Here is a 187,844-nt window from a genome sequence, read left to right as displayed (position 1 = left end):
GATCCGGGCTGAGCACAAGGGCTTTTTCAAGAGATTGTCATCACGCTGTCACGGACGTGGCCACTCAAGGCGTCATCCTTCCGCCGGCCGGGATACCGGCTGCGCCCGCCATCCGCCACGAGACTGCGACTGCGTCTCGAGAGCGGCTTCCAGGCGTGCTTCCGGCAGCTGCATGACGCGCGCCAAGAGTGTCAGCAAGGCCACCTCTTCATCGGCCAGTGTCTGATCGGCATGCACTATCTGAGCAAGCGCCGCGAACCAGCGTTGCTTGTCCATGGGACGCAGGTGCGCCAGATGCGTGAGATGACGGCAGCGCAGCGCAGGGTTATCCCCCCCCGTCTGCGACTGCGGATACTCCAACGCCAGACCAAGTTCCGCACTGGCGTCCAGGAAGATGTCCTTGCGCAGTGCTTCATCGTCGATGAGTCCAACCATCAGCACGAGCCAGTGCTGACAGGCCGGCTGGCATTGCTGCAGGGCCAGCGAGTCGCTCTTGCGATCGATCCGCGGATCCAGTGATTCCAGCAGCAGCTGCCATAGACACCAGACGAACATGTCCTGCGGAGGTGTCTGCGCCTTGAGCATGCGATGCGCGCGCTCATCCGCTTCCCGCCAGCGCGGTATCAACCGGTTGAGCAAGGGGATCCACTCGACCCGCGGCAAGGACTCGAGCCTGCGCCGTGCCTCACGCGCCCGCTTGCCGTCCAGCCAGTCATGCTGACGCTCAAGCTCGGTGAGCCAGACACCACGCGTGGTCAGCTCCGAGGGGGCGATCATCGCCACCACCAGCTGCGGACAGAGAAACCTCGACAGCGTCAGGCTCTCGAGTTCTCCTCGTGAGCGCGAGAGCTCCCCCATGACCGCCGCGCCGGCGATACCCGCCATGACCCCGCCAAGCACGTCTGCCCCGATGGGGCCCTGCTGCTCGAAGGTATGCACCGGCTGCTGGCGCGCACTCAGATACTGCCGGTCCCAGCGAGGTTCCAGGCGCTTGATGCGTTCATCCAGCGGAGGATGCGAGTCGAACCAGCCTGTCAGCCATGGCGGGCGCGCTTCGACGAAGAAGAGATGGTTGTAGGTCATGGCGCGTGGATGCTGAATGCGGCCCCGCCATCCCATGCCGCCAATCCGTTTGAGCGCAGACGCGATGCCATCCGGGAAGCGGGTCAGGCGCACCGCACTGGCATCGGCGAGATATTCGCGTGAGCGCGCGACCCCGCGCTGCAATAGCCGCCCTCCCAGCCCGCCGAGACTGCCGAGCAACCACAGCGCCACACCCACCAGCATCAGCTGTGGCATGCCGCCTTTCCTGTCGGAACCGGAGGAGCGCGCCCTGCCCAACACGAAGCCGATGCGCCCTGCCCCCATCAGGAAGCGCCCCGCCTCGGAGAGAAACACCAGGCCGTGGACTGCACTCGCCAGACGCAGGTTGAGACGAATATCGCCATTGGCGATATGGGCGAACTCGTGAGCGACCACGCCCTGCAGCTCGTTGCGATCCAGCTGCTCCAACGCCCCGCGACTCAGCGCGATCACCGCATCCTGTGGCCGATAGCCCGCCGCGAAAGCATTGATCATCGCCTCATGCGGCAGCAGGAACAGCTGCGGCGTGGGCAGGTTGGCGGCGATCGCCATCTCTTCCACCACATTCAGTGCCCGCCGCTCGCTCGAGTCCTGCGTCTCGACATCCACCAGCTTGCCACCCAGGCGTGCCGCCACCATCGCACCGCCCTGCTGCAGACGCCGCAGCTCACGCGCCGCGACCAGTGAATTGCACAGGAAGATGATGCTCGCCACCGGCCAGACATATTCAAACGTCGTGGTGGCCGGACGCCCCAGGAAACTGCTGATCGCGACATGCACCACGGCGCCGGCGGCAAGAGACACCACCAGCGACATGGCCGTGAAGGCCAGCAGCAATAGCCGCGTTCGACGACGCGCACTGTCCTGCTCGTGATAGAAATTCATTCGCGCTCGCCATCTATCCTGTCAGGATCACAGCTCAAGACCGCTGCGAGAGAAGCATCCGTCGGTCGGCTCATGAGAAGCTGACATCGGGGGCCTGACGAATCTTCACGCTGTCATCGAAGGCCAACAGGCCTGCATCACTGCGATGACCGAAGGTCGGTGCGAACATCACCTGCGGGAAGCTCTGGCGATAGACGTTGTAATCGGTGACGGCATCGTTGTAGGCCTGACGCGCGAAGGCGACGCGGTTCTCGGTGGCGGTCAGCTCTTCCATCAGGTCGCTCATGGTCTGGTCGGCCTTGAGCTCTGGATAGGCCTCGACTACCACATCCAGCTTGCCCAGACTCGCCGCCAGCCCCTGCTCGGCGCCGGCCAGACTGGCCAGCTTGTCCATGCTGCCGGGGTGCGCCGCTGCGGCATTCAAGGCGGTCATCGCCTTGTTGCGGGCATTGATCACTTCTTCCAGAGTGCCACGCTCATGGCTCAGATAGCCCTTGGCCGTCTCGACCAGATTGGGAATCAGGTCGTAGCGCCGCTTGAGCTGTACCTCTATCTGCGCGAAGGCATTCTCGAAGCGCGCCTTGAGGCTGACCAGCTTGTTGTAGATCGAGATCACGTAGATGACGATCAGCGCGATGGCGCCCAGCAGCAGAAATGTTTTCATGATGAGTCCCTTGTGATGATGCCTTTGCAATGAAGGCCCGGCAGGCGTTGTCCCGCTCTCCGGCGAGTCTTTGCAAGCGCCCCTGTCGCTCTTCCTGTGCAATCCGCTTCCAGTTTACCCATACCGGATGACGGCACCAGTCAATTGGATGACTGATTGCCAACGGGGCATCATGCGGCCGGCAACCTCACGGCACCCAATGCGCCATGAACTCGTGCACCGGCAGTGCCTCGAGTCGCTCGCGATCGGCCAGCAACGCCATCAAGGTGTCGCAACGCGAGGGCGGGAAGCAGGTGGCCAGATTGGCCCGACACTTGTCCTCGAGCGGGGCGAGCGACTCTTCACGCCGCCGGCGATGTCCCAGCGGGTATTCCACCGTCACCTGCTCGGTGGCAGTACCATCGCAAAAGATTACCCGCAGGGCATTGGCGATCGAGCGCTTGTCGGCTTCCAGATACTCGCGGGTGAAGCGCGCCTCTTCCTTGACGATCATCCTGTCACGCAGCCGGTCGATCTCCGGGTGAGCGGCATGGAAGCCATCTTCATAGTGATCCGCGTTCAACTCCCCGAAGATCAGCGGCACCGCGACCATGTATTGCAGGCAGTGATCGCGGTCCGCCGCATTGGCGAGCGCGCCCTGCTTGGAGATGATGCGGATCGCCGATTCGTGGGTGGTGATCTCGATGCGCTCGATCTCCTCGATCCGGCCGCGCACCTCAGGATGGAGCTGGATGGCGGCCTCTGCGGCGGTCTGGGCATGGAATTCGGCCGGGAAGGAGACCTTGAAGAGCACGTTCTCCATCACATGGCTGTCCAGAGGGCGCGCCAGCGTCAGACGTCGCTCGCCTTCAGGCTTGAGGGCGAGATCGCGGTTGCCGTGACTGAAGGAGACATCATTGAAGCCCCACTGCGGCGCACTGAGGGCACCGGGGACGCCCATCTCGCCACGCAGGGCGATGTCCGCCAGCCGCACGCCGCGTGAGGTGGCGTCTCCCGCCGCCCAGCTCTTGCGCGAGCCCGCGTTGGGCGCATGCCGATAGGTGCGCAGGCTCTGGCCATCGACGAAGGCGTGCGACAGCGCCGACAGCAACTGCTCGCGATTCGCCCCCATCAAGCGCGCCGTCACCGCGGTGGTCGCCACCTTGACCAGCATGACATGGTCGAGACCGACGCGGTTGAAGCTGTTGTCCAGCGCCAGCACACCCTGGATCTCGTGCGCCATCACCATGCTCTCCAGCACATCGCGCATCACCAGGGGCGGCTTGCCCAGCGCAACACGCTGGCGCGAGAGATGGTCCGCCACCGCCAGAATGCCGCCGAGATTGTCCGAGGGATGCCCCCACTCCGCCGCCAGCCAGGTGTCGTTGTAATCCAGCCAGCGGATGGTGCAGCCGATGTCCCATGCCGCCTTGACGGGATCGAGACTGAAGGAGGTGCCGGGCACGCGCGCGCCATGCGGCACCAGCGTCTCGGCCACCAGCGGCCCGAGATGCTTGGTGCATTCCGGGAAGCGCAGCGCCAGGATGCCGCAGCCGAGAGTATCCATCAGACACAGACGAGCGGTGTCCATCGCCTCTGCCGAGGGACCTGAGCGCTCGTGCTTGCCGGCCAGACCGTCCACATTCGAATCCGCATCCGCATTCGCGACAGGGGGGGCGTCGCAATACCCCAGCACATAGTCGGCGATCTGCTGAAGCTCCGGGTCATAGTACGGGCGCTGATTGGCGCTGGCCTGATTGGCGCTGAGGCAGCTTGCGCCCGCCTGATCAGAGGATGGCGTGCTCATACATGACCTCCTGTCGTGGATCGTCTTTGCCCGCATGCGACTCCCGTCACACCTGTACTTCCCCCCACTACCTGCACACATACCACAGAGACGCGAAAGCCGGCCCTCTGCACATGCATGCCAGGCCGGCTTTCATCGAGATGCCGCAGGAGGGATATCAAGAGGGATATATTGACAGTAGACCATCGCCTGCCAATGCCGGCGCTAGCGCATCAAGGTCTCCGCCGGCACCCGCACCCAGCCTTCCATCAGGATACGCGCGCTGCGACTCATCACGGCTTCACTGACGGTCCACTCGCCCTCGCCTTGCTGGCCATCACTGACCTGGCCTGCCTCTGTCTGCCGGTGGGCACTCGCGCCGACCCTGAGCGTGCCGGAAGGATGTCCGAAGCACACCGAGTCACGCGCCGCGCCAGCCTGCCCGGCCCCAGACTCAGCATCGGCTCCGCCACCGGCGGCAAGATTGACCAGCGTGCCGGGTACCGCAGCCGCCGCGGCAATGGCGACAGCCGCGGTGCCCATCATGGCGTGGTGCAGCTTGCCCATCGACACGGCGCGAATCAGTACGTCGATCTCGCCTGCCTTGATCTCGCGACCACTGGAGACGACGTGATCCACCGGCGGCGCCACGAAGGCGACCTTGGGGGTGTGTTGGCGCGTGGCCGCCTCAGCGAGATCCTTGATCAGTCCCATGCGCAGTGCGCCGTGGGCGCGCAATGTCTCGAGGCGCGCAAGCGCCTCGGCGTCCGAGTTGATCGCCTCCTGCAGCTCGGTGCCCTGATAGCCGAGGTCGCGGGCATTGACGAAGATGGTCGGGATGCCGGCGTTGATCAGGGTCGCCTGGATCTGCCCGCCAGCGGCCACCGATTCCGGCACCTCCAGCGCATCGACCACATTGCCGGTGGGGAACATGCTGCCCTCACCCGCGGCGGGATCGCGGAAGGCGACCGCCACTTCGGCGGCCGGGAAGGTCACGCCATCCAGGGCGAAGTCGCCGGTTTCCTGGACGCGCCCTTCGCACATCGGCACGCGCGCGATGATGGTCTTGGCGATGTTGGCCTGCCAGATGCGCACCTCGGCGATGCCGTCACGCGGCAGGCGCTCGGCCGGCACCAGGCCCTTCTCGATGGCGAAGGGCCCGACCGCCGCCGAGAGGTTGCCGCAGTTGCCGCTCCAGTCGACGAAGGGCGAGTCGATGGAGACCTGGCCGAACAGGTAGTCGACGTCATGATCCGGCTGTTCGCTGCGACTGATGATCACCGTCTTGCTGGTGCTGGAGGTCGCGCCCCCCATGCCGTCGATCTGCTTGGCGTAGGGGTCGGGGCTGCCGATCACGCGCAGCAACAGGGCGTCACGCATCGGGCCCGGCACCTGCGCCGCTTCCGGCAGTTCATCGCGCAGGAAGAACACGCCCTTGCTGGTGCCGCCACGCAGATAGGTGGCGGGAATCCTGAGCTGTGCCTGCTGGCTCATGCCGATACCTCCGCCGCCGTCTCGCCCGGTGCCTGTGAGCTGAGGAAGTCTTCAGCGAAGCGCTGCAGCACACCGCCCGCGGAGTAGATGGAGACCTCCTCACGGGTATCGAGGCGACAGGTGACCGGCACGCGTTCGACCTGGCCTGCCTTGTCGCCGGCGGTGCGCTCGATCACCAGCGTGAGCGCTGCCCCCGGGGCCGGTTCGCCCTCGACGGCGTAGATCTCGCTGCCATCCAGCGCCAGCGTCTTGCGTGTGGTACCGGCGGCGAACTGCAACGGCATCACGCCCATGCCGACCAGATTGGTGCGGTGGATACGCTCGAAGCCTTCCGCGACGATGGCCTCGACCCCCGCCAGCCGCACGCCCTTGGCCGCCCAGTCACGCGACGAGCCCTGGCCGTAATCCGCACCCGCGATGATGATCAAGGGCTGCTTGCGCTGCATGTAGGTCTCGATGGCCTCCCACATGCGCACTACCTTGCCTTCCGGCTCCAGACGCGTGAGCGAGCCCTGCTTGACCTCGCGCTTGCCGTCTGCCCCTTCCACCACCGCCATCTCATTGATCAGCTTGGGATTGGCGAAAGTGGCCCGCTGTGCAGTGAGGTGGTCCCCACGGTGGGTGGCGTAGGAATTGAAGTCCTCCTCCGGCAGGCCCATCGCGGCCAGATACTCGCCCGCCGCACTGCTGGCCATGATGGCATTGGAGGGCGACAGGTGATCGGTGGTGATGTTGTCCCCCAGCACCGCCAGTGCCCGCATGCCGGTGAGCGTCGGCGCGCTGGCCAGGCCGCCTTCCCAGTACGGCGGACGACGGATGTAGGTGCTCATCTCGCGCCAGTCATACAGGGGACTGGTGGAGGCATCGCGGTCGTCTCTGGCCTCGAACATCGGGATATAGACCTGACGGAAGTGGTCCGGCTTGACGCTGGAGCCGACGATGGCGTCGATCTCCTCGTCGCTCGGCCACAGGTCCTTGAGCATGATCGGCGAGCCGTCCGGCGCATGCCCCAGCACGTCCTTCTCGATATCGAAGCGGATGGTGCCGGCGATGGCGTAGGCGACCACCAGCGGCGGCGAGGCCAGGAAGGCCTGCTTGGCGTAGGGGTGGATACGGCCATCGAAGTTGCGATTGCCGGACAGCACCGCGGTGGAATAGAGATCGCGCTCGATGATTTCCTGCTGGATCGCCGGGTCCAGGGCACCGCTCATGCCGTTGCAGGTGGTGCAGGCGAAGCCGACGATGCCGAAGCCGAGCTGCTCGAGTTCCGGCAGCAGTTCCGCTTCTTCCAGATACAGCTGCACCGCCTTGGAGCCCGGCGCCAGCGAGGTCTTGACCCACGGCTTGCGCGTCAGTCCCAGCGCATTGGCGCGCCGAGCCAGCAACCCTGCGGCGATGACGTTGCGCGGGTTGGAAGTATTGGTGCAGCTGGTGATGGCGGCGATGATCACCGCGCCATCCGGCATCAGGTCACGCCCGTCCTCGTCCTGCTCATGCTCGACCACGCCGGAGATGCCGCGCGCGGCCAGCTCGCTGGTCGGCACGCGACTGTGCGGATTGGAGGGCCCCGCCAGGGTGCGCACCACCGAGGACAGATCGAAGATCAGCTCGCGCTCATATTCCACCGCGCCCTCGATATGGCCGGTCTCATCTGCCCACAGGCCAGTCTCGCGTGCGTAACGCTCGACCAGCGCGATGTTCTCCGGCTCGCGGCCGGTCAGGGTCAGGTAATCCAGCGTCTGCTGGTCGATGTAGAACATCGCCGCCGTGGCGCCGTACTCCGGCGTCATGTTGGAGATGGTGGCGCGATCACCCAGCGTCAGGCTGGCCGCGCCTTCGCCGAAGAATTCCAGATAGGAGGAGACGACCTTCTCGGCGCGCAGGAATTCGGTCAACGCCAGCACGATATCAGTGGCGGTGATGCCCGGCTGCGGGCGCCCGGTGAGGCGCACGCCGATGATGTCGGGCAGGCGCATGTAGGAGGCACGCCCCAGCATCACGCTCTCGGCCTCCAGCCCACCGACGCCGACGGCGATCACGCCCAACGCATCGACATGTGGCGTGTGGCTGTCGGTGCCCACCAGGGTATCCGGGAAGGCGACTTGATGGCCCTTTTCATCGGCGCGCGACTCGATCACCGGCGACATCCGCTCCAGATTGATCTGGTGCATGATGCCGTTGCCCGGTGGGATCACGTCGATGTTCTCGAAGGCCTGACGGGTCCAGTCGATGAAGTGGAAGCGGTCCTCGTTGCGACGCTCCTCGATGGCGCGGTTCTTGGCGAAGGCGTCCTTGTCGAAGCCGGCGTGCTCCACCGCCAGCGAGTGGTCGACGATCAACTGGGTCGGCACCACCGGATTGACCTTGGCCGGGTCTCCGCCGCGCTCGGCGATGGCATCACGCAGGCCAGCCAGATCCACCAGCGCGGTCTGACCGAGGATGTCATGACACACGACGCGCGCGGGGTACCACGGGAAATCGAGATCACGCCGACGCTCGATCAATTGCACGAGGCTGTCACGCAGCTGATCCGGCGGGCAGCGGCGCACCAGGTTCTCGGCCAGTACGCGTGAGGTATAGGGCAGACCGGCGTAGGCGCCGGGGGCGATGTCTTCCACGGCGGCACGCGCATCGAAGTAGTCGACCGGGGTACCCGGTGACGCCGTGCCAGGCAGGGGTTTGCGATACTCGGTATTCATGGGCATCCGGACTCATCAGGCGATCAGGAAAACGATCGGCCAGCACGCTGACTGGCCGAGGAAAGGGTCAGTCGCGCTGCTCGATGGGCAGCCAGTCGCAGTGCTCCGGGCCAGTGTAATCGGCGCTCGGGCGGATGATGCGATTGTTGGCGCGTTGCTCGAAGACATGTGCCGCCCAGCCGGTCAGGCGTGAACAGACGAAGATCGGCGTGAACAGCTTGGTGGGAATGCCCATGAAGTGATAGGCGCTGGCGTGGAAGAAGTCGGCGTTGCAGAACAGCTTCTTCTCGCGCCACATCACGGCTTCGACGCGCTCGGAGACGGCGTAGAGCTGCGTATCGCCCACATCGTCCGCCAGCTTGCGAGACCACTCCTTGATGATGGCATTGCGCGGGTCACGCTCACGGTAGATGGCGTGGCCGAAGCCCATGATCTTCTCGCGGCGTTCCAGCATGCCGAGAATCTCGCGCTCGGCCTCCTCCGGTGAGCGCCAGTGCTCGATCATCGCCATCGCCGCCTCGTTGGCACCGCCATGCAGCGGTCCGCGCAGCGAGCCGATGGCTGCCGTCACGCAGGAGTGCAGGTCAGACAGCGTCGAGGCGCAGACACGTGCGGTGAAGGTCGAGGCATTGAATTCGTGTTCGGCATAGAGGATCAGCGAGGTATTCATCACCGCAGCATGCAACTCGCTGGGGGCTTCGCCATGCAATAGGTGCAGGAAGTGCGCGCCGATGGAGTCGTCATCGGTCTCGGTGTCGATGCGCACGCCATCATGACTGAAGCGATACCAGTAATTGATGATCGACGGGAACACGGCCAGCATGCGGTCGGCCTGATCGGACTGCTCCTCGAAGCTCTCTTCGGTCTCCAGATTGCCGAGCATCGAACACCCGGTACGCATCACGTCCATCGGGTGAGCGCTGGCCGGAATCTGCTCAAGCACCGCCTTCAAGGCGTCCGGCAGACCCCGCAACCCCTTGAGGCGCGCAATGTAGGCATCCAGCTCCGCCTGATTGGGCAACTTGCCCTTGAGAAGCAGATAGGCAACTTCCTCGAAGGCTGCGTGACTGGCGAGGTCTTCCAGGTCGTAACCGCGATAGCGCAGACCGGAACCGGACTTGCCGACGGTGCACAGCGCCGTCTCACCGGCACTCTGGCCGCGTAGACCACTGGGGGCGCTGGTGCTCGAAGTAGCGGTGGTCGGGTTGGCGATGGTATCTGACATGGCGTGATCTCCTTGGCAGTGACGTCATTGAGTTGTTCTTTTTCTTGTAGGGCATAAAGCGTCAAGCCCCTCGCCGGCCAGGCGTCTGCCAGCGAGGGAGAAACGGTCGGGCCGAGAGTGCCGGCCCGTGAAGCCGATGACCTCCAGAGGCGAGACATGGCGTCCGTCTCGAGCGTCTGGCATCAATCCTTGCGGCTTTCGGCCTCGAACAGGGTGTCCAGCTTCTGCTCGAAGGTGTGGTAATCGAGGAAGTCGTAGAGCTCCATGCGGGTCTGCATGTCGTCGACGACATCCTTCTGATCACCCTTGTCGTGGATGTTCTGGTAGACCTTGAGGGCGGCGGCGTTCATGGCGCGGAAGGCAGACAGCGGATAGAGCACCATCCGGCAGCCGACATCGCCCAGCTCGCGCTGGTTGAACAGCGGCGTGGCGCCGAATTCGGTGATGTTGGCCAGGATCGGCGCGTCAACGCCCTCACAGAAGGCACGGTAGTCCTCGAGGGTATGCACCGCCTCGGCGAAGATGGCGTCGGCACCGGCTTCGACACAGGCGTTGGCACGTGCGACGGCGGCTTCGAGCCCTTCCTTCTGGAAGGCATCGGTGCGCGCGATCAGATAGAAGCTGTCATCACGACGCGCATCGGCAGCGGCCTTGATGCGATCGACCATCTCCTGGCTGGAGACGATGGCCTTGTTGGGACGGTGTCCACAACGCTTCTGGGCGACCTGGTCCTCCAGGTGCACGGCAGCCACGCCGGCACGCTCCATCTCCTGAATGGTGCGCGCGATGTTGAAGGCGCCACCCCAGCCGGTATCGATGTCCACCAGCAGCGGAAGCTCGCTGGCGGCGGTGATGCGACGCGCATCTTCCAGCACGTCATTCATGCTGGTCATGCCCAGATCCGGCAGACCGTAGGAGGCGTTGGCCACGCCGCCACCGGACAGGTAGATCGCCTGATGCCCGACGCGCTCGGCCATGATGGCGGTGTAGGCATTGATGGTGCCGACGATGGGCAGCGGACGATTGGCCTCCAGCGCCGCGCGGAAGCGGGCACCGGGGCTTGGCAGGGCGGTGGAACTCAGATGGCGTGACATGACATCTCCCGGGCTGGGCCCATGACGGGGTTGGAATTGTTCGGTCGGTTCAAGTCGTGAGCGGTGCGTCAGCTCACTCTTCGCCCTGCTCCTGCTTGAGCGTGGCGGCATAGCGGCGGGCGACGTTCTCCCGCGAGGCGCTGACATGGCGGCGCATCAGCAACTCCGCCAGTTCCTCATCGCCGGACTCGATGGCATCGACGATGCGATGATGCTCGACGAAGGCCTTCTGCGGGCGTGATCCACTGGCGCTGAACTGGGTGCGGTACATGCGCACCAGGTAATAGAGGTCATCACAGAGAATCGTCATCAGCATGTGGTTGTGGCTGCCGAGCACGATCTGATAGTGGAAATCGAGGTCGCCTTCCTTCTGGAAGTAGGCGGTACCGGTCTTGAGGTCCGACTGCTGTTCGTGGGTCTTGAGCACGCTGCGCAGCCGCGCGACCTCTTCCTGTGTCATGTGGCGTGCGGCCAGACGGGCGGCCATGCTTTCCAGTGCCTCACGCACATCGAACAGCTCCAGCAGCTCGGTCATCGAGAGCTTGACCACCCGCGCGCCGACGTGGGGCACGCGCTCGATCAGACGATGGACCTCGAGGCGGCGCATGGCCTCGCGCAGCGGTCCGCGCGAGATCCCGTAGGCCTGAGCCAGGCCGGGCTCGGTGATCTTGCTGCCCGGTGCCAGCTCGCCACGCACGATGGCGTCCTGCAATTGATGGAAGACACGCTCGGCCAGGGTGCGCACCTCGGGGGTCGCTGCCGTCGCGGAAGCGGTGTGACCTGCCTGCTCGGCAGTCGCGCCGCGCGCAAGGCTTCGAGCGGTGGTGGCATTGTGAAAGGCATCGGTGGTCATGGCGGTCAGGCAATCCGGCTGGCAAGGGACAGAGGCAAGGCAATGGCGGCGAGGGACTTTCAGCACCATTGTCGACAATCATTCACTGAATGCCAGACTAGCCAGCGCGCCTGTGTGGGTCAAGATGCAATCCGCCAAATCCTCTACACCTTTGGCGTTAGACACGGCTACCCTGCTGGAAAAACTACTGTCAGAACAAGGTTGAACTGCCCTGAACCTCGTCATGCAAGCCAACCCGCCAGCACCGTCTGGCGGCACGGCAAGGCACGATGAACGGCACGAAAAACGCCCCGCCAGCGCAAGCTGACGGGGCGTTCGACTCTCGGGGACTCGCCCTTTCATCGGCAGGCTTGTCGACAATCCTTCAGATTTAGCCGAAGCTGAGCTCCGCGCCGATACGGCGGGGTTTCTGGAAGGGCAGCGAATGATCGGTGCCGGGGATTTCCAGCGATTGCCAGCCCGGATAACGTTCGGCCAGCAGCGCATGATAGTCACGCAGGGTCGTGGGGCTCTTGCCACCGACCATGCTGCGTACCTCGCCGCCTGCCGCCAGCACGTCAGCCAGCAGAGCCTCGCGGTCAATCTCGCGCACGGCATGCGTGACACAGTCCAGGGCATTGGCGAAGCCCAGATGACGATGCGCCAGGCGCGCCACCATCATGCGCTCGGCACGCGGGTTGCGCGTGCGATGCGGGGAAATGAGGTCGAGGAACGCGGTGATCCCCGCCTCGGGGCTTGCCGCCTCGCGCATCGCATGCGCCGCCTCGGCGTAGCCATCGCGCACCTGGATCATGGTGGCGTGGCATTCGCGCTCCAGCAGCGCCGGTTCCAGCAGGCTGATGTCGCCGACCTTCACCTCCGGGCGCTCGGCGCGCAGACGCTGGACAAGACGCATGGCGACCAGCCCGCCAAAGCTGTAGCCGATCAGGTCGAAATGCGTGATGCGCTGCGTCTCGATCAAGGCCATCACATCCTCGACCACCTGCTCGAGGGTGAAGGGAGGTTCACCACCATCGGGTGACACCGTCTGCCCCATGCCGCGCAGGTCAGGAATGATCAGCTCGTCATGGGCCGTGAGATGCCCGACCAGCGGCGCCCAGGTCAGCGTGCCGGCCACACCCGCGCCGTGCAGCATCAGCAATCGACGCCCGCCCTGGGCGCCATGCCGCTTGAGACGCTGCCAGAAGAGGGTCTGATCAGGGCGAGCCAGCAGGTGCTGGCCGTGTTCAAAATCGGGATGCATGGCGGGAGGCTCCGATGACATGCCATGGGCCTCGCGCAGACTTGTACCTGCAGGACACAGATAGCGCGAGGCACACATGAAGGCAGACGATGTAAAAGAGCGGGCTGTAGACAGTGCGTAAAGCGCGCGAAAGCAGGCACCTTAATCAGCGAGTGAGCCGACGACAAGTCATTGACGGCAAGACAGCGATGAGAGCCAGTGATGACAGGGGCTTGTCGGAATCGCACGCATGGGCGGACAAAACGCCCTCGGATGCCTAGAATGCCCTGTCCGCCAACGGAAGCTGTCATGACCATCTCGCTCGAAATCAACGCCCTGCCCTACGCCCTCGCCGCCGAGGACGAGGCCTCCACACTGTCGCGCTTCGCACGCCTGCGTACGCGCCCCGACGCCGTGCTGCTCGACAGCGGCCAGCCTTCACTGGCCGGCGGTCGCTTCGACATCATCAGCAGCGACCCGCTGGCCGTGCTGGAGCAAGGCGCGCATGGCGGCAAGCTCACCGGCCCACTGCCGGAGTCGATGCGTGACCTGAGCCAGTTCAGTGAAGCATTGGAGCGCCTCGCCCGCCTGCCGGTGATCGAGGCCCAGCGCCAGCTGTTGACCCTGCTGCCGCAGACGCTGGCAGGCGAAGAGCTCGCCCAGCATGATCTGAGCGCCGAGGACCTGCCGTTCATCGCCGGCCTGCTGGGTTACTGGAGCTATGACTTCGGCCGCGCGCTGGAGAATCTGCCCGTCCAGGCACAGGACGACATCGCCCTGCCCTGGTCACGCCTCGGTCTCTACGACTGGGCATTGATCAGTGATCATCAGCGTCAGCAGAGCTGGCTGATCGCCTCGCCCCAACGGCGCAGGCAGGTGCTTGAGTGGCTGGAGCAACCGGCACCGAGCCGCGCCGACTTCGCCCTCGACACCCCCTTCTCGCCGCTGCTGGATCGCGCGGGCTACGGCGAACGCTTCCGTCAGGTGATGGAGTATCTGCACGCTGGTGACTGCTACCAGATCAACCTGACCCAGCGCTTCTCCGCCGACTGCAGTGGCGACAGCTGGGATGCCTACCTGCGCCTGCGTCAGGCCACGCCGACGCCCTATGCGGGTTATCTGAGCTGGCAGGACGCCAAGGGCGAGGAGATGGCCATCGTCTCCGTCTCGCCGGAGCGCTTCGTCGAGGTCAATCACCGCGCGGTCGAGACCAAGCCGATCAAGGGCACCCGCGCACGTGGCGCGACACCGGAAGAGGACGCCCGACTGGCCGCCGAGCTGCTGGCCAGTCCCAAGGACCGCGCCGAGAACGTGATGATCGTCGACCTGCTGCGCAATGATCTGGGGCGTGTATCCGCGCCCGGCAGCGTCAAGGTGCCATCGCTGTGCGCGTTGGAGAGCTACGCCAACGTGCACCATTCCGTCAGCACCATCACCAGCACGTTGGAGGAAGGGCGCGATGCGCTGGATCTGCTCGGCGCCGCCTTCCCCGGTGGCTCCATCACCGGCGCGCCCAAGATACGCGCCATGCAGATCATCGAGGAGCTGGAGCCGGTTCGCCGCAGCGCCTATTGCGGCAGCCTCGGCTACCTGGATATCCGCGGGCACATGGATACCTCCATCGCGATCCGCACGGCGGTGATCGCCGAGGGCCAGGTGCACCTGTGGGGCGGCGGCGGCCTGGTCGCCGATTCCGAGGAAGAGGCCGAATACCGCGAAAGCCTGGCCAAGATCCAGCGACTGATGGAAGCGCTCGGCTGACAGGTGGCGTTATAAAGCGTCATGAGCGCCATAACTCGATGGCATATAACGATCGAACGAATTCGTATTGGGGAAGCAGTGCCCGCCTTTGATAGGGTAGGCGCATTCCTGCACGTCTCCTTGAGCGCTACCCGCCTCTGCTGATGGCCTTTCCTGGCCATTGATCAGCCCTGCGCCCCGCTCCATCGGACGTGCCCTCGTTCTGGAGACTTCTCATGTCCGATACCTTCGATCTCGCCCGCATCAATGCCGAATTCGGCAACGACCCCGAAGCCCTGACTCGCTGGGCCCTGTCGCTGGACAAGCACGCCATCTGCACCACCAACTTCCGCCCCTTCGAGGCGGTGATCCTGCACATGGTGACGCGCTTCCGTCCTGACATCCCCATCGTGTGGATGGACAACGGCTACAACACCGATGCCACCTATCGTTTCGCCGATGAGGTGACGCGCAAGCTGAATCTGAATCGCATCATCTATCTGCCGCAGCGTACCCGCGCGCACCGTGAAGCCGTCGATGGCCTCACGCCGCATATCGATGACCCGCGCCACGAGGCCTTCACCCGTGAAGTGAAGCTCGAGCCCTTCGAGCGTGCCCTGCGTGAGCTGAACCCCGAGATGTGGTTCACCGCCGTGCGCGCCAGTGACACCGCCTTCCGTGCCGGCATGCAGCCGGTCTCGCTGAACGGCGATGGCCTGATCAAGGTCGCACCGGTGCTCCACTGGTCCTCCAAGCAGATGCACGAGTATCTGGTCGCCCACGACCTGCCCAACGAGTTCGACTACGTCGACCCGACCAAGGCGGAAGACAACCGTGAGTGTGGCCTGCACCTGGCGCACTGATACTGTCGGCCACACGCAAAACGCCCGCCTCTCAGGAGGCGGGCGTTTTCATTTGCGCAATGGCAGATCAGGCGAGCGGCACTCAGCCCACCGGCACTCAGCGCACCGGCAGCTCGATATCGTGGAAAATCTCGTGCTCATGACGCGGGCCGGCGGCCAGTGCCGCCTCGACACGATCGCGTGTCAGGTGCGGCGCGAAGCGTTCGACGAACTCGAACATGTAGCTGCGCATGAAGGTGCCGCGACGAATGCCGATCTTGGTCGTCGAGCTGTCGAAGAGATGCGTCGCATCCAGTGCCACCAGGTCCTCGTCCGCCACCTCGTCCACCGCCATGTGCGCGACGATGCCGATGCCCATGCCCAGGCGCACATAGGTCTTGATGACATCGGCATCCGAGGCGGTCAGCACGACATTGGGCGCCAGGCCATGTGACTTGAAGGCATCATCCAGCTGGCTGCGCCCGGTGAAGCCATAGGTGTAGGTGACCAGCGCATAGCTGGCCAGTGTCTCGAGGGTCAGCTCCTCGCCATTGGCCAGCGGATGATCCTTCGGCACCAGCACGCAGCGATTCCAGCGGTAGCACGGCAGCAGGATGAGGTCGTTGAACAGCTCCAGCGACTCGGTGCAGATGGCGAAATCGGCCTGCCCCTCACTGACCATGTTGGCGATCTGCTTCGGGGTGCCCTGCTGCATGTGCAACGCGACATCCGGGTACTTGCGCGTGAAATCGGCGATCACCGGCGGCAGGGCATAGCGTGCCTGGGTGTGGGTGGTGGCGATCGCCAGACTGCCACGGCGATCATCGCTGTGTTCCTGCGCGACATGCTTGATGTTCTCCACCGTACGCAGCACCTGGCTTGCCAGCTCGACGATCGACTCACCCGCCGGCGTCACGCGCGTCAGATGCTTGCCACTGCGCGCGAAGATCTCGACGCCCAGCTCATCCTCCAGCAGACGAATCTGCTTGGAGATCCCCGGCTGTGAGGTATAGAGACTCTGAGCGGTCGCTGACACGTTCAGATTGTGTCGGGTCACTTCCCAGATGTAACGCAACTGCTGGAGTTTCATGCGACTTCACTCTCCTGAGAAGCCCCGTCGACGCGGGAGAGCGCGACAGTGGCCCGGACATGGCCGTTCACCCTGCTAAGATGATCGGGCGATAAAATCATGAACAATGATTCCTTTCGGGAATATACAGTCAAGAGTAGATTGACGGCAGTAACCTGACAAGGGGTAGACAAGGGATGGATGTCACACAGCTGCTGCTATACGTACTGGCAGGCGCCGGAGTGGGCTTTGCGGTCGGTGTCACCGGCGTGGGCGGTGGCTCACTGATGACACCGCTGCTATTGATGTTCGGCTTTCCGCCGCATGTCGCGGTCGGTACCGATCTGCTTTACGCCGCCATCACCAAGGCCGGCGGTGCCTTCGCGCACCATCGCCAGGGGCATGTGGACTGGACCATCACCCGTCGTCTGGCCCTGGGCTCCATCCCCGCCGCGCTGGTGACCATCGGCGTGCTGCATGCCTTCTTCACGGACCCCACCGCCTACGCAGGCCTGATCAAGGGCATGCTGGGCGTGATGTTGATCCTCACCGCCGGCGTGCTGCTGTTCAAGAAACGCCTGTTGGGCCTGATCAGTCCGGAAAGCTTCATCGTGCGGCATGCGGCACCGCTGACCGTGCTGTCGGGCATCGTGCTGGGCGTATGCGTCACCCTGTCCTCCGTCGGCGCCGGTGCCTTCGGGGCGGCCGTGCTGATCATGCTGTTCCCGCTTCTGAGCACCGCACGCATCGTCGGCACCGATATCGCCCACGCCGTGCCACTGACACTGGTCGCAGGCCTGGGGCATCTATGGCTGGGCAATGTCGATTTCCTGCTGCTCGGCGCATTGCTGGTCGGCTCCCTGCCTGCCATCAGCCTTGGCGCACGCCTGACGCGTCACATGCCCGGCAGCCTGTTGCAGGGGCTGCTCACCACCCTGCTGCTGGGGCTTGGCATCCGCTACGCCTTCTTCTGATCCCGCCCTTCCTCTGCTGCTGCACGCGTAATCCAGACCAATGTCGCAGCAGGCAATCGTGATTGCCTGCTGCGTGGCTATTCCCTCCAACCAATAAAACAGCTATAAAAATACCAACGATCATAACCCCGTGCTATTGAGTCGATGGACAATGCCCATTTGTCAGTGATGAAAAGTGGCGCTACCATCGGACGCAGCCTGCATGTCCGGCAATGCCGCAGACAGCGAAACGAATCCCCTGGAGAAACAAGATGTCCAATCACGTCGATGTCACCGGCGCCAACTTCGAACAGGAAGTTCTCAACGCTGAAGCCCCGGTACTGCTGAAGTTCTGGGCGCCCTGGTGTGGCCCGTGCAAGATGATGGCGCCGGTCGTCGAGGAAGTCGCCAACGAGAAGGGCGAAGGCCTGAAGATCGTCAACGTCAATGTCGATGACGCACCGGAAATCGCCGCCGAGCAAGGCGTGCGTGGCGTGCCGACCGTGATCCTGTTCAAGTCCGGCGCCAAGGTCGCCTCGCTGGTCGGTGCCCAGTCCAAGGGACAACTGAGCCAGTTCATCGAGCAGAACCTCTAAACCGGTCCGCTCGAAGGTGGCTGCCCCGGCAGTCACCAGGCACGAGATGAACACCTGAAGGCCCCGTCACGCTCAACGTGACGGGGCCTTCTGCATTCCCTTCTGCATTCAGGGGGCGCGGGCTCATCGAGCCCGCGAAGACACGCCTTGCCGACGCGCTATTCCTCCGCCATGCGTCGGCGACGTCGAATGCGTCTGGCGGAGGGTCCCAGCAGGCGTGCCGCCCAGCGCGTGCCCGGGTGCGAGTCGAAGGCGATCTTGAGCGTCATGGTGATCGGCACCGACAACAGCATCCCCACCGGGCCGAACACCCAGCCCCACACCACCAGTGACAGGAAGGCGGCCAGTGTCGACAGCCCCAGCGTCCGCCCCATCACGCGCGGCTCGATCATGTTGCCGAGAATGAAATTGATCGCCAGGTAGCAGCCGCCCAGCATCAACGCCTTGACCGCCCCACCCTCCGGCATCACCAGCGTCAGCAATACTGCCGGCACCGCGGCCAGCGCCGACCCGATATTGGGAATGTAGTTGAGGCAGAAGGCCAGCGTGGCCCACAGGAAGGCGAACTCCACATCCAGTGCCAGACAGCTGATGCCGACCAGCGCACCGGTCACCAGACTGATCAACGTCTTGACCGCCAGATAACGTCGCAGCGTCAACGAGAACAGCGTAAAGCGGCGCAGACTGACATGCGGGCTACGCAGAGTGGTGATCAGCTTGTCGCGCAGCGACAGAGCTTCGTACAACAGGAAGGTGGCCGTCAGCACGATGATGACACTGGAAGACAGCAGACCGCCCAGCCCGGTGAGCAGGTTGGGCACCCATTGTGTCAGCGATGCCGGATCCACCAGCTCACTGAAGCGCGCCGGCGCGATGGAGACACCATGGCCTGCCAGCCATTCCAGCATGCTCTGGTACTGCTCCCGCAGACTTTCCTCCAGCTTGGGCATCTCATCGCTGAACAGGGTGAAGCGTGAGACCAGCAAGGCCGCCAGCGAGGAAAACAGGATGCAGACCGTCAGGATGACGATGGGCACCCCGAAACGCTGGCCGATGCCGTGTCGGGCCAGCCAGCGCACCGGCGCATCGCAGACCGCCGCGACAAACACCGCCATCAGCAGGGGGACCACCAGGTCTGCCGCCATCTTGAGGCCACCGATGATCACCACCAGCGCGGCCATGCCGACCAGCAGCGGATGGATCTCCAGTGCCTTGCGGACCTTGGGGACATGGCGAGAACGCCCGGAAAGCTCCAGCGCTTCCTGCTGACGCTCGTCTCGCGGCACCTGCATGCGTGCCACGGCCTCCTCGGCGGAAGTGCCCTCGCTGACACCGCTAGGCTCACCCACCATCATGTCATGCGCGTCGTCGCCGCCCTCACTGCTCGGCACTTCGGGCCTCGATGAGGCCTGCTCAGAGCGGGAGGACCGCCCTGACTCCTGCGCGGCCTCTTCAGGGGTATCGTTAGCCTGCATCCTGCGCCACCTATCCTGTCAGTTACTGCAAATTGAGTCCCGCATGTCATCTCCCGCGCACTGGGCGGGACAGGCTGTCACTGCGACTATCTTGGGCGTCTGACCGTCACAAGCCAAGCGCGGGACACAAAGAGAAGAGAATGTTCTGCAGACCGGCGCGACCCCGTGCAGGAATGACCCGCCACAAAAAAGGGGAGACCGAAGTCTCCCCGAGAAATCCGAGTCAGAGCGCACTGACTGGAGGCACATGATTGCCTGACAAACAGACCGAATTCAGCGTGTGGACATGAGATCAGATCTCGAACCCGCTGCCGAAGCCCTCCACCGCAGGTGCCATCAGCGTCTCGCCGCCGGCACGAATCATCGCGGCATGCCCCTGGGTACGCGGCAGGATGCGCTGGAAGTAGAAGCGTGCGGTATCCAGCTTGGCCTGGTAGAAGGTCGCGTCCCCCGTGCCAGATGCCAGCGCTGCTCTGGCGGTCTCACCGGCACGCGCCCACAGGTAGCCCAGCGTGACGTAACCGGCATACATCAGATAATCGACACTGGCAGCACCGACCGCCTCGCGGTCCTGCATCGCCCCCATGCCCACCGCCATGGTCAGCTCACCCCATTCGCGGTTGAGCTCCGCAAGTGGCGAGGCAAATTCGCTGCCTTCACTGGCCTGACAGAACTTGTGGATCTCCTTGGTGAAGACCTTGAGCGACTCGCCCTGGCTCATCAGGATCTTGCGTCCCAGCAGGTCCAGCGCCTGGATACCGGTGGTGCCTTCATAGAGCAGCGTGATGCGCGCATCGCGCACGAACTGCTCCATGCCCCACTCCTGGATGAAGCCGTGGCCACCGAACACCTGCACCCCATGGTTGGTCGCCTCGAAGCCGGTCTCGGTCAGGAAGGCCTTGACGATGGGCGTCAGCAGGCCCAACAGCGTGTCGGCACGAGTCTTCTCTTCGCTGTCCGACGCATTCTCGACAAGATCATTGAGCTGGGCGGCGTACATCACCAGCATGCGTCCGCCCTCGGCGATGGCCTTCTGGGTCAGCAGCATGCGCCGTACGTCCGGGTGCACGATGATCGGGTCGGCTGCCTTCTCCGGCGCCTTGGCCCCCGAGAGAGCTCGCATCTGCAGACGGTCCCGCGCATAGCTCAGCGCATTCTGGAAGCTGGCTTCGGCCAGCGCCACGCCCTGGATGCCCACGCCAAGCCGCGCGGCATTCATCATGGTGAACATGCAGGCCAGCCCCTTGTGCGGCGGGCCGACCAGATAACCTGTGGCGGAGTCGAAGTTCATCACGCAGGTCGCGTTGCCGTGAATGCCCATCTTGTGCTCGATGGAGCCACAGCTGACACCGTTGCGCTCTCCGGCCTCGCCACTGGCATCCGGCAGGAACTTCGGCACCACGAACAGCGAGATGCCGCGTGAGCCTTCCGGCGCGTCCGGCAACTTGGCCAGCACCAGATGCACGATGTTCTCCGAGAGATCGTGTTCACCGGCGGAGATGAAGATCTTGGTACCGCTGATGGCGTACCCCTTGCTGCCATCGGCGTCATCCAGTGGCACGGCGCGGGTCTTGATCAGCCCCAGGTCCGTGCCGCAGTGCGGCTCGGTCAGGCACATGGTGCCGGTCCAGCGGCCTTCGACCAGCTTGGTCAGATAGGTCTGCTTGAGCACCTCGCTGCCATGGTGCTCAAGGGCGTTCATCGCGCCATGTGACAACCCCGGATACATGCCCCACGAGAGGTTGGCGGAGGCGACCATTTCCGAGAGCACCATCGCCAGAGACGGCGGCAGGCCCTGGCCACCGTGCTCCGGTGAGGCTGCCAGACTCGGCCAACCGCCCTCGACATACTGCTGATAGGCGGCCTTGAAGCCACGCGGCGCCTTCACCTCTCCCCCCTCGAAGGTACAGCCCTCGAGATCGCCCGACTGGTTGAGCGGCGTCAGCACCTCGTTGGCAAAGCGTGCCCCTTCCTCGAGAATCGCGCTGACGATGTCATCACTGGCATCTTCGCCACCCGGCAGGCGGGCGTAATGCGCGGGGTAGTCGAGCAGCTCATTCATCACGAAGCGAATATCGCGCAAGGGCGCCTGATAGTCCGGCATGCTGTACTCCTTGTGCCGTCGCGACGCGGCGGCGATGACCTGACACAGCCACTTCCGAGCATCTGAAAGCGGGAAATGGTGGCTATGCACATGAATGGGGGCGTGGCAGCGGGATCCTTTCGCGGGATCGACCCGACCACTATCAAACATTCGTTTGAAATTAGCGCCACCCCGATCGTCAGTCAAGCGATCGTTTGATCGTGGCCGTGAGACATTGGTGGCACGCGGACACAAAAAAGCCCGACCACTCATGTGGTCGAGCAATATCTCCCCCAGAGATTCCTTGCTTTCAGGTCGTCGTGCGTGATCGCGAGACGGCAGGCTCAGGCCATGCGGATGCTGCCGTCGAGACGGATCACTTCCCCATTGAGCATGCCGTTGGTGATGATGTGTTCGGCCAGGCGAGCGAATTCATCGGGCCGCCCCAGGCGCTTGGGAAACGGAACGGCCTCGCACAGCGCCTCGCGAGCAGGCTCCGGAATGCCTGCCATCATCGGTGTCTCGAACACGCCAGGGGCAATCGCCATCACGCGAATGCCGTGACGCGCCAGTTCGCGTGCCATCGGCAGGGTCATGCCTGCCACCCCGGCCTTGGAAGCACTGTAGGCACATTGCCCTATCTGACCATCGAAGGCCGCGACCGAAGCGGTATTGAGAATGATGCCGCGCTCTCCGTCTTCCCCCTCGGCCACATTGCGCGCCATGCGGGCCGCCGCGAGACGCGCCACGTTGAAGGTACCGCTCAGATTGATGGCCAGGGTCTTCTCGAACCCTTCCAGCGGCGCCGGTTCCCCCTCGCGATCCACCAGCTTGGCGACGCTCACCACGCCCGCGCAGTGGATTACGCCATGAAGGGCTCCGAAGCTCTGCTCGGCGACATCCAGCGCCGCGCTCACGCTCTCGGAATCGGTGATATCGCAATGGCAGAAGCGTGCCGACGCACCGAGTGCCGCGGCATGCTCGCGTGCGGCCTCGGAGATGTCAGCCAGTACGACGCGTCCACCGGCGGCCACCAGACGGTCCGCTGTGGCAGCCCCCAGGCCGGAGGCGGCACCCGTGATCAGGAAGCAGTGCTCGGCAATCTTCATGCATGACTCTCCAGATGGCACCCGGCGCATCCGCTGCCGGGTCGTTCAATGACGATCATCCTGCGGCAGCCCGCAAGGGGCGTAGCGGCAGCCGCGGGTCTCACTCCTCGCGAGCTTCGGCGCGCAGCAGGAATCGCTGGATCTTGCCCGAGGGTGTCTTGGGCAGGCTGTCCACGAAGCTGATCTCGCGGGGATAGCTGTGGCCTGATAGCCGCTGGCGCACTTCGCTGCGTATTGCCTCGGCGAGGGTTTCATCCCCGACATGTCCGTCGCGCAGCACCACGTAGGCCTTGATGATCTCGCCGCGCAGGTCATCCGGCTTGCCGACCGCCGCGGATTCCGCGACGGCGGGATGGGCAAGGATGGCGTTCTCGACATCCGCCGGGCCGACCCGATAACCCGAGGTGGTGATGATGTCGTCGTCACGGCCGGCGAAGGTGAAGCGACCATCAGGCTCCGCGACGACCACATCCCCGGTCAGGTAATAGCCTTCGACACAGGGCTGTTTCTCCTGCCAGGTATAACCGGAGAAGAAATAGGCGGGGGAATTGGCGATATCCACCGCCAGCACGCCCGGTTCACCGGGCGCAAGCTCCCGATATTCGGCGTCCAGCACGGCCAGGCGATAGCCGGGCAAGGGAAAACCGACGCTGCCGATGACCACCTCATGCGCCAGAGCATGATGATTGCAGCAGACCATGCCGACTTCGGTCTGACCGTAGTGATCCATCACCGTGCAGCCAAGCTCACGGGCGACCCAGCCCACCACCTCGGTATTGAGCGGCTCGCCGGCCGAGCTCGCCACGCGCAGCGTCAGGCGCTCGAAGGCCCCCTCCCCGAGCCCGGAGGCCTTGAGCATCCGATAGGCCGTGGGCGCCGCCGCGAAGTTGTCGATGGCGTGGCGCTGCAGGAAGTCCAGCCCGCCCTGCGCGCTGAAGGGAGCTTGCATGAAGTAGGTGGTGGCACCCAGCAACAGAGGTGCCGTGATCCCGTAGTAAAGCCCGTAGGCCCAACCGGGGTCGGCCATGTTCCAGAAGCGCTCGCCGGGTCGCAGATCCACTGCCAGCCGCTGATAGAGCCAGAAGGCCGGCAGCGCATTCAGTGCCACCGCCACCCCCTTGGGCTTGCCGACCGTGCCGGAGGTGAACATCTGCAGGAAGGGCGCATCACTCGGCAATTGTACGGGCGGTTGCGCCAGGGGCTCGCTTTGCATCAGGGCCTGCCAGTCCAGATCTCCCTCATCCAGTGCCTCCCCCTCCCCGCGCACGCAGATGATCGGTGGATGGCTCGCAAGCGCCCTGAACTTGGCACGCTGACCGGACTCGGTGATCACGACACTGGTCTCGGCGCGTGACAGACGGTAGGCGAGCGCATCCGTTCCGAAGGCCGTGAACAGCGGCTGATAGATGGCGCCCAATCGCCAGGTGGCGGCCAGCGCGATCAGAAGCTCAGGCGTACGCGACAGCATGCAGGCCACGCGCTCGCCGGGTCCGACGCCCTGCGCAGCCAGCGCCGTGGCCATGCGAGCACTCTCGAGATCCAGTTCGGCGTAGCTGAGCGTGCGTACCTTGCCATGCTCATCCTCGTGGACCAGAGCGATGCGCTCGCCCTGCCCGGCGCGCAGGTGCCGACCGATGCAGGCGTCAAAGGCATTGCCCATGTGCCCTTGCCCGGAGGACGTCAGGAGTTCATCGCGCAACGCGTCGATGTCGAAATGTTCCAGATACTCGCTCAGCGTCTGGCTGGCAGCGGGTTGCATGGCGGATGAATTCGCAGGTTCGTCAGTTGTAGCGACATATGCAGCAGAGGCGGCGCGTGACGTGCGGTTTGTTGTTGTATCGCTTGGCGTCATGGCGTGACTGGCTCCTGAGTGGCGCTCCGGGGCGGATCGAGATGGCTGGGCGTCAGTTATCTACAGTTAACGTAAACGTCAAGTTAGCGACAAGCCTGTCGTGCGGCAAGCATTGTGGCGCTCGACTGGCCGAAAGTTGCAGACGCCGGGTAACGGACGCTGTGTCGCAGACGCCGTGTAACGGACGCTGTGTAGCAGACGCCGTGTAACGGACGCTGTGTAGCAGACGCCGTGTAACGGACGCTCGCTCAGGGAAGACGACACAGGCTGTCGACCAGCGCCTCGGCCAGCTCATCCGGGGAACGCTCACCCTCGGGACGGTACCAGCGTACGCTCCAGTTGAGCGCCCCCAGCATGAACTGGCGCAGAAGCAGAGCGTCTCCCTTGAGCAGTCCCGCGGCGACGGCCACCTCGATGGCGTCGCGCCACAGGGCTTCATACTCGTCACGCAGATGCACGAGATGCTCCCGCGAGGCTTGCTCGAGGCGACGCCATTCGTAGAGCGCCACGACATGCGCATTGCGGTCCGTCAGCAGGGTTTCCAGATGCGCCCGCGCCAATGCCAGCAAGCGCTCTCGCGCCTGCTGATGCCGTGATGCGGGGGCTGAGCCGGCTTCCAGCCGCGCGAGATGCTCACGCGCGATGGCCAGTGCGCTGAACATGCCCTCCTCGATCACCGCGCACAGGATTTCCTGCTTGTCAGCGAAGTGATGGAACAGGCTGCCGGACTTGATGCCCATTTCCTGGGCCAACATGCGAACGGTGGTGCGATCGAAGCCCTCCTCCACGAACAGACGGGCGGCGATGCGTACCAGCTCCTTGCGACGGGGTGAGGCGGTGGCTACATTCATCGTATAACTAGCGCTTGCTTGGTTTATGGGATTGAATGGATCAAAGCACAGCCACGCAGTGATCACAACGCCGAACGCCACAGGTGATCTTCCAATAACAAGACACTGGAGACCGTCATGACGACCGCTTCCCGCACCACGCCAAGCCCCACCACCGCCGCTGACGACATCGTGATCCTGTCCGGGGCGCGCACGCCGATGGGCGGATTGCAGGGCTCGCTTTCCAGCCTCAGCGCACCGCAGCTCGCCGCCGTGGCCATCAAGGCCGCCATCGAACGCTCAGGCCTGACACCCGCCGATATCGATGAGGGCATCTTCGGCTGCGTACTGCCGGCAGGCGTCAAGCAAGGCCCGGCACGTCAGGCCATGCGCCAGGCCGGAGTCCCGGACAACATCGGCGCGACCACCATCAACAAGCTGTGCGGTTCCGGCATGAAAGCCACCATGCTCGCGCACGACCTGATCCGTGCCGGCACCAACCGCATCATGCTGGCGGGTGGCATGGAATCGATGTCCAATGCCCCACACCTGCTCACCCAGGCACGCGACGGCTATCGCCTCGGGCATGGAGAGCTGAAGGACCACATGTTCTTCGATGGCCTGGAAGACGCCGAGACCGGCAAGCTGATGGGCGTGTTCGCCCAGGAAGTGGCCGATGCGCGTGGCTATGATCGCCAGCGCATGGATGACTTCGCCATCGAATCACTCAAGCGCGCCATGGCCGCCACCGAGGCCGGCGACATCGCCCCGGAAATCGCGCCGGTGACGGTCAAGAGTCGCAAGGGCGAGAGTCTCGTCGAGCAGGATGAACAACCCTTCCAGGCCAACCTCGACAAGATTCCCACGCTGCGTCCGGTATTTGCCAAGGACGGCAGCATCACTGCCGCCAATGCCAGCTCCATCTCTGACGGTGCCTCGGCCCTGGTGCTGACCCGACGTGATGAAGCCGAGCGTCGTGGCCTGGCTGTCAAGGCCCGCATCGTCGGTCACAGCACCCACTCCCAGCACCCCAGCGAATTCACGCTGGCCCCCATCGGTGCCATCGATTCGCTGATGCAGCGACTGGAGTGGACGACAGAAGACGTCGACCTGTTCGAGATCAACGAGGCCTTCGCCGTGGTGACACTGCTGGCGATGGATGCCCACGACATCCCGCACGACAAGGTCAATGTCTTCGGGGGTGCCTGCGCCCAGGGTCACCCGGTGGGCTCCACCGGATCACGCATCATCGTCACCCTGATCAATGCGCTGGAACGCCGCGGCAAGAAGCGCGGCATCGCGGCACTGTGCATCGGCGGCGGTGAGGCCACCGCGATCGCCGTCGAGCTGGAAGGCTGAGCCGGGAACGGGGGCTGAGCCAACCTCGCGTTCCAGCACGTCTGACATGACAAGCGCCAGACACGACAGAAGGCCCGGATCCATGATCCGGGCCTTCTGTCATCTTCGGGAATCATTCGCGCCGAGACGGCGCCAGTCCTCAGCCATAGCGACCGGTGATGTAGTCCTCGGCCTTCTTGGTGTGCGGATTGGAGAACATCGTCTTGGTGTCGTTGTACTCGATCAGCTCGCCCATGTGGAAGAAGGCGGTGTAATCGGCGACACGCGCCGCCTGCTGCATGTTGTGGGTCACGGTCACGATGGAGAACTGGGTCTTCAGCTTGTCCATCAGGTCTTCGATGGTCGCGGTGGAAATCGGGTCCAGCGCCGAGGTCGGCTCATCCATCAGGATGACGTCCGGCTTGACCGCGATCGCACGCGCGATGCACAGGCGCTGCTGCTGACCACCGGACAGCGAGGTGCCCGGCTGATCCAGAATGTCCTTCACCTCTTCCCACAGGCCGGCATCACGCAGCGCGCTCTCGACCAGATCGTCCTTGTCGGCACGACGGCTGACCAGATCATGCATGGTCGGCGCATAGGCGATGTTGTCATAGATGGACTTGGGGAACGGGTTCGGCTTCTGGAACACCATGCCGACACGGCGACGCAATGCCACTTCATCCATGTTGCGGGCATTGACGTCACGCCCGTCCATCTCGACCAGACCCTCGATGCGCACGCTGCGGATCAGGTCATTCATGCGATTCAGGCAGCGCAGGAAGGTCGACTTGCCGCACCCGGACGGCCCGATCAACGCGGTGACATTCTTCTGGAAGATGTCGATGTTGATGTTCTTCAGCGCCTGCTTCTCGCCGTACCACAGGTTGAGGTCTTCCACACGGATGGCCAGCTCATGATTGGCCTCTTCGTTGGTCACGATCGGTGTGCCGGGGCGTGCCATGGCGACAGGCTTGGCGGGGGTGGCGACGGTGCTGTTCATGTCTCGTATTCCTTGTTCAGTCGTGGGTCTGGTCATGTCGTGCGTCCCGCCTCGGCGGGACGTGATCCACCGACCTACCAGCGACGCTCGAATTTCTTGCGCAGCATGACGGCTGCGGCGTTGAGGAAGATCAGCACTGACAGCAGCACCAGGATGCCCGCCGCAGTCCGCTCGACGTAGGCCTGTTCCGGCTCACCTGCCCAGGTGAAGATCTGGGCCGGCAGCACGGTGGCCGCCTGGGTGATGGAGGTCGGTGCATCCGGAATGAAGGCCACCATGCCGACGATGATCAAGGGAGCGGTTTCCCCCATCGCCTGCGCCAGACCGATGATGGAACCCGTCAGGATACCCGGCAATGACAGCGGCAGAACGTGATCCCGCACGACCTGCCAGCGCGAGCAGCCAACGCCGAAGGCTGCCTGACGAATGGTGTCCGGCACGCTGCGCAGCGCGGAGCGGGTGGTGATGATGATCACCGGCAGCGTCATCAGCCCCAGCGTCAGACCACCGACCAGCGGGGACGAGCGCGGCATGCCGAAGAAGTTGATGAAGATCGCCAGGCCCAACAGACCGAACAGGATCGACGGCACCGCCGCCAGATTGTTGATGTTGATCTCGATCGCCTGGGTGAGGCGATTGTCCGGCGCGAACTCCTCCAGATAGACCGCGGTCAGCACGCCGACCGGGAAGGCGAAGGCCAGAGTGACCAGCAACGTCAGGATCGTGCCCATCGCCGCCGACCAGATACCGGCATATTCCGGCATCTTGGAATCACCGGTGGTGAAGAAGTTGATGTTGAACTTGAGCTCGGCCGTGCCGTTCTCGACCATGCGATCCAGTACGGCGATCTGCTTGGGCTTGAGATGCGCCTTGTGGCCCTTGAGGTACTGATCCACCCGGTCGTCCGCGATCACCCAGGTCTCGAGGGTCTGGCCCAGCAGCTCCGGGTTGGCCTTCATCTCGCGTGGCAGCTGACGCAGCCAGCCGCGGCTGACCAGCTCACGCACATCCTCTTCCACCGCCGCGAGCGGAATCTCGCGTGACTGCTCGCTGTAGGTGACCGGCACCTTGAGCTCCGCCTGCTGGAAGGCCGGATAGCCGCGCATCAGCATGTCGCCGATGAACACCACCAGGAAGGTTGCCGCCAGGGCCAGCGCCGCCATGGACATGTACTTCAGGCGCTGAGTGCGGCGATGACGGCCCTTGAGCTGGGCCGAGATATCGTCGAAGGAATGGCTCATGTCTTGTCTCGGCCTCACAGATTGTTGGCGCTGTACTTCTCACGGAAGCGGCGGATGAGAACCACCGAGACCATGTTCAGCAGCAAGGTGACGACGAACAGCACCAGACCCAGCGCGAAGGCGGACAATGTCTCGGCACTCGCGAATTCCTGGTCTCCCGTCAGCGCGGCAACGATACGCACCGTCACGGTGGTCATGTCTTCCAGCGGATTGGCGGTCAGATTCGGACGCATGCCCGCCGCCATCACCACGATCATCGTCTCGCCCAGCGCACGCGACATGGCCAGCAGTGACGCCGAGATGATGCCCGGCAGCGCGGCCGGCAGGATGACATTGCGGATGGTCTCGCCCTGGGTCATGCCCAGCGCCAGAGATCCCTGACGCATGGTGTCCGGCACGGAGGTGATGACGTCATCCGACAGTGAGGAGATGAAGGGAATGATCATGATGCCCATGACCAGTCCCGGCGCCAGAGCATTGTTGTAGGACGCCTCGATGCCCAGCGGCGAGAAGATGTCGACGATCAGCGGTGCCACGGTGATGGCGGCGAAGAAGCCATAGACGACGGTCGGGATACCGGCGAGCACTTCCAGCACCGGCTTGGCCACGGTACGCACGCGCTCCGGGGCGAATTCCGACATGTAGACCGCTGCCAGCAGGCCGATGGGAATGGCCACCAGCATGGCGATCAGAGTGATCATGAAGGTACCGGCGAACAGCGGAACCGCCCCGAAGTTGGCGGTGCTCTCGACGCCCTCGCCACGGCCGGCTGCCAGCTGGAAGCTGTTGCCCGGGTCCCAGGTGGTGCCGGTGATGAAGGTCCAGAAGCTTTCCATCTGGAAGAAGCGGATGGCTTCGAAGATGATGGAAGCCAGAATGCCGAACGTCGTGACGATGGAGATCATCGCCGCCCCGATCAGCACATAACGAATCAATGTCTCGATCGCATTGCGCGCGTGAAAATCAGGCTTCACCAGCGCCAGACCGATGAGCATGCCGACACCTGCGACGACGAGGCTGGCAGCCAGCAGCTCGGCGCCCTCGATGGATACCCCGGCCGTGGCGATCGCCAGTACGGCGGCCAGTCCGACCAGCAGTGCCGGGCCGGCACAGGAGATGGCGGTGAACCAACCGTATTGATCCGGCTGGGCGTACATCTCTGCCCCGCTGGCACGCACCTTCTGCGCCTTGCCTCGGCCGACGAAGAAGGCAATCAGGCCAGACAGCGCCACGATGCCAATGAAGAAGAGAAAGATCTGCTGAGTCTGCATCTTTCGAGTCCCGGAGTCGCGTTATCCGCAAAGTGAAGGCAACTTGCCTGTCCGATATCCCTGCGGACCGTCATGCAAACGGGCCGGCTGCCAATGGCAACCGGCCGCGTCGTGGGTCAGCTGCGTCAGTTACTTCTTGAGGTCAGCCAGGGTCAGCTTGGTGCGGTTCTTCACCTGCTCACGCAGGGCTTCACGCTCATCCTTGGGCAAGGGAATCAGGCCGATGCCCTTCAGGTAGCCCAGCTCACCGATCATCTTCTCGCTCATGAACAGGTCGTTGTAGGCCTGCTGCGCCGGCACGTCATCCTTGTGCTGGTTCTTCACGTAGTAGAACAGCGAGCGGGACACCGGGTACTCACCGGAGGAGATGGCATCGGCTTCCGGCAGGACGCCATCGATGGAGGCACCGACGACCTTGTCGGCGTTCTCTTCCAGGAAGGAGTAGCCGAAGATACCGAAGGCATCGGTGTTCTCGACCAGTTTCTGGATGATCAGGTTGTCGTTCTCACCCGCCGCGATGTAGTGGCCGTCCTGACGGATGTTGGTGTAACCCTCACCGCCGTAGCCTTCCATCTCTTCGGTGGACACTTCCATCACCAGCTCTTCGAAGGCATCACGCGTACCGGACGTGGAAGGCGGACCATAGACGGTGATCTTGCGATCCGGCAGGGAGGAATCGATCTCGGACCACTTGGTGTAGGGGTTGTCGACCAGCTTGCCATCGACCGGCACCTGAGCGGCAACCGCCAGGGTGATCTGCTCACGCGTCAGGTTGATGTCGCCATCACCGACCGCCTGAGCGAAGGCGATGCCATCGAAGCCGATCATCGCTTCGGTGATGTCGGTCACGCCATTCTCTTCACAGCGCTCGAACTCGGACGTCTTCATGCGGCGGGAAGCGTTGGTGATGTCCGGCGTGCTGTCCCCGACCCCTTCACAGAACAGCTTCATGCCGCCACCGGAACCGGTGGACTCGATGACCGGCGTCGGGAAGTCGCTGGTGGCACCCAGCTCTTCCGCCACATAGCTGGAGAACGGATAGACCGTGGAAGAGCCGACGATGCGCAGCTGTTCACGGGCTTCTGCTGCACCGACGGATGCGGCGAGAACAGCGACTGCGAGACCTGACTTGAGGAACGCCTTCATGCCTGAAACTCCTTGCGAAAAGAATGAGCCTTGAGGTTGGCTTCTTGTCTACGAGGAGCACTTTGCCAAGCATTCATGACAACCGTGTGACAGTCATCGCGAGTCGCCGTGTGATCAATGACCCTCAGTCCTAGGGGGCGGCATGACGCGCCAGGGCGCGACGCCCCGCCAGCACGCGCAGCAGGATATTGCTGACCAGCGCCGTGCCCAGCATGCCGAGGATCATCGGCCACAGGCTGTCCAGCGCCAGCCCTGCGATCAGCATGCCGATCAAGGCACCACTGGCGAATTGCAGGCTGCCGATCAGGGCGTTGGCGGTGGCGCTGATACGGGGGAAGTACTCGAGCGCGGAAGAAATCGCATTGGGAGCGACCATGCCGTTGGCCCCGACGAAGAGCATCAACAAGGGTGCCATCAGCGCCAGATGATCCAGCCCCAGCGCCAATGCCAGCACCAGCAGACAGGCCGCGAGCAGCTGGATACCGATCCCGATGCGCAGCAGCCGTGGAGGCGACATGCGTGACAGCAGGCGCACGTTGAGGCGATTGGCGGTGAACATGAACAGGATGTTGGCCCCGAACAGCGCCGGGTACCAGGAGGCGGTGACACCGAAGTGCTCCATGTAGACATACGGGGAGGCGGTGATGAAGGCGAACATGCCACCGAAGCCCATCGCCTGGGTAATGGCATAGCCCATCGCCGGGCCATGGCGCATCACGCTGACGTAATCGCGAGCGACCTGCGCGATGCTGGCCGGAGGCTCATCCACTTCGCGATGGCGGCGTGTCTCCGGCAGCCGGAAAGGCAGCACGACCAGCAGAAAGGCGGCATAGGCGGCCAGGAAGGCGAAGATCAGCCACCAGCCCGCCAAGCCCAGCAGCAGACTGCCGATCGCCGGGGCGATCAGCGGTGCCAGCATCATGATCACCGCGACGGTCGAGAGCACCTTGGCCGCCTCGCGCCCGCTGAAGCAGTCACGCACGATCGCCGAGGAATTCACCACCGAGGCCCCGCCGCCCAGCGCCTGCACGAATCGCAACGCATAGAGGCCTTCGAGACTGTCGACCTGGGTGATCGCCAGACTCGCCAGCAGGAAGACGAAGATCCCGGAGAGCAACACCGGCTTGCGGCCGATGCGGTCCGACAGCGGCCCGAAGATCAATTGCCCCAGCGAGAAGCCGAGCAGGAAGATCGACAGCGACAGCTCCGTATGATGGACGCTGGTGTCGAGCGCTTCCGCCATGGCCGGCAATGCCGGCAGATAGGCATCGATGGCCAAGGGGGCCAGTGCGGTGTTGGCAGCGACCAGCAAGGCCAGCTGACGGGTTTGACGCTTGTCCACATCCCCTCCCGAGAGTTTCACGATAACGGCGCGATCATGCGCCTGCTGAAGAATCCTTCACGATGCGGCACGTCATGGACCCAGGTGCCGGCATCGGCCCGCTCACCGGCTCCCTTACCGTTCTTGGGTCCCCGACACCTCGGTGCCAGCCTGTCGCAGGCATGAGCGGACACATCTGCCGGTAGACCGCGACAGTGGGCGCGCCGCCATACAATTGATACAGTTGAGGTAACGAACGTGAAGAAGTTGTCACATCCATGTGATCATGTTCACACCGACAGCGACGACATCCCCGCGGTACGGCCGATGGAGTATCATCGTCGAGGCTCTGGCCATGTCGTTCCCGCTTCGTAGCCCAGACCTTCACGTCTTCCCTTTTCATGAAGGTCGTCATCGGACGACCCGCGCTCAGTACAGGAAACTCTTGCATGGCACAGGACAAGCTCTCCCAACTCAAGGACATGACCACCGTTGTCGCCGACACCGGTGACCTCGAGGCGATTCGTCGCTTCGCGCCCACAGATGCTACCACCAACCCGTCGCTGATCCTGCAGGCCGCTCAGGACCCGTCGCGTCGCGAGCGCCTGACCGAGGTCGCGCGCAAGGCCACCGACATCGACGATGCCGTGGACGCCGTGGCCGTGGATATCGGCACCGAGATCGCCGGTCTGGTACCGGGCTATGTCTCCACCGAAGTCAGCGCCCGCCTGTCCTTCGATGCCGACGAGACCATCCGTCGCGCGCATCGCATCATCGAGCGCTACGCCGCCAATGGCGTCGGTCAGGAGCGCATCCTGATCAAGACCGCCTCCACCTGGGAAGGCATTCGTGCCGCCGAGAAGCTCGAGCGTGAAGGCATCCGTACCAACCTGACGCTGCTGTTCAGCTTCGCCCAGGCCCAGGCCTGCGCCGATGCCGGCGTGACGCTGATCTCGCCCTTCGTCGGCCGTATCCTCGACTGGCACAAGGCCAACCAGCCGGATGCCGATTTCAGCGGCGACAACGACCCGGGCGTGAAGTCCGTCAAGGCCATCTACGAGCACTACAAGGGTCACGGCTACAAGACCATCGTGATGGGCGCCAGCTTCCGCAACACCGGGGAAATCGAAGCCCTGGCCGGTTGCGACCGCCTGACCATCTCTCCGGCGCTGCTGGGTGAGCTGGCCGAAAGCACGGGCCCGCTGGCGCGTCGTCTGCAGGCCGCCGATGCCGAGCGCAACGTGCCGGAAGTGCTGACCGAGTCCAACTTCCGCTGGGACATGAACGAAGATGCCATGGCCACCGAGAAGCTGGGCGAAGGCATCCGCAAGTTCATGGCGGATCAGCGCAAGCTCGAGTCACTGCTGGCCGAACTGCGCAGCCACTGAGCATGACGTCGAGAACACGCCCTTGTCGAGCAAGGGCGTGTTTCTGGCGCAGCAACGAAGAGCGCCTGCCGTGAATCACGGCAGGCGCTCTTGCGTTCAGGCGACACCCCGCATCGTCAATGCGGCTGGCGCTGCTCCTCGCTCTCCAGAAGCTCGATCAAGGGCTGGAACTGCAGGCGATTGTGGCCATTGAGACACATCAACAGACGATGCGCCTCGAGAATACGGCCGCGCAGTGCCTGCTCCTGACTCGCCGAGGCCTCTGCCCCACCCTCGACCGGTACCTCCGCCGTGGCGTCATCACAGCCCGAGCTGTCCAGCTCGGCCTGCTCCGCCTCCGCCAGCTGACTGGCATCCACGACACTGGCCACCTCATCGAACCCCATGACCTTGAGCATGGTCATCACATCAGGGTGAGCCGCTACCACCTGGGCTGGCAGGATCAGTCGATCCCGCACGGCCAGTGCCAGCTTGGCCAGAAAGCCCAGTGCAGTGGAGTCAATGTTGGTGGCTTCGCGCAGATCGATGATCACGCTTTCCAGACCATCGACCGCTGCCACGCGTTGAACCTGCTGGTCCAGCGTGGCACACAGTGTCAGGCGTACGTCACCCGACAGCTTGAGCACGAACAGGCCGTCATCGAACACGGCCTGGATACGTCCTTCATCCATCATGGAATCCTGTCAGCGTCATCAGGGTAAGGTCATCCGGCAGCTCACCATCCAGTGCCAGACCGCGGCGCAATCCCTGCACATCCTCACTGCTCAGTATCCGTTGATGCAGTGCTTGAGTTCGTTCCTCCAGCGCCTCGCCCGGCAGGCACTCCAGCACACCATCACTGGCGAGCCACAGGCGGAAACGCGCGGGAAGCGCCACACGATACGCCGGATAGCGGGTGCCTGGGAAGAGGCCTACCGGGCGCCCGCTGCCTTCCAGTACCTGAATCCCACCCTCCGGAGTCACCAGGACCGGCATCGGCAGCTGGGCCCCCAGGGTGTAATGCAGCGTGGCCGCTTCACGGTCAATCACGCCGCACAGCACGGTCGCGTGCTTGCCGATGCCACTGTCCAGCAGCTCACGGTTGAGCAACGCCAGCCATTCAGGACCGAAGGTTTCCGGCGTATGTTCCTCCCAGTGGCGAATCGCACGCGCGAACAATAGCTTGAGCAGCACCGTCACGAAGGCCGAAGACGCCCCATGCCCGGAGACATCGGCGAAATAGAACAGACTGAAACGCTCATCGATCGCCTGATACTCGAGAAAATCTCCCGACAGATACAACGAGGGCGACAGGCAATAGTCATAGCGGATGCCATTGATTCTCTGCCCACTTTCCGGCAACAAGCGTTGCTGGATCTGCCCACCGGCCAGCTGGTCCTGACGCAGCATCGCCAGATGCGTCTCGAGATGCTCATTGAGCTCCTCGAGGCGCGCGCGGGCCTTGGCGTGTTCATGCGCGAGCTGGTGATGCTCCGCCGCCCGCTTGAGCAGACTGCGCAACACCGAGCCATGCTCACGCGGGGCGATCAGATAATCCACCAGCCCCGCCTCCACCGCGGGCAACAGGCATTCATCGCCACGACTCTCGGCCACGACCACCGTGGGCAGGCACTCGGCGAGACGCGCCCACTCCTGACTGGCCACGGCCTCGACATGCGCCACCACCACCGCGACCCCACTGGGCAGCGTTGCAATGCTGTCACAGGCCGCCACTGCACAACGCTCATCCGTCAACAGCGTCGCCAGCGCATCACGCCGCGAGCCGACCAGATCGATCAGACCGATCAACAGACGCTTGCCTTGCTCATCCGCCATGCCAACCTCTCATGCCCGTCCCGTGCCGCAATCCACTGCCAGACCCTGGCGCCTCGCCATCGCGCTATCCGCGTGCCTCGACGTGCCGCCAGGACACTCGGCAGCCCTTACTGGCTGTCATCTTCCGGTGCAAAGGCACCATCGAGATCCGCATCATCGAAACTGTCGCTGGCGAAGGGATCATCCCCGAGCTTGCCATCGTTGATCTCGAAGTTGCGACGCTGCAGATAGGCATCGCGGATGAAGCTGTAGCGATCTCCCTGAATCAACTTCTCCTGCTCGAGCAGACCGGCACGGGTATCGACGAGATCCAGTGCTTTCAGGCCATAGCGCACCTTGTCTTCCTCGAGGTAGTTGATCGGATCATTGAAGTAATCCACCGGCATGCCGGCAGTGTCACGCAGCGTGCTCGGACCGAACAGCGGCAACATGAGGTAAGGCCCCTGGCCGGCGCCCCACACGGCAAGTGTCTGACCGAAATCTTCCTCGTCGACCGTCCAGCCAAGCTCGCTGGCCGGATCGAACAGCCCGCCGATACCGACGGTGGAATTGAGCAGCAGGCGCCCCGTGGAAATCCCGGCATTCGCCCACTTCCACTGCAGCACCGAGTTGAACATGGTGCGCACTTCCCCGAGGTTGGAGAAGAAGTTGCCCACGCCATCCTGAACCAGCTCCGGCGTCACGTAATCGTAGCCCTGAGCCACCGGCTTGAGCGCATAGCGATCCAGGGTGTCATTGAAGGTGTAGACGTTGCGGTTGAAGCCCTCCCACGGGTCCTGGGGATTCGGCTCGCTGTCACCTGTACTGGCACAACCGGCCAGCAGAGACATGGCCAGCAGTGCCGGCAGGGAAGTCTTGATCATGTGCATCGCATCACCTGTAAGTCTGTTGGAATCCTGCAGCGGTCCTTGCCACATCCATGGCTGTCAGGTCCGGTCTTCTTTATACGTTCCGCTCACGCCAGGAGCCAGTGCGCCATCCGCTCAAGCACGCCATCAGCGCGTATCATCCACAGCGTTTCAGCAGCACGCTTCCCGCACTGTAGCCGGCCCCGAAGGAGCAAAGCACACCCAGGCTGCCAGCGGGCAGATCCGCATGATGCAGATGGAAGGCGATCACCGACCCCGCCGAGCTGGTATTGGCATAGCGGTCGAGAATGATCGGCGCTTCCTCGCTCGACGGATCACGCCCCAGCACGCGACGAGCGATCATGTCGTTCATGTGGCGATTGGCCTGGTGCAGCCACATGCGATCAAGATCACCGCCATCGGCCTCGAGCTCGCCCAGATGCGTGGTGATCAGCTCGGCCACCATCGGGCAGACTTCGCGGAACACGCGCCGACCTTCCTGGATGAACAGCTTGTCATCGGCCTGTTCACGGTGCGTGGCGCTCTCCAGCGTCGTGGCAGATGCCACATCATCCTCAAGCACCGCGGTGCGATTGAGGAAGCCGAAATTGTTGCGTATCGCGTTGGAGAAACGGGTCACCAGTCGCGTACCGAGCACCTCGAAGCCATCGGTGCGCGTGGCGACATCCGCCGCTTCCAGCACCACGGCCGTGCAGGCATCGCCGAAGATGAAGTGACTGTCGCGATCACGGAAATTCAGATGCGCACTGCAGATCTCGGGATTGACCATCAACACCCGCTGCGCGCTGCCACTGCGGATGGCGTTGGCTGCGGTCTCGATCCCGAAGGTGGCGGAGCTGCACGCCACGTTCATGTCGAAGGCATAGCCACCGGCCTCGAGCGCCGCCTGCAGCTCCACCGCCACGGCCGGATAGGGGCGCTCGAGATTGGAGCAGGCCACGATGACCAGATCAAGTTCCTCGGCCTTCACGCCCGCCGCGGCCAGCGCCTCACGCGCGGCCGCCACGCCCATCTCGCACTGCACAGAGGGTTGATCATTGTCGCGCGCGGGCAGCCGCGGGCGCATGCGCTCAGGGTCGAGAATACCCTCGGCATCCAGCACGTAGCGGCTGTGGATACCCGAGGCCTTGACGATGAATTCAGCGCTGGACTCGGTACGCGGCTCGCGCTCACCCCGAGCGATGGCCTCGGCATTGGCGGCGTTGTCCGCCGCCACCCAGGCATTGAAGGAGGCGACCAGCGCCTCGTTGCTGACGGCATGTTCCGGCGTGTAGAGGCCGGTGCCGGTGATCAGCACGCGGTGATTGCCAGTGGCGTCCAGCTGGCGCTCCGCCGTGGTGGCGCGAGGGTCGGCAGCGTGCTGATTGTCGTTGTTGGGCATGCATCCACTCCTGACAGTGGCCTCTCGTCGGAGACCACCGATTGATCGGGTGACGTCGCGGCTGACATCCCATGCGGCGGATGCCGAGCCTCCGGGTCCGCGCCGGCAGCGAGACAGCGTCACCCCCTTGTCTTCAGTGTACGCTGTCTCGCGCCAGGCGGACGCCTGAACCTGGCATCCGTCCCGTGATAACAGCCGTCTCTTAAACAGCTTTCTCTGTATGCAGCTTGAGCCATACGCGAGCATCACGCCTCCACGCAGCAGTCACGCAAGCGGATGGCGGCTCGACTCAGCGCCGCGCCATCAATTCCTGCCAGCGCTTCTCCAGCCGCTTGGGGGAGACGGTCTCCAGCGTGCCGAGCTGCTGAGCGAACAATGAGACGCGCAGCTCCTGCAGCCACCAACCGAACTCCTCCAGCTCCGCATCGGGCAGGCCCTGCTCGCGGGCCTTGCTCAGGCGGGCATCAAGGCGTGTCTCGAAGCTCTTGACCGCCTCCATGTCACGTTGATCACGCATGCGCTCACGCGGGGCCTTGTCGAGGCGGATCAGCATCGCCTCCACATAGCGTGGCAGCTGATGCAGCCAGGCACCCGCCTCCTGGAGGAAGCCCGGGTGCACCAGGCGGGCCTGCTGGGCCTTGAGGTCTGCCACCACCAGCGCCATCGAGAAGTCGATCTTGCCCTTGAGGCGCTTGGAAAGCTCCAGATGCTGCGTGAGCGCGGCCTCCAACGGCTTGATCAGTGCTTCGGCGTGGGGCACCAGCTCGGCCCGCTTGTCATCCAGGCGCGCCTGCAACTCACCGCGCGAACGCGGCAGCGGCTCGACGGCCATCACCTGCTCGAAGACGCTGTAGAGGAAGTCATCCGCCAGCTGGCGACGCGTGCCGACCTTGGCGAACAGCAGCGCGCAGCGCTCCAGTGCCTTGAACTCCCGGTCCAGATAGCGCACCTGGTCCGGCAGGCGCGCCATCGCCAGACGCGTGATGCCATCACGATGCGCGGCGGCGGCCTTGGCCGGATGATCGAACAGCTCCACGCTCAGCTGCTGCTCGCTTGAGGCGGCAGCATTCGCGGGCGAGTGACTTGACGGTGCACTGTTTCTGCCGGTCTTGCGTGCCAGCTTGCGTTCCTTGGCACTCATGCCGCCCTCGGCGGGCGCCGACGGCTTCACCACCAGCGCCGGATAGGCCTCGACCCGAATGCCTGCCTGGGTGGTGCTGTGGGAGGTCGCGATCGGCGCCTCCGGCAGGTCTTCCAGCACTTCACTGTCGGCATCGCGGCTGCGACTGGCCATGGCGCGTGCCGCGGCGGCCGCCGAGTCCTTGAAACGCGCCTCGAGCACTTCAAGATCACGCCCCTCCCCCAGCACCTTGCCGTCCTGATCGACGATGCGCAGGTTCATGTTCAGGTGCGGCTCCAGCGTCTCCGGCGCCCAGGCATCCGACGGCAGGCGCAGGCCAGTCTTGACGCGCATGAACTCTGCCAGCGCGTCGGTCAGCGGCACGTCGTCCGGGGTCAACGCCTCAAGCGCGGCATCGACCCAGTTGGGAATCGGCACCACCTGCTTGCGATACTGCTTGGGCAGCGATTTCATCAGGCCGATGGCCTTGTCCCGCAGCAGCCCCGGCACCAGCCACTCGATGCGATAGCGCGGCAGCTGGGAGAGCATCGCCGCCGGGACCGTCATGGTCACGCCGTCATCCACCGCGCCGGGTGCGAAGTGATAGCTCAGCGGATAGGCGACACCATTGTGATGCAGCTGCTCGGGATAGCGTGCGGCGGTGACTTCCTCGGCATCGCGCGCCATCAGGTCATCGAGATCCAGATGCAGGACATTCGGATTGTCGCGCTCGGCATCCTTGCGCCACTTGTCGAAGCCGCGCCCGTTGTAGATGCCTTCCGGAATCCGCTCGGCATAGAAGGCGAACAGCGTCTCCTCATCGACGAGAATGTCACGCCGGCGCGCACGATCCTCAAGCTCCCCGACTTCCTCCATCAGGCCACGATTGTGGGCGAAGAATGGCGCGCGGGTCTGGAATTCACCCTCGACCAGCGCCCGGCGGATGAACAGCTCGCGGGATTCCTGTGGCGCCAGCGGGCCGTAATGCACCTTGCGCGCGGTGACGATGGGCAGGCCGAACAGCGTGACCTGCTCACTGGCGACCACCTGGGCACGCTTCATCTCCCAGTGCGGCTCGCTGTAGCTGCGCTTGACCAGATGCTCGGCCAGCGGCTCGACCCACTCGGGCTTGATCGCCGCGACCTGTCGCGCGTAGAGCCTGGTGGTCTCGACCATCTCGGCCGCCATCACCCACTTGGGCGACTTCTTGGCCACACCGGAGCCCGGATGCACGAAGAAGCGTCGGTTGCGCGCCCCGAGATACTCGCGATTTTCCTGCTTGAGGCCGAGATTGGAGAGCAGCCCGGTCAACAGCGCACGATGCAGGGCTTCATGATCAATGGCCACCGACGGACGACGGCCCTGGCCCGGAGACGCCAGTACCCGCGCGGTGACCTCGGCCTGTGCCTCGGCGTCGCGCTCGTGCTGGCTGCTGGTCATCTCCAGCCCGAGATCCCGCGTCAGCTGCTTGAGCTGACGGAAGGTGTCATGCCACTCGCGCAGACGCAGATAGTTGAGGAAGCGCGCCTTGCACCAGCGACGCAGCGGGTTGGCGCCCAGGGCATCACGCGCCAGCTCGAAGCCTTCCCACAGATTCAGCCAGCTGACGAAATCGGAGCTGTCATCGTCCCACTCGTGGTGGATCTGATCCGCCTGCTGGCGCTTGTCGGCGGGACGCTCGCGCGGGTCCTGGATTGACAGTGCACTGACGATGATCAGCACTTCACGCAGACAGCCGCGCGAGGCGCCTTCCAGCACCATGCGCGCCAGACGCGGGTCGATGGGCAGACGTGCCAGGGTGCGACCATCACGACTCAGGCGGTTGTGCTCATCCACCGCGCCCAGTTCGCGCAGCAGGCGGAAACCATCGGTGACGAAGCGCGAATCCGGCGCATCGACGAAGGGAAACTTCTCGATGTCGCCCAGCTTGAGCGACAGCATCGACAGAATGACCGAGGCCAGATTGGTGCGCTGAATTTCCGGCTCGGTGTATTCCGGGCGCGCGAGGAAATCCTCCTCGCTGTAGAGACGGATGCACAGGCCTTCGGCGATACGCCCGCAGCGGCCCTTGCGCTGATTGGCGCTGGCCTGACTGATCGGTTCCACCGGCAGTCGCTGGATCTTGGAGCGATAGCTGTAACGACTGATGCGCACCAGCCCCGGGTCGATCACGTAGCGGATGCCCGGCACGGTCAGCGAGGTCTCGGCGACGTTGGTGGCCAGCACGATGCGCCGGCCACGATGCGGCTGGAAGACGCGATTCTGCTCTTCGTTCGAGAGCCGCGCGTACAGCGGCAATACCTCGGTATCGCGCAGCTGGGCGCGACGCAGGGTATCCGCGGTGGCGCGGATCTCGCGCTCGCCGGGCAGGAAGATCAGCACGTCACGCGGGCCCTGCATCCAGCCCTTCTCGCGCTCGATCAGCGACAGCTCTTCCACCGCGCGCAGGATGCCTTCCTGCAGGCTGAGGTCTTCCTCATCCTCGGCATCGCGCACCAGCGGCAGGTACTGGGTCTCGACCGGGAAGTTGCGCCCGCTGACCGAGACGATGGGCGCCGGCGTGCCATCCTGGGCCGCGAAGTGCTGACTGAAGCGCTCCACGTCGATGGTCGCCGAGGTGATGATGATCTTGAGGTCCGGACGACGCGCGGTGAGGCGCTTGAGATAGCCGAGCAGGAAGTCGATGTTCAGACTGCGCTCGTGGGCCTCATCGATGATGATCGCCTCGTAGCGGCTCAGGTCCGGATCATGCTGGGTTTCCGCCAGCAGGATACCGTCGGTCATCAGTTTGATCAGCGTCGAGGGGCCAGTGGTGTCGTTGAAGCGCACCTGATAGCCGACCGTCTCGCCGAGGGTCGTCTCGAGCTCCTCGGCCAGACGCGCCGCCACCGAGCGTGCCGCCAGACGGCGTGGCTGGGTGTGGCCGATCAGACCATTGCGCCCCAGCCCCATCTCCAGACACAGCTTGGGCAGCTGGGTGGTCTTGCCCGAGCCTGTCTCACCGGCGACCACCACGATCTGATGCTCGGCGAGCGCGGCGAGGATGTCCTCGCGACGTTCCACCACCGGCAGCTCCGGCGGATAGTTGAGTGCGGCCGGTGTCTGCCAGCGCGCCAGCGCCGTCTCGCGCGCGGCACGCTGGGCGATGCTCGCCTCGAGGCGGCTCTCGATATCGTTGATGGCACGATCGACCGGCTTGCCTTCCTTGAGACGCCGACGCAGGCCAGCCAGGCGCTTGCCCAGCTCGCGCTGATCACGGCTCAGGGCGCGTTCGAGGCGAGCCGCAAGGGCTTCAAGACGCGCATGTTCGGACGGTGCGGTAGCGGTGTCGCTCAAGGACTGCCTCTTCTCAACCAGCGACCACACGCCACGCGCGCAGCCGGATACTCTCGGGAACTCAGCCTCTCGCCCGACTGCACAGGGCAGCGAGCCACGAGACCTGAATGACGAAACGGCCCGCCAACGAGTGACGGGCCGTCCATTGTAGCCCCGCGCGTAGCCACGCCCAACCTTGGCGGCCGCCCGCTCATGCCGGCGGCCCGTCTCAACGCCGGGATTCAGGTCTCGCGCACCGGGGTATTGCCTCCTTCGTCGTCGCTGTCACGCAGTTCACGGCGCAGCACCTTGCCCACGTTGGTCTTGGGCAGCTCATCGCGGAATTCGACGAAACGCGGCACCTTGTAGCCGGTCAGCTGCTCCTTGCACCAGCTGCGCAGGCTGTCGCGGTCGAGATCCGGGTTGCTGGACACGACGAACAGCTTGATCGCCTCACCGCTCTGCTCGTCCGGCACGCCAACCGCCGCGGCCTCGACGATATCCGGATGCCCGCTAACCACGTCCTCGATCTCGTTGGGGAACACATTGAAGCCGGAGACGATGATCATGTCCTTCTTGCGATCGACGATGCGCACGAAGCCATCCGGCTGGATGACCGCGATATCGCCGGTGCGGATGAAGCCCTCGTCATCCATCGCCTCACGCGTGGCGTCATCACGCTGCCAATAGCCCTTCATCACCTGGGGACCGCGCACGCACAGCTCACCCGGCGCGTCACGCCCCAGCGTCACGCCCTCGGCATCCACCACCTTGAGTTCGGTGCCGGGCACCGGCTTGCCGATGGTCCCCAGCTGCAGCTCACGCGGGGGGTTGAAGCTGACGATGGGCGAGGTCTCGGTCATGCCGTAGCCCTCGGCGATCGGGCAGCCGGTGACGGCTTCCCAGCGTTCAGCCGCGCTGCGCGTCAGGGCCATGCCGCCGGAGATGGTCAGCTTGAGGCTCGAGAAGTCCAGCGCCTTGAAATCATCACGCTGGCACAGCGCCGAGAACAGCGTATTGAGGCCGACGAAGGCGGTGAACGGTGTCCTGGCCAGCGTCTTGATGAAGCCATCGATGTCACGGGGATTGGTGATCAGCACGCTGTGGTTGCCGCTCTCCATGCTGTAGAGGCAATTCACCGTGAAGGTATAGATGTGATAGACCGGCAGCGGCGCGATCAGCACCTCCTGGCCTTCATTGAGCACATCACTGATCACACCGCGCGCCTGCAGCATGTTGGCCACCAGATTGCAATGGGTCAGCATGGTGCCCTTGGCGACCCCGGTGGTCCCGCCGGTGTACTGGAGTGCCGCGATGTCGTCGGCCTCTCGCGTGACACGCGTGTGCGAGAGCCCCGCGCCGCGCTTGAGCACGCTGCGCAGCGAGTGGGCGTCGGGCAGATGGTACTTCGGCACCATCTTCTTGACGTAGCGTACGGCCAGGTTGATCAACGGGCGCTTGGGGAAATCATGCAGGTCACCGATCTCGGTGATGATGACCTCCTCGATGGACGTGCGCTTGAGCACCTTCTCGAGCTTGTCCGCCATGTTGGCCAGAATCACGATGGCGCGTGCGCCGGAGTCATGGAACTGGTGCTGCATCTCGCGCTCGGTATAGAGCGGGTTGGTGTTGACCACCACCAGACCGGCGCGCAGCGCCCCGAACACGGCCACCGGAAACTGCAGCAGGTTCGGCAGCTGAATGGCGATACGATCCCCGGGTTCAAGGCCGGTCTCATGCTCAAGCCAGGCGGCGAAGTCGCGCGACAGGCGATCCACATCGGCGTAGCTCAGCGTCTTGTCCATGCAGCTGAAGGCCGGACGCTCGGCATAGTTGGCGCAGCTGGCCTCGAAGACCTCCAGAATCGAGGGGTACTCCTCGAGACCGGACAACGGCTCACCGCTGAGAATCAGGGAATCGGCGGCCTCTGCCGAGCCTGACTGGTGCGGATCATGGGCTGCCGCAGGGGCGGCAGGATTGGCATCACGCATGGCACTTGGCTCCATGGCATCGTTCGTCTGGTGCATTCCCCGAGAGGCGGTGGAGACCGCTGGCGGCTGCTTGACGACAGCCCTCGCGAGTGATCGCAACACTTGTTGTTATCGGGACGTGGTGTCCGCAGCTGGACGGACACGCAGGAAATGACGGGGGATGCCGAGATGGCACTCCACCCCACCCTCTCATGCTGTCAGGCTACCTTAACCAGCCGCCTCGAGATTGTAAAACGATCGATTGAAACCATCGTTCACATTACGGGAATCGACTGCTGTCGGCCATGACGGCATGCATCACATGGGGCCCTGACGACGCTGACATGTCGTTATGCTCTCAAGGCCTTTGAATCGCGACGCGCTACCTCTTACTCTGAAGCCCATCCACACAGAACGCCAGTGGCAGCCGCATGCCCGGCGTCTGTTTCTCGTCACTCATGTCACTGTTCATCGATCAGAGAGATTTCCCCATGGCAAAGATCTACCAGGACAACTCACAGGCCATCGGCAATACACCGCTGGTCAAGATCAACCGCCTCAGCCGCCACCCGCGCCTGTACGCCAAGGTGGAAGCCCGCAACCCGGCCTTCTCCGTCAAATGCCGGATCGGTGCCAGCATGGTGTGGGATGCGGAAGCGCGCGGCGAGCTCAAGCCGGGCATGGAGATCGTCGAGCCGACCTCCGGCAATACCGGTATCGCGCTGGCCTTCGTCGGTGCGGCGCGTGGCTACCCCGTCACCCTGACCATGCCGTCCTCCATGAGCATGGAGCGCCGCAAGGTGCTGAAGTCACTGGGTGCCAATCTGGTGCTGACCGACCCCGCCAAGGGCATGCAGGGCGCCATCGACAAGGCCTGCGAACTCAAGAAGGCCGAGCCGGAGCGCTACTTCCTGCCGCAGCAGTTCTCCAATCCGGCCAACCCGCGCATCCATGAGGAAACCACCGGCCCTGAGCTCTGGGATGCGCTGGACGGCGACATGGACGTGCTGGTCGCGGGGGTCGGCACCGGCGGTACCATCAGCGGTATCGCACGCTACTTCAAGACGGTGCGTGGCCAGACGCTGGAAGCCGTGGCGGTAGAGCCGGCGGAATCGGCCATCATTGCCCAGCGCCTCAAGGGCGAGCCCATCACCCCGGCACCGCACAAGATCCAGGGGATCGGTGCCAACTTCATCCCCGACAATCTGGATCTGACGCTGATCGACCGCGTCGAGTCGGTGGTCAGCGAAGACGCCATGGCCATGGCGCGTCGTATCATGCAGGAAGAAGGCATCATGTGCGGCATCTCCTGTGGTGCGGCGATGACCGCGGCACTGCGCCTGGCCGAAGACCCGGCCTACGCCGACAAGTCCATCGTCGTCATCCTGCCGGACAGTGGCGAACGCTACCTGTCCTCGCCGATGTTCGCCGGCATGTTCGATGATGTCGAAGGCTGAATCTGATGCCTGCCGCTGACCGCAAACGTCAGTGAAGACCGGGAAGCCAGACACACGAAGGGCCGCGATTGCGGCCCTTCGTGTGTCTGGCGATCGAACGACTTTTCTAGCGCTCAGGCATCAGCAACTCAGGTCCGAGGCCAGCCAGTCCGGCTTGCGACGCGCGGTGGCGGTGCGATCGACCGCCCCGCTCTCGGCCTGCCCCTGCTCTTCCTGACTCAGCGGCAACTCACCGCCAAGACTGGCGACCAGCTCACCTTCCCGGAACACGACCAGCTGCCCGGGCAGCAGCCGCTGCCATTGCTCGTTGTCGGTCAGCGGGTCGGTGGCGATCACCGACACCACATCGGCATCGGTGGTGTGTTGCTGGAAGTCGACGCTCATCTCGAAATCGGTGAGGCTCGCCTGCCCGAAGGGCGCTCGGCGCGTGATGTGCGCAAGCTTGGTGGAGCAGTAGGCGTAGAGATGCACGCCATCGGAGAGCAGCAGATTGAAGACCCCCAGCCCGCGCAGACGCTCGCACTGGGCATGCAGGTGACGCCACAGGTCCTCACAGCGAGAGGGCGGTTCCGGGAAGGCACGGCGGATCTCGCCGAGCAGGAAACAGGCGGCGTGCTCGCTGTCCGTGCTGCCCACGGGGCGATAGTACGGCAAGGGAAGCGTCTGCCAGTCCGCCAGCTGCCCATTGTGGGCATAGCACCACTGGCGCCCCCACAGCTCCCGCGTGAACGGGTGGGTATTGGCCAACGTCACCTGGCCGACATTGGCCTGGCGGATATGACTGATCACCATCTGTGACTTGATGGGATAGTCGAGAATCATCCGCGCGATGGGCGAATCCACTGAAGGGTGCGGGTCACGGAATTCGCGATAGCCACCCTCTTCATAGAAGGCGATACCCCAGCCATCGCGGTGCGGGCCGGTGCCACCCCCGCGTTGCAGAAAGCCCGCGAAGCTGAAGCAGATATCGGTCGGAACATTGGCACTCATGCCAAGCAGCTCACACATGGGGTTCCTCCCGTCGGGTCGGTTTGCGTGTCATGCGGCGCACCAGCAGGATCAGCATCAGCAGGCCGAATGCGCCGGCCACGGCATAGGCGATCATGCGGCTCCGGGCAGAGCCGGCTTCCTGGCGCGCGAAGTCGGAAGCGCCCTCGAACCACTGGCCGATCAATGCCGGTACCTTGTCGATGGGCAGACGGCCCTTCATCAACAGGGCGTTGAGGTCTTCCGGCGCGTCTTCCCCGGCCTGATCCAGCCCCTCGATCTCACCGAAGCGCTCCCCTTCGATGGGCGTGCGATCCAGATTGGCCGCCCGACGCGCCGCGTCCGCATTGAGGGTATAGGGCGCGAGGTCCAGCACCGGCGGAGCTCCGTCGAGCGCGAGTCGCGCGCTGATCTGCACATCCGCCTGGACGTCCGAGTCCAGGGGCGGCAGGTCGATGCGCCATTGCCGCTCGCCATCCTCCGCCACGCTCAGGGCCTCCCCATGCAGCGTCGCAACCAGACGCGTGTTGGCGGTATTGAGCAGCGGATGACGCGCACTGACTTCCAGCGCGTCAGGCGACTTGCCGGTACGCGGGTCAGCGCCGACGGGCTCGACCAGCAGCGGGTCCACCACGCTGGTACGCTGACTGAGCTGGCGCGCGAAGGAGGCATTGTCGCGATAGCCCATCACGGTCAGGGTCAGGCGGGCGCCACCGAGCTGGTCGGGGGCCGGCATGTCGACATGGAAGTCGGCGCCGTCACGCTCAAGGCCTCGCTGCTGCGCGGTGGTGACATCCTCCGCCGCGCCTTCTCCCTCCTGCACGTCCTGCTCCGGCACCAGACGTGCATTGCCATCCAGCGTCGCCAGGAAGTCCTCATCATTGACGGCGCGCGCGCCATCGACCAGCGATGCGGTCAGCGAGTAGTCGAAACCCCGATAGAGCGTGGCAGGCAGGGGCCGTGATACCAATGCCAGTTCCGAGACGATCGTGATGCGGCTATCGGCCCCCACCTCACCCTCGAGCTGCCACTTGCCGGTCTCGGGGTCCGTCACGGTGATCAGGTCATAACGCGGCTGGTGCTCCCAGCGCACCCCTTCCGGCAGTGACGCCTGGTCGGCGAGACGGTAACGCTGCCCCTGCGGCGAAATCAGCACCGGCGAGCGATCATCGGGGCCGTGGAAGACCAGGGCGGTGAATTCCTGCACGCTGTCATCGATCACGAAGTGCTTGTCGTTCAGCGGTACCTGCTCACCGGGCACGATGCGATCCAGCGCCGCGAGGAAGGCACGCAACAGGTCTTCCGGGCTCTCGGCGACCGTCGCCAGGCCGCCGGTACCGTCCGCGATCTGCTGAAGCAGATCCACATCGGCATTGCGCGACAGCGCCACCGTATGCACCGTGATGTCGTGGGCGGCAAGCTGCGGCGTCAGCTCATCCGTGATGCGCTGACGCGAGGCGCTGTCCGCGGCGGCCTTGCGGGTGCTCGGCTCACGCAGGTCGACCATGCCATCGGAAAGCAGGATGATCTGACGCGGTGCATCACCACCCACGCCGGCATCATTTCCCTGGGCAGCGGCGCGCAGGCCCGCCTCCAGATCCGTGTACTGCTCATAGTCGTCGAGACGGCTCTCGAGTCCGCGGGCAGACCGCTTCCAGCCGGCATCCACCGCCCCCAGCGCCAGCAGTGACTGCACCTGCTCACCGAAGCCCCATACCCCGGCATGCGAGCGCTCCGGCAACAGCGTCACCAGCAGATCCAGCGCACTGGCGCGCAGATTGGCCGGGTCGTTGTGCTTCATGCTGCCCGAGACATCGATGGCCAGGCGCAGATCCGGTGTCTTGCCCGGCGCTGCCGCCTCGCTGGGCGACACTTCGCTGGGCGACACCTCTGCGCCTTCCTGTCTCCCGCTCGGTGAAGCCGCGACCTTGGGGGCAGAGGCTGTCTCTTCGGCCCATGCCGAGGTGGCCCCCAGCCCTGAGAAAGCGCTCAGCAGCGAGATGGTCAGACCGGCCAGCCCCCGGCGCCACGCGCGGGGATCTGACAGGCGCCGGCGGGCGCGCCGAACGACGGGACGAGCGAGAGACGACGAGGCATTCACATCACGAGCCATTGCAGATCCTTGTTCCACCCATGGGCAAGCCTGGGCAGCGTTGATCAGAGAGAAGGTTCCTGACGATCCCGCGCGGCGCGCGAGCGAGTGGCGCCACCGGCGGACGTGTCACGACGCTCGGCACGCAGGCCCTCTCCGTGCAGGTCGTCGTTCTCTTCTTCGTCGGCACTTGACGCGCGACGCTGACGCGAGCGGGCCATTTCACGCCGACGCTGCTCACGGCCACGTCCCAGCCACCAGATGCCGAGACCGGCCGCGATGCCCGCTCCGATGCCCAGTACCAGCATGGCGAAGGCCGAGGCCATGCCGCTGCCATCCTTCTGGATCAGGCTCACCGCGAAGGCCACGATGGCTGGCGCCGTACCACCATAGGAATCTTCCGGCACGCTGGCCGTCACGTGAAAACCGGTCGGCACCGCGATCATGCCGGCCACCGCTCCCACCACGATCCAGCGTATGAAGCGCGGCAAGGCGCGAACCGCCAGATACCCGGTCACCAAGACCACTGCCGCCAGGCCAAGATAGATCAGCCACATCTGCGGCAGAGAATCCGAAATCAACATGCCCTTCACTCCTGTCAGAACTTCCTGGCGAGACCTGTGTCAGGTCTTCGATATAAGGCCAGCCATCACATCCTCCCCACTCAGGGGGCCGCTCACCGCATGACGTCAGGCGCGGCTCATCGCCAACCAGGGACGCGACATGCCGCTCGCGGCAAGGGCTTGCGAACGCTGTGGGACAGGCTCAATGTTACACTCCAAGCCCGCCCGACACACTCGGGCACACGACATTCAAGAGGTAGCCATGTCCGACAGCCCCGTCCAGCGTCATTATCGTGCCGAAGACCCCCACTGGCACTGGCTTGAAGCGCGCGACACACCAGAGGTAAAGGCCTTTCTCGAGGCTGCCAATGCCGAGAGCGATACCTGGTTCACGCCACTCGAGTCACTGACTGACGCCCTCTACACCGGACATCTGGCCCGTCGCGAACTCGCCGTTTCCAGTCTGCCGGAAGCCCTCGACCATCACGTCTACTGGAGCGAGACCGCCGCTGACGCGGAGTATCCCGTCTGGTGGCGCCATCCGTTGGAGGCGGACCCCACGGATCGCTCGCGCCATGAATGTCTGCTGGACCTGCAGGCCCTGTCGCGCCATCACGATTTCGTCGAACTGGGCGACATGGCCATTTCGCCCGATGAGCAACGACTGGCATGGACTCTGGACACCAGCGGCGACGAGGTGTTCAGCCTGCGGCTTGCAACACTGAGCGCGGCTGACCGCGACGCGCGCACGCCAGTGCGTGGCGAGGCCCGGCCTGGCGAGGTCCGGCCTGGCGAGGCCCAGCCTGGCCGGGCCCGGCCTGCAGGGCAGGACGATGAATGTCTGCTGGAGGATATCGGGCCGGACCTGGTATGGGCCGAGGACGGTCAGCACCTGCTGTTCACGCGCTATGACAGCACCCAGCGCCCCTTCGAGATCTGGTGTCTGGACATCGAGAGCCGTGCCGAGACGCTGCTCTACCGTGAGGAAGACAGCGAATTCTGGGTCGGCATGGGCAAGACCCGCTCACGGGACTGGCTGGTACTGGAAACCGCGTCCAAGGACACCAGTGAATCCTGGCTGCTGCCGGCCGCGGCACCACTGGGCGAGATGACGCTGGTGCGCGCACGCGAGACAGGCGTCGAATATGGCATCGATCACCGCCCCGGCCACTTCTATGTGCTGCACAACAAGGAGGCGCCGCATTTCCAGCTGGATATCGCCGCCGAGCATGCCCCCGGCAACTGGCAGCCGCTGATCACCACTCGCGACGACGTGACGCTGGAAGGCGTGGAGGCGTTTTCCTGGGGCCTGATGGTCGATGAACGCGATCACCGTCAGGCCCAGGCCTGGCTGCGCGTGATCGAATTCGAGGGCACGGCGCCTACGCAAACGATCTGCCGCGACGAACGCCTGGCGATGCCGGAGCAACCGCTGAGCCAGGGGCTGGGCGACTGCCCGCACTTCGACGCTCGCCGCCTGCGCATCCGTGAGGAAAGCTTCACCACGCCGCCGAGCTGGATCGAGCTGGATCTTGACACGGGTGAGCGCACCTTGCTCAAGCGCCAGACCGTGCATGGCGATCTCGCGCCAGAGCAGTTGATCAGCCGTCGTCTGTGGGCCACCTCCGACGATGGCGAGCAGGTGCCCGTCTCGGTGGTGATGCGCCGTGACCTGTGTGATGGCGAGGGTATCCCCCACGCCCCGCTGCCGGTACTGCTCTATGGCTATGGTGCCTACGGCGAGACACTGGACCCCTGGTTCTCCATCGCGCGGCTGGAGCTTCTCAGCCGTGGCGTCGCCTTTGCCGTCGCCCACGTGCGTGGCGGTGGGGATCGTGGCGAGCCCTGGTATCTGGCCGGCAAGCTGGAGCACAAGGAAAACAGCTTCAATGACTTCCTCGCCGCGCGGGATGCGCTGGTCGAGCAAGGCGTCGGGGCCGCGGAGCGCATTGCCGCCTACGGTGCCAGCGCCGGTGGCCTGCTGGTCGGGGCCAGCCTCAACAAGCGCCCCGAGGCCTTCTGCGCCGCGGTGCTCGATGTGCCCTTCGTGGACGTGCTGCGCACCATGGAAAATCCGGAGCTGCCGCTGACCACCGCGGAATACACCGAATGGGGCAACCCGCACGAGAGCGAGGCGCGGCGTCGCATCCGCGCCTATTCCCCGCTGGACAACCTGAGCGCCGCCCCCTACCCGCCGCTGTTCCTGCAGGGCAGCTGGCACGATACCCGCGTGCCCTACTGGGAACCGGCCAAGCTGTATGCCCGCCTGCGCCAGATGGACTGCACGCCGCATCCGGTGCTGCTGCGCACCGACATGAGTTCCGGTCATGGCGGTGCCTCGGGACGCTTCAAGGCCTGGCGTGACAACGCCCGGCAGGATGCCTTCCTGCTGTGGGCACTGGGCGTGTGCGAGAAAGCAGGCAGCGAAACGACCGCCCGCAGCAACGGCTGACGCTCGCACGGCGCTCTGCGACTCGCCTACGACAAGGCCCCCGCCGGGTAACCGGCGGGGGCCTTGAGGTTTTCGTCAGCTCAAAGGGTCACGACTGACCTGACGAAGGGTGCAACATGACTGACTCAGCGCGGATCGAGTCTGGCCAGCTTGGTCGCGACACGCTCGCCGTAGTCGGCATCCGCCTGGCGGAAGTGCGCGATCATCTTGTCCTGCACGACGTGGCTGACACCCACCATGGTGCCGGCGATGACGTCCGTGATGCGCGACTTCTGACCTTCATCGAACAGGCGGTAGAGATTGCCGGCCTGGCTGTAGTTGTCCTCATCGCTGTTGTCGTGATAGCCCATCCAGGCGTTCTGCTCCAGCGGCATCGGCGGCTCGGCGACAGTGGCGTCCGGCACCGGGGCGCCGTGATCGGCACGCTCGTTGGGGTAGAAGTTGGTGCGCGAGTACTGGCCACCTTCCTTCGTCTCTCCCGGCACGCCCTGGCCGACCTGGCCGCCCAGCGGACCGCCACCGTGACCGGTGACCGGGCACATGCCCGCCATCACGCCATCACGCTGGTAGTGGTTGACCGGGCAGACCGGACGGTTGACCGGCAGCTGCTCGGCGTTGGCACCGACGCGATAGCGGTGTGCATCGGCGTAGGCCCACAGACGTGCCTGCAGCACGCGGTCCGGGGAGGCGCCGATACCCGGCACGAAGTTGGACGGTGAGAAGACGGACTGCTCGACCTCCGCGAAGTAGTTCTCCGGGTTGCGATTGAGTTCCATCTTGCCGACTTCCATCAGCGGGAAGTCACCGTGCGGCCACACCTTGGTCAGATCGAAGGGGTTGATGTGGTAGTCGCGCGCCTGCTGCTCAGTCATCACCTGCAGGTTGACGGTCCAGCTCGGACGCTCGCCACGCTCGAGGCGGGTGAACATGTCGTGCTGGTGGAAGTCCGGTGCGACCTGTGCCGCTTCGTCATCGGTCAGTGTCTCGTGGCCCTGGTCGGTCTTGAAGTGCCACTTGACCCAGACACGCTCGCCCTTGTCGTTCCACAGGCTCAGCGTATGCGAGCTGTAGCCGTTCATGGTGGTCAACGACTTCGGGATACCGCGGTCGGACATCAGGATGGTGACCTGATGCAGCGCCTGCGGATGGTTGGCCCAGAACTCCCAGCGGTTCTGCCAGTCGACCATGTTGGTGCGCGGGTCTTTCTTCTGGGTGTGGATGAAGTCAGGGAACTTGGATGGCTCGCGGATGAAGAACACCGGCGTGTTGTTGCCGACCATGTCCCAGTTGCCTTCCTCGGTGTAGAACTTCAGGGAGAAGCCGCGCACGTCACGAGTGTTGTCGCCGCTGTCCTGACCACCGGCCACGGTGGAGAAACGTGCCAGCATCGGGGTCTGCTTGCCGACGCCCTGCAGGAAGCGGGCAATGGTCAGGTCAGACAGGTCACGGGTCAGGGTGAAGGTGCCGTAGGCGGCAACGCCGCGGGCGTGGACGACACGCTCCGGAATGCGCTCACGGTTGAAGTGCGCCAGCTTCTCGAAAAGACGCCAGTTGTCGAAGGTCAGTGAGCCATTCGGACCCGCTGTCTGGCTGATGTCATCGTGAGGCACCGGGGCGCCGTTACCAGTGGTATAGCGTGGAGTCTGGGACATGTTGACGTTCTCCTGTCAGGTAGAAAAAAGCGCTATCAAACTCGACTGGCAAGGCCAGATGCTGCTGATGTCACATTTTCATGCGCTGCTTGATGTGAAAGCCTGCAGCCCATTGTCGAATCGGGTCGGGGCCGATGCCTGCCCGGCATGTGCTGGCTTGTGGCCCCTTGATGCCTGCTTACCTTACGCACCTGGTGCTTCTAGCGATAATCAATTACCAGCATGCCTTCGATAATCAGCCCCTATCACCGAGCCTATCAGCCACTCTCAGCGGCGTGAACCGCAGGACGGCACTCAACCTGGCGGCATCACCAACCTTGTTTACACCTTTCACCGCTACCCCATCTTCACGCCCACAAATGACCGCATCATGACCATGAAAAAGCCCCCTGACCTTCAAAGGTCAGGGGGCTTGGTGGCTCACATCATGCCTTTTGGGGCGTCAGCGCCTCATGCTGGCATCTGATTGGCACGCGCATCACGCGACCACACACGGTGAGCCAACAGGGCATCACGCAGTGGCAGGCTGGCGGCGAGCACATCATCCACCAGGATGACGCCCTCCTCGACCGGCACGCGCGCGGCGGCCAGCAATTCCTTGCCTTCACTGATCGCCACGATGGGCTTGAGGTGCTTGTAAGCCTCCTGCACGTAGTAGAGGCCGAGCCCTGATGCGGCCAGCGCCTTGACGCTGCCCTCGCCACCGGCCACGACCACGCCATCCACCGCCACGGACGGCAGACCATTGAGCATCGCGTCCGGCGCCAGCATGCTGCCATCGCTGGCCTTGATCGGTGCCATGCTCGGCGCGATCAGCAGCCCTTCGGCGCCTTCATCGCTGAGCTGCTTCTGGATGGAGCGCACATCTTCCATAGTCACGCCATCGGCCGCCAGAATCGCCACCTTGCGGGTCGCGATGCTGTCGGGCATGCGCGCCATCAGGCTCAGCGCCGGGTCGCTCTCGACCTGACTGGTGCCCAGCTCCCCTTTCGGCGCCGGCTGGGTGGTGGGCGCCTCGATACCGTGGTTCTCACCGACACGACGCGCCAGCTCCAGATCGATGTTGGGCAGGATCTCGGTGATCACCCGCTCACGGATCCACGGGCGTTCGACCTTGGAGAGCTCGAAGGTGTAGGCCGCGATGATGTGCTCCTTCTCCACCTCGGTCTGGCTGTTCCAGAACAGGGTGGCCTGGGAGTAGTGATCCCCGAAGGAGGCACTGCGCGCACGCACCTTGTGCGCCTCGATGCGCTCATGATGTGGCTCGTAGCCGCCATGTTCATCCGCAGGCGGCGTCTCGGAGGGCCAGCCACCATCGATGGAGTTCGGCTCGTAGGACGCCTGCCCGGTGTTGATGGTCTGACGATGCTGGGCATCGCGCTGGTTGTTGTGGAACGGACACACCGGCTGATTGATGGGGATCTCGTGGAAGTTCGGCCCACCAAGACGCAGCATCTGGGTATCCAGATAGGAGAACAGACGCCCCTGCAGCAGCGGGTCATTGGAGAAGTCGATACCCGGCACGATGTTGGCCGGATTGAAGGCCACCTGCTCGGTCTCGGCGAAGTAGTTGTCCGGATTGCGATCCAGCACCATCTTGCCGATCGGCACCACCGGCACCAGCGATTCGGGGATCAGCTTGGTCGGGTCGAGGATGTCGAAATCGAAGCTGTGTTCATCCTTCTCTTCCACCACCTGGATGCCCAGTTCCCACTCCAGCGGCGCACCGTTCTTGATGTCATCCCACATCATGCGGCGATTGAAGTCCGGGTCACGTCCCCACAGCTTCTGGGCTTCATCCCAGATCAGCGAGCAGGTACCCGCCACCGGCTTCCAGTGGAACTTGACGAAGCGCGACACGCCTTCACGGTCGATCAGACGGAAGGTATGCACGCCGAAGCCTTCCATGTTGCGGTAATGGCGCGGGAAGGCACGATCCGACATGGTCCACAACACGGTGTGGGTGGTTTCCGGCATCAGCGACACGAAATCCCAGAAGGTGTCGTGGGCCGACTGCCCCTGGGGAATCTCGTTGTGCGGCTCCGGTTTCACCGCGTGCACGAAGTCCGGAAACTTCATGGCATCCTGGATGAAGAACACCGGGATGTCGTTGCCGACCAGATCCCAGTTGCCTTCATCGGTATAGAACTTGGTCGCGAAGCCGCGCACGTCACGGACGGTGTCATTGGAGCCGCGCGAGCCCTGTACGGTGGAAAAACGCACGAACACCGGTGTCTTCTTGGACGGATCACGGAACACGCCGGCCTTGGAGTACCTGGCGGCATTGTCGTACGCCTGAAAATACCCGTGCGCGGCTGCGCCACGCGCGTGGACGATACGCTCCGGAATACGCTCGTTGTCGAAGTGGTTCATCTTCTCGCGGAAGATGAAATCTTCCATCAGGGTCGGACCGCGTTCCCCCGCCTTCAGCGAGTTGTGGTTGTCCGCGATGCGCAATCCCTGATTGGTACGCAGGTCATGCCCCTCGGCATCCGCGCGATAGGTCTCCAGCGCCTCGTCCTTGGCCTTGCCATCCCCGGCATTGGGTTGGGTGTCATGTGGCCCGTTGCGATTGGGATGGGTATAGGGATTCTCCGCGTCTGCCGAGCGGTTCTGGCCCTCGTGGTACGGGCACTTGGCGCTGTCGGCATTTGACTGGGGGGAGGATGCTGAATCGTGCTCATTGCTCGCCATGCTCAAACGCTCCTGTTTTCGCTAGATCTGCAACGCGCCATCCGGGATGGCGTCGAAGTTGATTCGGCCTTGCGATGTCCTGTCAGGCTGCCTTGTCACGGTCACGAGGACCGTCTGGCTGTCAGGGGGCAACCGATGACAGGCGACTTCCATGCGGCGGATGTCTCGAATGAATCCCTTAGGACACCCACGTGGGACTTGATGCACCTGCGACCTGAACTGCTGTGGAACGCCTGACGATGTTCGCCGGCGCCGCGTCGTCAGGCCTTGGACTTGACCTTCGAGACGATCCACAGCAATACCACCGCCCCCACGATCGAGACGACCAGCGAGCCGATGATGCCGGTGGAGGCCAGCCCCAGCAGCTTGAAGATGACGCTGCCCAGCAGGCCACCGACCACACCGACGACGATGTTGCCGAGAATGCCGAAGCTGCCGCCACGCATGATGTTGCCTGCGATCCAGCCAGCCAGACCACCGATGATCAATCCAAGAATGATACCCATCTGCTGTCTCCTTTCTTGCGGATGAAGTGGCGCTGTGCGCCCGATGAACATGTCTTGGAGACGATCTCGCGAAATTAAAAGGGTCAGATTTCCCGATTGTCAGAACGAGGAGCCGGGCTGGCGAAGAAATGCCTCCTCCTGTGGCGTGGAAACACGGCCGAGAATCGCGTTGCGGTGCGGGTAACGGCCGAATCTACGCACGATGTCCGCATGCCGTCGCTCGAAGCGCAGCGTGTCCTCGAGCCCTGGGCGTGCAAACAGTGCTTCAGCGTGTTCATGGACACGCAACGACTCGCTGTGCATCCACGGCATGATGACGAAGGGTTGCCAGGCCAGCGGGAGGCGTTCGAGATCCCCCAGCGCCACGGCCTGCTGGGAGAGCGCGAGTGCCAGGCTGTCGCCACTGAAGGCACGCGGGGTATCGCGATGGATGTTGCGCGCGAACTGGTCCAGCACCAGGATTTCCGCCAGCCGACCACCGGGAGTGGTGCGCCACTCCCACAGTTCACAGACCAGTGCCTGCTCGAGCAGCTGCGCGAATCGTTCGCGCAGCTGAGCATCGAGGGCCTCGCTCTTGCGAAACCAGTCCTTGGGCGTCAGTCGAGTGAACCAATGCTCGAGCACCGGCCGTGCCTGGGGATGGCTATCCGCGATCAGCCTGTCGGCATCCGATGGCGCGGGGGTGGACGATGGAGGTGTCGGGTTCGAGGGGCGTGAGGGACTCATGAAAGGTGTCCTGATCCGGGAGTGGCAAGAAGTGACAGCAAGTCGCAAAGGGAAGAGGTAAACAGAGAAAGCGAGCGAGAAAGAGAGAGAGCGGCCACAAGGCAAAGAGAATCCGCAACACAGCAACACCGCAAGGAGGCTCTGACGGCCGGACGTCGCGCTGCCGGTTCACGGGACTGCATGGCGATCATGGTTCTGACACCTGATCGTCATCTTGAGCATGGAAAGTAGCCTCTCCCGTGAGCCCTGTCAGCCACCGCGGCACCTTTGCCGCCGCTGCCATCCTGATGCCAGACCGTAACAAGGAAGCCCTTCATGTCCCGCCGTCTGTCTGATCTGCTACCTTCCCGCTCCTCGCGCACGACACCTGCCTCGCCCACCTCGCAGGACGACGCGAACGCGAGCCCCGGTGACTCGCATGCCGCACGCGCCGGCGCACCTTCGCGAATGGACCGCCGACGCCTGCTGAGCCGTGGCCTTCAGGGTGCCGGCGTGGGCCTGCTGGCAAGCTCAGGCCTGCTGGGCGCCCCGGCCATCGTGATGGCCGAGGGCCGTCGTCCACGCCTGCCGTCAGGGGTGATGAGCGGCGACGTGACCGCCAGCCGCGCCATGCTGTGGAGTCAGACCGACAAGCCGGCCCGCATGCTGATCGAACTGGCCGACAACATCGAGATGCGTGGCGCCTTCCAGATGCGCGGCCCCGTGGCCTTGCCGGCCGACGGCCTGACCAGCAAGCTGGATCTGACCCGCATCAACACCCGCGCCAACGCCAGCGGCGAAGTCTTCTACCGGGTACGCTATGCGGCACTGGATGACCACCGCGCCATTAGTGAAGCGACCACCGGGCGTCTGGTATTGCCGCCCGGCGTTCAGACACCGCGCGCGCTGCGCTTCGTGTGGTCCGGTGACACCGTCGGCCAGGGCTGGGGGATCAACCCGGATTTCGGTGGCCTGCGCCTCTACGAGACGATGCGTCAGGTCAAGCCGGACTTCTTCCTGCATTCCGGCGACACCATCTACGCCGATGGCCCGCTCGAGGAGAGCGTCACTCAGCACGACGGCAGCCTGTGGCGCAACATCGTCACACCGGCCAAGTCCAAGGTCGCCGAGACCCTGGACGAGTATCGTGGTCAGTACGCCTACAACCTGATGGATGAGAACCTGCGTCGCTTCAATGCCGAGGTACCGATGTTCGCCCAGTGGGATGACCACGAGACCACCAACAACTGGTATCCGGGCGAGATTCTCGAGGACGATCGCTACACCGAGAAGAATCTCGAAGTGCTGTCCGCCAATGCGCGTCGTGCCTTCCTCGAGAACATGCCGCTGCGGACCGGCCCAGCCGCGCCGGAACGCATCCACCGCAACTTCAGCTTCGGCCCGGGGCTCGAGATGTTCATGCTCGACATGCGCAGCTTCCGCGGCCCCAATTCCGCCAATCGCCAGTCCGGGCGTGGCCCCGAGACCGACTTCCTGGGGCGCGATCAGCTGGCATGGCTCAAGCAGTCGCTCAAGGCCAGCACCGCCACCTGGAAGATCATCGCCTCCGACATGCCCATCGGCCTGCTGGTGCGTGACGGCGACAATTTCGAGAACGGTGCCAATGGCGATGGTGAGGCGCTGGGACGCGAACAGGAAGTCGCGGAGCTGCTGAAGTTCGTGCGCGATCACGACATCCAGAACCTGGTGTGGCTGACGGCGGATGTCCATTACACCGCCGCGCACCACTACTCGCCCGAGCGCGCCGTCTTCAAGGAGTTCACGCCGTTCTGGGAATTCGTCAGCGGGCCGATCCATGCCGGCACCTACGGCCCTGGCGAGCTGGACAATACCTTCGGGCCAAGACTGGAATTCGTGAAGGCACCGCCGGAAGGCCGTGCCAACATGTCGCCCAGCGAAGGGTTCCAGTTCTTCGGTCAGGTGGATCTCGATCCCGAAAGCGAAGCACTGACCGTCACGCTCAAGGATATCCACGGCGCCTCGCTCTATCAGAAGGTGCTGACGCCTGAGTCGCGAATGGGCTGATCTTGCCGCGACACACGCGGTTCACGCCCTACCCCGAATGCCCCGTGCACGACAGGATCCCGAGGGCGGATTCTCGAGTGCACGGGGCATTCGCCTGTCTGGGCCGCCTGTCGGGTGCCGCCTTCCCCAGAGCCACTCGAGAAGATCGCTGCGCCGGAAGAGGACATCCGGTCACGCTGCTATGTCTGCACGCTTCAGACAATTGGGGAAAAATGTCAGACAAATTGTCAATGGAGAGGTGAGCGCATTTCTCTGACACTGATCGGCACGCTGGTTGTCGATCACTGACCGCCTGCCTCGAGGTACCGCGCGCCAACGGTGAGGCAGGCCAATCGGGTGATGGCAACTGAGCAGGCAGGCCTCCGAGCCCTGTTGTTCAACAAGGATAACGCCATGAATGCCCTCACCCTGAGCTCCTTCGTGTTCTTCACGGGGCTGGTCGCCGTGATCACCTGGTGGCTGACCCGTCGTGACGACCATCGCCATTCCACCGGCTACTTTCTTGCCGGCCGCAGTCTGACCTTCCCGATCATCGCAGGCTCCCTGCTGATGACCAATCTCTCCACCGAGCAGATGGTGGGCCTGAACGGGGCCGCCTTCACCGATGGCCTCTCCGTGATGGCCTGGGAGGTGGTGGCCGTGGTCTCGCTGGTCGCGATGGCCATGTTCTTTCTGCCACGCTTCCTCAAGAGCGGTATCACTACCCTGCCGGAGCTGCTGGCACTGCGTTTCGATCGCACCACCCAGCTGCTGGCCAACCTGATCTTCATGCTGGCCTACGCCATCATCCTGCTGCCCAGCATCCTCTATTCCGGCGCCCTCGGCCTGATGGGCGTGCTGGATTTGCATGCCCTGACCGGCATCGATTCCCAGATGGTGCTCTTGACCGGCACCGTGATCGCCGTCGGCATCGCAGGGGCCATCTATGCCCTCTTCGGCGGTCTGCGCTCCATCGCCATCTCCGACACCCTGAACGGTATCGGGCTGCTGATCGGCGGCATGATCATCGTCTACTACGGGCTGGATCGGATCAGTGATGGCAACGGCATTCTCGCCGGGTGGGAGACACTCAAGGAGACCCACCCGGAGAAGCTCAATTCGCTGGGCGGTGATGACCAGTCGGTGCCGGTCTCGACCCTGTTCACCGGGGTGCTGCTGCTCAACATGTTCTACTGGTGTACCAACCAGCAGATCATCCAGCGTACCTTCGCCGCCAAGACATTGGCCGAGGGCCAGAAGGGGGTGCTGCTGACCGGCGCGCTCAAGCTGCTGGGCCCGCTGTATCTGGTGCTGCCGGGCATCATCGCCTTCCAGCTCTACGCCGGTGATGGCATCAAGGCCGACGCCGCCTATGGCCGGCTGGTCTTCGATGTGCTGCCCGCGCCGCTGACCGGCTTCTTCGCCGCGGCGATGGTCGGCGCGATCCTGTCGTCCTTCAACTCGGCGCTCAACTCCACCGCTACCCTGTTCAGTCTCGATGTCTACAAGGCGCGCCTCAAGCCGGATGCCAGCGATGAAGAGGTGGTCAAGGCGTCCAAATGGGCGGGCTGGATCATGGCGGCCGCCGCGATGACCATCGCGCCGCTGCTGGCGACCCAGGAAAGCCTGTTCGTCTATATCCAGAAGGTGAACTCCATCTACTACATCCCGCTGCTGGCGGTGATCGTGGTCGGACTTCTCTCCAGGCGCGTGCCGGCCATCGCCGCCAATCTGGCGCTGGTGCTGGGCTGTGCGGTCATCGGCCTGTTCTACTTCGTGCCGGTGCTTTCCGAGCTGGTCGACAAGGTGCACAACTTCCACTTCATCGCCATCGTGCTGGTGCTGTTGATCGCCCTGATGCTGGTGATCGGCAAGCTGGCACCGCGTGCCGAACCCTGGATCCAGCAGGATGTCGGTGCCATCGACATGACGCCCTGGGCTGGCACGCGCATCGCCAGCATCATTCTTCTCATACTGGTGATGATCATCTATCTGGCCTTCGCCGGCTGAGCACTGCATGACCTGACGGTGTCCCCCTGGCCGCCTGCGCCCCGTTCTCCTCGCCGAGACGGGGCGCTTTCGTTGCGCGGCGCGGCGGGTCTCGCGTCACGGGTCTTACAAGGCGGGTCTTACAAGGCGGTCTTACAAGGCGGGCCTGACACACGTTTCCTCTGCCCGCCATCACGCCGACAGGGGCGAGCCAAGCCCCGAAACCAACGTATGTTCTACAAATGGCGGATAGCAGGAACTCGGGAGATACCTACACTGTCGCCAGACTTGCCGCGAATGTTACCGGTGAGTCTCGTCACGGACGATGACACAGCTCGCTGTGTGCATTGCATCGATACTGCTGGACTGATCGCCGAATCGCCGCGCGGACCGAGTGCCCGTGAGCCAGACGTCGCGCCAGCCAGCATCAAGGAACCCTCCTCCCATGCACGCCCTTACCCTTGTTTCTTTCGTGTTCTTTACCGGCCTGGTCGCCGCCTTGACCTGGTGGTGGACACATCGCGATGACACCTCGCATTCCACCGGCTATTTCCTCGCCGGACGCAGTCTGACCTTCCCGCTGATCGCGGGCTCGCTGCTGATGACCAACCTGTCCACCGAACAGATGGTCGGTCTGAATGGCGCCGCCTTCACCGATGGTCTGTCGGTGATGGCCTGGGAGGTCATGGCGGTGCTGGCGATGGTGGTGATGGCGCTGTTCTTCCTGCCACGCTTCCTCAAGAGTGGCATCACCACCCTGCCCGAGCTGCTGGCCTTGCGCTATGGCCGCAGTACCGAGCTGATCACCAACCTCATCTTCCTGTTCGCCTACGCGGTGATCCTGCTGCCGATCATCCTCTACTCCGGTGCCATCGGCCTGCAGGGCATGCTGGATCTGCCCTCGCTGACCGGCATCAGCTCACCCAATGCACTGCTGTGGATGACCATCTGGGTGGTCGGCATCATCGGCGCCATCTATGCGCTGTTCGGTGGCATGCGCTCCATCGCCATCTCCGACACCCTGAACGGCGTGGGACTGTTGATCGGCGGCATGCTGATCGTCTGGTTCGGTCTCGATGCCGTGAGCGACGGCCAGGGCGTGATGGCTGGTTGGGACACGCTGACCGCCGCCAATCCCGAGAAATTCAATTCCATGGGCAGTGAAGACCAGTCGGTGCCCTTCTCGACCCTGTTCACCGGCGTGATGATCATCAACTTCTTCTACTGGTGTACCAATCAGCAGATCATCCAGCGCACCTTCGCCGCCAAGACCCTCGCCGAGGGCCAGAAAGGCGTGCTGCTGACCGGCGCGCTCAAGCTGCTGGGCCCGCTGTATCTGGTGATTCCCGGCATCATCGCCTATCACCTCTACGCCTCTTCCGGCGTCAAGGCCGACAGCGCCTACGGCCAGCTGGTGTTCGACGTGCTGCCCGCACCGCTGACCGGCTTCTTCGCCGCCGCGATGGTCGGGGCGATCCTGTCATCCTTCAACTCGGCGCTGAACGCCACCACCACGCTGTTTTCCACCGGCATCTACAAGGCGCACCTGCGCCGTGATGCCAGCGACGAGGAAGTGGTCAAGGTCTCCAAGGGCTTCGGCTGGGTGCTGGCGATCGCTTCCATGACCCTCGCGCCGCTGCTGGCCGGTCAGGAAAGCCTGTTCGGTTACCTGCAGAAGATGAATGCCATCTACTTCATCCCGATCTTCGCCGTGGTGCTGATGGGCCTGCTGACGCGTCGCGTGCCGACCATCGCCGCCAACCTGGCGCTGTTGATCGGCTGCAGCGTGATCGGCGTGGTCTACTTCGTGCCGGCCTTCTCCGGTGTGCTGGACGTGATCCACGAGTTCCACTTCGTCGGCCTGGTGTTCGTGCTGCTGATCGCGATGATGCTGATCATCGGCAAGCTGGCACCGCGTGACGAGCCGTGGATCCAGCAGGATGTCGGCGCCATCGACATGACCCCTTGGAAAGGTGCCAAGGTCTGTGCGCTGCTGCTGGTCGTGCTGGTGATCGCCATCTATCTGGCCTTCATCTGACCCGCGCCGTTTGCTGACTCACCCCTGCGAGCAGCACATCCGCCATGACACGAATGCCCCGCCCTGTCTCCCCGGACAGCCGGGGCATTCGTGCATTTGTGCATTTGCTGCACCGCTTTCAGGCATGCTGGACGAGTCGCTCATCACCGAGGTCTCCCATGTCCCGCTGTCGCCTGCGTAGCCGTCGTCCGCGCCTCAAGGTGCTGTCACTGTCGATCTCCCTGCTCGCCTCACTGATGTCGGTGCCGGTCAGCCAGGCCGCCGAGCGCTGGCAGCGCGCCGATGTGCTGACGGACAGCTTCGTGGACGTGGCGCTCAAGCGTGAATATCAGCCCGGCAGCAGCGCCTCGCTCACCCGCTGGCAGGTGCCGATCACGGTCTGGCTCGATTCGCAGCTGGGTGACTCACATCTGCAGCGACATATGAGCGAGGTCCAGTTTCGTCATCTCTCCGCCATCACCGGCCAGCCGCTGAGTTTCGTGTCCTCCGCCAGAGAGGCCAACCTGCGCATCGCCTTCATCACCCGGGACCACATGACTCGCGAGGCCGCCGCCTACGTCGGCAAGCAGCAGGCCAGCACACCGGGCATGCGCAAGGCACTGCGGGAAGGCGTGTGCCTGACACTGTTCAAGACCGGGTCCAATCAGGCCATCGCCAGTGGGCTGATCCTGATTCCGGTCGACTACGCCCGCCAGAAGGGACGTCTGGTGGATTGCATCATCGAGGAAACCGCCCAGCTGATGGGATTGCCCAATGATTCGGACGCGGTGTTTCCCTCCATCTTCAGCGACGTCACGGTGGATCATTGGCTGAGCCCGCTGGATTACGTGCTGCTCAAGATGCTCTATGCCCCGGAACTTTCCCCCGGCATGTCAGCCGAGGAGGTCCGCGCCGCGCTGCCTGCGGTCATACAGCGACTTGCCGAGCAGGGCGAGCTGTCACACGCTGTCCGTCGGGTGCGCAAGGGTAGCCTGCGGGAATGGGCGGGAGAGTAGGCATGCAAGTCATCACGCGCCCCGCCCCGGACTCCTCGACGCCTGACGGAGAATTGGAACGCCTGAGCGGAGCACAGGCATAATCAGGACAGGCGCATCAGGCGCCGCAATCCGTCGGAGCTGCGTCATCATGTCATCCTCATCCTCCACTGCCGGTCGGGCCCGCCTGCCGCTGGCCGTCACGCTGTTGTCGCTGTGCCAGGCCTTGCTGGTCAGCGGCAACATCCTGTTGATCGCGGTCTCGCCGCTGATCGGTGCCCAGCTTGCCTCGAGCAGCTGGTCGACCGCGCCGGTCGCGACCCAATGGCTGGGCCTGATGTGCGCCACCATCCCTGCCTCGCTGATCACCGCACGCCTCGGACGACGCCGCGGCTTCGTGCTCGGCAATCTGTGCGGGCTGGCAGGCGCGGGGCTGGCCGTGCTGGCGCTGCACCTGCAGCATTTCGGGCTGTTCCTGTTCTCCACCTGGCTGGTGGGCATCGGGATCGGCTTCGGCCAGCTGTATCGCTTCGCCGCCATGGAAGCCGCGCCCCCGGAGCAGCGGGAGCGCGCCATCGGGCTGGTGATGGGTGGCGGCGTGCTGGCAGCCTTCTTCGGCCCCTGGCTTGCCCGCACCAGTCATGCACTGGCCGACACGCCCTTCCTGGGCAGCTTTCTCGGGCTGGGGGCGCTGTATCTGGTGGCGTTGCTGCTGTTGGCCTTCATTCGGCTGCCCAGCGAAGGCAGCGCCCAGTCGGACGGCGATGACCAACCCGAACCCGCGCGCCCGTTGGGCGTGATCCTGCGCCAACCGACCTTCCTGCTGGCCGTGCTCAGCGCGATGGTCGGCTATGGGGTGATGAACCTGGCGATGACGGCCACGCCACTGGCCATGGCCCATGCCGGACACGGCTTCGATCACGTCGCCACCACCATCCAATGGCACGTGGTGGCGATGTTCCTGCCCTCCTTCTTCACCGGACGCCTGACCGCACGTTTCGGCACCGGCACCATGATCATCACCGGCTGCGCCTTCCTGCTGGCGAGCCTTGGCACCGCGCAGCTGCTGGCCGCCGGCTATCTGACCGGTACCCAGGGCTTCTTCCTCGGCCTCATCCTGCTCGGCATCGGCTGGAACTTCACCTTCCTGCCCGCCACCACGCTGCTGACCCGCTGCCATCGCCCCAACGAGAAGGCCCGCACCCAGGCCGCCAACGAGTTCCTCGTCTTCACCACAGGCGCGGTGACGGCACTGCTGGCCGGGCCACTGGTCAGCACGCTGGGCTGGGCGTTGCTCAACCTGCTGCTGATCCCCGCCTGCCTGCTGCCCGTGGCACTGCTGGCATGGCGACAGCTTGCCTTGCGTACCGATCGCCCGCAGATACAGCACTGACGGCGAGCATCACGGCGCACGACGTCGGCCATTGGCCATTGCCGGATTCGCGTTCACCATCACCTGCCGATCTGCCGTCACGTCGTGTCGCCGCCTCGCCCCCACCGACAGGGAATGCCTGATGTTCAACACCATGACCCGCAACGCCCGCCAGCTTGCCCGCGAGGTGGGCCGCGAAGCCCATGACCTGCTGGAGCGCGGCCTCGATCGTCAGCTGCGGCTCGCCGTCACCGGTCTGTCCGGTGCCGGCAAGACGGCCTTTCTCGTCTCGCTGATCGAGCAGCTGCGCCACGCAGGACTCGGCGCGCGTCTGGAGCTGTTGCCTGCCGCTCGCGATGGCCGTCTGCTCGGGGCAGAGCGTGTCAGTCAGCCGGATCTTTCCATCCCGCGCTTTCCGCTGGAAGCCGGCTTGCGCTCGCTGTCCGGCCAGCATTCGCCCCATGGCCCCGAATGGCCGACGCCGACCCGCAGCATCAGCGAGCTGCGTCTCAAGATCGGCTTTCGCCCCACCTCACGCGCCGCGCGCATGCTCGACAGCCAGCGCGCCACCCTGACACTGGACCTGATCGACTATCCCGGCGAATGGCTGCTGGACCTGCCGATGCTGGAACAGGACTTCACCGCCTGGAGCAGCGAATGCGAGACGCAGCTGGCCGATGGGCGCGGCGACTGGGCGCATGACTGGATGGGCGCCATCGCGGGCCTGACGCCGGACAGCGAAGTGGATGAAGACCGCCTCGCCGAGATCGCGAGCCTGTATACCGACTATCTGCACGCCGCACGCCGCAAGGGGGGCTTCGTCGACCTGACACCGGGCCGCTTCCTGCTGCCCGGCGAGCTGGATGAAGCGCCGGTGCTGCAGTTCTTCCCGCTGCCGGGGCTTGGCGACTGGACAGCCGACGCCTTGGCCGCCTTGCCGGAAACCAGCCTGTACCGCACCCTGGCGCGGCGCTTCGATCACTATCGCCGCCGTGTGGTACGTCCCTTCTATCACGACCACTTCCGGCGCTTTGACCGCCAGATCGTGCTGATCGACGTGTTGGGCGCGCTGAATGCCGGCCCGGCGCCCTTCCGCGACCTGAGCCGTGCGCTGGACAAGCTGTTCGACAGCTTCGCCTATGGCCGCCGTCATCTGCTGGCGCGCCTGATGGATCGCCGCATCGACCGCCTGGCCATCGCCGCCACCAAGGCCGACCACGTCACGCCGGAGCAGCATGGCGCGATGCGCGACCTGCTCGAACAGCTGCTGGCGGACCCGCTCAAGCGCCTGCGCTATCGCGATGTGCCGCTCAAGGCCTTCACCATCGCCGCCATCCGCGCCAGCGAGGCGCGCGAGGTGGTCGAGAATGGGCAGCGTCATCCGGCGCTGGCGGGACAACTGCTCGCTGAGCACGAGGGAGCGGACGACTCGGACACGCAAGGCGCCGGCCGCGAGTCCGTGCTGCTGTTCCCGGGCGAGGTGCCCTCACGGCTGCCCGACCCGAATTTCTGGGCCGAAAGTCGCTTCGACTTCCCCCACTTCGCGCCGCCGAAGATCGATGGCAATGCGCCACCTCACATTCGCATGGACGCCGTGCTCGACTGGCTGCTGGGAGACCACCTGAAATGACCACCGAATCCCGCCATCCGCGCCCGGGCAAACGCTTCACGAGCCCCGACTCGGCGCAGGCCGATGCAGCCTCGACCACCTATGCCGAGCGCCCCACCGAGAGCGCATCAGAGAGCGCGGCAGAGGCCCTGCGCGGTGCGCGTCACTTCTCGCCGGAGATGGAAAGCCAGCCCCTGGCGGCGGCCGAACCGGAACCCGCCACGCCGGGGCTCGATGCGACGCTGAGCGCCCGGCCACGTCATCGCGGCCTCAAATGGCTGCTGCTAGGCACCCTGACACTCGGGGGTGTCGAGGCCGGCCATGCGCTGTATCAGGCGGCCATGGGCGGTGACCTGATCGCCGGGGCCTGGGGCCTGCTGGGGCTTGGTGCCATCGGGCTCGGCGCCCGCGCGCTGGGCAAGGAGCTCTTCCGACTGCGTCATCTGCGCAAGCACGTCGCGCTGCGTGCCGAGCTGGAAGAACATCAGCAGGATGATTTTGGCCAGGAGCGCTTTGGTCAAGGAGGCTTTGGCCAGAAAAGCTTTGGCCAGCGCGGTGATGCGCCGTCCACGCCTGACGAGGGCTCGAACAAGGCAGGCGGCAAGGCCGACAGCCAGCAGGAAGACCTGCTTGAGCAGCTGCGCCGTCAGATGAAGCTGGGCGAGGATGATGCCGGCGTGCGCGCCTGGCGCGCTGCCTGCGAAGCGCATCACTCCCCGTCGGAGCGCCGCGAGCTGTTCGCCTTCCATGTGCTGGGGCCGCGGGACCGTGAGGCGCGGCGTCTGATCTCGCGCATGAGCGGCGAGACGGCGGTGATGGTGGCGGTCTCGCCATTGACCTGGGTCGACATGAGCCTGGTGGCCTGGCGCGGACTGCGCATGATGGAGCGCCTGTCGCGCCTCTACGGACTGGAGCTGGGCTACGCCAGCCGTCTGCGCCTGTTCAAGGAGGTGCTGGCGTCGATGGCCTTCGCCGGCGCCAGTGAACTGGCCGCCGAGGCCAGCATGGATCTGCTGTCGATGAATCTGGCCGGCCGCCTCTCCACCAAGGCCGGACAGGGGCTGGGCAGTGGCCTGATGAACGCACGCCTGGGCCTGCGTGCCATGCGCCTGCTGCGCCCCATCCCCTTCCATGCCGAGGAGGTACCGCGCATCGGCGAGCTGCGCGCGGAGCTATTCTCGCGCATGCGCAAGGCCGACAAGGGCGAGGACGACGCCAACGCCTGAGCGCATCGCAGGCTGATCCTTGTCACTCTCTTGAAAGCAGAACGCGCGCCCCGAGTCATCGGGGCGCGCGTTTTCGTGAGTCATCTCACCGCCAACAGCCTCAGCCTTCGCTGGCGATCCCCGCTTCCAGCCACTTCATCACGCGCAGCGCCTCGTCGGCGGGCGTCGGGTTGGCACTGCCGGAACGGATGCAGTCGCGCAGCCGCGCATACCAGGCCGGGTAGTCGCCATCGCGGCCCTGGTGGATACCGGCGACCAGAACCTGCTCCCCATCGCCGGCCTCCCTTGCCGTCTCCAGCACCGTGAGCATGCCCGGGCGCGGGTCGCGCCCCCATTGCTGCGCGAGCCGCTCGGCCTCGTCACGGGCCGGGAAGCTGCCGGCCTTGAGACATGCCTCCTGAGGATCGAGACCGAACGTCACGTAACTGCCGCGCGTGCCGTGGACGGCGAAACGTGCCGTCGGTGCGGCCGCCAAGGCACTGGCGTGCAGCTCGACCACCAGCGAGGGATAGATGGCATGTGAGGCATAGCTCAATACGGCATGGAAGAAATCATCGGTGACGGCTCCCTCGCGCTGGGTGCGACGTGTCAGCTGGATACTGGCAGGCTCGCCGAACAGACACAGCGCCTGATCCAGCAGGTGTGGCCCGAGGTCGTACCACAGGCCGCTGCCGGGCAGGGCCTGCTCACGCCAGCGGTCCGGCACGCTGGGGCGGAAGCGGTCGAAATGGGACTCCATGTGGGCGATGCGCCCCAGGGTACCGCCCTCGATCAGCTCGACCAGCGTCAGAAAATCGGCATCGAAGCGACGATTGTGGAACACCGCCAGCACCCGCTCTGCCTGCTCCGCCTCTCGGGCCAGCGCCTCACCCTCGGCCAGCGTGACGGTGAAGGGCTTGTCGACCACCACATGCTTGCCGGCCGCCAGCGCCGCACTCGCCAGGGGGTAGTGGGTCTCGTTGGGCGTGGCGATGATGACGAGATCGATGTCCTGACGCGCCAGCAGTGCCTCGGGAGTGGCTTCCACCTCGAGCTCGGGACGTTCGGCCTTGACCACCTCGGGACGCGAGGTCGAGAGCGCGACCAGCGCCAGGCCTTGCGTCGCCTCGATCAGTGGCGCATGGAAGGTACGTACCGCCATGCCATAACCGATCAGGCCGACGCGAATGGCGTTGCCTTGTGTCTGGGAGGGCGCGGCATCGGAATTCATCGTGGCGCTCATCGGACGTCCTTGTCTTTCATGCTGTCGTGGAGACCGAGAGCCGTGGGCTCTCGGGGGTTGTAGCGCCATCCTAGCAGGCTGCACGTCACGGCATAGCCCCGGCATGCGCCTTTAATACCGCAGTATTTATAAGCTAAGACTCATGTAGGTGTGTCGGCGCTCACGTCAGTCATGCGCGGCTTGCGAGTGCCGGCCTCGCGTGCGTGTGATCGGCTCTGTCCACTCCCCCCATCACATCTCTCATGGCCTTGCCTCCTGTCAGACTCCCGACGGCAGGACCACTTGAAGTTCACTCCGGCCGACCGCAGGAAAGACGGTATCCCGCCGAGTCATCGCTTGAGGATCGCTCTCTCGAGATGATGGCTCGGCCTGCTGCATTCGTTCCCCCGAACAAGGAGTCGCCAACATGCGCAAGACGCTCATCATCGGTGCCAATGGCAAGATCGGTCGTCAACTCTGCGAGAAGGCCCAGGCCGCCGGCGAACCCATCGTCGCCATGATCCGCTCGACGGACCAGCAGAACTGGTTCCATGAACGCGGCATTCCGACCGTCATGGGAGACCTGGAAGGCGAGATGCGCCAAGCATTCTATGGCTGTGACCAGGCAGTGTTCGTCGCGGGGTCCGGCCCGCATACCGGCCCTGACAAGACATTGACCATCGACCTGCACGGTGCCATGCGCACTGCGGAACTGGCCGCGGAATTCGGCCTCTCGCGGGTGATCCAGGTCAGCTCGATCCGCTCCGAGACCCCGCTGGCAGGCCCGGCGGCCATGCGCCCCTACTTCGCGGCCAAGAAGGCGGCGGATCTCTGCCTGGCCGAGAGCGGACTGCGCCACGTCATCGTCAAGCCGGGCCGCCTCACCGAGGAAGCCGGCAACGGCAAGCTGACCCAGGACGCGGAGAAGTCCGACGAGATGCAGGTCTCACGCGCCAACGTGGCGGAATTCCTGCTGGGCGTGATGCAGGCGCGCGAGATCGGAGGTCGCCATCGCAAGGCACCGGTCTTCACGCTGTTCGATGGTGATCAATCGGTCTCCAGCCTGCTGCAGGACGCTGCTGCCACGGTCTGAAGCCGCATCTGGCGCAAGCGACGCACCGCCACCGGCGGCGTCATCGCCACTCGTTCGGCCAGCTGCCGACGCCCGCACGCAGCCCGTGCGGGCGTCGGAGTCTCTGGCCGCTTTCCCCCCATGCGTCATGTCCGTATAGTGAGCCACTGACCCCGCCAACAGAACTTCCGAAATGCTGCAGAACAATTCGCTGCTGGCGCAGCTGAAAGATCAAATCCGCCAGGAAATTCCCCGTGTCACGGGGGTGATCAAAGGCACCGACAAGGGCTTCGGCTTCCTCGAGTGCGAGGATGGCGAGTCGTATTTCGTGCCGCCGCCCGCCATGAAGCAGGTGCTGCACGGTGATACCGTCGAAGCGACCGTCAAGGTCGAAGGCGAGAAGAAATCCGTACAGCCGGAAGTGCTGATCGAGACGGGTGTCGACCGCTTCGTCGCTCGTGTCGGCAAGCGTGACGGTCGCCTCAACGTGATGCCGGATCACCCGTCCATCAACACGCGCATGAAAGCGCGCGTGAAGCGCGGCATCAATGAGGAAAGCCTCAATGATGGCGACTGGGTCGTGGCTCGTCTGCTGCGTCACCCGATGCGCAAGGATGACCGCAGCTTCTTCGCCCAGATCGAGGAAGTCATCGCCGAGGTGGACAACCCGCGCGTGCCGTGGCGTGTCACCCTGGCGCGTCACGCGCTGGAACAGGCCTCTCCGGAGGGCGGCAACGACTGGCCGCTGCTGGAGGAAGGTCTGACCCGCGAAGACATGACTCACGTGCCCTTCTTCACCATCGATGGTGAGAAGACTCGTGACATGGATGACGCCCTACACATCGTCGAGCGCCCGGAAGGCGGCTGGACCCTGAGCATCGCCATCGCTGACCCGACCGCCTATGTGCCGGAAGGCAGCCGCGTGGACGAAGAGGCGCGCACGCGCTCCTTCACCGTCTACCTGCCGAGCCAGAACGTCACCATGCTGCCGGAAATCCTGGCCGATGACCTGTGCTCGCTGAAGGAAGGTGAAGACCGTCCGACGCTGATGTGCATCGTCGACATCGACACCGACGGCGTGATCGGTGAGCCGAAGTTCTTCGCGGCCACCATGCGCTCGCATCACCGCCTGACCTACGACAACGTCTCTGACTGGATCGAAGGCCAGGAAGGCAGCTGGAAGCCGGAAACCGAGGAGCTGGCCGAAGGCCTGCGTCAGCTGGAAGCCTTCACTCAGGCGCGTATCGCCTGGCGTGCACGCAACTCCCAGATCTTCCGCGAGCGTCCGGACTTCGAATTCGAGCTGGATGAGGAAGGCAACGTGCTCAACGTGCGTGCCGACCATCGCCGCATCAGCAATCGCATGATCGAAGAATCCATGATCACCGCGAACCTGAGCTGCGCACGTCTGCTCTCCAAGCACATCGGTCACGGCATCTTCAACGTGCACCAGGGCTTTGCACCGGAGAAGTACGACGACACCATCGAATTCCTGGCCACTCAGGAGATCACCGCGACGCCGGAACAGCTGGGCAGCCTGGAAGGCTATCGCCTGCTGCGTCAGGAGCTGGACAGCCGCGAGGATACCTGGCTGGACGTGCGCATGCGTCGCTTCCAGGGCTACACCGTGATGTCTGCCCAGCCGGGCCCGCATTTCGGTCTGGGTCTCGAGGCCTATGCCACCTGGACTTCGCCGATCCGCAAGTACGGCGACATGGTCAACCATCGCCTGATCAAGCGCGTGATTCTGGGTCAGGATGCTCCGGCCGAAGCCACCGAGCAGCTGACCGAACACCTCAGTGAACGTCGTCGTCTCAACCGCATGGCTGAGCGCGACGTCAAGGACTGGCTCTACGTGCGTTACCTGACCAAGGCCGCCGAAGAGCAGCAGGTCTTCACTGGCGAGATCATCGACATCCGCCGCGGTGGCATGCGTGTGCGCCTGGAAGAGAATGGCGCCAGCGTCTTCATTCCGGCACCGCTGATCCACACTGATCGCAAGAAGGTCGCGATCGATGACAAGGAAGGCCGTGTGCGCATCGAAGACGAGCTGCGTTACTCCCTGGGCGACATCATCAAGGTCTCCTTGACCGAAGCCCGTGAAGAACGTCGTTCACTGGTGGGTCGTCCGGCCGAATAAGCCGCGACCTGCTCACCGCCGTCTGACAGGATGGCGGCACCCCACGCCCCGGAGCGCTCTGCGCCCGGGGCGTTTTCGTTGCTGAAACGTAACGTATTCATAGCGTGATCGTATCGTGATAAATTGTAATTTTATGAAACAGAAAATCACGCTACACTCATTTCATCGAGACACGAGGCATCCACACTCCTCGCGCCAACGTTGATTGAGTCAAGTACCGAGTCAGTCATTGCCATCTGTCCATGCTGCCACTTGCCGTGAGAGGACCTCCCATGAAATTCCATCGCTCGCCTGCTGCCTCACAGCGTCATGCTGCAGAACACGCCGCCATCGTGCGCCAGCCGGCCATGGTCCTGGCACGTGTTACCGATCAGCCGTCAGATGGCCACTCGCGTGACGCGGTCACGCCACAGCGACAGCGTGAGATCCAGCAGGAGGCGATGGAGCATGTGGCCATGCTGCTGGAGCGGGACCGCCGCCGGACACGCAATCGCCTGCTGCTCGCAGCCGGCATGCTGCTGAGCCTCGTGTTGCTCGCCAGTCAACGTCCCGCCGAGCCCGAAGCCGCCTTCTCCCAAGAGCTGGGCCAGACGATGTCCTTCCTGTCCGCTCAATCATTCTCATGAGTCCTGAGGCATTCCCAGGCGTAGTCCGCGTCTGAGAAGGCCTCGGGAATCCATCCGCGTATCCCCCTGAATTCCTGTAGTGCACGCAACTTTCCCATCCGGCTGCCCGGGTGGGATTTTTTTTGCCATGGCATGGCCAGGTGTCCCGTCGCTTCTCCCTTTTTCACTCTCTCCCTTTTTCACTCTCTCCCTTTTTCACTATCTCCCTTGATCACTTTCTTCCAGTATCACGTCCTTCCCGCATCAGTCCCCTGAGTCCCCTACCCGCATCACTCCCCTGAATCACTCCCCCCGCATCACGTTCTGTCTGCACCGCGGCTCACCAACGCCGCAACCGTGTTGTGTCCGCAAACGCATTCGCTGCTGGGCCAGCATGACGCCTCCTCGGCTGGCATCGCACAAAATCCTCCGGCCGCTGTCACATGGGTCACGCCATCCATGGCGTAGGGTTGGCGTCTCACTCTTGAGTGCAGGGGGTAGCCAGCGACCGGAAAGCAGAGCCAGTTGCGCAACATGACTTCCGCGTTCCCAAAAGCCTACTTGAAGCCCACCCCTCTCCCCCCCAGATCAATAGCAGACTCAGACTGGGCACAAGAATTGACCTTTCGGCGCTGTCTGCCAGAAAACACAACGGAATCAAATAGATGCTCCACGTTGCAGACATGACGATGTTTCATGCGCCGTCCAGCGGCGGCGTGAGAACCTATCTGGAAGCCAAGCGACGACGCCTACGAAGCCGACCAGGCATTCGTCACAGCCTGCTGGTTCCCGGAGAGTCCTCCAGTGTCAGCGATGACCTCTATCACGTCCCGGCACCCCCGATACCCTTCGGCAATGGCTACCGCTTCCCGCTGAGGCGTGGAGGCTGGGTCAGCACCCTGCTGGCACTGCAGCCGGACGTGATCGAGGCGGGTGACCCCTACGTCACCGCCTGGGCGGCATTGGATGCAGGCCGCAAGCTGGATGTCCCGGTGATCGGCTTCTATCACTCGGATCTGCCACGTCTGATCACCAACCGTCTCGGCGAGTGGTCGGGGGCCAATGTCGATCGCTATGTGCAGCGCCTCTATCGCCATTTCGATCGCGTGCTGGCACCCAGTGACGTAATGGCGAGGCGACTGGATCGACTCGGGGTACGCAATGTCCACATCCAGCCACTGGGCGTCGATCTGAACACCTTCCACCCCGATTGCCGGGATCAGGACCTGAGACGTGAACTTGGCCTGGCGGATCACGTGCGACTGCTGGCCTTCGCCGGCCGCGGTTCACGCGAGAAGAATCTCGACGAGCTGCTGGAAGTCGCCCGTCTGCTTGGCCCGAATTACCATCTGCTGTTGATCGGCTCCGGGATGCCTCGCCACCTGCCGGACAATGTCAGTGTCACCGGCCATTTCTGCAGCAGCGCGGAGGTGGCACGACTGGTCGCCTCCGTCGATGTGCTGTTGCATGCCGGCACACAGGAGACCTTCGGTCTGGTCGTGCTGGAAGCCATGGCCTGCGGCACGCCAGTGGTGGCCGCTCGCGCCGGTGCGCTGGCGGAAAATGTTCCGCTGGGCTGTGGCCAGCTGTGTGATCCTCATGCACCGCATGCCATGGCGCGTGCCGTTCAGGACATCTTCGCCAATGACCCGGCGGCCCTGGGTCGCCAGGCGCGTCGTCATGTGGAGAAGCACCATGACTGGGACCGCGTGGTGGATGGACTGCTCGATCACTATCGCGCCGTCACCGGCACTCAGCTGCAACCGATACTGGAAGAGGTGACACATGGGTGAGTCTCCAGCCGCCAGAAAGCATTTCCTGCTGGTCCTCCACGACATCGCTCCCGAGACCTGGCAGGACTATCGCGACTTCGTCAATCAGATGGATGAGCTGTGTCAGGAGCGACTTGGCCATCCCTGCCCGATCACCTGGCTGGTGGTGCCGGACTTCCACCATCGCAACCCTCTCGAGAGTGCTCCCGAGTTCATTGCCCTGCTGGAGGCCCGCAGACAGCAGGGCGATGAGCTGGCGCTGCATGGTTTTCATCATTGCGATGATGCGCCGCCGCCCCGCACGCCACGTGATTACGTGATGCGCCGCGTACTGACCTGGGAAGGCGAGTTCTACCCCCTCGATGAGAGCGAAGCCAGACGGCGTCTTCAGGAAGGCGCTGCCCTGTTCAAGCGGCTCGGCTGGCCGCTGTCGGGCTTCGTGGCACCGGCCTGGTTGATGAGTGACGGCACACGGCGCGCCCTGCAGGCATTGGACTTCCAATACACCAGCGACCCTCAGCACCTCTATCGCCTGCCGGACTTCACCCCCATCGATGCTCCGGGACTGGTGTGGAGCGCGCGCTCCGCGCCGCGGCGCGCCATGTCCCGCTGGGTCACGGAACGCAAGATGGCGCGTGAGCGTGACGCCGATGTCCTGCGCCTCGGACTGCATCCGGTCGACATGCGCCACACGGGCTCGCGAGACTACTGGGCACGACTTGTCACACGGTTGCTGGATGATGGCTACCTGCCGATGACCAAGCTCGATTGGCTGACACACAAGGGGCTGCTCACCGCCGATCGACGGAATGCCGACAGTGCTGCCTGAGTTCCCGCAGCATGCCCTGGGCACCATGCCCTTCCACCCATCGCCTGAACACGAGAATCCACCATGAATCGCGCCCTGTGGATGCTGGGAGCCGGCCTGGTGCTGGTCATCGCCGTGCCGCTGGTGCTGGGCGGCAGTGGGCTGGGGAGCCAGCTGCGCCAGTTCCCCCTCGAGACCTTCGCGCTGATGCTGGGCATGATCGTGATGTGCTGGAACCTGAATGCTGGACGCCTGCGCCTGCTGCTGGCCGGGCGTGGCGGCCACCTCGGACAGCGGCGTGCACTGGGCATGGTGATGGCCACCGAGTTCGCCATCAGCGCCACGCCGGGTGGCAGTGGCGGCCCGCTCACCCTGATGGGGCTGCTGGCACGTCAGGGGGTACGCCCGGCACACGCCTCGGCGGTGTTTGCCGTCGACCAGATGACCGACATGCTGTTCTTTCTCTCGGCGCTCGCCAGCATCGGGCTCTACGCACTGTCGCATACCATCGATCTACGCCTGGGCTGGATGCTGGCCGTGCCGGCGCTGCTGCTGATCATCGGCTTCGGCCTGCTGGCGGCGCTCGGCAAGCATCATCGACGATTGATCAAGGCCAGTGGCCGCCTGCTGCGCTGGCTCAAGGTACGCCATCGTTCGCGCCTCAGACTGGCGCGTGCCTTGATCCATTTCCGCCATGCACTGATCGAGACGCTCGCCCTGCCTCGCCTGACGTTGAGCCTGATCTTTCTGCTGTGCTGCGCCCATTGGCTCTTGCGCTATTCCATCCTCTATCTGGCCGTCGCGGGACTTGGGCGCGACATCGACTGGAGCTGGACCTTCATCGTGCAGATGCTCTCGCTCGCCGCCGGGCAACTGACGCTGCTGCCCGGTGGTGCAGGCGGTGCCGAACTCTCGTCCACGGCACTGCTGGGGCCTGTCATCGGTGCCTCCACCGCCGCTGCCGCCGTCGTCATCTGGCGCGCCGTCACCTTCTATTTCTACCTGATCGCCGGTGCCCCGGTGTTCTTCGTGATGGCGGGACGCGGCATGCTGGCCCGCCTGCTCAATCGTCGCTCGCCCTCGGCCTGACCCCCAGCGACCCACCTCTGCCGGACAGCTCCTGCGCATCATCATTCATTTCCATTGCTCATCGCCATTTGGATAAGTGTTTGTTATGGTAATGATTCGATGTTGAACGTCCATACAATAACCACATCCAAGGTGATCCCACATGTCCGGCTCCCCTCATTTCCTGACTCACCGCTCACTCACGCGTCTTGGCGTGATGGGCGCATTGCTTGTGACCACGGCCTCCACTGCCCTCGCCGATGACGCGACGCTGCGCAGCATCGACCCCGGCCATGGCACCGACAAGGTCGTCGTGGCTCACCGTGGTGCCTCGGGCTACCTGCCCGAGCACACGCTGGCCGCCAAGTCGATGGCCTATGCCCAGGGTGCCGACTTCCTTGAGCAGGACGTGGTGATGAGCAAGGATGATCAGCTGGTGGTGCTGCATGATCGCTTTCTGGATCGCGTGACCAATGTCGCCGATGTCTTCCCGGACCGCGCTCGTGAGGATGGCCGCTACTATGCCATCGACTTCACCCTGGATGAGCTGCGCAAGCTGGCCTTCAGCGAGGGCTTCACCGTCAAGGATGGCGAGCGTGTCACGGACTACCCCGAGCGCTTCCCGCTGGGCAAGTCCCACTTCGGTCTGCATACGCTGAGCGAGGAGATCGAGATGATCCAGGGCCTGAATCACTCCACGGGCCGTGATGTCGGCCTGTATGTCGAGATCAAGGCCCCTTGGTTCCATCAGTCCGAGGGCAAGGAAATCTCCAGAGCCGTCCTCGAGACGCTCAAGCAGTACGGCTATGTGGACCATGACGACAATGCCATCGTGCAGGTCTTTGATCCCAATGGACTCGAACGCATCCACGACACGCTGCAGCCCGAGCTGGGCATGGACCTGCGACTGGTGCAGCTGATGGGCGAGACCAGTTGGGACATGACCTTCCAGCCGGGCTCGGATGGCAAGCTCGAGCCCTACAGCTATGACTGGATGTACCAGGATGGGGCCATGCAGCGGATTGCCGGCTATGCCGATGGCATCGGGCCGTGGAAGCCGATGGTGATCGAGGACAGCTCGACCCGGGACGACATCAAGGTCACGCCGCTGGTCAAGGAAGCGCATGCGGCAGGCCTGATCGTGATGCCCTATACCTTCCGGCTTGATGAGGGTCGCATCCCTGACTGGGCCAGCGATTATGATGACATGCTGCGCGTGTTCTTCGTCGACGCCGATGTCGATGGCGTCTTCACGGACTACCCGGACCGCGCGGTACAGTGGCTCAAGCACAACGGCGAAGCCCTGTAGGACTCACGGAAGGACGGCTTACAGAAAAGCGAGCGGTGACACATGAAAAAGCCGGACTCCTCAGGGAGTCCGGCTTTTTTCGTCCTGCGCGATGTCAGAAACGGATGTCAGAAACGGATGTCAGTGTCTGATGTCAGTGCTCGTGTCAGTGTCGTCCAGACTGGGAGGATCAGCGCTGAAACGTGGCGTCTTCACGTCTCATTGCCCCGCTGCCTCGGCCGCCAGGCCCTTGAGCAGCCCACCGATCTTGTCCAGCGGCAGCTTGCAGTCATCCAGATCATGACGATTGGCCAGATACTGCGGATCATTCCACTCGATCACGCTGCCCCCTTCCACGGCACGGATCAGCATCTTCTGCGGGAGATCCAGCGCAGCCGAACCATTGCACTGCATCAACAGGGTACCGACCTTGGGGTTGCCGAAGATGACGGTATGCGTGGCAGGAAGCTCCATCCCCACCTTCTCGGCACCCGCCTCATGCTCGATGACGCTGAACAGCGTCAGCCCCTTGGCCTCGAGCGCCTTCTCCAGACGCGTCTGGACGGTGGCGACATCCTCACGACTGGTCACGGACTCGATGCCCTTGGCAGGCACCTGCATGCTCGCCGAGGCTTCAGGAGCGGACGCTGCCGCGGCGCCGGAATCTGCACTGGCCATCAGCGGAATGCCGGTAACCAACGGCAGAGACAGCAGCGCCAGCAGGCGGGCGGAACGCGTGACAGCGGGGAAGGTCTTGAGCATGGAACATCCTCATCAGTGAGTCGTGTTTCGCCGTGGGGCATCTGCACGTGTCGCTTGGTCAGGTGCCAATGAACCTCATCAGATTAGCAATTGCTTGATCCAAACGCACCTGCCGTCTGGGGTGGCGAAGGCGATGTGATGCGCATTTTCATGAGATATCGCTCCCGACAATGACTCCCTCACCAAATGACAGACATGAAAAAAGGGCAGACCCGGTGGGTCTGCCCTTTCGGTGACATGCGCTCAGCGTTGCCGCCGAGCGCTGTCAGGAGATCACAGGCTTACCAGCCAGTAACTTCCTTGATGGCATCGCCGATCTCTGCGAGTGAACGCACAGTCTTGACGCCAGCTTCTTCCAGAGCCGCGAACTTCTCGTCGGCAGTACCCTTGCCGCCGGAGATGATGGCGCCTGCATGGCCCATGCGCTTGCCCGGAGGCGCAGTCACACCAGCGATGTAGGAGACGACCGGCTTGGTGACGTTCGCCTTGATGTAGGCAGCCGCTTCTTCTTCAGCGGAACCGCCGATCTCGCCGATCATGACGATGGCTTCGGTCTTCGGGTCCTTCTCGAACAGCTCGAGGATGTCGATGAAGTTGGAACCCGGGATCGGGTCGCCACCGATACCGACACAGCTGGACTGACCGAAACCGTGGTCAGTGGTCTGCTTGACGGCTTCATAGGTCAGGGTGCCTGAACGAGACACGATACCGACCTTGCCCGGCTGGTGGATGTGACCCGGCATGATGCCGATCTTGCACTCACCCGGAGTGATGACACCCGGGCAGTTCGGACCGATCAGACGCGCGCCCAGCTCGTCGCACTTGACCTTGACTTCCAGCATGTCGAGAGTCGGCACGCCTTCGGTGATGCAGACGATCAGCTTGATGCCTGCATTGGCCGCTTCAAGGATGGAATCCTTGCAGAACGGTGCCGGCACGTAGATGACGGACGCTTCAGCGCCAGTCTCGGCAACGGCTTCCGCGACGGTGTTGAACACCGGCAGGCCCAGGTGAGTCTGACCACCCTTGCCCGGCGTCACGCCACCGACCATCTTGGTGCCGTAGGCGATGGCTTGTTCAGAGTGGAAGGTACCCTGGCCGCCAGTGAAGCCCTGGCAGATCACCTTGGTGTTCTTGTCGATCAAAATGCTCATTACTTGCCCTCCGCAGCTTTGACAACCTGCTGCGCCGCGTCAGTCAGGCTGGTAGCAGCGATGATGTTCAGACCGCTTTCGGCCAGCTTCTTGGCGCCGAGTTCAGCGTTGTTGCCTTCCAGACGCACCACGACCGGCACGTTGACACCGACCTGCTCGACGGCACCGATGATGCCTTCGGCGATCATGTCGCAACGCACGATGCCGCCGAAGATGTTCACCAGAACAGCCTTGACGTTGTCGTCGGACAGGATGATCTTGAACGCTTCTGCAACGCGTTCCTTGGTAGCACCGCCACCCACGTCGAGGAAGTTGGCCGGCTTGCCGCCAGACAGGTTGACGATGTCCATGGTGCCCATCGCCAGGCCTGCGCCGTTGACCATGCAGCCGATGTTGCCGTCGAGGGCAACGTAGTTCAGTTCGAACTTGGCAGCATGCGCTTCACGCTCGTCTTCCTGAGACGGATCGTGCATCGCCTGCAGGTCCGGGTGACGGTAGACGGCGTTGGCATCGATGTTGATCTTGCCGTCGAGGCAGTGGAGGTTGCCTTCGTCGGTGATGACCAGCGGGTTGATTTCCAGCAGCGCGAAATCCTTGTCGGCGAACATCTTCGCCAGACCCAGGAAGATCTTGGTGAACTGCTTGATCTGGGTCGGGTTCAGACCCAGCTTGAATGCCAGTTCACGCGCCTGGTACGGCTGAGCGCCGACCAGCGGATCGATCTCGGCTTTCAGGATCTTTTCCGGTGTCTCTTCGGCAACCTTCTCGATTTCCACGCCGCCTTCGGTGGAAGCCATGAAGACGATGCGACGAGTGGTACGGTCGACGACGGCACCCAGGTACAGTTCTTCGGCGATATCGGTGCAGTTCTCGACGAGAATCTTGGTGACCGGCTGACCATTCGCGTCAGTCTGGTAGGTCACCAGGTTCTTGCCCAGCCACTGGGAAGCGAAGTCGGAAGCGGCTTGTGCGCTCTCGACCAGCTTGACGCCGCCGGCCTTGCCGCGGCCACCTGCGTGGACCTGTGCCTTGACGACCCACTTGTCGCCGCCAATCTTCTTGCACGCTTCAGCAGCGTCTTCCGGGGTGTCAACGGCGAAGCCCTTGGACACCGGCAGGCCATAGTCGGCAAACAGTTGTTTTGCCTGATACTCGTGAAGGTTCATCGTGTCATGCCATTGGTTGCATTAGACTCGAACGGCAGTCGCGAGATGCGGCTGCCACCGTTCGCCCCGGCCTGGCCGGGGCGACGCGCCTCTTGTTCGGAAGGACGCTTACTTGCGCTTCTTGCGGTTTGCGATGTGAATCGCATGCCCGTCAACGGCCAGCGCGGCTTCGTGTACGGCTTCCGACAGTGTCGGGTGAGCCGTGCAGATCAGCGCGAGGTCTTCGGCGCTGGCGCCGAACTCGAGGGCCGTCACGCCTTGAGCGATCAGCTCACCGGCATGCTGGCCGATGATGTGAACACCCAGGACGCGATCAGTCTCAGCGTCGGCAATGATCTTGGCCAGACCTTCAGTGGCATTGTTGGCCATGGCACGACCGCTTGCCGCGAACGGGAAGCTGCCGGTCTTGACTTCAATGCCTTCGGCCTTGGCCTGCTGCTCGGTCTTGCCGACCCAAGCAACTTCCGGGAAGGTGTAGATGATGCTCGGAATGGCGTCGTAGTTCATCTCGGCCTTGTGGCCGGCGATGATGTCGGCAACCATCACGCCCTCTTCGGAGGCCTTGTGGGCCAGCATCGGGCCACGTACCACGTCACCGATGGCGTAGACACCCGGCACGCTGGTCGCGCACTGGTCATCAACGTGGATGAAGCCACGCTCGTCCAGATTGATGCCGACATCGCTGTCGAGCAGGCTCTGGGTGTACGGACGACGGCCGACCGCGACGATGACCTTGTCGAAGGTCTGTTCCTGCTCGCCGTTGGCGTCGGTGTACTTGACGACGACTTCGCTGTCCTTGATGTCGGAACCGGTCACACGGGCGCCGAGCTTGATGTCCAGACCCTGCTTCTTGAGCAGCTTCTGGGCTTCCTTGGCGACAGCGGCATCGACCATCGGCAGGAAGCTGTCAACCGCTTCCAGCACGGTGACTTCAGAACCGCAACGGCTCCACACGCTACCCAGCTCGAGACCGATGACACCGGCACCGATGACGCCCAGACGCTTCGGCGTCTCGGTGAATTCGAGGGCGCCGGTGGAATCGACGATCAGACCTTCGGTCAGCGGCGTCGGCGGAATCTCGACCGGCACGGAACCGGACGCGATGACGATGTTCTCGGCGTCGTAGGTCGCCTTCTCGCCGTCGTGACCGGTGACTTCGACCTGCTTGTTGGGCAGCACCTTGCCGGTACCTTCCAGGGCGGTCACGCCATTGGCCTTGAACAGACCGGAAATGCCGCCGGTCAGGTTCTTCACGATCTGCGCCTTGCGCTCGATCATCTTGGCCACGTCGATCTCGACGCCATCGGCCTTGATGCCCAGCTCGGCGAACTCGTCACGTGCCTCGACGAACTTGTGAGAGGTTTCCAGCAGCGCCTTGGACGGGATGCAGCCGACGTTCAGGCAGGTGCCGCCGTGGACGGTCTTGCCTTCCTTGTTGACCCACTTCTCGACGCAGGCAGTCTTCAGACCCAGCTGAGCCGCGCGGATGGCAGCCACATAGCCACCGGGGCCCGCGCCAATGACGATTACATCAAATTTATCGGCCATGTCTCTTCCTGTTGGTGCAGTTCGATTCGGATTGGCATCCCGATGGGCAACCTGTCACCCATCGGGGCCGCACACGCCCGGGGAAGCCCCGGGCGTGAGGCGTTGCAGTCTCAGACGTCGAGCAGGAAACGAGCCGGATCTTCCAGCAGGTCCTTGATGGCGACGAGGAACTGGACTGCATCCTTGCCGTCGATCATGCGGTGGTCGTAGGACAGCGCCAGATACATCATCGGACGGATGACGACCTGACCGTTCACGGCCATCGGGCGCTCCTGGATCTTGTGCATGCCCAGGATGGCGGTCTGCGGCGGATTCAGGATCGGCGTGGACATCAGGGAACCGAAGATGCCGCCGTTGGTGATGGTGAAGGTGCCGCCCTGCATCTCATCGATGCCCAGCTTGCCGGCGCGCGCGCGCTGACCGAAGTCGACGATGGTCTTTTCGACATCAGCAAGCTTCATGCTGTCGGTATCACGCAGGACCGGCACGACCAGACCACGATCGGACGACACGGCAACGCCGATGTCCTGGTAACCGTGGTAGACGATGTCGGTGCCATCGATGGAGGCATTGACGTCCGGGAAGCGCTTGAGCGCTTCGGTGGCCGCCTTGACGAAGAAGCCCATGAAGCCGAGCTTGGTGTCGTGCACCTTCTGGAAGGTGTCCTTGTACTGCTTGCGCAGCTCCATCACCGCACTCATGTCCACTTCGTTGTACGTGGTGAGCATGGCGGCGGTCTGCTGGGCATTGACCAGGCGCTTGGCGATGGTCTGACGCATGCGGCTCATCGGCACGCGCTTCTCGGGACGCTCGCCCTCGAAGGCCGGAGCGGCCTTCGGTGCAGCGGCCTTCGGTGCGGCAGCAGGCTTGGCAGCGGACTTGGCTGCGGTGCCTTCCTTGACGGCCTTGGCCACGTCTTCCTTCAGCACGCGACCGCCCTTGCCGGTACCGACCAGCTTGCTGACGTCCAGATCGTGCTCGGCGACCATCTTGCGAGCGGCCGGCGCGAGAATCTTGTCACCGACCTTCTCGTCCTGACCTTCGTCGGACTTGCTGTCGCTTTCCTCAGCGGCCGGAGCAGCGGCACCGGAAGCACCAGCGCTGAACAGTGCCAGCACGGCTTCGGTCTCGCAGGTCTCGCCTTCCTGAACCTTGATCTCGCTCAGGGCGCCATCTGCCGGAGCCACGACTTCCAGCACGACCTTGTCAGTCTCGATCTCGACGATCAGCTCATCACGCTCACAGGCGTCACCGACCTTCTTGTGCCAGGTGGCGACAGTGCCTTCCGCGACGGATTCCGGGAAGCTCGGCGCCTTGACTTCCAGCGTCTCGCCTTCGCCACCGGCGGCCGGTTTGCTCTCGGCCTTGGCGTCGTCCTTGCCTTCAGCGGGCGCCTGCTTCTTCTCGTCGGAAGATGCGGCGTCTGCGTCACCGATGGTACCCAGTACCTGCTCGGACTCGCAGGTCTCGCCTTCCTGGACCTTGATCTCGCCCAGGGTGCCGTTCTGCGGTGCCACCACTTCCAGCACCACCTTGTCAGTCTCGATCTCGACGATCAGCTCGTCGCGCTCGACGCTGTCACCGGGCTGCTTGTGCCAGGTCGCCACTGTGCCTTCGGCGACGGATTCCGGAAAAGACGGCGCTTTGATATCGATAGCCATTGGAGTTCCTTAACTCGATTCTCTCTCGGTGCCCTTGCGGGTCGCGGGCCTTTACTTGTTGAAGGCGTCGTCGACCAGCTGGCGCTGCTGTTCGTTATGAACGGACATGTAGCCCGCGGCAGGCGCCGCAGAGGCCGGGCGTCCGGCGAAGGCCAGGCTCATGCCGAGGCCCTGATGATGCTGATCAGCGACCTGACGCATGTGGTGCTGACTCTGATACCAGGCACCCTGGTTGAGCGGCTCTTCCTGGCACCACATCACCTGCTCGAGATTCTCGTAGTCGGCGATGGCGGCCTGGAGCTCTTCCTTCGGGAAGGGATAGAGCTGCTCGACACGGATGATGGCAACGTCTTCACGGCCCTGCTCGGCGCGATAGCCTGCCAGGTCGTAATAGACCTTGCCGGCACACAGCACGACGCGCTTGACCTTGGAAGCTTCAAGATTGCCCTTGTCGGCCAGCACCATCTCGAAGCGGCCATCGGCCAGCTCGTCGAGGGTGGAAGTCGCTTCCTTGTGACGCAGCAGTGACTTGGGCGACAACACGACCAGCGGCTTGCGCAGCGAGCGGATGACCTGACGACGCAGCAGATGATAGATCTGCGCCGGCGTGGTCGGCATGCACACCTGCATGTTGTGCTCGGCACACAGCTGGAGATAGCGCTCGAGGCGCGCGGAGCTGTGCTCCGGCCCCTGACCTTCGTAACCGTGCGGCAGCAGCATGGTCAGACCGCACAGGCGGCCCCACTTGCTCTCGCCGGAGGAGATGAACTGGTCCATCACCACCTGGGCACCGTTGGCGAAGTCACCGAACTGGGCTTCCCACACCACCAATGCCGTCGGCATGGTCGTGGCGTAGCCGTATTCGAAGGCCAGCACCGCTTCCTCGGAGAGGTAGGAGTCATGGATGGTGAAGGTCGCCTGACCATCCTTGATGTGCTGCAGCGGCACGTAGGTATTGCCATCATTCTGGTTGTGCACCACCGCGTGACGGTGGGAGAAGGTGCCACGACCCACGTCCTGGCCAGTGATGCGTACCGGATGGTCGGCATCCACCAGGGTGGCGTAGGCCAGCGTCTCGGCGAAGCCCCAGTTCAGCGGCATGCCGCCGGCGGCCATCTTGCGACGGTCTTCGTAGATCTTGTTGACCTGACGCTGGACCGAGACGCCGTCCGGCACTTCGCACATCTTGTTGGCGAGCGCCTGCAGCTGCTTCATGTCCATCGAGGTATCGGCATCGCCGGTCCACTCGTGGCCCAGGTACGGCGTCCAATCGACGAACAGACCGGTATTCGGCTGCTTCACGAGGGCATTGGCGACGTGATTGCCGGCATCGAGATCCGCGCGGTACTGATCCACCAGCTGCCGGGTCTCTTCCTCGCTGAGCACGCCTTCCTCGACCAGACGCTGCGCATACTTCTCGCGAGCGGTCTTCTGGGACTTGATCTTGGCGTACATCAGCGGCTGGGTGCCGGACGGCTCGTCCGCCTCGTTGTGACCGCGCTTGCGGTAGCACACGAGGTCGATCACCACGTCACGCTTGAACTGCTGGCGATAGTCGATGGCGACCTGGGCGGCGTGCAGCACGGCGTCCGGGTCGTCACCATTGACGTGGATGATCGGCGCCTGAACCATCTTGGCGATGTCGGTGCAGTATTCGGTGGAACGCGCGTCATCGGCACGCGAGGTGGTGAAGCCCACCTGGTTGTTGATGACGACGTGAACGGTACCACCCGTCTTGTAGGCACGGGTCTGCGACATCTGGAAGGTTTCCATCACCACGCCCTGACCGGCGAATGCCGCGTCACCGTGGATGGAAATCGGCAGTACGCTGTCACCCTCGGCGTCTTCACGACGATCCTGACGGGCACGCACCGAGCCCTCGACCACCGGAGAGACGATCTCCAGGTGCGACGGGTTGAACGCCAGTGCCAGGTGGACTTCGCCGCCCGGTGTCATGACATTCGAGCTGAAGCCCTGGTGGTACTTCACGTCACCGGAGCCCTTGGCGATCTGCTTCTTGCCGTCGAATTCCTCGATCAGCTCGGACGGGCTCTTGCCCAGCAGATTGACCAGCAGGTTGAGGCGGCCACGGTGAGCCATGCCGATCACGACTTCCTTGGTACCGTACTTGCCACTGCGCTGGATCAGCTCATCCATCATCGGAATGAAGGATTCGCCGCCTTCCAGACCAAAGCGCTTGGTCCCCGGGTACTTGCTGGCGAGGTAGCTCTCGAGACCTTCGGCGGCGGTCAGACGTTCCAGCACGTGATGGCGGACATCGCGTGAGAAGTTCGGCTTGGAACGCACGGACTCGAAACGCTGCTGCAGCCAGCGCTTCTCTTCCGTATTGACGATGTGCATGAACTCGGCGCCGATGCTGCGGCAGTAGGTCTGCTCCAGCGCGGCGTGAATTTCCTTCAGCGGTGCAACGTCCTTGCCGAGGAACAGCGAGCCAGTCTGGAACTCGACGTCCATGTCAGCGGAGGACAGCTGGTGGAAGGAAAGCTCAAGATCAGGAATCGGTGCCGGCTTGCGCAGACCGAGGGGATCGATGTCCGCCTTCTGGTGGCCACGGAAGCGATAGGCGTTGATCAGCTGAAGAACACGAACCTGCTTCTTGTTCTCGCTGCTCTCGCCCGCCGAGACAGCCACCGAGCGGCGACTGTTGCGACCCATCTCGTAGAACTGCTCACGGATCGGGGTCAGCGGAACATCCTGGGAGGGGCTGCCGTCATGACGCGGCAGAGTATCAAAGTAGTTGCGCCACTCGTCGGGAACCTCGTTCGGGTCGACAAGATAACGCTCGTAGAGATCTTCTACGTAGTGGACATTCCCGCCGCTCATATGGGAAGTGCGCCACATCAACTCCATTGTGCCTTCTTGCATCTCTCGGTCACCCTGACTGATGGGGTGGGGTAGGCGCCGGACAAGCGCTGTCGGCGTCACTCGATTATGCCCTGTATGGCGAAACCATGGAGGCCTTCACCATCTGAGTCTTCTTTTATCGTCAAAAGCCGGTGCACAAGGCACCGGCTCCAGCAAGCTGTGCGCTGCGACAAGGTGTGACACCCTGCCGCAGCTGACGTGCAATCATAACAAGCTAGCGCTCGGCTTTTAAGTGGCGTTTGCCAGCAAAAGCTCACGAATCTTGCCGATGGCACGTGTCGGGTTCAGACCTTTCGGGCAAACCGCGACACAATTCATGATTCCGCGACAGCGGAATACGGAGAACGGGTCGTCCAGTTCGCTCAGACGCTCCTTGGTGGCCGTGTCACGCGAGTCGGCCAGGAAGCGATAGGCCTGCAGCAGACCACTCGGACCGACGAACTTGTCCGGGTTCCACCAGAAGGACGGGCAGGCCGTCGAGCAGCAGGCACACAGGATGCATTCATAGAGACCGTCGAGCTTGTCGCGGTCTTCCGGCGACTGCAGACGCTCGATGGCCGGGGCCGGCGTGTCGTTGAGCAGGTACGGCTGGATGCGCTCGTACTGCTTGTAGAACAGGCTCATGTCGACGACCAGGTCACGCACGACCGGCAGGCCCGGCAACGGACGCAGCACCAGCTTGTTGTCCTTGACGACTTCGGACAGCGCGGTGACACAGGTCAGGCCGTTCTTGCCGTTCATGTTCATGCCGTCGGAACCACAGACACCTTCGCGGCAGCTGCGACGATAGGCCAGCGAGCTGTCCTGTTCCTTGAGCATTTCCATCACGTTCAACACCATCAGGTCACGGCCCTGGGTGTCGACCTGAAACTCCTGCATGTACGGCGCAGTATCGGTTTCAGGGTTGTAGCGGTATATGGATACCTGAAGCATGGTTTCCCCTCCGGGCAAACGGGTCAGGTGCGTGCGATGCCCTGCACGCACCTGGGTCACGGCGAACTCAAGCGAGCGTGAACTCGAGCGAGTGCGAACTGGTGCTTGTCAGACTCAGTAGGTACGAATCTTCGGCTCGAAACGCTCGACGGTCTTCGGCGCGAAGTTCACGTCACGCTTGCCGACACGCTTCTCGTTCGGGAAGAACAGAGAGTGCTTGAGCCAGTTCTCGTCATCACGATCCGGGAAGTCGTAACGGGAGTGGGCACCACGGCTTTCCTTGCGGGTCAGGGCCGCAATGGCGGTGGCTTCCGCCACTTCCATCAGGTTGTCCAGCTCAAGGGCTTCGATACGCGCGGTATTGAAGACCTGGGACTTGTCAGCCAGACCCGCCTTGGCGATACGCTCACGCAGCTCGGACAGCTGCTTGACGCCTTCTTCCATCTTGTCTTCCTGACGGAAGACGCCGAAGGAGTTCTGCATGATCTGCTGCAGTTCGCGCTTGAGTTCCGGCACGGACTCGCCGCTTTCGGACTCGTTCCAGCGATTCAGACGCACCAGGGCAGAATCGATGTCGCTCTGGGTCGGCTCGAGGTACTCGATGCCTTCGTTGAGCGCGCTCTCGATGTACTTGCCTGCCGCGCGGCCGAAGACGACCAGATCCAGCAGCGAGTTGCCGCCCAGACGGTTGGCACCGTGAACGGAGACGCAGGCCACTTCACCCACGGCATAGAGGCCGTTGACGATGCGGTCGGTGCCGTCTTCGTTCTGCGCGATGGCCTGACCGTGCACGTTGGTGGCGATACCGCCCATCATGTAGTGACAGGTCGGCACGACCGGGATCGGCGCGTTGGTCGGATCGACGTGCGCGAAGGTCTTGGACAGCTCGGAGATACCCGGCAGGCGCTTGTTGAGCACTTCCTCACCGAGGTGATCCAGCTTCAGGAAGACGTGATCGCCATTCTCGCCACAACCACGACCTTCGAGGATCTCCATGACCATGGAGCGCGCGACGACGTCACGGCCCGCGAGGTCCTTGGCATTCGGCGCGTAACGCTCCATGAAGCGCTCGCCGTCCTTGTTGACCAGGTAGCCACCTTCACCACGGCAGCCTTCCGTGACCAGCACGCCCGCACCGTGGATACCGGTCGGGTGGAACTGCCACATTTCCATGTCCTGGACCGGCAGGCCGGCACGCAGTGCCATGCCGATGCCGTCACCGGTGTTGATCAGGGCATTGGTGGTGGAGGCGTAGATACGGCCCGCACCACCGGTGGCCAGAACGGTGGCCTTGGACTTGACGACGACGGTCTCGCCAGTCTCGATGCACAGGGCAATCACGCCGACGATGTCGCCGTTGGCATTCTTGACCAGATCGATGGCGTACCACTCGTCGAGGAAGACGGTGCCGTTTTTCAGGTTGGCCTGATACAGCGTGTGCAGCAGCGCGTGGCCGGTACGGTCAGCCGCGGCGCACGTACGTGCTGCCTGGCCACCCTTGCCGAAGTCCTTGGACTGGCCACCGAACGGACGCTGATAGATGCGGCCATTGTCGAAGCGAGAGAACGGCAGACCCATGTGCTCCAGCTCGAAGACCGCCTTCGGGCCTTCGGTACACATGTATTCAGCCGCGTCCTGGTCAGCGATGTAATCGCCGCCCTTGACGGTGTCATACATGTGCCAGCGCCAATCGTCGTTCGGATCAGCAGAGGCGATGGCACAGGTGATACCGCCCTGGGCAGAGACAGTGTGCGAGCGGGTCGGGAAGACCTTGGACAGCACGGCAGTCTTCTTGCCGGACTGGGACAGTTCGAGACCGGCACGCAGGCCAGCGCCGCCGCCGCCGATGATGATCGCGTCGAATGTCAGGCTACGCATGGTGGACATGTATCAGGCTCCCCACAGGACTTGAACGCCCCAGACCAAGAAGATGAACAACGCAAGGATGACGAAGACCTGGAAACCGAAGCGCAACGCGGTCGGCTTCATGTAATCGGTCGCCACGGTCCACAGACCGATCCAGGCGTGTGCGGCAATCGCGATGAATGCCATCAGAGAGAAGATGCGCATTGCCGTGTTCTCGAACAGACCACTCCAGGTGGCGTAATCGAGGTTCGGGTGCAGCAGGAGATAGCCGACCATGAACACGGAATAGGCTGCCAGAACCACGGCAGACACACGCTGCAGCACCCAGTCAGACAGACCACTGCGACTGAAATTGGTGATGTTGTTTACCATACCCAGACTCCCGCCAGGACCACGAGAACGGCACTGATCACGACAGTGACCTGCGCCTTGCGATTCGCACTTTCAAGTTCGACACCAATATCCATGTCCATCAGTAGGTGCTTGATACCTGCCACGAAATGGAAACCGAGGGCAGACAGCAGGCCCCAGGCCACGATCTTGGCAAGGAAATTGGTTGCCAGGGTGTCACGCACTGCCTCGAACCCTTCCGGGGAGGACAGCGAGGCATCGAGTGCCCACAACGCGAACACCAGGCCCACGAACAGAATCACGCCGGTAATACGGTGAGTGATTGAAGTAAGGGCAGGGAGAGGGAATTTGATCGTCGTCAGATCGAGATTTACGGGTCGTTTGCTATTCACGGCTCTTACACACTCTCTTGGCCCAACACGGACGCAAGCCCGCAGGGGCGGTGGTTTGAGGAAGGGTCTCGGGCGCAGGCCATCCACGGTACCGAGCCGAATTTCCCGCCAGTCGCGCGACGGAGGATTATAGGGGTTGGCCATTGGCATGACAAATGACACGACGTCGCATAGCCGCAACCACGAATTGCACAAAATGCGGCGATCAGGACGCAACCTGAAGGGCATGGAACGACAAACGTCGGGAAACTGACGCACAGCGCAGCATCGCACGTCTCTACGCCGAGTGGCGAATTGACAATCTTTGGCGGGCTTCTATAGTGGGCGGGATTGATGCAAGCCCGGCATGGCAAGCAAGTCAAAGAGTTACGCGAATAATGAGGAGGTCGGCATGACTGACAAGAAAGCGACACTGACGGTAGACGGTATCGACAAGACCATCGAATTTCCGGTCTATTCCGGCACGCTCGGCCAGGACGTCATCGATGTCCGCGGCCTGACCGCCGAAGGCATGTTCACCTACGACCCGGGCTTCGTCTCCACCGCCGCCTGCGAATCTTCCATCACCTTCATCGATGGCCAGAAAGGCGTCCTGCTGCATCGCGGCTACCCCATCGACCAGCTGGCCAAGAGCTCCAACTATATAGAGCTGTGCTACCTGCTGCTGTTCGGAGAGCTGCCGAACAAGGAAGAGTACGACAAGTTCGCGCAACTGATCGGCAACCACACCATGGTGCACGAGCAGATCGTCAACTTCTTCAAGGGCTTCCGTCGTGATGCCCACCCGATGGCGATCCTGTGTGGCGTCGTCGGTGGCCTGGCCGCCTTCTACCACGACAACCTGAACATCAACAACGAGAAGGAACGCTACGTCAGTGCGGTGCGCCTGATCGCCAAGATGCCGACCCTTGCGGCCATGTGCCACAAGTACAACATCGGCCAGCCGTTCATGTACCCGCGCAATGACCTCTCCTACGGCGAGAACTTCCTGTACATGATGTTCGGCAATCCGTGTGAGGAGTACAAGATCAACCCGGTGTTCGCCAAGGCGATGGACACCATCTTCATGCTCCACGCCGACCACGAGCAGAATGCCTCGACCTCCACCGTGCGTCTGGCAGGCTCCACCGGTGCCAATCCGTTCGCCTGCATCAGCGCCGGCATCGCGGCACTCTGGGGCCCGGCACACGGCGGCGCCAACGAGGCCGTGCTCAACATGCTCGATGAGATCGGTGAGGATTCCGAGGAGAACATCCAGCGCTTCATCGACAAGGCCAAGGACAAGGATGACCCGTTCAAGCTGATGGGCTTCGGACACCGCGTCTATCGCAACTTCGATCCGCGCGCCAAGGTCATGAAGGAGACCTGTGACGAGGTGCTGGAGCAGCTGGGCATGGCCGACGATCCGCAGCTCAAGATCGCCAAGCGTCTGGAGCAGATCGCACTGGAAGACGAGTACTTCATCGAGCGCAAGCTGTACCCGAATGTCGACTTCTACTCCGGCATCATCCTCAAGGCGATCGGCATCCCGACCAACATGTTCACGGTCATCTTCGCCATGTCACGCACCATCGGCTGGATCTCCCACTGGAACGAGATGATCGCCGGTGGCCATCGTATCGGCCGCCCGCGCCAGCTCTACACCGGCCACCCGCAGCGCGACTACCCGGCCAAGTAAGCCACGTCGCACCCCGGCAGCCGACCGAAACCGCCTCTCAGGAGGCGGTTTTTTCGTTTCTGACGCCCCTGCCCTGCTCGCCTGCCTCACGCCCCTGTCACCCCTCCTGCACAAGCCATCAGTCATATACAGTCCCTCGCCCCACGCCAGACGTGCTAGCGTAATGTCACGCGGTACCGACACCGCCGTCATGCCCAGCAAGTCCGCCTTTCGCTGATAGATGGCCAGGAGCCCTTCGCATGTCAGAGACACACGCAACGCCACGCATTGCCGCCTTCATCGGACTCGGCGTCATGGGTCACCCCATGGCCGGCCACCTGACACGCGCAGGATGGGAAGTGCGCGTCTACAACCGGACCCGCTCGCGCGCCGAACAGTGGTGCGAGGAGTACGGCGGCACCCATCACGCCACGCCGCGAGAAGCCGCGGAAGGCGCCGAGATCGTGCTGATGTGCGTCGGCAATGATGATGACGTGCGCAGCGTCACCTACGGCGCCGATGGCGTACTGGCCGGTCTGTCGGAGGGAGGACTGCTGGTGGATCACACCACGGCCAGCGCTGATCTGGCGCGAGAGCTGTCCGTGGCAGCGCGCGAGCATTCGGTCGGCTTCGTGGACGCCCCCGTGTCTGGCGGCCAGCAGGGGGCCATCAATGGCGCGCTGACCATCATGTGCGGCGGTGACCCGCAAGATTACGATCGCGCAGCACCGGTACTGGCGCATTACGGGCGCATGGTGAAGCGTATCGGGGAGACCGGCGCCGGCCAGACCACCAAGATGGTCAACCAGATCTGCATCGCCGGACTGGTTCAGGCGCTCTCCGAGGGACTGCACTTCGCCGAGCAGGCGGGACTGGATCGCGAGGCGGTGATCGAGGTGATCTCCAAAGGCGCAGCGGGCTCGTGGCAGATGGAGAACCGACACGCCACCATGATCCGCGATGAGTACGAGCACGGCTTCGCCGTCGACTGGATGCGCAAGGACCTCGACATCTGTCTGGCGGAGGCACGCCGCATCGAGGCAAGCCTGCCGGTGACGGCGCTGGTCGATCAGTTCTATGCCGACGTCCAGAGCATGGGGGGCGGCCGCTGGGACACCTCCTCGCTGCTCAAGCGCCTGGCCAGATGAGGCGAGCCCTCCCCATTCGAAGCGGCCTCGCCCGCGTCATCGCGCAGCGAATCAGGCACTGAACGAATGACGTCCTGCTAGCCGTGCAAGCCGCCCGATGAAAAGCGCCGATTCCAGCGTCAGCGAGACGTTGGAATCGGCGCTTTCTTGATGCCGCATTGCAACAACCCTGTCACCGTCACGCTGCGCTGCCTTTTTCCACACTATCTGTGGATAACCTCGTTGATAACCCTTAGACAAGCGCTTCCAACCTGCATGACAGCGGGCTTACCAACAGATTGCACAATTTTTAACCAGCTTATAAGCCATTGATATAAAAGAAAATTTTGGCATGCAGGAGCAAGCGCAGACCGGATGGCCGCACTTCGAGGGGGAGTATGAGGAAAGTTCACGTCCTGGCCGCGCAGTGGACAACACAACAGCGATGTCAAGGGCGACTTGGGGATAACATGCGTTTCGGGCGACACACCGGCTGTGCATAAGCCGAAATCAGAGACAAAAAAAACACACCCCGCAAGGTGTGCTTTTTGTTGACTTCCCGAGGCCATCACAGGCGACTCGAGATGTCAGAAGAGTGGCGTCCCATAGGGGGTTCGAACCCCTGTTACCGCCGTGAAAGGGCGGTGTCCTGGACCACTAGACGAATGGGACGCAGTCGCTTGAGAAACTTGGTGGAGCCTAGCGGGATCGAACCGCTGACCTCAACACTGCCAGTGTTGCGCTCTCCCAGCTGAGCTAAGGCCCCGTCTCTCAAGAACGAGGCGTATATTACTGACCCGCCTCGTAGTCGTCAACTTCTTTTTCACACAATTCCGTCGCGCGCCTCATCAGGGCCACCAGGGCAGTCCGACAGCGCCTTGAGAAGGCTCAGCGCCCTGCTGCAGCGCATGCCCCCATGACACACGTTCGCCATGGGGGCCCTTCAGGCATCACTGACACCCTTACAGCTCGCGATATTCCTTCTCGAAGCGCTTGGCAGCCTTCTTGGAGACGCCGCCCAGCACTGCCACGGCATGACGCAGACGTGCACGGGTCATGTCGGAACCGAGAATGACCATCGCATCCATCACCGAGGTGGAGGTCGCCGAGCCAGTCACCGCCACGAACACCGGCGCCAGGAAGTCCTTCATCTTGAGTTCGAAGTGCTCGGACAGCAGCTTCACTTCCGCCAGCAGGTGCTCCTTGTCCCAGGTGCTCACGGCCTCGAGCTTCCAGGTCAGGAACTGCATCTGACGCACCAGATCTTCGCCCTGAAGCTTGGCCTTGGCGAAGTCGTCCGGCGTGATGACCGGCAGTCCGGAGAAGAAGTGCCCCGCCAGCGGAATCGCCTCGGACAGCGTCTCGATGCGCGGCTTCACTTCCGGCAGGATCTGCTTGACGTAGGACTCGTTGAAGGCCCATTGACGCAGCTCGCTCAGCAGCTCGTCCTCGGACAGGTCACGGATGTAGAGACCGTTCAGCCAGCTGAGCTTCTCGACATCAAACACCGGGCCGCCAAGGGAGACGCGCTGGATGTCGAAGTGCTCCTGCATCTCGCTCAACGTGAACTTCTCGCGCTCGTCCGGCATGGACCAGCCGAGACGCCCGAGATAGTTGATCACGGCCGCCGGCAGATAGCCCATGCGGCGGTAATACAGGATGGACGTCGGATTCTTGCGCTTGGACAGCTTGGTCTTGTCCGGGTTGCGCAGCAGCGGCATGTGGCAAAGCTCCGGCATCTGCCAGCCGAAGTACTCATACAGCAGCTGATGCTTGGGCGCCGAGTTGATCCACTCCTCACCGCGCATCACGTGGGTGATCTCCATCAGGTGATCATCCACCACGTTGGCCAGATGGTAGGTCGGCATGCCATCGGACTTGAGCAGGATCTGCGCATCGACCTGGGCCCAGTCGACCTCGATCTCGCCGCGCAACATGTCCTTGACCACACAGGTACCGCTTTCCGGTACGTTCATGCGGATGACGAAGGGCGCACCCGCCGCTTCACGACGTGCCACTTCCTCGGCCGGCAGGGCGAGATCGGACGGCTTGAGCGCCATGTGCAGACCCTCGGCCTTGCGGGAGTCACGCAGCTCATCCAGCTCCTCGCTGGTGCGGAAGCACTTGAAGGCGTGGCCGGCATCGATCAGTTGCTGGCAATGCGCGGCATAGATGTCGCCACGCTCGCTCTGGCGATACGGACCATGGGGGCCGCCGACATCCGGACCTTCCGACCATTCGATGCCCAGCCAGCGCAGCGAGTCGAGAATCATCTGCTCGGACTCACCGGTGGAGCGGGTCTGATCGGTATCCTCGATACGCAGAATGAACTCGCCACCGTGCTGACGAGCGAAGCACTGGTTGAACAGGGCGATATAGGCAGTGCCGACGTGGGGATCACCAGTCGGCGACGGTGCGATACGCGTACGAACGGTCATGTGGAGTCCAGTATTTCAGGGGGAGTGTCAAGAAGGGTGTCGAAAAGCGTCTCGAGATGACGGCCGGGCGCGAGGCGCGACAAGATCTCGAACCAGCCTGGCAAGTGGTGCCCGGCCAACACGCTTCAATTCGGCAGCCTGTACTGGGGGCATATTATACGCAAGGTGAAGATGTGCGACAGTGCGTCACCGTGTGCCAACGCCTCCACGGCGGTAAGCTGACGCCCGATGATCGTCCGCCGTGACGCCTGGCGCCCGCGCCTTCTCACCACCCCCTCTGCCACCACCGGCAGGAGCCAGCATGTCCCGAACCACCGCCTCGTCTGATGTTGCCTCCCCCCTTGACGCTGACGCCTCGTCGCCTGAGTTCGTGCCACGCCGCTGGCTGGAGACCCTGGCCCGAGCTGGCGGCCACTGGCCGAACATCGCCATCGGCTGCGCCCTGCTCTCGACCCTGGTGCTGCTGGCACAGGCGTGGAGCATCGCGCGCCTCGCCCAGGGCGTGGCGATCGAGCGCGAGTCGCTCATGACACTGTGGCCGGCCATCGCGGTACTCGCGGCCAGCCTCTCGCTGCGAGGCGCGCTTGGCGGGCTGCGCAGCTACGCTGGCACCCGTGCCAGTCAGCAGATTCGTCGCCGCCTGCGTGAGCGTCTATTGCAGCGCTTCGCCGAACTCGGCCCGCTGTGGGTGCATCGCCAGCACCGCGCCAGCCTCGCCAACCGTGTCTGGGACCAGGTCGAGTCGCTGCATGGCTATTACGCCGATTTTCGCCCCCAGACTCGCCTGGCCGGGCTCATCCCGTTGCTGCTGCTGGCGGTCGTCTTTCCGCTCAACTGGGCGGCGGGCCTGATTCTGGCGATCACCGCCCCGCTGGTGCCCATCTTCATGATTCTGGTCGGGATCGCGGCGCGCAAGCGCTCCCGCGAGCAATTCCAGGAGATGGACCGCATGGGGCGCCACTTCATGGACCTGCTCACCGGCCTGAAGACGCTCAAGCTGTTCGGCAGCGCCAGACGCGGCGCCCAGGTCGAGGCCGTCAGTCACGCCTTTCGCAAGCGCACCATGCGTGTGCTGCGCCTCGCCTTCCTGTCCTCCACGGTGCTGGAATTCTTTACCGCCGTGTCCATCGCGCTGCTGGCGGTCTATCTCGGCTTTCACTTCCTCGGTCATCTGCAGTTCGGCACCTGGGACGAGGCACCGCTGACGCTGCAGACCGCCCTGTTCATTCTGGTGCTGGCGCCCGAGTTCTATCAGCCGCTGCGCGAGCTGGGCGTGCATTATCACGCCAAGGCCGAGGCCGAAGCGGCCGCGCTCGACCTGGCGCCGATCGTCGGTGCCACCCCCTTCTCCCGTCAGCAGACGCCTGACGACGTGAACACCACGCCGCCTCGCAGCGCGACCCGCCCCATCACCTTCAGCGCCCTGAGATTGCAGGACGTGAGCGTGCGCCATGCCGGCCAGCTCCCGGACACGCCCCCCGCGCTGGGCCCGCTGTCACTGCAGATCGCCGCCGGTGAACGAATCGCCATCACCGGCTCTTCGGGGGCGGGCAAGTCGACATTGCTCAACCTGCTGCTGGGCTTCGTCGAGGTCGCCGACGGCATGCTGTCTCTGAATGGACATCCCTTGACCCAGGGTCTCCCGGCCGGCACGGCCACCTGGGTGGGCCAGGAAACGGTGGTCCTGTCCGGCACGCTGGCCGACAACCTGCGATTGGCGAAGTCTCAGGCCAGCGACGACGAACTCGAGGCCGCGCTGGCCAAGGCCGACCTGGCCACATGGCACGCCAGCCTGCCCCACGGACTCGCGACACCGCTTGGCGAGGGCGGTCAGCCACTGTCCGGTGGGCAGGCACGCCGCCTGTCGCTGGCGCGCGCCTTCCTGCATGATGCGCCGCTGGTGCTGCTGGACGAACCCACCGCCAGTCTGGATGCCGAGAGCGAGGCGCGTGTGATCCGGGCACTGCAACGCCTCGGCGAAGGCCGCACCCTGCTGCTGCTCACACATCGTCCCGAACTGCTGCCACTCTGCCAGCGGCTGATCCGTCTCGAAGGCGGCCGCCTGGTGGAAGATCGGCACCTGCAGGCCACCAGCCCGCGAGGTGATGCATGACACCCCCTGACGTCCCCCCGACCGCCCGGCCACCATCGCTTGGCGAACTGAGTCCCTACCTGGCGTTGATGCGCGAGCACCGGGGCTGGCTGGGTGTCGGCGCCCTGCTGGCGCTGATCACCCTGCTGGCAGCCACCGGGCTGCTGGCGCTGTCGGGATGGTTCCTCTCCGCCACCGCCGTGGCCGGCGTGAGCGTCGCGGCCACCCAGGCCTTCAACTTCTTCACTCCCGCAGCTGGCGTGCGCGGACTGGCACTGGCGCGCACCGCCGGACGCTATGGCGAGCGCGTCACCACCCACGAAGGCACGCTGCGCCTGCTGGCCAGCCTGCGTCGTCGTCTGTTCGACGCCATCGAACCCCTCTCCCCCGCCGCTCTGCAGCGTGCCGGGCAGGGCGAGCTGATGACGCGTCTGGGCGCGGATGTCGATGCCCTCGACAGCCTCTATGTGCGCGTGCTGATTCCGTCACTGGTGGCGGTGTGTGCCATCCTCGCCGCCGGTACGCTGATCGGTGTCTTCGCGCCGACATTGGCGCTGATCACCGTGCTGGGGCTGGCGCTGCCCGGGGGGCTGGTGCCGTGGCTGGCCTGGCATCTTGGCAGCCGCGATGCCATGCGCCATCAGGCCTCCGCCAGTCACCTGCGTGCCCGTCTGCTGGAGCGACTGCAGGGCCTGGGCGAGCTGGTCATCTACGGACGCTGGCAGGCAGAGCTTGCCAGCCTGGCGGAGCAACAGGCCGAGCGTGATCGCATCGAGCGCTCCCAGGCGCGTCGTCAGGCGCTGGCCACCTGGCTGAGCCATACGCTGCTGGGGCTGACGCTGGCAGGGGTCGCCCTGCTCGGCGTCATGCAGATGGCGCCCCAGACGCAGACGGCTGTCGGTGACGTGACCGCCCATGCCGGCGAGCTGCTCGACGGCCGCCTGCTGGCGCTGTTTCTGCTGGCGATCCTCGGTGCCTTCGAAGCCCTCGCCCCCCTGCCGCTGGCCTGGCAGGGGCTGGGCCGCTGCCTGTCGGCGGCCGCGCGCCTCAACCAGGTACAGGCCGATACCCCGGCGCCACAGTTTCCGGAGGACTCCGCCGCCGCCACGCCTGTCGGGCATGAACTGGTGATCCATGACCTGAATGTCGCGCATGGCGACACTCAGGTGCTCGAGCAGCTGTCGCTGAGCCTGGCAGCGGGCGAGCATCTGGCCTTGCTCGGCCCCTCCGGCAGCGGCAAGAGCACCCTGCTGGAAGTGCTCAGCCGCTTCCATGCCCCGAATTCCGGCAGCATTCATCTGGGCGGTGTGGCGCTTGAGTCGCTCGACGAGGCCACACTGCGCGCAAGCTTCGCCGTCTGTCCGCAGGACACGCATCTGTTCTGCGCAAGCTACGCTGACAATCTGCGCCTGGCCGCGCCTGAGGCCAGTGATGAGACACTCATCCACATGCTGGAAAGCCTGGGGCTTGGCGAGTGGCTGGCCCGACAGCCGCAGGGGTTGGCTGGCTTCCCGGACGAGGGGGGCCGTTCACTGTCCGGAGGCCAGCTGCGTCGCTTCGGCGTGGCACGGGCGCTGCTCTCGCCCGCCCCGATCGTGCTGCTCGACGAGCCCTGTGAAGGCCTGGATCGCGAGAGTGCCGAGCGGGTGATCAGCGCGATTCTCACGGCCTGCCGGGGACGCAGCCTGATCATGATCACCCATCAGCCGCTGGGGCTTGAGCGCTTTGCGCGTCTGGCACTGCTGGAAGAAGGGAGACTCAAGGAAGATGCCACGCCGACCACACTGCAGGCCGACTCGCGGCTGGCACGCCTGATGGCGCGCACCACGAATCAGGCCTGACATGAACGCTTTCGCGGGAGGGACGATGACGGAATCCACACTCAAGGATCAACCACTGGCCGCTGACACCTTCACACGCCTCCCACAGGGCTTCACCGCTCTGGTGACGGGTGCCGGGGGCGGTATCGGACGCGCGATGCTCGAAGAGCTGCTCGCCCACGAACGCTGCGGCCGGGTGCTGGCGGTCAGCCGTGACGTCTCGCGTCTGCCGGCACATCCCGCACTTGCCTCACTGCAGGCTGACCTGACCACCGACGAGGGCATGGCGCGGCTGGCAGACTGGCTCCGCGAGCAACTGGATGACACGGGACAGGAGGAGAACAAGGAGAAGCACGAGGAGAACGAGCCCAGGCCAGGTCAGCCACCGGCACTGATCCTCAACACCATGGGGCTGCTGCATGAGGAAGCCTTTGAGCAGCACGCGGCACTGTGGCCCGAGAAACGTCTCGAGGATCTCGACATGGCCGCGCTGACGCGCCTGCATCAGGTCAATGCCTTCGTCCCGGCCCTGTTGCTGGGGATGCTCGCGCCACGCCTGCGCCGGCGCACGCCGCTGATCTTCGCCTCGCTCTCGGCGCGGGTCGGCTCGATCAGCGACAACCGCAGTGGCGGCTGGTATGCCTACCGTGCCAGCAAGGCCAGTCACAACATGCTGCTGAAGACCGCCGCCATCGAGATCGCGCGCCGCAATCCCGAGGCTGTGTTGGTCGCGCTGCATCCGGGCACCACCGATACCGGGCTTTCGGCCCCCTTTCAGGCGCGGGTCCCCGAGCACAAGCTGTTCACGCCAGGCTACGTGGCGCGTCGCCTGCTGCGGGTGGCGGGTGAGCTGTCGCCAGAGGACAGCGGCGGCTTCCGTGACTGGGCCGGCGAGCCGATCGACTGGTGACGGAAGCTGCGGGGGCGATCAGAGCTGCAGATGCTCCTGAAACCATTCGGTGATGAAGTCCAGATAGGCACGCGTCTTGTCGGGCAGGTACTTGCGCGAGCGGAACAGCACCACCATCGAGCCGTGCTCATTCCAGTAGGGCTGCAGCAACGGCACCAGCTCACCGCTTTCCACTGCTGCACGCGCGGAAAAGGTCGGCAGATAGGCGAGACCGAAACCGGCCTTGGCCGCCTCTACCACACCGAGCAGATTGTTGATCACCAGCCGCGACTCCGGCTCCACATCGAAGGGCTGCCCGTTGAGCGTGAAGCGCCAGTGGGCGCCCAGATCGTAATTGCCGTAGAAGATGGTATCGAAGGCGCGGATGTCCTGCGGCTGCACCGGCGGGGCATTGACGCGCGCCAGATAATCCGGTGCCGCATACAGGCCATAGACCACCTTGCACAGAGGCCGCGAGACCATCGAGGAATCCGGCAACGGTCCCATGCGAATCGCCAGATCCACCGACTCATCGATGGGCTCGAAGCGCTGATCCTCCAGCAGGATCTCGACGCTGACATCCGGATAACGGCGCATGAAGGCGGTGGTCGGGGCGGCCAGATACATGAAGCCGAACGACACCTGCGCCGAGACCTTGAGCTGGCCCATCGGCTGGGAGGTGACGGACTGCACCCGCGCCTCGGCGGATTCCAGCTCCTCGCGGATGCGCAGCCCGTGCTCGTAATAGATGCGCCCCGCCTCGGTGAGATGCAACTTGCGAGTCGAGCGATTGATCAGACTCACCCCCAGCTGCTCCTCCAGTGCCGCCACGCGCTTGGACGCCAGCGACTTGGAAATTCCCAGGCGTCTCGCGGCTGCCGTGAAGCTCGCCGCTCGCACCACCTCGACGAAGACCCGCAGAGCATCAAGCGTCGCCATTCCATACTCCAGAGTTGATTCAGCTCCAGACGCCCATTGACGAGCGACCTGCGTGACCACGCGAACATGTTTCCATATTGGAAACCCTAGTTTTCGATTGTACGCGCTTATTCTCCAAAGCGCGTCGCCCTATACTGGGCACCTCGAACATGCGGGAGCAGACGCGTCGCGGCATCGACCGTCTGCTTCCGGACTAGACCGTGAAGCGTCTGGCCTGCGTGGCGCAGTCAGGCGATTCAGGTTCGCGCTCAGGTAGTTGCACTGCTCATCCCACCGGGTCCCGGTGACTGGTCTGCATGGCGACACCCGCACGCGCGGTTTCGCCGTCGGCCCATCCCGGGCCTCGGTGGCGATCTTCAGTGTAGTAATGCAAGCTATTTGCGCGCCTGGCCGTCTCACGACGCCAGGCGCTTTTTTTTGCCTTTGATCAGCGACTTACAACCACTTCTTCCACTTGAAGAACAGGTAGGTCGAGAGAGCCGATGCCCCCATCAGGCACAGCGCGAAGGGATAGCCCCAGTCCTTGTCCAGCTCCGGCATCCAGTGGAAGTTCATGCCATAGATGCTGGCGATCAGGGTCGGTGGCATGAACACCACTGCCGCGACCGAGAAGATCTTGATGATGCGGCTCTGGTCGAGGTTGGTGAAACCGATCGAGGCATCCAGCAGGAAGTTGACCTTCTCGAAGATGAAGGTGGTGTGCGGATTGAGCGAATCCACATCGCGCAGCATGTCGCGAATTTCCTGACGCCGAGCCTTGTGATGCGGCTCGGCGGGCAGATGGCGCGTCAGCTGACGCAACAGCCGCTGACTGTCCAGCAGGGCCTGGCGCACCTTGTCGTTGTAGCGCTCCTGCAGCAGGATGCCATGCAGGGTGTCCTCCAGCGATTCAGGATGCACCGCCTGCTTGCCCAGTACCTCCAGCGCGCGATAGATGTCCTCGATCTCATCCGCCAGGTAATCGACCTTCATCGCCAGCAATGCCAGCAGCACGTCCCAGCCATCCTGGGGACTAAGGCGCTGGCGACGCAGATGATTGCGGAACAGCCGCAACAGCCCGATCTCCTCGTGACGCATGCTGATCAGCTGCCGCCCGTGCAGATGGAAGGCGACGTTGGCGGTCTGCGGTTCGCGCCCCCTGCGATGGGGAAACAGCGAGACGACATGGATGCCATCGCCGGCCAGATAGAATCGCGAGGACGACTCGATCTCCTCGAGCTCCTCGATCTTCGGCAGCTCCACGCTGAACTGCTCGCTCACCCAGCGCTGCTCGGCCTCATCGGGCTGACAGAGGTCGATCCACAGCACATCGCCACGCACCAGTACCGGAGGTGCCAGCTCATCACTGGCCAGCCGCTCGGCATGCAGGGCGCTGGCCTGCTCATGGCTGTCGGCGAGCTGCGGCGCCTCGCCGTCGGACATGTCGGGCAGCACGATCTGCTCGCCACGCAGGCGCCCGTCTTCATGAAGGCGATAGAGGGTAATCATGCACGGTCCCGTGTGAATGACCTGAAGGAAAGGCCATTCTAGACGAGATACCGGGAGTGCGGGGCCTGACAGAGGCAGGAGAAAGGCGCGACAGACGCTGACAGCCGTGACACCGCCAAGAAAAAGGGCGACTCGAAGAGTCGCCCGAAGACCGTGACTAGCTTGATGAGGAGAAACCTGAACAGGGGCCTGACTCCGCTGTTCTGGCCATCGCGTTCCATGGCGGGAAGCGATGACCCAAGATTATGCCCTGACGGATCGCCCGTCAATACCAATGAGAATTATTTTCATTAACCATTGAGACAGCGTTTATCTCACCATCACGGCTGGCCTCCATCGATGAGCTGACGTATCATGCCGCCAGAATATCAAGGTCGTGACTGGCCTGATGAGACGCCCGCCTCGGACCTGACATCCACACTCTGGCGGGCACGAAGCACCGCTCGACTCGCAAGCCTTCCTCCCTGTCATTGGCAGAGGGAAAGCGAATGACTCGAGAAGCGCTTCCGGACGCCTCCCTCGTGCAAGCGAAGGAGGCGTCTTTTTTTGCGCATGAAAAAAGCGGCTCACCCGTGAGGGGAGCCGCTGGCAAGGACCGTAAAACGTCTGATGAGAAGCCTCCCGGAAAGGGGCCTGACTCCACTGACCGGGGCACCGCTGCCCATGGCGGGGAAGCGATGGCCCCAGATTAGGTCGCGAGCACGCGTCCGTCAACACTAATGAGAAATATTTTCATTAAGATTGAGTGACGGCGCGCTTCACCCCTCTCGCAGGTCATGCATCATCCGTTCTGCGGCTTCAGCCCTGCTTGTGCCATTCAAACTTCTTGAACGGCTCGTCGATCGGCGTCTCGGCCAGGTGATTGGTGTAGTTGCTCATCACCTTCTGGGACAGGCCAAGAACCACTTCCAGCACGTTGCGCTTGGTGTAGCCGGCATCGAGGAAGGTCTGCACGGTGGCGTCATCGACGAAACCACGCTCACGCACCACGGCCAGCGTGAAGGTGCGCAGGGCTTCCAGGCGCTCGGTCGGCAGCGGCGTCTCGTTGCGCAGCGCCTCGGTGATGGCGTCATCCACCTTCATCGCCTTGGCGATACCGGTGTGTGCCGGCACGCAATAGTGACAGTTGTGCTCGACATTGATGGTCTGCCACACCACGGTGGTCTCTTCATCATTGAAGCTGCTGTCGAGGAACAGCTGGTGCAGTACCTGATAGCCTTCCAGCAGGCCCGGCGCCTCTGCCATCACGGCGTGCAGACCCGGCACCATGCCGAAGGCCTTGACGGACTTGTCGAGCAGCGGCTTGCTGTCCTGCGGGGCGGTATCGGCAGTATGCAGCGTGAAATCGGTCATGATGACTCCTTCAATATGATGGACGAGATGAGCGCAATGGCAGGGCTGGGGAGGCGTCGTGAACGTCGTCGCTACCCATGATGATGAGCAATTGCTCAAAAAAAGACCTGCTCATGCACTTCACTACGTTGTCGTGGGACACACTAGCTGGATTTGAGCGGTCATTCAAGTTAAAATTGAGTACTCACTCAATACCTTGCTCCTCGGGATCAGCCTCCCCTCCACACTGTGTGGAGTCAGGCGACACTCGCGAACCCCATCGTCAGGACAGCCATGCCACGCGCGACCTTGCACAACCGCCAGGACTCCCTCGACCGGGCGCTGAATCTCTTCTGGCAGAAGGGCTTTCATGCCACTTCGCTGAAGGACATCGAGCGCGCGCTCGACATGCGTCCCGGCAGCATCTACGCCACCTTCGGCAGCAAGGATGGCCTCTTCCAGGAAGCGCTGGAGTGCTACTCCGCGCGCAGCCTGCGCGAGATGGAAAGCCTGATGGCCAGTCACGACTCGCCCTTGACCGCCCTCGCCGCCTACATTCGCAAGCTCGGCGGACTACGTGACAGCGAAGTCCCGTCACGCGCCTGCATGCTGGCCAAGAGCCTGCTGGAACTCGGTGAGCGCGAACAGGCCGCCCGCGACAAGGTCGAGACACTGCTCGCCGGCATGGAAGCCCGCTTCCGCCAGGCCTTCGCGGACGCCCGCGACGCCGGTGAACTCGTCGACCCCGAGCGCCCCGCTCACCAGCCGGAACGCCTCGGTCGCCGCCTCCAGGCCGAAGTCATGGGCCTGCGCGCCTACGCCCAGCGTGAAGGCGAAAGCGACGCCGTCCGCCAGCTCGCCGAAGACATCGCCCAGGATATCGAGGCGCTGAAGGTCAACAACACGCATTGAGCCATGAGCGGAGCAATGGCTCGCGGCTCCCTCTGACTCGGCGCTTCGCCTCACATGCTGCTAGAATCACCCCCCGCTTGTCTCGACAGCGCCTGCACCTGATGCTCCGTCCCCTGCTCCCACACCAGCCGATATGACTGCCATGCCGATGACACCGATTGACCGCACCTTCTCCGTCGCGCCGATGATGGAATGGACGACCCGTGACTACCGCGCCTTCGCGCGCGTGTTGAGCCGTCGTACGCTGCTGTACACGGAAATGGTGACCACCGGGGCATTGCTGTTCAATCCGGACCGCGAGCGCTTCCTCGGCCACGACGAGACGGAACATCCGCTGGCGTTGCAGCTGGGTGGCAGTGACCCGCAGGCGCTGGCCGAGTGTGCGGCGATCGCCGAGAGCTGGGGCTATGACGAGGTGAACCTGAATGTCGGCTGCCCGAGCGATCGCGTGCAGAACAACATGATCGGTGCCTGCCTGATGGGCCATCCGGAGCTGGTGGCCAAATGCGTGGCGGCGATGCAGGCGCAGGTGAAGATTCCGGTGACGGTGAAGTGCCGCATCGGGATCGATGATCAGGATGAGGACGCCGATCTCGAGCGCTTCATCAGCACCGTGGCCGACGCCGGCTGCGAGACCTTCAGCGTGCATGCACGCAAGGCGTGGCTGCAGGGCCTGTCGCCGAAGGAGAACCGCGATGTGCCGCCGCTGAACTACGGCCGCGTGCACCGTCTCAAGCAGGCGCACCCGTCCTTGCATATCGGCATCAACGGCGGCCTGAAGCAGATGGATGAGCTGCACGCGCAGCTGGAGCATGTCGACAGCGTGATGGTCGGCCGTGAGGCGTACCACAACCCCTGGTTGCTGGCGACGGTGGACAGCGAGCTGTACGGCGAGGCCGAGAATCCGCACACCAGCCGCCACGATGCGCTGCGTGCCTTCCGCCCCTACATCGAGAAGCGTCTCGCCGAGGGCGTGCGCCTCAATCACATCAGCCGCCATCTGCTGGGGCTGTTCCAGGGACAGCCGGGCGGCCGCCAGTTCCGCCGCCATGTCTCCGAGAACGCCCACAAGCCGGGTGCGGGCATCGAGGTGATCGATGACGCCATGGCGCGCGTGCCGGAGCACCGGCCCGAGACACAGGTCGAACAGGCCTGATCCGGCAGCCTCTGCCCCTTTCCTCAGGAACCCAGCATTTCCAGAAGACCGTCCACTGACACCCGGCCCATGTGCCGGGTGTCGTCGTTCTGGCATTCCCATGTTCTCAACATCCCCAACGATCCGTCGATCCGTCGATCCATCGATCCAGCGACCGGCAGCCCCTATCGGGAAAGGCGCGATGACAGAACATTCACAGATGCCGAAACACGCAACCCTGCGTCGCTGTATAAGCTGATAACTCCTTTAATACCAATGACATGCATGACTTTCGTTTGATTGTCTGACAAGGGCGTCTCGCGCAGAATGACTGACCATGCGGACAACAACAGGTCACGTCATCGTCACGTCGTGCTGACGTGTTGACGGCCATACAACGGCTCCGTCACCGGCTTCCCCCACAGACCTGTGGACCGGTCCATGCAGTCCCCCATCACGGACTGCGCTGCTCATGCTGACACATCCTTCGAGGTTCCATGTCCACATCCTCCCCCTCCGGAGCCAACAGCCGTGAGCTGTTCGGGCACCCGGCCGGACTCTATCTGCTGTTCTCCACGGAACTGTGGGAACGCTTCTCCTACTACGCCATGCGCGCCCTGCTGGTGCTCTATCTCACCGATGCCGTCACCAGCGGCGGGCTGGGCTGGAATCAGGGCGATGCCCTGCAGCTGTATGGCATCTTCACGGGGCTGGTGTACATCACGCCGATGTTCGGCGGCGCACTGGCGGACAACTGGCTGGGCGCACGCCGCGCGATTCTGATCGGGGGTCTGATCATGGCGGCCGGCCAGTTCGTGCTGGCCGTGCCACCGGACATGAGTGGTCTGGATGCCGAGATGCTGCTGTACGTCGGTCTCGGCCTGCTGATCGTCGGCAACGGCCTGTTCAAGCCCAACATCTCGACGATGGTCGGCGATCTCTATCCACAGGGCGATCACCGTCGTGATGGCGCCTTCACCATCTTCTACATGGGCATCAACCTCGGTGCGCTGCTGTCGGGTATCGTCGCGGGCTCCATGGCCGAAGGCTATGGCTGGAACGCCGGCTTCCTGGTGGCGGGTATCGGCATGCTGCTGGCGGTCGCCATCCAGCTGATCTTCGCGCCTCGCCATCTGGGCGAGCTCGGCGTGGAGCCCAGCGCCAGACGCGAGGCACGCCTGAGCAAGAGGAGCACCACCAGGACACCGCTGAGCCGCGAGGAGCGCGATCGCATCAAGGTCATCCTGGTGCTGGGCCTGTTCACCATCCTGTTCTGGGCTGGTTTCGAGCAGGGCGGCGGCCTGATGGCACTGTACGCGCAGGACTACACCGACCGCATGCTGATGGGCTTTGAAGTCCCGGCGGCCTGGTTCCAGTCGCTCAACCCGCTGTTCATCATCCTGCTCTCGCCACTGCTGGCGGGACTGTGGACACGCATGAATGACCGCGAGCCCAGCTCACCGGTCAAGTTCGCCTTCGGCCTGATCGCCCTCGGCATCGGCTTCGTGTGCATGATCGGCGCGGTGCTGGAGCAGAAAGCCGCGGGCAGCGCCTCGATGATGTGGCTGGTCGGTGCCTTCTTCTTCCACACCCTGGGCGAGCTGTGCCTGTCGCCGGTGGGCCTGTCGATGGTCACCAAGCTGTCGCCGGTTCGCATGGGCGCGCTGATGATGGGGGCCTGGTTCGCCTTCGTGGCACTGGCCAACTATCTGGCCGGGATGATCGGCTCGCTGGTCGGCGAAGCCGGTGCCATGAGCGTGTTCGGTGGCATCGCCATCACCGGCGTGCTCGGCGGCCTGCTGTTGCTGGTGTTCGCCGGCAAGCTGGTCGACTGGATGCACGGCGCGGAAGCGCGTCATGACGGCCCGCTCGAGACCCAGACCAGCCACGGCTGATCTCGCACTCGTCGTCATCTTCACTGGCGACGACGACACGACAGGCTGCTGCAACAACGCAAACGCCCCGCTCATTGAGCGGGGCGTTTGCGTTGTCACTACCAGCAACAGGGCCATTAAGTGGCCTGAAGTGAAACAAACCGCCTAGATGGAGTCCGGCACGAACAGCTGCTGGAAGTTGTCGACGGCGCTCTCGGCATCATCGATCGCATGGAAGCGCGCCACGTGATACAGCGCCTCGCCCTCGTTGGCCAGCGGCAGATTGGCCATGCCGATGATGATGCCATCCGCCGGCGACAGCACCTCGCTTTCACTGTTGCCGAAGGGGTCGGCGACGATGCCCAGCACCTGATGCTTCTCGACACGGTCTCCCAGGCCCACGCGGCTCTGGACGATGCCATCGATGGAGGCGCGCGCCCAGCTGGAGCCGTTGGACATCTCCACCGCGCGGGAGCTGGGCTTGCGGTCGCGGTCCTTGGCCAGCATGCCGATGGAGCGCATCACGCGCTTCACGCCGCTGACACCCGGACGAATCGCCCACTCATCGAAGCGCAGCGCCTCGCCGGCCTCATAGGTGATGACCGGCACGCCACGGCCACTGGCATAGGCACGCAGGCTGCCTTCACGCAGCTCGGCGTTCAGCAGTACCGGTGCACCGAAGGCATCCGCCATCTGACGCGTGGCGTCGCTGCCGCTCATGGTGGCGCGAATCTGCGGCAGGTTGGTGCGGTGGATCGCGCCGGTGTGCAGGTCGATGATGTGGGTGGCCTGATCGGCAATCTGCTCACGGAACAGCGCCGCCACCCGCGAGCCCAGCGAACCGCTCTCGCTGCCCGGGAAGCAGCGGTTGAGGTCACGGCGGTCCGGCAGGTAGCGCGTGTGCTGCACGAAGCCGAAGACGTTGACGATGGGCACCGCGATCAAGGTGCCGCGCAGCCGCGCGAGGCTGGAACTCTTGAGCAGGCGACGCACGATCTCGACACCGTTGATCTCGTCGCCATGGATGGCACCACACACCAGCAGCACCGGGCCGGGCTGACGGCCATGCACCACCTCGACGGGGATATGCAACGGCGCGTGGGTGTAGAGCTTGGCGACAGGCACATCGACCTGGGCCCGCGTTCCCGGCGCGATGCGGGTACCGCTGATTTCAAATGGAGCGCGTGACATCGCCACCTCAGAGATTGTTCGACCAACGAGCGACAGGCGTCGTGACAGCTCCTGCCAGATCAGGCTGCTCGCCCAGTGTCTCGAAAGAAAACACTGTGCGACATGCGCCTTTTAGCGCATTGGTGCGTCAAGGGAAAGACTTCATTGCAGCGTGTCGGGATGAAGACCGGACGGAATTGTTCAACAATGGCATGACGCCGACGGCGTGACGACACCTGACCACGACATGGCGAGCACGATATGACGGGAGCGACATGGCGAGAATGACACGCCTCGGCCTCGTCCTGACTGCCACTGACAAGAGCTGCCCGTGACCGATCTTCTCGACTCTCTGCTGACCCTGCCCGATTACTCCGCCCTGGCCTGGAGCGTGATCGTCTTCTCGACCTACCTGACCGGCATCTCCAAGGGCGGCTTCGCCGGCGGGTTCGGCTCGCTTTCCGTGCCGCTGATGGCGCTCGCCATCGGTCCGCTGGAAGCGGCTGGCATCCTGCTGCCGCTGTTGATCGTGATGGACTTTCTCAGCGCTCGCGCCTGGTGGGGCAAGCAGCTGTGGTCGGAGGTGCGCATCATCCTGCCCAGCGCCGCCATCGGCATCGCGGTGGGCGTGGTGCTGTTCGATGAGCTGAACGAGAACATGATTCGTGGCTTGCTGGGCGTCATCTCGCTGCTGTTCGCCGCCTACATGCTGTTCAAGCCCACCGCGAGGAACCCGCTGCCGCGCTGGCTGGCCATTCCTGCCGGTGCCACGGCCGGCTTCACCAGTTTCTTCGCCCACGCCGGCGCCCCGCCCTACAACCTGTACATGATTCCGCGTCAGCATCCCAAGGAGACCTTCATCGCCACCACGGTGATCATCTTCGCAGGCATGAATCTGATGAAGCTGGGCCCCTACGTGGCGCTGGGCGAGGTCAACCTCACCAGTCTGTCCACCTCGCTGCTGCTGGTGCCGGTGGCCTGGGCAGGTGTCAGGAGCGGCCTGTGGCTGCAATCCCGCGTCAACGAGAGGCTGTTCTTCCGCCTGATCATCCTCGCGATGGCACTGGTCGGCGTACAGCTGATCTACAAGGCCTGGGGCTGATCTCCCCGCGCCATCACGCCTGGCGACCTCTGCCGCCAGCCAGCATGACCTTCTGGGCCACGCTTTCAGACAGACATTCGAGAATGACCGGGGCAACGCCATGACACCGCAGATCCACTACTACCACGCACATCTCTACTACACCGATGAGCAGGGTCTGGCCGCCGCTCGCGAGCTGGCGGCCCGCGCCGAGCAGCACTTTCCGCTGCGCGTCGGTCGCTTCCATGAGCAACCGGTAGGCCCGCACCCGCTGTGGAGCTGTCAGCTGTCCTTCGCTCCCGAAGACTTCGGGCGCATCATCCCGTGGCTGGCACTCAATCGCGGCACGCTGGACATCTTCGTGCATGCCGGCACCGGTGATGATCTCTTTGATCACACCCAGGGCGTGATGTGGCTGGGCAGCTCCCACCCGCTGAATCTGCACGTCTTCGGCGATGAGTGAGGCCCGGACGTCGCCCGACACGCTATCATCGCCTTGCCGACTTCGCCTTACCCACTGACTCAAGGATGACCCCATGACTCGACTGCGCCGCCTATCCCCTCGTGCCGCCCTGCTGGGCGTGATCGCCTCTGGCCTGCTGCTGGCCGGCTGTGACGACAATGAGGTCGGGGATGTCTCGCTGGGCCTGTTCACCACCAAGGACATCAAGATCGAGAGCCTGATCGACCCGAAGGTGCCGGGCGTGACCTGTCACCTGAGCAACATCGAGGCGAATCTCGATTTCTCCGACCCCTCCGACATGAGCATCGCCTGCCGCCAGACCGGCCCGATCACCCCGGCGATGCTCGCCGACATCGACACCTCCAAGAGTGGCGAGGAGGTCTATCGCAAGTCCAAGAGCGTGCTGCTCAAGAGCCTCAAGATCCGGCGCATTCTGGACCGTGACTCCCAGAGCCTGCTCTACATCGCCTACAGCACCAAGGAAACCAGCGGCAGCTTCAAGCATGCGCTGAGCAGCGTGCCGCTGTGGGGCAGCGAGGCATGGCAGGCTCCCGCGGCGCAGTGAGTCGACTCGGCGCCTGAATCAAACGCTGACTCATCAAGCTCTGATTCATCAAGCTCTGATTTATCAAGCTTTTATTCATCAAGTGCTGACTTATCAAGCGAAAGCTTCATCATCATCCCTTGAAGTTGTGAAGTGTCGCTCCAAGGTCTTGATCAACGGCTAGCCAGTCGGATTTTCATTCGCATGAGGCAAAGGAGTGACACACGATGTCGAGCCCGGAGCACAAGCAGAAGATCTGGAAGCTGATCAAGGATGTGAAGGTCGGCATGTTGGTGACGCAGGGTGACGGCATGCCACATGCCCGCCCGATGCATCTGGTGCAGGATGACTACGACGGCACCCTGTGGTTCTTCACGCGAGCCAGTGCCGAGAAGGTGTTTGAAGCAAAGAAGGACAGCGAGGTCTGCCTGAGCTTTTCCGATCAGGATGATGGCGTCTATGTGTCGCTGAGCGGTCATGCCAATCTGCACCGCGATCAGGGCCTGATCGACAAGTTCTGGAATCCGTTCGTGGCCGCCTGGTTCCCGGAAGGCAAGGATGACCCCGATGTCACTCTGCTGGAGGTCAAGGTGCAATCCGGTGAGCACTGGAAGGCCAAGGAGAGCAAGGCGTATCAACTCTATGAGATTGCGCGCGCCAACCTCGACAAGGACCACACCCCGGACATGGGCGAGAACGAGAAATTCGGCACGGTATGAGCAAAAGCCCGAGCTCGTCATGGAGAGCTCTTTGAAGTGCCCGCGTAAGAGTTGACGCACACGGCCATGCCAGATACGACAACGCCAGCCCCGGGGCTGGCGTTGTCGTGTCTGGTCTCCTGCCGCCTGCCGAGTCCTGCCGAATCCTGCAGACCTGTCGTCGGTGGAGAGAGTTCAAGTTCAGGACACTGAACGCCTCAAGACTTCATGTCGAGCACGATGCGCCCCTCGATCTTGCCGTCGATCATGCGCCCGAAGATGTCATTGATGTCCTCGAGCCTGCCGGTCTGAACGGTGGCCGCGACCTTGCCTTCCGCGGCGAAGTCCAGCGCCTCCTGCAGGTCCTGACGCGTGCCGACGATGGAGCCACGCACCGTGATGCCGTTGAGCACCGTGGAGAAGATCGGCAGCGGGAAGTCACCCGGCGGCAGGCCGTTGAGCACCAGGGTACCGCCACGGCGCAGCATGTTCTGGGCCTGATCGAAGGCCTTCGGCGACACCGCCGTCACCAGTGCGCCGTGCGCGCCGCCGATCTCGCGCTTGATGACGGCTGCCGGATCTTCCTTCATGGCATTCACGGTCACGGTGGCCCCCAGACGGCGGGCCAGATCCAGCTTGGCATCATCCACGTCCACCGCCGCCACGTTCAGGCCCATGGCGCGGGCGTACTGCACCGCCATGTGACCCAACCCGCCGATCCCCGAGATCACCACCCACTGACCGGGACGGGTGTCGGTCATCTTGAGCCCCTTGTAGACCGTGACCCCGGCACACAGCACCGGCGCGATCTCCACGAAGCCCACGCTGTCCGGCAGACGCCCCACGTAGCCGGCATCCGCCAGCGTGTACTGGGCAAAGCCGCCATTCACCGAATAGCCGGTGTTCTGCTGGCTCTCGCACAGCGTCTCCCAACCGCCCAGACAATGCTCGCAATGGCCACAGGCCGAGTAGAGCCAGGGCACCCCGACCCGGTCGCCTTCCTTGACGTGGGTCACACCCTCGCCCACCGCCGCGATGGTCCCCACTCCCTCATGTCCCGGGATGAACGGTGGGTTGGGCTTCACCGGCCAGTCACCATGCGCGGCGTGCAGGTCGGTATGACAGACCCCGGAGGCGGCGACCTCGACCAGAATCTCGCCACGCCCCGGTCGTGGTACCGCGACTTCCTCGATCACCAGCGGTGCACCGAATTCACGTACCACGGCGGCTTTCATGCTGTTATCCATGATGGACTCCTCATTCATTGTCGAAAGACGAACCTTGGAAAGGCGAGCCAGAGATCAGGCGGAGAGTGCGATCCCGTCCGGTCGTGAGCGAGGGCCAGTGTTCGCGCACGCCCCGGACCTGCCTCTTCATTGAAACCAGACGCGGTGCTCCCTGCCCTGCGCCAGATCAAGCAAGTCGGATCTGGCGCGGGCATCGAGAGGAATTCCTCGAGGAGGCATCGCGGGAGGTGGATTCAGCGCCACTAGCCTCGGTGGCGCTGACGGTCAGGCCTAGAAGAAGCCGAGCGGATTGATGTCGTAGCTGACCAGCAGGTTCTTGGTCTGCTGGTAGTGTTCCAGTGCCATCTTGTGGGTCTCGCGACCGACACCGGATTTCTTGTAGCCACCGAAGGCGGCATGGGCGGGATACTGGTGGTAGCAGTTGGTCCACACGCGACCGGCCTGGATACCGCGCCCCATGCGGAAGGCGACGTTCATGTCGCGACTCCAGACACCGGCGCCGAGACCGAATTCGGTATCATTGGCGATGGCCAGCGCCTCGGCCTCGTCACGGAAGGTGGTGACGGCGACCACCGGCCCGAAGATCTCCTCCTGGAAGACACGCATGGCGTTGTTGCCCTTCAGCAGGGTCGGCTGGATGTAATAGCCATTGGCCAGCTCGTTCTCCAGCTGCTCGCTGCTGCCGCCGGTGAGCACCTCGGCACCCTCCTCACGGGCGATATCCATGTAGGACATGATCTTGTCGAACTGCTCGCGGGAGGCCTGGGCGCCGACCTGCACGTCGGTATCCAGCGGATTGCCGCGCTTGATGGTCTTCACGCGCTCCATCACACGGGCCATGAAGTCGTCGTAGATGCTTTCCTGGATCAGAGCGCGTGACGGGCAGGTGCACACCTCGCCCTGATTGAAGAACGCCAGCACCAGCCCTTCGGCAGCCTTGTCGATGAACTCGGGCTCGGCATTCATGATGTCGGCGAAGTAGATGTTGGGGGACTTGCCGCCCAGCTCCACCGTGGAGGGAATGATGGTCTCCGCGGCGCACTTGAGGATGTGCGAGCCCACGGGGGTGGAGCCGGTGAAGGCGATCTTGGCGATGCGCTTGCTGGTCGCCAGTGCCTGTCCGGCCTCGGCGCCATAGCCGTTGACGATGTTGAGCACCCCTGCCGGCAGCAGGTCATTGATCAGTTCCGCCAGCACCAGGATCGAGGCCGGGGTCTGTTCCGCCGGCTTGAGCACCACGCAGTTGCCGGCCGCCAGCGCCGGGCCGAGCTTCCAGGCCGCCATCAGGATCGGGAAGTTCCACGGGATGATCTGTCCCACCACCCCCAGCGGCTCGTGGAAGTGATAGGAGACGGTATTGGCATCGATGTCCGCCGCGGTGCCCTCCTGGGAGCGCAGGCAACCGGCGAAGTAGCGGAAGTGATCCGCCGCCAGCGGGATATCGGCGTTCAGCGTCTCGCGCACCGCCTTGCCGTTGTCCCAGGTCTCGGCGACCGCCAGCATCTCGAGATTCTGCTCGATGCGATCCGCGATCCTGAGCAGGATGTTGGAGCGCTCCTGCACCGAGGTCTTGTCCCAGGCGGGGGCTGCCTTGTGGGCGGCGTCCAGCGCGAGATCGATATCTTCCGCACTCGAGCGCGGGATACGGCAGAACACCTCGCCCGTCACCGGGCTGACATTGTCGAAATATTCCCCCTTGACCGGCTCGACGAAGCGACCGCCGATGTAATTGCCGTAGGTGTCCTTGAACGTGACCAGCGCGTCGGCGCTGCCCGGGGAGGCGTAGATCATGGCGAACTCCTGTGGGTCGGATTCACGAGTGGCGCTCGTGATCGACGACCTGTTGTTGTAAGTCACGTGGACAGGAGATGGCGTTCCTGTCCCTCGCCTGACCGTCAACGACTGCATCAATGACTGCATCAAGAACTGCTTGATCAGGCGACCCTCACAGTCTTGTTCACTTGTGGCATTCGCGACATGCGCCCATGGGCGGAAACCGTCTCATCCCTTGGGAGGAGAAAAGGGAGAAACCCGGCAGGCAAGAAAGATGGGACAGGAAGACAGGTGGGGACAGGAAAGACGGGCCATACCGCGAAGGCCGCAAGGCACGACACCACGCCATGACGTTATGCTCAGGGTAGCTATTGTCAGCAAGGTCATGATCAGGAAAGCCATGGCCTGGAACGTCATGACCAGAACATCGCCCGCCAACGACCGGCCAGGAGCCTTCATGTACCGTCTGCTGATCGCGGATGACCATCCGCTGTTCCGTGATGCCATCAGTCGTACCCTGAATCTGGCCGTCGCTGACGGCTCTACGCCAGAATACGAGCTGCTGCAGGCCGCCAGTCTCGAGGAAGCGCTCAGCGTGATCGCTCATCATGCTGACAGCCTCGACCTGCTGCTGCTGGATCTCGACCTGCCCGACAGCCACGGCCTGGAAGGCCTGGCGCGCCTGCGCGAGGAGGCAGACTGGCTGCCGGTGGCGATTCTCTCCGCCCACGAGGCGCGCGAGACGGTACTCGAGGCATTGGCGCTCGGTGCGGTGGGGTATCTGTCCAAGTCGAGTTCGGCGCAGACCCTGCGCGATGCCCTCGCACGCATGCTGGCCGGGGAGGTCTACGTGCCTGCCCAGTTGATGCGCGCTGCGCCGCGTCCAGCGCCGCTCTCAGCATCATCTGCATCTGCATCATCGGCACCAGCATCATCGTTACCAGTGCCACCGCCAGCGCCCCAACTGGCGCCGAGCCTCAGCGATGCTGAATTCGCGCGGCGCTGGCAGACCCTCACCACCAAGCAGCGCGGCGTGCTGGAGCGCATGGTGCTGGGCGAGTCCAACAAGATGATCGCCTGGCAGCTGGGCGTGGCGGAGACCACCGTCAAGTCGCATGTCTCCGCCATCCTGCACAAGCTGGGGGTCGCCAGCCGGGTACAGGCGATCCTGCTGGCCAGCCACGCCCTGCCTGCCGTGTCAGGCCCGAGTGAGGCCTCTGCCGCCCCACGACGCGAAACGCCCCGGTCCAGCGCTCACGAATGAGGCGCGAACCGGGGCGTTGCCCATCAGGTGTCGGGACAGAGTGACTCGCCCTACATCAGCTCCCCGACCAGCACATAGCCATTGAGCAGGATGATGACCGCTGCCACCAGCATGCCGATGGCCGTCACCCAGTGACGATTGACCAGGTCCCCCATCAGGCGGCGATTGGCGGTGAACATCAGCAGCGGCACCAGCGCGAAGGGAATCCCGAAGCTGAGTACCACCTGGCTTGCGACCAGCACCTGCTGCTCCGGCAGCCCCATCAGGATGATGGCGATGGCCGGTGCCATGGTGATCACGCGGCGCAGCCACAGCGGAATGCGGAAGCTGACGAAGCCCTGCATCACCACCTGCCCGGACAGGGTGCCGACGATGGACGAGGACAGCCCCGCCAGCAGCAGCGTGAAGCCGAAGATCAGGCTCGCGGCATTCTGGCCCATCAGCGGCGACAGCAGCTTGTAGCTCTCGGTGATGGAGGCCACGCCGGTCTCGCCATTGCCATGGAAGACCTTGGCGGCCAGCACCAGCATCGCCATGTTGATCAGCCCCGCCAGCGCCATGCCGATGATCACATCGAGACGGTAGTAGCCCATCACGCGACGGCGCTGACCGCTGTCACGCACCCGGATGCGATTCTGGGACAGCGCGGAATGCAGGTAGATGACGTGGGGCATCACGGTGGCGCCCAGGATACCGGCCGCCAGGAAGATGGCATGGCTATCCGGGAAACCTGGTGTCAGCAGGCCGTAGATGATCGGCTCCACCGGCGGACGACTGAGGATGATCTCGAGCAGGAATCCCGCCGACACCGCCAGGATCATCGCCCCGATGATCATCTCCATCATGCGGAAGCCGTAGCGCTGCATCACCAGCACCGCGTAGGTGATGGCACCGGTCAACAGCGCCCCTTCCAGCATGCTGAGCCCGAAGAGCAGATTGAAGGCCAGCGCCGCGCCGAGAAACTCGGCCAGATCGGTGGCGATGGCCACGATCTCCGCCTGCACCCAGAAGGCCCAGACCACCGGGCGCGGGAAGCGTTCACGGATGACCTCGGCCAGATTCTTGCCGGTGGCCAGCCCCAGCCGGGCGGACAGGGTCTGGATCAACATCGCCATCAGGTTGGCCCACAGCACCACCCACAGCAGGGTATAGCCATAGCGGGAGCCGGCCTCGATGTTGGTCGCGAAGTTGCCGGGGTCGATGTAGGCGACGGCGGCGATCATCGCCGGGCCGAGAAACGGCAGCGCGCGACGCAGGCGTCCCGCAAGGGACAGAGGGGATGCAGTGCGCACACCGCCGACAGCAGAGGCTTCACCTTCACTGCCCAGCGACATGCTGGCAGCATGACGTACGGATTTATCGGACATGATATTCAGCATGGGGGGGAAACCTGCCAGATCAATGGCCCGCGAACAGAGAAAGGGGATGCGGGATGTCATGACACGAGCATACATGCTAAATACGATTAGTTCTCATTAAAATTCAGCGCGGTAGCTGATAGTCTCCTTCAATCCCTCCTGCCTCTTCCTTCCCCGCGAAGGCTAACGACAATGGAGCAACAGCTGGCGCAGGCGCAGCGGCTTGACCGGCTTGAGCAGAAACCCGAAGCCGAGCGCGCGTGCCCTGGCCTTGAGCGGCGCCGAATGGTCCGCGCTGATCACCACCACCGGCAAGTCTGGCCAACGCTTGCGCAGGCGTTGTGCCTGCGCCAGACCATCGGGCTGCCCGTCACCCAGCTGATGATCGACGATCAAGACCTGCGGCGCGGCCAGCGCCTGCTGCAACAGCACCTCGGCGGTATCGGCGCAGTGGACACTCGCGCCCCAGCCCTCGAGCAATGACTGCATGCCGGCACACACCTCCCGATCATCCTCGACCACCCAGATAACGGTATCGAGCAGCGGCTGCGCGAGCGGTGACGCGCAAGACTGACCAGGAGAAGGCGCGTCAGGCGACGGGCCCATCACATTGGCAGGCTGTCGAATCGGCACGCGCACCGCGAAGGCGGCACCGCGCCCCGGGGTGCTGGCCAACGACAGGGGGTGCTCTAGCAGGCCGGTGATGCGCTTGACGATCGCCAGTCCCAGCCCGAGGCCGCGCTGCTCGTTGTCCTGGCGCGGTGCGAGACGCCGGAATTCCTGGAAGACCACCTCACGCTGATGCTCGGCGATGCCGGGGCCGTTGTCGGCCACGGTGATCTCCAGCCAGTCACCGCGCCGGCGACACCCCAGCAGCACGCGTCCGCGCGTCGAGCCATCCGGGACATGGCGCAGCGCATTGCTCAGGAAATTGCGTATCACGCGCGCCAGCAGCTGCAGATCTGACTCGACGCTCAGGTGACTGGCCACGTAGTGCAGCTCCAGCCCACGGGCGGCGCCCAGTTGTCGATATTCCTCGGCGAGCACATCCAGAAGCTCACGCACCGGGAAGGTGGCGACATCGGCCGTCAGCACGCCGGCATCCAGCCGCGAGATGTCCACCAGCGTGCCCAGCAGGCTCTCGACATCGGCCAGCGAGCGCCCCAGCCGCGCCACCAGCTCGGCAGGCGAGGCGTCGCTCGGCGAAGAGACGCCCGGCGAAGCGTCGCCCGGCGTGGGGTCATCAAGTGCCAGCCTCGCCAGTTGCTCTTCCAAGGCGCTTGCGAACAATCGGGCGGCATTCAGGGGTTGCAGCAGATCATGACTGATGGCGGCGAGAAAGCGGGTCTTGGAGTGGTTGGCCGCCTCGGCGGCGGCCTTGGCGGCGGTGAGGCGTCGATTGAGTGCCCCCAGTTCATCGAGGGTGCGGTGCAGGGTGTCGGTACGCTCGCGCACCTGATCCGCCAGCAGGACGGCGTGCTCGAAGGCGGCGTAGGGCGCGCTCGGTGAAGGGCTGCTGGATTCGACCCGCTCGATCAGGGCGGCGTTTATCTTCTCCAGCTGGCGATTGCGCGCCTTGAGGGCGGCGAGTTCAGCGCTCAGGCCGTCCTTTCGGGAATCTGTCAGCGGCGTATCAGGCGCCATCCTGTCCTCCCGTGCCATCGGCCGCGAGACGGCGCTGGCCGATCACCACGCCGGTGAAGGTCTGGTTGATGTGCATGCCGTGATGCTGCTCACCGTAGGTATTGAAGCCGATCACCCGGTGATGCCTAAGCAGACGCGAAGCCTCTGCCTCCAGCCCCAGCGCCTCGATCTCCATGCGCCGCAGGAAACAGTCACAGCCGATGGTCAGCGCGGGCGGCCCCAGACGCGCCTCCACCTCGGTCAGCCGCTGCTCGAGCTGCGCGAGAATCGGCGTGGCCTGCATGGCGGTGAGCACGATGCCGGTCTCCACCGCGCAGTAGAAGCTCAGGCTGGCATCGGCATTCACGCGCTGGATGGAGCGCACGTAATGCGCCTCACCGATGCGCACCGCCAGCGGGCAGCGCGCGAAGACCGCCTCCTCCAGCGCCTCGGGCGCGACACCGGCCAGCCGCGCATACTCCTCGGCGGCGGGCTCGGCATTCAGCTCCAGCACGCGGCGTGAATCGCGGTCCACCGCCGTCACCACCAGCTTGTCGGCCAGCGGTGTGAGGTGGTGCGTACTGATGACCTCGAACGGCAGCCGCGTATTGATCACTACCACGACCGCCGCCTGATCATGGAAGACCCCGTCGGCGTAGACATAGGTATGCGCCAACCGGTTGTCGTCCCCGGCGGAGCCACCGAAGGCGGGAATGCTGCCCAGCGCCGCATCCAGCGTCGCCAGTACCTGCTCCTCACTGCTCGAGAGGCCATCGAGCAGCGTCAGCGCGAAGCTGTTGCCCATCACCGGCGCCACGGCCTGCTCGCGACAGCGCGACAGCAGCTCATCACTCAGCGCCTGGGCACGCGGAAGGTCGAAACCGCTCAGATCATCGATCAACACCTGCGCCAGCGCGAAGTCGCTGCGCGCCAGGCCGATGGCGGTGATGGAGCCGCGCGCATAGCCCTCGGGCGTGATCTCACCGGCGGTGGTGCAGCCACTCACCGCTACCTCACCGAAGGCATCGGCCAGCGCCTGACCCAGTGCCGGGAGGGGGTAATCCGCCGAGCAGAAGAACAGCACCCCGCCGAGCCGCTGGCGGCCACCGAGCGAGTCATCAAGCTTTCGGGCCAGCTCGGCCACCGCCGCCTGCGGGTCCTTGAGGTGGCTGGCCGCCGTGGCCAGCGGCACGGCAATCATCTCGCTCTGTGGCTGCGCCCTTCCCTTCACGCGACTGCTGACATCCGTCATGTCCCCTCCTCCTGTCGAGCGCAGCGGGGCCAGACCTGACGATCATCCGTCGGCATCCGGTCTAGAGCACCAGCCCGCTGGCTCTCACCACGCGTCGTTCAATGGCGCCTTCCAGCGTCTCGCGGCGGGTGCCCGCCAGCGTGACCCGCGACTTGGCCCGCGTGATGCCGGTGTAGACCAGCTCACGAGTCAGAATCGGGTTGGCTCCCTCAGGCAACACGAATACCACATGGCGGAACTCGGAGCCCTGCGACTTGTGGACCGTCATCGCAAAGACCGTCTCCACCGCCTCGAGGCGAGACGGCAATACCGCGCGCACGCCACGGTGGAAGCGCTGGATCTCGGTGTCCTGCCCATCACGCTCGGCGTCTGACGACACCTCCTCCTCGACCGGGAAGAACACGCGCAGGCGCCCCCCGGCGGCGGGGTCCGGCAGGGTGATGCCGACATCGCCGTTGTAGAGCCCCAGCGCGCGATCATTGCGCGTCACCATCACCGGACGCCCGGCGTACCAGCCGCGTTCCTCGGCGATCAGGCCACGGCGCATCAGCACCCGTGCCACCCGCTGGTTGAGGCCATCGACCCCATAGGGGCCACGGCGCAGCGCGCACAGCAGCTGAAACTCGAGCAGCAGATCGATCACCTCTCGTGCCGGGCGCCGCTCACGCACGGCCTCCAGCGCCGGGCGATAGCCATTGACCACCAGCGTCTCCAGATCGCGGTCCTCCGGGCCGCTGAGCTTCAGCCAGGCGATATCGCTGTAGCCTGTCTTCCAGACGGCGCGCAACGCCTGGCGGTCTCCGGCATTGCAGGCATGCGCCAGGGCACCGATACCGCTGTCGGCGGAGAAGCGGTAGCTCTTCTGCAGCACCACCACGTGATCGGCGAGTCGGCCGCGGTCTGCCGTATCCTGCGTCTCCGAGACATCCGGCGTGGCGATGGCCTCATCCAGCGTTTCGCCGGTCAGGCGGGCGAGATCTGCACACACTGCCGGTGAGTAACGCGGCGGCAGCGCATGCTCGCAGAGATCGCCCAGCACGGCGCCGGCTTCCACCGAGGCCAGCTGGTCCTTGTCGCCGAGCAGGATCAGGCGGGCATGGGCAGGCAGCGCCCCGAGCAGTGCGGCCATCAGATCGAGATCGACCATCGAGGCCTCATCCACCACCAGCAGGTCCAGCGCCAGCGGATTGCCGGCGTGATGGCGGAAGTGGCGGGAATCCGGACGCGCACCCAGCAGGCGGTGCACGGTGCTTGCCTCACGCGGGATGGCGGCGCGCACCGCGTCTGGCACCTCGAGCTTCGCCACCGCGCCACGGATCGACTCCGACAGCCGCGCGGCCGCCTTGCCGGTCGGGGCGACCAGTCGGATATCCAGCGCCCGCCGTTCATGCGGATGGCCTGTCTCATCGCTCCCGACACTGCCTACCACACCGCTCTCCACCTCCACACCGCCAGCTCCACCAGAGAGCGCCTGCGCCTGCAACAGTGCCAACAGGCGCGTGACGGTGGTGGTCTTGCCGGTACCGGGGCCGCCGGAAATCACCGTCAGGCGCTGACGCAGCGCCAGGGCACAAGCCAGCTTCTGCCAGTCCGGCGCGCCATGGGGGTCCGGCTGATTGCTGGTGAACAGCTCACGCAGACGCTCGCCCAGCGCATCGCTGACCCGCGTCTCGCCCTCCTCGCTCGGCCCCATCCGCGCACGCAGCCCCGCCGCGACTTCACGCTCGGCCTGCCAGTAACGGCGCAGATAGAGGCGCTCGCCCACCAGCACCAGCGGGCGCAGCGGCAGATGGCCTGCCGGGGAATCGGCCTGCGCCAGCACGCTGACCAGCCGCGATTCCGCCAGCTGCTCGGCCCAGCGGCCGGCATCGAGATCCGCCAGGAAGGCTTCCGGCAGGGCCACGCTGACCTCGGCAAGATGCGCCTCGGACTGCTCCAGCGGTGGCAGCGACAGGGTCGCGCGTGGCTCGGCCAGCGCCCGCGACAGCGACAGGCACACATGCCCGCGCCCCAGCTGGTGGCTGGCAAGCGCAGCCGCCAGCAGCACGCTGGCCGGGGCCTCCGGCACATGACGCGCCATGAAGCGCACCAGATGGGCATCGACTCGCCTGAGCCAGCCCAGCTCCACCCACAGGCCGAGCGTCGCGAGCAGGGTCTCGGCAGTCGGGGCGTCAGGGGCAGCGCTGTGCTGCTGCGTTTCCAAAGGCGTGGCGTCAGACATCGAAGGCCCCCTGCTGGCCGCTTTGCGTGAGTGGCGTGGTGTCGGTGGTGTTGAGGAGCAGGCTATCCAATGCGGAGCTGTCACCGCCCAGCCAGAGATCCAGCGCCTCGATCAGCGCCTGTGATGGCCGGCGCTGGAAGACGCCAGGCGTCTCCCCTTCGGCATCCACCGCAAGCGCGGGTGAATCACCGCCGGCATCCAGCCCACGCAGGAAGACATACAGCACGCCACCCATGCAGCGTTCGTAATCGTAGTCCTCGCCGAGGCGCGCCTTGAGCAGACGATGCAGCGCGAGGGTGTAGAGCACGTATTGCAGGTCGTAGCGGTGCTCTACCATGGCGCGGGCCAGTGACTCACCGAGGTAGTCCTCGGGGCGCTCGCCAAGATAGTTGGACTTCCAGTCCAGCACGTACCAGCGCCCGCCGGACTGGAAGGTCAGATCGATGAAGCCCTTGAGCATGCCGTGCATGCGGCGTGGCGCGAGCCTGGGCCGCGAGCGTGGCAACGGCTCCAGCGCGGTGACCACGGCGTCCAGCGGCAGACTGCGCGCGTGCACGGCCGGCAGCCAGAATTCCAGCTCCGGCTGCCAGGCCTCCAGCCGATTGAGCAGGATAGGCTCGCCCTCGAAGCCCTGCAGCGGACGGGTCAGTGCCTGCTCCAACCAGTCGGTGAGACGTGGCTGCCAGCTGGCATCGAAGCCACCGAAATGCAGTCGCGAGCCCACCAGCCGCTCAAGCTCGCCGCGATAGTCATCCGCACCGAGACGATCGAGATCGACCGCCTCCAGCAGACCGTGCAGGAAGGTCCCCGGACGCGGCCCACGCGGGAAATCATGCAGGTGGATCTCGCCCACCGTCATCGGTAGGCCGCCCGCCAGCAGCGGGCCTGACTGGCCTGCCACCTCGCGGTCCGGGCGCGTCAGGCCCTGCTCGCCTTCTTCCAGCGCGATCTCGGTGGCGCCTTCCGGCACGCGGTCATCCTCGGCATCGCCGGTGTCTTCCAGCGCCGCCGTCACCTGACGGGCATCCGTGAGCAAGGCGGTGTAGGAGGCGATCCACCAGTCATCCTCGATGCCGCCGGCGAAGTAACGCGCGCCGTGGAAGTGCTGATCGCGCTCCGCCGGTGGCTGATAGTCATGACCGGGCAACTCCGGCAGACCGGACACGCGAGCGAGTCCGGCCGACTGCTGTTCACACCAGCGGCGCAAGGCAGCCTCGATGGCGCTGGCCTCGATCTCCTCGTTGTCACTCATGCCGAGCAGATAACCGATGGCGGTGACGGGCAGGCTGAGCTGCTTGCTGAAGCCGCCCTTGCCGATGGGCGCCAGCCCCAGCCAGCAGGCGAACTTGGGCCGTGTCAGCGCCACGTAGAGCAGACGCACGTCTTCCATCAGGCGTGCATGGTCGGCCGCCGCGATGGCCTCCTTGGAGGGCTTCTTGACCAGGATGCTGTCATCCAGCGCCATGTCCGGCTCTGCCGCCGCGGGCAAATCGGTCTTTGCACCGGCTACCTGCTGTGCATCGGCCTCTGCCTTCTCTTCAGCCACAGTCAGCCAGCGCTGCTTGAGGGTCAGCAGGCCGAAATTCCTGTCCGGCTCGGCGGCGCGGAAGCTGGCCATGAACGGCAGCAGCACGATGGGATACTCAAGCCCCTTGGACTTGTGGATGGTGACGACCCGCACCAGCCCCTCATCACTTTCCAGTCGCTGACTGAGGCTGTCGCTGTCCAGCGCTTCATGGCCGGATTCCAGTGCCTGATGCCACCAGCGCAGCAGCGCCTGTTCGCCATCGAGCCGCTGGGCGGCATTCTGGGCCAGCTCCCCCAGGTGCAGCACGTCGGTCAGGGCACGCTCCCCCCCGGCGCGGGCCGCCAGCCGCTCACCGACCCGGAAGTCACGCATCACGCCGCGCAGCATCGGCAGCACGCCGCGCCGCTGCCAGTCACGGTGATAGCCATCGAAGCGCTCGACCTCGCGCTCCCAGGCCAGCTCATCCACGCCGAGACGCTCGACCAGCGAGAGGTCATCCGCCAGCAGGCGTGTCGCCAGCGCGGCGCGCAGACGACGGTCATCCCGCGGATGGGCGACAGCCTCGAACAGCTGCAGCAGCTCGAAGGCCTCCGGCGTGTCGAACACCGAGCTCTTCTCGCTCAGATACACGCTGCGGATACCGCCTTCGGCAAGCGCCCCACGCACCGCTGCGGCCTCGCGCCCGTTACGTACCAGCACCGCGATATCGCTGGCGGCCACGCCACGCGGCGTCGCATCTCCCTCGTCCATGAACACCAGCCCCGGCTCGCCCGCCGCCAGGCGTTGTTGGCCCTCGAGCAGTGTCTGGATCTGGGTGCGGCAGGCGCGACTCATGTCGCGGCGATGCGCATCGGCGCTCAGGCGCTCACCGTTGGCCCACCACAGATTCAGTGCACAGGCGGCCTCTTCGCGGCCATCCGGATGCCGCAGCACCAGCCGGGTGCGCGTGCCCTGAGCCTCGACCGGCTGGAAGGGAATGTCCTCACTGCCGAAGGGCGCGGGATGCTGGGCGAACAGCGCATTCACCGCCGCCACCATCGCGGCGCTGGAGCGGAAGTTGCGCGGCAGGGTGAAGCGCGAGGGGGTGACCTGGCGCGCCGCCAGATAGGTGTCGATATCGGCGCCGCGGAAGGCGTAGATGGCCTGCTTGGGGTCACCGATCATCAACAGCGTGCTGGGTGTCTCGTCAGCGTCGTCGCTGTCAGTAGCGTCAACGTGCTGCTCATCGAGCGGCTCATCGCACGAGCCATCGCCCACCGTCTGCGGATAGATGCGCCGGAAGATGCGGTACTGGACCGGGTCGGTATCCTGGAATTCATCGATCATCGCCACCGGCAGTTCCTGACGGATCTGACGCGCCAGACGCTGGCTGGCCTCGCCATTGAGCGAAGGGTCCAGCGCGTGGTCGAGGTCATTGAGCAGGTCCGAGAATTCCCAGAGTCCCAGACGGCGCTTCTCGCAGATCAGGGCGCGGGCGACGCTGTCACGCGCGTGCACGGCGACCTGATCCAGCAGCACGGCGTCCGGTGCCGGCACCTCGGCCAGCAGGTCCAGCGCCGCGAAGAAGGGGTGACGCGGCGTCTGGCAGTTCTTCTTGGTGCCCTTCTCGAGCTTGGCCTGACTCAGCCAGCACAGCTTCTTGCTGTCGAGCATGTCGGCGGCGAAATCGTGCTCGCCGCTGGCCAGCCAGGCGGCTGTCGCCGCCAGGCGCGGCTCCAGCTCGGCCTCCTTGTAGCTGTTGCCGTTGAGCGCCTTGCTGGCGAAGGCCTCGCCCATCACGTCTCGAATGGCCGGCTCATCGAAGCTTTCCTCGACGGCGCGCCGCGCGGCCTGTTGTTGCTGACGCCACTGTTCGGCATTGCCGAGCAGCTCGCTCAAGTCTTGCGGGGCCTCAAGACATTCACCGTCGCGATACAGCGGGCGTGGCGTGCCGTCACGCAACAGGCCGCGCAGTTCCTCTCCCAGTGCTTCCGGGCCGGCCCAGCGCCCACGGATCAAGGCCTGCCACTCGCGGGCCAGCGGATAGAACTCGCAGCGCCAGTAATCCTCGACGCAACGCGTCAGCAGCGACTGGCCGTCCTGCAACAGCTCGGCGCCGAAGCGTCCGCCGGCATCGAAGGCATGCCGACTGAGCATGCGCTGACAGAAACCGTGGATGGTGAAGATGGCGGCGTCATCCATCAGGCGCGCGGCCTGATCGAGGCGCCGCGCCGCCGCGGCCTTGAGGCGTGATGCGTCCTCGGCAGGTGAGGATGTCAGCAGCGGCGCGAGCAACTCGGCCAGGATCGGATCAGGACTGGCACGCCCCAGCAGCGCCTCACGCGCCTGCTTGAGACGCGCGCGAATGCGGTCACGCAGCTCTGCGGTGGCGGCTTCGGTGAAGGTCACCACCAGAATCTCCGGCGGCGTCAGCGGACGCGGATAGCTCACGCTGGCCACCTGCCCGGGCAAGGGCCCGAGCACCAGCCGCACGTAGAGCGCGGCGAGGGTGAAGGTCTTGCCGGTGCCGGCACTCGCCTCGATCAGATGCTGACCGAGCAGCGGCAGCGTCGGAATATCGAGGGCTTGGCCCTGCTGGCTCTGATCCATCTCGTCACTCATTGCCGCTTCCTTGTCCTGAGCGATGCCACTCCTCACGCCACTCTCCACACCGCTCATGCCTTCCCCTCTGGTATCGCTCATGACTGCCCCTTCCCGGTGGAGAGCTCCACCGCGCGCTCGCCGAGAATGCCCTGACGCACGCCGATCATGCTCTCGATCAACGGCTGATAGAGCTGCACGCTGTTGAGCACGCCGCCCGCACGGGCGAAGGCATCGAACTCCGGCCACAGCTCGCCCAGCGCGCCTTCCTGACGCCTGAGCGCCTGGGGGCCCTTGAAGATGTCTTCCGTGAAGCGGGTTTCCATGGCGCGCGACAGGCTGTCGGCAAGCCAGGGCTTGTGGATGGCGGCCAGCGCCGTCTCAAGCGTTGGCGTGCCGTCAGCGGCCTGCGCCTTGAGTGCGCCGAACAAGGCACTGCGATCCTCCTCGCCCACTACCTCCCAGAGGGTGGTCGCCAGTTCCAGCGCGGCGGCCAGCGGCGCCTGCCAGCCCTGGGCATACGCCTTGACGAGATGGCGCAGCGCGGCTTCGGCCTGCTCGATACGCAGCGCGGGGAACAGCAGCCAGCGGTCCTCGAACACCGCCAGCCACTGATAACCTTCACGGCGCGTGCCCTGATCACCCGCCACTTCTCCGAGTCCGGGGCGCGCGTTGGCCATCAGCCAGTCGAGATAGCCGGCCAGCAGACGATGCGGCTTGCCGAGCTTCTTGTAGCGGCCCTCCTTGCCGGGCTTGAGGGTGCCGAAGTGGGTCGCCTCCAACGTGGCCAGCAGGCGGCTCTCGCCCTCGGCGTCATCGCGCAGTTGCCGACGGCTGATCAGACGCGTGGTGAGCGTCACCCGCAAGGGCCTGCCGTCCTCATCCTGCATGATCAGCGGTACCTCGAGGGTGCGCGGCGGCAGCGAGGTGGCATCGCTGAGCTGATCGCGCCAGCTGGCCAGCTGCTGATCGAGACGCTTGAGGCGCGGTTCGATCAAGGCATCGGCAAAGCCCAGCGCCGGCAGCCGCCCGGCCCGGCGCAGACGTTCGGCGGCCAGCGGCAAGGATTGTCCGGTGAGCGCGGCGTCCAGCAGCTCGCGGGTCAGGGTGAAGTTCTCCAGCCCGTCGGGGGCGAAGGGTTCGTTGTCCTCATCCGGCACCTCGGCATCGCGGAAGCGCACGCCGACGCGGTCCAGCCCCAGCTGCCAGGGGCGACGCAGGAAGCGCGCCAGCGAGTCCGCGCCGAGACGCAGATGGGACTCCGGCGCCTGCTCCACCAGCTGCTTCAAGGCGGCGGCCCCCGCCGCGCTCGCCTGACTGGCCTCGCGTTGATTCGCCGGGGAGGCCTCTGAGGTTGGAGCATGATCCGCCGCGCGATACAGGCTCGACCAGCTGGCGTCATAGCTGAACAGATCGCCAGCCGTCGCCTGGTAGGCATGGAAATAGCGCCACGAGAAGGGCTGCAATGGATGCTCGGTGATCAGACGCTCGCGCAGGGCAGCTTCGCGAGAGACACCCGGTGCCTCGGCATGCGTCTCGGGGGTCCAGCCCAGCTCGATGTAATCAAGCAGTTCCCCGACCAGCACCGAGGGCGGCCGTTCGCCGTTGTCGCGCTGGTCACGCCCGACCCACGAGATCGACAGGCGATCCCGCGCCGCCAGCAGCGCCTCCAGGAACAGGTAGCGATCATCGTCACGCCGTGAGCGGTCTCCCGGTTGAGGGCGGCTGGCCATCAGATCGAAATCCTGCGACATGCGCACGCGCGGGTAGTCACCATCGTTCATGCCCAGCAGGTGCACTTCGCGGAAGGGAATTGCACGCATCGGCATCAGGGTGGCGAAGTTGACCCGACCGGCAAGGAAGCGCTGGGCGAGACCGCCACTGTCCAGCTCGCCACGCAGCGCCTCGCGCACCACCTTGAGCGACAGACAGCCCTCGAAACCGGCCTGCTGCCAGCCCTTGTCGAGGCGGGAAAGCGCCGCCTGCAGACGCGCCAGAATGTCGAATTCCTCGGCACTGTCCGGGCTGAGGCTCTCCTCCCACAATCGCTGCAGCGTAGTCGCCCAGTCCGCTGGCGTACGCGAGGTGTCCAGCCAGCGGCGCCAGCGATCCAGGCTCTCGATCAGCTCGCCGACCTTGCCTGCCAGTTCGGCCTCGAGACCGGCCACTTCATCGAAGGGCACCACGCCATCGAAGCTCAGGCCGTTCATGTCGACAAGGCCATCCATCAGGCCGTCCATCAGGTCGGCGCTCTGCTCACCTTGTATTGGGGAGCCGGCCGCCGGATCGCCGGCCGCCGGGGCGCCGGCCGCCGGGGCGCCGGCCGCCGGGGCACCGGTGGCGTAGCCCAGCAGCATGCGCTCGAGCCCGAAGCGCCAGCTGTTCTCGTCGAGGGGCATGAAGCCGAGCTGCTCACGGTGCTCACCGGAGAGTCCCCAGCGCACGCCGCTGTCGGCCAGCCAGCGCCGCAGGCGCTCAAGTTCGCCCTCCTCGATGGCGAAGCGACGCCGGAAGGCGGCGACATCCAGTGCATCCAGCACCTCGCTGACGCCGAGGCGGCGCTCCGGCAGCTCCAGCAGCATCAAGACCAGTCCGAGCAGCGGATTGGCCTGACTGGCCACCCGGTCGGCGATGGTGAAGGGAATATGGCGCGGATTGCCCGGCGGCAGCTGACCGAAGACCGCCTCGATATAGGGGGCATATCGGTCGATGTCCGGCACCATCACCAGGATGTCGCGCGGCCGCAGCGGTTCGCCCCCACCCTGCCTGGCCGCCTCGTGGGCTCGTTCGAAGGCCGCCAGCAGGCGGTCATGCAGAATCTCGACTTCACGCAGCGCCGAGTGGGCGCTGACCAGACTGATGGAATCATCTTGCGCCTCCAGCCTGCGAGGACTTCCCTCGGCCAGGGCGCGCTCGCCGGGATGCACCAGCTCGAGAATCTCGTCCTGGATCTGATGCAGCAACGGTGCCTGCTCGGGCGGCGTATCCTCGTTGATGCGCGGCACGAAGACGTCCAGTTCGAGATCGAAACCGCTGTCGCGCCCGGACAGCGCGCTCTCGAATTCATACAGATTGACGATGAAGTCACGCCCCTGGGCACCCAGCCCGGCCAGCAGCGGATTGGCCTTGAGGTGCAGCTCCTCCTCCGCCAGCCCGGTCAGCGCCGGTGCCTCGGGGTGACGGGCACGCTGTCGCGCGACGCGCTCGCTGTCCATGCGCAGGCTGTCGGCTCTCATACTGCGCCGCACGGCTTCGCGGTCGGAGACGATATCGCCCCAGTAATGACGGCAGGGGTTGGTGATCATCAGGTAGATGTCCATCACCCCGGACAGCGCATGCAGCGCATCCAGCGTCTGCCCCGGCAGTGCCGAGATGCCGAACACGAACAGCCGTGGCGGCAACGGGTGGCGGCGTGATGAGGGCAGTGATTCCAGCGCGCGCGCGGCCGCGACGAAGCGACCATGCAGAGCGGCACGGTGATGTTGCCGGCTGCTGGGCGGCGCATCCGCCAGTACCGCGCGCCACAGGGCCGGCTGCCATTTCTGGCTGGCGGGCAGGTTGTCCGGCAGCAGATTGGCGGGCAGCTCGCCTGCGGCCTGCTGACGCGCGAAGGCATCGCGGAAGTTGTCATCCTCCAGCCCGCTCTCCCAGCTGCGCACCCACTCGGGACGGTAGTTGAGGTACTGGTCGAAGAGATCCGCCAGCTGGCAGGCCAGCTGCCACTGCTGACGCTCTGCCTCCGGCCCCTCGGGCAGTGCAGGCAGGGCACCCTCACCGACTGCCTCGATCAGCTGGCCACGCTCATCGCGACACAGGTAATCCCTGAGCGGCGCATAGCATTCCGCCTGGGATTCATCGGCCAGCAGGCCCGGTAAAAGGCGCAGCAGACGCCAGGCAAGCGGGCCCTTGTCGAAGGGTGACAGCTCCGGAATCTCGTCGCCCAGCACGCCACCCAGGACCCCGCGATAGGCGCGCCACACGAAGCTTGAGGGCAATGGAAAATCGACAGAGGCAGCGATGCCATCGGCCTCGGCCAATGACAACCTCAGCCACTGGGCCATGCCGTTGGACTGGACGAGAAAGGTTTCCGGCACCAGCGGAGGCTGGGGAGCGGCCTTGATCACCTTGAGCGCCAGATCGCGCAGATCCTCGAGGTGATTGGCGTGAAGAACGGTAAACATGCGGGCATCCTGCTGGCAAAGCCCCCGAGCCCTCATGGCCGAGGCGAGACGAATCGAGAGCGAGGCGTGACGAGTGCCTCCATCCTAGCGTCGCCTCGGCGCTGGCCCAAACGAAAACGCGCACCACCCCGGAGGGTGATGCGCGTTTTCAGGCAGATGAATGCCTGACTGGTCGGGAACAGGCGCCCTGGCGCCGAGTCAGTGCTCTGCTCAGCGAGTGATTTCCATCAGCTCGCGGCCGCGCGGACTGAGCGCCAGCCACAGACCCAGCACCACGCCCATCAGCGACAGCGCCGCCACGTACCAGGTGGGCGACAGCGGCGAGACGGTCATCATCAGCGAGACCAGAATCGGCGTGAAACCACCGAAGATGGCGTAGGCGACATTGTAGGAGAACGACAGCCCGGTGAAGCGCACTGCCGGCGGGAAGCCGCGGATCGCGATGCTCGGCACCGCGCCGACGATGCCGACGCTGAAGCCGGTCAGGCAGTAGAGCGGCACCAGCAGGCTGGGGTCCGAGTGCATGGTGGCCAGGAAGACCCAGTAGGTGATGCCCAGCAGAGCGCTCCACAGCACCAGGGTCACCCCGGCACCGATACGATCGACCATGTAACCGGACACGATGCAGCCGATGCACACCGCCACGATCGCCAGACTGTTGGCGGAGAAGGCGGCGGCACGAGTCAGCCCCTCGAGCTCCGCGATCAGGCTCGGCGTCATCAGGATCACGACCACGATGGCGGCGGTCAGCACCCAGGTGACGGCCATCGCCACGGCAATCGCCGGACGCTGTTCACGCAGGATCATCTTCAATGGCAGCTCGGCGGCCAGCGCCTTCTTCTGCTGCATCTCGGCGAAGACCGGGGTCTCGTGCAACCAGCGACGCAGGTAGACCGAGAACAGCCCGAACACGCCACCGATGATGAATGGAATCCGCCAGGCGAAATCACTCACCTCTTCGGGGGTATAGACACTGTTGATGGCACTGGCCATCAGCGAGCCCAGCAGGATGCCGCCCACCAGCCCCATCGACAGGGTGCCGCAGGCCAGACCATTGTGACGCGGTGCGACGTGTTCGCTGACGAACACCCAGGCCCCCGGCACCTCACCGCCGACTGCCGCACCCTGGAAGATGCGCAGGATGATCAGCAGCAGCGGCGCCCACATGCCGATGACGGCATAGGTCGGCAGCATGCCCATCAGCAGGGTCGGCAACGACATCATGAAGATGGACAGCGTGAACATCTTCTTGCGACCCAGCGTATCGCCGAAGTGGGCCATGATGATGCCGCCCAGCGGGCGCGCCAGATAACCGGCGGCGAAGATACCGAAGGTCTGCACCTGACGTAGCCATTCGGGAATGTCGGGCGGGAAGAACAGCTGACCGACGACGGTGGCGAAGAACACGAAGATGACGAAGTCATAGAACTCGAGGGCGCCGCCGAGTGCGGACAGGCCAAGTACCTTGATGTCACCACGCTTGAGCGAATTTTCGTTGGGCAAATCGTGGGCAGCGGTGGCTGAGCCCGCTGCGGGGACGGAATCGTTCATGGATCTCTGTGTTAGCGGGGGCTGGTGTCCAGCGATGGTCAAGAGTGATTCACGCGTCGCGCATCTTGTTGTCGTGTCGTCTTTCAGCACAAGCCTCGCAGACGCCACGGTCAGGCGTCCTAGCGAGCGCAATGGCGGAAAGCACCGGGGTTGCCCCGGGCGTGGCGATGGTGCGGAATCCTGCCAGCGTACGCTGCATCACTGTATTGCGAAAAACACAATATTGCTCGATGCAGTCATGCGTCTCATGTAACGCACCCAGAGTAGCAAACACGTCCGTGGCTGGGTAGCGCCCGCTCACGGATTACGGGCGGTTTCTGCAGCGAGGGGCACGAAATGTCGCAAGCGCACGAAGAGACATGAAAGCCCGGCCAGGCAGATCAGGCACGAAAGACGCAGACGAAACACCCCGGCGCCTGAACAGGCCGACCGGGGTGATGGGAAGTCGTCGGGAGACACACAGGTGCATTGGCGAGGTGAAAGTGGCGCATCGACGTGAGCGATGCCCTTCTCGGGGCAGCTTCAGCTGCAGTAACCCCAGCCTTCGAGGCGATGACGGATATCCTCGACCCGCTGACGATTCTTGCCGAGGTCGGAATGTCCCATGCGTGACACGCTGCGTACATGACAGACGCCTTCCTGTTCATTGCAGACGATTTCCACGTCATCGACGAAGCCCAGCAGGGGCGTGTGGAATTCCGCATGCAGATAACCGTCATCCGTACTGATGATTTCCGCATGCCCCATGGATTCGATGATGCTGTGCATCTTCTCCATCGCGCTCAGGCAACAGTCCGTCGGCATCGGGAGCGGCGCTACGTAATGCTTGCTGTCGGAGGCCTGGGAGCTGACCCCGTTGGGGGTACTCGGGGCTGGTGCCAGCAGCCCATCATGCAGGCCGAGGTTATCGGGGCGAGGTGAGGCAAAAAGACCGTGGCGCATTGCGATTCCTTCCTGTCATCTCTGGGCATCGGCAACGGCTTCCCATGTTGCCGGCCTGATTGTTGTTCATTGGTCGTCCATCGACTCCTGCTTTTCTGAAGCCACCCTGACGCTGCCATCGCCGGGGCTTGTCGGATTTCGACACAGGCCTCGACTTTCAGCGTAGCGACTTTTGTCGATTTTGCCCGTGAACGGGATTGATCCAGATCAACTGCCTGAAAATGCGCTCCAGATGCACGACACAGGATGCCCTCCCCTTCGCCCAACCAGACGCAATCCGTACACTGAGCACATCCAGACTCGGACGTCAGCTCGACCGGGTTCGTGATTCTCCTTCTGACACCGCAAGGAACGCATCGTGAGCTTCCGCTTTCTGCATACCTCGGACTGGCATCTCGGCCAGAGCTTCCATGGCCAGAGTCGCCATGTCGAACATGCCGCCTTTCTCGACTGGCTGCTGGCACGGCTCAAGTGTCTGACCCCGGACGCCCTGCTGATCGCCGGTGATCTGTTCGATGTAGTCAATCCGAGCCTCGCCGCCCAGGAGCTGCTCTACGACTTCATCGTGCGCGCCCACGAGCAGAACGCGGCGCTTGAGATCGTGATGATCGCCGGCAATCATGACTCCGGCTCACGCATCGAGCTGCCGGCTGCCCTGCTGGCCCGCCTCAAGACCCATGCGTTGGGCCGTGTGCGCTGGGTCGATGATTCTGCCGACAAAGGGGATGCCCACCATCTCGACTGTCAGCATCTGCTGGTGCCATTGCATGATCGCGACGGCAAGCGCCGCGCCCTGTGTCTGGCGGTGCCCTTTCTGCGCCCGGCCGAGGTCACCGGCCTGGGTGCTGGCGAGAATGAGTCGCAGGACGTGAACAAGCCTGAGCGCACCCGCAGCGAGGCCTATCGCGCGGGAGTGGCCCGTGTGCACGAGCAGCTGGTCAGCGCGGCGCGTGCCGCCCGCCAGCCCGGCGAGGCGCTGATCGCCATGGGCCACGCGCACATGCGAGACGGCGAGGTCTCCGAGAACAGCGAGCGTCCGATCCTGATGGGAGGCGAAGAGGCGCTCTCGACCAGCCTGTTCCCCGACGACATCGCCTATGTGGCGCTCGGCCACCTGCATCGTCCGCAACGCGTGGGCGGCCAGGAGCGTATCCGCTATTGCGGCACGCCGCTGGCGATGGACTTCTCCGAGGTCGATTACGGTCACCGCGTGCTGGAGATCACTCTCGAAGACGAGACGCTCGCGGGCGTCGAGGAGCATCGCGTGCCCTGCCATGTCGCGCTCACGCGCATCGGACCGGCACCGCTGACCGAGATCACCGCCCAGCTCACGGCGCTGGTCGCCGAGGCAGACCGTGAACTCGAGCCGGCACGCTGGCCGTGGCTTGAGGTGAGCGTGCAGCTGGAGGCGCCCGTGATCGACCTGCGCGCGCGCATCGAGGCACTGCTGGAAGACGCGCCGCTGCGGCTGATCAAGCTGGTCACCCGCTATCCGGCGCCCAGCGCCGAGAATCGCGCGCCCAAGGGCGTGAAGCTCGATGAACTGGGGCCGATGGGGCTGTTCGAGCGCCACTATCGCGCCACCTATGACAGCGAGCCGGCCCCGTCACTGATCGAGGATTTCGCCCAGCTGCTCGAGGAGGTCGAGATCGCGCGTGAGGCACGCCTGGCAGGGGAACCGAGCAAGGCCACCAAGCCCGGTCGCCAGGACGACAAGACAGCCTCGGCAGACAAGGCCAAGGGAGGTCAGGCATGAAAATTCTCGCCCTGCGCCTCGACAACCTGGCCTCACTGGCCGGCGCGCATGAAGTCGACTTCGAGAAGGCGCCGCTGTCCGATGCGGGCCTGTTCGCCATCACCGGCCCCACCGGGGCCGGCAAGAGCACGCTGCTCGATGCCCTGTGTCTGGCGCTCTACGGCACCACGCCACGCCTGCGCCAAACCCCGAGCGGCGGTCAGCTGGAGGATGTCGGCGAGCATCAGCTGACCCTCAAGGACCCGCGCAGCCTGCTCCGGCGCGGCTGCGGCGAAGGCAAGGCCGAGGTGGACTTCATCGGCCGCGATGGCCTGCGCTATCGCGCCGGCTGGACGGTCAGCCGCGCGCGCGGCAAGCCCGGCGGGCGCCTGCAGAACGCCAAGCAACATCTCCAGCTGCTGCCCACGGCCGATGACACCCAGTCAGCTCAGACCCTCAATACCACCAGCAATGACGCCAAGGCGTTGATCATCGACAGACTGGGACTGAACTTCGAGCAGTTCACCCGCGCCGTGCTGCTGGCCCAGAGCGAGTTCAGCGCCTTCCTGCGCGCCAACGACAACGAGCGCTCGGAGCTGCTGGAGAAACTGACCGACACCGGCCACTACTCCGATATCTCGATCGCCGCCCACGAGCGTGAGCGCAGCGCCCGCGAGGCCGTCAACGAGCTCGAACGCCAGCTGGATGGCCAGCTGCCGGCAAGCCCGGACGAGCGTCAGGCACTCGAGGATGAGGTCCGTCTACGCCAGACGGCCATGACCCGCCTCAGCGAACAGCATGATGCGCTGACGGCCTATCACCAGTGGACCACCACGGCGGGCGAGCTCGAACAGGCCCTGGGTCAGGCGCAGCTTGAACAGAAGGAGGCTCACGCCGCCAGTGCTGCGCTATCCCGTCAGCGCGAGCAACTCAGCGCCCTGGAAGCCCTCGCACCGATTCGCCCTGCCCTGCTGCGCCTCAAGGCGATCTCGCCGCAGCATGCCCAGCTGACCACGCAGCTCACCCGAGTACAGCAACAGCTCGGCACTCTGTCACCACGCACCGAGCAGGCCCGGGCCGACAAGCAGGCCGCCGATGAACGCATGCAGCGCTGCGAGGCCTGGCGTGGCAAGCAACTTCCCAAGCTGGAAGAGGCCCGTCAGGTGGCCTCGCGTCTGGCACAACAGCGCGAGACACATGTCAGCCAGCAGAGTGAGCAGCAACGCCTGCGCGACACGCTCGGCCACCATCAGCAGGAGCTGGAGACACAGGATCGACAGCGCCAGCAGCTGGATCAGCAACTCCAGCAGCTGCAGGCGACGCTAGTCGACGAGTCCGGCCAGCCGCTGAGCGATGCCGAAGACCATCGGGACCAGCTGCAACGTCAGCGCGATGCATTGCTGCAGCTGAAACCTGTGCTCAGCGAGCAGATCAATGGCCTGGCCCGCCGTGATGAGGTCCAGCAGCGCCTTGTCGAGCTGGAGCAGCAGCTGCCTCGGCAGCAACAGGCGTTGCGCGAAGTGGCTGCCCGGCAGGCCCAGGCATTGCAGGCCCGTGATCAGGCGCGCCACGAGGAAGACGCCGAGCGCCGCCAGCAGGAGCAGGAGCGTCTGGCACGCAGCGACAACGTGATGGCGCTGCGCCGTGGGCTGGTCCATGGCGAGGAATGTCCGGTATGTGGCAGCCATGAGCACCCCGCCGCCGCTCAGGCCGCGCCGGCCGAGGCGCTGATCGCTCAGCTGGAACAGCAGGCCCGCGAGCGTCTTGAACAGCGCCGACAGGCCACGGCCACCGCGCAGCACGCCATGGAGGCGGCCAGTCACGAGCACGCACGTCTCGAGCAGCAGCTCGGCTACCTGCAGCAGGAACAGGCGCAGCTGCACACGGAGCGGCAACGTCTGCAGCAGCAGGCGCAGACCTGTCAGTCGAACCTGACCGACATTCTGGCTCGGCATTCGCTGTCAGAGCAGCCGCTGCTTGAGTCCCTGCCCCAGCTGCCTGCCGCACGAGCACTGGAACTGATCGAGCAGCGCCTTGGCGAACTGGACGCCCGTCAGAACGCGCTGGTGACGACGCTGCGTCAGCTGACGCCGCTGCGGGAGCAACGCCAGGCACTGGCGACACGCCACGCCACGCTGACGACGCAATGCCAGCATGGCGAAGCGCAGCTTCAGCAGTGTGAGGCACGCATCGCGGCGCTGGCGAGCGAGATCGAGCAGCTGAGCGGCACGCTTGCCCAGCAGCTGAGCGCAGACCCCAGGCGACAGCATGCCAGCGTGAGCGACTGGTCCGACTGGGTCGAATCGCTGACCACCCGCATGCGCAATGAGCAGGAGGATGCGCGTCAGGCGCTGCAAGAGCTGAGCGACCAGCAACAGCAGCTGACGCAGCAGCAGGCCAACCTGCAGCAACGCCAGACGGAGCTGCAAGAGGAGCAGCGCGCGCTCGACAGTGAACGCGCGCATTGGCAGGCCGAGAACCCTGGCCTGGATGACGCGCGGATCGAGGAGTTGCTGGCCGTCGAGGATCACGACCTGCAGGCACTGCGCCAGCAACTGCGTAGCGCCCACGAGCGAGTCGCACGCGCGGATGCCCTGTGTGAGGAGCGCAATGCGCGTCAGCTCAAACACTGGCAGGCCGCTCGGACCTCCGACTGGCAGGCAGCACTCGAACAGCTGGCAGCGCCCGCCGAGGACACGACTGGAGACGATACGCAGGCAGACGGTACCGCGGGAGACGGTGCATCAGGAGCTGAAGAGCTCGGCGTCATTCGCGGTCAGGTCAAGCAGGCATTGGCATTGCATGCTCGTCTGCAGGCCCGCTTGCAGGAGGCCCCGGAAGAAGGAGCCGCTGGCACACTGACGGATGCGCCGCCAGGGCCCGAGGACGACACCCGCGAGCTTGGCGAGGCGCTGGCCAGTCTGATCACGGCACTCAAGGCACCGCTCAATGCCGTGCGCGAGGCCCATCAGACGGCACAGGCGGCGATACTCAATGATGATCAGCGCCGCAGTGGCAGCGCCGCGCTTGCCGAGCGTCTCGCAGCCGCGCGTGCCGAACATCAGCGCTGGGGGGCGCTGTCGGAGCTGATCGGCAGCGCCAGCGGGGCCAGGTTCCGCACCATCGCCCAAGCCTTCAATCTCGAGCGCCTGATCGAGCATGCCAATCTGCACCTGACCAATCTGGCACGTCGCTACCGTCTGGCCCGCGGCGCCAGCCCGCTGGGGCTGGTGGTGATGGATACCGAGATGGGTGATGAACTGCGCAGCGTTCACTCGCTGTCCGGCGGCGAGACCTTCCTTGTCTCGCTGGCACTGGCGCTGGGCCTGGCGGGCATGGCTTCCGGCGAGCTGCGCATCGAATCGCTGTTCATCGATGAGGGCTTCGGCAGTCTCGACCCGGATTCGCTGGCGCTGGCGATGGAGGCATTGGATGGCCTGCAAGCCAGCGGCCGTCGCGTCGGGGTCATCTCGCATGTGGCCGAGATGCATGAGCGCATTCCGGTGCGTATCGCGGTGCGCCCCTCGGGCAACGGTCAAAGCCGTCTGGAGATCGAAGGCTAAGCGTCGCCAGGCCTCGCAAAGACAGATAACGCAGAGACAGATAACGCGAAGACAGGTAATGCGAAGACAGGTAACGCGACGCTAGGCATCACGGAGCCGCTTGAGACGCCGGCTGGCGAGTTGATCCGCCAGTCGGGTCGGCTCGGGCAGCTTGGTCTTGCCCAGACAGTGCAGGGTCATCGAAAGCGCCGTCTCCAGATTCATGCGCTGGCCCGGCGAGACGAACACCGGCTTGACGTTGAGGCGTGACCGCAGCACGGCGCCCAGCCGGCTGCGCTGTTCGCGTCTGGGCAGCGCGGTGTCCTCGATGATGCCGAGCTCGGCATCCGCCTCGCGTACGCGATCCGTCAACGCGACCCAGTCACCACGCGCATCGCCCGGCTCGCCATGCCTGCCGCACAGACGCTTCTTGGCCACGCCGAAGGACGGCAGGTCACACCACAGGCCAAGATGCGCCGCCACACCCAGGCGGCGCGGATGGGCGATGCCGTGACCGTCCACCATCAGGCATTCGGGCGGCCGCTCGAGTGCCTCAATGGCGGCGATGGCAGCGGGCAGCTCCCGAAACGACAGCAGGCCCGGAATGTAGGGCATGCGGGTCGGCTGACGGATCAGCTGCTGCTCGAGGGGTTCCAGCGTCGCCAGATCCAGCGTCACCACCGCCGCACGTGTCACCTCGCCTGCATCCTCGAAGCCGATATCGACCCCCGTGATGGTCGCCGGCCAGTCCTCGGGGCTTGCTCCCCAGGGCGGCGTCAGCGTCAGTCGCGTCGCCATTTCGCGTTGCTTGGCGACGGCGTCGGCAGGGTCGAGATTCCAATCGTGCAGTGCTGTCGTCCACTCACTCATGCACTTACTCATGCATTCCCTCACGGCGGTTGCGGGTCTCTCCCTCTCAGATGCTATCGATCGCCCTCACCTTCAAGTTGCTTGCCCAGTGAGCGCAGCACCTCCGCCGCCTGGTTGCGGAAGCTGTCCAGCCCGTTGCCGACCTCCCCCATGCCGCGTTCCAGCTGACGCGAGAGCCGATTGGAAAGCGGTTGATCCGCGCGTGCCGCCAGCTGCTCCGGCGTCATGTCGAGCACCAGGCGGTAGCGGATGTCGCCGGGGGCCGTGGCGGCGAGCGGATCACTGACGGCTTCACGAGTGAAGCGCGTGAAGTCGATGCTGGCCGCCTTGTCACCGCCTTCCGGACGGATCAACAGACGATGGATCTGGCCACGCGTATCACTGAGCACATCCTCGACCCGACCCAGCACCTCGCCCTGCGGCGTGACCACCGGTGACAGCCGCAGGGCCTCCAGCGAGACCAGCGGGACGCGAATCTCCGGCGTGGCGCTGCTGGCGGGCGTGCCGGACTCGGCGTGGGCCGCGCTGAGCGACAACCAGGGTGTCGCCAGCAGAGCGCACAGCATCAGCTGGCGGGCGGGCGCGGCCTTCAGGCCACGGTGCAGGGCATCGAGTGAAGAGATCATGTGGGCATCCTCGGGAAATGATGGACGGTGGACGCTCCACCGCTATGCCAGAACAGGATACCAGCCCCTGTGACGCCTTTTGTCCAGGCACAAAAAAACCGGCACCTCGTGAGAGGTACCGGTCTTTTCAGAAGCCGTGGCCAGCACTGTGTTCAGCGCCGGCCAGACTCAGGCCTGATCAGGCGCGACGACGGTCGTCGTTGCCACCTTCACGGCGCTGCGGACGAGCGCCCGCACCGTCTTCTGCCAGTTCCAGCGGACGGCCAGCGACGCGAGCACGCGCCATCTTGGACACGATGCTGGTCGGCAGACCGCTCGGCAGTTCCACGACACTGTGCGTGTTGCGGATGTCGATGCGACCGATGCGCGAACCTTCGATGCCACCTTCGTTGGCGAGAGCGCCAACCAGCTGGCCCGGCTTGACGCCGTCACGATGGCCGACGGCCACACGGTAGAGCTTCATGCCTTCACGTGCGACCGGCGCAGAGCTGCGACGCTCACCACGTTCCGGACGCTCGCCGCGCTCAGGACGCTCGTTGCGACGCGCACCCGGCTTCGGCAGGGACTGGATCGGCGTCTCTTCGGCGCGAGCCATCTTGACGAAGACCGCGGCCAGCTCGACCGGATCATGACCTTCCTCGATCAGGCTCTGCACCAGGGCGCGGTGGCCATTGGAGCTGCTGCCCAGGGCTTCGACGACGCGAGCGCGGAAGGCCGCGTCACGGTGAGCACGGATCTCTTCTTCGCTCGGCAGCTGGCGTTCGGTGATGCGCTGGCCCAGGGCCTGCTCCATCCAGCGAACCTTGCGCATCTCGCGACCGCTAACGAAGGTGATGGCGCGACCTTCACGACCGGCACGACCGGTACGGCCAGTACGGTGCACGAAGGATTCGCTGTCACCCGGCAGGTCGTAGTTGAAGACGTGGGTGATACGCGCCACGTCCAGACCACGAGCGGCGACGTCGGTCGCGACCAGCACGTCGACCTTGCCACGCTTCAGACGCGTCACGGTACGCTCACGCAGGGACTGGTCCAGATCACCGGACAGTGCCGCAGCGGAGATACCGCGAGCCATCAGCTGCTCGACGACGGTGGTACAGGCGGCACGAGTCCGCACGAAGACGATGGCGGCATCGACGGTCTCGACTTCCAGCAGGCGAGACAGCGCTTCCAGCTTGGCGCCGCCTTCGACACGCACCATCATCTGCTCGATGGTGGAAGCGGTCTTGGATTCGGACTTGATGGCCACCTTGATCGGGTCAACCAGGTAACGGTTGACGATACGCTCGATCTCGGTCGGAAGCGTCGCGGAGAAGAACACGCGCTGTGCTTCCTTCGGGGTATCGGCGACGACGCGCTTGACGTCATCGATGAAGCCCATGCGCAGCATCTCGTCGGCTTCGTCCAGCACCAGGGCGGACAGGCCGTCGAGCTTCAGGCTCTTGCGATCCAGGTGGTCGATGACACGACCCGGAGTACCGACGACGATCTGGGCGCCGCTCTTCAGGCTGCGCATCTGCTCGCGGTAGTCCTGACCACCACACAGGGTGGCAACTTCCAGGCCACGCATGAACTGGCCGTAACGAGTGAAGTTGACAGCGACCTGCTGAGCCAGCTCACGGGTCGGAGCCAGCACGAGAACCTGCGGCTCGCGGCGGTCGAGGTCCAGACGGGTCAGCAGCGGCAGAGCGAAGGCCGCAGTCTTGCCGGTACCGGTCTGGGCCTGACCGATCATGTCACGGCCATCGAGCAGGCTCGGGATGGTCTGGGCCTGGATGGGGGACGGTGTTTCGTAGCCCAGCTTCTCGAGAGAGGTCAGGACGGCAGGCAGCAGGGCAAGATCGCTGAAGCGATCGACGACGGAAGTCGTGGTCATGTATATCTCACACCTAAATGGCTACAAGTGAAGCTTGTAGCTGAAGAATGGGTCGGCTTGAACCGACACGAAGCGTAAGGGCTCCGTCTGGCGATGCCGTCAGGCACGAGGCGCTGGCATCATCAGAAAAAACGTACGAGTGCTTGGACGTCTTGGCATGGACGGGCCCGGGTTGCTCTGATGGCAGACGCATTTCCGCTATCAGGCACAACGCTGCGGCGACCGTACAGCAACCAGAGGCTCTCCACTTGAGAGTCTCGGGGCGCTCCATCATGCACACTGTGGACTGGGACGGGTCTTGCGTCGCGGCGGCCGGACATCGAAGGATCGAGGGGTCACGGAGGGCTCGGGGCAAGCTACGCCACTCGGTCCGGGAGGCGCGAAATTACCGTCTGAAGGCCTGTCAAGAAAGGCGATCACCGGCTTCGGCTACTCAGGATGGTGGGTCACTACATGCGAGGAGCTGGCATTCTAGCAGTCCCTCGCGCATTCTGCATCCTTTCTTTTGACCTTGGTCGCAGGCCAGGTGTCTGTCGGCGCAGGCCACACTCGCCAATTCCCTCTGACAGGAGACGGCATGACTGACGTGCAAGACCCCACCACCCCCTCACCCGCCGAGCCCATCACCACGCTGTGGGTCGATGCTGACGCCTGCCCGCGCGCGGCGCGCGACATCCTGGTCCGCGCCGCGGAGCGGACCGCGACCCCCACCTGGTTCGTGGCCAATCATCAGGTACCGCTGCCACGCTCGGTGCATGTCAAGGCGCTGTCCGTCCCTGCCGGTGCCGATGCGGCGGACCAGTTGATCGTCGAGCGCGCCCGGCCCGGCGACATGGTGATCACGTCCGACCTGCCGCTGGCGCTGGAGGCGATCGAGAAAGGCGCCCTGGTGATGACGAGCCGCGGCGAGACACTGGATGCCAACAACATCCGCGCCAAGGTTCAGATGCGCGATTTCATGGAGAGCATGCGTTCCAGCGGCGAACACACCGGCGGCCCCTCCACCTATGGCCAGCGCGAGCAGCGCGACTTCGGCAATGCGCTGGACCGCTGGCTGGCCAAGGCCAGACGAACCAGGCCGTGAAGCCAAACGCCTCGTCCCGGCAGCGATGGCTTCAGTGGTGGCGGCGAATGCCCTGCCCTGTCAGGCGCTCACGATCATGCGGTGCCTCGAGATCCAGCATCGGGCCGAGGGGCACGATACCGGTCGGATTCACCGCCAGCTGACTGCCGTAATAGTGGGTCTTGATCTGCGCGAGATCGCAGGTCTCGGCGACGCCCGGCCACTGGTACAGCTCGCGCAGGTAATTCGAGAGATTGGGATAGTCACTGATGCGGCGCTGATTGCACTTGAAGTGGCCGTGATAGACGACATCGAAGCGCAGCAGCGTGGTGAAGAGGCGGATGTCCGCTTCGGTCAACCACTCACCGACCAGATAGCGCGAGTCGGCCAGACGGCGTTCCAGTGAATCCAGGCAGGCGAACAGCGCGGTGAAGTGACGCTCATAGGCCTGCTGACTGGTGGCAAAACCGGTCTTGTAGACGCCATTGTTGACCTTGTCGTAGATCTCGGCATTGAGAGCGTCGATCTCGCCGCGCAGGTCCTCGGGAGAGAAATCCAGGTCATTGCCGGTCAGCGGATCGAAGGCGTCGTTGAAGATGCGCACCAGGTCAGCGGATTCGTTGTTGACGATGCGCCCCGCCTTGCGATCCCACAGCGCCGGTACGGTGACACGGCCGGTGTAGTGCGGGTCGGTCATGGTGTAGAGCTGATGGTGGTAGCGCACGCCGTTGATCGGATCGCCACTGGAGCCCTCTTCCTCGAGATAGCTCCAGCCATGTTCCAGCATATAGGGGCTGGTGTAGGACATGCCCACGACCGACGTCAGTCCCTTGAGAGAACGCATCACCAGCGCACGGTGGGCCCACGGACAGGCCAGCGAGACATAGAGATGATAGCGCCCGACTTCGGCGGGCACGGCAGACTGACCGTCAGGGCCCTGCTCGGCCGCACCGGGGGGTACGACCCAGTCACGCAGGCTGGCACTCTCGCGCTTGAATTCCCCGCCATTGCTGTCGGTATCGTAACCACGGTTCTGCCAGGTGCCATCGACCAGTAAGCCCATGAGGAAATGTCCTGTCATGCAAGGTGAGGATAGCCATTCAAGGGATCGCAGAGGAGCCATGGTCCCCGCACGCAACGAATGACGCCTCTTTGACAGGTGGTAGCGCCCAGAGGCTTTTCCAATCCCCAGCCGCTTTCTCATGTGGCTCAGGAGTGCTTCACCCCCCTTGAACGCTGTGATGCAGCTGCTCGACCATCGCACGCACGCCAGGGCCGGCGCTGTCGGCATCAGGCAGGTAGAGATGAATGTCGATCTCACGCTCGCCGCCGTTGAGCAAGGGCAAGGGCACGAGTGCCCCCTGGGTCAGCGCCTGCGAGATTCGTGAACGCGGCAGCCAGGCAAAGCCCAGGCCACGCTCGGCGAGATCGACGGACGTCGCCAGATGACTCACCGTCCAGCGCTCCTCTGCCTTCAGCCAGCCGGCATCCATGCCTGTCGAGCGACTGCTGTCGCGCACCACCAGCTGCCGATGCTGTTCGAGATCACGCAGATCCAGCGGCCGTCCCAGCGCATGCAGGGGATGCCTTGGCGCTGCTACCGCCACGAAGGTTTCCCGCACCAGCAGGCTACCAAGCTGCCCTTCCTGTGGCAGCGCGCTGACCAGCAGATCGACCTGGCCGGCATCCCAGAGCTCACTGCCACCCGTCAGGGTGGTTTCGTGCAGCTGTATCCGTACCTGGGGATAGGCCGCGGAGAACCCCTCCAACGCACGGGCCAGCAGGTCCGAGGGAAACAGCTGGTCCACGGCCAGGCTTATCTCGCTCTCCATGCCTTGTGACAGCGCCTGGGCCACATCCTCCAGCGCGCTGGCACTCTCGATCAACTGGCGTGCGCGACGCAGGAGCATCTCGCCGGCCTCGGTCAGGCGCACGTTGCGCCCCACCGGCTCCAGCAACGGCACTCCCAGCAACGCCTCCAGGCGATGCACCGCATGATTGAGCGTGGAGGGGCTCTTGTGCACGGCCTCGGCGGCTCGGGCAAAACTGCCATGATCGACCACGGCGGCCAGCATCTGCCATTGGGCCAGAGTCACTCGAGACGACATCGGACATTCTCCACTGATTTCTTGTTGCCACGCGGGCGCACGAAAGGCGAGACAGGGCGACACGAGCGACGCCACCCTACTGTCCCTCTGGACAATCTTCGCCCCCTTCAGAGATCTCATGTTGCGACGCCAGAGCATCATGTGCCAACACGTTCGCCACTCTGCGTCACAATCCTCTGACAACAGGACGCTATCCTCGTGATGTACGCACTGACTTGCAGAATATTTCGACGAAGTTACAAAATTTAACAGCAAGCAGATATTACTGTGAGAACAGCGTTTCTTAAGCAAAAATGGCGGGATTTTCGACTGTCCTCATAAAACAGACACCGCTAGCACGACCCCTGATGATCAAAACAGGGTTGAATTCCTAATACTGGACATGTGTCCAGCCTATCGAATGCGCAAAAGCTTGGTTAAGGTTCGGATGCGAATCTGTCGTCTTCTGTTCTGTTCACTTCATCACATCATCGGTCAACTATGCTGCGAATCCTTCATTCGCTCCCACGCGTGCACAAGTATCTTCTTTTACCTGTTGCCACAATGGTCACCGTGCTGGGCGCTCACAAGCTTCTTGAAACTCTGGACTCTCAAGAGATCTCACCTGCCTCTCGCCACCTCGCCATCGACCTGGCCAATGCCAGCTCGGAGGTGACGAACGCATTGCCGGTTGCCATCGCGCACGCGCAACAGACGCCTGCTCCGCTGGCCACGGCGAGTCTTGATGCGGGGCATCAGGCACTGAGCGCAGCTGGCGAGGTGCCGCTCTCCGCGCTGACGCCGAGTGAGGTCATCGATGTCGACTTCGACATGCCGGTGATGTTGACCGACGCCAACTACCCTGCCGGTGAAGCTGAGCCCGGCCCGATCGTGGCACTGGCACCTTCTGCCGTGAAGACGGCCGAGGCGGTGATCGCCACCGCGACCGATGAGCAGGCCGGCGGGACCTCCTACGATGATCTGTCCGTCGATCCGGTCGAGCTGGGCGAGAGCCCGACGCTGCAGACCGAACTGGCAGCCAAGGAAGTCTATGTCCCGGAATGGCAGACCTACACCGTGCAGGCGGGCGACACCTTTGCCGTGATGGCGGAGCGTTCTCTGGGGCTCGGCTATCGCGAGACCACCCGCATCATCAAGTCGCTGCCGGACAAGCGTGTGCTGACCCACTGGCGTATCGGTGACAGCCTCGACTACAAGCTCGACGAGGACGGCAACCTGCTGGCGCTGCGCATCATGAAGGATGCGCGTCGCGGCTTCATGGTCAAGCGTGACCCTCAGCAGGATTCCTTCAGCGTCGCCAAGATAGAGAAGGCCACTCAAGCGACCCAGCGTCTGTTCGCCGGTACCGTCAGCGGCAGCTTCTCGCTCTCGGCGGAGGCCACCGGTCTTGGCGTGGCGGATGTCACCCAGCTGACCCAGGTACTGGGCAAGAAGATCGATTTCCGTCGCGATACCCGCAAGGGCGACAAGTTCCAGGTGCTGGTCGAGTCCGACATGATCGATGGCACCAGCACCGACTCGCGCATTCTGGCCGCCCGCTACGAGGGTACCCGCAAGTCATTGACCGTGGTGCGCAATGCCGCCGATGGCCGCTACTACACTCCGGACGGCAAGGGGCTCGACCCGGCCTTCAACCGCTACCCGCTGGCTCACAAGGCGCGCATCAGCTCGCCCTTCAACCTGAGCCGTCGCCATCCGGTCACTGGTCGCATCAGCCCGCACAAGGGCACCGACTTTGCCGTTCGCGTCGGTACACCGGTCCTGTCCACGGCTGATGGCGTGGTCGAACTGGTCGGCAACCACCCGCTGGCGGGCCGCTACCTCGTGCTGCGCATGGACAATGGCTACAAGACCCGCTACCTGCACCTCTCCAGACCTCTGGTCAAGAAAGGCGAGCGCGTGAAGATGGGTGAGAAGATCGCCCTGTCCGGCAATACCGGCCGCTCCACCGGCCCGCACCTTCACTATGAGGTGATGGTCAACAATCGTCAGGTCGATGCCATGCGCGTCCAGCTGCCGAACAACAAGTCGCTGTCCGGCAAGGCGCTGGCCGCCTTCAAGCGTGAGTCACAGAACATGCTGGCCAAGCTGGAAGCCGCCGACAACACCGGCGCCATCGCCAAGGCATCGACGCCGACAGGCTCTGACGAAAGCTGATTCGCGCCATGCCCTGAAACGCAAGAGGCCCTCACCGACGTGAGGGCCTCTTGCGTTTCAGGGCATGGCATCTCCGGATACCCCGGTGATGTCGTTACTTCTTGATACCCTTGTTGGCGGCCTGCTCCAGCAGCTCTTCGGCTTCACTGGACGCCCCCTCCTCGCGCATCCTGGCCACATCCGCATACAGGCAGACGTAAGTGCCGCACGAGGCGCAGAAGACCTTGTCTTCCGGATTGTGCACCTGAGAGACGCGCATCCGCTTGCTACCACAGTCGGGGCACGGCTTGGGGATACGCAGTTCCTCGGATAGATCGGACATGTAACAGCCTCCTGTGCAGTCTCTGGAAGGCATGCATCCACGACGCAAGCCCGGGGAACGGGAAGTGCGCAGGATCCATGCGGTTGTGAAAGACATGGGGGCAGGCATCCTGCTTGCAACCCCATGGCGTGCTTGCCACCGAAGGTCGAGAAGAGCAGCCGTGAGGCGGCTGCCTGCCTCCTGCACACGACTCCCTTCCCGCTCGCGTCGTGTGCCAGGAACGCAAAGCCCCCGGCGTGGGCGGGGGCTTTGCAATGAGCTGGAGACCTCAGGATGCGCGAACTCTCAAGCCGCGCTGATGCGTTCACCGCTGACGATGGCATCCTGACGATTTCTCGCGGAGTGCTCCAGTGGGCGTCGTTGCGCATGGGAGCGGGCACCATCTCGCGTCAGACGAAACTCTTCCTGGAGTGCCATCTCACGCGCTGCCAATCGGAAGTCCCCCATGGAACACAGGACATGACCATTCGGGCATTTCAACAGGTGCTCATCGGGGAGATCACAGGCTGGCCAATGCAATGATTCATTGCACTCGGGGCAGCGAGGACCATTACTGGTCGGGATTGAAGTAGAAAACATGCGCGAACTCCTTTTCGGCGCAAGAGGTGACGTTGTCATGACCAGGCTCTCGATAAGGGGATCATGCAGACATGGCTCAGCATGCGTGCGCATGATGGAGACACGAGGCCGCAGACTCCATTGCACTTTATGTTAGAAATATCAGATTCCTTGCTGATGTCCCGGATATCTCGAGGCATCTCCAGCATGTCTCATCCGCGACAGGGCATCAGACGCGCCTCATCCTGACAGGACAATCTTACAAACGAATAACACTCCCACGGATGATGCAGATCAAGGCTGTCTCGAAACACGCTGATTGCCTTGTCGGATGACACACAAAAAAATCCCGGCCAATGGCCGGGAAAACACTCTCAGGCAGAACAGGACCTGAATCGGGAGGCAACGCTCACCGAGGGGGTCGACCAGGACGCTGGACAGTCGCCAGCGGTATCACGAATTCATGTCGCCTCTGACAAGGCACTTGCTCGGGGCTCCGGCAATGAACGATTGACCGAAAGGATGACGATTGCCGAAGCCTGACTCTCACATCTCACTGACCAGCATGCTGGACGACTGATGAATGCCGCATCACCTGCTGGCTGTCAGTGGGTAGAACATCTCAAGCCTGTGCATCAAGCTGCTTGATCACCTGGTTGGCCATCAAGGCAGGGTCGATGGTGGCACGCTTGCGAGCGCTGGCTTCAAGCCGGTCGCGCAGCATGAACCACACCCCGAGAAATTCGTCGCACTCGGCGCAGCTCACGATGTCGTCATCTGCCGGGCTTTCTCCCAGATTGACGCGATTGCTGCCACAACGTGAACACTCCATGGGAACCTTGCGCACTGCGTTCATCTCGATGCCCTCCGCTGGATCCTTGATGAAAACTCTCACGGCCTTCCTCAATAGATTCGACCGTGACCTGCCAGATCTCGAGCAAGGAAAGGACGAGGGCTTGAAAAGCACGCTGCGGATCTCCATTCCCTCTCTTGGCGAGGCGTTCATCGTTGGCCTCGCTGCGCTCTGACACCCTCAAAGTTAGACACTTGAAAACTGCTGTACAAGTTTTTCTGAGTATCAAAACGTATCTGTATAGCTAACGTACACCCTGAACTTCCCCTCTTGAACTGCGATTACGCAGCGTTGATCCCCCTGCAGATGTCGATCTCACCACTGACGATCGTCACGCCCCGACCGTAACACTTCGCTACAAATTCAGTGATCGTGCAATGAAAACTGCAGGTACAGTGCGGCATTCTCCTCCGCCAGCACGGATGACAGCGCGGTTGGCCGTCGATATTCACTGATGGACACCTCCATGCCTTGCCCTCCTGTTCTGCCGGCAGACCGCCGTAGCCCCGCCAGACGCCGGCATCTCGCTGGCCGAAAAGTGCACCTGATTCGTGACGAGCGCATGAACTACCGTACAAGTTTTTCCACTCCCCCCTTGAAACTTGATCGCGTCATCTGAATCTTAGGAAGCATGGCTGCACGAGATGGCAGCCCGACATCGTCCATGTCCTGATTGGCCCATCACTGCAGCACGCCACGCAGTCGCCGCCGGATTACATCAGGGCAGACGGCAATGAAGAATCGACACGCAAGGAGTACGGCATGAGCAAGATGAACCGCAAACAGATTCTGGGTGCGATCACCGCGACCACTCTGCTGACCACCTCCGGCCTGGCCATGGCCAATCCGCAGGGACTCTACTCCGCTGATGAACTGATGGATGCTGACGTCTATCTGCAGAACAACGACCAGCAAGTCGTGGGCGAAGTGGAAGATGTGCTGCTCGACGACAACATGCAGGTCGCCGCGCTGGTGGTCGAGAGTGATGAAGTGCTGGGCCTTGATGATCAGCAGTACGTGGTCGAGACCGGCAAGTTCACGCTGGAAACCCGTCAGGGTGACGACATCGACAATCTCGAATATCGCATTCATGTGAACATGGATGAGGCTCAGCTCAAGGAACAGCCGCAGTACACCACCGACTGGTGGCAGGACACTCGCAAGAGTGCGGCCGCTGCCTGGGATGAGACCAAGGACACTGCTGCCAGCGCCTGGCAGGACACTCGTCAGGCAACCGCCAATGCCCTGACCTCGGCAGGCAACGCGATCAGCGGTGCCGCCAATGACGCTCAGGATGAGATGGCAGACGAGACTCAGTGATCACCACTGACACCGAAGCGTCTCGCGCCATTCTCGTGACAGTGACATGAAGGATTCGTCGCCGCCCGCAAGGCAGTGACATCAGAGCAGTCCTTTACGACGTTCGAGCCGACGCCCCGTCGCCACCTGGCACGGGGCGTTCTGGTATCTGGCGGAGCGAAGGCGTGCCGGAACGACTGACGTGCTGATGCGAGCCCATGCAACCGAGATCCCCGCCAGCGAAAGGCGACGAGCCACGGAGGAGAGCCGAAAGCGGACAACCATCGATCTGGCGAAACGGGCAGGCACAAAAAAAGCCGCCGATGGCGACCTGGCAGGCGCTACAGAAAAGCGCCTCGGGATGGTGGGCCCAGCAGGACTTGAACCTGCGACCAATCGATTATGAGTCGAGTGCTCTAACCAACTGAGCTATGGGCCCGGACAGCGCCGCTATGATAGCGAAAGCCAAAGCGTCAGGAAAGCCCGAAAACTCAACAACATAGACCTCGCTGGACACGAGCCGCCGTCACCGCCTCCGATCAGCCCCATCCCGCCTGCCACCCTGTCACGAACCCTTGCGCCACTGGCGTGTCCAATGCCTCAATGCGCCGCACAGAGCTCACCCTTCGTAGCGCCCAGCCATCAGGAGTCACCATGTCATTTCCCTTTCTTCGCTGGACCTCTTCCTTCCACAAGCGCCTTCGCGCCCCTATCAAGGCCCTCGCCCTGGCCGTTGCCATGAGTGGTATCGGCATCAGCGTGCCCAGCCAGGCAGCCTGGCAGCTGATCCCGGATGCCAGTGGCGCCACCGCCACGCTGACCGAACAGAAGGCGCAGGGCAATGTCGAGCACGTCCACCACCTGCGTGGGTTGAGCGGCACCGTCGGTGATGACGGCAAGATGAGCATTCCGCTCAGCGTCGGTCAGACCGACCTGCTGGACAAGGTCGGCGAGCTGCCGCCGTGGCTGTCAGGCGTCAGTCAGATGCGTCTCGCCACCCTGACACTGAATCTGGACCCCGTGGCTCTGGCAGCGCTGGAGACAGGCAGGACGACACGCATGCAGGTGCCCTTCACGGCCACCGATGGCAACCGCACTCACCGCGATACCCTGCCCCTGAACGTGACCCGCGAGAGTGCCGACCGCCTGAGCTTCGCCAACGCCGAGCCCATGGCGCTGGACAGTGCGGAAGTCGCCAAGAACCAGGTCGGCAGTACCCTGCTTGGCCTGCTGGGCTATGGCAATCTGGTCGGCGATATTCCCATCACGCTGCAGGGCGAGATGCAGGACCGCTGATCCCCCGACGGCGCCATCCTCCGTCGAGGCGCCCCTCTGCCAAGGACCGCACTCTGACAAAGCCCGCCCTCTGACAAAGACCGCCCTCTGACAAAGACCGCCCTCTGACAAAGACCGCCCTTCGGGGCGGTCTTTGCATGTCTGAGCGCCACCGGAAGCCCCCGGCAGGCCACGTGCACGGCCCACTGACATCAGATAACAAAAATAATTCTCATTCATGGTTCAGAAATGCCAACCCTGTACGTCTTCCCTCAGGAGAGAACGACAAACAAGAAGCATTCGCAAAAACATCATTCAGGATGGAACATCGTCACTCATGAAAGACTCCGCCACGCGACACCCGCATCAATCCCCATTGCTTTCACTGCCACGGCACCCGCTGGCACTGGCGATTGCCCTGAGCCTACCCTTCACCGGGCAGGCCGTGGCGGCCGACCATCGGGATGCTCAGGACGAGCAGCTGGATACCATGACGGTCACCACCACGGCGGCTACCAAGACGCAGACCGGTTACCTGGAAACTCCCCAGGCTGTCTCCACCATCACCCGTGATGACATCGACAAGCGCGCCGCCGAGACGGTGCAGCGTGCCGCGGACTATACGCCGGGCGTGTTCACCAATCAGATCGGTGCTTCCAACCGCTATGACTATCTGGTCCTGCGCGGCTTCTCCGATGGCAGTGTCAGCAACACCTTCCTGGATGGTCTGAAGCTGATGGGTGACTCGGGCTCCTACAGCTCGATGACCATCGACCCCTACTTCCTCGACAGCATCGAAGTCGTCAAGGGGCCGTCCTCCGTCCTCTACGGCCGCTCCTCGCCGGGCGGTCTGGTCGCGATGCAGTCCAAGCGCCCCGAGTTCCAGGACTCCGGCCAGGTGCGCTTCACCGTCGGTGACGACAACGAGCGCAGCGCGGCCTTCGATCTCACCGGCCCGCTGGATGACGAGAAGCGCATCGCCTATCGCCTGACCGGCCTTGCCAGCGCCGAAGACACCCAGGTCGATTCCGTCAGCGAAGAGCGTTATGCCTTCTCGCCGCAGATCACCATGGATGTCACCGACGACACCACCGTCACCCTGATGGGCTACTTCCAGAAGGACCCGGAAGGCGGCTACCACTCAGGCCTCCCCTACGAGGGCACGGTGGTGAGCCACGACGGCATCAAGCTCGGCAACGACTTCTACGAAGGCGACGAGGACTACGAGGAATTCGATCGCACCGAACGCATGCTCGGCTATGACTTCGAGCATCGCTTCAATGACGATGTCACCGCGCGCCAGAAATTCCGCTACCTGCGTTCCGACGTGGATCTCGAGCAGGTCTACGCCTATGGCTGGGCCTCGGATACCGAGCTGACCCGCTACTACTCCGGTGGCGAGGAAAGCCTGCGTGCCTGGACGGTCGACAACCAGCTGGAGACCCGCTTCTCCACCGGCGACATCGATCACACCCTGCTGTTCGGTGCCGATTATCAGACCCGCACCAATGACGTGGACTGGGAATACGGGACCGCCAGCTCGCTGGACGTCACCAGCAGCAGCGATGCCGATGTCTCCATCTATGCCACCGAGAACCAGAAGCGTGAACTGGATCAGACCGGTGTCTACCTGCAGGATCAGCTCAGCTGGGGCCGCTGGAACCTGGCCGCCGGCCTGCGTCAGGACTGGGTCAACATCAAGAATACCGATCGCGACTACAACACCAGCAGTGAGCTGAACGACAACGAGATGAGCGGCCGTATCGGCCTGATCTACGGCTTCGACAACGGCATCTCGCCCTACGTCAGCTACTCCACGTCCTTCTCGCCGAACTCCTACACCGACGAGGATGGCGACCTGCTCGACCCGACCACCGGCAAGCAGGTGGAAGTCGGCATGAAGTACCAGCCCAACGGCACGCGTGATCAGTACAGCGTCTCGCTGTTCCGCATCAATCAGGAAAACGTCGCCTCCAAGGACCCGGAAGACAGCTACTACACGTCCTACGGCGAGATCGAGTCCCAGGGCCTGGAGCTGGAAGCCCGCACCCAGCTGACCCGCGACTTCGCGCTGCAGGCCGGTTACAGCTACACCGACGTGACCTATGCCAAGGCGGAAGATGGCACCGAAGGCAACGATGCCAATCAGGTGCCGAAGCACCAGGTCAGCGTCTGGGGTGACTACGCCTTCAACGAGGGCCCTCTGACCGGCCTGAATGCCGGCCTTGGCGTGCGTTACTACGCCGACATGTGGGCGGATTCCGAGAACACCGAGAAGGTCCCGAACTACGCACTCGTCGATGCCCTGGTCGGCTACGACCTGAGCCAGGTCGGCTGGAGCGGCACCAGCGTGCAGCTCAACGTCAGCAACCTGTTCGACAAGGAATACATCGCGTCCTGCTACAGCACCAGCTTCTGCTACTACGGTGCCGAGCGCAGCGTGACCGCGACACTGACCTATGATTTCTGATTCCGACACGTCCGCCGTCCGTCGATTCTGAATCGACCCGCATGACCCGCCGGCGGCAAGGATGTCGCCGGCACCATCGCCCTGAACCACTCATCATCTGATACCTCTGGCGTGTGCCGCACATGACATCGAGATTGCCCGACACAGGGGCGCTCGGTGACGACTCACTCTCTGCCGATGCCCACGGCAGGCGTGACTGACCGCGCCAACCGCTTTGCCAACAGCTTCACCAACAACAACGACCGCATCACGCGGCACTTGATGAATGTCCTGACTGGTCCTCGCACCTGTGCCACCTGCCCTGGCTGGCTGCGAGTCTCTTCCAAGTCTTTATCTGCGAACATTCGCATAAGGTTATGTAATGCACAGCCTTCATGATTCCGCCGCCACCTATGGCGCGGCTGCAGGATCCCCCGCGTCTGCCCCCCAGGCCGCTGCCGCCGCGAGCTCCCTGTCCCGCTCGCCCAGCGCCGCCCTGTTCTCACCTGCCAACATGGATGCCTGGCAGGCCGGCATGCAACGCATCAGCAGTCTGGTCGCCGAACAGCTCGAGAACGTTCAGCAACCCTTCAGCGGCATCACCCCGGAAGCCCTGCGCCCGGCCTTTGCCGAGCTGGATCTCGAGACGCCCCTCGAGAATTTGGAAGCGGGCCTGGAGGAGCTCCAGTCGCTCTACCTGAAGGATGCCGTCTATTTCCATCACCCGCGCTACATCGCACACCTCAACTGCCCGGTCGTGCTGCCGGGTGTCTGGGCGGAAAGCCTGCTCGGCGCGATCAATTCCTCCCTCGACACCTGGGATCAGAGCGCCGGCGGCACCCTGATCGAGCAGCGCCTGATCGACTGGACCACCGAACGTCTGGGCCTGGGTCCGACCGCGGACGGCATCTTCACCAGCGGCGGCACCCAATCCAACCTGATGGCGCTGCTGCTGGCGCGTGACGCGGTCTGCGAGAAGCTGCCCAACCACCCCGGCAACCAGACCCACGGCCTGCCGCCGGAAGCCGGGCGCCTGCGCGTCTTCGCCTCCGGCATCAGCCATTTCAGCCTGCAGAAGGCCTGTGCCCTGCTCGGCCTCGGCCACAACGCCGTCATCCCCGTCGCCGTGGATGAGCGTCGCCGCATGGACCCGATAGCCCTGCGTGAGGCGCTGGACAAGGCGCGCGCGGAAGGCCTGATTCCGATGGCCGTGGTCGGGACCGCCGGTACCACCGACTTCGGCAGCATCGACCCGCTGCAGGCCATCGGCCGTGAATGCCATGCACGTGGCATCTGGTTCCACGTCGATGGCGCCTACGGCGGCGGTCTGATCACCTCGCGTCGTCACGGTCACTGGCTCAAGGGCGTCGAGATGGCGGACTCCGTCACCATCGATTACCACAAGACCTTCTTCCAGCCGGTCAGCTGCAGCGCCTGCGTGGTGCGTGATCGCACCCAGCTGCGCCACGTCACCTATCACGCCGACTACCTCAACCCGGAACTCCAGGCCCGCGAGGGCACACCGGATCAGGTCAACAAGAGCCTGCAGACCACGCGGCGCTTCGATGCGCTCAAGCTGTGGCTGACGCTGCGCCTGATGGGCGCCGATGCCCTCGGCGACATGCTCGATTGCGTGATCGACCTCACTCGCGAGGGCCATCAGCTGCTCGCGGCGGCACCGGACATCGATGTCGTCCAGGCCCCGGAGCTCAGCACCCTGGTGTTCCGCTTCCATGACGCCAACGAAGACACCCTCAGCGATGCACAGTGGGACGCCCTCAATCGCGAGATCCGCAAGCGCCTGTCGCGCAGCGGGGAAGCCATCGTCGCCGCCACCAAGGTCTCCGGCCGTCAGTATCTGAAGTTCACGCTGCTCAACCCGGACACCACCCGCGACGACATCGCCGCGGTGGTCGAGCTGATCCGCCAGCATGGTCAGGCGCTGGTCAAGGCGCATCATCTCGCCGTCAGCACCACGGCCCAGGCAAGCCACGCCGCAGCACTGGCCGATGCCCCCGCCGCCAGCCGTCGCAGCCACACCACAGAAGCAAAGGAAAGCCGTCATGCATGACACCTCGACTCCTCACGTCACCGACACAGCTGAAACGCGCAATGAGGTGCTCGACTTCGTCGCCATCGGCATCGGCCCCTTCAACCTGAGCCTTGCCTGTCTGAGCGAGCCGCTGGAGGACGTGAACGGCGTCTTCCTGGAGCGCAAGGCCGAGTTCGACTGGCACCCGGGCATGCTGCTGGAAGACGCCAGCATGCAGACGCCCTTCATGGCGGACATGGTCTCGCTGGCCGACCCGACCAGCCACTTCAGCTTCCTCAATTACCTGAAGCTGCATGACAAGCTCTACAACTTCTACATCCGCGAAGACTTCTTCCTGCTGCGCCGCGAGTACAACCAGTACTGCCAGTGGGCGGCGCGCGAGCTGACCAGCCTGCGTTTCGATCACGAGGTCCAGGACATCCAGCATGTCGGCGACATCTATGTGGTGCGCGGCACTCGCCCCAGCACCGGCGAGGCCTTCACCTATCGCGCACGCAAGCTGGTGCTGGGCACCGGCACCCAACCGTATCTGCCCGGCGCTGCCGATGCGGTACGCGGCGAGGTGCCGGTGGCGGGCAGCCGCGTGTGCCACAACGCCCACTACCTGGCGCGCAAGGACGAACTGACGTCCCAGCCGGCCATCACCATCATCGGCTCCGGTCAGAGCGCCGCCGAGATCTATCTCGACCTGCTGCGCGAGATCGACCAGCACGCCTACCAGCTCAACTGGATCACGCGCTCGCCGCGCTTCTTCCCGCTGGAATACGGCAAGCTGACGCTGGAGATGACGTCACCGGATTACATCGACTACTTCCATGCCCTGCCGCGCGAACAGCGCAACACCCTGCTGGCGACCCAGAAGGGCCTCTACAAGGGCATCAATCTCGAACTGATCAACGAGATCTACGACACCCTCTACGCCAAGCAGCTGCAGGGCGTGGTGCCCACCACCCTGATGACCAATACCGAGCTGACCTCGCTGACTCGCGAGAGCGCCGATGGCGACTTCAGCCTGGGGCTCTATCAGCGCGAACAGCAGCAGGCATGGCGCCACGAGACCAGTGCCGTGGTACTGGCCACCGGCTATCACTACGTCGCCCCGCCCTTCTTGAAGAGCATCGAATCACGCATCCGTCGTGACGCCGAAGGCCGCTACGCCGTCGGGCGCTTCTACGCCGTCGACGCGCAGAGCACCGCAGACGCCGAAGGCAATGAAGGTGACCAGTCGCCCTTTGCCGGCGAGATCTTCGTCCAGAACGCCGAGCTGCATACCCACTCGCTGGCCGCCCCGGACCTGGGCATGGCCTGCTACCGCAACAGCTGCATCCTGCGCGCCATCACCGGGCGTGAGGTCTATCCCATCGAGCGACGCATCGCCTTCCAGAGCTTCGGCGCCCCGGGCGTTGAAAAGGGCAACGGCAACGGCTTCACGCCTCTGCCCGCCGCCCATCTGGCCTACGGCGAGACCGACCTGCATGCCAGTGCAGCCAGCGAAAAGACCGCCTCGTCCAGCACCGCCCCCACCGAGTCCTCACGCGCAGCGCAATACCGGGAGACCACCGCATGAACATGCCCGTCGACATCACCACCACCCGTGCCAACGCCCACAGCGCCGCGACCCCGGCCCAGCAGATCTTCGGCGAGACATCACTGGACACCTCCCCGGCACTCGACCTGCTAAGCCCGGTACCCGGCACACGTTTCACGCGCCGCTCGGTGGAACTCGAACAGGCCCAGGCGCGCCTGCGCAAGCCGCAGGATGACAGCACGCCGGAGCGAGCGGAATTCGCGCTGCGCCCGCTGGATCTCGCCGCCGACATGGCGCTGGTGGACGAGTGGACCAGTGGCGCGCGCGCCAGCTTCTGGGGCATGAGCGAAGACCTGCTCACCACCAAGCACGATTTCTATCAGGGCCTGGAAGACAGTCGCCACGCCCAGGGCTGGCTCGGTCTCTACAACGACCAGCCGGCGTTTCTGGTCGAGCTGTATGACCCGGCACACGACCCGCTCGGCAAGCATTACGCCGTGCAGCCAGGCGACTTCGGCATTCACTTCCTCATCGCGCCGCGCAGCGATGACCAGGCCCCCATCAGCGGCTTCTCGCGTGCGGTGATCGAATCGATCATGGCGATGATCTTCGCCGGCCAGTTCCGTGACGAGCACGCCGCAGATACCGGTGAGGCAGTCCGCCCGGTCACTCGCGTGGTGGTCGAACCCGACAGCCGCAATACCGCCATTCACCCGCTGAATGCCGCCGTCGGCTTCGTCGATCACGGCCCGCTGGATCTCGACGGCAAGCCCGCGCGTCTGTGCTTCTGCACCCCGCAGGACTTCCGCGCCGCCCTGGCGAGCCGCAGCCCGCGACTGGATACCGCCGTCACTGCTAATCCGGCGGCGGCCGGTCAGCATCTCACCGGGCCGGACTGGCAACAGGCCAATCGCCTGCTGGTGCGCAAGGCGCTGGCCGAATTCAGCCATGAGCGCCTGATCCACCCGCAGTGTGCCGACGAGACCAACGCCCGCATCACGGATGGCTGGCATCATTACCGCCTGTCGCTGTCTGCCCCGGCGAGCGACAAGGCCCCCGTCAGTCGTCGTGCGGTGGAATATCGCTTCGTGGCGCGCCGCTTCCAGCTCGATCACTGGTTGATCGACGCGGCCTCTCTTCAGCGTCTGGATGCCAATGGCGAGGCCCTGCCGCTGGATGCCCGCGAGCTGATTCTGGAGCTCAACGACGTGCTGGAGATTCCGCCGCGCCTGCTGCCGGTCTATCTCGAGGAAGTCAGCGCCACGCTCGCTTCCAGCGCCTGGAAGATGCAGCGCGCCGTGCGCGAGAATCAATCCGCCCGCGTGCTGGCCGGTGCCTCCTTCCAGACCCTGGAATCGGCGATGAGTGAAGGTCACCCGTGCTTTGTCGCCAACAATGGCCGCATGGGCTTCGATGCGCTGGACTATCGCGCCTACGCGCCGGAGGCCGCACAGCCCTTCGCGCTGGTGTGGATCGCCGTGCATCGCGACAACGCGCATTACTCCGGCGTGGATGGTCTCGATCCGCGCCGTCTCCTGGAAGAGGAACTGGGTCACGCCGAACTGGCCCGCCTGGAGCATCAGCTGACGGCCAAGGGCCTCGATGCCGCCGATTACCTGATGATGCCGGTGCACCCGTGGCAGTGGAATCACAAGCTGGCGATCACCTTCGCCGCCGAGATCTCAAGCCAGCGCATCGTGTGCCTGGGCCTTGGCGAGGACCGCTACCAGGCCCAGCAGTCGATCCGCACGCTCTACAACCGCAACCAGCCGGGCCGCCGCTACGTGAAGGTCGCGCTGTCGATCCTCAACATGGGCTTCATGCGCGGTCTGTCGCCCTATTACATGCGCGCCACGCCGGCCATCAACCAGTGGCTGCAGGGGCTGATCGACTCCGACCCGTCCTTCGAGACATGGGGCTTCCGCCTGCTGCGTGAAGTCGCCGCCATCGGCTATCGCGATGACGTGCTGGAAGATGCCGACCCGGCGGCCGTCGGCTATCGCAAGATGCTGGCCAGCCTGTGGCGCGAGAGCCCGGAAGACGTCAAGGACGAGGGCGAGCGCCTGATGACCATGGCCGCGCTGCTGCACGTCGACAACGACGAGAAGGCACTGCTGCCTGCGCTGATCGAGCGCTCCGGCATCGGCGCCGAAGCGTGGATCGACAAGTGGCTGACGGCCTACATGACGCCGCTGCTGCACTGCTACTTCAAGCATGATCTGGTGTTCATGCCCCACGGCGAGAACCTGATCATGCGCCTGCGCGATGGCGTGCCGTGTGGTGCACTGATGAAGGACATCGCCGAAGAGGCCGCGCTGTTCGCCACCGACGAGACCCGTGCCCTGGAATTGCCAGCAGGCGTCGAGCGTCTGGTGGTCGAGGTGCCGGAACCGATCCGCATCCTGTCGCTGCTCACCGATATCTTCGACTGCATCTTCCGCTTCGCGGTACCGCTGCTGGTGCGCGAGCAGGTGATGACGGAAGACGCCTTCTGGTCACGCGTCGCGGCCTGCATCCATGACTACCAGGATGCGCACCCGGAGATGGCCGACAAGTTCGCGCGTCACGACCTGTTCGCGCCACGCTTCACGCTGTCGTGCCTCAACCGACTGCAGCTGCGCAACAACCAGCAGATGGTCGACCTCACCGACCCCTCCGGTGCCTTGCAACTCAAGGGAGAGCTGGACAACCCCATCGCCGCCTTCGCCCGCCACTGACGGCGTCGCGCCTCCCGGATCATCTCGCTGAACGTGATCCGGGAGGCCGGCCCCCTCCGCGCAAGTCCCACCTTGCGCGTCTGACCGCCTCCGAATGCTTCGCAGGCGGTCAGACGCGTGCCTGCCAGACAGACATTGATAATGATTCGCAACACCAATATGATTGAGCGCCCCATCACGCCAATCCTCATTGCGAGCCGTGGATGTCCTCTTTCTTCTGCGCATTCCAAGCACTGACAGAAGCCCGCTCAGATGAGGGCGCTGACCTGCAGACGCAACGGCCCCCCTGCGATTCGCCGGCACGGGCTGCCTGCCCGGTGGCTGACGCCCGGACGGACACCAGCGCGGTGGCCGAGGATGAGCTGGCGTCGCTGGACGCACTGTTTGCCCGCTATCACCAGGAGCTGATCGGATTCCTGACCCGTCAGCTGGCCTCGCATGATCTGGCGGAAGACATGTGCCATGACGTCTATCTGCGCCTCAGGATGACAGGGGAGCCGCCGCGCAATCCGCGCGCCTGGCTGTATCGGATCGCACGCAATCTGATCATCGATCATCACCGCCACCAGTCGCGCGCCCCGGTCTTCGAGGAAATGGAGGACGACGACGAGCGTCTCTCGGCGACACGCCTGGACCCCGAGCGCTGTCTCGCGCGGCGCCAGAAGCTTCAGGTGATCCAGCAGGCGCTCGCCGAGCAGCCCCACCATCTTCGTCAGTCACTCCTCTGGTATCGACTGGAAGGCGTGACCAAGCGTGAGATCGGCGAGCGTCTGGGGGTCTCGGAGCGCATGGCAGGCCGCTATGTCCAGCAGGCGCAACGCCATTGTGCGGATCGACTGACGGCCGCCGGCTGCTTTCGCGGTGAGCGGGCCGACAACAGGACGCGCGCTGGCGACATCCCCGGGTCTTCATCATGATTTCCACCTTCAAGCACCGCCTCGAATGCGGCTGACGGACGCCTCAATGTTCACTCTCGACCAACTGCGCTTCACCCTCGGTCAGCGCTGTCTGCTGCAAGCCTCCGCGCTGGATTTCGCGCCGGGCAAGGTGCATGGCCTGATCGGTCACAACGGGTCCGGCAAGTCGACGCTGCTCAAGTTGCTGGCACGACAGATGCAGCCCACCAGCGGCCGGCTGGCGCTGGATGCGCGTGCGCTTTCGGAATTCGGCAACCGTGAATTCGCACGCGCCGTGGCCTATCTCCCCCAGCACCTGCCGGCCGCCGAAGCGCTGACCGGACGAGAGCTGGTCGCCTTCGGGCGCTATCCGTGGCACGGCCTGCTGGGGCGTCCCGGCGCCGAGGATGAGGCCGCCATCGAGCGCGCCATCGCACTGACCCACACCGAGGCCTTCGCCGACCAGCAGGTCGATACGCTCTCCGGCGGCGAGCGTCAGCGCGTGTGGCTGGCGATGCTGCTAGCCCAGGGCAGCCGCTATCTGCTGCTGGATGAACCGCTGGCGGCGCTGGATATCGCCCACCAGATCGAGGTGATGGAGCTGGTCTCACATCTCAGCCACACCCTGGGACTGGGCATCATCATCGTGCTGCACGACATCAATCTGGCGGCGCGATATTGCGACCGTCTGGTAGCGCTCCACAGTGGCAAGGTGCTGGCCGAAGGCGCGCCCGACGAGATGATGAATCCCGCCACGCTCAAGGATATCTATGGCGTCGAGATGCAGGTGATCACCCCGGCGCATGGCCAGCAGCAGATCGCGGTGCCGGTATGAAGTGGCTGATGGCACTGATCGGCCTGAGCCTGCTGGCCGCGGGGTCCGCCAGCGCCGCCACGACGGGTGACGCCCATGAGGCACCAGCGGGCTTCGTCGATCGCCCCGTCGTGGCGCTGGACTGGACCCTGGCCGAGACCCTGACCGGACTCGGGGTGCGCGCCATGGGCGTGGGCCAGGTGGAGACCTACGCCAGCTGGGTGGCTCAACCGGCGCTACCTCAAGGCACGCGGGATCTCGGCCTGCGCACCCAACCGAATCTGGAGCAGCTGGCCGCCCTCGCCCCCGATGACATCCTGATCAGCCCGATGCTCGCCAGCCTCACGCCACGCCTGTCGACCATCGCGCCGGTCACCAGTGTCGCCATCTATACCCCGGATGCCGACACCTGGCAGACGCTGGTCGCGGCGACCCGCCAGCTGGGCAAGCTGACGCAGCGCGAGCCACAGGCCGAGCAACTGATTCGCCAGAGCACGGCCCGACTGGCCGGCTACGCTGCCGCCTTGCGCCAGCAGAGCGCTCGCACTGGCCAGGCGCTGCGCCCCCTGCTGATGGTGCAGTTCATGGATGACCGCCATGTGCGCATCTTCGGTGACAACAGCCTGTTCCAGGCGGTGATCGAGCGCATGGGCATCGACAATGCCTGGCAAGGCGATACCAATGCCTGGGGCTTCGCCACCGTCAGTCTCGAGAAGCTGGTGACCCTCAAGGGCCGCATGGTGGTGGTGGAGCCCCTGCCACCCGGCGGACGCGAGGCCCTGGCGCGCAATGGTCTGTGGCAGGCCATGCCCGGCGTGCGTGAGAACAGCGCTGCCTCGGCGCCGCTGTTCCTGCCGCCGGTATGGAGCTTCGGCGCCCTGCCCTCGGCCAATCGCTTCGCCGACCTGCTCGCCGATCATCTGCTTGACGAGGATCTGCTTGACGATCATCTGTTCAACGACCACACGGACACGGCACTCGACGGCGAGCCGGCACCTGAGGGAGAGATCACCGATGGCCACCCCTGAGCAGGTCATGAGAGAGCGTTCCTCTTCCGCCCCCAGTCCCCTTCGACTCACTCCCGGCAGAGCCTGCAGTCTGCTCACGCTGGCCCTGCTGGTGCTGGGCAGCCTCGCCCTCAACCGTGACGGCCTGAGCCTGATGCAGGGCCTGACGGCGTTGTGGTCATCCCCCGATGTCACGAATGCCGCCAGTCTCGGCCAGGCAGACAGTGCCCTGCTCTCCGCCCAGCTGGTGGCCCATGTCAGCTGGTGGCCGCGATTGCTCTGCGCGCTGCTGGCCGGGGCTGCGCTGGGCATGGCGGGGGTGCTGATGCAGCAGGTGCTGCGCAACCCGCTGGCCGCGCCCACCACCCTTGGCGTTGCCAGCGGCGCGAGTCTGGCGATGATGCTGGCGACGCTGTTCGCCCCGGCGCTGATGGCCGGCACGGGTCTTGGAGGTGACGGCTTCCAGCTCGGCCGAGAATGGGTCGCGCTGGCCGGTGGCCTGGCCGCCATGGGGCTGGTATTCGCGCTGGCCTGGGCACGCGGCATGTCACCGACCGTGGTGGTGCTGGCGGGCCTGGTGGTCAACCTCTACATCGGCGCGCTGGGCATGGTGCTGTTGCTGTTCCATCAGGAAGCCCTGCACGGCACCCTGGTATGGGGCGCAGGCTCGCTGGCGCAGAACGGCTGGGACGGCGTGACCACGCTGATCACCCGTCTGCTGCCGGGCATGCTGCTGGCACTGGTGCTGATGCGCCCGCTGGCGGTGCTGGATCTCGACGAGGCCAATGCCAGAAGCCTGGGCGTCTCGCTGCGCAAGCTGCGTCTGATGAGCCTGGGGCTGGCGGTATTCCTGAGCGCCTGCGTGGTCAGCGTGCTGGGCATCATCGGCTTCATCGGCCTGGCCGCGCCGGCCTGCGTGCGTCTGATGGGCGCACGCCGCCTGGGTCAGCGCCTGCTGTGGGCACCGCTGTTCGGGGCACTGCTGCTGGCGGTGACGGACCTGGTGGTCGCCAGTCTCGATGGCCTGCTGCCCAACCTGATTCCCACCGGCGCGATGACGGCGGCCCTCGGCGCGCCGCTGCTGCTGTGGCTGATTCCGCGCCTGAAGATGGCGCAGGGAGCAGGCCCCGCCAGTCATCACGGCATGTCACTGACGCATCGTCATCCCCGTCCCGACCGCCTGCTGGGCTGGCTGCTGGCCGGGGTCATCATCGCCCTGCTGCTGGCGCTTCTCGTCGGCAATGGCGCCGATGGCTGGACGCTTGGCGGTGACATGCTCCAACAGTTGCTGTCAGGCCAGACCAGCGTGCTGGACTTCCGCCTGCCACGCGTGCTGGCGGCGGCAGGCGCCGGCGTGCTGCTGGCCCTCGCCGGGACGCTGTTGCAGCGCCTGACCAGCAACCCGATGGCCAGCCCCGAGATTCTCGGCATCAGCGGCGGCACCGCCATCGCGTTGATGCTGACACTGCTGCTGGTGCCGGAACCGGGCCAGCTGACCCTGCTGGGCGCGGGCGTCTGCGGGGCACTGGCCTGTCTGGCGCTGCTGGTGGCGCTCAATCATCGCAGCGGTTTCATCCCCGAACGCGTGCTGCTGTGCGGGGTGGCGATCACGGCGCTCTACGATGCGGTGCGCGGCATCATCCTCGCCGATGGGGACCCGCGCGGTCAGCAGATTCTGGCCTGGCTGTCCGGCTCCACCTACTACGTGGGCCTCTCCGCGGCGGTTGGCGTGCTCGCGCTGGCGATCGTCGCGGTGCTGCTGGTGCGCCCGCTGGCGCGCTGGCTGGACATCCTGCCGCTGGGCACGGCGAGCGCCAGTGCGCTGGGCATCGGCGTGACCCGCGCCCGTCTGGTGCTGCTGGGTGCGGTGGCGGTGCTCACCGCGCTGGCGACCCTGATCGTCGGCCCGCTGTCCTTCGTCGGCCTGCTGGCACCGCATCTGGCGCGTCTGCTGGGGCTGAGCCGCGCGCGAGATCACATGCTCGGCGCGGTGCTGTGTGGGGCGCTGCTGATGGTGCTGGCGGACTGGCTGGGGCGCCAGCTGCTCTCGCCCTACGAGATCCCCGCCGGCCTGATGGCCTCGCTGATCGGCGGCAGCTACTTCCTGTGGAGCCTGCGCAAGTCGGGCTGATGCCCCCTCGATGAGAGGCCTCACCGCCAGAAGACACGACGCCAGAAGACACGAAGCCCGCGACCTCCTGATCGCGGGCTTCGTGTTTCAGCGTTTCTCTTTTCGCAATCTGCACTCAGTTGCCGAACACCACCGTGCGCCTGTCATGCAGGAAGACGCGGCGCTCGAGGTGATAACGCACGCCACGCGACAGGGTCAGGCACTCGATATCACGACCCTTGGCGATCAGGTCTTCCGGATAGTGGGCGTGATCCACCGTCTCGACGCCCTGGGTGATGATCGGCCCTTCATCGAGATCATCGTTGATGTAGTGCGCGGTGGCACCGACCAGCTTGACGCCCTTCTCGTAGGCCTGGTGATAGGGGCGCGCGCCCTTGAAGCCCGGCAGCAGCGAGTGGTGGATGTTGATCGCCCGCCCCGAGAGCTTCTCGCACATGTCGCTCGACAGCACCTGCATGTAGCGCGCCAGAATCACCAGCTCGGCGCCGGTGTCCTGCACGATCTTCCACACCTGCGCTTCCTGCTCGGCCTTGGTCTCGGCGGTGATCGGCAGGTGGTGATAGGGCAGGCCATGCCACTCGGCCAGCGGCGCCATGTCCGGGTGGTTGGAGATGACGGCGGTGATGTCCATCGGCAGCTGGCCGATGCGATGCCGATAGAGCAGGTCGTTCAGGCAGTGGTCCGAGCGCGAGACCATGATGACCACCTTCATGCGCTCCTCCGGCGCACTCAGGCTGACGTCCATCTCGAAGTCGGCGGCACGCGTGCCCAGCCCCTGCTCGAAACCGGCGGCGTCAAAGCTGTCGCTGAGTTCGCCGGCCTCGGTCTGGGGCCGGAATTCGGCCCGGATGAAGAAGCGCCCCGACAGGCGGTCATCGAAGGAATTGAGCTCGGTGATATAGCAGCCCTGCTCGCGCAGGTAGCGTGTCACGACGTCCACCGTGCCGATACGGCTGGGACATTGGGCGGTCAGAATCCAGGTATCACGCATACATAGGTGCCTGTCATGTAAGGATTATTCATTGTTGGAAGCTGCAACGTCAGGGTTGCATCCGGGGCCCTGCGCGACAAACCAATATTATTGAGGCGGGCTTCAGTATTTCTGAAGCCCGCCTCCTGGCCCGGGCAAGGCCCCTGGCAGCCGATTCAGGTCATGGCGTGCGCCTGCGACAGAGCTCTCTCCAGACGCAGATCCCGCCAGACGCATATCTCTCCAGACGCAGATCCCCCCAGACACAGATCTCAGGCCTTGATGCAGACCCCGAATTCCTCGCTGGCATCCAGCAGCCAGCGGCCGAGGTAATCGGCGAAGCTTCTGCGCACCACCAGCTCGAATTCGCTCTCGCTGACGCGGCGCAGCACCAGCGTCGCCTTGGCGAACACCGCCGGTACGCCCCGCCCGACCGGGAAGGCTCGCGGGTGCACATCGGTGGGCGTCGACTTCATCAGCACCTGACGCGCCTGGTCGCCACTCAGCGAGATGACGGTCTGGCCACCACTGACGTTGACCACCTGATAGCGCCCCGAAAGCCGCTCATGCAGCGCCTTCTCGACAGCGAAGGCTTCCTCGCCGGGCACCAGGATCAGCCACTCATCCGGTGACAGCCACTGGATCGAGCGACCGCCCTCATTCTGGTGGAGAGTTGCCGGTGTCAGCGGCAGCGCCAGACCCAGCGCCGCCTCGACCCCCTCGGCGAAGCCCGGCTGCGCGGGGTCACCGCGCAGCGTCAGATGACCGAGAAACGCCTTCTCCTGCAGCACGACGCCGGCATCGCCGTCATCGCGGGCCGTGAACAGATGCGCCAGCGGCGAACGGGCGCTCTGGGCGTGAACTTCAGGCGTCGGGCGCTGGTCGATCACTGACGTCTGAGAACTTGTCATGTCCTGCGGCTGCGCCTCGACGGCGGCACCCGCTTGCGGGTCGAGTGTGGTGGCATCAGACATGCTGGCGCTCCCCTTTCTTGTCGTAGAACACCGGTGAGGTGATTTCGGCTTCCAGCGTCGTGCCATCGGCCTGCGGCAGGAACACCGTCTCGCCGATGCGCTTGGCACCGCCCTTGACCACCGCCAGCGCGAAGCCATGTCCCAGCGTCGGGCTGTAGTAGCTGGAGGTCACGTGGCCGACCATCGGCATCGGGATGGCGTGCTCGGGGTCGAAGACGATCTGCGAGCCTTCCGGCAGCACGATGCGCTCATCGCCGGCCTTCTTGCGCGTCGGAATCAGGCCGACCATCTGCTTGCGGTCATCGCGGCGGGTATCCGGACGCGACAGCGCACGCTTGCCGATCCAGGAATACGGCTTGTTGTAGCCGACACACCACTGCATGCCGAGGTCTTCCGGGGTGATCGAGCCATCGGTGTCCTGACCGACGATGATGAAGCCCTTCTCGGCGCGCAGCACGTGCATGGTCTCGGTGCCGTAGGGCGTGAGGCCGTACTGCTTGCCGCACTCGAACAGACGCTTCCAGACATGCAGCCCGTAGTTGGCCGACACGTTGAGCTCGTAGGACAGCTCGCCGGTGAAGGAGATGCGGAAGATGCGCCCGGGAATGTCGGCGATCAGCCCTTCACGGACTTCCATGAACTTGAAGCTGTCGCGGTCGAGGTCGATATCGGTCAGCTCGCCGACCAGCGCACGCGCCTCGGGGCCGGTGACGGTCAGGGTCGCCCAGTGATCGGTGACGCTGGTCATCTGCACGTCCAGCTCCGGCCATTCGGTCTGGTGCCACAGTTCCAGCCACTCAAGGATCGAGGCCGCGCCACCGGTGGTGGTGGTCATCAGGAAGTGATCTTCGGCCAGACAGGTGGTGACACCGTCGTCCATCACCATGCCGTCGTCGTGACACATCAGGCCGTAGCGCGCCTTGCCGACGCCCAGCTTGGCCCAGGCGTTGGTGTAGATGCGGTTGAGGAATTCGCGCGCATCGCGACCGGTGATGTCGATCTTGCCCAGGGTCGAGGCATCCAGCACGCCGACCTTCTCGCGCACCGCCAGACACTCGCGCTCGACGGCGGCATGCATGTCCTCACTGCCCTGCGGGTAGTACCACGGGCGCTTCCACTGGCCGACATCCTCGAACTTGGCGCCTTGCGCCACGTGCCATTCGTGCATCGCGGTGTAGCGGATCGGGTCGAACAGCTCGCCGCAGTGACGGCCGACGATGGCGCCGAAGGTCACCGGCGTGTAGTTGGGGCGGAACACGGTGGTGCCGGTGTCGGGGATGGTCTGCCCCAGACAGCGCGCGGCGACCGCCATGCCGTTGATGTTGCCCAGCTTGCCCTGGTCGGTACCGAAGCCCATCGCGGTGTAGCGCTTGACGTGCTCGATGGACTCGAAGCCTTCGCGGGTGGCGAGCTCGATCCCGGCGGCGGTGACGTCGTTCTGCAGATCGACGAACTGCTTGGGTGCGCGTGCGGTGGGCTTGTCATGCGGCACCTGATAGAGCGGCAGCATCGGGGACTCCGCAAGCTCGGACACCGCTGGCACCTCGGCCTGGGCGATCTCGAACTCGCAGGCTTCCACCGCGGCGACACCGCTGGCATAGGCCGCGACCAGCGCATCTTCCAGCGCGAAGCTGCCATTGGCGGCGCCACAGGCATCGAAGCCCTTGAGCATCGGTGCGCCCAGCGCCGGCAGGAAGCCGTGGATCTCATCACTCCACACCGGACGCGCGCCGGTGTGCGCCGCCAGGTGAACCACCGGGCTGTAGCCGCCGGAGCTGGCGATGGTGTCGCAGGCGAGCTCTTCCACTTCACCGGTGACAGCGAAGCCATCGATATCGATGGCCGCGATGCGCGCGCCTGTCACGCGGCGCTCGCCCTTGGCCTCGATCACGGCGGAGCCGGCGATGATGCGGATACCCGCGGCACGCGCCGCCTCGACCATCACGCCGGCAGGGGCCGGACGCGCATCGGCGATCGCGACCACCTCACGGCCGGCCGCCTTCCATGCCAGCGCCGCGCGATAGGCATGGTCGTTGTTGACCGACAGCACCAGCCTGTTGCCGGCGGCGACGCCGTAACGGGTCAGATAGGTGGTGACGGCACCGGCCAGCAGGTTGCCCGGCACATCGTTGTGGCTGTAGACCAGTGGCCGCTCGTGAGCGCCGGTGGCCATGATGACGCGGTGGGCGCGCACGCGATGCAGACGGGAGCGTGCCTGCTGGGCGCCACGGGCATTGCGCGGTGCGAGATCGGCCTGATGCTCGGTGCGGCGCTCGTGCAGCGTAACGAAGTTGTGATCGTGATAGCCGTTGGCGGTGGTGCGCGGCAGTAACTGCACATCCTCACAGGCCGCAAGCTCCGCCAGCACGGCGTCACGCCATTCGATGGCGGGCTTGCCGTCCAGGGTCTGATCGAGACAGTCCGCCGACATGGAGAGCAGTGAGCCACCCAGCTCTTCCTGCTCGTCACACAGGATGACGCGCGCGCCACTGCGGGCCGCGACCAGCGCCGCCATCAGGCCCGCCGGGCCGGAGCCGATCACCAGCACATCGGTGTGCTGATGCAGGTGATCATAGATGTCCGGGTCCTCCTCGAGCGGAGAACGCCCGAGACCGGCGGCCTTGCGGATGTACTTCTCATACGTCATCCACAGCGAGGCCGGCGCCATGAAGGTCTTGTAGTAGAAGCCCGGCGGCATGAACTTGCCGCCCAGCTTGCCGACCTGCGGCAGGAAACGGCTCATCAGGTCCTTCTGGGCCTTGACCCAGCCGCTGACGGCGTGGGCTTCCAGGCCGTCGTAAAGCGCCTGCTGGGTGGCACGCACGTTGGGCACCTGGCCCGCTTCGGTGCTGCCCAGCTGCAGGATGGCGTTGGGCTCTTCGGCACCGGCGGCGACCAGGCCCCGCGGACGCGCATACTTGAAGCTGGCGTTGAGCACATCGAGGCCGTTGGCCATCAGCGCCGAGGCGAGGGTATCGCCTGCCAGGCCCTGATAACGCTTGCCATTGAAGGTGAAGGTCAGCGGCGTGGCGCGATCGATGCGTCCACCCGAGGCGAGACGGCGCGGGGCAGCGGCGGTCTGGTGGTCTTGCTGGCTCATGCGCTCACCCCCTTGGCTTGCGTGGTCGGATCGGCTTTCGTCTCACCGGTGATGGTGGGCTGCTCGCCCATGCGATAGGTCTCGAGAATCTCGTAGGTCACGGTGTGGCGGGTGATGTTGAAATACTTGCGACAGCCCACGGCGTGAATCCACAGCTCGTGGTGGACGCCACGCGGGTTGTTGCGGAAGAACAGATAATCCCCCCACTCGGCATCGGAGCAGGCTTCGGGGTCCTTCGGGCGCTCGATATGCGCCTGGCCCTTGACGTGGAATTCCTCTTCCTCGCGCAGCTCGCCGCAGTAGGGACAGAAGATATGCATCATGGTCGGTCGTCTCCTGACGGCAGGTTCAGTGCGCGACGCCGGCGGCGCCATGTTCGTCGATCAGCTTGCCCGTGTTGAAACGGTCATAGGAGAAGGGTTCTGCCAGCGGATGGGTGCGCCCCTTGGCCAGTGTCCAGGCAAAGACGTTGCCGGAACCGGGCGTGGCCTTGAAGCCACCGGTGCCCCAACCGCAGTTGAAATAGAGCCCCTTCACGGGCGTCTTGGAAATGATCGGGCAGGCGTCCGGACAGGTGTCGACGATGCCGCCCCACTGACGGTTCATGCGCACCCGCGAGAAGATCGGGAACATCTCGACGATGGCCTGCAGGGTGTGCTCGATGGTCGGGTAGCTGCCACGCTGGCCGTAGCCCACGTAGCCGTCGATGCCGGCCCCGATGACCAGGTCACCCTTGTCGGACTGGCTGACATAGCCGTGGACGTGGTTGGACATCACCACGGTGTCGAGAATCGGCTTGAGCGGTTCGGACACCAGCGCCTGCAGCGGGTGGGATTCCAGCGGCAGACGGAAGCCGGCCTTCTCGGCCATCACCCCGGAGTTGCCGGCGGTGACCACGCCGACACGCTTGGCACCGATGAAGCCGCGCGAGGTTTCCACCCCGACGATGGCGCCATCCTGCTTGCGGAACCCGGTGACCTCGGTCTGCTGGATCAGGTCGACGCCGAGGCTGTCGGCACCGCGCGCGAAGCCCCAGGCCACGGCGTCGTGACGCGCCACGCCACCGCGCGGCTGCCAGGAGGCACCGAGAATCGGATAGCGTGCCCGGCTGGAGCAGTCCATCGCCGGTACCAGTTCCTGCACCTGCTGGGTGTCCAGCACCTCACCGTCGATGCCCTGCAGACGGTTGGCGTTCACGCGGCGCTGGATGTCACGCATGTCCTGCAGGGTGTGGCCCAGGTTGAGCACGCCACGCTGGGAGAACATCACGTTGTAGTTCAGGTCCTGGGACAGGCCTTCCCACAGTTTCATGGAGTGCTCGTAAAGCGCCGCCGCCTCGTCCCACAGATAGTTGGAGCGCACCAGGGTGGTGTTGCGCGCGGTGTTGCCACCGCCCAGCCAGCCCTTCTCGATCACCGCGACATTGGTGATGCCGTGCTCCTTGGCCAGGTAGTAGGCCGTGGCCAGTCCATGCCCGCCGCCACCGACGATGATGACGTCGTATTCCTTCTTGGGTTCTGGGCTACGCCAGACCTTCTGCCAGTTCTCATGGTGGCTGAGCGCATGCTTGACCAGCCCGAATCCCGAGTAACGCTGCATTTGCCACCCTCCTCACATCTTTGCCACCGCAAGCGCTGTCCGGTGCTCTCGCCCGAGTGATGTCTGTTGTTGTCACCCGAGTGATGTCTCTGCGCTTGCGGCATGTGTCGTGGTTATCGTTGTCTCTCGCCAGCGCCCTGTTCAGGCAATCTCGGCGGTATCAGTGATGCTGGCGGAGGCGTAGACCGGGAAGCGTGCACAGACTTCCTCGACCTTGCCGCGCACTTCAGCCTCGACCTTGTCGCTCTCGCCGCTGGACAGCGCGTCGAGCAGGTCGCAGATCCAGCCGGCCAGCGCCTCGCATTCCGCCTCGCCGAAGCCGCGCGTGGTGGCGGCCGGTGTGCCGATGCGCAGGCCGGAGGTCACGAAGGGACTCTGCGGATCATTGGGTACGCTGTTCTTGTTGACGGTGATGTGGGCGCGGCCCAGAGAGGCATCCGCGTCCTTGCCGGTCACGCCCTGACGGATCAGCGAGACGAGGAACAGGTGGTCATCGGTGCCACCGGAGACGACGTCATAGCCGCGTTCCATGAAGACGTGAGCCATCACGCGAGCATTGGCGATCACGCGCGCCTGATAGCTGACGAAGTCCTGGCTCATCGCCTCCTTGAAGGCCGCGGCCTTGGCAGCGATGACATGCATCAGCGGGCCACCCTGCTGACCCGGGAAGACGGCACCATTGAGCTTCTTGTACAGTGCCTCGTCGCCGGTGGCGGAGAGAATCAGGCCGCCACGCGGGCCGCGCAGGGTCTTGTGCGTGGTGGTGGTGACGACATGGGCGTGGGGGATCGGGCTCGGGTAGTGGCCCGCCGCGACCAGACCGGCCACGTGGGCCATGTCGACCATCAGCCAGGCACCGATCTCGTCGGCGATGTCGCGGAAACGACGCCAGTTGACCACGCGGGAGTAGGCGGAGAAGCCGGCGATGATCATCTTCGGCTTGTGCTCGCGCGCCAGACGCTCCATCTCCTCGTAGTCCAGCTCGCCGCTTTCGGTCAGGCCGTACTGGATGGCGTTGTAGTGCTTGCCGGAGAAGTTGGGGGCGGCACCGTGGGTCAGGTGACCGCCATGCGCCAGGCTCATGCCGAGAATGGTGTCGCCCGGCGAGACCAGCGCCATGAACACGGCGGCATTGGCCTGGGCACCGGAGTGCGGCTGCACGTTGGCGTAGTCACAGCCGAACAGCGCACAGGCACGTTCGATGGCCAGTGTCTCGACCTTGTCGACGAATTCGCAGCCACCGTAGTAGCGCTTGCCCGGATACCCTTCGGCGTACTTGTTGGTCAGCTGGCTGCCCTGGGCTTCCATCACCAGCGGGCTTGCATAGTTCTCGGAGGCGATCAGCTCGATATGCGCTTCCTGACGCGCTGTCTCTTCGAGGATGGCCTCGGCCAGAGCGGGATCGAGTCTGGCCAGTCGGTCATCACGGGTGTAGCCATGTTGCTGAGACATTGCGCGCCTCCGGTTATCGGATGTTGTCGTTGGAAATGCAGAGGGGTCATGGAGACCCGGCAGGTCAAACCTTGCAGATGTGCTCCGATACTAGCCCCGCCCCTGACGGGCAGGCTGCTTGTCAGCGTCACCGTGCAGTGCGAATGCGACATGCCTGCGCAGATGCGACTCGGGCTGGCGCCACAAGGCAGGTATGCTAGCGACAGGCATATGCGAAGATACGCAGACAGCAAGGGCTGTCGCGCTCAGGGCGAAACGGGAAGACAAGGAGGAAGGTGGCATGTTGATGGAACTGCTGGCGGTGATGGCTCCGGTGCTGTGTGGCGCCGCCATCGGCTTCTTCTGGGTGCGCCTGGGCAATGAATACCCCATGGCCTTCGTCACCCGGCTGGTGCTCTACATCGGCACACCGGCACTGATTCTCAACGCGTTGGGCAGTGCCGAGATCGACAATTCCAGCTTCCTGCGCACGGGCCTGGCGACCCTCACGGTGATGGCGCTGCTGCTGGCCCTGAGCTGGCCGTTCTCCCGCCTGATCGGCAAGCCGTGGAAGGTCGCGGTGGCTCCGCTGCTGTTCTCCAACGTCGGCAACATGGGCCTGCCCGTGTCCCTGTATGCCTTCGGCCAGGCCGGCTTCGCCTACGCCATCACCATCATGGTCACCATGTCGCTTCTGCAGTTCACGCTCGGTGCCTGGCTTGCCAGCACCAGCGGCAACCCGCTGCGCAGCGTCGTGCGATCCCCGACCATCTGGGCCAGTATCCTCGCCACCACCCTGCTGCTCAGTGACATCCACATGCCGCGCTTCGTGGCCAACAGCCTGGAGCTGATCTCCGGCTTCACCGTGCCGCTGATGCTGATCACCCTTGGCGTCTCGCTGGCCAGTATCCGCGTCAGGAATCTGGCGGCAGGCGTGGGCTTCAGCGCCCTGCGCATCCCCTTCGCCGCCGCCTGCGCCTGGGGAATCGGCACGCTGCTGGAGCTGCCGCCGATGGCGTTGCACGTGCTGGTGATGCAGATGGCCATGCCGGTGGCGGTCTACAACTACATGTTTGCCCAGAAGGCAGGCCGCGAGCCGGAATACGTGGCCACGCTGGTCTTCTGCTCGACCCTGGCGGCCTTCCTCTACCTGCCGGCGCTGCTCGCCGTGCTGGGGGCCGAGATGGGGCAGTGATGCCTGCCGGGCACGCCCCGGCGCTTGCTCGGCGCATGAAAAAACCACGCAGGCCGAGGCATGCGTGGTCGTGGGTATCTTCCTGCAGAAAGTAGCCGCACCGCGGGAGCCCATCTCCACATGCCCAGGCATGCGTCGTGCTCCCGCAGTGCGAAACTTTCCTGTTCTGCCGGCTGTTCTAGTCGTCCGTCACTGCCTCTCAGCCTGGGGGCAGTGAACCGTTCCCTTGATGAGACATTGCCCTTTCTTCCGATTTTCCCGTGACGGGAGTGGCCATCACGCATCGTTCAGGATGTCTTCCGCTCTCGATCTGCAGCTGGAAGCTGGCAGAGGAAGTGTCGGTCTCTGGTGCACGATACGGGGATCGCGCTTGCGGGCACCCCGCAACGACCTTCCTGACAGCCAGCAGGCTTCCTGTCGGCAACACCTGAAGCGTAGTCTCGAGGCCGGCACTTCCTCCAGATGGTTTGTGCCGTCATCCTGCGCGAGTCGACTTGCTCATGAACCTGAGCATGAAGTCGTAGAACCCTCATGCTTGAGGCGCTCAACCGTGCGCCTGCAGCGGTCGTCCCGCCTGTGCGGTCTGCCGTGTCGTGTCCCGCAGTTGCGCCAGGGAGACCACGGCATGGCCCTTGTCCGCCCATTCGGCGCGCTCGGCATCGTCGGCGCGAACGATGAAGCGTCCCGCCAGGGTGTAAAGCAGCCCGATCAGCGGCGATAGCCAGCAGGCGAAGGCCAGCGGAATGTAGAGCAGCCCCTCGAGACTGCCACCACTGGTGATCAGCCCCAGCGAACTGATGACCACGGCGCCACTGGCATTCCAGGGCACCAGCGGCGAGACCAGCGTGCCACCCTCTTCCAGAGAGCGGGACAGATTGAGGGTCGAGTAGCCTTCGCCACGGAAGATCGGTGCGTACATGCGCCCCGGCAAGGCGATCGAGAGGTAGGGGTCGCCCGCGATGACGTTGGTCAGCGCGGCAGTGGAACTGGCCGCGACCTGCAGCCCGAAGATGCCGCGCACCTTGACCAGCACGGCGGCGCACAGCGCTTCGAGACAGCCGATCACCTCCAGCATCCCGCCGAAGGCCAGTGCGATCATCACCAGCAGGATGACCCAGGCCATCGACATGAGGCCGCCACGATTGAGCAGGCTGTCGATCTCGCTGACGCCGGTATTCAGGGTGTAGCCGCTCTGCATGTAACCGAACAGCGCCTTGATGGCCTCGCCCTGGACACCATAGGCCACTACCGCCCCGGCCAGCACCCCGACGAACAGCGCCGGCAACGCCGGCATGCGGGCGATGGCCAGTGTCATCACCAGCAGCGGCGGCACCAGCACCCACAGATTGAATTCGAAGGCCCCGTCCAGGCCCTGGGTAATCGCGGTGATACGCTCGAGATCCAGTGTCTGCCCGGCGGCGAGCAGGTTGCCGGCGACCAGGTAGATCACCAGGGCGATCAGCATCGAGGGGATGGTGGTGGGCATCATGTTGCGGATGTGGGCGAAAAGATTCACCCCGGTGACGGCGGGAGCGAGGTTGGTGGTGTCCGACAGGGGAGAGACCTTGTCGCCGAAGAAGGCCCCGGAGACCACGGCACCGGCCGTCCACCACGGTGGGATGCCGAAACCGGCGCCGATACCCATCAAGGCCAGCCCCACGGTGCCCACGGTGCCCCAGCTGGTGCCGAGCGTGACCGAGACCACCGAGCACAGCAGCATCGCGGTCGCGAGGAAGTATTCCGGCGAGATCAGCTTGAGCCCGTAATAGATGATCATCGGCACGCTGCCCGAGGCGATCCACACCCCGACCGTCATGCCGACAAGAATGAGGATGGCGATGGAGGGCAGGCCGACACGCACGATGCGCATCATGCCCTCTTCCATCGCCGACCAGCCGTGCCCCAGCTTCCAACCGACCAGCGCCGTCATGGCGACACCACAGATCAGCGGCACGTGAGGAGTGAATTCGCCAAAGACGAAGAGTTGCAGGGCCAGCACGGCCAGGGTTGCCAGAATCGGCAGGCTGGCCATGGGCAGAGAGGGGCGTTGCGGTGCATCAACATCACGAGTCATGAGGTATTGCTCCATTAGCCAGTTGTACTTGTTGTACCCCCACGCTAATCGACTGACGCCGCTCCAGATGGCTGACAGCGGCATCTACCTCCCTGAATGCGACATCGTCTACGACTTTCTGCCAATCACTTGCACGAGATTCATTCACCTCTCCTCAAACCTGTCGCCACTGTCATCTTGCCGGCGAGAGAGGGCGAGATCAGTAATCGATCACCACATCCCCGTTGGGCACGCTGCAGCAGGACAGGATGAAGCCATCCGCGACGTCTTCATCGGTGATGCCGCCGTTGTGCTCCATCGCGACCTCCCCGGAGACCTTCTGCACGCGGCAGGTGCCGCAGATGCCCATGCCGCAGGCCTTCGGGATATGCAGGCCGAGCTTGGCGGCGGCGGCGTGGACGGTCTCGCCCGGGGCGATCTGCACCGACTTGCCGGTCGTGGCGAACTCGACGCGCGTCAGGTCGGCGCGGTCCAGCTCATCGGCCAGCACTTCCGCCTGCTCGGCCTGCTCGATGGCCTCCTCCTCGACCTCCACCGGCGTGGCCCCGAAGGACTCCTCGTGGTAGCGGCTCATGTCGAAGCCATGGCTGCGAAGCAGATGCTTGATCGCATTCATGTAGGGGGTCGGGCCGCAGCAGAAGATCTCGCGCTCCATGAAGTCCGGCGCGATCATCTCGAGCATGGCGTCGGTCAGATAGCCGCGATAGCCCGACCAGGTCTGACCGGTCTCGAAGCGCTCGCAGATGATGTGCATGTTGAATTCCGGCACCCGCGAATCCATGAACTCGAGCTGACGCCAGAAGATGATGTCGCGCGGGCTGCGGGCGCTGTGCAAGAAGGCGATGTCCACGTTGGCATTGGTGTCGAAGTACCAGCGGGCCATCGACATCAGCGGCGTGATGCCAACCCCGCCTGACAGCATCAGGATGCGTTCCGCCGGATAGTCGATGCAGTTGAAGTTGCCCACCGGGCCGTGCACGGCCAGCTCGTCACCTTCGTTCAGATTGTCATGCAGCCAGTTGGAGACCAGTCCGCCCGGCACGCGCTTGACGGTGATCGAGAAGCTGTAGGGCACCGACGGCGAGCTGGAGATGGTGTAGGAGCGCATGATCTGCTGCGCATCGATCTCCAGCTCCAGGGTCACGAACTGCCCCGGCTTGAAGAAGAACATCACCGGCTGTTCGGCCATGAAACAGAAGGTGCGCACATCCCAGGTTTCCTGAATGACCTTCACGCAGCGCACGCTATGTCGACCGTTGGTCCAGGTCTGCGTCGTAACCGGATTGAAGTTGCTGAGTGTGGTGCTCATGAAGGCCTCGCTGGGCATGTTGTTCTTGGAGACATGTTCTTGAAGGGGCAGTGTCAGTTCTTGAAGAGACAGTGTCAGGCCACCCTGCGCTGCGTGCGCGACCAACGGTGGGACATGCTCTGGATTGTCGAGTCAGCGTCCGGCAAGCATTTATCCGTGCACGACAGAAACATGCCCGATCCCTCCAATCACGACCCCGCAGTGCCCTGCCCCCGCCTCACCGCTGCACCTGCCTGTGCCTCGAAGGCCCTGCGCAGACGACCGGCGTCGGAAATACATCATTGAGCGTCGCCATCAGACACAAGTCGCGACTTGACCTCAGCCACACTGCGATCCATGCGTGGCAAAGCCACCGGATATCATGCGGGCTGCCTGAACTTCCACGCTGACTATCCTGTTGAGCGAGCGGCCCCTCTACCTGCGCCGCCCTCGACACCCGAACCGACCAGGACAGGACGACGCACCGCGCGATGCATCGGCACTCACTCATAGGTGCGCTGACTCATAGGTGCGCTGACTCATAGGTGCGCTGATGTCTGCCGCGGTGCTGCCCGGCAATGGTCTGTTCACTCGTTTCCTCTGTCCCGGCTTCACAACAACAATGATCAGTACACTCACTCAACCCAAGGCGACCCTGCTCCCGGCGCCTACCGACCGTGCGAGGACATCGCGATGAGCGATCTATTGGAACACGCTCAGGACCAGCAGCGTCAGGCGGTACGCGAGGCCGCCGCGCGGCTTCTAGAGGCCCGCAGTCCCGGCTATACCCTGCCCCAGCCCTTCTACAATGATCAGCGCCTGTTCGATCTCGACATGAAGGAGATCTTCGAGCGCGAGTGGCTGTTTGCCGGTCTCGGCAGCGAGATCCCGCTCAAGGGCAACTTCATGACCATGGACGTGGGCAACAGCCCGATCATCATCGTGCGCGGTGACAACGGGGCCATCCATGCCTTCCATAACGTCTGTCGCCATCGCGGGTCTCGACTGTGCAGCACCGAGCGCGGCAAGGTTGCCAAGCTGGTGTGCGGCTATCACAAGTGGACCTATGAACTGGATGGCCGTCTGCTGTTCGCCGGTTCCGACATGGGCACCACCTTCGATACCAGTGACTACGGCCTGCACCCCGTCCACGTACGTTCAGCCGGCGGCATGCTGTTCATCAACCTCGCCGAGCAGCCCGAGAACTGTGAGCCGTTCTTCAAGACACTGGAGTTCTACCTCAAGCCCTACGACATGGAGAACGTCAAGGTCGCGGCCAGCTCCTCCATCATCGAGGAAGGCAACTGGAAGCTGGTGATCGAGAACAATCGCGAGTGCTATCACTGCGACGGCTCCCACCCGGAGCTGCTCAACACCCTGCAGGAATTCGATGACACCGATGACCCGCGTGCCACCGAAGCCTACAAGGCGCTGGTCGCCAAGAAGCAGGCCGACTGGGATGCCGAGAAGGTGCCCTATCAGCTGGTGCGCTTCGGTCGCCGCAATCGCATGACGCGCACGCCGCTGCTGGAAGGCACCGTCTCGATGACCACGGACGGCACGCCGGCGTGCAAGAAGCTGCTGGGTCGCCTGCAGAGCCCCGACATGGGCTCGCTGCGAATCCTCAACCTGCCCAACTCCTGGAACCACTTCATGGGCGATCACGCCGTGGTCTTCCAGGTCGACCCGATCGGCCCCCTCAAGACCCGCGTGACCACCAAGTGGCTGGTGCACAAGGACGCGGTGGAAGGGGTCGACTACGACCTGGCGAAGCTGCGCAAGGTATGGGACGCCACCAATGATCAGGACCGTCAGCTGGTGGAAGAGAACCAGCGCGGCGTCAACTCCAGCGCCTATCAGCCCGGCCCCTACTCGGCGACCTTCGAGTTCGGTGTCGTCGACTTCGTCGACTGGTATGCCGAGCGCATGCAGGAAGCGCTCAAGGAACAACAGGAGCCGCATCTGCAGCTGGCCTGAGGGCTTGAGTCCTTGAGTCCTTGAGTCCTCGAAACCTGGACTCCAAAGGACAGACAAGAAAAAACCCGCCACCGGCAAGCCGGTGGCGGGTTTTTTTGGCTTTCACCCGGGCAACACGCCGAAGGCGGTCACCCGAGAGATACTACGGCTGGATTACAGCTGCGTGTCCAGACTCATCATCAGGCTGAGCGCCATGACGATGATGATGGAGAAGCCGAACAGCTTGCGTGCCCAGGAGGCATCAGGCTGATCCTTGAGGCGCCAGGCGGCCAGATACAGCCACCAGCCACCCGTGACGGTCGCGACTACCAGATACCAGATGCCGGTATATCCCCACAGTGTCAGCAACAGCGACACCGGGATGAAGCCGGCAATGTACCCCGTCACTACACGCTTGGCATGCTCCATGCCTCGCGCTACCGGGAGTACCGGAATATTGGCGGCCCGATAGTCATCGACACGGAACATGGCAATCGCATAGGAATGCGGCATCTGCCACATGCTGAAGATGATCAACAGCAGCAGCGCCCCCATGTCCGCCTGGCCGGTGACAGCCAGGTAACCGACCACTGGCGGCGCGGCGCCGGACAGTGAACCGATGAGGGTGCCATACACCGAGCCACGCTTGAGCCACATGCTGTAGGCCCCGACGTAGATCACGAAGCCCAGACCCACGGCGATCATCGCCATGAGATTGGTCATCGCGGCCAGAAGCCAGAAGCCCGCAAGGCCCAGCACGCTGCCGAAGACGAAGGCCCCCGTCAGCGAGATGTCGCCCTGCACCAGAGCACGGCCCTGGGTACGCGCCATGTGACGATCGATGTCGCGATCGATGCAGTTGTTGAACACACAGCCTGAGGCCACGATCAACGCCACCCCGACCAGGGTGGCGATGAACAGCGCCCAATCCACCTCACCACCGGAAGCGAGAAAGAAGCCGCCGCTGACGGTGATCAGGTTGCCGAAGATAATGCCCGGCTTGGTGGTACGCAGGTAGTCCTTGATCATCAGGCTCACGCTATTAGATGGGCATCATGTTCTGATTCAGCTCGATCATGATCCACATGGAACCACCAACGACGATTGCCACGATCACCAGGGTGAACAGCATGGCCATGACATTCCAGCTCTGCTCCTTGGAGCCGTCCAGGTGCAGGAAGAAGTACAGCTGCACGAAGACCTGAGCGATGGCGAAGCCGTAGATGGCCCAGATCACGCCGACACCCGGATCGTCCATCATCATCACCATCCCGAACGGGATGATGGTCAGGATGATGGAGAGGATCAGACCGGTCACGTACTGCTTGACGCTGCCGTGATTGTCGTTGTGGTCGTTGTTGGAATGGCTCATAGCATCACTCCTGTGAGATAGACGACGGTGAAGACGCAGATCCAGATGACGTCCAGGAAGTGCCAGAACAGGCTGAGCATCATCAGACGACCACGATGCATTTCCGTCAGGCCTTTCTGCTTGACCTGGATGATCAGCAGCGCCATCCAGACCAGACCGACGGTCACGTGCAGACCGTGGGTACCGACCAGCGTGAAGAAGGCTGACAGGAACGCGGACTTGTCCGGGCCATGGCCATTCACGATCAGGTGATGGAACTCATAGATTTCCATCGCGATGAAGCCCGCACCACAGGCGAAGGTGATCATCAGCCACTTGATCACCGCGGAGCTGTCTCCGCGGTTCATGCCCAGCATCGCCAGGCCGTAGGTGAAGCTCGAGGCCAGCAGCAGCGCGGTCTCGACCAGCACGAAGTCAAGCTCGAAGATCTCGGCGCCCGTCGGGCCACCGGCATACGCCTGGCTGAGTACCACATAGCCTGCGAACAGCATCGCGAACAGGATGCAGTCGCTCAGCAGATAGAGCCAGAAACCGAAGACCTTCAGGCCATTGGTATCGTGATGCTCGTGATCGTCATGGGCGTCGTGCGCCCCATCATGAGATGTCATTGCATTGTTCGCCATGATTACCCCTGAACCACTGTGTCGTTAGGTGTGCGGGCGCTGGGCAGGGCACGACGCTCGCGACCTTCGCGCTCGACACGCTCCACTTCCTCGACGGACACGTAGTAGTCGATGTCATAGTTGAAGGTGCGCACGATGAAGCTGACGGCCATGCCGACCAGCCCGACCACGGCCATCCACCAGATGTGCCAGATCAGCGCGAAACCGAACACCAGGCTGAAGGCGGAGATGATGACACCGGCCGCTGCGTTGCGCGGCATGTGGATCGGCGCATAAGGCTTCTTGGCCTCCTGCTCGATACCGCGTTCCTTCATTTCCCAGAACTCGTCGAGTTCAGAGACCTGCGGCTCGTGAGCGAAGTTGTAGAACGGTGCCGGTGAAGTGGTGCTCCACTCCAGCGTACGCGCGCCCCAGATATCGCCAGTGGTGTCCTGCAGCTTCTTGCGGTCCTTGATGCTGACCGCGATCTGGATCACGGTGCACGCGATACCGATCATGATCAGGCAGGCACCGATGAAGGCGACGACCAGGTACGGCACCCACAGCGGGTTGTCGACGTGCTGCAGACGACGGGTCATGCCCATGAAGCCGAGGATGTACAGCGGCATGAAGGCGAGGTAGAAGCCAGTGATCCAGAACCAGAAGGAACGCTTGCCCCACTTCTCGCACAGCATGAAGCCGGTCGCTTTCGGGAACCAGTAGGTGATACCGGCCATCGCACCGAAGACCACGCCGCCGATGATGACGTTGTGGAAGTGGGCGATCAGGAACAGCGAGTTGTGCAGGACGTAGTTGGCGCCCGGCACGGCCAGCAGGACACCGGTCATGCCACCGATGGTGAAGGTGACCATGAAGCCGAGGGTCCACAGCACCGGAGAGGTCATCTCGACACGACCGCGGTACATGGTGAACAGCCAGTTGAAGATCTTAACGCCCGTCGGGATCGAGATGATCATCGTCGCGATACCGAAGAAGGCATTCACGTCAGCGCCGGCACCCATGGTGAAGAAGTGGTGCAGCCAGACGACGAACGACAGGATCGTGATGACGATGGTCGCCCACACCAGAGAGGTGTAACCGAACAGCTTCTTCTTGGAGAAGGTGGAGATGACTTCGGAGAACACACCGAAGACCGGCAGCACCAGGATGTACACCTCAGGATGGCCCCAGGCCCAGATGAGGTTGACGTACATCATCATGTTTCCACCAAGGTCATTGGTGAAGAAGTGGAAATCAAGATAACGGTCGAGCGTCAGCATCGCGATGGTCGCGGTCAGGATCGGGAAGGCCGCGATGATCAGGACGTTGGCGCACAGTGCGGTCCAGGTGAAGACCGGCATTTTCATCAGGGTCATGCCCGGCGCACGCATCTTGAGGATGGTGGCGACGAAGTTGACACCTGTCAGCAGGGTACCGACACCGGAAATCTGCAATGACCAGATCCAGTAATCCACCCCGACCCCGGGACTGTAATTGGCCCCCGACAACGGCGGATAGGCCAGCCAGCCGGTCTTGGCGAACTCGCCCAGACCCAGCGAGATGTTGACCAGCAGCGCGCCGACCACGAACAGCCAGAAGCTCAGCGAGTTCAGGAACGGGAACGCCACGTCACGTGCGCCGATCTGCAGCGGCACGACGACGTTGATCAGACCGATGACCAGCGGCATCGCCACGAAGAAGATCATGATCACGCCGTGGGCAGTGAAGATCTGGTCGTAGTGATCCGGGGGCAGATAGCCGTGACCGCCGGTGGACGCCAGCATCTGCTGGGAACGCATCATGATCGCATCGGAGAAACCACGGATCAGCATCACCAGCGCGACGATGATGTACATCATGCCGATCTTCTTGTGATCGACAGAGGTGAACCACTCATTCCACAGGTAGGCCCACTTTTTCTTTACCGTGATGAAGCCGAACAGGGCTGCACCACCGAGGATTACCGCCGCAAGCACGATCATGACGATCGGCTCGTGATACGGAACAGCCTCTATTGTGAGTTTTCCAAGCATTGCTTATTCCTCGGTTGCCATCGCAGATTCAGCGTGACCGGCAGCGTCATGGCCTGACATGTCGTGGGCGGACTCGCCGTGATGCTTGCCCCCCATCTTCATGTCACCCATGCCCAGCTCCATGCCATCCATGTAGGGCGCCATGATCTGTTCGTACAGATTCGGCTTGACCTGACCATAGAAGGTGGGTGCCACGTCTTCGCTCGGCTCCTTGAGTGCCTCGTAGCCGGCGTCATCCAGCACCTTGCTGCTGCCACGCGCTTTCTCGATCCAGGCGTCGAAGTCGCCTTCGCTCATCACATGCGCCTTGAAGTGCATGTCAGCGAAGCCGGCGCCGCTGTAGCTGGCAGAGATACCGTCATAGGTACCCACTTCGTTGCCGATCAGGTGCAGGCGGTTTTCCATGCCTGCCATCGCGTAGATCTGGCTGCCGAGCTGCGGCACGAAGAACGAGTTCATCACGGTCTCGGAGGTGATGTGGAAGCGCACCTGGCGATCCACCGGCATGGCCAGCTCATTGACTGTCGCGATGCCCTGCTCCGGATAGATGAACAGCCACTTCCAGTCCATCGACACGACCTGAACCTCGATCGGCTCGCCGCCATCCTGGATCTCGGCACGCGGGTCCAGCTCATGCGTGCTCTTCCAGGTCAGGATGCCCAGCGCGAGGATGATCAGGCACGGAATGCCCCAGACCACGATCTCGATCTTGGTGGAATGCGCCCAGTTGGGCGTATAGGTCGCCTTGCTCTGCTTGGTATCGCGATAGCGCCAAGCAAACCACAGCGTCATGAAGATGACCGGGACAACGACCACGAGCATCAGGTAGGTAGCAGTCAGAATCAGCGACTTCTCGGATTCACCGATGGGTCCCTTGGGATCGAAGAGCACGGCATCACAGCCGGACAGCATCAACAATCCCGCGAGGATGGGGAGTCCCCGCAGAGCCCCCCGCATTAGGCTTTTTCTCATCTCACGACCTCGTTGGAACACGCCATGACGTCATGACGAGCCCACATGTGGAACACAGCGTTCGAAGAAATGACCAACAGGAAGCCGTCGATCGTTCGAACGAAATCAGAGGATTTCCCGCAGGCGGGGCACAGGATAGAGAAAAATCAGGGGGGCTGACTACGGGGCACACTGACGCAGGTAGTCGCACCTGCCGATCAATTTCCCCTCGCACGCGCAGCCAATCGCCATCGGGAGAGGACGATGCCCTCCCTCACGCGTTCGGGTTATGCCCTGACCACTGAACGAGGAACCTGACGAAGGCGTCAATCATGTTGACAGGCAACACGGCGTCACTTGGGCGACCAGACGCCAATCCGGTATTTCCTCCCTTCGAGGTGCCCTGACTCCTCCCGCCGACAAGGCTCTGGCCACCCCCGCATTGCGCGATGACCATTTCCCGACTCACGTGCCTTCCCAGGTCCACGAGCGCCCGCCGAGGCCCCACGGGAAACGCCAACCCCAAGCACGAAAAGAGTATAAAATTTCAACAAAACAATAAATACAGCAATATTCATCCAAAAAAGTGCGTGCAATGACACCCGCGCAAGGAGTGCCGCCTGGCAGAAACACCTCGTCACATCGAGACGCCTGACTGCCTGTCTACCGACGGACCGAGATCACCGACGTCTTTTTCACACTCTCAATTGCAAAAAATGCCGCACTTCGTTCCATTATAATTTCCCATCCTGCTCTGGAAATCGTGACGTAATTCTCCTTATATTGATTCACCATGACATTTTTCATTCCCGCACGAATGGATGAAATCGTTGTCACAATCCAGCGACTTCGTCCTCATCATTTGTTCATATTCAGACTTTTTTCATCAGATGACGACTCGCGCCATTTCATAAAAATTTTACAAATAAACACCAAATAGATACCAAATGGATACAAAAACACCACACAAGTGCCAGCCAAGTCTCTGAAAAGTCCTGCGGAGCCACCAGGCCTGAAGAACGTGATGGCATCTCAGGAACCATGTTTCAGCATCAGGTCAAGGGATGCGACAATTGACCACACCAGAAATGTCGCCAATGATCTTTCTGATTTTTCACTTTCCTTTTCCCGTACAGACTATCCTCCCGAATCATTGATACGCATGCCGCGGCGCAACGAGACTTGGAGGTTTGTTCCTGCAGGGACACGCGCTATCCTGCTGTTCACCCCCTTGCCGCAAGGGAGCAGGCGGCATGTCGAGACGAGATTCGAGACCCTGATGCAGCGCCGCTGGGCGATCACGAGCCCTGCCTTCTCGACGCCGCTTCTCGACGTCGAACCTCGCTTGCGCATCGCCCTCCCCTGCCAGGGGCACCTGTCTACCCGATGGAGCAGCGCCCGATGACGACTGACCAGCCCCCCTCCGCCAGCAATGCCCTGCTCGACGCCGACCAGCTGCCCGCCAGCATTCTCTATCGGCTGTTCTCGGGCAGCATCGCGCCGCGACCCATTGCCT

At 64.0% G+C, this 187,844-nt stretch carries 133 protein-coding genes and 3 tRNA genes (1 of these 136 cut by a window edge); 53 read left to right on the top strand and 83 right to left on the bottom strand.

Features of this window, described 5'->3' with window-relative positions:
• Window positions 1-72: 72 nt before the first annotated feature.
• From OW493_RS05275 to OW493_RS05235, 9 genes are all read right to left on the bottom strand, one after another.
• On the bottom strand, window positions 73-1,968 hold the full coding sequence (locus tag OW493_RS05275) for a M48 family metallopeptidase (RefSeq protein WP_289863452.1): 1,896 nt from the start codon (window positions 1,966-1,968) through the stop codon (window positions 73-75).
• A gap of 70 nt (window positions 1,969-2,038) precedes the next feature.
• The gene (locus tag OW493_RS05270; RefSeq protein ID WP_289863451.1) at window positions 2,039-2,632 is read right to left on the bottom strand and encodes a LemA family protein; all 594 of its coding nucleotides are present in this window, start codon (window positions 2,630-2,632) and stop codon (window positions 2,039-2,041) included.
• Window positions 2,633-2,819: 187 nt separating this feature from the next.
• The gene (locus tag OW493_RS05265) at window positions 2,820-4,418 is read right to left on the bottom strand and encodes a bifunctional 2-methylcitrate dehydratase/aconitate hydratase (protein ID WP_289863449.1); all 1,599 of its coding nucleotides are present in this window, start codon (window positions 4,416-4,418) and stop codon (window positions 2,820-2,822) included.
• Window positions 4,419-4,622: 204 nt separating this feature from the next.
• Window positions 4,623-5,891: a 2-methylaconitate cis-trans isomerase PrpF gene (gene prpF, locus OW493_RS05260; RefSeq protein ID WP_289863447.1), complete on the bottom strand. Its 1,269-nt coding sequence runs from the start codon at window positions 5,889-5,891 to the stop codon at window positions 4,623-4,625.
• Window positions 5,888-8,590 carry a Fe/S-dependent 2-methylisocitrate dehydratase AcnD gene (acnD, locus tag OW493_RS05255; RefSeq protein ID WP_289863470.1) on the bottom strand — a complete coding sequence of 901 codons (2,703 nt, stop codon included), beginning with the start codon at window positions 8,588-8,590 and terminating at the stop codon, window positions 5,888-5,890. Before acnD ends, prpF begins: the two co-directional genes overlap by 4 nt.
• Before the next feature lie 67 nt (window positions 8,591-8,657).
• The gene (prpC, locus tag OW493_RS05250; protein WP_077379315.1) at window positions 8,658-9,815 is read right to left on the bottom strand and encodes a 2-methylcitrate synthase; all 1,158 of its coding nucleotides are present in this window, start codon (window positions 9,813-9,815) and stop codon (window positions 8,658-8,660) included.
• Between the two features lie 182 nt (window positions 9,816-9,997).
• On the bottom strand, window positions 9,998-10,909 hold the full coding sequence (prpB, locus tag OW493_RS05245; protein ID WP_077379313.1) for a methylisocitrate lyase: 912 nt from the start codon (window positions 10,907-10,909) through the stop codon (window positions 9,998-10,000).
• 73 nt (window positions 10,910-10,982) lie between these two features.
• A complete protein-coding gene (locus tag OW493_RS05240; RefSeq protein ID WP_084209281.1) occupies window positions 10,983-11,762 on the bottom strand; it encodes a GntR family transcriptional regulator in 780 nt (259 codons plus the stop codon).
• Window positions 11,763-12,132: 370 nt separating this feature from the next.
• On the bottom strand, window positions 12,133-13,005 hold the full coding sequence (locus tag OW493_RS05235; protein WP_289863444.1) for an alpha/beta hydrolase: 873 nt from the start codon (window positions 13,003-13,005) through the stop codon (window positions 12,133-12,135).
• 288 nt (window positions 13,006-13,293) lie between these two features.
• On the opposite strand from OW493_RS05235, the gene pabB reads away from it, so the two are divergent.
• On the top strand, window positions 13,294-14,745 hold the full coding sequence (pabB, locus tag OW493_RS05230) for an aminodeoxychorismate synthase component I (RefSeq protein WP_289863443.1): 1,452 nt from the start codon (window positions 13,294-13,296) through the stop codon (window positions 14,743-14,745).
• A 215-nt stretch (window positions 14,746-14,960) separates the two neighbouring features.
• Window positions 14,961-15,587, top strand: coding sequence for a phosphoadenosine phosphosulfate reductase family protein (locus tag OW493_RS05225; protein WP_077379306.1), 627 nt, complete (start codon window positions 14,961-14,963; stop codon window positions 15,585-15,587).
• A 97-nt stretch (window positions 15,588-15,684) separates the two neighbouring features.
• On the opposite strand, the gene cysB is transcribed toward OW493_RS05225, so the two are convergent.
• Window positions 15,685-16,656 (bottom strand): HTH-type transcriptional regulator CysB, encoded by a 972-nt coding sequence (gene cysB / locus OW493_RS05220; RefSeq protein WP_077379304.1) that lies wholly within the window; start codon window positions 16,654-16,656, stop codon window positions 15,685-15,687.
• 176 nt (window positions 16,657-16,832) lie between these two features.
• Between cysB and OW493_RS05215 the strand changes: the two genes are divergently transcribed.
• Entirely contained in the window at window positions 16,833-17,609 is a 777-nt protein-coding gene (locus tag OW493_RS05215) for a sulfite exporter TauE/SafE family protein (protein ID WP_077379302.1), read from the top strand.
• Between the two features lie 251 nt (window positions 17,610-17,860).
• The gene (gene trxA, locus OW493_RS05210; RefSeq protein WP_043333971.1) at window positions 17,861-18,184 is read left to right on the top strand and encodes a thioredoxin; all 324 of its coding nucleotides are present in this window, start codon (window positions 17,861-17,863) and stop codon (window positions 18,182-18,184) included.
• Window positions 18,185-18,342: 158 nt separating this feature from the next.
• On the opposite strand, the gene OW493_RS05205 is transcribed toward trxA, so the two are convergent.
• The 5 genes from OW493_RS05205 to OW493_RS05185 form a co-directional block, all read right to left on the bottom strand.
• Window positions 18,343-19,575 (bottom strand): AI-2E family transporter, encoded by a 1,233-nt coding sequence (locus OW493_RS05205; RefSeq protein WP_254696415.1) that lies wholly within the window; start codon window positions 19,573-19,575, stop codon window positions 18,343-18,345.
• Between the two features lie 376 nt (window positions 19,576-19,951).
• Entirely contained in the window at window positions 19,952-21,763 is a 1,812-nt protein-coding gene (locus OW493_RS05200; protein WP_289863440.1) for an acyl-CoA dehydrogenase C-terminal domain-containing protein, read from the bottom strand.
• 323 nt (window positions 21,764-22,086) lie between these two features.
• Complete coding sequence (locus OW493_RS05195) at window positions 22,087-22,851, bottom strand: SDR family NAD(P)-dependent oxidoreductase (RefSeq protein ID WP_077379298.1); 765 nt, start codon at window positions 22,849-22,851, stop codon at window positions 22,087-22,089.
• A gap of 100 nt (window positions 22,852-22,951) precedes the next feature.
• Complete coding sequence (locus tag OW493_RS05190; protein WP_279876110.1) at window positions 22,952-24,610, bottom strand: AMP-binding protein; 1,659 nt, start codon at window positions 24,608-24,610, stop codon at window positions 22,952-22,954.
• Between the two features lie 341 nt (window positions 24,611-24,951).
• The gene (locus tag OW493_RS05185; RefSeq protein WP_279856202.1) at window positions 24,952-25,554 is read right to left on the bottom strand and encodes a TetR/AcrR family transcriptional regulator; all 603 of its coding nucleotides are present in this window, start codon (window positions 25,552-25,554) and stop codon (window positions 24,952-24,954) included.
• Window positions 25,555-25,671: 117 nt separating this feature from the next.
• Here OW493_RS05185 and OW493_RS05180 point away from each other — a divergent pair, with 117 nt between their 5' ends.
• Window positions 25,672-26,892 (top strand): acetyl-CoA C-acyltransferase, encoded by a 1,221-nt coding sequence (locus OW493_RS05180; protein ID WP_289863439.1) that lies wholly within the window; start codon window positions 25,672-25,674, stop codon window positions 26,890-26,892.
• Window positions 26,893-27,031: 139 nt separating this feature from the next.
• Here OW493_RS05180 and pstB read toward each other — a convergent pair whose 3' ends face one another.
• The 5 genes from pstB to OW493_RS05155 all read right to left on the bottom strand — a co-directional run bounded on the left by pstB (window position 27,032) and on the right by OW493_RS05155 (window position 32,874).
• Entirely contained in the window at window positions 27,032-27,835 is an 804-nt protein-coding gene (pstB, locus tag OW493_RS05175) for a phosphate ABC transporter ATP-binding protein PstB (RefSeq protein ID WP_077379425.1), read from the bottom strand.
• Between the two features lie 113 nt (window positions 27,836-27,948).
• Window positions 27,949-29,115: a phosphate ABC transporter permease PstA gene (gene pstA, locus OW493_RS05170; protein WP_077379289.1), complete on the bottom strand. Its 1,167-nt coding sequence runs from the start codon at window positions 29,113-29,115 to the stop codon at window positions 27,949-27,951.
• Window positions 29,116-29,129: 14 nt separating this feature from the next.
• Window positions 29,130-30,386: a phosphate ABC transporter permease subunit PstC gene (pstC, locus tag OW493_RS05165; RefSeq protein ID WP_077379287.1), complete on the bottom strand. Its 1,257-nt coding sequence runs from the start codon at window positions 30,384-30,386 to the stop codon at window positions 29,130-29,132.
• A gap of 129 nt (window positions 30,387-30,515) precedes the next feature.
• Entirely contained in the window at window positions 30,516-31,532 is a 1,017-nt protein-coding gene (locus OW493_RS05160) for a substrate-binding domain-containing protein (RefSeq protein WP_077379285.1), read from the bottom strand.
• A gap of 130 nt (window positions 31,533-31,662) precedes the next feature.
• Window positions 31,663-32,874, bottom strand: coding sequence for a Bcr/CflA family multidrug efflux MFS transporter (locus OW493_RS05155; protein ID WP_289863437.1), 1,212 nt, complete (start codon window positions 32,872-32,874; stop codon window positions 31,663-31,665).
• Between the two features lie 428 nt (window positions 32,875-33,302).
• Here OW493_RS05155 and tal point away from each other — a divergent pair, with 428 nt between their 5' ends.
• Window positions 33,303-34,241: a transaldolase gene (tal, locus tag OW493_RS05150; RefSeq protein ID WP_077379279.1), complete on the top strand. Its 939-nt coding sequence runs from the start codon at window positions 33,303-33,305 to the stop codon at window positions 34,239-34,241.
• Between the two features lie 116 nt (window positions 34,242-34,357).
• Here the strand turns inward: tal and OW493_RS05145 are convergent, their stop codons facing one another.
• The 6 genes from OW493_RS05145 to OW493_RS05120 form a co-directional block, all read right to left on the bottom strand.
• On the bottom strand, window positions 34,358-34,912 hold the full coding sequence (locus tag OW493_RS05145; RefSeq protein ID WP_084209290.1) for an STAS domain-containing protein: 555 nt from the start codon (window positions 34,910-34,912) through the stop codon (window positions 34,358-34,360).
• Window positions 34,905-36,056, bottom strand: a complete 1,152-nt coding sequence (locus OW493_RS05140; protein WP_084209291.1) for a PP2C family protein-serine/threonine phosphatase — start codon at window positions 36,054-36,056, stop codon at window positions 34,905-34,907. Before OW493_RS05140 ends, OW493_RS05145 begins: the two co-directional genes overlap by 8 nt.
• Before the next feature lie 107 nt (window positions 36,057-36,163).
• On the bottom strand, window positions 36,164-36,919 hold the full coding sequence (locus tag OW493_RS05135) for a VacJ family lipoprotein (protein ID WP_240499592.1): 756 nt from the start codon (window positions 36,917-36,919) through the stop codon (window positions 36,164-36,166).
• 142 nt (window positions 36,920-37,061) lie between these two features.
• Entirely contained in the window at window positions 37,062-38,306 is a 1,245-nt protein-coding gene (locus OW493_RS05130) for a beta-ketoacyl-ACP synthase III (RefSeq protein ID WP_271302430.1), read from the bottom strand.
• A 289-nt stretch (window positions 38,307-38,595) separates the two neighbouring features.
• A complete protein-coding gene (gene hrpA, locus OW493_RS05125; protein WP_289863434.1) occupies window positions 38,596-42,762 on the bottom strand; it encodes an ATP-dependent RNA helicase HrpA in 4,167 nt (1,388 codons plus the stop codon).
• A 221-nt stretch (window positions 42,763-42,983) separates the two neighbouring features.
• A complete protein-coding gene (locus OW493_RS05120; RefSeq protein ID WP_289863433.1) occupies window positions 42,984-44,732 on the bottom strand; it encodes an AMP-binding protein in 1,749 nt (582 codons plus the stop codon).
• Window positions 44,733-45,202: 470 nt separating this feature from the next.
• Between OW493_RS05120 and cysK the strand changes: the two genes are divergently transcribed.
• Window positions 45,203-46,168, top strand: coding sequence for a cysteine synthase A (cysK, locus tag OW493_RS05115; protein ID WP_077379423.1), 966 nt, complete (start codon window positions 45,203-45,205; stop codon window positions 46,166-46,168).
• Between the two features lie 120 nt (window positions 46,169-46,288).
• Here the strand turns inward: cysK and OW493_RS05110 are convergent, their stop codons facing one another.
• Genes OW493_RS05110 through OW493_RS05100 form a run of 3 tightly spaced genes read right to left on the bottom strand, consistent with a single transcriptional unit; the run spans window position 46,289 to window position 49,831 of the window.
• Window positions 46,289-47,176: a class II glutamine amidotransferase gene (locus tag OW493_RS05110; RefSeq protein WP_191236589.1), complete on the bottom strand. Its 888-nt coding sequence runs from the start codon at window positions 47,174-47,176 to the stop codon at window positions 46,289-46,291.
• A complete protein-coding gene (locus OW493_RS05105; RefSeq protein ID WP_289863429.1) occupies window positions 47,169-49,268 on the bottom strand; it encodes a vWA domain-containing protein in 2,100 nt (699 codons plus the stop codon). Before OW493_RS05105 ends, OW493_RS05110 begins: the two co-directional genes overlap by 8 nt.
• Before the next feature lie 44 nt (window positions 49,269-49,312).
• The gene (locus tag OW493_RS05100) at window positions 49,313-49,831 is read right to left on the bottom strand and encodes a hypothetical protein (protein WP_289863428.1); all 519 of its coding nucleotides are present in this window, start codon (window positions 49,829-49,831) and stop codon (window positions 49,313-49,315) included.
• 241 nt (window positions 49,832-50,072) lie between these two features.
• On the opposite strand from OW493_RS05100, the gene OW493_RS05095 reads away from it, so the two are divergent.
• Window positions 50,073-52,262, top strand: coding sequence for a prolyl oligopeptidase family serine peptidase (locus OW493_RS05095; RefSeq protein ID WP_289863427.1), 2,190 nt, complete (start codon window positions 50,073-50,075; stop codon window positions 52,260-52,262).
• Between the two features lie 125 nt (window positions 52,263-52,387).
• On the opposite strand, the gene OW493_RS05090 is transcribed toward OW493_RS05095, so the two are convergent.
• From OW493_RS05090 to OW493_RS05075, 4 genes are all read right to left on the bottom strand, one after another.
• Complete coding sequence (locus OW493_RS05090) at window positions 52,388-53,914, bottom strand: catalase (RefSeq protein ID WP_084209298.1); 1,527 nt, start codon at window positions 53,912-53,914, stop codon at window positions 52,388-52,390.
• A gap of 450 nt (window positions 53,915-54,364) precedes the next feature.
• Window positions 54,365-56,608: a catalase HPII gene (katE, locus tag OW493_RS05085; protein WP_084209299.1), complete on the bottom strand. Its 2,244-nt coding sequence runs from the start codon at window positions 56,606-56,608 to the stop codon at window positions 54,365-54,367.
• Between the two features lie 260 nt (window positions 56,609-56,868).
• Entirely contained in the window at window positions 56,869-57,114 is a 246-nt protein-coding gene (locus tag OW493_RS05080) for a GlsB/YeaQ/YmgE family stress response membrane protein (RefSeq protein ID WP_084209300.1), read from the bottom strand.
• Between the two features lie 99 nt (window positions 57,115-57,213).
• Window positions 57,214-57,840, bottom strand: coding sequence for a DUF924 family protein (locus tag OW493_RS05075; RefSeq protein ID WP_289863425.1), 627 nt, complete (start codon window positions 57,838-57,840; stop codon window positions 57,214-57,216).
• Window positions 57,841-58,155: 315 nt separating this feature from the next.
• Between OW493_RS05075 and OW493_RS05070 the strand changes: the two genes are divergently transcribed.
• The 7 genes from OW493_RS05070 (at window position 58,156) to OW493_RS05040 (ending at window position 69,052) form a co-directional block, all read left to right on the top strand.
• On the top strand, window positions 58,156-59,865 hold the full coding sequence (locus OW493_RS05070) for an alkaline phosphatase D family protein (RefSeq protein WP_289863424.1): 1,710 nt from the start codon (window positions 58,156-58,158) through the stop codon (window positions 59,863-59,865).
• Between the two features lie 393 nt (window positions 59,866-60,258).
• Window positions 60,259-61,854 carry a solute:sodium symporter family transporter gene (locus OW493_RS05065; protein WP_077379247.1) on the top strand — a complete coding sequence of 532 codons (1,596 nt, stop codon included), beginning with the start codon at window positions 60,259-60,261 and terminating at the stop codon, window positions 61,852-61,854.
• A gap of 424 nt (window positions 61,855-62,278) precedes the next feature.
• Window positions 62,279-63,871 (top strand): solute:sodium symporter family transporter, encoded by a 1,593-nt coding sequence (locus tag OW493_RS05060; protein WP_136938999.1) that lies wholly within the window; start codon window positions 62,279-62,281, stop codon window positions 63,869-63,871.
• A gap of 158 nt (window positions 63,872-64,029) precedes the next feature.
• Complete coding sequence (locus OW493_RS05055; RefSeq protein WP_289863420.1) at window positions 64,030-64,866, top strand: DUF2927 domain-containing protein; 837 nt, start codon at window positions 64,030-64,032, stop codon at window positions 64,864-64,866.
• 166 nt (window positions 64,867-65,032) lie between these two features.
• Window positions 65,033-66,238, top strand: coding sequence for an MFS transporter (locus OW493_RS05050; RefSeq protein WP_289863468.1), 1,206 nt, complete (start codon window positions 65,033-65,035; stop codon window positions 66,236-66,238).
• Between the two features lie 121 nt (window positions 66,239-66,359).
• Complete coding sequence (locus OW493_RS05045) at window positions 66,360-67,847, top strand: YcjX family protein (protein ID WP_289863418.1); 1,488 nt, start codon at window positions 66,360-66,362, stop codon at window positions 67,845-67,847.
• Window positions 67,844-69,052, top strand: a complete 1,209-nt coding sequence (locus OW493_RS05040) for a TIGR01620 family protein (protein ID WP_289863416.1) — start codon at window positions 67,844-67,846, stop codon at window positions 69,050-69,052. The genes OW493_RS05045 and OW493_RS05040 overlap by 4 nt, the downstream gene beginning before the upstream one ends.
• 100 nt (window positions 69,053-69,152) lie before the next feature.
• Here OW493_RS05040 and OW493_RS05035 read toward each other — a convergent pair whose 3' ends face one another.
• Entirely contained in the window at window positions 69,153-70,274 is a 1,122-nt protein-coding gene (locus tag OW493_RS05035; protein WP_240499595.1) for an oxidoreductase, read from the bottom strand.
• A gap of 406 nt (window positions 70,275-70,680) precedes the next feature.
• On the opposite strand from OW493_RS05035, the gene OW493_RS05030 reads away from it, so the two are divergent.
• From OW493_RS05030 to glpQ, 7 genes are all read left to right on the top strand, one after another.
• Complete coding sequence (locus OW493_RS05030) at window positions 70,681-71,346, top strand: NAD(P)H-binding protein (protein ID WP_289863414.1); 666 nt, start codon at window positions 70,681-70,683, stop codon at window positions 71,344-71,346.
• Window positions 71,347-71,518: 172 nt separating this feature from the next.
• Window positions 71,519-73,465 (top strand): exoribonuclease II, encoded by a 1,947-nt coding sequence (locus OW493_RS05025; protein WP_136939002.1) that lies wholly within the window; start codon window positions 71,519-71,521, stop codon window positions 73,463-73,465.
• Window positions 73,466-73,737: 272 nt separating this feature from the next.
• Window positions 73,738-74,091 carry a hypothetical protein gene (locus tag OW493_RS05020; protein WP_077379237.1) on the top strand — a complete coding sequence of 118 codons (354 nt, stop codon included), beginning with the start codon at window positions 73,738-73,740 and terminating at the stop codon, window positions 74,089-74,091.
• Between the two features lie 662 nt (window positions 74,092-74,753).
• The gene (locus OW493_RS05015) at window positions 74,754-75,863 is read left to right on the top strand and encodes a glycosyltransferase family 1 protein (protein ID WP_077379411.1); all 1,110 of its coding nucleotides are present in this window, start codon (window positions 74,754-74,756) and stop codon (window positions 75,861-75,863) included.
• Complete coding sequence (locus OW493_RS05010) at window positions 75,856-76,671, top strand: DUF2334 domain-containing protein (RefSeq protein WP_176493622.1); 816 nt, start codon at window positions 75,856-75,858, stop codon at window positions 76,669-76,671. Before OW493_RS05015 ends, OW493_RS05010 begins: the two co-directional genes overlap by 8 nt.
• 63 nt (window positions 76,672-76,734) lie before the next feature.
• The gene (locus tag OW493_RS05005) at window positions 76,735-77,739 is read left to right on the top strand and encodes a lysylphosphatidylglycerol synthase transmembrane domain-containing protein (protein ID WP_077379233.1); all 1,005 of its coding nucleotides are present in this window, start codon (window positions 76,735-76,737) and stop codon (window positions 77,737-77,739) included.
• 142 nt (window positions 77,740-77,881) lie between these two features.
• On the top strand, window positions 77,882-79,027 hold the full coding sequence (gene glpQ / locus OW493_RS05000; protein ID WP_205632712.1) for a glycerophosphodiester phosphodiesterase: 1,146 nt from the start codon (window positions 77,882-77,884) through the stop codon (window positions 79,025-79,027).
• 198 nt (window positions 79,028-79,225) lie between these two features.
• Here glpQ and OW493_RS04995 read toward each other — a convergent pair whose 3' ends face one another.
• The 10 genes from OW493_RS04995 to sdhC all read right to left on the bottom strand — a co-directional run bounded on the left by OW493_RS04995 (window position 79,226) and on the right by sdhC (window position 91,725).
• Window positions 79,226-79,768, bottom strand: coding sequence for a DUF302 domain-containing protein (locus OW493_RS04995; RefSeq protein ID WP_289863411.1), 543 nt, complete (start codon window positions 79,766-79,768; stop codon window positions 79,226-79,228).
• A 281-nt stretch (window positions 79,769-80,049) separates the two neighbouring features.
• A complete protein-coding gene (sucD, locus tag OW493_RS04990; RefSeq protein ID WP_065392579.1) occupies window positions 80,050-80,922 on the bottom strand; it encodes a succinate--CoA ligase subunit alpha in 873 nt (290 codons plus the stop codon).
• A complete protein-coding gene (gene sucC / locus OW493_RS04985) occupies window positions 80,922-82,088 on the bottom strand; it encodes an ADP-forming succinate--CoA ligase subunit beta (protein WP_077379231.1) in 1,167 nt (388 codons plus the stop codon). Before sucC ends, sucD begins: the two co-directional genes overlap by 1 nt.
• A gap of 108 nt (window positions 82,089-82,196) precedes the next feature.
• Entirely contained in the window at window positions 82,197-83,636 is a 1,440-nt protein-coding gene (gene lpdA, locus OW493_RS04980; protein WP_077379229.1) for a dihydrolipoyl dehydrogenase, read from the bottom strand.
• A 110-nt stretch (window positions 83,637-83,746) separates the two neighbouring features.
• Window positions 83,747-85,297, bottom strand: coding sequence for a 2-oxoglutarate dehydrogenase complex dihydrolipoyllysine-residue succinyltransferase (gene odhB, locus OW493_RS04975; RefSeq protein WP_077379227.1), 1,551 nt, complete (start codon window positions 85,295-85,297; stop codon window positions 83,747-83,749).
• A gap of 51 nt (window positions 85,298-85,348) precedes the next feature.
• A complete protein-coding gene (locus OW493_RS04970) occupies window positions 85,349-88,183 on the bottom strand; it encodes a 2-oxoglutarate dehydrogenase E1 component (protein ID WP_289863410.1) in 2,835 nt (944 codons plus the stop codon).
• A gap of 228 nt (window positions 88,184-88,411) precedes the next feature.
• A complete protein-coding gene (locus OW493_RS04965; RefSeq protein WP_077379223.1) occupies window positions 88,412-89,116 on the bottom strand; it encodes a succinate dehydrogenase iron-sulfur subunit in 705 nt (234 codons plus the stop codon).
• A 114-nt stretch (window positions 89,117-89,230) separates the two neighbouring features.
• On the bottom strand, window positions 89,231-91,003 hold the full coding sequence (gene sdhA, locus OW493_RS04960; RefSeq protein WP_077379221.1) for a succinate dehydrogenase flavoprotein subunit: 1,773 nt from the start codon (window positions 91,001-91,003) through the stop codon (window positions 89,231-89,233).
• Window positions 91,004-91,006: 3 nt separating this feature from the next.
• Entirely contained in the window at window positions 91,007-91,354 is a 348-nt protein-coding gene (gene sdhD, locus OW493_RS04955) for a succinate dehydrogenase, hydrophobic membrane anchor protein (protein ID WP_077379219.1), read from the bottom strand.
• Window positions 91,348-91,725, bottom strand: coding sequence for a succinate dehydrogenase, cytochrome b556 subunit (gene sdhC / locus OW493_RS04950; protein ID WP_043333108.1), 378 nt, complete (start codon window positions 91,723-91,725; stop codon window positions 91,348-91,350). The genes sdhD and sdhC overlap by 7 nt, the downstream gene beginning before the upstream one ends.
• Window positions 91,726-92,116: 391 nt before the next feature.
• Between sdhC and gltA the strand changes: the two genes are divergently transcribed.
• On the top strand, window positions 92,117-93,403 hold the full coding sequence (gene gltA, locus OW493_RS04945; RefSeq protein WP_077379217.1) for a citrate synthase: 1,287 nt from the start codon (window positions 92,117-92,119) through the stop codon (window positions 93,401-93,403).
• Window positions 93,404-93,642: 239 nt separating this feature from the next.
• A complete protein-coding gene (locus OW493_RS04940) occupies window positions 93,643-94,530 on the top strand; it encodes an NAD(P)-dependent oxidoreductase (protein ID WP_084209308.1) in 888 nt (295 codons plus the stop codon).
• A gap of 575 nt (window positions 94,531-95,105) precedes the next feature.
• Here OW493_RS04940 and OW493_RS04935 read toward each other — a convergent pair.
• The 3 genes from OW493_RS04935 to gltX form a co-directional block, all read right to left on the bottom strand.
• Window positions 95,106-95,181: transfer RNA gene (locus OW493_RS04935), tRNA-Glu, on the bottom strand.
• An 18-nt stretch (window positions 95,182-95,199) separates the two neighbouring features.
• Window positions 95,200-95,275, bottom strand: a tRNA-Ala gene (locus tag OW493_RS04930).
• A gap of 196 nt (window positions 95,276-95,471) precedes the next feature.
• Window positions 95,472-96,947 (bottom strand): glutamate--tRNA ligase, encoded by a 1,476-nt coding sequence (gene gltX, locus OW493_RS04925; RefSeq protein ID WP_289863409.1) that lies wholly within the window; start codon window positions 96,945-96,947, stop codon window positions 95,472-95,474.
• A gap of 301 nt (window positions 96,948-97,248) precedes the next feature.
• On the opposite strand from gltX, the gene cydD reads away from it, so the two are divergent.
• Genes cydD through OW493_RS04910 form a run of 3 tightly spaced genes read left to right on the top strand, consistent with a single transcriptional unit; the run spans window position 97,249 to window position 101,769 of the window.
• Window positions 97,249-99,060: a thiol reductant ABC exporter subunit CydD gene (cydD, locus tag OW493_RS04920; protein WP_289863408.1), complete on the top strand. Its 1,812-nt coding sequence runs from the start codon at window positions 97,249-97,251 to the stop codon at window positions 99,058-99,060.
• On the top strand, window positions 99,057-100,880 hold the full coding sequence (gene cydC / locus OW493_RS04915; RefSeq protein ID WP_289863407.1) for a thiol reductant ABC exporter subunit CydC: 1,824 nt from the start codon (window positions 99,057-99,059) through the stop codon (window positions 100,878-100,880). The genes cydD and cydC overlap by 4 nt, the downstream gene beginning before the upstream one ends.
• Before the next feature lie 25 nt (window positions 100,881-100,905).
• Entirely contained in the window at window positions 100,906-101,769 is an 864-nt protein-coding gene (locus OW493_RS04910) for a short-chain dehydrogenase (protein WP_289863406.1), read from the top strand.
• Window positions 101,770-101,787: 18 nt separating this feature from the next.
• Here OW493_RS04910 and OW493_RS04905 read toward each other — a convergent pair whose 3' ends face one another.
• The 3 genes from OW493_RS04905 to OW493_RS04895 form a co-directional block, all read right to left on the bottom strand.
• Window positions 101,788-102,687, bottom strand: a complete 900-nt coding sequence (locus OW493_RS04905) for a LysR family transcriptional regulator (RefSeq protein ID WP_043333112.1) — start codon at window positions 102,685-102,687, stop codon at window positions 101,788-101,790.
• A gap of 435 nt (window positions 102,688-103,122) precedes the next feature.
• Window positions 103,123-104,175, bottom strand: a complete 1,053-nt coding sequence (gene corA / locus OW493_RS04900; protein ID WP_084209312.1) for a magnesium/cobalt transporter CorA — start codon at window positions 104,173-104,175, stop codon at window positions 103,123-103,125.
• A gap of 798 nt (window positions 104,176-104,973) precedes the next feature.
• Window positions 104,974-105,528, bottom strand: a complete 555-nt coding sequence (locus tag OW493_RS04895) for a carboxymuconolactone decarboxylase family protein (protein WP_077379203.1) — start codon at window positions 105,526-105,528, stop codon at window positions 104,974-104,976.
• Window positions 105,529-105,801: 273 nt separating this feature from the next.
• Here OW493_RS04895 and OW493_RS04890 point away from each other — a divergent pair, with 273 nt between their 5' ends.
• The 3 genes from OW493_RS04890 (at window position 105,802) to OW493_RS04880 (ending at window position 109,449) form a co-directional block, all read left to right on the top strand.
• Window positions 105,802-106,419, top strand: a complete 618-nt coding sequence (locus OW493_RS04890; protein WP_084209314.1) for a TetR/AcrR family transcriptional regulator — start codon at window positions 105,802-105,804, stop codon at window positions 106,417-106,419.
• Between the two features lie 148 nt (window positions 106,420-106,567).
• Window positions 106,568-107,575 (top strand): tRNA dihydrouridine(20/20a) synthase DusA, encoded by a 1,008-nt coding sequence (gene dusA / locus OW493_RS04885; protein WP_289863405.1) that lies wholly within the window; start codon window positions 106,568-106,570, stop codon window positions 107,573-107,575.
• Window positions 107,576-108,051: 476 nt separating this feature from the next.
• Window positions 108,052-109,449: a peptide MFS transporter gene (locus OW493_RS04880; RefSeq protein WP_077379199.1), complete on the top strand. Its 1,398-nt coding sequence runs from the start codon at window positions 108,052-108,054 to the stop codon at window positions 109,447-109,449.
• Window positions 109,450-109,593: 144 nt separating this feature from the next.
• Here OW493_RS04880 and OW493_RS04875 read toward each other — a convergent pair whose 3' ends face one another.
• Complete coding sequence (locus OW493_RS04875) at window positions 109,594-110,619, bottom strand: succinylglutamate desuccinylase/aspartoacylase family protein (protein WP_077379197.1); 1,026 nt, start codon at window positions 110,617-110,619, stop codon at window positions 109,594-109,596.
• A gap of 310 nt (window positions 110,620-110,929) precedes the next feature.
• Here OW493_RS04875 and OW493_RS04870 point away from each other — a divergent pair, with 310 nt between their 5' ends.
• From OW493_RS04870 to OW493_RS04855, 4 genes are all read left to right on the top strand, one after another.
• The gene (locus OW493_RS04870; protein ID WP_254696411.1) at window positions 110,930-111,700 is read left to right on the top strand and encodes a sulfite exporter TauE/SafE family protein; all 771 of its coding nucleotides are present in this window, start codon (window positions 110,930-110,932) and stop codon (window positions 111,698-111,700) included.
• 100 nt (window positions 111,701-111,800) lie between these two features.
• Complete coding sequence (locus OW493_RS04865; protein WP_289863404.1) at window positions 111,801-112,142, top strand: DOPA 4,5-dioxygenase family protein; 342 nt, start codon at window positions 111,801-111,803, stop codon at window positions 112,140-112,142.
• 73 nt (window positions 112,143-112,215) lie between these two features.
• Window positions 112,216-112,707 carry a CreA family protein gene (locus OW493_RS04860; RefSeq protein ID WP_077379193.1) on the top strand — a complete coding sequence of 164 codons (492 nt, stop codon included), beginning with the start codon at window positions 112,216-112,218 and terminating at the stop codon, window positions 112,705-112,707.
• Between the two features lie 206 nt (window positions 112,708-112,913).
• On the top strand, window positions 112,914-113,405 hold the full coding sequence (locus OW493_RS04855) for a pyridoxamine 5'-phosphate oxidase family protein (protein WP_084209317.1): 492 nt from the start codon (window positions 112,914-112,916) through the stop codon (window positions 113,403-113,405).
• A 197-nt stretch (window positions 113,406-113,602) separates the two neighbouring features.
• Here the strand turns inward: OW493_RS04855 and adhP are convergent, their stop codons facing one another.
• Both adhP and OW493_RS04845 read right to left on the bottom strand, forming a co-directional pair.
• Window positions 113,603-114,631, bottom strand: a complete 1,029-nt coding sequence (adhP, locus tag OW493_RS04850) for an alcohol dehydrogenase AdhP (protein ID WP_169477233.1) — start codon at window positions 114,629-114,631, stop codon at window positions 113,603-113,605.
• A 270-nt stretch (window positions 114,632-114,901) separates the two neighbouring features.
• A complete protein-coding gene (locus OW493_RS04845; protein WP_289863403.1) occupies window positions 114,902-116,422 on the bottom strand; it encodes an aldehyde dehydrogenase family protein in 1,521 nt (506 codons plus the stop codon).
• A gap of 439 nt (window positions 116,423-116,861) precedes the next feature.
• Here OW493_RS04845 and OW493_RS04840 point away from each other — a divergent pair, with 439 nt between their 5' ends.
• Window positions 116,862-117,668 carry a response regulator transcription factor gene (locus OW493_RS04840; RefSeq protein WP_289863402.1) on the top strand — a complete coding sequence of 269 codons (807 nt, stop codon included), beginning with the start codon at window positions 116,862-116,864 and terminating at the stop codon, window positions 117,666-117,668.
• A gap of 50 nt (window positions 117,669-117,718) precedes the next feature.
• Here OW493_RS04840 and OW493_RS04835 read toward each other — a convergent pair whose 3' ends face one another.
• The 8 genes from OW493_RS04835 to OW493_RS04800 all read right to left on the bottom strand — a co-directional run bounded on the left by OW493_RS04835 (window position 117,719) and on the right by OW493_RS04800 (window position 134,904).
• Window positions 117,719-119,035 carry an Nramp family divalent metal transporter gene (locus tag OW493_RS04835; protein WP_289863401.1) on the bottom strand — a complete coding sequence of 439 codons (1,317 nt, stop codon included), beginning with the start codon at window positions 119,033-119,035 and terminating at the stop codon, window positions 117,719-117,721.
• Window positions 119,036-119,209: 174 nt separating this feature from the next.
• The gene (locus OW493_RS04830) at window positions 119,210-120,670 is read right to left on the bottom strand and encodes a hybrid sensor histidine kinase/response regulator (RefSeq protein ID WP_289863400.1); all 1,461 of its coding nucleotides are present in this window, start codon (window positions 120,668-120,670) and stop codon (window positions 119,210-119,212) included.
• Window positions 120,660-121,850 carry a nitric oxide-sensing protein NosP gene (gene nosP / locus OW493_RS04825; RefSeq protein WP_289863467.1) on the bottom strand — a complete coding sequence of 397 codons (1,191 nt, stop codon included), beginning with the start codon at window positions 121,848-121,850 and terminating at the stop codon, window positions 120,660-120,662. Before nosP ends, OW493_RS04830 begins: the two co-directional genes overlap by 11 nt.
• Before the next feature lie 112 nt (window positions 121,851-121,962).
• Complete coding sequence (recD, locus tag OW493_RS04820; RefSeq protein WP_289863399.1) at window positions 121,963-124,122, bottom strand: exodeoxyribonuclease V subunit alpha; 2,160 nt, start codon at window positions 124,120-124,122, stop codon at window positions 121,963-121,965.
• Window positions 124,115-128,332, bottom strand: coding sequence for an exodeoxyribonuclease V subunit beta (gene recB, locus OW493_RS04815; RefSeq protein WP_289863398.1), 4,218 nt, complete (start codon window positions 128,330-128,332; stop codon window positions 124,115-124,117). The genes recD and recB overlap by 8 nt, the downstream gene beginning before the upstream one ends.
• A complete protein-coding gene (locus tag OW493_RS04810; RefSeq protein WP_289863397.1) occupies window positions 128,329-132,411 on the bottom strand; it encodes an exodeoxyribonuclease V subunit gamma in 4,083 nt (1,360 codons plus the stop codon). Before OW493_RS04810 ends, recB begins: the two co-directional genes overlap by 4 nt.
• A gap of 210 nt (window positions 132,412-132,621) precedes the next feature.
• Window positions 132,622-133,962 (bottom strand): MFS transporter, encoded by a 1,341-nt coding sequence (locus OW493_RS04805; protein ID WP_271302409.1) that lies wholly within the window; start codon window positions 133,960-133,962, stop codon window positions 132,622-132,624.
• Between the two features lie 522 nt (window positions 133,963-134,484).
• Window positions 134,485-134,904, bottom strand: coding sequence for a DUF1499 domain-containing protein (locus tag OW493_RS04800; RefSeq protein WP_077379176.1), 420 nt, complete (start codon window positions 134,902-134,904; stop codon window positions 134,485-134,487).
• Window positions 134,905-135,262: 358 nt separating this feature from the next.
• On the opposite strand from OW493_RS04800, the gene OW493_RS04795 reads away from it, so the two are divergent.
• Window positions 135,263-136,660, top strand: coding sequence for an exonuclease SbcCD subunit D C-terminal domain-containing protein (locus tag OW493_RS04795; RefSeq protein ID WP_289863396.1), 1,398 nt, complete (start codon window positions 135,263-135,265; stop codon window positions 136,658-136,660).
• Window positions 136,657-140,202, top strand: a complete 3,546-nt coding sequence (locus OW493_RS04790; protein ID WP_289863395.1) for an AAA family ATPase — start codon at window positions 136,657-136,659, stop codon at window positions 140,200-140,202. The genes OW493_RS04795 and OW493_RS04790 overlap by 4 nt, the downstream gene beginning before the upstream one ends.
• A gap of 81 nt (window positions 140,203-140,283) precedes the next feature.
• Here OW493_RS04790 and OW493_RS04785 read toward each other — a convergent pair whose 3' ends face one another.
• From OW493_RS04785 to OW493_RS04775, 3 genes are all read right to left on the bottom strand, one after another.
• Window positions 140,284-141,051: an endonuclease V gene (locus OW493_RS04785; RefSeq protein ID WP_289863394.1), complete on the bottom strand. Its 768-nt coding sequence runs from the start codon at window positions 141,049-141,051 to the stop codon at window positions 140,284-140,286.
• Between the two features lie 53 nt (window positions 141,052-141,104).
• Window positions 141,105-141,677, bottom strand: coding sequence for a PRC-barrel domain-containing protein (locus OW493_RS04780; RefSeq protein ID WP_289863393.1), 573 nt, complete (start codon window positions 141,675-141,677; stop codon window positions 141,105-141,107).
• 178 nt (window positions 141,678-141,855) lie between these two features.
• Window positions 141,856-143,553: a DEAD/DEAH box helicase gene (locus tag OW493_RS04775; RefSeq protein ID WP_065392493.1), complete on the bottom strand. Its 1,698-nt coding sequence runs from the start codon at window positions 143,551-143,553 to the stop codon at window positions 141,856-141,858.
• A 577-nt stretch (window positions 143,554-144,130) separates the two neighbouring features.
• Between OW493_RS04775 and OW493_RS04770 the strand changes: the two genes are divergently transcribed.
• A complete protein-coding gene (locus OW493_RS04770) occupies window positions 144,131-144,637 on the top strand; it encodes a YaiI/YqxD family protein (RefSeq protein WP_191236568.1) in 507 nt (168 codons plus the stop codon).
• A 31-nt stretch (window positions 144,638-144,668) separates the two neighbouring features.
• Here the strand turns inward: OW493_RS04770 and OW493_RS04765 are convergent, their stop codons facing one another.
• Entirely contained in the window at window positions 144,669-145,679 is a 1,011-nt protein-coding gene (locus OW493_RS04765; protein WP_289863392.1) for a glutathione S-transferase family protein, read from the bottom strand.
• Window positions 145,680-145,836: 157 nt separating this feature from the next.
• On the bottom strand, window positions 145,837-146,724 hold the full coding sequence (locus OW493_RS04760; protein WP_077379163.1) for a LysR family transcriptional regulator: 888 nt from the start codon (window positions 146,722-146,724) through the stop codon (window positions 145,837-145,839).
• A gap of 543 nt (window positions 146,725-147,267) precedes the next feature.
• On the opposite strand from OW493_RS04760, the gene OW493_RS04755 reads away from it, so the two are divergent.
• A complete protein-coding gene (locus OW493_RS04755) occupies window positions 147,268-148,881 on the top strand; it encodes a peptidoglycan DD-metalloendopeptidase family protein (protein ID WP_240704272.1) in 1,614 nt (537 codons plus the stop codon).
• Between the two features lie 94 nt (window positions 148,882-148,975).
• Here OW493_RS04755 and OW493_RS04750 read toward each other — a convergent pair whose 3' ends face one another.
• From OW493_RS04750 to OW493_RS04740, 3 genes are all read right to left on the bottom strand, one after another.
• Entirely contained in the window at window positions 148,976-149,203 is a 228-nt protein-coding gene (locus OW493_RS04750) for a hypothetical protein (protein WP_077379159.1), read from the bottom strand.
• A 285-nt stretch (window positions 149,204-149,488) separates the two neighbouring features.
• Window positions 149,489-149,782: a hypothetical protein gene (locus OW493_RS04745; RefSeq protein ID WP_136939025.1), complete on the bottom strand. Its 294-nt coding sequence runs from the start codon at window positions 149,780-149,782 to the stop codon at window positions 149,489-149,491.
• Window positions 149,783-150,383: 601 nt separating this feature from the next.
• Complete coding sequence (locus tag OW493_RS04740) at window positions 150,384-150,617, bottom strand: hypothetical protein (protein WP_065392415.1); 234 nt, start codon at window positions 150,615-150,617, stop codon at window positions 150,384-150,386.
• A gap of 25 nt (window positions 150,618-150,642) precedes the next feature.
• On the opposite strand from OW493_RS04740, the gene OW493_RS04735 reads away from it, so the two are divergent.
• Window positions 150,643-150,789: a hypothetical protein gene (locus tag OW493_RS04735; RefSeq protein ID WP_157109499.1), complete on the top strand. Its 147-nt coding sequence runs from the start codon at window positions 150,643-150,645 to the stop codon at window positions 150,787-150,789.
• 587 nt (window positions 150,790-151,376) lie between these two features.
• Window positions 151,377-151,934, top strand: coding sequence for a PRC-barrel domain-containing protein (locus OW493_RS04730; RefSeq protein ID WP_289863391.1), 558 nt, complete (start codon window positions 151,377-151,379; stop codon window positions 151,932-151,934).
• A gap of 341 nt (window positions 151,935-152,275) precedes the next feature.
• Here the strand turns inward: OW493_RS04730 and OW493_RS04725 are convergent.
• Window positions 152,276-152,352: transfer RNA gene (locus OW493_RS04725), tRNA-Ile, on the bottom strand.
• A 215-nt stretch (window positions 152,353-152,567) separates the two neighbouring features.
• On the opposite strand from OW493_RS04725, the gene OW493_RS04720 reads away from it, so the two are divergent.
• The 9 genes from OW493_RS04720 (at window position 152,568) to fhuB (ending at window position 166,783) form a co-directional block, all read left to right on the top strand.
• Entirely contained in the window at window positions 152,568-153,209 is a 642-nt protein-coding gene (locus OW493_RS04720; RefSeq protein WP_136939026.1) for a hypothetical protein, read from the top strand.
• A gap of 316 nt (window positions 153,210-153,525) precedes the next feature.
• Window positions 153,526-155,658 carry a TonB-dependent siderophore receptor gene (locus OW493_RS04715; protein ID WP_136939027.1) on the top strand — a complete coding sequence of 711 codons (2,133 nt, stop codon included), beginning with the start codon at window positions 153,526-153,528 and terminating at the stop codon, window positions 155,656-155,658.
• A 361-nt stretch (window positions 155,659-156,019) separates the two neighbouring features.
• Window positions 156,020-157,708 (top strand): aspartate aminotransferase family protein, encoded by a 1,689-nt coding sequence (locus tag OW493_RS04710; RefSeq protein WP_077379149.1) that lies wholly within the window; start codon window positions 156,020-156,022, stop codon window positions 157,706-157,708.
• A complete protein-coding gene (locus tag OW493_RS04705; protein ID WP_289863390.1) occupies window positions 157,701-159,257 on the top strand; it encodes a SidA/IucD/PvdA family monooxygenase in 1,557 nt (518 codons plus the stop codon). The genes OW493_RS04710 and OW493_RS04705 overlap by 8 nt, the downstream gene beginning before the upstream one ends.
• On the top strand, window positions 159,254-161,935 hold the full coding sequence (locus tag OW493_RS04700) for a GNAT family N-acetyltransferase (RefSeq protein WP_289863389.1): 2,682 nt from the start codon (window positions 159,254-159,256) through the stop codon (window positions 161,933-161,935). Before OW493_RS04705 ends, OW493_RS04700 begins: the two co-directional genes overlap by 4 nt.
• Window positions 161,936-162,252: 317 nt before the next feature.
• Entirely contained in the window at window positions 162,253-162,852 is a 600-nt protein-coding gene (locus OW493_RS04695; RefSeq protein WP_240499599.1) for a sigma-70 family RNA polymerase sigma factor, read from the top strand.
• A gap of 46 nt (window positions 162,853-162,898) precedes the next feature.
• Entirely contained in the window at window positions 162,899-163,666 is a 768-nt protein-coding gene (locus OW493_RS04690) for an ATP-binding cassette domain-containing protein (protein WP_289863388.1), read from the top strand.
• Complete coding sequence (locus tag OW493_RS04685; protein ID WP_289863387.1) at window positions 163,663-164,673, top strand: ABC transporter substrate-binding protein; 1,011 nt, start codon at window positions 163,663-163,665, stop codon at window positions 164,671-164,673. Before OW493_RS04690 ends, OW493_RS04685 begins: the two co-directional genes overlap by 4 nt.
• On the top strand, window positions 164,660-166,783 hold the full coding sequence (fhuB, locus tag OW493_RS04680) for a Fe(3+)-hydroxamate ABC transporter permease FhuB (protein ID WP_289863386.1): 2,124 nt from the start codon (window positions 164,660-164,662) through the stop codon (window positions 166,781-166,783). The genes OW493_RS04685 and fhuB overlap by 14 nt, the downstream gene beginning before the upstream one ends.
• A gap of 115 nt (window positions 166,784-166,898) precedes the next feature.
• Here the strand turns inward: fhuB and purU are convergent, their stop codons facing one another.
• The 6 genes from purU to glyA form a co-directional block, all read right to left on the bottom strand.
• Window positions 166,899-167,774 (bottom strand): formyltetrahydrofolate deformylase, encoded by an 876-nt coding sequence (gene purU / locus OW493_RS04675; RefSeq protein ID WP_289863385.1) that lies wholly within the window; start codon window positions 167,772-167,774, stop codon window positions 166,899-166,901.
• Between the two features lie 251 nt (window positions 167,775-168,025).
• Complete coding sequence (gene soxG / locus OW493_RS04670) at window positions 168,026-168,727, bottom strand: sarcosine oxidase subunit gamma family protein (protein WP_240499601.1); 702 nt, start codon at window positions 168,725-168,727, stop codon at window positions 168,026-168,028.
• Entirely contained in the window at window positions 168,720-171,827 is a 3,108-nt protein-coding gene (locus OW493_RS04665; RefSeq protein WP_289863384.1) for a sarcosine oxidase subunit alpha family protein, read from the bottom strand. Before OW493_RS04665 ends, soxG begins: the two co-directional genes overlap by 8 nt.
• Complete coding sequence (locus tag OW493_RS04660; RefSeq protein ID WP_043333138.1) at window positions 171,824-172,150, bottom strand: sarcosine oxidase subunit delta; 327 nt, start codon at window positions 172,148-172,150, stop codon at window positions 171,824-171,826. The genes OW493_RS04665 and OW493_RS04660 overlap by 4 nt, the downstream gene beginning before the upstream one ends.
• Before the next feature lie 25 nt (window positions 172,151-172,175).
• Complete coding sequence (locus OW493_RS04655; RefSeq protein WP_077379137.1) at window positions 172,176-173,426, bottom strand: sarcosine oxidase subunit beta family protein; 1,251 nt, start codon at window positions 173,424-173,426, stop codon at window positions 172,176-172,178.
• Window positions 173,427-173,567: 141 nt separating this feature from the next.
• A complete protein-coding gene (gene glyA, locus OW493_RS04650; RefSeq protein ID WP_077379135.1) occupies window positions 173,568-174,878 on the bottom strand; it encodes a serine hydroxymethyltransferase in 1,311 nt (436 codons plus the stop codon).
• A gap of 280 nt (window positions 174,879-175,158) precedes the next feature.
• Here glyA and OW493_RS04645 point away from each other — a divergent pair, with 280 nt between their 5' ends.
• On the top strand, window positions 175,159-176,052 hold the full coding sequence (locus OW493_RS04645; protein ID WP_136939034.1) for an AEC family transporter: 894 nt from the start codon (window positions 175,159-175,161) through the stop codon (window positions 176,050-176,052).
• 544 nt (window positions 176,053-176,596) lie between these two features.
• On the opposite strand, the gene nhaC is transcribed toward OW493_RS04645, so the two are convergent.
• On the bottom strand, window positions 176,597-178,126 hold the full coding sequence (gene nhaC / locus OW493_RS04640; protein WP_244994954.1) for a Na+/H+ antiporter NhaC: 1,530 nt from the start codon (window positions 178,124-178,126) through the stop codon (window positions 176,597-176,599).
• A gap of 199 nt (window positions 178,127-178,325) precedes the next feature.
• Window positions 178,326-179,435 (bottom strand): hybrid-cluster NAD(P)-dependent oxidoreductase, encoded by a 1,110-nt coding sequence (locus OW493_RS04635; protein WP_077379384.1) that lies wholly within the window; start codon window positions 179,433-179,435, stop codon window positions 178,326-178,328.
• Window positions 179,436-180,107: 672 nt separating this feature from the next.
• Here OW493_RS04635 and OW493_RS04630 point away from each other — a divergent pair.
• Window positions 180,108-181,391 (top strand): aromatic ring-hydroxylating dioxygenase subunit alpha, encoded by a 1,284-nt coding sequence (locus OW493_RS04630; protein WP_141392589.1) that lies wholly within the window; start codon window positions 180,108-180,110, stop codon window positions 181,389-181,391.
• A gap of 153 nt (window positions 181,392-181,544) precedes the next feature.
• Here the strand turns inward: OW493_RS04630 and cyoE are convergent, their stop codons facing one another.
• Genes cyoE through cyoA form a run of 5 tightly spaced genes read right to left on the bottom strand, consistent with a single transcriptional unit; the run spans window position 181,545 to window position 186,349 of the window.
• On the bottom strand, window positions 181,545-182,399 hold the full coding sequence (gene cyoE / locus OW493_RS04625; RefSeq protein WP_084209346.1) for a heme o synthase: 855 nt from the start codon (window positions 182,397-182,399) through the stop codon (window positions 181,545-181,547).
• A 13-nt stretch (window positions 182,400-182,412) separates the two neighbouring features.
• Complete coding sequence (cyoD, locus tag OW493_RS04620; RefSeq protein WP_054555337.1) at window positions 182,413-182,742, bottom strand: cytochrome o ubiquinol oxidase subunit IV; 330 nt, start codon at window positions 182,740-182,742, stop codon at window positions 182,413-182,415.
• Window positions 182,739-183,365 (bottom strand): cytochrome o ubiquinol oxidase subunit III, encoded by a 627-nt coding sequence (gene cyoC, locus OW493_RS04615; protein ID WP_077379079.1) that lies wholly within the window; start codon window positions 183,363-183,365, stop codon window positions 182,739-182,741. Before cyoC ends, cyoD begins: the two co-directional genes overlap by 4 nt.
• Window positions 183,366-183,367: 2 nt before the next feature.
• Window positions 183,368-185,377 carry a cytochrome o ubiquinol oxidase subunit I gene (cyoB, locus tag OW493_RS04610; RefSeq protein WP_136939036.1) on the bottom strand — a complete coding sequence of 670 codons (2,010 nt, stop codon included), beginning with the start codon at window positions 185,375-185,377 and terminating at the stop codon, window positions 183,368-183,370.
• Between the two features lie 3 nt (window positions 185,378-185,380).
• Window positions 185,381-186,349 carry a ubiquinol oxidase subunit II gene (cyoA, locus tag OW493_RS04605; protein ID WP_077379075.1) on the bottom strand — a complete coding sequence of 323 codons (969 nt, stop codon included), beginning with the start codon at window positions 186,347-186,349 and terminating at the stop codon, window positions 185,381-185,383.
• 1,380 nt (window positions 186,350-187,729) lie between these two features.
• Here cyoA and OW493_RS04600 point away from each other — a divergent pair.
• Window positions 187,730-187,844 carry the beginning of a flavin reductase family protein gene (locus OW493_RS04600; RefSeq protein WP_271302393.1) on the top strand. 524 nt of this gene lie beyond the right edge of the window, so 115 of the gene's 639 nt are visible here — the first part of the coding sequence; the start codon lies at window positions 187,730-187,732; the stop codon falls past the right edge of the window.

It is taken from the genome of Cobetia sp. 14N.309.X.WAT.E.A4, assembly GCF_030397495.1.
Taxonomy (GTDB): Bacteria; Pseudomonadota; Gammaproteobacteria; order Pseudomonadales; family Halomonadaceae; genus Cobetia; species Cobetia marina.
Note: the sequence above shows the minus strand (reverse complement) of the source record. Positions and strands in the feature narration are given on the sequence as shown.

Excerpts from the sequence above, each read along its gene's own strand:
- OW493_RS05275 (WP_289863452.1), bottom strand. The coding sequence starts at position 1,968 with ATGAATTTCTATCACGAGCAGGACAGTGCGCGTCGTCGAACGCGGCTA.
- OW493_RS05270 (WP_289863451.1), bottom strand. The coding sequence starts at position 2,632 with ATGAAAACATTTCTGCTGCTGGGCGCCATCGCGCTGATCGTCATCTAC.
- OW493_RS05265 (WP_289863449.1), bottom strand. The coding sequence starts at position 4,418 with ATGAGCACGCCATCCTCTGATCAGGCGGGCGCAAGCTGCCTCAGCGCC.
- prpF (WP_289863447.1), bottom strand. The coding sequence starts at position 5,891 with ATGAGCCAGCAGGCACAGCTCAGGATTCCCGCCACCTATCTGCGTGGC.
- acnD (WP_289863470.1), bottom strand. The coding sequence starts at position 8,590 with ATGAATACCGAGTATCGCAAACCCCTGCCTGGCACGGCGTCACCGGGT.
- prpC (WP_077379315.1), bottom strand. The coding sequence starts at position 9,815 with ATGTCAGATACCATCGCCAACCCGACCACCGCTACTTCGAGCACCAGC.
- prpB (WP_077379313.1), bottom strand. The coding sequence starts at position 10,909 with ATGTCACGCCATCTGAGTTCCACCGCCCTGCCAAGCCCCGGTGCCCGC.
- OW493_RS05240 (WP_084209281.1), bottom strand. The coding sequence starts at position 11,762 with ATGACCACCGATGCCTTTCACAATGCCACCACCGCTCGAAGCCTTGCG.
- OW493_RS05235 (WP_289863444.1), bottom strand. The coding sequence starts at position 13,005 with ATGCATCCCGATTTTGAACACGGCCAGCACCTGCTGGCTCGCCCTGAT.
- pabB (WP_289863443.1), top strand. The coding sequence starts at position 13,294 with ATGACCATCTCGCTCGAAATCAACGCCCTGCCCTACGCCCTCGCCGCC.
- OW493_RS05225 (WP_077379306.1), top strand. The coding sequence starts at position 14,961 with ATGTCCGATACCTTCGATCTCGCCCGCATCAATGCCGAATTCGGCAAC.
- cysB (WP_077379304.1), bottom strand. The coding sequence starts at position 16,656 with ATGAAACTCCAGCAGTTGCGTTACATCTGGGAAGTGACCCGACACAAT.
- OW493_RS05215 (WP_077379302.1), top strand. The coding sequence starts at position 16,833 with ATGGATGTCACACAGCTGCTGCTATACGTACTGGCAGGCGCCGGAGTG.
- trxA (WP_043333971.1), top strand. The coding sequence starts at position 17,861 with ATGTCCAATCACGTCGATGTCACCGGCGCCAACTTCGAACAGGAAGTT.
- OW493_RS05200 (WP_289863440.1), bottom strand. The coding sequence starts at position 21,763 with ATGCCGGACTATCAGGCGCCCTTGCGCGATATTCGCTTCGTGATGAAT.
- OW493_RS05195 (WP_077379298.1), bottom strand. The coding sequence starts at position 22,851 with ATGAAGATTGCCGAGCACTGCTTCCTGATCACGGGTGCCGCCTCCGGC.
- OW493_RS05190 (WP_279876110.1), bottom strand. The coding sequence starts at position 24,610 with ATGCAACCCGCTGCCAGCCAGACGCTGAGCGAGTATCTGGAACATTTC.
- OW493_RS05185 (WP_279856202.1), bottom strand. The coding sequence starts at position 25,554 with ATGAATGTAGCCACCGCCTCACCCCGTCGCAAGGAGCTGGTACGCATC.
- OW493_RS05180 (WP_289863439.1), top strand. The coding sequence starts at position 25,672 with ATGACGACCGCTTCCCGCACCACGCCAAGCCCCACCACCGCCGCTGAC.
- pstB (WP_077379425.1), bottom strand. The coding sequence starts at position 27,835 with ATGGCACGCCCCGGCACACCGATCGTGACCAACGAAGAGGCCAATCAT.
- pstA (WP_077379289.1), bottom strand. The coding sequence starts at position 29,115 with ATGAGCCATTCCTTCGACGATATCTCGGCCCAGCTCAAGGGCCGTCAT.
- pstC (WP_077379287.1), bottom strand. The coding sequence starts at position 30,386 with ATGCAGACTCAGCAGATCTTTCTCTTCTTCATTGGCATCGTGGCGCTG.
- OW493_RS05160 (WP_077379285.1), bottom strand. The coding sequence starts at position 31,532 with ATGAAGGCGTTCCTCAAGTCAGGTCTCGCAGTCGCTGTTCTCGCCGCA.
- tal (WP_077379279.1), top strand. The coding sequence starts at position 33,303 with ATGGCACAGGACAAGCTCTCCCAACTCAAGGACATGACCACCGTTGTC.
- OW493_RS05145 (WP_084209290.1), bottom strand. The coding sequence starts at position 34,912 with ATGGATGAAGGACGTATCCAGGCCGTGTTCGATGACGGCCTGTTCGTG.
- OW493_RS05140 (WP_084209291.1), bottom strand. The coding sequence starts at position 36,056 with ATGGCGGATGAGCAAGGCAAGCGTCTGTTGATCGGTCTGATCGATCTG.
- OW493_RS05135 (WP_240499592.1), bottom strand. The coding sequence starts at position 36,919 with ATGATCAAGACTTCCCTGCCGGCACTGCTGGCCATGTCTCTGCTGGCC.
- OW493_RS05130 (WP_271302430.1), bottom strand. The coding sequence starts at position 38,306 with ATGCCCAACAACGACAATCAGCACGCTGCCGACCCTCGCGCCACCACG.
- OW493_RS05120 (WP_289863433.1), bottom strand. The coding sequence starts at position 44,732 with ATGCGTGATGCCAATCCTGCCGCCCCTGCGGCAGCCCATGATCCGCAC.
- cysK (WP_077379423.1), top strand. The coding sequence starts at position 45,203 with ATGGCAAAGATCTACCAGGACAACTCACAGGCCATCGGCAATACACCG.
- OW493_RS05110 (WP_191236589.1), bottom strand. The coding sequence starts at position 47,176 with ATGTGTGAGCTGCTTGGCATGAGTGCCAATGTTCCGACCGATATCTGC.
- OW493_RS05105 (WP_289863429.1), bottom strand. The coding sequence starts at position 49,268 with ATGGCTCGTGATGTGAATGCCTCGTCGTCTCTCGCTCGTCCCGTCGTT.
- OW493_RS05100 (WP_289863428.1), bottom strand. The coding sequence starts at position 49,831 with ATGTTGATTTCGGATTCTCTGCCGCAGATGTGGCTGATCTATCTTGGC.
- OW493_RS05095 (WP_289863427.1), top strand. The coding sequence starts at position 50,073 with ATGTCCGACAGCCCCGTCCAGCGTCATTATCGTGCCGAAGACCCCCAC.
- OW493_RS05090 (WP_084209298.1), bottom strand. The coding sequence starts at position 53,914 with ATGTCCCAGACTCCACGCTATACCACTGGTAACGGCGCCCCGGTGCCT.
- katE (WP_084209299.1), bottom strand. The coding sequence starts at position 56,608 with ATGGCGAGCAATGAGCACGATTCAGCATCCTCCCCCCAGTCAAATGCC.
- OW493_RS05080 (WP_084209300.1), bottom strand. The coding sequence starts at position 57,114 with ATGGGTATCATTCTTGGATTGATCATCGGTGGTCTGGCTGGCTGGATC.
- OW493_RS05075 (WP_289863425.1), bottom strand. The coding sequence starts at position 57,840 with ATGAGTCCCTCACGCCCCTCGAACCCGACACCTCCATCGTCCACCCCC.
- OW493_RS05070 (WP_289863424.1), top strand. The coding sequence starts at position 58,156 with ATGTCCCGCCGTCTGTCTGATCTGCTACCTTCCCGCTCCTCGCGCACG.
- OW493_RS05065 (WP_077379247.1), top strand. The coding sequence starts at position 60,259 with ATGAATGCCCTCACCCTGAGCTCCTTCGTGTTCTTCACGGGGCTGGTC.
- OW493_RS05060 (WP_136938999.1), top strand. The coding sequence starts at position 62,279 with ATGCACGCCCTTACCCTTGTTTCTTTCGTGTTCTTTACCGGCCTGGTC.
- OW493_RS05055 (WP_289863420.1), top strand. The coding sequence starts at position 64,030 with ATGTCCCGCTGTCGCCTGCGTAGCCGTCGTCCGCGCCTCAAGGTGCTG.
- OW493_RS05045 (WP_289863418.1), top strand. The coding sequence starts at position 66,360 with ATGTTCAACACCATGACCCGCAACGCCCGCCAGCTTGCCCGCGAGGTG.
- OW493_RS05040 (WP_289863416.1), top strand. The coding sequence starts at position 67,844 with ATGACCACCGAATCCCGCCATCCGCGCCCGGGCAAACGCTTCACGAGC.
- OW493_RS05035 (WP_240499595.1), bottom strand. The coding sequence starts at position 70,274 with ATGAGCGCCACGATGAATTCCGATGCCGCGCCCTCCCAGACACAAGGC.
- OW493_RS05030 (WP_289863414.1), top strand. The coding sequence starts at position 70,681 with ATGCGCAAGACGCTCATCATCGGTGCCAATGGCAAGATCGGTCGTCAA.
- OW493_RS05025 (WP_136939002.1), top strand. The coding sequence starts at position 71,519 with ATGCTGCAGAACAATTCGCTGCTGGCGCAGCTGAAAGATCAAATCCGC.
- OW493_RS05020 (WP_077379237.1), top strand. The coding sequence starts at position 73,738 with ATGAAATTCCATCGCTCGCCTGCTGCCTCACAGCGTCATGCTGCAGAA.
- OW493_RS05015 (WP_077379411.1), top strand. The coding sequence starts at position 74,754 with ATGACGATGTTTCATGCGCCGTCCAGCGGCGGCGTGAGAACCTATCTG.
- OW493_RS05010 (WP_176493622.1), top strand. The coding sequence starts at position 75,856 with ATGGGTGAGTCTCCAGCCGCCAGAAAGCATTTCCTGCTGGTCCTCCAC.
- OW493_RS05005 (WP_077379233.1), top strand. The coding sequence starts at position 76,735 with ATGAATCGCGCCCTGTGGATGCTGGGAGCCGGCCTGGTGCTGGTCATC.
- glpQ (WP_205632712.1), top strand. The coding sequence starts at position 77,882 with ATGTCCGGCTCCCCTCATTTCCTGACTCACCGCTCACTCACGCGTCTT.
- OW493_RS04995 (WP_289863411.1), bottom strand. The coding sequence starts at position 79,768 with ATGCTCAAGACCTTCCCCGCTGTCACGCGTTCCGCCCGCCTGCTGGCG.
- sucD (WP_065392579.1), bottom strand. The coding sequence starts at position 80,922 with ATGAGCATTTTGATCGACAAGAACACCAAGGTGATCTGCCAGGGCTTC.
- sucC (WP_077379231.1), bottom strand. The coding sequence starts at position 82,088 with ATGAACCTTCACGAGTATCAGGCAAAACAACTGTTTGCCGACTATGGC.
- lpdA (WP_077379229.1), bottom strand. The coding sequence starts at position 83,636 with ATGGCCGATAAATTTGATGTAATCGTCATTGGCGCGGGCCCCGGTGGC.
- odhB (WP_077379227.1), bottom strand. The coding sequence starts at position 85,297 with ATGGCTATCGATATCAAAGCGCCGTCTTTTCCGGAATCCGTCGCCGAA.
- OW493_RS04970 (WP_289863410.1), bottom strand. The coding sequence starts at position 88,183 with ATGCAAGAAGGCACAATGGAGTTGATGTGGCGCACTTCCCATATGAGC.
- OW493_RS04965 (WP_077379223.1), bottom strand. The coding sequence starts at position 89,116 with ATGCTTCAGGTATCCATATACCGCTACAACCCTGAAACCGATACTGCG.
- sdhA (WP_077379221.1), bottom strand. The coding sequence starts at position 91,003 with ATGTCCACCATGCGTAGCCTGACATTCGACGCGATCATCATCGGCGGC.
- sdhD (WP_077379219.1), bottom strand. The coding sequence starts at position 91,354 with ATGGTAAACAACATCACCAATTTCAGTCGCAGTGGTCTGTCTGACTGG.
- gltA (WP_077379217.1), top strand. The coding sequence starts at position 92,117 with ATGACTGACAAGAAAGCGACACTGACGGTAGACGGTATCGACAAGACC.
- OW493_RS04940 (WP_084209308.1), top strand. The coding sequence starts at position 93,643 with ATGTCAGAGACACACGCAACGCCACGCATTGCCGCCTTCATCGGACTC.
- gltX (WP_289863409.1), bottom strand. The coding sequence starts at position 96,947 with ATGACCGTTCGTACGCGTATCGCACCGTCGCCGACTGGTGATCCCCAC.
- cydD (WP_289863408.1), top strand. The coding sequence starts at position 97,249 with ATGTCCCGAACCACCGCCTCGTCTGATGTTGCCTCCCCCCTTGACGCT.
- cydC (WP_289863407.1), top strand. The coding sequence starts at position 99,057 with ATGACACCCCCTGACGTCCCCCCGACCGCCCGGCCACCATCGCTTGGC.
- OW493_RS04910 (WP_289863406.1), top strand. The coding sequence starts at position 100,906 with ATGACGGAATCCACACTCAAGGATCAACCACTGGCCGCTGACACCTTC.
- OW493_RS04905 (WP_043333112.1), bottom strand. The coding sequence starts at position 102,687 with ATGGCGACGCTTGATGCTCTGCGGGTCTTCGTCGAGGTGGTGCGAGCG.
- corA (WP_084209312.1), bottom strand. The coding sequence starts at position 104,175 with ATGATTACCCTCTATCGCCTTCATGAAGACGGGCGCCTGCGTGGCGAG.
- OW493_RS04895 (WP_077379203.1), bottom strand. The coding sequence starts at position 105,528 with ATGACCGATTTCACGCTGCATACTGCCGATACCGCCCCGCAGGACAGC.
- OW493_RS04890 (WP_084209314.1), top strand. The coding sequence starts at position 105,802 with ATGCCACGCGCGACCTTGCACAACCGCCAGGACTCCCTCGACCGGGCG.
- dusA (WP_289863405.1), top strand. The coding sequence starts at position 106,568 with ATGACACCGATTGACCGCACCTTCTCCGTCGCGCCGATGATGGAATGG.
- OW493_RS04880 (WP_077379199.1), top strand. The coding sequence starts at position 108,052 with ATGTCCACATCCTCCCCCTCCGGAGCCAACAGCCGTGAGCTGTTCGGG.
- OW493_RS04875 (WP_077379197.1), bottom strand. The coding sequence starts at position 110,619 with ATGTCACGCGCTCCATTTGAAATCAGCGGTACCCGCATCGCGCCGGGA.
- OW493_RS04865 (WP_289863404.1), top strand. The coding sequence starts at position 111,801 with ATGACACCGCAGATCCACTACTACCACGCACATCTCTACTACACCGAT.
- OW493_RS04860 (WP_077379193.1), top strand. The coding sequence starts at position 112,216 with ATGACTCGACTGCGCCGCCTATCCCCTCGTGCCGCCCTGCTGGGCGTG.
- OW493_RS04855 (WP_084209317.1), top strand. The coding sequence starts at position 112,914 with ATGTCGAGCCCGGAGCACAAGCAGAAGATCTGGAAGCTGATCAAGGAT.
- adhP (WP_169477233.1), bottom strand. The coding sequence starts at position 114,631 with ATGGATAACAGCATGAAAGCCGCCGTGGTACGTGAATTCGGTGCACCG.
- OW493_RS04845 (WP_289863403.1), bottom strand. The coding sequence starts at position 116,422 with ATGATCTACGCCTCCCCGGGCAGCGCCGACGCGCTGGTCACGTTCAAG.
- OW493_RS04840 (WP_289863402.1), top strand. The coding sequence starts at position 116,862 with ATGTACCGTCTGCTGATCGCGGATGACCATCCGCTGTTCCGTGATGCC.
- OW493_RS04835 (WP_289863401.1), bottom strand. The coding sequence starts at position 119,035 with ATGTCCGATAAATCCGTACGTCATGCTGCCAGCATGTCGCTGGGCAGT.
- OW493_RS04830 (WP_289863400.1), bottom strand. The coding sequence starts at position 120,670 with ATGGCGCCTGATACGCCGCTGACAGATTCCCGAAAGGACGGCCTGAGC.
- nosP (WP_289863467.1), bottom strand. The coding sequence starts at position 121,850 with ATGATTGCCGTGCCGCTGGCCACGGCGGCCAGCCACCTCAAGGACCCG.
- recD (WP_289863399.1), bottom strand. The coding sequence starts at position 124,122 with ATGTCTGACGCCACGCCTTTGGAAACGCAGCAGCACAGCGCTGCCCCT.
- recB (WP_289863398.1), bottom strand. The coding sequence starts at position 128,332 with ATGAGCGATACCAGAGGGGAAGGCATGAGCGGTGTGGAGAGTGGCGTG.
- OW493_RS04810 (WP_289863397.1), bottom strand. The coding sequence starts at position 132,411 with ATGTTTACCGTTCTTCACGCCAATCACCTCGAGGATCTGCGCGATCTG.
- OW493_RS04805 (WP_271302409.1), bottom strand. The coding sequence starts at position 133,962 with ATGAACGATTCCGTCCCCGCAGCGGGCTCAGCCACCGCTGCCCACGAT.
- OW493_RS04800 (WP_077379176.1), bottom strand. The coding sequence starts at position 134,904 with ATGCGCCACGGTCTTTTTGCCTCACCTCGCCCCGATAACCTCGGCCTG.
- OW493_RS04790 (WP_289863395.1), top strand. The coding sequence starts at position 136,657 with ATGAAAATTCTCGCCCTGCGCCTCGACAACCTGGCCTCACTGGCCGGC.
- OW493_RS04785 (WP_289863394.1), bottom strand. The coding sequence starts at position 141,051 with ATGAGTGAGTGGACGACAGCACTGCACGATTGGAATCTCGACCCTGCC.
- OW493_RS04780 (WP_289863393.1), bottom strand. The coding sequence starts at position 141,677 with ATGATCTCTTCACTCGATGCCCTGCACCGTGGCCTGAAGGCCGCGCCC.
- OW493_RS04775 (WP_065392493.1), bottom strand. The coding sequence starts at position 143,553 with ATGACCACGACTTCCGTCGTCGATCGCTTCAGCGATCTTGCCCTGCTG.
- OW493_RS04770 (WP_191236568.1), top strand. The coding sequence starts at position 144,131 with ATGACTGACGTGCAAGACCCCACCACCCCCTCACCCGCCGAGCCCATC.
- OW493_RS04765 (WP_289863392.1), bottom strand. The coding sequence starts at position 145,679 with ATGGGCTTACTGGTCGATGGCACCTGGCAGAACCGTGGTTACGATACC.
- OW493_RS04760 (WP_077379163.1), bottom strand. The coding sequence starts at position 146,724 with ATGTCGTCTCGAGTGACTCTGGCCCAATGGCAGATGCTGGCCGCCGTG.
- OW493_RS04755 (WP_240704272.1), top strand. The coding sequence starts at position 147,268 with ATGGTCACCGTGCTGGGCGCTCACAAGCTTCTTGAAACTCTGGACTCT.
- OW493_RS04750 (WP_077379159.1), bottom strand. The coding sequence starts at position 149,203 with ATGTCCGATCTATCCGAGGAACTGCGTATCCCCAAGCCGTGCCCCGAC.
- OW493_RS04745 (WP_136939025.1), bottom strand. The coding sequence starts at position 149,782 with ATGTTTTCTACTTCAATCCCGACCAGTAATGGTCCTCGCTGCCCCGAG.
- OW493_RS04740 (WP_065392415.1), bottom strand. The coding sequence starts at position 150,617 with ATGAACGCAGTGCGCAAGGTTCCCATGGAGTGTTCACGTTGTGGCAGC.
- OW493_RS04735 (WP_157109499.1), top strand. The coding sequence starts at position 150,643 with ATGAAAACTCTCACGGCCTTCCTCAATAGATTCGACCGTGACCTGCCA.
- OW493_RS04730 (WP_289863391.1), top strand. The coding sequence starts at position 151,377 with ATGAGCAAGATGAACCGCAAACAGATTCTGGGTGCGATCACCGCGACC.
- OW493_RS04720 (WP_136939026.1), top strand. The coding sequence starts at position 152,568 with ATGTCATTTCCCTTTCTTCGCTGGACCTCTTCCTTCCACAAGCGCCTT.
- OW493_RS04715 (WP_136939027.1), top strand. The coding sequence starts at position 153,526 with ATGAAAGACTCCGCCACGCGACACCCGCATCAATCCCCATTGCTTTCA.
- OW493_RS04710 (WP_077379149.1), top strand. The coding sequence starts at position 156,020 with ATGCACAGCCTTCATGATTCCGCCGCCACCTATGGCGCGGCTGCAGGA.
- OW493_RS04705 (WP_289863390.1), top strand. The coding sequence starts at position 157,701 with ATGCATGACACCTCGACTCCTCACGTCACCGACACAGCTGAAACGCGC.
- OW493_RS04700 (WP_289863389.1), top strand. The coding sequence starts at position 159,254 with ATGAACATGCCCGTCGACATCACCACCACCCGTGCCAACGCCCACAGC.
- OW493_RS04690 (WP_289863388.1), top strand. The coding sequence starts at position 162,899 with ATGTTCACTCTCGACCAACTGCGCTTCACCCTCGGTCAGCGCTGTCTG.
- OW493_RS04685 (WP_289863387.1), top strand. The coding sequence starts at position 163,663 with ATGAAGTGGCTGATGGCACTGATCGGCCTGAGCCTGCTGGCCGCGGGG.
- fhuB (WP_289863386.1), top strand. The coding sequence starts at position 164,660 with ATGGCCACCCCTGAGCAGGTCATGAGAGAGCGTTCCTCTTCCGCCCCC.
- purU (WP_289863385.1), bottom strand. The coding sequence starts at position 167,774 with ATGCGTGATACCTGGATTCTGACCGCCCAATGTCCCAGCCGTATCGGC.
- soxG (WP_240499601.1), bottom strand. The coding sequence starts at position 168,727 with ATGTCTGATGCCACCACACTCGACCCGCAAGCGGGTGCCGCCGTCGAG.
- OW493_RS04665 (WP_289863384.1), bottom strand. The coding sequence starts at position 171,827 with ATGAGCCAGCAAGACCACCAGACCGCCGCTGCCCCGCGCCGTCTCGCC.
- OW493_RS04660 (WP_043333138.1), bottom strand. The coding sequence starts at position 172,150 with ATGATGCATATCTTCTGTCCCTACTGCGGCGAGCTGCGCGAGGAAGAG.
- OW493_RS04655 (WP_077379137.1), bottom strand. The coding sequence starts at position 173,426 with ATGCAGCGTTACTCGGGATTCGGGCTGGTCAAGCATGCGCTCAGCCAC.
- glyA (WP_077379135.1), bottom strand. The coding sequence starts at position 174,878 with ATGTCTCAGCAACATGGCTACACCCGTGATGACCGACTGGCCAGACTC.
- OW493_RS04645 (WP_136939034.1), top strand. The coding sequence starts at position 175,159 with ATGTTGATGGAACTGCTGGCGGTGATGGCTCCGGTGCTGTGTGGCGCC.
- nhaC (WP_244994954.1), bottom strand. The coding sequence starts at position 178,126 with ATGACTCGTGATGTTGATGCACCGCAACGCCCCTCTCTGCCCATGGCC.
- OW493_RS04635 (WP_077379384.1), bottom strand. The coding sequence starts at position 179,435 with ATGAGCACCACACTCAGCAACTTCAATCCGGTTACGACGCAGACCTGG.
- OW493_RS04630 (WP_141392589.1), top strand. The coding sequence starts at position 180,108 with ATGAGCGATCTATTGGAACACGCTCAGGACCAGCAGCGTCAGGCGGTA.
- cyoE (WP_084209346.1), bottom strand. The coding sequence starts at position 182,399 with ATGATCAAGGACTACCTGCGTACCACCAAGCCGGGCATTATCTTCGGC.
- cyoD (WP_054555337.1), bottom strand. The coding sequence starts at position 182,742 with ATGAGCCATTCCAACAACGACCACAACGACAATCACGGCAGCGTCAAG.
- cyoC (WP_077379079.1), bottom strand. The coding sequence starts at position 183,365 with ATGGCGAACAATGCAATGACATCTCATGATGGGGCGCACGACGCCCAT.
- cyoB (WP_136939036.1), bottom strand. The coding sequence starts at position 185,377 with ATGCTTGGAAAACTCACAATAGAGGCTGTTCCGTATCACGAGCCGATC.
- cyoA (WP_077379075.1), bottom strand. The coding sequence starts at position 186,349 with ATGAGAAAAAGCCTAATGCGGGGGGCTCTGCGGGGACTCCCCATCCTC.